200 protein-coding genes, 2 tRNA genes, 2 other RNA genes, 1 pseudogene and 1 riboswitch (1 of these 206 cut by a window edge) are annotated in these 230686 nt (G+C 62.4%); of the genes and pseudogenes, 126 read left to right on the top strand and 79 right to left on the bottom strand.

The annotated features are described in order from the left end of the window. From HB860_RS09655 to HB860_RS09645, 3 genes are all read left to right on the top strand, one after another. Positions 1-1558, top strand: partial view of a VCBS domain-containing protein gene (locus HB860_RS09655; protein ID WP_247626487.1) — the end only. Its footprint begins 1709 nt before the window's first position; the window shows 1558 of its 3267 coding nt (coding positions 1710-3267); its start codon lies beyond the left edge, outside the window; the stop codon is at positions 1556-1558. 90 nt (positions 1559-1648) lie between these two features. Beyond that, positions 1649-2206, top strand: coding sequence for a hypothetical protein (locus HB860_RS09650; RefSeq protein WP_247626486.1), 558 nt, complete (start codon positions 1649-1651; stop codon positions 2204-2206). 56 nt (positions 2207-2262) lie between these two features. Further along, on the top strand, positions 2263-2964 hold the full coding sequence (locus tag HB860_RS09645) for an SIMPL domain-containing protein (protein ID WP_139439489.1): 702 nt from the start codon (positions 2263-2265) through the stop codon (positions 2962-2964). A gap of 220 nt (positions 2965-3184) precedes the next feature. On the opposite strand, the gene HB860_RS09640 is transcribed toward HB860_RS09645, so the two are convergent. Continuing rightward, positions 3185-4561, bottom strand: a complete 1377-nt coding sequence (locus tag HB860_RS09640; RefSeq protein WP_139439490.1) for an amino acid permease — start codon at positions 4559-4561, stop codon at positions 3185-3187. 359 nt (positions 4562-4920) lie between these two features. On the opposite strand from HB860_RS09640, the gene HB860_RS09635 reads away from it, so the two are divergent. Then, positions 4921-5211, top strand: coding sequence for a hypothetical protein (locus HB860_RS09635; protein WP_406569422.1), 291 nt, complete (start codon positions 4921-4923; stop codon positions 5209-5211). Positions 5212-5320: 109 nt separating this feature from the next. On the opposite strand, the gene ppsR is transcribed toward HB860_RS09635, so the two are convergent. Then, on the bottom strand, positions 5321-6133 hold the full coding sequence (ppsR, locus tag HB860_RS09630; protein ID WP_247626484.1) for a posphoenolpyruvate synthetase regulatory kinase/phosphorylase PpsR: 813 nt from the start codon (positions 6131-6133) through the stop codon (positions 5321-5323). 307 nt (positions 6134-6440) lie between these two features. Here ppsR and ppsA point away from each other — a divergent pair, with 307 nt between their 5' ends. Continuing rightward, positions 6441-8813: a phosphoenolpyruvate synthase gene (gene ppsA, locus HB860_RS09625; protein WP_247626483.1), complete on the top strand. Its 2373-nt coding sequence runs from the start codon at positions 6441-6443 to the stop codon at positions 8811-8813. A 245-nt stretch (positions 8814-9058) separates the two neighbouring features. Here the strand turns inward: ppsA and HB860_RS09620 are convergent, their stop codons facing one another. Both HB860_RS09620 and asp read right to left on the bottom strand, forming a co-directional pair. Then, positions 9059-9520: a serine protease chaperone gene (locus tag HB860_RS09620; protein ID WP_247626482.1), complete on the bottom strand. Its 462-nt coding sequence runs from the start codon at positions 9518-9520 to the stop codon at positions 9059-9061. 18 nt (positions 9521-9538) lie between these two features. Next, the gene (asp, locus tag HB860_RS09615) at positions 9539-11413 is read right to left on the bottom strand and encodes a serine protease Asp (protein WP_247626481.1); all 1875 of its coding nucleotides are present in this window, start codon (positions 11411-11413) and stop codon (positions 9539-9541) included. Between the two features lie 302 nt (positions 11414-11715). Here asp and modF point away from each other — a divergent pair, with 302 nt between their 5' ends. Beyond that, a complete protein-coding gene (modF, locus tag HB860_RS09610) occupies positions 11716-13173 on the top strand; it encodes a molybdate ABC transporter ATP-binding protein ModF (protein WP_247626480.1) in 1458 nt (485 codons plus the stop codon). A 96-nt stretch (positions 13174-13269) separates the two neighbouring features. On the opposite strand, the gene HB860_RS09605 is transcribed toward modF, so the two are convergent. From HB860_RS09605 to HB860_RS09595, 3 genes are all read right to left on the bottom strand, one after another. Beyond that, the gene (locus HB860_RS09605; protein ID WP_247626479.1) at positions 13270-14349 is read right to left on the bottom strand and encodes an SGNH/GDSL hydrolase family protein; all 1080 of its coding nucleotides are present in this window, start codon (positions 14347-14349) and stop codon (positions 13270-13272) included. 235 nt (positions 14350-14584) lie between these two features. Beyond that, positions 14585-15124 carry a hydrolase gene (locus HB860_RS09600; protein ID WP_247626478.1) on the bottom strand — a complete coding sequence of 180 codons (540 nt, stop codon included), beginning with the start codon at positions 15122-15124 and terminating at the stop codon, positions 14585-14587. Positions 15125-15208: 84 nt separating this feature from the next. After that, positions 15209-15574, bottom strand: a complete 366-nt coding sequence (locus HB860_RS09595) for a VOC family protein (protein ID WP_247626477.1) — start codon at positions 15572-15574, stop codon at positions 15209-15211. Between the two features lie 342 nt (positions 15575-15916). Here HB860_RS09595 and HB860_RS09590 point away from each other — a divergent pair, with 342 nt between their 5' ends. Beyond that, entirely contained in the window at positions 15917-16738 is an 822-nt protein-coding gene (locus tag HB860_RS09590; protein WP_247626476.1) for a MetQ/NlpA family ABC transporter substrate-binding protein, read from the top strand. Positions 16739-16813: 75 nt separating this feature from the next. Here HB860_RS09590 and HB860_RS09585 read toward each other — a convergent pair whose 3' ends face one another. Continuing rightward, positions 16814-17536 carry a phosphatase PAP2 family protein gene (locus tag HB860_RS09585; RefSeq protein WP_247626475.1) on the bottom strand — a complete coding sequence of 241 codons (723 nt, stop codon included), beginning with the start codon at positions 17534-17536 and terminating at the stop codon, positions 16814-16816. 292 nt (positions 17537-17828) lie between these two features. On the opposite strand from HB860_RS09585, the gene HB860_RS09580 reads away from it, so the two are divergent. The 7 genes from HB860_RS09580 to dedD all read left to right on the top strand — a co-directional run bounded on the left by HB860_RS09580 (position 17829) and on the right by dedD (position 26772). Then, positions 17829-18950 carry a 4-phosphoerythronate dehydrogenase gene (locus tag HB860_RS09580; protein ID WP_247626474.1) on the top strand — a complete coding sequence of 374 codons (1122 nt, stop codon included), beginning with the start codon at positions 17829-17831 and terminating at the stop codon, positions 18948-18950. A 153-nt stretch (positions 18951-19103) separates the two neighbouring features. Further along, on the top strand, positions 19104-20120 hold the full coding sequence (locus HB860_RS09575; protein WP_139439503.1) for an aspartate-semialdehyde dehydrogenase: 1017 nt from the start codon (positions 19104-19106) through the stop codon (positions 20118-20120). A 293-nt stretch (positions 20121-20413) separates the two neighbouring features. Next, positions 20414-22495, top strand: a complete 2082-nt coding sequence (locus HB860_RS09570) for a FimV/HubP family polar landmark protein (RefSeq protein WP_247626473.1) — start codon at positions 20414-20416, stop codon at positions 22493-22495. Positions 22496-22655: 160 nt separating this feature from the next. Beyond that, positions 22656-23465, top strand: a complete 810-nt coding sequence (truA, locus tag HB860_RS09565) for a tRNA pseudouridine(38-40) synthase TruA (protein ID WP_247626472.1) — start codon at positions 22656-22658, stop codon at positions 23463-23465. Between the two features lie 118 nt (positions 23466-23583). Beyond that, complete coding sequence (gene accD, locus HB860_RS09560) at positions 23584-24447, top strand: acetyl-CoA carboxylase, carboxyltransferase subunit beta (RefSeq protein WP_139439506.1); 864 nt, start codon at positions 23584-23586, stop codon at positions 24445-24447. Between the two features lie 2 nt (positions 24448-24449). Beyond that, the gene (gene folC / locus HB860_RS09555) at positions 24450-25706 is read left to right on the top strand and encodes a bifunctional tetrahydrofolate synthase/dihydrofolate synthase (RefSeq protein ID WP_247626471.1); all 1257 of its coding nucleotides are present in this window, start codon (positions 24450-24452) and stop codon (positions 25704-25706) included. Between the two features lie 280 nt (positions 25707-25986). Further along, entirely contained in the window at positions 25987-26772 is a 786-nt protein-coding gene (dedD, locus tag HB860_RS09550; protein ID WP_247626470.1) for a cell division protein DedD, read from the top strand. 109 nt (positions 26773-26881) lie between these two features. Here dedD and HB860_RS09545 read toward each other — a convergent pair whose 3' ends face one another. The 4 genes from HB860_RS09545 to HB860_RS09530 form a co-directional block, all read right to left on the bottom strand. After that, complete coding sequence (locus tag HB860_RS09545; RefSeq protein WP_043132186.1) at positions 26882-27238, bottom strand: TusE/DsrC/DsvC family sulfur relay protein; 357 nt, start codon at positions 27236-27238, stop codon at positions 26882-26884. 154 nt (positions 27239-27392) lie between these two features. After that, positions 27393-29528 carry a YccS family putative transporter gene (gene yccS / locus HB860_RS09540; protein ID WP_247626469.1) on the bottom strand — a complete coding sequence of 712 codons (2136 nt, stop codon included), beginning with the start codon at positions 29526-29528 and terminating at the stop codon, positions 27393-27395. Positions 29529-29692: 164 nt separating this feature from the next. Then, entirely contained in the window at positions 29693-30349 is a 657-nt protein-coding gene (locus tag HB860_RS09535) for a Bax inhibitor-1/YccA family protein (RefSeq protein ID WP_111874565.1), read from the bottom strand. 217 nt (positions 30350-30566) lie between these two features. Next, positions 30567-31415: a helix-turn-helix transcriptional regulator gene (locus HB860_RS09530; protein ID WP_247626468.1), complete on the bottom strand. Its 849-nt coding sequence runs from the start codon at positions 31413-31415 to the stop codon at positions 30567-30569. Between the two features lie 202 nt (positions 31416-31617). Between HB860_RS09530 and HB860_RS09525 the strand changes: the two genes are divergently transcribed. The 3 genes from HB860_RS09525 (at position 31618) to HB860_RS09515 (ending at position 35415) form a co-directional block, all read left to right on the top strand. Then, entirely contained in the window at positions 31618-33774 is a 2157-nt protein-coding gene (locus tag HB860_RS09525) for a TonB-dependent siderophore receptor (RefSeq protein ID WP_247626467.1), read from the top strand. Between the two features lie 68 nt (positions 33775-33842). Continuing rightward, positions 33843-34883, top strand: coding sequence for an alpha/beta hydrolase (locus tag HB860_RS09520; protein ID WP_247626466.1), 1041 nt, complete (start codon positions 33843-33845; stop codon positions 34881-34883). Positions 34884-35109: 226 nt separating this feature from the next. Then, a complete protein-coding gene (locus HB860_RS09515) occupies positions 35110-35415 on the top strand; it encodes a DUF6719 family protein (protein WP_247626465.1) in 306 nt (101 codons plus the stop codon). A gap of 66 nt (positions 35416-35481) precedes the next feature. Here the strand turns inward: HB860_RS09515 and prpF are convergent, their stop codons facing one another. The 4 genes from prpF to prpB form a co-directional block, all read right to left on the bottom strand. After that, positions 35482-36669, bottom strand: coding sequence for a 2-methylaconitate cis-trans isomerase PrpF (gene prpF / locus HB860_RS09510; protein WP_247626464.1), 1188 nt, complete (start codon positions 36667-36669; stop codon positions 35482-35484). A 123-nt stretch (positions 36670-36792) separates the two neighbouring features. Further along, a complete protein-coding gene (acnD, locus tag HB860_RS09505; protein WP_247626463.1) occupies positions 36793-39411 on the bottom strand; it encodes a Fe/S-dependent 2-methylisocitrate dehydratase AcnD in 2619 nt (872 codons plus the stop codon). Then, positions 39411-40568, bottom strand: a complete 1158-nt coding sequence (gene prpC, locus HB860_RS09500) for a bifunctional 2-methylcitrate synthase/citrate synthase (protein WP_139439516.1) — start codon at positions 40566-40568, stop codon at positions 39411-39413. Before prpC ends, acnD begins: the two co-directional genes overlap by 1 nt. 64 nt (positions 40569-40632) lie before the next feature. Next, positions 40633-41529: a methylisocitrate lyase gene (prpB, locus tag HB860_RS09495; protein ID WP_247626462.1), complete on the bottom strand. Its 897-nt coding sequence runs from the start codon at positions 41527-41529 to the stop codon at positions 40633-40635. 382 nt (positions 41530-41911) lie between these two features. On the opposite strand from prpB, the gene HB860_RS09490 reads away from it, so the two are divergent. The 12 genes from HB860_RS09490 (at position 41912) to HB860_RS09435 (ending at position 57470) form a co-directional block, all read left to right on the top strand. Next, the gene (locus tag HB860_RS09490; protein WP_247626461.1) at positions 41912-42892 is read left to right on the top strand and encodes a quinone oxidoreductase family protein; all 981 of its coding nucleotides are present in this window, start codon (positions 41912-41914) and stop codon (positions 42890-42892) included. Positions 42893-42965: 73 nt separating this feature from the next. After that, complete coding sequence (locus HB860_RS09485; RefSeq protein WP_139439519.1) at positions 42966-43814, top strand: TauD/TfdA dioxygenase family protein; 849 nt, start codon at positions 42966-42968, stop codon at positions 43812-43814. A gap of 81 nt (positions 43815-43895) precedes the next feature. After that, positions 43896-44948 carry a 3-keto-5-aminohexanoate cleavage protein gene (locus HB860_RS09480; protein ID WP_247626460.1) on the top strand — a complete coding sequence of 351 codons (1053 nt, stop codon included), beginning with the start codon at positions 43896-43898 and terminating at the stop codon, positions 44946-44948. A gap of 179 nt (positions 44949-45127) precedes the next feature. Beyond that, positions 45128-46453, top strand: coding sequence for an MFS transporter (locus HB860_RS09475; protein WP_247626459.1), 1326 nt, complete (start codon positions 45128-45130; stop codon positions 46451-46453). Beyond that, complete coding sequence (locus HB860_RS09470; RefSeq protein ID WP_247626458.1) at positions 46450-47433, top strand: DsbA family protein; 984 nt, start codon at positions 46450-46452, stop codon at positions 47431-47433. Before HB860_RS09475 ends, HB860_RS09470 begins: the two co-directional genes overlap by 4 nt. Then, positions 47421-48440 (top strand): YeiH family protein, encoded by a 1020-nt coding sequence (locus HB860_RS09465; RefSeq protein ID WP_247626457.1) that lies wholly within the window; start codon positions 47421-47423, stop codon positions 48438-48440. The genes HB860_RS09470 and HB860_RS09465 overlap by 13 nt, the downstream gene beginning before the upstream one ends. A gap of 183 nt (positions 48441-48623) precedes the next feature. After that, positions 48624-49325, top strand: a complete 702-nt coding sequence (locus tag HB860_RS09460; protein WP_247626456.1) for a CoA transferase subunit A — start codon at positions 48624-48626, stop codon at positions 49323-49325. 1 nt (position 49326) lies between these two features. Continuing rightward, on the top strand, positions 49327-49956 hold the full coding sequence (locus tag HB860_RS09455; protein ID WP_247626455.1) for a CoA transferase subunit B: 630 nt from the start codon (positions 49327-49329) through the stop codon (positions 49954-49956). 452 nt (positions 49957-50408) lie between these two features. Next, on the top strand, positions 50409-52334 hold the full coding sequence (locus tag HB860_RS09450) for a DUF1302 domain-containing protein (protein ID WP_247626454.1): 1926 nt from the start codon (positions 50409-50411) through the stop codon (positions 52332-52334). Positions 52335-52362: 28 nt separating this feature from the next. Next, positions 52363-53721, top strand: coding sequence for a DUF1329 domain-containing protein (locus HB860_RS09445; RefSeq protein ID WP_247626453.1), 1359 nt, complete (start codon positions 52363-52365; stop codon positions 53719-53721). An 86-nt stretch (positions 53722-53807) separates the two neighbouring features. Further along, positions 53808-54899 carry a WD40/YVTN/BNR-like repeat-containing protein gene (locus HB860_RS09440; RefSeq protein ID WP_282101188.1) on the top strand — a complete coding sequence of 364 codons (1092 nt, stop codon included), beginning with the start codon at positions 53808-53810 and terminating at the stop codon, positions 54897-54899. 60 nt (positions 54900-54959) lie between these two features. Continuing rightward, positions 54960-57470 carry an efflux RND transporter permease subunit gene (locus tag HB860_RS09435; protein ID WP_247626452.1) on the top strand — a complete coding sequence of 837 codons (2511 nt, stop codon included), beginning with the start codon at positions 54960-54962 and terminating at the stop codon, positions 57468-57470. 76 nt (positions 57471-57546) lie between these two features. On the opposite strand, the gene HB860_RS09430 is transcribed toward HB860_RS09435, so the two are convergent. Continuing rightward, on the bottom strand, positions 57547-58599 hold the full coding sequence (locus tag HB860_RS09430) for an AraC family transcriptional regulator (RefSeq protein ID WP_247626451.1): 1053 nt from the start codon (positions 58597-58599) through the stop codon (positions 57547-57549). A gap of 316 nt (positions 58600-58915) precedes the next feature. Between HB860_RS09430 and HB860_RS09425 the strand changes: the two genes are divergently transcribed. The 3 genes from HB860_RS09425 to HB860_RS09415 all read left to right on the top strand — a co-directional run bounded on the left by HB860_RS09425 (position 58916) and on the right by HB860_RS09415 (position 62894). Continuing rightward, positions 58916-59500, top strand: a complete 585-nt coding sequence (locus tag HB860_RS09425) for an RBBP9/YdeN family alpha/beta hydrolase (RefSeq protein ID WP_247626450.1) — start codon at positions 58916-58918, stop codon at positions 59498-59500. 60 nt (positions 59501-59560) lie between these two features. Beyond that, positions 59561-61219, top strand: a complete 1659-nt coding sequence (locus HB860_RS09420) for a fatty acid--CoA ligase (RefSeq protein ID WP_247626449.1) — start codon at positions 59561-59563, stop codon at positions 61217-61219. A 121-nt stretch (positions 61220-61340) separates the two neighbouring features. Continuing rightward, positions 61341-62894 (top strand): methyl-accepting chemotaxis protein, encoded by a 1554-nt coding sequence (locus HB860_RS09415; protein WP_247626448.1) that lies wholly within the window; start codon positions 61341-61343, stop codon positions 62892-62894. A gap of 86 nt (positions 62895-62980) precedes the next feature. On the opposite strand, the gene HB860_RS09410 is transcribed toward HB860_RS09415, so the two are convergent. Next, positions 62981-64573 carry a GGDEF domain-containing protein gene (locus HB860_RS09410; protein WP_247626447.1) on the bottom strand — a complete coding sequence of 531 codons (1593 nt, stop codon included), beginning with the start codon at positions 64571-64573 and terminating at the stop codon, positions 62981-62983. Positions 64574-64660: 87 nt separating this feature from the next. On the opposite strand from HB860_RS09410, the gene HB860_RS09405 reads away from it, so the two are divergent. The 6 genes from HB860_RS09405 to maiA all read left to right on the top strand — a co-directional run bounded on the left by HB860_RS09405 (position 64661) and on the right by maiA (position 70245). Then, entirely contained in the window at positions 64661-65305 is a 645-nt protein-coding gene (locus HB860_RS09405; RefSeq protein ID WP_247626446.1) for a TIGR01621 family pseudouridine synthase, read from the top strand. Then, entirely contained in the window at positions 65302-65952 is a 651-nt protein-coding gene (locus HB860_RS09400) for an HAD family hydrolase (RefSeq protein WP_247626445.1), read from the top strand. The genes HB860_RS09405 and HB860_RS09400 overlap by 4 nt, the downstream gene beginning before the upstream one ends. A 236-nt stretch (positions 65953-66188) precedes the next feature. Beyond that, positions 66189-67322: a 4-hydroxyphenylpyruvate dioxygenase gene (gene hppD, locus HB860_RS09395; RefSeq protein WP_432612674.1), complete on the top strand. Its 1134-nt coding sequence runs from the start codon at positions 66189-66191 to the stop codon at positions 67320-67322. Positions 67323-67372: 50 nt separating this feature from the next. Further along, positions 67373-68524: a homogentisate 1,2-dioxygenase gene (locus HB860_RS09390; protein ID WP_247626443.1), complete on the top strand. Its 1152-nt coding sequence runs from the start codon at positions 67373-67375 to the stop codon at positions 68522-68524. 10 nt (positions 68525-68534) lie between these two features. Next, positions 68535-69533, top strand: a complete 999-nt coding sequence (locus tag HB860_RS09385) for a fumarylacetoacetate hydrolase family protein (RefSeq protein ID WP_247626442.1) — start codon at positions 68535-68537, stop codon at positions 69531-69533. 73 nt (positions 69534-69606) lie between these two features. Beyond that, a complete protein-coding gene (gene maiA / locus HB860_RS09380) occupies positions 69607-70245 on the top strand; it encodes a maleylacetoacetate isomerase (protein WP_202045994.1) in 639 nt (212 codons plus the stop codon). Between the two features lie 78 nt (positions 70246-70323). On the opposite strand, the gene HB860_RS09375 is transcribed toward maiA, so the two are convergent. The 4 genes from HB860_RS09375 to HB860_RS09360 all read right to left on the bottom strand — a co-directional run bounded on the left by HB860_RS09375 (position 70324) and on the right by HB860_RS09360 (position 74096). Beyond that, a complete protein-coding gene (locus HB860_RS09375) occupies positions 70324-70824 on the bottom strand; it encodes a thioredoxin family protein (protein WP_247626441.1) in 501 nt (166 codons plus the stop codon). A 180-nt stretch (positions 70825-71004) separates the two neighbouring features. Beyond that, positions 71005-72669, bottom strand: a complete 1665-nt coding sequence (gene asnB, locus HB860_RS09370; protein WP_247626440.1) for an asparagine synthase B — start codon at positions 72667-72669, stop codon at positions 71005-71007. 193 nt (positions 72670-72862) lie between these two features. Beyond that, positions 72863-73231 (bottom strand): cupin domain-containing protein, encoded by a 369-nt coding sequence (locus tag HB860_RS09365; RefSeq protein WP_205641951.1) that lies wholly within the window; start codon positions 73229-73231, stop codon positions 72863-72865. Between the two features lie 115 nt (positions 73232-73346). Further along, a complete protein-coding gene (locus tag HB860_RS09360) occupies positions 73347-74096 on the bottom strand; it encodes an HAD-IIA family hydrolase (protein WP_005302324.1) in 750 nt (249 codons plus the stop codon). A gap of 201 nt (positions 74097-74297) precedes the next feature. Here HB860_RS09360 and HB860_RS09355 point away from each other — a divergent pair, with 201 nt between their 5' ends. Next, entirely contained in the window at positions 74298-75317 is a 1020-nt protein-coding gene (locus HB860_RS09355; RefSeq protein ID WP_247626439.1) for an adenosine deaminase, read from the top strand. 76 nt (positions 75318-75393) lie between these two features. On the opposite strand, the gene HB860_RS09350 is transcribed toward HB860_RS09355, so the two are convergent. From HB860_RS09350 to HB860_RS09335, 4 genes are all read right to left on the bottom strand, one after another. Next, positions 75394-76515, bottom strand: a complete 1122-nt coding sequence (locus HB860_RS09350; protein ID WP_247626438.1) for an alkene reductase — start codon at positions 76513-76515, stop codon at positions 75394-75396. A 155-nt stretch (positions 76516-76670) separates the two neighbouring features. Next, the gene (locus HB860_RS09345) at positions 76671-78221 is read right to left on the bottom strand and encodes a TerC family protein (protein ID WP_247626437.1); all 1551 of its coding nucleotides are present in this window, start codon (positions 78219-78221) and stop codon (positions 76671-76673) included. A 637-nt stretch (positions 78222-78858) separates the two neighbouring features. Continuing rightward, entirely contained in the window at positions 78859-79374 is a 516-nt protein-coding gene (locus HB860_RS09340) for a hypothetical protein (RefSeq protein WP_247626436.1), read from the bottom strand. 392 nt (positions 79375-79766) lie between these two features. Beyond that, entirely contained in the window at positions 79767-80693 is a 927-nt protein-coding gene (locus HB860_RS09335) for a cation diffusion facilitator family transporter (protein ID WP_202045987.1), read from the bottom strand. 169 nt (positions 80694-80862) lie between these two features. Here HB860_RS09335 and ydiJ point away from each other — a divergent pair, with 169 nt between their 5' ends. The 6 genes from ydiJ to HB860_RS09305 all read left to right on the top strand — a co-directional run bounded on the left by ydiJ (position 80863) and on the right by HB860_RS09305 (position 89774). Further along, on the top strand, positions 80863-83925 hold the full coding sequence (gene ydiJ, locus HB860_RS09330; RefSeq protein ID WP_247626435.1) for a D-2-hydroxyglutarate dehydrogenase YdiJ: 3063 nt from the start codon (positions 80863-80865) through the stop codon (positions 83923-83925). Beyond that, positions 83925-84413 (top strand): hypothetical protein, encoded by a 489-nt coding sequence (locus HB860_RS09325; protein WP_202045985.1) that lies wholly within the window; start codon positions 83925-83927, stop codon positions 84411-84413. The genes ydiJ and HB860_RS09325 overlap by 1 nt, the downstream gene beginning before the upstream one ends. Positions 84414-84521: 108 nt before the next feature. Further along, the gene (locus tag HB860_RS09320) at positions 84522-84983 is read left to right on the top strand and encodes a hotdog fold thioesterase (RefSeq protein WP_139439469.1); all 462 of its coding nucleotides are present in this window, start codon (positions 84522-84524) and stop codon (positions 84981-84983) included. Positions 84984-85163: 180 nt separating this feature from the next. After that, positions 85164-87044 (top strand): DEAD/DEAH box helicase, encoded by a 1881-nt coding sequence (locus HB860_RS09315; protein WP_162519317.1) that lies wholly within the window; start codon positions 85164-85166, stop codon positions 87042-87044. 383 nt (positions 87045-87427) lie between these two features. Then, entirely contained in the window at positions 87428-87856 is a 429-nt protein-coding gene (locus HB860_RS09310; protein ID WP_282101193.1) for a molybdopterin-dependent oxidoreductase, read from the top strand. 1 nt (position 87857) lies between these two features. Continuing rightward, a complete protein-coding gene (locus HB860_RS09305; protein ID WP_247626433.1) occupies positions 87858-89774 on the top strand; it encodes a putative bifunctional diguanylate cyclase/phosphodiesterase in 1917 nt (638 codons plus the stop codon). A gap of 123 nt (positions 89775-89897) precedes the next feature. Here the strand turns inward: HB860_RS09305 and HB860_RS09300 are convergent, their stop codons facing one another. Beyond that, positions 89898-91220 (bottom strand): Na+/H+ antiporter family protein, encoded by a 1323-nt coding sequence (locus HB860_RS09300; protein WP_139439473.1) that lies wholly within the window; start codon positions 91218-91220, stop codon positions 89898-89900. Between the two features lie 251 nt (positions 91221-91471). Then, positions 91472-92149, bottom strand: a complete 678-nt coding sequence (rnt, locus tag HB860_RS09295; RefSeq protein ID WP_247626432.1) for a ribonuclease T — start codon at positions 92147-92149, stop codon at positions 91472-91474. A 146-nt stretch (positions 92150-92295) separates the two neighbouring features. Here rnt and HB860_RS09290 point away from each other — a divergent pair, with 146 nt between their 5' ends. Continuing rightward, positions 92296-94269, top strand: coding sequence for a methyl-accepting chemotaxis protein (locus tag HB860_RS09290; RefSeq protein ID WP_247626431.1), 1974 nt, complete (start codon positions 92296-92298; stop codon positions 94267-94269). Between the two features lie 67 nt (positions 94270-94336). Further along, a complete protein-coding gene (locus tag HB860_RS09285; protein WP_247626430.1) occupies positions 94337-95212 on the top strand; it encodes a flagellar protein MotY in 876 nt (291 codons plus the stop codon). 158 nt (positions 95213-95370) lie between these two features. On the opposite strand, the gene suhB is transcribed toward HB860_RS09285, so the two are convergent. Beyond that, entirely contained in the window at positions 95371-96174 is an 804-nt protein-coding gene (gene suhB, locus HB860_RS09280; RefSeq protein WP_139439477.1) for an inositol-1-monophosphatase, read from the bottom strand. Between the two features lie 200 nt (positions 96175-96374). Between suhB and HB860_RS09275 the strand changes: the two genes are divergently transcribed. The 8 genes and pseudogenes from HB860_RS09275 (at position 96375) to emrD (ending at position 104362) form a co-directional block, all read left to right on the top strand. After that, complete coding sequence (locus HB860_RS09275; protein ID WP_247626429.1) at positions 96375-96830, top strand: hypothetical protein; 456 nt, start codon at positions 96375-96377, stop codon at positions 96828-96830. A gap of 215 nt (positions 96831-97045) precedes the next feature. Beyond that, a pseudogene (locus tag HB860_RS09270) lies at positions 97046-97258 on the top strand (glutathione binding-like protein); the annotation flags it as partial. Positions 97259-97289: 31 nt separating this feature from the next. Beyond that, on the top strand, positions 97290-97952 hold the full coding sequence (locus HB860_RS09265; RefSeq protein ID WP_139439479.1) for a glutathione S-transferase family protein: 663 nt from the start codon (positions 97290-97292) through the stop codon (positions 97950-97952). A gap of 200 nt (positions 97953-98152) precedes the next feature. Beyond that, positions 98153-99679 (top strand): ABC transporter substrate-binding protein, encoded by a 1527-nt coding sequence (locus HB860_RS09260; RefSeq protein WP_247626427.1) that lies wholly within the window; start codon positions 98153-98155, stop codon positions 99677-99679. Further along, positions 99676-100638 (top strand): ABC transporter permease, encoded by a 963-nt coding sequence (locus HB860_RS09255; protein WP_247626426.1) that lies wholly within the window; start codon positions 99676-99678, stop codon positions 100636-100638. Before HB860_RS09260 ends, HB860_RS09255 begins: the two co-directional genes overlap by 4 nt. Before the next feature lie 2 nt (positions 100639-100640). Then, positions 100641-101447, top strand: coding sequence for an ABC transporter permease (locus tag HB860_RS09250; RefSeq protein WP_247626425.1), 807 nt, complete (start codon positions 100641-100643; stop codon positions 101445-101447). Beyond that, positions 101444-102874 carry an ABC transporter ATP-binding protein gene (locus tag HB860_RS09245; RefSeq protein WP_247626424.1) on the top strand — a complete coding sequence of 477 codons (1431 nt, stop codon included), beginning with the start codon at positions 101444-101446 and terminating at the stop codon, positions 102872-102874. The genes HB860_RS09250 and HB860_RS09245 overlap by 4 nt, the downstream gene beginning before the upstream one ends. A gap of 288 nt (positions 102875-103162) precedes the next feature. Next, the gene (gene emrD, locus HB860_RS09240; protein ID WP_202045974.1) at positions 103163-104362 is read left to right on the top strand and encodes a multidrug efflux MFS transporter EmrD; all 1200 of its coding nucleotides are present in this window, start codon (positions 103163-103165) and stop codon (positions 104360-104362) included. A gap of 95 nt (positions 104363-104457) precedes the next feature. Here emrD and HB860_RS09235 read toward each other — a convergent pair whose 3' ends face one another. The 8 genes from HB860_RS09235 to zapA form a co-directional block, all read right to left on the bottom strand. Next, the gene (locus HB860_RS09235; protein WP_247626423.1) at positions 104458-105603 is read right to left on the bottom strand and encodes a Gfo/Idh/MocA family protein; all 1146 of its coding nucleotides are present in this window, start codon (positions 105601-105603) and stop codon (positions 104458-104460) included. Then, positions 105600-106697, bottom strand: coding sequence for a sugar phosphate isomerase/epimerase family protein (locus HB860_RS09230; RefSeq protein ID WP_247626422.1), 1098 nt, complete (start codon positions 106695-106697; stop codon positions 105600-105602). Before HB860_RS09230 ends, HB860_RS09235 begins: the two co-directional genes overlap by 4 nt. A gap of 149 nt (positions 106698-106846) precedes the next feature. After that, positions 106847-107800, bottom strand: a complete 954-nt coding sequence (locus HB860_RS09225) for a substrate-binding domain-containing protein (RefSeq protein WP_247626421.1) — start codon at positions 107798-107800, stop codon at positions 106847-106849. A gap of 115 nt (positions 107801-107915) precedes the next feature. Next, on the bottom strand, positions 107916-108908 hold the full coding sequence (locus HB860_RS09220; protein WP_247626420.1) for an ABC transporter permease: 993 nt from the start codon (positions 108906-108908) through the stop codon (positions 107916-107918). Then, positions 108889-110376: a sugar ABC transporter ATP-binding protein gene (locus HB860_RS09215; protein ID WP_247626419.1), complete on the bottom strand. Its 1488-nt coding sequence runs from the start codon at positions 110374-110376 to the stop codon at positions 108889-108891. The genes HB860_RS09220 and HB860_RS09215 overlap by 20 nt, the downstream gene beginning before the upstream one ends. Before the next feature lie 48 nt (positions 110377-110424). Beyond that, positions 110425-111441 carry a LacI family DNA-binding transcriptional regulator gene (locus tag HB860_RS09210; protein ID WP_247626418.1) on the bottom strand — a complete coding sequence of 339 codons (1017 nt, stop codon included), beginning with the start codon at positions 111439-111441 and terminating at the stop codon, positions 110425-110427. Positions 111442-111643: 202 nt separating this feature from the next. Next, a non-coding RNA gene (gene ssrS, locus HB860_RS09205) (6S RNA) lies at positions 111644-111826 on the bottom strand. A 16-nt stretch (positions 111827-111842) separates the two neighbouring features. After that, positions 111843-112175 carry a cell division protein ZapA gene (zapA, locus tag HB860_RS09200; RefSeq protein WP_139434231.1) on the bottom strand — a complete coding sequence of 111 codons (333 nt, stop codon included), beginning with the start codon at positions 112173-112175 and terminating at the stop codon, positions 111843-111845. A 173-nt stretch (positions 112176-112348) separates the two neighbouring features. Between zapA and HB860_RS09195 the strand changes: the two genes are divergently transcribed. From HB860_RS09195 to HB860_RS09155, 9 genes are all read left to right on the top strand, one after another. Continuing rightward, positions 112349-112918 carry a UPF0149 family protein gene (locus HB860_RS09195; protein ID WP_139434232.1) on the top strand — a complete coding sequence of 190 codons (570 nt, stop codon included), beginning with the start codon at positions 112349-112351 and terminating at the stop codon, positions 112916-112918. A gap of 208 nt (positions 112919-113126) precedes the next feature. Next, the gene (gene ubiH, locus HB860_RS09190) at positions 113127-114350 is read left to right on the top strand and encodes a 2-octaprenyl-6-methoxyphenyl hydroxylase (RefSeq protein ID WP_247626417.1); all 1224 of its coding nucleotides are present in this window, start codon (positions 113127-113129) and stop codon (positions 114348-114350) included. 99 nt (positions 114351-114449) lie between these two features. Next, positions 114450-115670 (top strand): FAD-dependent 2-octaprenylphenol hydroxylase, encoded by a 1221-nt coding sequence (locus HB860_RS09185; protein ID WP_247626416.1) that lies wholly within the window; start codon positions 114450-114452, stop codon positions 115668-115670. A gap of 387 nt (positions 115671-116057) precedes the next feature. Next, a complete protein-coding gene (gene gcvT / locus HB860_RS09180; RefSeq protein ID WP_247626415.1) occupies positions 116058-117155 on the top strand; it encodes a glycine cleavage system aminomethyltransferase GcvT in 1098 nt (365 codons plus the stop codon). A 78-nt stretch (positions 117156-117233) separates the two neighbouring features. Next, complete coding sequence (gene gcvH / locus HB860_RS09175; RefSeq protein WP_005329287.1) at positions 117234-117623, top strand: glycine cleavage system protein GcvH; 390 nt, start codon at positions 117234-117236, stop codon at positions 117621-117623. A gap of 220 nt (positions 117624-117843) precedes the next feature. Then, positions 117844-120720, top strand: coding sequence for an aminomethyl-transferring glycine dehydrogenase (gcvP, locus tag HB860_RS09170; protein WP_247626414.1), 2877 nt, complete (start codon positions 117844-117846; stop codon positions 120718-120720). Between the two features lie 210 nt (positions 120721-120930). After that, positions 120931-122214, top strand: a complete 1284-nt coding sequence (locus HB860_RS09165) for a DUF2336 domain-containing protein (RefSeq protein ID WP_247626413.1) — start codon at positions 120931-120933, stop codon at positions 122212-122214. A 139-nt stretch (positions 122215-122353) separates the two neighbouring features. Further along, the gene (locus HB860_RS09160; RefSeq protein ID WP_247626412.1) at positions 122354-122767 is read left to right on the top strand and encodes a hypothetical protein; all 414 of its coding nucleotides are present in this window, start codon (positions 122354-122356) and stop codon (positions 122765-122767) included. A gap of 152 nt (positions 122768-122919) precedes the next feature. Beyond that, complete coding sequence (locus tag HB860_RS09155) at positions 122920-126231, top strand: SEL1-like repeat protein (protein WP_247626411.1); 3312 nt, start codon at positions 122920-122922, stop codon at positions 126229-126231. Between the two features lie 369 nt (positions 126232-126600). On the opposite strand, the gene panB is transcribed toward HB860_RS09155, so the two are convergent. Beyond that, positions 126601-127467, bottom strand: a complete 867-nt coding sequence (gene panB, locus HB860_RS09150) for a 3-methyl-2-oxobutanoate hydroxymethyltransferase (protein ID WP_247626410.1) — start codon at positions 127465-127467, stop codon at positions 126601-126603. Then, positions 127468-128085 carry a LysE family translocator gene (locus HB860_RS09145; RefSeq protein WP_247626409.1) on the bottom strand — a complete coding sequence of 206 codons (618 nt, stop codon included), beginning with the start codon at positions 128083-128085 and terminating at the stop codon, positions 127468-127470. A 316-nt stretch (positions 128086-128401) separates the two neighbouring features. Here HB860_RS09145 and HB860_RS09140 point away from each other — a divergent pair, with 316 nt between their 5' ends. Continuing rightward, complete coding sequence (locus tag HB860_RS09140) at positions 128402-128854, top strand: Lrp/AsnC family transcriptional regulator (RefSeq protein WP_025327261.1); 453 nt, start codon at positions 128402-128404, stop codon at positions 128852-128854. Between the two features lie 126 nt (positions 128855-128980). Here the strand turns inward: HB860_RS09140 and HB860_RS09135 are convergent, their stop codons facing one another. Beyond that, entirely contained in the window at positions 128981-129466 is a 486-nt protein-coding gene (locus HB860_RS09135) for a VOC family protein (protein WP_247626408.1), read from the bottom strand. Positions 129467-129673: 207 nt separating this feature from the next. Between HB860_RS09135 and HB860_RS09130 the strand changes: the two genes are divergently transcribed. Further along, positions 129674-130423, top strand: coding sequence for a class I SAM-dependent methyltransferase (locus HB860_RS09130; protein ID WP_247626407.1), 750 nt, complete (start codon positions 129674-129676; stop codon positions 130421-130423). A gap of 128 nt (positions 130424-130551) precedes the next feature. Here the strand turns inward: HB860_RS09130 and HB860_RS09125 are convergent, their stop codons facing one another. Continuing rightward, positions 130552-130797, bottom strand: a complete 246-nt coding sequence (locus HB860_RS09125; RefSeq protein WP_025327258.1) for a hypothetical protein — start codon at positions 130795-130797, stop codon at positions 130552-130554. Positions 130798-130913: 116 nt separating this feature from the next. On the opposite strand from HB860_RS09125, the gene HB860_RS09120 reads away from it, so the two are divergent. Beyond that, positions 130914-132215 (top strand): MFS transporter, encoded by a 1302-nt coding sequence (locus HB860_RS09120; protein ID WP_247626406.1) that lies wholly within the window; start codon positions 130914-130916, stop codon positions 132213-132215. Between the two features lie 72 nt (positions 132216-132287). Here the strand turns inward: HB860_RS09120 and ahpF are convergent, their stop codons facing one another. The 3 genes from ahpF to HB860_RS09105 all read right to left on the bottom strand — a co-directional run bounded on the left by ahpF (position 132288) and on the right by HB860_RS09105 (position 135673). Continuing rightward, entirely contained in the window at positions 132288-133874 is a 1587-nt protein-coding gene (gene ahpF, locus HB860_RS09115) for an alkyl hydroperoxide reductase subunit F (protein ID WP_025327256.1), read from the bottom strand. Between the two features lie 141 nt (positions 133875-134015). Further along, positions 134016-134582: an alkyl hydroperoxide reductase subunit C gene (gene ahpC / locus HB860_RS09110; protein WP_025327255.1), complete on the bottom strand. Its 567-nt coding sequence runs from the start codon at positions 134580-134582 to the stop codon at positions 134016-134018. Between the two features lie 644 nt (positions 134583-135226). Next, positions 135227-135673, bottom strand: coding sequence for a CBS domain-containing protein (locus HB860_RS09105; protein WP_025327254.1), 447 nt, complete (start codon positions 135671-135673; stop codon positions 135227-135229). A 273-nt stretch (positions 135674-135946) separates the two neighbouring features. Here HB860_RS09105 and queA point away from each other — a divergent pair, with 273 nt between their 5' ends. From queA to nlpI, 7 genes are all read left to right on the top strand, one after another. Beyond that, positions 135947-137014, top strand: a complete 1068-nt coding sequence (queA, locus tag HB860_RS09100) for a tRNA preQ1(34) S-adenosylmethionine ribosyltransferase-isomerase QueA (protein ID WP_247626405.1) — start codon at positions 135947-135949, stop codon at positions 137012-137014. 117 nt (positions 137015-137131) lie between these two features. After that, complete coding sequence (gene tgt / locus HB860_RS09095) at positions 137132-138268, top strand: tRNA guanosine(34) transglycosylase Tgt (RefSeq protein ID WP_247626404.1); 1137 nt, start codon at positions 137132-137134, stop codon at positions 138266-138268. 50 nt (positions 138269-138318) lie between these two features. After that, entirely contained in the window at positions 138319-138654 is a 336-nt protein-coding gene (gene yajC / locus HB860_RS09090) for a preprotein translocase subunit YajC (RefSeq protein ID WP_041205953.1), read from the top strand. Positions 138655-138672: 18 nt separating this feature from the next. Beyond that, positions 138673-140526: a protein translocase subunit SecD gene (gene secD / locus HB860_RS09085; RefSeq protein WP_247626403.1), complete on the top strand. Its 1854-nt coding sequence runs from the start codon at positions 138673-138675 to the stop codon at positions 140524-140526. A 9-nt stretch (positions 140527-140535) separates the two neighbouring features. Beyond that, the gene (gene secF / locus HB860_RS09080) at positions 140536-141483 is read left to right on the top strand and encodes a protein translocase subunit SecF (protein ID WP_139434242.1); all 948 of its coding nucleotides are present in this window, start codon (positions 140536-140538) and stop codon (positions 141481-141483) included. A 94-nt stretch (positions 141484-141577) separates the two neighbouring features. Beyond that, positions 141578-141946, top strand: a complete 369-nt coding sequence (locus HB860_RS09075) for a rhodanese-like domain-containing protein (RefSeq protein WP_139434243.1) — start codon at positions 141578-141580, stop codon at positions 141944-141946. Positions 141947-142036: 90 nt separating this feature from the next. Next, on the top strand, positions 142037-142969 hold the full coding sequence (nlpI, locus tag HB860_RS09070; protein ID WP_307764782.1) for a lipoprotein NlpI: 933 nt from the start codon (positions 142037-142039) through the stop codon (positions 142967-142969). 73 nt (positions 142970-143042) lie between these two features. Here the strand turns inward: nlpI and HB860_RS09065 are convergent, their stop codons facing one another. Together HB860_RS09065 and ubiU are read right to left on the bottom strand one after the other, a co-directional pair. Next, positions 143043-143915 carry a U32 family peptidase gene (locus HB860_RS09065; RefSeq protein WP_247626402.1) on the bottom strand — a complete coding sequence of 291 codons (873 nt, stop codon included), beginning with the start codon at positions 143913-143915 and terminating at the stop codon, positions 143043-143045. A 12-nt stretch (positions 143916-143927) separates the two neighbouring features. Further along, positions 143928-144923 carry a ubiquinone anaerobic biosynthesis protein UbiU gene (gene ubiU / locus HB860_RS09060; RefSeq protein ID WP_139434245.1) on the bottom strand — a complete coding sequence of 332 codons (996 nt, stop codon included), beginning with the start codon at positions 144921-144923 and terminating at the stop codon, positions 143928-143930. A gap of 190 nt (positions 144924-145113) precedes the next feature. On the opposite strand from ubiU, the gene ubiT reads away from it, so the two are divergent. Continuing rightward, positions 145114-145629 (top strand): ubiquinone anaerobic biosynthesis accessory factor UbiT, encoded by a 516-nt coding sequence (gene ubiT, locus HB860_RS09055; protein WP_247626401.1) that lies wholly within the window; start codon positions 145114-145116, stop codon positions 145627-145629. Here the strand turns inward: ubiT and HB860_RS09050 are convergent. Next, positions 145594-146010 carry a hypothetical protein gene (locus HB860_RS09050; RefSeq protein ID WP_247626400.1) on the bottom strand — a complete coding sequence of 139 codons (417 nt, stop codon included), beginning with the start codon at positions 146008-146010 and terminating at the stop codon, positions 145594-145596. The genes ubiT and HB860_RS09050 overlap by 36 nt on opposite strands. A 184-nt stretch (positions 146011-146194) precedes the next feature. Here HB860_RS09050 and trmJ point away from each other — a divergent pair, with 184 nt between their 5' ends. From trmJ to HB860_RS08950, 20 genes are all read left to right on the top strand, one after another. After that, positions 146195-146929 carry a tRNA (cytosine(32)/uridine(32)-2'-O)-methyltransferase TrmJ gene (gene trmJ / locus HB860_RS09045; RefSeq protein ID WP_247626399.1) on the top strand — a complete coding sequence of 245 codons (735 nt, stop codon included), beginning with the start codon at positions 146195-146197 and terminating at the stop codon, positions 146927-146929. A gap of 93 nt (positions 146930-147022) precedes the next feature. Then, complete coding sequence (gene iscR, locus HB860_RS09040) at positions 147023-147526, top strand: Fe-S cluster assembly transcriptional regulator IscR (RefSeq protein WP_025327241.1); 504 nt, start codon at positions 147023-147025, stop codon at positions 147524-147526. Positions 147527-147578: 52 nt separating this feature from the next. Next, positions 147579-148793, top strand: coding sequence for an IscS subfamily cysteine desulfurase (locus HB860_RS09035; protein WP_247626398.1), 1215 nt, complete (start codon positions 147579-147581; stop codon positions 148791-148793). A gap of 54 nt (positions 148794-148847) precedes the next feature. Next, the gene (gene iscU, locus HB860_RS09030) at positions 148848-149231 is read left to right on the top strand and encodes a Fe-S cluster assembly scaffold IscU (protein ID WP_005299770.1); all 384 of its coding nucleotides are present in this window, start codon (positions 148848-148850) and stop codon (positions 149229-149231) included. A 15-nt stretch (positions 149232-149246) separates the two neighbouring features. Continuing rightward, complete coding sequence (iscA, locus tag HB860_RS09025; protein ID WP_005324290.1) at positions 149247-149570, top strand: iron-sulfur cluster assembly protein IscA; 324 nt, start codon at positions 149247-149249, stop codon at positions 149568-149570. Positions 149571-149656: 86 nt separating this feature from the next. Next, positions 149657-150175: a co-chaperone HscB gene (gene hscB, locus HB860_RS09020; protein ID WP_043131709.1), complete on the top strand. Its 519-nt coding sequence runs from the start codon at positions 149657-149659 to the stop codon at positions 150173-150175. A gap of 28 nt (positions 150176-150203) precedes the next feature. Continuing rightward, the gene (hscA, locus tag HB860_RS09015) at positions 150204-152060 is read left to right on the top strand and encodes a Fe-S protein assembly chaperone HscA (protein ID WP_139434250.1); all 1857 of its coding nucleotides are present in this window, start codon (positions 150204-150206) and stop codon (positions 152058-152060) included. 1 nt (position 152061) lies between these two features. Then, a complete protein-coding gene (fdx, locus tag HB860_RS09010) occupies positions 152062-152400 on the top strand; it encodes an ISC system 2Fe-2S type ferredoxin (protein WP_005324284.1) in 339 nt (112 codons plus the stop codon). Positions 152401-152558: 158 nt separating this feature from the next. Continuing rightward, the gene (gene pepB, locus HB860_RS09005) at positions 152559-153863 is read left to right on the top strand and encodes an aminopeptidase PepB (RefSeq protein ID WP_247626397.1); all 1305 of its coding nucleotides are present in this window, start codon (positions 152559-152561) and stop codon (positions 153861-153863) included. Between the two features lie 412 nt (positions 153864-154275). Next, entirely contained in the window at positions 154276-155568 is a 1293-nt protein-coding gene (gene pepB / locus HB860_RS09000; RefSeq protein ID WP_247626396.1) for an aminopeptidase PepB, read from the top strand. Positions 155569-155839: 271 nt separating this feature from the next. Then, on the top strand, positions 155840-156268 hold the full coding sequence (ndk, locus tag HB860_RS08995; RefSeq protein WP_005324280.1) for a nucleoside-diphosphate kinase: 429 nt from the start codon (positions 155840-155842) through the stop codon (positions 156266-156268). Positions 156269-156436: 168 nt separating this feature from the next. Continuing rightward, positions 156437-157540 (top strand): bifunctional tRNA (adenosine(37)-C2)-methyltransferase TrmG/ribosomal RNA large subunit methyltransferase RlmN, encoded by a 1104-nt coding sequence (locus HB860_RS08990; protein WP_247626395.1) that lies wholly within the window; start codon positions 156437-156439, stop codon positions 157538-157540. Between the two features lie 12 nt (positions 157541-157552). Then, positions 157553-158344 (top strand): PilW family type IVa pilus biogenesis/stability lipoprotein TapF, encoded by a 792-nt coding sequence (gene tapF, locus HB860_RS08985; protein ID WP_025327234.1) that lies wholly within the window; start codon positions 157553-157555, stop codon positions 158342-158344. Beyond that, positions 158334-159263: a RodZ domain-containing protein gene (locus tag HB860_RS08980; RefSeq protein ID WP_247626394.1), complete on the top strand. Its 930-nt coding sequence runs from the start codon at positions 158334-158336 to the stop codon at positions 159261-159263. The genes tapF and HB860_RS08980 overlap by 11 nt, the downstream gene beginning before the upstream one ends. Positions 159264-159273: 10 nt before the next feature. After that, entirely contained in the window at positions 159274-160389 is a 1116-nt protein-coding gene (ispG, locus tag HB860_RS08975; protein ID WP_005324272.1) for a flavodoxin-dependent (E)-4-hydroxy-3-methylbut-2-enyl-diphosphate synthase, read from the top strand. A 139-nt stretch (positions 160390-160528) separates the two neighbouring features. Continuing rightward, entirely contained in the window at positions 160529-161806 is a 1278-nt protein-coding gene (gene hisS, locus HB860_RS08970; protein WP_247626393.1) for a histidine--tRNA ligase, read from the top strand. A 3-nt stretch (positions 161807-161809) separates the two neighbouring features. Then, entirely contained in the window at positions 161810-162460 is a 651-nt protein-coding gene (locus HB860_RS08965; protein ID WP_041205942.1) for a YfgM family protein, read from the top strand. Further along, positions 162453-163637: an outer membrane protein assembly factor BamB gene (gene bamB, locus HB860_RS08960; protein ID WP_139434257.1), complete on the top strand. Its 1185-nt coding sequence runs from the start codon at positions 162453-162455 to the stop codon at positions 163635-163637. The genes HB860_RS08965 and bamB overlap by 8 nt, the downstream gene beginning before the upstream one ends. 74 nt (positions 163638-163711) lie before the next feature. Continuing rightward, positions 163712-165211: a ribosome biogenesis GTPase Der gene (der, locus tag HB860_RS08955; RefSeq protein ID WP_106886585.1), complete on the top strand. Its 1500-nt coding sequence runs from the start codon at positions 163712-163714 to the stop codon at positions 165209-165211. Positions 165212-165299: 88 nt separating this feature from the next. After that, the gene (locus HB860_RS08950) at positions 165300-165530 is read left to right on the top strand and encodes a zinc ribbon domain-containing protein (protein WP_247626392.1); all 231 of its coding nucleotides are present in this window, start codon (positions 165300-165302) and stop codon (positions 165528-165530) included. A 344-nt stretch (positions 165531-165874) separates the two neighbouring features. On the opposite strand, the gene mltF is transcribed toward HB860_RS08950, so the two are convergent. Next, positions 165875-167368 carry a membrane-bound lytic murein transglycosylase MltF gene (mltF, locus tag HB860_RS08945; protein WP_247626391.1) on the bottom strand — a complete coding sequence of 498 codons (1494 nt, stop codon included), beginning with the start codon at positions 167366-167368 and terminating at the stop codon, positions 165875-165877. A 149-nt stretch (positions 167369-167517) separates the two neighbouring features. On the opposite strand from mltF, the gene purL reads away from it, so the two are divergent. Further along, complete coding sequence (gene purL, locus HB860_RS08940) at positions 167518-171411, top strand: phosphoribosylformylglycinamidine synthase (protein WP_247626390.1); 3894 nt, start codon at positions 167518-167520, stop codon at positions 171409-171411. A gap of 303 nt (positions 171412-171714) precedes the next feature. Here purL and nuoN read toward each other — a convergent pair whose 3' ends face one another. The 21 genes from nuoN to mepA all read right to left on the bottom strand — a co-directional run bounded on the left by nuoN (position 171715) and on the right by mepA (position 192269). Continuing rightward, positions 171715-173178, bottom strand: a complete 1464-nt coding sequence (gene nuoN, locus HB860_RS08935) for an NADH-quinone oxidoreductase subunit NuoN (protein WP_139434261.1) — start codon at positions 173176-173178, stop codon at positions 171715-171717. A gap of 49 nt (positions 173179-173227) precedes the next feature. Then, a complete protein-coding gene (gene nuoM, locus HB860_RS08930; protein WP_139434262.1) occupies positions 173228-174745 on the bottom strand; it encodes an NADH-quinone oxidoreductase subunit M in 1518 nt (505 codons plus the stop codon). A gap of 68 nt (positions 174746-174813) precedes the next feature. Next, positions 174814-176661 carry an NADH-quinone oxidoreductase subunit L gene (nuoL, locus tag HB860_RS08925; protein WP_247626389.1) on the bottom strand — a complete coding sequence of 616 codons (1848 nt, stop codon included), beginning with the start codon at positions 176659-176661 and terminating at the stop codon, positions 174814-174816. Next, complete coding sequence (gene nuoK, locus HB860_RS08920) at positions 176658-176966, bottom strand: NADH-quinone oxidoreductase subunit NuoK (RefSeq protein ID WP_005314891.1); 309 nt, start codon at positions 176964-176966, stop codon at positions 176658-176660. Before nuoK ends, nuoL begins: the two co-directional genes overlap by 4 nt. Continuing rightward, entirely contained in the window at positions 176963-177514 is a 552-nt protein-coding gene (gene nuoJ / locus HB860_RS08915) for an NADH-quinone oxidoreductase subunit J (RefSeq protein WP_247626388.1), read from the bottom strand. Before nuoJ ends, nuoK begins: the two co-directional genes overlap by 4 nt. A 9-nt stretch (positions 177515-177523) precedes the next feature. Beyond that, positions 177524-178066 carry an NADH-quinone oxidoreductase subunit NuoI gene (gene nuoI, locus HB860_RS08910; protein ID WP_025327221.1) on the bottom strand — a complete coding sequence of 181 codons (543 nt, stop codon included), beginning with the start codon at positions 178064-178066 and terminating at the stop codon, positions 177524-177526. Positions 178067-178073: 7 nt separating this feature from the next. Further along, positions 178074-179042, bottom strand: a complete 969-nt coding sequence (gene nuoH, locus HB860_RS08905; protein WP_247626387.1) for an NADH-quinone oxidoreductase subunit NuoH — start codon at positions 179040-179042, stop codon at positions 178074-178076. After that, a complete protein-coding gene (nuoG, locus tag HB860_RS08900; RefSeq protein ID WP_247626386.1) occupies positions 179039-181768 on the bottom strand; it encodes an NADH-quinone oxidoreductase subunit NuoG in 2730 nt (909 codons plus the stop codon). The genes nuoH and nuoG overlap by 4 nt, the downstream gene beginning before the upstream one ends. A 58-nt stretch (positions 181769-181826) precedes the next feature. Next, positions 181827-183212 (bottom strand): NADH-quinone oxidoreductase subunit NuoF, encoded by a 1386-nt coding sequence (nuoF, locus tag HB860_RS08895; RefSeq protein WP_247626385.1) that lies wholly within the window; start codon positions 183210-183212, stop codon positions 181827-181829. Next, entirely contained in the window at positions 183209-183748 is a 540-nt protein-coding gene (gene nuoE, locus HB860_RS08890) for an NADH-quinone oxidoreductase subunit NuoE (protein ID WP_247626384.1), read from the bottom strand. The genes nuoF and nuoE overlap by 4 nt, the downstream gene beginning before the upstream one ends. A gap of 72 nt (positions 183749-183820) precedes the next feature. Next, the gene (gene nuoC, locus HB860_RS08885; protein ID WP_247626383.1) at positions 183821-185626 is read right to left on the bottom strand and encodes an NADH-quinone oxidoreductase subunit C/D; all 1806 of its coding nucleotides are present in this window, start codon (positions 185624-185626) and stop codon (positions 183821-183823) included. A gap of 2 nt (positions 185627-185628) precedes the next feature. Next, entirely contained in the window at positions 185629-186303 is a 675-nt protein-coding gene (locus HB860_RS08880) for a NuoB/complex I 20 kDa subunit family protein (RefSeq protein WP_025327215.1), read from the bottom strand. 29 nt (positions 186304-186332) lie between these two features. Next, a complete protein-coding gene (locus HB860_RS08875; protein ID WP_139434270.1) occupies positions 186333-186737 on the bottom strand; it encodes an NADH-quinone oxidoreductase subunit A in 405 nt (134 codons plus the stop codon). Positions 186738-186995: 258 nt separating this feature from the next. Further along, the gene (locus tag HB860_RS08870) at positions 186996-187874 is read right to left on the bottom strand and encodes a flagellar motor protein MotB (RefSeq protein WP_247626489.1); all 879 of its coding nucleotides are present in this window, start codon (positions 187872-187874) and stop codon (positions 186996-186998) included. Then, entirely contained in the window at positions 187849-188607 is a 759-nt protein-coding gene (locus tag HB860_RS08865) for a flagellar motor protein (RefSeq protein WP_025327212.1), read from the bottom strand. Before HB860_RS08865 ends, HB860_RS08870 begins: the two co-directional genes overlap by 26 nt. 448 nt (positions 188608-189055) lie before the next feature. Next, positions 189056-189184, bottom strand: a non-coding RNA gene (locus tag HB860_RS08860) — RtT sRNA. Between the two features lie 57 nt (positions 189185-189241). Next, a tRNA-Ser gene (locus HB860_RS08855) sits at positions 189242-189329 on the bottom strand. 177 nt (positions 189330-189506) lie between these two features. Then, positions 189507-190124: a TPM domain-containing protein gene (locus HB860_RS08850; protein WP_139439743.1), complete on the bottom strand. Its 618-nt coding sequence runs from the start codon at positions 190122-190124 to the stop codon at positions 189507-189509. A 22-nt stretch (positions 190125-190146) separates the two neighbouring features. Then, complete coding sequence (locus HB860_RS08845; RefSeq protein WP_247626382.1) at positions 190147-190881, bottom strand: TPM domain-containing protein; 735 nt, start codon at positions 190879-190881, stop codon at positions 190147-190149. Beyond that, positions 190878-191483, bottom strand: a complete 606-nt coding sequence (locus HB860_RS08840; protein WP_247626381.1) for a LemA family protein — start codon at positions 191481-191483, stop codon at positions 190878-190880. Before HB860_RS08840 ends, HB860_RS08845 begins: the two co-directional genes overlap by 4 nt. Positions 191484-191525: 42 nt before the next feature. Then, positions 191526-192269 (bottom strand): penicillin-insensitive murein endopeptidase, encoded by a 744-nt coding sequence (gene mepA / locus HB860_RS08835; RefSeq protein ID WP_106886596.1) that lies wholly within the window; start codon positions 192267-192269, stop codon positions 191526-191528. Between the two features lie 163 nt (positions 192270-192432). Here mepA and HB860_RS08830 point away from each other — a divergent pair, with 163 nt between their 5' ends. Beyond that, positions 192433-192975: a hypothetical protein gene (locus HB860_RS08830; RefSeq protein ID WP_247626380.1), complete on the top strand. Its 543-nt coding sequence runs from the start codon at positions 192433-192435 to the stop codon at positions 192973-192975. A 211-nt stretch (positions 192976-193186) separates the two neighbouring features. Continuing rightward, on the top strand, positions 193187-193465 hold the full coding sequence (locus HB860_RS08825) for an RNA recognition motif domain-containing protein (RefSeq protein ID WP_081805676.1): 279 nt from the start codon (positions 193187-193189) through the stop codon (positions 193463-193465). A 76-nt stretch (positions 193466-193541) separates the two neighbouring features. Here HB860_RS08825 and HB860_RS08820 read toward each other — a convergent pair whose 3' ends face one another. After that, positions 193542-194441: an aldo/keto reductase gene (locus tag HB860_RS08820; protein WP_247626379.1), complete on the bottom strand. Its 900-nt coding sequence runs from the start codon at positions 194439-194441 to the stop codon at positions 193542-193544. Between the two features lie 178 nt (positions 194442-194619). On the opposite strand from HB860_RS08820, the gene HB860_RS08815 reads away from it, so the two are divergent. From HB860_RS08815 to ltaE, 3 genes are all read left to right on the top strand, one after another. Beyond that, positions 194620-195027 carry an XRE family transcriptional regulator gene (locus HB860_RS08815; RefSeq protein WP_247626378.1) on the top strand — a complete coding sequence of 136 codons (408 nt, stop codon included), beginning with the start codon at positions 194620-194622 and terminating at the stop codon, positions 195025-195027. 71 nt (positions 195028-195098) lie between these two features. Further along, entirely contained in the window at positions 195099-195806 is a 708-nt protein-coding gene (locus tag HB860_RS08810; RefSeq protein WP_247626377.1) for a short-chain dehydrogenase, read from the top strand. An 86-nt stretch (positions 195807-195892) separates the two neighbouring features. Then, the gene (ltaE, locus tag HB860_RS08805) at positions 195893-196909 is read left to right on the top strand and encodes a low-specificity L-threonine aldolase (RefSeq protein WP_247626376.1); all 1017 of its coding nucleotides are present in this window, start codon (positions 195893-195895) and stop codon (positions 196907-196909) included. Positions 196910-196976: 67 nt separating this feature from the next. Here ltaE and HB860_RS08800 read toward each other — a convergent pair whose 3' ends face one another. The 4 genes from HB860_RS08800 to HB860_RS08785 form a co-directional block, all read right to left on the bottom strand. Next, entirely contained in the window at positions 196977-197408 is a 432-nt protein-coding gene (locus HB860_RS08800) for a PAS domain-containing protein (protein WP_042650276.1), read from the bottom strand. A gap of 61 nt (positions 197409-197469) precedes the next feature. Beyond that, the gene (locus HB860_RS08795) at positions 197470-198492 is read right to left on the bottom strand and encodes a response regulator (protein WP_247626375.1); all 1023 of its coding nucleotides are present in this window, start codon (positions 198490-198492) and stop codon (positions 197470-197472) included. Positions 198493-198538: 46 nt separating this feature from the next. Next, positions 198539-199483 (bottom strand): LysR family transcriptional regulator, encoded by a 945-nt coding sequence (locus HB860_RS08790; protein WP_247626374.1) that lies wholly within the window; start codon positions 199481-199483, stop codon positions 198539-198541. Between the two features lie 77 nt (positions 199484-199560). Next, the gene (locus tag HB860_RS08785; protein WP_236661596.1) at positions 199561-200109 is read right to left on the bottom strand and encodes a DUF2982 domain-containing protein; all 549 of its coding nucleotides are present in this window, start codon (positions 200107-200109) and stop codon (positions 199561-199563) included. 322 nt (positions 200110-200431) lie between these two features. Here HB860_RS08785 and HB860_RS08780 point away from each other — a divergent pair, with 322 nt between their 5' ends. From HB860_RS08780 to HB860_RS08760, 5 genes are all read left to right on the top strand, one after another. Next, positions 200432-202372, top strand: a complete 1941-nt coding sequence (locus tag HB860_RS08780; RefSeq protein WP_247626488.1) for a putative bifunctional diguanylate cyclase/phosphodiesterase — start codon at positions 200432-200434, stop codon at positions 202370-202372. Positions 202373-202526: 154 nt separating this feature from the next. Beyond that, the gene (locus HB860_RS08775; protein ID WP_247626373.1) at positions 202527-204089 is read left to right on the top strand and encodes an AbgT family transporter; all 1563 of its coding nucleotides are present in this window, start codon (positions 202527-202529) and stop codon (positions 204087-204089) included. A 67-nt stretch (positions 204090-204156) separates the two neighbouring features. Further along, on the top strand, positions 204157-204882 hold the full coding sequence (gene nfsA, locus HB860_RS08770) for an oxygen-insensitive NADPH nitroreductase (protein WP_139745560.1): 726 nt from the start codon (positions 204157-204159) through the stop codon (positions 204880-204882). Between the two features lie 159 nt (positions 204883-205041). Continuing rightward, positions 205042-205806 carry a DNA repair protein gene (locus HB860_RS08765; protein ID WP_247626372.1) on the top strand — a complete coding sequence of 255 codons (765 nt, stop codon included), beginning with the start codon at positions 205042-205044 and terminating at the stop codon, positions 205804-205806. After that, on the top strand, positions 205800-206354 hold the full coding sequence (locus tag HB860_RS08760) for a VOC family protein (RefSeq protein ID WP_247626371.1): 555 nt from the start codon (positions 205800-205802) through the stop codon (positions 206352-206354). Before HB860_RS08765 ends, HB860_RS08760 begins: the two co-directional genes overlap by 7 nt. A 13-nt stretch (positions 206355-206367) precedes the next feature. Here the strand turns inward: HB860_RS08760 and HB860_RS08755 are convergent, their stop codons facing one another. Beyond that, complete coding sequence (locus HB860_RS08755; protein WP_247626370.1) at positions 206368-207588, bottom strand: MFS transporter; 1221 nt, start codon at positions 207586-207588, stop codon at positions 206368-206370. A 93-nt stretch (positions 207589-207681) separates the two neighbouring features. On the opposite strand from HB860_RS08755, the gene HB860_RS08750 reads away from it, so the two are divergent. Further along, on the top strand, positions 207682-208608 hold the full coding sequence (locus HB860_RS08750) for a LysR family transcriptional regulator (protein ID WP_247626369.1): 927 nt from the start codon (positions 207682-207684) through the stop codon (positions 208606-208608). Between the two features lie 71 nt (positions 208609-208679). Here the strand turns inward: HB860_RS08750 and ribA are convergent, their stop codons facing one another. After that, complete coding sequence (gene ribA, locus HB860_RS08745; RefSeq protein WP_005327814.1) at positions 208680-209273, bottom strand: GTP cyclohydrolase II; 594 nt, start codon at positions 209271-209273, stop codon at positions 208680-208682. 261 nt (positions 209274-209534) lie between these two features. Between ribA and cmk the strand changes: the two genes are divergently transcribed. The 6 genes from cmk to pyrF all read left to right on the top strand — a co-directional run bounded on the left by cmk (position 209535) and on the right by pyrF (position 214835). After that, complete coding sequence (gene cmk, locus HB860_RS08740; RefSeq protein WP_042649706.1) at positions 209535-210227, top strand: (d)CMP kinase; 693 nt, start codon at positions 209535-209537, stop codon at positions 210225-210227. Between the two features lie 93 nt (positions 210228-210320). Continuing rightward, positions 210321-211991 (top strand): 30S ribosomal protein S1, encoded by a 1671-nt coding sequence (gene rpsA / locus HB860_RS08735; RefSeq protein ID WP_005327816.1) that lies wholly within the window; start codon positions 210321-210323, stop codon positions 211989-211991. Between the two features lie 92 nt (positions 211992-212083). After that, on the top strand, positions 212084-212368 hold the full coding sequence (gene ihfB, locus HB860_RS08730) for an integration host factor subunit beta (protein WP_005299934.1): 285 nt from the start codon (positions 212084-212086) through the stop codon (positions 212366-212368). Between the two features lie 156 nt (positions 212369-212524). Then, complete coding sequence (locus HB860_RS08725) at positions 212525-212809, top strand: LapA family protein (RefSeq protein WP_005327818.1); 285 nt, start codon at positions 212525-212527, stop codon at positions 212807-212809. 9 nt (positions 212810-212818) lie between these two features. Further along, positions 212819-213985: a lipopolysaccharide assembly protein LapB gene (gene lapB, locus HB860_RS08720; RefSeq protein ID WP_247626368.1), complete on the top strand. Its 1167-nt coding sequence runs from the start codon at positions 212819-212821 to the stop codon at positions 213983-213985. A gap of 151 nt (positions 213986-214136) precedes the next feature. Beyond that, on the top strand, positions 214137-214835 hold the full coding sequence (gene pyrF, locus HB860_RS08715) for an orotidine-5'-phosphate decarboxylase (RefSeq protein ID WP_247626367.1): 699 nt from the start codon (positions 214137-214139) through the stop codon (positions 214833-214835). Between the two features lie 108 nt (positions 214836-214943). Here the strand turns inward: pyrF and rrtA are convergent, their stop codons facing one another. Beyond that, entirely contained in the window at positions 214944-215522 is a 579-nt protein-coding gene (gene rrtA / locus HB860_RS08710) for a rhombosortase (protein ID WP_247626366.1), read from the bottom strand. Between rrtA and HB860_RS08705 the strand changes: the two genes are divergently transcribed. From HB860_RS08705 to HB860_RS08685, 5 genes are all read left to right on the top strand, one after another. Then, on the top strand, positions 215488-216138 hold the full coding sequence (locus HB860_RS08705; RefSeq protein ID WP_247626365.1) for a tRNA-uridine aminocarboxypropyltransferase: 651 nt from the start codon (positions 215488-215490) through the stop codon (positions 216136-216138). The two genes, rrtA and HB860_RS08705, sit on opposite strands and share 35 nt — an antisense overlap. 28 nt (positions 216139-216166) lie before the next feature. Next, positions 216167-216856, top strand: coding sequence for a 7-cyano-7-deazaguanine synthase QueC (gene queC, locus HB860_RS08700; protein ID WP_139439577.1), 690 nt, complete (start codon positions 216167-216169; stop codon positions 216854-216856). Between the two features lie 61 nt (positions 216857-216917). Continuing rightward, on the top strand, positions 216918-217589 hold the full coding sequence (gene queE / locus HB860_RS08695) for a 7-carboxy-7-deazaguanine synthase QueE (RefSeq protein WP_162520167.1): 672 nt from the start codon (positions 216918-216920) through the stop codon (positions 217587-217589). Between the two features lies 1 nt (position 217590). Next, on the top strand, positions 217591-217821 hold the full coding sequence (locus HB860_RS08690) for a DUF3820 family protein (RefSeq protein WP_005327834.1): 231 nt from the start codon (positions 217591-217593) through the stop codon (positions 217819-217821). Next, positions 217818-218381, top strand: coding sequence for a cob(I)yrinic acid a,c-diamide adenosyltransferase (locus tag HB860_RS08685; RefSeq protein WP_247626364.1), 564 nt, complete (start codon positions 217818-217820; stop codon positions 218379-218381). Before HB860_RS08690 ends, HB860_RS08685 begins: the two co-directional genes overlap by 4 nt. A gap of 71 nt (positions 218382-218452) precedes the next feature. Here HB860_RS08685 and HB860_RS08680 read toward each other — a convergent pair whose 3' ends face one another. Beyond that, the gene (locus tag HB860_RS08680) at positions 218453-218857 is read right to left on the bottom strand and encodes an H-NS family nucleoid-associated regulatory protein (RefSeq protein WP_025327182.1); all 405 of its coding nucleotides are present in this window, start codon (positions 218855-218857) and stop codon (positions 218453-218455) included. 320 nt (positions 218858-219177) lie between these two features. Continuing rightward, a riboswitch (Lysine riboswitch) is annotated at positions 219178-219349 on the top strand. A gap of 85 nt (positions 219350-219434) precedes the next feature. On the opposite strand from HB860_RS08680, the gene HB860_RS08675 reads away from it, so the two are divergent. Together HB860_RS08675 and HB860_RS08670 are read left to right on the top strand one after the other, a co-directional pair. Continuing rightward, a complete protein-coding gene (locus tag HB860_RS08675) occupies positions 219435-221015 on the top strand; it encodes a Na+/H+ antiporter NhaC family protein (RefSeq protein WP_202045897.1) in 1581 nt (526 codons plus the stop codon). An 86-nt stretch (positions 221016-221101) separates the two neighbouring features. Beyond that, positions 221102-221683, top strand: a complete 582-nt coding sequence (locus tag HB860_RS08670; protein ID WP_247626363.1) for a thymidine kinase — start codon at positions 221102-221104, stop codon at positions 221681-221683. Positions 221684-221736: 53 nt separating this feature from the next. Here the strand turns inward: HB860_RS08670 and HB860_RS08665 are convergent, their stop codons facing one another. Next, positions 221737-223074, bottom strand: coding sequence for a flavohemoglobin expression-modulating QEGLA motif protein (locus tag HB860_RS08665; protein WP_139439572.1), 1338 nt, complete (start codon positions 223072-223074; stop codon positions 221737-221739). Between the two features lie 159 nt (positions 223075-223233). Between HB860_RS08665 and HB860_RS08660 the strand changes: the two genes are divergently transcribed. The 6 genes from HB860_RS08660 to HB860_RS08635 all read left to right on the top strand — a co-directional run bounded on the left by HB860_RS08660 (position 223234) and on the right by HB860_RS08635 (position 229676). Then, positions 223234-223689 (top strand): YbjN domain-containing protein, encoded by a 456-nt coding sequence (locus HB860_RS08660; RefSeq protein ID WP_161507131.1) that lies wholly within the window; start codon positions 223234-223236, stop codon positions 223687-223689. A gap of 146 nt (positions 223690-223835) precedes the next feature. Beyond that, a tRNA-Ser gene (locus HB860_RS08655) sits at positions 223836-223923 on the top strand. Positions 223924-224006: 83 nt separating this feature from the next. After that, on the top strand, positions 224007-225290 hold the full coding sequence (locus tag HB860_RS08650) for a tyrosine-type recombinase/integrase (protein ID WP_247626362.1): 1284 nt from the start codon (positions 224007-224009) through the stop codon (positions 225288-225290). A 260-nt stretch (positions 225291-225550) separates the two neighbouring features. Then, entirely contained in the window at positions 225551-226702 is a 1152-nt protein-coding gene (locus HB860_RS08645; protein WP_247626361.1) for a tyrosine-type recombinase/integrase, read from the top strand. Between the two features lie 83 nt (positions 226703-226785). After that, the gene (locus HB860_RS08640) at positions 226786-227754 is read left to right on the top strand and encodes a site-specific integrase (protein WP_247626360.1); all 969 of its coding nucleotides are present in this window, start codon (positions 226786-226788) and stop codon (positions 227752-227754) included. Positions 227755-228323: 569 nt separating this feature from the next. Continuing rightward, positions 228324-229676, top strand: coding sequence for a virulence-associated E family protein (locus HB860_RS08635; protein WP_247626359.1), 1353 nt, complete (start codon positions 228324-228326; stop codon positions 229674-229676). The last annotated feature ends 1010 nt before the right edge of the window (positions 229677-230686 follow it).

Genomic DNA, 230686 nt, shown 5'->3' with positions numbered 1-230686 from the left:
TGGGGTGACGACCCCTACAACCTTGGCGGATTTCCAGACGACGACCAATGGGAGCGGTACAGGATATAACCCTTGGATATATAACACGTCTGGCACCGGTACCAGCGTGATCGATTTGGGGTTAAGCACTATCGCTACGGCGGTTGCAGGTAATGGAGACAAGTGGGTCGTCAGTACCTTAAACAGCTCAACGTTAGATGGCAGCGTAAACGGTGGTGTATTGCTACTGGTCGACTCGAATGATGATGGCGCAGGGGCAGCGCAGCTTTTGACCCCGGAGTTTGTCACGAGTTCGACACTGGCGACAACGCTAAGCTTCCAGTACGACAGAGACAATGTGAATAATAGCGATACAGTGACTTGGAACCTCTACAAGTTTGATGGTGCTAACTGGATTCAGCTTTCCGGTGCAGGTTTGAGTGGCAATCTGTCTAGCAACCCCGCTTCAATGACAACGGTCACAACAGCAACACTGGATGCAAACACTCGTTATCGGGTCTATTTCTCGGTCAATGATGGTTCTGGAAACAGTGATTCAACCTTGCAACTGGACAATATCAGACTCAACATCACAGGCGCTGCCACCGCCGCCATTGCCATCATGGCTGCTCAGGGCAATGTGCTGACCGACCCCAATCACAACCCGTACAGCAGCGATCCCTGGGGGGCGGTAGATGCTCTGGGCAGCGAGAACGCTGTGCTCAAGATCTGGAATGGCAGCAGTTATACCTCTGTTACCACCAGTCAGACGGTTGCCGGGCTCTATGGTTCCCTCGAGATCCACAGTGATGGTGCCTATACCTACACTCCGATCTCGAACCTGAGTAATGTCGGCCAATCTGATGTCTTCACCTATCAGGTCATGCAAAACGATGGTGATCAGGACACCGCCCAGCTGACCATCAATATTGGAGCCACAGCTGCCGCTGTGCCGACTCCGATAGAAGGCACCGGTGCTGATAACAACCTTAACGGAACGGCAGGCGATGATGTGCTGTTGGGTTATGGCGGTAATGACACCATTCATGGCAATGGGGGTCATGACCACATAGAAGGGGGCGCTGGGAACGATACCCTGTATGGCGATGCAGGCAATGATGCCCTGTTGGGAGGGGTGAGTACCGATATCCTGGATGGCGGCATCGGCAACGATACGCTGATCGGTGGCCTGGGTCCAGATACCCTGACCGGTGGCGCCGGGCACGATACCTTCAAGTGGCTGGCTGGCGAGGCCGATGGCAGCATCGACAAGATAGCCGACTTCACTCTGGGGTTGAGTGGCAGCAATGCCAACAGCGATGTGCTGGACTTGTCCCAGTTGCTGGTCGATGTGCCTGCCAGCGCCAACAACAGTGTCTTGGCCGGTACGCTCAACAGTTATCTGACCTTTGATACGGCCAATAACACGCTGACCATAGACACCAATGGTGGTACTGCTGGCGGGGATCAGTTGACTGTGCTCTTCCAGAATGCACCTAGCTTCTCATCTGGTTCCAACCAGGACATCATCAAGCAACTGCTCGATGATGGTAACCTCAAGGTGGATCCACATCCGTAGACAGCATGTACAGAGGGCGGGCTTGCCTGCCCTCTGTTGCTGACACGTGAAGGACGTTAAGATAGGCAACATTGACGTAGTGAGGAAGATATGGGGCCATTCAACTGGGTCGACATCGATGGCATTCGCTATAGCTGGGATGGGCAGAACAGCATCGTCTGCTCTGGCCGCTTTGGCTATCAGGCCGCGATGACGGGTGACAAGCTCAATGGTCTGGAGCTGGAGAGTGAAGATGGCGATGTGGCGGGGTTGCTCAATGTGGACTTTGCCGCCTCCAGCATCAGCTTCACGCCGGCAGAGGATGCGCCCTTGCCTCACATGATGGTGCTGGTTGGCCATGAGTGGGGGCAGCAGGAGTATTCGTTGCAGAGCCTGAGCGACAGCTCCTTGCAGGGGCTGCTCAGCCATGGTGAAGAGCTTGACTGGAGTAGTCTGGCGGTGGTGACGGCTTCCGAGCCGAGCATGCCATCGCAAGGTCACGTTCTGTCGTGGGATTCATTCCATTTCGAGGATGAGTCTCTGCTCGGAGCCGAGCTTCCGTCGTCCGTGATCGCGAGCCATGGCAATCCGCTTGGCGCAGAGATCAGCATCAACATCGACATGACCAATCAGGTGCTGGAGCAGATCCCCCCATTGCACGATATATGAATCCCAATCGACGACGTGCATAATGACCTCCATCTAATCGATGGAGGTTTTTTTCTATGTGGCGTCCCCTTCTTACCCTGTCTGCGCTCGTTGTCAGTGCTCCGCTGCTTGCCATCGAGGTGCCCCAGGCTCCCCATCTGGTGGTCAGCGGCTACGCGGAGCAGAAGGCCGAACCCGACATGCTGACGCTCAACGTCGCCGTGACCGCCCTGGAGAAACAGGGCCTCAAGGCCAAGCAGCAGGTGGATACCAAGGTGGCCGCCTTCTTTGGTCAACTGGAGAGCCTCGGCATCAAGCGCAGCGATGTGGAGGCCGGCAATCTGGTGATCTCCCCCGAGTACCAGTATCCGCAGAACAAGCAGCCCGAGATGGTGGGTTACCGTGCCCAGCGCCAGCTGGCGGTCAAACTCTACCAGCTCGACAAGCTGAGCCAGCTGATGGATACCGCCCTCAAGGCGGGTCTGGAGTCCGTCTCCCAGATTGAGTACGGCCTCAAGTCACCACAGATCATCAAGGATCAGGCCCGTCTTGGCGCTGTGGCAGATGCCACCAGCAAGGCGGAATCCCTGGCCAAGGCCTTTGGCATGAAGCTTGGCAAGGTGTACAGCGTCGAGTATCGCAACAGCTCCCCCATTCCTGTGTATAGCCGTGCCATGAAGGCGGCTGCCGCGCCTGCCGCCGATATGGTGGAGAACAGCTACCAACAGCAGCAGATCAGCATCACGGACAACGTGGAAGCCGTCTTCCTGCTGGAATGATGGACCGTTCAACCGGCCCTGACCTCTCCAAACCCGAGGCTTCTGCCTCGGGTTTGTCGTTATAGGGTCTGTGCATGGGCACTGAGTGAAGGTGCACAAGGGGCGCCTCTTATCTGGGCAGGCCAGGGGAGTGATGGATGGCTTCGCCCATGCCAGGGGAGCTGGCGCATAAAAAAATGCCGGTCACTGACCGGCATTTTCGTAAGAGGAGCGGGGAGGTTTAGCCCAGATTGGTGGCCACTCGACCCTGGCGCTTCTGCTTGAACAGATAGCCCAGACCCAGCACCAGTACCCAGGCCGGGATCAGCTCGACCGAGATGCGGGTGCCGTCGTTCATGTACATGATCACCAGGATGGCGGCCATGAAGGCGAGGCAGAGGTAGTTGCCAAAGGGGCTCCAGAGTGCCTTGAACTTGGTTTCAACCCCTTCGGCTGCCTTGACCTTGCGGAACTTGAGGTGCGCCAGGCTGATCATGGCCCAGTTGATGACCAGGGCGGAGACCACCAGGGACATCAAGAGGCCGAAGGCCTTGCCCGGGATCAGGTAGTTGATCAGCACGCACAGCAGGGTGGCGGCCGCCGAGATGGAGATGGCCATCAGGGGCACACCGCTCTTGTTGGTCTTGAGCAGGGCCTTGGGGCCGTTGCCCTGTTTGGCCAGGCCGAACAGCATGCGGCTGTTGCAGTAGACGCAGCTGTTATAGACGGATAGGGCCGCAGTCAGCACCACCAGGTTGAGCACGTTGGCCACCAGGTTGCTGTCGAGAGCATGGAAGATCATCACGAACGGACTGCCGCCTTCCACCACCTTGCCCCAGGGATAGAGGGAGAGCAGCACGGCCAGGGCGCCGATATAGAAGATGAGGATGCGGTAGATCACCTGGTTGGTAGCCTTGGGGATGCTCTTCTCGGGGTTGTCGGCTTCCGCCGCCGTGATGCCGACCAGCTCCAGACCGCCGAAGGAGAACATGATGAAGGCCATGGCCATCACCAGGCCGCCCACCCCGTTGGGGAAGAAGCCGCCCTGGGCCCAGAGGTTGCTGACGGAGGCATCGGGGCCGCCGGTGCCGGAGAACAGCAGGTAACCGCCGAAGCCAATCATGCCGAGGATGGCCACGACCTTGATGATGGCGAACCAGAACTCCATCTCGCCGAACGCCTTGACGTTGGAGAGGTTGATGGCGTTGATCAGCACGAAGAAGAAGGCCGCCGACATCCAGGTCGGGATCTCGGGCCACCAGTACTGCACGTAGATGCCGACTGCCGTCAGCTCCGCCATGCTCACCAGCACATAGAGTACCCAGTAGTTCCAGCCGGAGGCGAAACCGGCGAAGTCACCCCAGTACTTGTAGGCAAAGTGACTGAACGAGCCGGCCACCGGCTCTTCCACCACCATCTCGCCGAGCTGGCGCATGATGAGGAAGGCGATGAAGCCGCCGATGGCGTAGCCAAGCAGCACCGAGGGGCCTGCCATCTTGATGGTGTCGGCAATGCCGAGGAACAGGCCGGTACCTATGGCACCGCCCAGTGCGATGAGCTGGATGTGGCGGTTTTTCAGGCCGCGCTTGAGCTCTTCGCCGTCTTGTTGAAGATCCATTCTTCCTTCCTTACGTCGCTGAATTCACTCGTCTCGCGCCTCGTCTACCATGGCACCTCCTGTGCCAGGCGCGGCATCTTGTGCCGAAAACGTGACGAAATCCGTATTAATATCGTTACGGTTTGCCGCGCACTGTTTTTTATGGCGGCTACCAACCCGAGCAGAATAGTGATAATCGACCGCTTGTGCACCTGTTTTCCTCATCATTGGTTTGCTTTGTGGCCAATGTTCAGGTTTTTAATGATCTGGAAAGGGTTTTTGGAAGTGATTGATGGTTTTGTGTGCGGTTGATTTCGGTGCTATTGACCTGGCAGTAATTTGGTGTGCTAGTAGCTTTTTTTCAAGGAAGGACTCATATGATCGAAAGTATTGTCGGTGGCTTGCTGCTCGCCGCGCTCTGGCTGGGAGTCTGGCTCTCCCCCATGTTGCTGACCATGGCTGCGGCCTGCTTGATGGTCTGGGGATGGCAGGGGGCAGATTATCTGGTGAACAACATCGCCATGGTGCTGACGCTCGCCGCCGGACTTGGCCTGCTACCCGCCTGCTGGTTGAGCGAGCGGGTGCGCAAACGCCACGGCTTGCTGCGTTTTCATGGCATCTTGATGAACAATAGGGAGCTCAACAAGCCGGGCTCCCGCCCTCGCCCCTGAACCTCATGACGCCGGCGGATCCGCCGGCGTCATTTCTCCCACTCTTGCTGTCTCATTATCTTGCCACTCGGCAATCTGATAGTGCTTGATATGGCTATTTTTATGCTGGCTAGCAGAGTTGGCGGCGCAGGCCGGTTGCCTCCAGGATCTTGGCGCTGATCTCCTCCACCGAGTGGGAGCTGGTATCGAGGAAGCGGATCGCCTCCTGGCGGAACAGCCGCTCCACGCTCGCCAGCTCCTGTTCGCACTGTTCGAGAGAGGAGTAGCGACTGTTGGCGCGGCGCTGGTTGCGGATCTCGTGCAGCCGTTGGGGGGCTATGGTGAGACCGAACAGCTTGTGGCGGTTGGCCTTGAGCGGGGCGGGCAGCTCCAGCGAGCCCATGTCCTGCTCGATGAAGGGGTAGTTGGCGGCACGGATGCCAAATTGCAGCGCCAGATAGAGGCTGGTTGGCGTCTTGCCGCAGCGGGAGACCCCGATGAGGATGATGTCCGCCTCGTCATACTCCTTGGTGGTGATGCCGTCGTCATTGCTGAGGGCGAAGTTGACCGCCTCGATGCGATCGTCGTACAGCTTGCGGTTCTCCATGCCGTGGGTGCGGTGGAGCCTGGGCTCGGCCTTGATCCCGAGCTCCTGCTCGAGGGGGCTCACGAAGGTGTTGAGAAAATCGTGGCTGCTGGCCTGGGCCTTGAGCACCTCTTCCCGTACTAGGGGGTCGACTATGGTGTGAAACAGTATGGGGCGCACCCCGGTCTGGCGAAACTGTTCATCGATGCGGGTCCGCACCTGGCGCGCCTTTTCCTGGGTCTCCACGAAGGGGATGGTGACCTGTTCGAAGATCAGCGGAAACTGGCTCAGCACGGCGTGGCCGAACACCTCGGCGGTGATGGCAGTGCCGTCGGATACATAGAATACGGTGTGCACAGCGGACTCCTGTGGTGTGCTCCTGGGGGGTTGCGAGCATTCAGTATCTCTCGAAACCATATCTCTTTTGTCAACAGGTCTGCCATTCCCAAGTTGTGAACTCGCTTGCAAACCTGAGTCGTTACCTTTTTGTATCGCCATTGTAGAATGTCTGTGTCAGACGGCCATCCCCAAATCTTGCTCGGGGATTTTTTTGATAATCAGTAGAAAACGTTTTCATGGTCGTTGGCAACACACACATACAAAAACACATGATTTGGCACAGCAGGTGCTCTGCACCCTGGCCCACCAACCTGGAGACATGCAAATGCAACAGTACGTACTCTGGTACGAACAGCTCGGAATGCAGGACGTTGAGCGCGTTGGCGGCAAGAATGCATCCCTTGGCGAGATGATCAGCAACCTCTCAGGTGCCGGCGTGTCCGTGCCGGGCGGCTTTGCGACCACCGCCTTTGCGTTTAACGAGTTTCTGGAGTTAAGCGGCCTCAACGGCAAGATCCACGACCTGCTCGACAGCCTGGATGTGGACGACATTGCCGCCCTCAACCGGGCCGGTCAGCAGATCCGTGACTGGGTGGTGGAAGCGCCGTTCCAGCCTGCGCTGGAGCAGGCGGTGCGTGCCGCCTACGACAAGCTGAGCGCCGGGCTCGAGGCCTCCTTCGCGGTGCGATCCTCCGCCACCGCCGAAGACATGCCGGACGCCTCCTTCGCGGGTCAGCAGGAGACCTTTCTCAACGTGCGCGGCATAGACTCTGTCATGACCGCCATCAAGCATGTGTTTGCCTCCCTCTTCAACGATCGCGCCATCTCCTACCGGGTGCATCAGGGGTACGATCACAAGGGCGTGGCCCTCTCCGCCGGGGTGCAGCGCATGGTGCGCTCGGATCTCGCCGCCTCCGGCGTCATGTTCACCCTGGATACCGAATCCGGCTTCAACGACGTGGTCTTCATCACCGGCGCCCAGGGCCTGGGGGAGATGGTGGTGCAGGGGGCCGTCAACCCGGACGAGTTCTATGTGCACAAGCCGACCCTGAAATCCGGTCGCCCCGCCGTGGTGCGCAAGACGCTCGGTTCGAAACTTATCAAGATGACCTACTCCGAGGACGCCGGTCACGGTCGCCAGGTGAAGATCGTCGACACCGTGGATGCCGAGCGCAACCGCTTCTGCATCACGGACGAGGAAGTGATGGCGCTGGCGAAGCAGGCCCTCATCATCGAGCAGCACTACGGTCGCCCGATGGACATCGAATGGGCCAAGGATGGTCAGGATGGCAAGCTCTACATAGTCCAGGCGCGACCGGAAACCGTGCGCAGCCGCCAGGAGGCGAACACCCTGGAGCGCTTTGCCCTCAAGCAATCCGGCAAGGTGCTGATCGAGGGGCGCGCCATCGGCCACAAGATAGGGGCGGGCCCGGCGCGGGTCATCAGCTCCATCAGCCAGATGGACGAGGTGCAACCCGGCGATGTGCTGGTCACCGACATGACGGATCCGGACTGGGAGCCCATCATGAAGCGGGCCTCCGCCATCGTCACCAACCGGGGTGGCCGCACCTGCCACGCCGCCATCATAGCCCGTGAGCTCGGCATCCCGGCCGTGGTCGGCTGTGGCGATGCCACCGACCGCATCGAGGCGGGTCAGCTCATCACCGTCTCCTGCGCGGAAGGAGACACCGGCTTCATCTACGACGGCGAGCTCGACTTCGACGTGGCGGTGACCGAGGTGGGCAACATGCCGCGCCTGCCCATCAAGGTCATGATGAACGTCGGCAACCCGGACAGGGCCTTCGACTTCGCCCAGTTGCCGAACGCCGGCGTGGGTCTGGCCCGCCTCGAGTTCATCATCAACCGCATGATAGGGGTCCACCCCAAGGCGCTGCTGGAGTTCGACAAGCAGACGCCCGAGCTGCAAGCCACCATCACCAGGATGATCGCGGGCTACGAGAGCCCCCGCGAGTTCTACGTCGCCAAGCTGACGGAAGGGATCGCCACCCTGGCCGCCGCCTTCTGGCCGGAGCGAGTCATAGTGCGGATGTCGGACTTCAAGTCCAACGAATACGCCAACCTGGTGGGGGGCCGTGGTTACGAGCCTCATGAAGAGAACCCCATGATCGGCTTCCGTGGCGCCTCCCGCTACATCGCCGACAGCTTCCGCCCCTGCTTCGCGCTGGAGTGCGAGGCGATGAAGCGGGTGCGCGATGTCATGGGCCTGACCAACGTCGAGGTGATGATCCCCTTCGTGCGCACAGTGGGCGAGGCGGAGCAGGTGGTGGAGATCCTGGCGGAGAACGGGCTGCGCCGTGGCGAGCGGGGGCTGAAAGTCATCATGATGTGCGAGCTCCCCTCCAACGCCCTGCTGGCGGACAAGTTCCTCGAGCACTTCGACGGCTTCTCCATCGGCTCCAATGACATGACCCAGTTGACTCTGGGGCTGGATCGGGACTCGGGCCTCATCGCCCACCTGTTCGATGAGCGCAACGAGGCGGTCAAGGCGCTGCTGGCCATGGCCATCGCGGCCGCGCGCAAGGCGGGCAAGTACGTCGGCATCTGCGGCCAGGGGCCGTCGGATCACTCGGACTTCGCCGCCTGGCTGGTCGAGCAGGGCATAGACTCCGTGTCGCTGAACCCGGATACCGTGGTCGACACCTGGCTCTATCTGGCCGAGCAGAACAAGGCAAGCTGAGCCAGCACAGGCAGCTCCCCCCATAATCCATGACGGCACCTTCTCGGTGCCGTTTTTTATTACCAACAGGGTGCTGTGTCTATGACTCGTATATGCAAGGTGAATGGGATCTCGTCTCTCGCACCCTCTATGGGGGGTCATCGCCGGGTGGGCATGGGAGGATGAGGTTGCTGCGGCGTCGTGGCTAAAGACGAGGGGGCCCATGGCCCCCTCGATGAGATGACGGCTTCAGAGCGAGGCGTGCTTCACCTGGGCTGCTGTTCGGCGCCGGCCAGTTCGATCTGCACCTTCACACCTTCCTGCTTGAGCCGGGCGCTGATGGCGTTCAGATCGGTGCCTGGCTTGGCCTCCAGCAGGGCGATGCCGCCACTGCTCTGCTTGAAGCTCAGACCGTGGCGCGTGGCCAGTGCCCTGGCTTGAGGCTCGTCGGCCTCGATCAGCAGGGTACCGCTGACGGTGAGCTCGGGGCTGGCGACCCCCTGCAGCAAGATGTCACCGCTGCGCAGGCCAGGTTGTGCCGTCTTGCCATCCAGGCTGCGGGCGACGCGCTTCTTGCTGCCGTTGTCCGGCGTGAGGTAGGTCTGACCGTTCACCTCTATGGTGCTGTACTGCTTGCCCTCGATGACCACCGACTCTTCGGCCGTGGCCTGAGCGGAAACCGAGGCCAGCAGGCTTGCCAGGGCAAGGCTGAGTAAGCTGTGTTTCATGTTGTGACTCCTGTGGGATTAGAGGGAGGTTGCGTCATGGCCGATCACCCGCAGGGACCAGTTGAGCAGTTGACCCGGCTGGCTGTTATTGCGCTCGGTCAGGGTCGTGCGGGCGTTGGTGCTGCGATTGAGCAGCGAGACCTGACGGTTGCCGCTGGCTACGTCGGTCACCGCCAGTTGCCACTCGCCCTCGGCGGATTCCCCGTAGAACTTGTGGGAGAGCATGCGCATGTCGCGCAGCCCCTTGGTACGCACATAACCCAACTGCTGCCGGTCGAGGGATTGACCCACCAGGCTGTTGTTGGGGTTGAGCAGCACGCTGCGGGTGCCGGAGGGGGAGACCAGTTCGATCAGCAGATCGGGCAGCCGCTGGTGATCCAGACTGATCTGCACCTGCACCGCTTCCACCGTCAGCGGCTGACTGACCCGGGTGCTGGAGGTGGTCGGGCTGCTGCCCAGATCCGGGATGGCGCCCTGGGCACCTTGCACAGTCACCTTCTGCCAGGGCAGCTGTACCAGCGGCGGCAAGGGATTGTGAGTGGCGGCGCTCGCCAGGGCCTTGTTCACATCGATGAGGCCAAAGCCGTAGGTCGGGTTGAACCAGACCCCGGCGGCGTTGCGCTCCCAGCCTTCCAGCCCGGTCACCCGGCGTTGCTGACCATTGGCGGCTGTGTAGCTCAGTGTGACCGCTGCCTGGTTGGCATCGATGCGGGTGGCATTGCGCGCCAGCAGATCCCGCAGATCCCGTACCGACAAGTCCGGATAGGCCGACATCAGCAGCGTCATGGCGCCCGCTGTGTTCGGGGTGGCCGAAGAGGTGCCATTCATGGTGCCGTTGTAGTCGCAGCTTGCATCCAGCGCCGGGTTGCCGTGCAGTCGGTTGGTGCTGGGATCGTCTACCCGGTTGTAGCCCATGTCACAGCCGGGCAGATCCGTGGTCACCATGGCCGGTGAGGCGGTGCCGTACTCGCCGCCGGGGGCCGTCAGGAAGACGTTGCTGCCGACGCTGGAGTAGGAGGAGCGCACGCCGTCCGCGTTGCTGGCACTGACCACCAGGTTCCAGAAGTTGCTGTTGGAAGGATCTATGTTGCTGTTTTCAAACGGCAGTCTGAGCTCGCCGCCGGTGCGGTTGAGCACATAGTTGCCGGCGGCAATGCGGCTGAAGCCGTTGCCTGCGGCCTTGATGTAGGCGGCCCCTTGCGCCTTCAGGGTCATCTGCTCAAACAGGCGATCCAGTTGCACCTGGTTGAGGCCGCCGGCCCCCTGGGGATCGACCAGGCTCATGCCGTAGCTCTGGTTGAAGACGCGGTTGTCGCGGCTGGCCTGGCTGTTGCCGAGGGCATAGAGCCAGTCTTGCTGCAACTGCTGGCTATTGTCGTCGAGCAGGTTGAAGCCTTGCAGCTGGGCACGGGGGGCCACGCCCCGGGTGCCGATGGCGTTGTCGACCGCCGCTATGATGCCGGAGACAGAGGTGCCGTGGGCACTGTCCGGATCGGTCGGCGTCGGGTCGTCGCTGCCGGTCACCACGTTCTTCGAACCGGGGCGGACGTTGTCGGCGAGATCCGGGTGGGCGATGGCCAGGCCGTCGTCCACGACGGCCACATTGATCCCCTGGCCGAGTACCTCTGTGCGGTGGGCCCACCAGAGGTTGAGGTCATTGCCCGCCACGCCGCCACGGGCACTGAAGGCATGCTGGCCACTGTTGAGCAGGTGCCACTGCTGGTCCTGCAGGGGGTTGATGCCGGGCAGGCAGCGCTGTGCGCTGGTGCGGCCGGTATCCATGTCGACTTCTCTGCCGGTGAGGGGGGCACAACTCTCTGCAGCCTGCGCCGAGACCACAGGCAGGGCCGAGAGCAGGGCCGTGATTGCCAATGCTAACGATGTTTTTCTCATTGATAAACTCCATCTTAAGGGCGCACCGCACCGAGGTGCGACGGGCATCTATACATGAGAAAAGACGATTCAAAAGGCTCTCATTTCTGAGTTGAGAGGGGGCTCAAAGAAATCTCATTTGAGCCCATATGGGGGTATCAATGGGGCAGATTACGTGTTTCATTGAGAGTTATTCGCATTCAACGTTAATGATCTTTTTGTTGATAGAAGGGCCTGTTGTGAAGCGCCCTCACCCCTGTCATGGCTGCCGCTGGTCGCTATCCCTGTTAAGGTAAGGGCAAAACAGCACTCAGGACGGATCCATGACTCTTTTGCAGTGGCAATCAGCCAGGCTGGCTCTTCACGGCGACCAGACCCTCTTCATCCCCGACCTCAAGCTGGCGCCTCAGGCGTGCTGGGCCTTCGTCGGCAGCAACGGCAGCGGCAAGACGGCGTTGGCCTCTGCCCTGTGCGGCGAGCTGGCCGTCCGTGCAGGGGAGGTGACTGGCCGGGTGAGGGCCGAGTGCCTCTCCTTCGAGTCGCAGCAGCGGCTGGGGGAGCTGGACTGGCAGCGGCGCAACACCGACATGCTGGGGGAAGAGGAGGAGGCAGGCTATCGGGTGTCGACCCTGATGCTGGAGGAGGGGGGCGAGGAGGCCCAGGCCCGCTCGCTGCTGGCGCGCTTCGGCATCGAGTCCCTGTGGGATCGTCCCTACCGCCATCTCTCGAGCGGGGAGGGGCGCAAGCTGCTGCTGGCCCGCGCCCTGCTGGGGAGGCCCGAACTGCTGGTGCTGGACGAGCCCTTCGATGGGCTGGATCAGGGCTCTCGCCAGGAGCTGATGGGGCTGCTGGCAGAGCTGGTCGGGGAGGGACAGCGGTTGGTGGTGATCGTCAACCGCTTCGACGAGATACCCCCCTTTGCCACTCACCTCGGCCTGCTCGGGGAGCTCAGCCTGCTGCTGGCGGGGGAGCGTGACGCCGTGCTCGGCAGCCGGGAGGTGGCCCAGCTGGCACGGGCCGAAATCGCCTCACCTCGCTTACCCCCGCCGCTGACGGCTCCCGCGCCCTTGCCCCCCGGCCCCCGGGTACAGATGCGCGCCTTGCGCGTCGCCTACGGGGAGCAGGTCATCATCGACGGGCTCGACTGGACCATAGAGGAGGGAGAGCACTGGCAACTGGTGGGGCCCAACGGTGCCGGCAAGTCGACCCTGCTCGCCCTCATCACAGGGGATCATCCGCAGGGGTACAGCAATGATCTGCGCCTGTTCGGAGTGCGCCGGGGCAGTGGCGAGAGCATCTGGGAGATCAAGCGCCACATCGGCCTGGTGAGCCCGGCCCTGCACCTGGACTATCGCGTCAATTGTTCGGTGCAGACGGTGGTCCTCTCCGGCTTTTATGACTCCATCGGCCTCTATACCCACCCGGGGGATCGCCAGCTGGCGCTCGCCAACCAGTGGCTGCTCCTGCTGGGGCTAAAGGAGCAGGGGGCGCAGCCCTTTCACTCCCTCTCCTTCGGCCAGCAGCGCCTGGTGCTCATCGCCCGGGCCCTGGTCAAGCATCCGCCGCTGCTCATCCTGGACGAGCCCCTGCAGGGGCTGGATCCCTTGAACCGCCACCTGGTGCGGGAGATGGTGGTGCGCCTCATAGGGGAAGGCACCCAGTTGCTGTTCGTCTCCCACCACCCCGAGGATGCGCCCCCCGGCCTCAGCCACCGGCTGAGCTTCGTGCCAGACGGCGTGAGGGGGTATCGCTATCTGCAGGAGAAGCTGGATGAGGGGTGATACCGGTTAGGCGGCTATTCATCCATGCGGAGTGAGCTAAACGGCGCCATAGGGCGCCGTTTTTATGCCTTCTTAACTGGATGCCGCAAGCTGCCCCTATTCAGGCAATAGCCCTTGCTGGCGGATAAGCCCGGCCAGGCTCGCCGCTATGCCGTCGTGCTCGGCGGCAGTCGGATGCCAGAGGCAGCCTGAGTTGTCGGAGCGCATTTGCTCGACCAGTACCGGGGGATCCCCCAACAGGGCTAGCTGTTGTTGCAGGCGGGCCAGTGCCTGGTTGAGCCTGTCATGGGGCCAGAGATATTGGCCCATGAGAATGATGGGCGGGCTGTCATAGCGTTGGCGCAGATCGCGCAGCAGGTCGACATAACCATCAACCCAGGCCTGCTGGAATGCCTCCTGATCCTGCCAGGGCTCATGGGGTTGCAGTTCAGAGCTGAAGTCATTGGTGCCGAGCTCGACGACGATCAGCGCAGGGTGCTGGCTCTCGAAGTCGGTGCCGCCCTGATAGACGGCGCCAGCCTTGTTCAGGTAGTGGGGCAGGGCATGATGGGGTTGATTGCCGTCCCAGTTGCGCAAGAGCCCGAGCCCGGAGTAAGAGACCTGGCTGTGTGTGGCCCCGAGCAGTGCTGCCGTCTTGGCCGGGAAGGCGAGCCGGGCGTTGGAGCTGTTGAGGTTCTCCTCCCAGCTGCATTCCCGCTTGTCCGACTCGCTGCCCATGCCAGCGCTGATGGAGTCACCGACAAACAACAGATGGGGTTTCTGCTGCCAGATGCCGCTCACCACCCCGTCAGTGATCAGGGCGTCCAGGGTCAGCATGGCGTCATAGGTCTCGGTGCGTTTGACCAGCTCGACCCTTACCGCGCGGGGTTGGGGCAGTTGCAGGAGGGGATAGGTGTTCATGCCCTGATCGGTCTTGATGACACCGTGTAGCTGGCCATCGATCAGCAGATCGAACTGGCTTTGCTGTCCATCTATGGCGATCGCCAGATCGCTCCCCTGAAAGAGGAATGAGAGCCGGGTGGCCGGCCAGTTGAATTGCACGTCCTGCTTGACCCAGTCGCGCACGATGCGCCCCTCGTAATTGAGACGATGATCCGTGGCTTCGATGCGGGCGGCCTGTGTCTCGGCAGCCAGCCCCACGGCGGCGAGCAGGAGGAGTCCTTTCACTGTCTTCATGCTGATCCCTGTGCTGTGTTGGGTTAACGCGACAGGGAGAGTCCAGATACCGGATCCGCTTCCGTACACGACGGGAACCGGTCAGGTATATGTCACCATCGCTGCCATTTGGCGCCTAGCAAGTGGGCGCCAAATGAAGATATATGGTGATGTGTTGTGCATAAAAGCAGCATCATCAGGATTTGTGGGGGCCATCAAACTTTTTATTCGAAGATTAATAAGTGCCGCGTGGCGGTCATTTCACCAGGGCCAGGATCTCCCGAAACGCCGGATGGCGGCAATCCCCCATCAGCTGGTAGAGGCACATCTCCACCGAGGTGAGGGATGCCCCCCGGGCCGCCAGCTGGCCGATGGCGAGCTCCCGGTTGGCGACGGTGCGGGACGACACAGCATCCACCACCAGAGAAACCCGGGCGCCGCTCGCCAGAAGCCCCAGCGCACTCTGGTAGACGCAGATATGGGCCTCGATGCCGCACACCAGCCAGTGGCCGACCCCGGTTCCGGCGAGGGCATCGGCGACCGTCGGCTCCCCCAGGGCGCCGAAGCTGTACTTGGGCAGCACAAGGGTGCCCGCCTGCAGCGGCTGCAACTCGGGCACCGTGGCGCCGAGCTTGTCCGGGTTCTGCTCCAGCCAGACAACCGGCAGCCCCAGCGCCTTGGCTCCCTGCACCAGCCGGGCCGTGTTGGCGATGAGCGAGTCGCTTCCCTCTACCAGGCGGGCCAGTTTGCCCTGGATATCGACCACCAGCAGGCCGGTGTCGCGGCTTTCAAGCATGATTTTCTCCTTTGTATGTGGCGAGTTTCCCGGTCCCGAGCTCAACGACGCCGGGCTCTTGCTGACAAGCTGCACGGCGCCCCTTCACGCGCTTGCCGTGCCAGGGGGGTCAAGGTAGGCCAGGGCCTCTATGTTGTTGCCGTCCGGATCGAGCAGGAAGGCGGCGTAGTAATTGGGGGCATAGTGGGGGCGCAGCCCCGGCTGCCCGTTGCAGGCAAAGCCGGCCCTGACGCCAGCCTGGTGAAACTCATCCACCTGGGCCGCGCTGCTTGCCGCGAAGGCGAGATGGCAGGGGGCACCCTGTTGGCCCCGCTCTATCCCAACCCGGCCGAAACCTGCGGCGTCTTTGTCTGCCCACTTGAGTGTTATCAAGAGAGGAGCCAGCACGGTTTCATAGAAGCGTCGGCAGTCGTCGACGCGCACCACCTTGATTTCAACATGATCGAACACGGCTACTCCTTGTGCTGTCTGTGGGCTGAGCAGGCTCTCGGCACCCTTATCGGACCCCGTGAAGATGGGTATCGAATGACCACAATAAGCCGGTTTTGCGTCAAGCGGGGAGAGGGCAAGCCGCATAACTGCGTGCTCCGTCAAAGATTTCTCATCCAGGGGGTGGATGGGCTTTGCCTCTCTTTGGCCAAGCTTGCCCGGTTTTGTTGCTTGGCGAAGGGGAAAAGCTCTGTTATGGTGTCCTTAATTAGCCGTTTGGATGGCTAGATGGTTGTGGTGTCGGCCTTCATGATGACACCCGCGGCCCCACCATTTTGATGATCATTTCGACAGGGAGTTTCTATGCAGCGTCGTTCCTTCTTCACCCTCTCCGCCCTCGCGCTGCTCGCCAGCAGCCTGCCGCTGTCAGCCTTTGCCATCGATGAGGCGAAGAAAGAGATAGTGATAGGCACTACTGTCGGGGACTTCGCCGACATGGTGACCGACTCCATCAAGCCGCAGCTCGAAGCCAAGGGCTACAAGGTCAAACTGGTGGAGTTCACCGACTACGTGACCCCCAACATCGCCCTGGCGGACGGGTCGCTGGACGTCAACTGCTTCCAGCACAAACCCTATCTGGAGAGCTTCTCCAAAGACCGGGGCCTCTCCCTGGCCCCGATCACCCAGGTGCCGACCGGCCCCATGGGGCTCTACGCCGGCAAGCTGGGGGATCTCAAGGCCCTGAAAGAGGGCAGCACTGTCGCCATTCCCAACGATCCCACCAACCAGGCGCGGGCCCTGCTGATGCTGCAGGACCTGGGCTGGCTCACCCTCAAAGAGGGGATCAACCCTCTCAAGGCGAGCGAGTTCGATGTGGTGAAGAACCCCCACGACATCAAGCTGGTGTTGCTGGAGGCGGCGCAACTGCCCCGCTCCCGTGAAGACGTGGACTTCTCCGTCATCAACGGCAACTTCGCCGCCTCGAGCGGGATCCCCTTCAGCACGGGTCTCTTCCTCGAGCGCAGCTATGACTTCATCAACTGGGTGGTGGTCAAAGGGGCCGATGCGGACAAGCCGTTCGCCAAGGATGTGGCGGCGGCCTACAACTCCCCCGAGTTCAAGGCCTATGCCGCCAAGCGCTTCGTCGGCTACAAGTACCCTCAGGGCTGGCAGAGCCAGGGCTGAGAGCAGAGCCAGGGCTGAGAGCAGCACCTGCAACGAAAAACGGGCACCTTGGTGCCCGTTTTTTCATCTGGGAGATCAGTAGCGGTGCAGCCACCAGCGGGCGGCGACGAGGGCGGTGAGGCTGCCAAGCAGGGCGCTCGCCAGCACGTCCAGGGGCCAGTGCATGCCGATCAGGGTGCGCGACAGGCCGATGCCGATGGCCCAGAGCGGCAGCAGCCAGACCCCGGCGGGGGCCCGGGCCAGCCAGATCAGGCCGAAGAACTGGGCCAGGCTCATGGCGGCTATGCTGTGGCCGGAGGGGAAGGCGTAGTTCACCTCCGTCTGCCAGTGGTGGCCGAGCCAGGCGGGCAGCGCCAGCAACTGGGTCGCGGCGTGGACCTGTTCGCTGCGAAGCGCACTGCTGCCGGCATAGAACTGGCGGATGGCGGGGATAAGCTCCTGGCTCTCCAGCCAGAGCAGATAGGGCCTTGGCTCCTCGGTCAGCTGCTTGATGAGGCTCTTGATGATCCAGTCGCTCGCGAGCGTGGCAAAGAGGGCGCCCGCGAGGGCCAGCAGGGCGGTGTGGCCGAGCGTCAGCTTGTGTCGGGTCAGCAGCAGCAAGGCGGCGATGGTGATGGCAAGGCCGGGCAGGTCCACCATGCGGGTGAGGGCATAGGGCCACCAGAGCCAGTCCGATTGCAGGGCACCCGTCATGAAGGGCTGCCAGGGCAGGCAGACGAGCAGCAGCAGCGGCAGCAGCAGTATGGCGTTGAAACCAAGCACCCGGCGGCGTGGCAACGAAGAGGCATGAGTCGGCATGAGAGGGCTCGTAACAGGTGCACATGACAGGGCGGATGATAAAGAGGCGTCATTGTGCCAGCCCGTCCCCCCTGGTCAAGCCAGGGGGCGCGAGGGCAACATGTTGTTACATATGAGTGCGACGCGCCATCTGTGGATGCCCGGGAACCCGCTTCGACGCCCTGGCTCCCTGTCGCCTTAAGAGAGCGGCGCACTCTTTGCCCACGACAACCCGAGAACAAGTCTCTGAAAATTCGGCCCGCTTGGGCTAGAATGGCGCGCCTGTGGCCGGTTGTGGATGAGAAGAGAGCCGATGAAGATCGTCGTTGATGAAAATATGCCCCATGCCTGCGAGCTGTTTGCCGAGTTTGGCGAGGTCGTCCCCCTGCCCGGACGGCAGATAGGGGCGGCGGATCTGCAGGATGCCGACGTGCTGCTGGTGCGCTCGGTGACCCGGGTCGATGCCGGGCTGCTCGCCAGCTGCCCGCGGCTTGGCTTCGTCGGCACCGCCACCATAGGCACGGATCACATCGACACCGCTCTCCTGGCCGAGCGGGGTATCCCCTTCTTCAGCGCCCCCGGCTGCAACAAGTATTCGGTGGGCGACTATGTGCTCTCGGCCCTGCTGGTGCTGGCGGAGCGCCATGAGCTCAGCCTCGATCGGATGAGCCTCGCCGTCATTGGCGCCGGCAACACGGGGGAGTGCGTTGCGGGCAAGGCAGAGGCGCTCGGCATGAAGGTGCTGCGCTGCGATCCGCCGCGGGCACGCACTGAGGGCGGTGCGGGTTTTGTCGATTATCAGACGGCCCTTGGGGCCGATATCGTCAGCTTCCATGTGCCCCTGACCCGCAAGGGGCCGGAGCCGACCTTCCACCTGCTGGGGGAGCGCGAGATAGCCGCGCTGCCCGGGGGCCAGTTCCTTATCAATGCCTCCCGGGGGGAGGTGTGGGACAACCAAGCCTTGCTGGCGCGCCAGCAGAGTCAAGCGCCGCTCAAGCTGGTGATGGACGTGTGGGAAGGGGAGCCTGAGCCCCTAGAGGCCCTGGTGCCTTACACCGAGATAGCCACTCCGCACATCGCCGGCTACAGCCTGGAGGGCAAGGCCCGCGGCACCTGGATGCTCTATCAGGCGCTCTGCCAGCAGCTGGGGCGCACGGCGCGCCAGGATCTGCAATCCCTGCTGCCCGCCCCCGAGGTGCGCGAGTTGACGCCGGGTCAGCCCGCCGATCAGGGGTTGATCAAGCAGCTGGTCCACCTCATCTATGACGTGCGCCGGGACGATGCCCGCTTTCGCAACCGGATCGGGTTGCCCGGCAGCTTCGATGGGCAGCGCAAGGACTACCCGGAGCGGCGCGAGCTCTCCTCCTTGCAGGTCAGCGGCCCCTTCGCCTGCGACAGGCTGGCCCGGCTGGGCTTTGCCATCTCGCAACAATAAACCGGAATTCATGCGGGGGCTCCGATCACCGGATCGGGGTCCTCCGTCTCGGCCCGCACCCTGCCGGCCGACCATCAGACAGATCACGCCTGCCGCCCCTGATGCCGACCCGGTCGGCCTCATCGGCGGGCAATATCACAGGAGAGAACATCAGTGAGTCAACAATTCAACGTAGCGGTACTGGGCGCGAGCGGCGCCGTGGGTCAGGCCATGATCGAGATCCTGGAGGAGCGCGCCTTCCCGGTCGCCACCCTCTACCCCCTGGCCTCCAGCCGCAGCGCCGGCGACACAGTGCGCTTTGGCGGCAAGAACATCGAGATCAAGGATGTCGAGGAGTTTGACTGGAGCCAGGTGCAGATCGCCCTCTTCTCCGCCGGTGCCGAGGTCTCTGCCAAGTGGGCGCCCATCGCGGCCGAGCAGGGCTGCATCGTCATCGACAACACCTCCTGCTTCCGTTACGACGAAGATATCCCCCTGGTGATCCCGGAAGTGAACCCGGATGCTCTGGCGGATTTTCGCAACCGCAACATCATCGCCAACCCCAACTGCTCCACCATACAGATGCTGGTTGCCCTCAAGCCCCTGCAGGACGAGGTGGGCATCGCCCGCATCAACGTGGCGACCTACCAGTCCGTCTCCGGCTCCGGCAAGGAAGGGGTGAGCGAGCTGGCGGGCCAGACCGCCCATCTGCTCAACGGCCGTCCGGTGGAGCCGACCATCTATCCGCAGCAGATCGCCTTCAACCTGATCCCGCAGATCGACAGCTTCACCGACAACGGTTACACCCGTGAAGAGATGAAGATGGTGTGGGAGACCCAGAAGATCCTGGGGGATGCCAGCATAGCCGTGAACCCCACCTGCGTGCGGGTGCCGGTGTTCTACGGTCACGCCGAGGCGGTCCACGTCGAGCTGCACCAGCCGCTGGACGCCGAGCAGGTCAAGGAGCTGCTGCGCAATGCCCCCGGGGTCACCCTGTTTGACGACGATGCGGACTACCCGACCCCGGTGCGCGACGCCACCGGCAAGGACGAGGTGCTGGTTGGCCGGGTGCGCCAGGATATTTCTCACCCGAGCGGTATCAATATGTGGATCGTGGCCGATAACGTTCGTAAGGGCGCGGCGACCAACAGCGTGCAGATTGCCGAGCTGCTGGTGCGCGACTACCTCTGAGGCCGTTTTGCGGCCTGCGGCGGGGAGGGAGCCCCGCCCGAGGAGATGAGCCAGGGTCCCGGGATGTGACCGGGGGCGCACTCTCCGGTTTTAAGAATGTCGCGTGATATCAGTGAGCTAGGTTTTTTTCTACACTCGGGTTCGCGTCTGGGGCCGCTCTATGGCGGCATGTGGACGCGAAATATGTCGGATCGCTGGCTTGAGACCGGCGGCTGATTTATATTGAGCCGATTGTTTTGGGGTAACTATCCAGATTTTTCAATGTGATAGGGCCATCATACGAAGGAACGAATATGGGACATTCCCGCATAACGCTGGCAACGCTACTCGCATTGGGTCTTCTGGGCACGGCTCAGGCCGATGAGGCGGGGCGAGAGCCTTTCTTTGTCGAGCTCAAGGGCCCGGACGGTGCCGCGCCTCCTGTCGTTCAGCCTCAGGCCCAGCCCGTGGCACCGGCCCAGCCGGCTCCCAGGGCCCAGCCCATAGTGCGTCAGGCGCCCAGCGCCGCCGCGGGCAGCTATGGCCCTGTCCGTTCCACCGATACCCTCTGGAGCCTGGCGAGCAAGCATCGCCCCTCCAGCCGGGTGACCGTCTACCAGACCATGGTGGCGATCTATGACAAGAATCCCAAGAGTTTTGCCGACGGCAACATCAACCACATCCTGGTGGGATCCCGCATTCTGCTGCCAAGCGCCGCCGAGGCGGGCCGCATCACGGACGCCGAGGCCCGTCGCCGCTTCAACAGCGACAACGCCAGCTGGAAGGGGCTGAGCCCCAAATACCTGGCCGAGAAGCAGACCCATCCGGTGGCGACCAAGCCGGCGACCCGCGCGCCGGTCAAGGCCGTGGCCAAGGCGGCCCCCCTTCCGACCGCCGCCAAGGTGAGCGCGCCCCAGGCGGCGACCGAGGTGACGGCGATCGCCAAGGCGGCCGCTCCGGCGGCGAGTGCCGCCGCGCCAACCGCAGCCCCGGCCCCCTTGCCGGTCAGTGCCGCCGCCGTGGTGGGCAAGCCCTCCACCGAGATGGCGCTGGCGCTGGAAGATGCCAACGCCCAGCTCGGTCAGGTCACCGAGATGAACCACAGGCTCAAGCTGCGCCTGCAGTCCCTGACCGAAGAGGTGGAGACCCTCAAGGCCCAGCTGCAGGATCAGACCGCGCTGCAAAAAGAGGTGGCGGAGCTCAAGGCCAAGCCGGTGCCGCCCGTGGTGGCCCCCGCACCCAAGCAGAACTGGGTGATGGAGCTGCTCGCCTCGCCGCTCAACCTCGCCATGATCATCCTGCTGCCCGTGCTGCTGGTGCTGGCCCTGGTGACGCTCTGGCTGCGGGCCCGCGCCCGCCGCGAGCTGGAAGAGCAGGAGAAGAGCCTGTCGGAGTCCACCTCCATGGTGATGGGGGAGGAGAGCAGCGAGTTTGACCAGCTGATGACGGTCGGCATCGCCGATGACGAGCCCATGCACGCCATGCCGGATCTTGGGCCGGGTGACAATGGCCGTCAGGAGGGTGCCAAGGCCCCGACTGACGTCGTCTTCAGCGATGATGAGATGGCCCTGTCCGCCTTCGATGTGGAGCCTGCGGTGACGACGGCCAACCGGGATCCGGATCTGGTGCCCGAGCTCGACCTGGCCCACGAGGGTGACTTCAGTCTGCCCCTGGCCCCCGAGCTGGATCTCTCCGGCGAGTCCGAGGCCAGGGCCCGGGCCGACGACGAGCTCATGAGCGAGGAGGAGCTGCAAGCGGCCCTGTTCGCCGAGCTGGATGCCGATCTCGAGGCCGATCTCAGCCAGGCGCAGGAGCAGAGCAGAAGCCAGCGCGATGGGGCGCTTGCCAACTTTGATCTCAGCGATCTCGAGACCGACTTCCAGGAGCCTGCCACCGACACCGCTGCCCGAGGCGACGACGCCTATGGCAAGGATGATATCGATGACATGCTGGCCGAGCTCGGGCTGGAGCCCACCAAGCCGGCGGCGCCGGCCTGGGATCCCAACGAGCTGGCCCTGGCGGACTTCGAGGATGCCTTCACCGAGGTGGAGCCCCATCAGGGCGATCTGAAGCCCCGTGAGCAGGCGCAGGCGAACGACTACGTGGAGATAGACAAGCTCCTGGCGGAGGCCAACGCCAGCAGCACGGAGCAGGAGCCCTACCAGGGCTTCTCCCTGGACGTGGGGCTGGATGGCTTCCCCGAGGTGTTGCCGGAGTCCACCGGGTTCGATGTGGATGCCGATGACGGCGGCGTGGGGGCCAAGCTGGATCTGGCCCGGGCCTACCTCGAGATCGACGACAAGGAGAGCGCCCGCGAGCTGCTGCAAGAGGCGGCGGCCCAGGGCAGCGAGCACCAGCGCAGCGAAGCCGAGAAGCTGCTCAGACGCCTGGGGTGATCCCCTTTGCCGGTGATGAACACAGAGGGCAGCCCGCGGGCTGCCCTCTTTCATGTCGGTCGCTGGCACGGGATGCCGGCCCGAACTGGGACTTTTGGGCCCAAGGGCGTATAATCCGGCCCGTTTCTTTCATCCTTTCCCCACAAGACAAGATTCATCCATGCGAATTGCCCTAGGTATTGAATACGACGGCAGCCGGTATTTCGGCTGGCAGCGTCAGCGCGAAGTGATCAGCGTGCAGGCCGAACTGGAAAAAGCCCTCAGCCGCATCGCCAACCACCCCGTCTCCATCCAGTGCGCCGGTCGTACCGATGCCGGGGTGCACGCCACCGGCCAGGTGATCCACTTCGATACCGAGGCGAACCGCGCCGAGGGTGCCTGGACCCTGGGGCTCAACTCCAACCTGCCGCCGGACATCGCCGTGCGCTGGGTCAAGGAGGTGGACGAGAACTTCCACGCCCGCTTCAGCGCCACCGCCCGTCGCTACCGTTATGTCATCTACAACCATAACTTCCGCCCGGCCATCCTCGGCAGCGGCGTCAGCCACTACCACGAGACCATAGATGCCGACCTGATGCACCAGGCGGGCCAGAGCCTGCTCGGGGAGCACGACTTCAGCACCTTCCGCGCCATCGCCTGCCAGTCCAACACCCCCTGGCGCAATGTGACCCACCTGTGCGTCAGTCGCTCCGGCCCCTACATAGTGCTCGACATCAAGGCCAACGCCTTCCTGCACCACATGGTGCGCAACATCACCGGCTCCCTGCTGCTGGTGGGGCAGGGGCAAAAACCCGTGGAGTGGATAGCCGAAGTGCTGGCGGCCAGGGATCGCAACCTGGCGGGGCCGACCGCCAAGGCGGGGGGCCTCTATCTGGTGGACGTGGACTACCCGGCAGAGTTTGCCCTGCCGCAGTTGCCGCTCGGCCCGCTCTGGCTGCCGGACTCGGCACCGGGTACGACCAGTTTTTAGTAACTGGGCCCGAAAATTTGTGGTTTAATGATCCGTCATTTATTGCCATCGAGCCGTAAGTCATTGAACAATCAAGGCCCGATGCGTTTTGTCAGGCACAAAAGCATTAAGGAATTCCATGAGCTGGCTTGAGAAGATCCTTCCCAAGAGCAAGATCACTACACCGCGTCGTCACAACATTCCGGAAGGGGTGTGGACCAAGTGTACCGCTTGCGAACAGGTGCTCTACCGGGCAGAACTGGAGCGCAATCTCGAAGTGTGCCCCAAGTGTGATCATCATATGCGGATCAGCGCCCGCGCCCGCCTCGAGAGCTTCCTCGACGAGCAGGGCCGCACCGAGGTCGGTGCCGAGCTGGAGCCGCAGGACATCTTGAAATTCAAGGATTCCAAGCGCTACAAGGATCGTTTGTCTGCCGCTCAGAAAGAGACGGGAGAAAAAGATGCGCTGGTGGTGATGAAGGGGACCCTCAAGGGGGTGCCGGTCGTCGCCTGTTCATTCGAGTTCTCCTTCATCGGTGGCTCCATGTCCTCCGTGGTCGGTGCCCGCTTCGTGCGCGCCGTCGAGGAGAGTATCAAGGAAGGCCGCGGCCTGGTCTGCTTCTCCACCTCGGGTGGGGCGCGGATGCAGGAAGCGCTCTTCTCCCTGATGCAGATGGCCAAGACCAGTGCGGCGCTCGATCGCCTCACCAAGGCGGGCCTGCCGTTCATCTCCGTGCTGACCGACCCCACCATGGGGGGCGTCTCCGCCAGTCTGGCCATGCTGGGTGACATCAACGTGGGCGAGCCCAAGGCGCTGATCGGCTTCGCCGGTCCCCGCGTCATCGAGCAGACAGTGCGCGAGAAGCTGCCGGAAGGCTTCCAGCGCTCCGAGTTCCTGCTGGAAAAGGGCGCCATCGATCTCATCATCGACCGCCGCGAAATGCGCAGCCGTCTGGCCGGCCTGCTGGCCAAGCTGATGAATACTCAGGTCATCGAAGACTGAACATGAGTTCGCACATGCAACAATCTCAAAGCCGGTCGCTGGTCGACTGGCTTTCTTATTTGGAACGGATCCATCCGGTCAACATCGACATGGGTCTGGAGCGGGTCGGCGCCGTTGCCCGGCGCATGGGCCTTACCCAGTTGCCGTTCAAGGTGATCACGGTGGCGGGCACCAACGGCAAGGGCTCCTCCTGCGCCATGGCCGCCAGCATACTGATGGCCGCCGGTTACCAGGTGGGGGTCTACTCCTCGCCGCACCTGCTGCGCTTTACCGAGCGGGTGCGTATCGACGGGGCCGAGCTCTCTGACAGCGAGCACTGCGCCGCCTTTGCCGAGGTGGAAGCGGCCCGCGGCGAGATTGCCCTCACCTTCTTCGAGTTCGCCACCCTGGCGGGCCTGTGGCTCTTCTGCCGCGCCGCCCCCGACGTGCTGCTGCTGGAAGTGGGGCTGGGCGGCCGGCTCGACGCCACCAATGTGGTGGAGTCCGACGTGGCCCTGATCACCTCCATTGCGCTGGATCACTGCGACTGGCTCGGGGATACCCGCGAAGCGGTGGCGGTGGAGAAGGCCGGGGTGTATCGCGCCGGCAAACCCGCCATCAGCGGCGAGCCCAACCCGCCAGCGACCATCGCCAGCGAAGCGGCGCGTCTTGGCGCCTGCCTGCGCCAGGTCGGCCGCGACTTCCACGGCGATGAGCACGATGCAGACTGGGATTACCATGGCCTGAACCACTGGCTGGGGCTGCCCAAACCCGCCCTGCCGCTGATGAACGCGGTCACCGTGCTGGCGGCGCTGGAATCCCTCGGCTTGCCGCTCTCGGAGTCCGCGATCCGTGACGGGCTGGCCAATGCCCGGCTGGCGGGGCGAATGCAGCGGCTGCAAAACGAGCCCCTGGTCATCGTCGATGTGGCCCACAATCCCCATTCGGCGGCTTATCTCGCGAGCCAGCTGCGCCAGATCCCCTGCAAGGGCAAGCGCCGCGCCGTGGTGGGCATGCTGAAAGACAAGGACATGGCAGGGTCGCTGGCCGAACTCGATGGCCTCATCGACCAGTGGTTCCTGGCGAGCCTCACAGGCCCGCGCGCCGCCACCGCAGAGCAGCTTGCCGCCGCCCTCGGGGACGGGCAGGGACCGGCGGCGACCTTTGACGGCGTGAGCGCGGCTTATCGTGCTGCCCTGGCCGCATCGAGTCCTGATGATATGGTCATCGTCTTTGGTTCGTTTTACACTGTCGCCGACGTGCTGGCGGCGAGCGCCTGAGCGGCCCGACCGGCTCTTCGCATCGTGGATGTCCGCAAGATTGCAGGCCGTTGAGTCTAAGTAACTTGGCTGGAAATTAACTGGGCTGCGAGGTTGCAAAACAGCATGGCTGTCGGGGACCGTTCATCGTGGATGTCCGCAAGATTGCAGTTGAGTTTAAGTAACATGGGTGGAAATTAACTTGGCTGCGAGGTTGCAAAACAGCATGCTGCCGGGGACCGTTCATCGTGGATGTCCGCAAGATTGCAGTTGAGTCTAAGTAACATGGGTGGAAATTACCTTGGCTTCGAAGTTTCAAAATAGATTGGTGGGGACCGTCATCCTGGTCGCCCTGGTTGTCATCTTTCTGCCGGATCTGATGGACGGCAACAAGCTGGAGCAGAAGGAGGAGGCGTTTGCCAAGATCCCGCTGCGCCCCGAGCTCGAGCCCGCCAAACCCGCCTTGCAGGTCTCTGCCGCCAGCACCCTGCCGGCCGATCACCTGGCGAGCCAGCAGCAGGCCTCTGCCGCCACCCAGTGGCAGGTAGAAGAGATCGGGGATACGGTGACCCTGGCCGCCAATCAGGCCTCTGCTGCCGCCCAGGCACAGCCAGCGACCCAGGTTGTGGCCAAGCCTGAGCCCAAACCCGTGCCCAAGCCCGAGGTGGTGGCGAAGAAACCGGTGGAGCAGCCCAAGCCCAAGCCGCTGCCCCCCAAGCCGGTGGAGGTGAAGAAGCCGGTGGAGAGCAAACCGCAGGCGGGCCAGATCAAGTCCATGGACGATCTCATCGCCAGCAAGATGACGACCCAGGCTGCCACCCCGGCACCCGCGGCGGCGGCCCCGGCCCAGGGCAGCTGGATCCTGCAGCTCGGCGCCTTCAAGAATGCCGACAGCGTCAATGCCCTGGTGGGCAAGCTGAGGGCGGCCGGCTACTCGGCCCAGACCTCGCCGAGGACCCCGGTGCAGGGGCAGATCAACCGGGTCTTTATCGGGCCGGATGTCTCCAAGGCCAAGCTGCAGGGCATGCAGAGCAGGATAAGCCAGATGACGGGGCTGAGCGGCTCCGTGGTGGCCTACAACCCCTGATGGGGGTTTGACGAACGCCGAACAAAAAATACCGCGCCTCATTTGACAGATGGGCGCGGTATTTTTTTGCTCCCGTTGATGGCCTTTCAGGGAGAGGCCGGGCTGGTTTCTAGATGCACTTCACCGGCTTGGGCAGGCCGGCGATCTTGGTGGCCTGCTTGGCGGGCCCCTCGGGGAACAGCTTGTAGAGGTAGCGGCTGTTGCCCTTCTCCGGGCCGTACTGCTTCTCCATCGCCTTGACCAGGGCGCGGATGGCGGGGGAGGTGTTGAACTCCAGATAAAACGCCCGCACGAAGCGCACCACTTCCCAGTGCGGCTCCTCCAGCACTATGCCCTCCTGCTCGGCCAATACCAGCGCCAGTGCCTCGCTCCACTCTTCGCTGTGGCGCAGATAGCCCTTGGCATCGGTCTCGATGAGTTGGCCGTTGAAATGCAGCTGATGGTGTTCGGACGGGTGCTCGGACATGGAGGCTCCTCGGGCTGTCGGGATTGGGCGGGCATGGTAGCGCCTTGATCTTCGGTGAGCAACCGGCGCAGACGCGCCAGGGGGCACAATTCACCGGGCAGGGTCGTCGCCGCGCCCGGTGTGCGTTCTCTGGACTGGTGCCTTTCTTCGCCCGTCAGGCGTTGCCTTGCCGGGTGAGCAGCTGGCCGTCGTTGGCCAGCATCAGCAGTTCATCGGCCAGCTGGCTGATGAGGGTGAGCTGCTGGGTCAGCATCAGCTGCTCCTCGCTGCTGTCCGGGGTGATGGCCGGGCATACCCCCTCGAGCCGGGCCGGCATCTCCCCCGCCAGATGGCCGGCGGCCCGCTCCAGGGTATGGCTGATGTGGCGGCTGATCTCGTCAAGGCCCTCGATGGGTTCCAGCCTGTCCCGATGGGCCCCGAGGGCCGAGATGTAGGAGAGCAGGGCGTGGTTGCGCCAGGTGAGAGTGAAGCAGAGATCGAGGAAGCGGCGGCGCTTGCTCGGCTCCACCAGCATGCTCTGCCAGGCCATGGCCAGCTCGCTGTCGGCGAGGTGGGCACACTTGCGGGCCACCCGGTAGTCGAGGGACTCGTCGCGCTGGCGGTGCAGACTGGCGAGCACCGCCGACAGGTAGCGGGCGTTGGCGGAGAGGGAGTTGGCAATCAGGGTCGGCAGCCGCTTGTATTGCCAGTCCGGCCAGAGCCAGGCCACCAGGGCGTAGGAGAGCAGGCAGCCGAGCAGGGTATCGAGCAGGCGCGGTCCCAGGATGGCGAAGCCGATGCCGTCCAGCAGGTTGAATGCCATCAGCACGTAGAGGGTGATGAAGCAGACGGCGGCGCTGTAGTTGCTGCGCACCTGGGTGAAGAACAGGAAGGCGGCCAGCCCCATGATCCCCAGTTGCAGGTGCAGCTCGGGGAAGAGCCAGAGCACGGGCACGCCTATCAAGATGCCGGCGAAGGTGCCGAGCATCCGCTGCACCAGACGGCGCCGGGTGGCGCTGTAGCTCGGCTGGCAGACGAACAGCACCGTCAGCAGTATCCAGTAGCCCTTGTCCAGGCTGAAGGCCTGCAGTATGCCGTAACCCACCACCAGCCCCAGCGACAGTCGCAGGGCGTGACGAAACACCATGGAGTCCGGGGTCAGGTGCTGCTTGAGCAGGGTCAGCAGCGGCAAGGGGGCAGGCCTCGCCAGGGGCGGCAGGCTGGCGGGCGGGGCGGCGGGGTTTTGCAGCTCCTCGGCGCTGGCCAGCAGCTGGTTGATGCTGGCGAGGTTGCGGCGCAGGAACTTCATCGGCGTCAGCAGGGTCTTGGGATAGTGCTGCTTGAGATGGGTGAACTCCAGCTGGTCGCCGAGGGCCTCCAGGGTCCAGTGGATGCGCTTGTGATGGGCATAGGGCTTGTGCACCAGGATGGCGTAACCGAGTCGCTGGCACGCCTCCGAGAGCTGCAGGAACACCTCCTGGAAGCCGTCCAGCACTATGCCCTGCTTGAGCTCGGCCTCGAGCCGGCTGTAGGGGTAGTGGCTGGAGGTGGCCCGCTCCTGGATCTCCAGCGCCAGCAGGTAGAGCCGCAGCAGGCCGGCCAGCTCGGGCGCCGCCTGATGGTGGGTACTGAGGCGGGCGTTGAGCGCCGTCTTGGTCAGGTTCAGGGCATTGACCAGGTTGATGTTGAGCTGGGCCAGGTTGTGGCGAATGGCCTGGGCGCCGTGCTCGTCCGCCGGGAAGAAGCGGGATTTTTCCAGCAGGTAGCGGCCGAGGGCGAAATAGCTCTGGGCGAGCTGCTCATGCAGTGTCTTGTAGGGCAGCAGCCAGAGCCAGACCAGCGACACCAGGCCGTACCAGAGGGCGCCGGCACCGAGCGCCAGCGGCTGGTAGAAGAGATCCGGCGCCTTGGCGGCCCCCAGCATGGTGTAGATGGCGATGAGCAGGGAGCCGAAGCTGATGGTGGCGTAACGTTGCCCGAGCGCCCCCACCATCACGAAGAGGAAGGTGGATCCCGCGAGCCCAAGGGCAAACAGCCAGGGGGTGGGGAAGAGGTACTGCACGCACAGGGAGGCAAACAGGAAGCAGACCAGGGTCATGGCGAGGTTCTTGACCCGGCCCCACAGGCTGTCATCGGTCTCGGCGATGGCCCCCGCCACGACCCCGAGGGAGAGCAGCACGGTGAGCTGGATGTCGCCTGTGGCCAGGGCGAAGGCGAGCAGCCCCAGGATGGCCAGCAGTACCTTGAGGGCGAAGTAGATATGGCTGTCGGTCAGCAGACGGCGCAATAAACCTGAGAAATCCATGGGCATGGGATAGACGCAACCCTTGAGCGAAACGAAAGCGACAGCATAACTCGTCGGCAACGAAGTGGCCCTGATTTGGATCAGGGCCACTTTGCTTCATATCCTTGATTTGCAACTTATCCTGACAGAAACAGGTGCCAATAAAAACCCCGCCGAAGCGGGGTTTTTCATCAGTTGCGGTTGCCGCCAAGCAGGCTCAGCAGACTCAGGAAGATGTTGTAGATGGAGACATACAGGGTCACGGTGGCGGAGATGTAGTTGGTCTCGCCGCCGCGCACTATCTGCTGGGTGGTCAGCAGGATGGCGCCGGAGGAGAACAGCATGAACATGGCGGACAGGGCCAGGCTCAGGGCGCTCATCTGCAGGAAGATGTTGGCGACCATGGCCACCAGCAGCACCCAGAAACCGACGAACAGCATGCCGCCGATGAAGGAGAGGTCACGCTTGGTGGTCAGGGCATAGGCCGACAGACCGAAGAAGGTGAGGGCGGTGCCGCCAAGGGCCGTCATCACTATCTCGCCGCCGCCATTGTTCATGTACATGTTGATGATGGGGCCCAGGCTGTAGCCCATCAGGCCGGTCAGGGCAAAGGTGAACACCAGCCCCATGCCGTTGTCACGGTTCTTCTCGGTCAGGAACATCAGACCGTAGACACCGACCAGGAAGATGGCCCAGTGCAGGGGCGGCATGTTCATGACGGTGGCAACCCCGGCAACCACGGCAGAGAAGCCAAGAGTGAGGGAGAGCAGCATATAGGTATTGCGCAGCACCTTGTTGGTGTCGCGCACGGCACCCTGGGTGCCAGTGTAGATAGAACGGGTATCCATCTTGATGTCCTCTTGATTTCCGGGGTGAGGCGACCAATTACGCCTCGTTAACGCATTGTATGCACTGAATGTGTGGATGACGAGCGCTGATTTCAAGCGCCCCCCCACTGTGTCGGCCTATACTATTCCAGAGCAAAGATGTATTGCGCATGAACAAGAGGATGAAGCAGCGCGAGCGACAGGGCGGGCATCTGCATGTGCAGGCTGGCCGTCGCGCCTACTGAGTGTGCGCCCGCACGTGCCGGCTGGCCTGTCTGGGCGAATAGCCAAACAGCTTGCGAAACGCCGTGATGAAGTTCGCGACATGGCTGTAACCCGCGTGCTCGGCGGCTTCCTGCAGGGAGAGGCTGCGCTCTTCGAGCTTCGCCTTCGCCTGCTGCAAGGTTCGCTCGCGCAGATAGCGCTGCAGGCTCATGCCCAGCTCTTTCCTGGCCGTGCGCTGCAAGGTGGAGAGGCTCATGCCCAGGGTATCGGCGATGTCGGCCAGGGTCATGTGGTCAACCTTTTCATCCCGAAGCAACATCTTCAGGCGAGTCGGTTGCTCGCTGTGCCGCTGGCCACACACCTGGGAGATCTGCTGGAGGTTGCTCATCAGGCTCTCCCACAGGGTGAGGGCGAAGGCCTCCCGCATCAGCATCTCGGGGGCATTCTGGCTGCTGGTGAGGTTCAGCGCCTCCGCAATCTGCCCCAGATGCGGGGGCAGCGACCAGTCGACGCGACTCAGGTGATGGCTGAATACCCGCTCGAACCGCTCGCGCTGGGTGCCCGTCATCTTGCGCTCAAGCCAGGCGGGACTGAGCGACAGGACTATGCTGCGACTGCGCACCTGGGCCTTGGCGGCGCCCTGTACCATGTCGGGTCTGGCATAGAAGATGGCGGTGGCGACGATGGGATCGGACGTGTGAAAACGGCAGCCCCGCAGCTGATGGGTGGCCCCATAGGTCATCAGCGCCTTGCTCTCGAGGGGGATGGCGATGATGAGCTGCGGCGGCAGCTCCCGCTCGGTGGCAAAGTCGGCCTTGTGGACTATGTCCTTGTTGTGAAAGAGGATGCCGTCCTGAATCATCAGGTTCTCTACTCTTCCTGTGAACAAACCCCGTTTGCGAACGCGGGTATCTCTTACCACAGTGTCAGTCATGCTCACTTTGACCATTTCGAAGTATTAAATGACCAACCCGCAAAACTACTGCGGATACTCGAATGCTATATTAGCCCCCGCAAAATCAAATGAAAATGATTATCATCTCTGTTTGGGGGTCACTCTTTCTATGGTTGTCTTCAAGGATAAAGCGCCGAGCCCGCTGGCTCTGGCCGTCTCTGCCGCCCTGGCTGTCACTGTCGTTTCCCCGGTCCGGGCACAAACGGCGAACATCGAGCCGGATGAAACCTTGGTTGTCTATGGCAACCCGCTCTACGGGATGGCGCCGTCGGAGGAGACGGGGGGCTACGGCGTCGACTCGGCCACCGTCGGGACCAAGACCCCGGCGGCCCTGAAAGACATTCCCCAGTCGATCACTGTGCTGACCAACGACTACATAGAGGAGCGCAACTTCGTCGCGGTGGACGACTTGGCCAAGTACACGCCGGGTCTGCGCACCATGGTCAACGACAGCGGCCGCTCCTCCATCTTCTCCCGCGGCTACGAATACGATGAGGTGAACCTCAACGGCCTGCCATCGCCGATGCAGAGCAAGTTCGGCACCCTGCCGTCTCTGGCGGCCGTGGACAGGGTAGAGATCATGCGCGGCCCGTCCGGCCTGTTCAATAGCACCAGCGAGCTGGGGGGCGTCATCAACATGGTGCTCAAGCGTCCGACCGACGAGTTCAAGGGCTCGGTCACGGCGCGCTATGGCAGCTGGGACAGGCACTATCTGGAGGCGGACCTGGGCGGGGCACTCAACGAGGAGGGCTCGGTGCTCGGTCGCCTGGTGGTGGCCAACGCCGACATCAAGAACCAGGTCGACTACAACAACAACGACAACGGCACCTATTACGGCACCCTGGAGTTCGACCTGTCGGATCGCACCCTGCTGTCTGTCTATGCCCTGCACCAGACCAAGGACATACTGCCCACCAATGGCCTGCCGGCCTACCGCGATGGCACCATGCTAGACATCGGCCGCAGCACCTATCTGGGCTCGGATGAAGACTTCTTCGATGCAAGCACCACGGATGTGGGGGCCGCCCTCCAGCATGCCTTCGCCAACGGAGGCGTGGCGCAGTTCTCGGCCCGCTACATGGACCACGACATGCGCCTGGAGCAGACCTACACCAATGGCCCAGTGGATGCCGCAGGGAACACGGGGCTGATGTTCAATGCCCAGGCGAACCAGCAGAAAAACATGGCGTTCGATGCCAACTACAGCCAGCTGTTCGGCCTGCTTGGGCACAAGAGCGAGTTCGTGCTGGGCTCTGACTACAAGCGCTACGAGTCCGATATCCAGACCTACACCAACCGCAACATCGGCAAGATCAACGTGTTCGACTTCGATCCGACCGGGGTCGCCAAGCCGAACTACCAGTACACCAAGAACGACCACGAAGAGCAGTCCGAGCTGGGCCTCTATGGCAAGGTGACCTGGCGGCTGCTGGAGCCGCTGGCGGTGATCACCGGGGCCCGGGTCTCCTGGTATGACACCGAGGTCGTCAACACCACCCTGAGCTCGGGGGCGCAGAGCAGCCAGTCCGGTGACTTCAAGGGGAAATTTACCCCCTATGCCGGGGCCGTCTATGACCTGACCGGGGAGCATGCGCTCTATGCCAGCTACTCCAAGGTGTTCAAGCCGCAGACCAGTCAGGATGAAAAGGGGGAGATGCTCACGCCGCGGGAGGGCAGCCAGTGGGAAACCGGCATCAAGTCCTCCCTGCTGGACGGCCTGCTCAATACCCGGGCGACCGCCTTCCTGATGAAGGACGCCAACATCGCGGCCCAGGCCTATGACGATCAGGGCATCGCCATCACCAACACCTACTGGGCCACAGGCAAGGTGGAGACCCAGGGGGTGGAGCTGGAGGCGACCGGCTACCTGAGCCAGCACTGGATGGTCATGACCGGCTATACCTTCACCGACATCGAGGAGAAATCCGGCGATCACAATCCGAAATTCGATGCTATTCCGCGCCACACCCTCTCCCTCTGGACCGACTACCACCTGGCGGACTGGGTACAGGGGCTGCATCTGGGGGGCGGGATGACGGCGGTCAGCGACTACTCCTTCAACCAGAAGGGGATCTCGACCCATCAGGGGGGCTATGCCCTGTTTGATGCGGCCGTGCGCTACGAGATCAACGACAGGATGCAGGCGACCCTGAACCTCTACAACATCCTGGATCGCGAGTACTTCTATCGCGTCGGTTCCACCACCACCTTCAACATGTATGGCGAACCGGCCAACCTGATGGCGGGCTTCAGCTACAAGCTGTAACCCAGGTGACAACAGGGCCCGGTGGCCCTGTTGTCCTCTATCCGAACCCACTTCGTCCGATTCACCCTATGACAAGACTCATCGCGATACTGTTCACCATGATCACTCTCTCGTCTGCCCAGGCCGACATGCGCCATTACGCCGAGCGCTTCACCCACCACTCGACCCTGCTGGGGGAGGCGCGGCAATACAGCGTCTATCTGCCAGAGGGCTATGAACAACAGCCGCAGCAGGCTTTTCCCGTGCTCTATCTGCTCGATGGGGAGAAGTTCCTGCTGGAGGTCGCGGGCATCACCCAGGCCCTGCGGGCCGGACTCAACCCGGCGATCCCGCCTCTCATCATCGTCGCGGTGCACAACACCGACCGGATGCGCGACTACACCCCGAGCCACACCCTGGTGCTGCCCAATGGGGCGCCGGCCGGCGCCGGTTATGCCAAGACCGGCGGCGGCCCGGCGTTCATGGAATACCTGACCCGGGAGCTGCGCCCCCTCATCGAGCGCCGCTATCGCACCGCCTCGCCGGCCCTGCTGGTGGGCCACTCCCTCGGGGGCCTGCTGACCCTGGATGCGGTGGCCAGAGACAGCGGCCAGTTCCAGGGCTACATCGCCATCGATGCCAGCCTGTGGTTCGATTATCCAGCCAACTACCAGCGCATCGAGCGGGCCTTGCTTGGTCCGCTCAAGCATCCCGCCTCGCTGTTTGTCGCCGTGGCCAACAACCCCTTCACGCCGGGGTTTGGCCGCTCCGAGTTTCATCGGGATCAGTTGCGGCAGTTTGCACGCAGCCTGGTGGCGCACCCCGGCCACAACCTGCACGTCACCAGCCGCTACTTCGAGGAGGAAGATCACCACTCCGTCTATCACCTGGCGGTCTATCAGGGGTTGCAGCAGCTGTTTCGGGGTTACCAGCTGGATCTGACCCCGGGCCTCTTCAGCCGGCAGGCTGTCATCGCCCGCTACGAGGCCCTGAACCGGCGGCTTGGCAGCCAGCTTCGCCCCCAAAGGGAGAGCCTGCAGGCTATCAGGGAGAAGGGCGAGCGCTGGCCCCAGATGCAGATCTCCGTGGCCGAGGTCGATGCGCTGCTGGAACGCTATTACGGGCAATGAGTTGGGAGACGGGGGTCATGAAGGCGGGCAGTGGCGCCCCCTGGGGCAGGGGCCCGGCCACTCCCGGGTGGCCGTCGGTACCCAACCGGGCGCGGATACTCACGTCTGGAATCGTCACAGCACCACCCAGGGTGGCTGTCGGCCCTGGGGGATGGCTGGCACACTGCCAGTGTGCACGGAAACTGTGTGTCCGTGTGCATAAGCAGATCACGACAGGGAGTGGCCTATGGCTGTCAGATGGAAGAGCGTGCTGTTGTCAGGGGGATTGCTGGGCCTGGTGTCGGGGTGCGCCCATTTCGCGCCTGCCCCCATCACCTATCTGAGCCAGGATCCCGCGCCGGGCAAGCTCCCTTATGGGAAGGTTGCCTATGTGGACGACGGCCAATGCCCGGCTGGCCAGGTGAAGCGGCTGATCGGTGGCGATGCGAAGAAGAACATACCGCGCCTAGTGGAGTGCGTGGCGCGCCCGCAACCACAGGCGGATGAGTGGTGGAGCAGCCCCGCCAGCGGCCAGGGGGAGATCACTCCTTGAGGTGAACATCATCACAAAGAGGCCCAAGCAATCGCTTGGGCCTCTTTCATGCCGGTGACGAAGGGGCTAGAAGGCATCCCCCGGCACCCGCACCCAGCCTTCCATCAGGATGCGGGCTGAGCGGGACATCACCGCCTTGGTCACCGTCCACTCGCCCTCCTGCTGCCGCGCCTCTGCCCCCACCCGCAGGGTGCCGGAGGGGTGGCCGAAGCGCACCGCCTCGCGCTCGCCGCCACCGGCCGCCAGGTTCACCAGGGTGCCGGGAATGGCCGCCGCCGTGCCGATGGCCACGGCGCAGGTGCCCATCATGGCGTGGTGCAGCTTGCCCATGGAGAGGGCCCGCACCAGCAGATCGACCTCATCGGCCTTCACCCGTTTGCCGCTGGCGGTGCTGTACTCCTTGGCCGGCGCCACGAAGGCGACTTTCGGGGTGTGCTGGCGGGTCGCCGCCTCGGCGGGCGTCTTGATGAGCCCCATGCGCAGGGCCCCGGCAACCCGGATCGCCTCGAAGCGGGCCAGGGCCTCGGGGTCGCCGTTGATCTGCTCGCGTAGCTCAGTGCCTTCATAGCCAATCTCTTCGGCGTTGACGAACACCGTCGGGATACCGGCGCTGATCAGGGTGGCTTTCAAGGTGCCGATGCCCGGCACCTCCAGCTCGTCCACCCGGTTGCCGGTGGGGAAGAGGGCGCCGCCCTCCTCGCCATCCTCGGAGGGGTCGAGAAATTCCAGCACGATCTCGGCGGCGGGGAAGCTGACCCCGTCCAGCTCGAACGCGCCGGTCTCCTGCACCTGGCCGTTGTGCACCGGCACATGGGCCATGATGGTCTTGCGGATATTGGCCTGCCAGATCCGCACCACGCAGGTGCCGTTGTCCGGGATGCGGGACGGGTCCACCAGCCCGGCGTGAATGGCGAAGGCACCGGCGGCGGTGGAGAGGTTGCCGCAGTTGCCGCTCCAGTCTATGAGCGCCTTGTCGATGGCGACCTGGCCGTAGAGGTAGTCCACGTCGTGATCGGGCTGCTGGCTCTTGGCGAGGATCACGCACTTGCTGGTGGAGGAGGTGGCGCCCCCCATGCCGTCCATGTGGGCCGAGTAGGGGTCAGGGCTGCCGATGACGCGCAGGAAGAGTGCATCCCGAGCCGGTCCGGGTTGCTGGCAGCGTTCGGGCAGATCAGATAAGCGAAAGAAAACCCCCTTGCTGGTGCCGCCGCGCATATAGGTGGCCGGGATTTTCACTTGAGGTTCGTAGGCCATAGAAATCGTCCTGATTTGGATTGATGGCTTGCGGGAGTGGGCGCGAGACCCCCCTCCCGGCCTCTCCCTTGAAAAAGGGGAGGAGTAACGGCCCCTCCCTTGTCAAAGGGGAGGGGCTGGAACTTAGCTTGCCGCCTGTTGCGCCGTCGACGCCAGGAAGTCCTGGGCGAAGCGTTGCAGCACGCCGCCCGCCTCAAAGACCGAGACCTCCTCGGCGGTGTCGAGACGGCAGGTCATGGGCACCTCGACCACCTCGCCGCTCTGGCGGCGGACAACGAGGGTGAGATCGGCGCGCGGCTGGCGCTCCCCCACCACATCGTAGGTCTCGGTGCCGTCCAGCCCCAGGGTGAGGCGGCTGGTGCCCGGCTTGAACTCCAGCGGCAGCACCCCCATGCCGATGAGGTTGGTGCGGTGAATGCGCTCGAAGCCTTCCGCCGCTATCACCTCCACCCCGGCGAGCCGCACCCCCTTGGCCGCCCAGTCACGGGACGAGCCCTGACCGTAGTCGGCACCCGCCACTATGATGAGGGGCTGCTTGCGCGCCATGTAGGTCTCGATGGCTTCCCACATCCGCATCACCCGGCCCTCCGGCTCGACCCGGGCGAGGGATCCCTTCTTCACCGCGCCGTTCACCACCGCCATCTCGTTGACCAGCTGGGGGTTGGCGAAGGTGGCGCGCTGGGCGGTCAGGTGATCGCCGCGATGGGTGGCGTAGGAGTTGAAGTCCTCCTCCGGCAGGCCCATCTTCGCCAGGTATTCCCCGGCCGCGCTGCTGCGCAGTATGGCGTTGGAGGGGGAGAGGTGGTCTGTGGTGATGTTGTCCGGCAACAGCGCCAGCGGCCGCATCCCCTTGAGGGTGCGCTCGCCCGCCAGGGCCCCCTCCCAGTAGGGGGGACGACGGATATAGGTGCTCTGCGGACGCCAGTCGTACAGAGGCGCCACCTTGGGGCCATGATCCTCTTCAATGGTGAACATGGGAATGTAGACCTGACGGAACTGGGCCGGTTTCACCGAGGCCTTGACCACGGCATCGATCTCCTCGTCGCTCGGCCAGATATCCTTGAGGCGAATGTCGCGGCCGTTCACCACCCCCAGCACGTCTTTCTCGATGTCGAAGCGGATGGTGCCGGCGATGGCGTAGGCCACCACCAGGGGCGGGGAGGCGAGGAAGGCCTGCTTGGCATAGGGGTGGATGCGGCCGTCGAAGTTGCGGTTGCCCGAGAGCACCGCAGTGGCGTAGAGATCCCGGTCGATGATCTCCTGCTGGATGGCGGGATCCAGGGCGCCGGACATGCCGTTGCAGGTGGTGCAGGCGAAGGCCACCACGCCAAAGCCAAGCTGCTCCAGCTCTTTATCGAGACCCGCCTCTTTGAGATACAAGGCGACAGTCTTGGAGCCCGGGGCCAGGGAGGACTTGACCCAGGGCTTGCGGACAAGCCCGAGCTTGTTGGCGTTGCGGGCCAAGAGACCTGCCGCAATCACGTTGCGCGGGTTGCTGGTGTTGGTGCAGCTGGTGATGGCGGCGATGATCACGGCGCCATCCGGCAGCAGGCCGTCCGCCTCCTGGGTGCGGGCCTTGTCCAGATCCACGGCTATGCCCCGCGTGGCGAGCTCGGCCACCGGCAGGCGGCGATGGGGGTTGGAGGGGCCCGCCAGGGTGCGCACCACGGTCGACAAGTCGAAGTGCAGCACGCGCTCGTACTGGGCGCCTGCCAGGGCGTCGGCCCAGAGACCCGCCTCCTTGGCATAGGTCTCCACCAGCCTGACCTGGTCGTCATCACGGCCGGTGAGTTTCAGGTAGTCGAGGGTCTGCTGGTCGATGAAGAACATGGCCGCGGTGGCACCATACTCCGGCGCCATGTTGGAGATGGTGGCCCGATCGCCGAGGGTGAGGGCGGCGGCGCCCTCGCCACGAAACTCCAGGTAGGCGCCGACTACCTTCTGCTGGCGCAGGAACTCGGTGAGCGACAGCACCAGATCCGTGGCCGTGATGCCGGGCTGGGGCTTGCCGGAGAGCTCGACGCCGACGATCGAAGGCAGCCGCATCCAGGAGGCGCGCCCCAGCATCACGTTCTCCGCTTCCAACCCGCCCACCCCCACGGCTATGACGCCGAGGGCATCCACGTGGGGGGTGTGGCTGTCGGTGCCGACGCAGGTATCCGGGTAGGCCAGGCCGCGATCGGCATGGATGACAGGGGACATCTTCTCCAGGTTGATCTGGTGCATGATGCCGTTGCCCGGCGGGATCACCTCTATGTTCTTGAACGCCTGCCTGGTCCAGTTGATGAAGTGGAAGCGATCCTCGTTGCGGCGATCCTCGATGGCGCGGTTCTTGGCAAAGGCGTCCGGGTCGAAGCCGCCGCACTCCACGGCCAGGGAGTGGTCGACGATAAGCTGCACCGGCACCACGGGGTTCACCTGGGCGGGATCCCCCCCCTGATCGGCGATGGCATCGCGCAGGCCGGCGAGATCCACCAGGGCGGTCTGGCCCAGGATGTCGTGGCACACCACCCGGGCCGGGAACCAGGGGAAGTCGCGATCGCGCTTGTTGTGGACGATCTGGCCGAGGCACTCGCCGAGGATGGCCGGATCGCACCGGCGCACCAGGTTCTCGGCGTGCACGCGGGCGGTGTAGGAGAGCCTGTCCCAGGCGCCGGGGGCGATGGCGTTCACCGCCTCCCGGGCGTCGAAGTAGTCAAGCTGTGTGCCGGGCAGGGGCTTGCGATATTGAGAGTTTACCATCACTTGCGCTCCTTGAGCGGCACGAAGGTCAGATCCTCCGGGCCGACGTAGTTGGCGCTCGGGCGGATGATCTTGCCGTCGATGCGCTGCTCGATGACATGGGCCGACCAGCCTGAGGTGCGGGCGATGACGAACAGCGGGGTGAACATGGCGGTGGGCACCCCCATCATGTGGTAGCTGACTGCGCTGAACCAGTCGAGGTTCGGGAACATCTTCTTGGCCTCCCACATGGTGGACTCCAGCCGCTCGGCGATGTCGAACATCTTTGTGTTGTGCTGCTCTTCGCTCAGTGAGCGTGCCACCTCTTTAATCACCTTGTTGCGGGGGTCCGAGACGGTGTAGACAGGGTGACCGAAGCCGATGACCACCTCTTTCTTCTCGATGCGGGCACGGATGTCGGCCTCCGCCTCGTCCGGATTGTCGTAACGCTTCTGGATCTCGAAGGCCACCTCGTTGGCGCCGCCGTGCTTGGGCCCGCGCAGGGCACCGATGGCGCCTGTGATGCAGGAGAACATGTCGGAGCCGGTGCCGGCGATGACGCGGCCGGTGAAGGTGGAGGCGTTGAACTCGTGCTCGGCATAGAGGATGAGGGAGGTGTGCATGGCGCGCACCCAGGAGTCACGGGGCTTCTCCCCGTGCAGCAGGTGCAGGAAGTGGCCGCCGATGGAGTCGTCATCGGTCTCCACATGGATGCGCTTGCCGTTGTGGCTGAAGTGGTACCAGTAGAGCAGCACGGACCCTAAGCAGGCCATCAGCTTGTCGGCGATGTCCCGGGCACCCGGGTGGTTGTGATCGTCCTTCTCCGGGGAGAGACACCCCAGCACCGAGACGGCGGTGCGCATCACGTCCATGGGGTGGGCGGAGGGGGGCAGCTGCTCCAGGGCCGTCCTGACCCCGGTGGGCAGGCCGCGCAGGGCCTTGAGCTTGGCCTTGTAGGCGGCGAGCTCGGCCACATTGGGCAGATGGCCGTGCACCAGCAGGTGGGCAATCTCTTCAAACTCGCAGCTGGTGGCCACGTCCAGAATGTCGTAGCCACGGTAGTGCAGATCGTTGCCGGAGAGGCCCACGGTGCACAGGGCGGTGTTGCCGGCGGCGGTGCCGGAGAGGGCGACGGATTTCTTCGGCTTGAAGCCGGTGGTTTCGGGCAGGGCGCTCATCACATGTTTCCTCATTCAGTCCGTTGAAGCGCCGGCCGCCAGCATGAGACGGCCGGTCGGCGTGTTATTCCTTGGCAGACAGGTCCTTGGTGAACAGCCTGTCCAGGGTCTGCTCGTAGTGGTGGTAGCCGAGGAAGTCGTAGAGGGACTCCCGGGTCTGCATGGTGTCGACCACGGCGCGCTGGTGGCCATCGCGGCGAAGCTGCTGATAGACGTTGAGGGCGGCCTGGTTGGCGGCGCGGGCGGCGCTCAGGGGGTAGAGCACCATGTCGACGCCGTGGGCAGCGAGGGCCTCCTTGTCAAACAGCTCGGTCTTGCCGAATTCGGTCATGTTGGCGAGGATCGGCACCCCGGCCGCCTGCTTGAAGCTGTCGTACTGCTCCAGCTCGGTGACCGCCTCGGCGAAGATCATGTCGGCGCCTGCCTCCACATAGGCGGCGGCGCGCTCCAGGGCCGAGCCCAGCCCCTCTACCGCCAGGGCGTCGGTGCGGGCCATGATGACGAAGCTCTCGTCCTGGCGGGCATCCACCGCCGCCTTGATCCTGTCCACCATCTCGGCGATGGAGACCACGGCCTTGTTCGGCCTGTGGCCGCAGCGTTTCTGGGCCACCTGATCCTCCATATGGACGGCGGCCACGCCGCCGCGCTCGAAGGCGCGAATGGTGCGGGCGATGTTGAAGGCGCCGCCCCAGCCGGTGTCGATGTCCACCAGGAGCGGCACCTGGGTCGCGGCGGTGATGCGCTCTGCGTCGATCAGCACGTCGTTCATGGAGGTCATGCCGAGATCCGGCAGGCCGAAGGAGGCGTTCGCCACCCCGGCGCCGGAGAGGTAGAGGGCCTTGAAGCCGCTGCGCTCGGCCATCAGCGCCATGTAGGCGTTGATGGTGCCGACGATCTGCAGGGGCTTCTCGTTGGCCAGGGCAGTGCGAAAACGCGTCCCGGCCGAGGATAGGTTGGACATAGTGACTCCTTTCATGGGGTGCTTGTCTGCTGTGGATGCTGGCTGTGAATACTCTCATCTCACACTACGTTTACGTCAACGTCAATTATGCTTAGGTCCAAGGCCCGTCGATGGGCGGGCACCCGCGGCTTCTCTTCTGATAACCACTTTTCATTCAATCAGATAGCGCTTCCTTCCCCAGGTGCGCCTGGCCAGTGCCATGACGCCGCCGTGGTGGGTCAGGGCCGATTCTGTCGTCTTCCACGAGGGGGGGCAACGGATTCGAAGGGGGGTGTCATGAGATGAAAAGTGGCTGTCGCCCGATGCAAAGCGGGCGTTCATGTAAATCCCTAGATTCACTCTGGACGATGTTTTCACCCATGAATGAATCTGGAGAACAGCCATGGCCAATGCCATTCGCTTTTATGAAACCGGGGGCCCCGAGGTCCTGCGCTACGAACACGTGGCGGTGGGCGAGCCCGGGCCTGGCCAGGTGCGCCTGCGCCATGAAGCGGTCGGCCTCAACTATGCCGACACCTATTTTCGCAACGGCACCTACCCCATCCCCATGCCCAATGGCCTGGGGGTCGAGGCGGCCGGGGTGGTGGAGGCGGTGGGCGAGGGGGTGACCAATGTCGACGTCGGCGATCGCGTCACCTACACCGGCTTTATCAATACCCTCGGCGCTTATTCGACGATGCGGCTGATCCCGGCCGCCCCCCTCATCAGACTGCCGGAGAGCATCAGCTGCGAGACCGCCGCCGCCATGACAATGCGGGGCCTCACCTCCGCCTACCTGATGCGCCGCATCCACGACTTCAAGCCAGGTGACAGCATCTTGCTGCACGCGGCCGCGGGGGGCGTCGGCCTCATCGTCGCTCAGTGGGCCAAGCTGCTGGGGCTGACGGTGATAGGCACCGTCTCCAGCGGGGCCAAGGCCGAGCTGGCCCGTGCCCACGGCTGCGACTTCACCATCGACTACAGCCGTGAGGACGTGGCCACCCGGGTGCGCGCCCTGACCGGGGGCGCCGGGGTCGACGTGGTGTTTGACAGCGTCGGCAAGAGCACCTTCATGGGCTCGCTCGATTCTCTTAAACGCCGCGGCCTCATGGTCTGCGTCGGCACCGCCTCCGGTCCCATCGACGGTTTCAACCCTCAGCTGCTGGCCATGAAGGGCTCCCTCTATCTGACCCGGCCGGCGCTCGCCGACTACATCGCCGATCCCGCCGAGAAGGAGGCCCTGGCCGGGGAGCTGTTCGATCACGTGGCCAGCGGCCGGATCAAGATAGAGATCAACCAGCGTTACGAACTGCAGGATGCGGCGGCGGCCCACCGGGATCTGGAGGCGCGCCAGACCACGGGCTCCTCCGTCTTCATCATCTAGGCCAAGGATCCCAGGCCAGCCCGCACTCAAGGGCGGTGCCTGCAGCACTGACTTGTCATTCAGGGAGAGAGACATGCGTGTAGAACAACTGACCTGCCACATCGGCGCCGAACTGAGCGGCGTCAACCTGGCGGACGCCGTTCACGATGAGGGGCTGTTCGCCGAGATCCGTGCCCTCCTGCTCAGGCACAGGGTGCTGTTCTTGCGCCGGCAGGAGATAAGCCGCGCCGATCACGTGGCCTTCGCCCGCCGCTTCGGCGAGCTGGAGGATCACCCGGTGGCGGGCAGCGATCCGGACAACCCCGGTCTGGTGCGCATCTACAAGTCCCCGGAGCTACCCAACGATCGCTACGAGAACGCCTGGCACACCGATGCCACCTGGCGCGCCCAACCGCCCATGGGGTGCGTGCTGCGCTGCGTGGAGTGTCCGCCCGTGGGGGGGGACACCCTCTGGGCCAACATGGTGGTGGCCTACGAGCAGCTGCCGGAAGAGATCAAGGGGAAGATCGCCGGCCTGCGCGCCCGTCACAGCATAGAGGCGAGCTTCGGGGCGGCCATGCCCATAGAGAAGCGGCTTGCCCTCAAGGCCCAGTTCCCGGACGCCGAGCACCCCGTGGTGCGCACCCACCCGGAGACGGACGAGAAGATCCTGTTCGTCAACGCCTTCGCCACCCACTTCACCAACTACCACACCCCGGCCCATGTGCGCGTCGGCCAGGACTACAGCATGGGGGGCAGCGATCTGCTGCGCTACCTCATCAGCCAGGCCTATATCCCCGAGTATCAGGTGCGCTGGCGCTGGCAGCCGGGCAGCATCGCCATCTGGGACAACCGCAGCACCCAGCACTACGCCGCCATGGACTACCCCCCCAGCCATCGCAAGATGGAGCGGGCCGGGATCATGGGGGATACCCCCTTCTGATCAAGCCCCGGGCCCCGGGCCCGGAGGATGTCACCACCCCAGGCGCTTCATGGAAGGCCAGCCAATTTAAGGAATGAACAGATGCAATTTTTTGACGATTCCCTGCACCCGGAAAACATGGAAAAGGTGGTCATCACCGTAGCGCCCTATGGCCCTGAGTGGGCGCCCGGCGACTTCCCGGAAGACATCCCGGTGACCATGGAGGAGCAAGTCCAAAAAGCGGTCGACTGCTTTGATGCTGGCGCCACCGTGCTGCACCTGCACGTGCGCGAGCTGGACGGCACCGGCTCCAAGCGGCTGTCCAAGTTCAACGAGCTGATCGCCGGGGTACGCAAGGCGGTGCCCGACATGATCATCCAGGTGGGGGGCTCCATCTCCTTCGCGCCGGAAGGGGAGGGCGAGGCGGCCAAGTGGCTCTCCGACGACACCCGCCACATGCTGGCGGAGCTGACCCCGAAACCGGATCAGGTCACGGTCGCCATCAACACCACCCAGATGAACATCATGGAGCTGCTCTATCCGGAGTACCTGGCGGGCACCTCCCTGGCGCACCCCGCCTACCAGGCGGCCTACAGCGAGATGACGGTGCCGGCCGGCCCGGCCTGGGTGGCCGAGCACTTGAAGCGCCTGATGGCGAACGGCATCCAGCCCCACTTCCAGCTGACCGGCATGCACGCCCTGGAGACCCTGGAGCGGCTGGTGCGCAAGGGGGTCTACATGGGCCCGCTGAACCTCACCTGGATCGGCATCGGCGGCGGTTTTGATGGTCCCAACCCGTTCAACTTCATGAACTTCGTCCACCGTGCGCCGGACGGAGCCTGCGTCACCGCCGAGTCGCTGCTCAAAAACGTGCTGCCCTTCAACATGATGGCCATGGCCATGGGGTTGCACCCCCGCTGCGGCATAGAGGACACCATCATAGGCCAGCACGGCCAGCGCATGAGCTCGGTGGAGCAGATCCGCCAGTGCGTGCGGGTCGCCCACGAGCTGGGCCGCGAGGTGGCGAGCGGCAAGGAGGCGCGCGCCATCTACCGCATCGGCGTGCAGTACGACAGCGTGGAGGAGACGCTGCTGGCCAACGGCATGGCGCCGAACCGGACCCAGGGCCAGAAAGGGGTGCCACAGCAGTCCTGAGCCAGATGGGTCGGCGGGGCGGCGACCCCCCGACTCTGTTTGCCAAACGGCCTTGCGCCTTGCACTATGCAGCACGCAGGGTAACTGAGTGATGAGTCAATATTGTCTGGCCGGTGGCCTCTGCCGCCGGTCCGTTGACCGAAAAACCGAACCCAATTTGCAGTAGCGCGAGGGATTGTATGGCTACGTATCATATCGATGACGACCCAGAGGCCGGCAAGGTTGCCGTGCCCCGTCGTTATGCCTGGATAGTGTTTGCGCTGACCTTCGGTCTGCTCATCTCCGATTACATGTCGCGTCAGGTGCTCAACGCCGTCTTCCCCATGCTCAAGGGGGAGTGGGCGCTCTCGGACACCCAGCTTGGCCTGCTCAGCGGCATAGTGGCGCTGATGGTCGGCCTGCTGACCTTTCCCCTCTCCCTGCTCGCCGACCGTTTCGGCCGGGTCAAGAGCCTGGCCATGATGGCCGCGCTCTGGAGCCTGGCGACCCTGGGCTGCGCCCTGGCCCAGAACTACGAGCAGATGTTCATCGCTCGCTTCCTGGTGGGGGTGGGGGAGGCCGCCTACGGCAGCGTCGGCATCGCCGTGGTGGTCTCGGTGTACCCGCGGGAGATGCGGGCCACCCTCTCCGGCGCCTTCATCTCCGGCGGCATGTTCGGCTCAGTGCTCGGCATGGCCACCGGGGGCGTGCTGGCGCACTTCCTCGGCTGGCGCTGGGCCTTCGCCGGCATGGCCCTGTTCGGCCTGGTGCTGGCGGCCCTCTATCCCCTCATCGTCAAGGAGGCGCGGATCTCCCAGACCGGCCGGGCGGCTCGGGGAAGCACAGAGACGGGCCGCAATCCCCTGCGCAGCCTCTACTCCAGCCGCTCGGTGATCTCGGCCTATGTGGGCAGCGGCCTGCAGCTGTTCGTCGGGGGCACCGTCATCGTCTGGATGCCGAGCTATTTCAACCGTTACTACGGACTGGACACGGACAAGGCGGGGCTCATGGCCGCCATCATAGTGCTGTGCAGCGGGGCCGGTATGATCCTCTGCGGCATGCTGAGCGATCGGCTGTGCCGCAACCGGCCGGATCGCAAGATCAGCCTCGCCATCGCCTACTGCCTCGGGAGCTGTCTGCTGCTCTCCCTGGCGTTTGCCCTGCCGGCCGGGTTGCCTCAGCTGCTGCTGATCGGGCTGGGGATGTTCATCGCCACCGGCACCTCGGGCCCCGCCGGTGCCATGGTGGCCAACCTCACCCACGCCAGCGTGCACGGCACGGCGTTCGCCACCCTGACCCTTGCCAACAACCTGCTCGGGCTGGCCCCGGGCCCCTTCATCACCGGCAAGGTCTCCGACCACATCGGCCTGGACAACGCCTTCCAGCTGGTGCCCCTCATCAGCATCGCGGCGGCCGCCGTCTTCTTCTACGGCAAGCGCCACTACCACAAGGACGTGGCCCGGCTCGAAGGGGATGCCGGCCGCCGGGTCATCACGGGCCCCCAGGGCACGGAGGTGAGGGCATGAGACTCAGCATCGAGGTCTATATGGATTTCATCTGCCCCTGGTGCCTCATCGGCAAACGCCAGCTGGCGCAGGCCCTGATCCAGCTGGGGGCAGAGCGGCCCGAGGTGCGGGTCGATCTGCACTGGCGCGGGGTGCAACTGCTGCCCGCGCTGCCGGTGCAGGGGGAGGATTTTCACGACTTTTACCTGCGGCGCCTTGGCAGCGAACAGGCCATGGGCCTGCGGCAGGCCCAGGTGCGACAGGCGGCGGCAAGTGTTGGCGTTGCGCTGGACTTTGGCAAGATCCCCCGCATGCCGAACACGGCCGATGCCCACCGCCTGTGGCAACGGGCCTGCCAGCTGGGATCGCCGGCGCAGCTGGACGAGCTGCTGGAGCGGCTGTTTGCCTGCCACTTCCTGCATGGCGGGGATCTGGGGGATGGCGCTACCTTGCTGGGGCTGGCCGAGGCGGCGGGCTTTGCGTCCGCCGATCTGGTGAGCAGCCAGCAGGGGGACGGCACCCCCTTCCACTGCGATCCGCCCGGGGCGGCCCAGCAGGGGGTGCCCAGCTTCGTGTTGGGGGAGGGGCTGACTCTCAGCGGGGCCCAGCCGGTGGCGCAGCTGCTGGCCAGCCTGCGCCAGGCCCTGGATGCGGCAAGCGGGGCGCCGGCGGCGCGGATCTTGGTGCCGGCCGAGCGGGTGCCTGAACCGGGCAAGCGGATCCTCATCGAGGCCCAGGGCAAGAGCCTGGTGCTGTTCAACGTCGATGGCCGCTTCCACGCCATCGACGACGGCTGTCCCCACCAGGGGGCCTCATTGTGCGGCGGTCGGCTGGAGGGGGAGGTGATCCAGTGCCTGGCCCACGGCCTGAGGTTCAACCTGACGACGGGGCTGCTGCTGAACTCGACCCGGCTCGCGGTCGGCCGCTATCCGGTCGAGCGGGAGGGAGAGGGTCTCTCCATCCTTATCGCCCCCCGGGAGGTCAGCCCATGCTCACCCTGACCATGACGGATCGCGTTCAGCGGGTACGGACCCTGGCCCCCGGCATGGCGGTCAGCATCACGGTGGCGGCGGCCGCCACCTTCCTCTCCGAGCACTACGGCGCCCCCGTGCTGCTGTTCGCCCTGCTGCTCGGCATGGGGCTGAACTTCCTCAGCGCCGAGGGGAGCTGCAAGGCGGGCATCGAATACACCGCGCGCAGCGTGCTGCGGATCGGCGTCGCCCTGCTCGGCATGCGCATCACCCTGGGCCAGATCGCCGAGCTGGGCTGGATGCCGGTGTTGCTGGTGGTCACCCTGGTGGTGGTCACCATCAGCCTCTCCGTGGTGGCGGCCAGGGCGATGGGGTTCCAGCGTCTGTTCGGCATGTTGACCGGCGGGGCGACCGCCATCTGCGGCGCCTCCGCCGCCCTGGCCCTGGCCGCCTCCCTGCCCAATCACCCGCAGAAGGAGCGGGCCACCCTGTTCACCGTGATCGGGGTCTCGGTGCTCTCGACCCTGGCGATGATCCTCTACCCCATGATCGCCCGCTTCTTCGAGCTGACGCCGGTGGAGGCGGGGGTCTTCCTCGGCGCCACCATTCACGACGTCGCCCAGGTGGTGGGGGCCGGCTACAGCATGTCCACCGAGACCGGGGACGTGGCCACCGTGATCAAGCTGATGCGGGTCGCCATGCTGCTGCCGGTGATCGTCGTCGCCGCCATGATCACCCGCAGGCAGGGGGCGGATGGCCCCTTGGGCAAGCGTCCGCCCCTGCTGCCCCTGTTTGCCGTCGGCTTCCTGGTGCTGGCCTGCATCAACAGCACAGGCTGGGTGCCCGTGCCGTTGCAGGAGGGGGTCAACGGCCTGTCACGCTGGTGCCTGGTCATCGCCATCGCCGCCATCGGCATGAAGACCCAGCTCAAAGAGCTGGCGGCGGTCGGCATCAAGCCCATCCTGCTGATGGTGGGGGAGACCGCCTTCCTGGTCGCCCTGGTGCTGACCCTGATGCATTGGGGCATCAAGCCTTAGAAAGGCCGCGTTCGTCCGAATACGCGACCCTATTTGAACCTACAAACTCAATTGGCTGCGTAGGTTCGATTAGCCGCGTAGCGGCGTAATCGGACGATCACGATACGAGATCAATCAAAAAAACCGCAATAAACAAAAGTGCCCCCGTGGCCAACGGACTAGCCAGAGAGCAGAGAGGTCTTTATGAACAAGGTTTATCCCAGCGCCCAGGCCGCCCTGAGCGGCCTGGTGCAGGACGACATCACCATCGCCTCGGGGGGCTTCGGCCTGTGCGGCATCCCCGAGCAGCTGATCGAGGCGCTGAAGGGGAGCGGCAAGGGCGGCTTCACCATCATCAGCAACAACTGCGGGGTGGATGAGTTCGGCCTGGGGCCGCTGCTCCACAGCCGCCAGATAAAGAAGATGATCTCCTCCTACGTGGGGGGCAACAAGGAGTTCGAGCGCCAGTACCTCGCGGGGGAACTTGAGCTTGAGTTCACCCCCCAGGGGACGCTCGCGGAGAAGCTCAGAGCCGGCGGCGCCGGCATCCCGGCCTTCTTCACTCGCACCGGCTACGGGACGCTCATCGCCGAGGGCAAGGAGACCCGCCAGTTCGACGGCGAGTGGTATGTGATGGAGCACGCCCTGACGGCGGACCTGGCCCTCATCAAGGGGGCCAGGGCCGACAAGGCGGGCAACCTGATGTTCAACAAGACGGCACGCAACTTCAACCCGCTCTGTGCCAAGGCCGGGCGGGTCTGCGTGGCCGAGGTGGAGGAGATAGTCGAGGTGGGGGAGCTGGCCCCCGACGACATTCACCTGCCCGGCATCTATGTGCAGCGGCTGGTGCTGAACCCCAACCCTGAGAAACGTATCGAAGTGCGCACTGTCATGGAGAAACACTGAGATGGCCTGGACCCGTGAAGAGATGGCGCAGCGCGCCGCAAGGGAGCTGCAGGACGGCTTCTACGTCAACCTGGGGATCGGCCTGCCGACCCTGGTGGCCAACTACATCCCGGACGGCATGGAGGTGTGGCTGCAGAGCGAGAACGGCCTGCTCGGCATAGGCCCCTTCCCGAGCGAGGCCGAGCTCGATCCCGATCTCATCAACGCCGGCAAGCAGACCATCACCACATTGCCCGGCAGCAGCTTCTTCGACAGCGCCGAGAGTTTTGCCATGATCCGCGGCGGCCACATCAACCTGGCCCTGCTCGGGGCCATGCAGGTCTCCGAGCGCGGGGATCTCGCAAACTGGATGATCCCGGGCAAGATGGTCAAGGGCATGGGGGGCGCCATGGATCTGGTGGCCGGGGTCAAGCGGGTGGTGGTGCTGATGGAGCACTGCGCCAAGAACGGGGAGCACAAGATACTGGAGTGGTGCTCCCTGCCGCTGACCGGGGTCGGGGTGGTGGATCGCATCATCAGCGATCTCGCCGTGCTGGACGTGACCCCCACCGGCCTTCGCCTGGTGGAGCTGGCCCCCGGCATCGAGTTCGAGGCGCTGCAGGCCGCCACCAGCTGCGCCATCGCGCGCTGATCGTCTGGCTGTCGGCGGGGAGGGGGCCTGGGCCTCTCCCCGCCGTTTTTATGTCTGACACCCCGCTTCCCCTTAGCCGACACGCTTCCCCCACGCATGCTGCCCATCCCGCCAGACAGGTGAACAGGCCCGGATCCGGGGTTGTCTGACACCGCTTTTGGCGCCCTTTACCATCCTCCTCCTGCGCTGTCATCAAATGAAAAGTGGCTGACGTTCAATGGCAAGCGTGGCCTGGGAGGGAGGCCTTACAGTCGGCACACAAGAGAGAAAGAGCGGGCTCATCAGAGCGAGCGACACCCCGGGGCCGATGCAAAAACAGAGCTGCATCCTCGAGCGCCAAACAAGGCGGTGCGCCATCAGCCAGGTCATCTCCCTTGCATCAAAGCCAACGGAAACGGCGACTGAACAGATAACAACAACTAAATCAGATGACGACACTCGGAGAGACTGTAATGGATTACATGCACACGAGTCATGGTGGCGGGGCCCTGGGCCTGCGCCTGCTGGCGGCGGCCATCGCGGCCGCCCTCATGCCCACCGTTCAGGCGGTCGAGGTCGATACCGGGAGTGAAGAGTGGTCCGTTCGCTTCGACAACACCGGCAAGTTCAACTACGGCATGCGCACCGAGAGTGCCGATGAGCGGATGCTCGCCACCCCGAACAACAACGACGGGGACTACAACTTCAAGGATGCCGGGGATACCGTCACCACCCGCCTGGATCTGCTGACCGAGCTGGACGTGGTGAACAAGGGCAACACCGGCTTTCGCATCAGCGCCGCCAGCTGGTATGACTACGCCTACCGCGACGTCGGCGCCGACGAGAACCCCTTCATCAACGGCAACAGCGCCAGCTCCGGCATCGTCGGGCTGCCCCCGGTGGCGGGCAACCGTCACCTGAGCGACTATGCGGATCGCTACTACCATGGCCCCTCCGGCGAGCTGCTCGACGCCTTCGTGTTCCACAACATGGAGCTGGGCGACGAGTCCCTGCTCGGGGTCAAGATAGGGCAGCACAACATCTTCTGGGGAGAAACCCTGCTGAGCCCGGTGCACGCCCTCAGTTATGGCCAGTCGGGCCTGGATCTCGCGAAGCTCGCGGCCTCCCCGGGGACGGAAGCGAAAGAGCTGTTCGTGCCCCGCAACCAGATCTCCGCCTCCTTCACCCTGAACCCGGAGTGGACCTTCGCCGCCCAGTACTTCCTGGACTGGAACGCCGCCCGCCTGCCGGAAGCCGGCACCTATTACGGCAGCTCGGATCTGGTGGGCTTCGGTGCCCAGTCGTTCCTGCTGGGCCACACCGGCGGGCCTGGCCTGGCCGGACCGAGCGGCACCCTCAGCAACATTCGCCGGGGCGCAGACATCGAGCCGGGCAAGCACGGCGACTGGGGCATCATGGCCAAGTGGTCCCCCGAGGCGCTGGATGCGACCCTGGGGGCCTTCTACCGCCGCACCGCCGACATCCTGCCCCAGGCGGTGCTCGATGCCCGTGGCATGACCATTCGCGGGGCGGCGCCCCTGCCGGCCGGGGCCGTGCCGAACCTGCGCCAGTCCATCGCCAACACCAGCTACGCCCTGGCCTATGGCGACGAGATCGACATCTTTGGCCTCAGCCTCTCCAAGGACGTGGCCGGGGTGAGCGTCGGCAGCGATCTCAACTATCGCCAGCACATGCCCCTCTCCAGCATCCCGGCCCTGCTCAGTGCCACCGGGCCCGGGGGACTGGCCAACGGCTTCGGGATCCCGGCCCCCGTGCTCGGCCCCCGTCATCCGGACACCGGGGTGATCACCGATGGCTCCGATGGCTACAGCGCCACCGGCGATACCCTGCACTGGACCCTCAACGGCCTGATGACCTTCGCCGACACGGCGCTGTTCGACGGCGCCGCCCTGCTCGGGGAGCTCTACTACAGCAACCTGCTGAGCCTGGATGACCACAACAAGGCGCTCTACAAGGGGGAGGAGAGCTATCAGGGCATCGACAAGCCCACCCGGGACAACTGGGGGCTGGCGGTCAACTTCACCCCGACCTGGTATCAGGTCCTGCCGGGGGTCGACATGACCATGCCGCTCTCGGTGAACTGGGGGCTGGCGGGCATCTCCCCGGTCCAGGCGGGCGGGGCGAAAGACACCGGCAGCTACGCGGTGGGGCTCGGCGCCACCCTCTACAACCAGTACTTCGTCGATCTGAAATACGTGGACTCCTTTGGCAAGTCTGCCGAGTGCAATGACGGTGCCGAGGACGGTGCCACCCCCAATGCCCTCGATGGGGCCCAGCGCAACACCTGTTATGCCGGTGGCTACGCCTCCTTCTCCGGTGGCGGCGCCACCACGGAAGACAGAGGCGCCATCTACCTGACCCTGAAGACCACTTACTGAGTCAATCGACCGAGTCGGAGAACGAGATATGACATTCAACAAGACCATGCTGGCCGCCTCCCTCACCCTGGCCCTCGCGAGCCAGGCGCTGGCCGCCGTCTCCAGCAGCGAAGCCGCACAGCTCGGCACCAGCCTGACCCAGGTGGGCGCCGAGGCGGCCGCCAACGCCGATGGCAGCATCCCCGCCTACAGCGGGGGCCTGACCACCCCGCCGGCCAGCTTCAAGGCCGGTGACAGCATGCGCCCGGATCCCTATGCGGGCGAGCAGCCGCTCCTGGTCATCACCGGCAAGAACGCGGCCCAATACCAGGGGGTGCTGACCGCCACCACGGCGGAGCTGCTCAAGCGCTTCCCGGACTTCAGGGTGGACCTCTACCCGACCCATCGCAGCGTGGCGCTGCCCAAGGCGGTGCTGGACAACACCAGGCAGAACGCGCTGAACGCCATCACCCTGGCGGGGGGCATGGCGGTGGACAAGGTGCTGCCGGGCATTCCCTTCCCTATCCCCAAGAGCGGGGCCGAGGCGATGTGGAACTTCCTGCTGCGCTACCAGGGGGTGAACATCGCCACCAAGTACGACTCCTGGAACGTGGACGCCGCCGGAGTGGCGGCCCTCTCCACCACGGGGCAGGCCTTCATCAACTACGCCATCTACGAGGACATGAACAAGCCGGTCTCGGCCAGGGACACCTACTACCAGATGAAGCTCCATTACACCGGCCCGGCCCGCCGCGCCGGCGAGGCCATCATGCTGCGCGACGCCGCCAACCCCCTGGAGCAGCCGCGCAAGGCCTGGCAGTACCTGCCTGGCCAGCGCCGGGTCAAGCTGGCGCCGAACCTGGCCTACGACACCCCGAACCCGGGCACCTCGGGGGCGGGCACCTATGACGACGTCTTCGTCTTCAACGGGGCGCTGGACCGCTTCGACTGGAAGCTGGTGGGCAAGCAGGAAATGATAGTCCCCTACAACACCTATCGGCTGACCTATCAGCCCGATGCCAGGGCGCTGACCACCCCCAACTTCCTGTCACCGGATCAGGTGCGCTGGGAGAAGCACAGGGTCTGGGTGGTGGAGGGCAACCTCAAGGCCGGTGAGCGCCACATCTACGCCAAGCGCCGCTTCTACCTGGACGAAGACAGCTGGGTGGCGCTGGCCTCCGATCAGTACGACGCCCGTGGTCAGCTCTATCGCGGCTCCTTCGCCTTCCTGAGCCAGAGCTACGACAAGGAGACCCCGGACGCCACCCCCTTCATGATCTATGACCTGGTGGCGGGCAGCTACAACATCAACGGCGTGGTGGGTCCCCATGGCGGCATCAAGTACGGCGATTCGCTGTCCAAGGCGAAGTGGTCGCCCGAGTCCCTGGCCGGGGCGGGGATCCGCTGATCCTGACGGGAGCCAGGTTCGCCGCAGGCGAGCCCGGCTCCCGCTTTTCGCGCCGGGGTGCCCGGCGCATCTGGAGACAAGGACGTATGGGTTCATTCAACAAGTTGGCGCCCTGGCTGTGCTGCGCCCTGCTGCTGCCGGGACTCGCGCAGGGGGCGCAGGCGCAGGCTGCGCAGGGGCCCGAATACAGGGACGTGCTGGATCTGCCGGCCAGGGCGAGCGCCCTGGCCCGATACAGCCCCCTACTGGATCTGGCCCGAGCCGGGTCGCGGCTGGTGGCGGTGGGGCAGCGGGGTCACATCCTCTACTCGGACGACGAGGGGAGGCGCTGGCAGCAGGCCAGGGTGCCGGTGAGCTCGGATCTGAATGCCGTCACCTTCCCCACTCCCGAGCAGGGCTGGGCCGTGGGGGGGGACGGGGTGGTGCTGCACAGCCAGGATGGCGGTGCCAGCTGGGAGAAACAGCTGGATGGTCGCCAGATAGGGGAGCTGGTCCTGCGCTATTACTCGGCCCTGGCCCGTGCCGTGCCAGGCAACGAGTCCTGGCCGCAATGGGTGGCGGAGGGGCTGCGGCTGGTGGAGGAGGGGGCCGACAAACCGCTGCTGGACGTCTGGTTTGAGGACGACAAAGTCGGCTACGTGGTCGGGGTCTTCAACCTGATACTGCGCACCCAGGATGGCGGCCTGCACTGGACGCCCATGCAGGATCGCACCGACAACCCGGACGGGCTCCACCTCAATGCCATCGCCGCCGCCGGTGACGCCCTTTATCTGGTGGGCGAGCAGGGGCTGCTGCGCAAATGGGAAGCGCAGAGGCAGCGCTTCGTCTCACTGCCCAGCCCCTATGATGGCAGCTTCTTCGGCCTGATCGGCCGCTCGGATGAGGTGATCGTCTATGGCCTGCGGGGCCATGCCTATCGCAGCACGGATGGGGGCGAAAACTGGACCCGGCTCGTGAGCCCGCTGCCCATCAGCATCAGCGCCGCGATGCAGGGGGCCGATGGCCAGTTCCGCCTGTTCACCCAGGCCGGCCATATGCTGCGGCAACGGGGCAACGAGCCATTGACCCTGGCCCCCCTGGCCGAGCCATCGCCGGTGGCGGGGGCCGCCCTGACCGTCGATGGCGCCCTGGTGCTGGTGGGCAGCCGCGGGGTGCGCACCCTGGCGGCGGTCAAATAAGCTGTCTCAACGCAGGCCGTCACCGGATGACGGCCCAATAACGATAACGAGGATCCAGACATGGGCCATGTGAAGCAAGATTCGATGCCGGTGATCCGCGAGCTGAGCGCGTTCGACAGGCACTCAGGCAACCTGCTGGAGCGGCTGGTGTTCAACCACAGAGCGCTCTTCATGCTGGTGATGACGCTGGCGACCCTGGTGCTTGGCTACATGGGCGCGACCCGCCTGGCACTGGCGCCCAGCTTCGAGAAGATGATCCCCCAGAGCCAGCCCTACATCAAAAACTTCCTGGAGAACCGGGACTCCCTGCGCGGCCTCGGCAACTCGGTGCGGGTGGTGGTGGAGAATACCCGGGGGGACATCTTCGACCCCGACTATTTGAGCGTCCTCAAGCGGGTCAATGACCAGCTGTTCCTCACCGAAGGGGTGGACAGGGCCTGGATGAAGTCCCTCTGGAGCCCGGCGGTGCGCTGGACCGAGGTGACCGAGGAGGGCTTCCAGGGCGGGCCCGTGATGCCGGATGCCTATCAGGGCTCGGCCTCTGACATCGAGCAGCTGCGCCAGAACATCAACCGGGCCGGCATCGTCGGCAGCCTGGTGGCGAGCGACTTCAAGTCCAGCATGCTGATAGTGCCCCTGCTGGACAAGGCCTCAGTCACCGGCAAGCCCCTCGATTACCATGACTTCTCCCGGCGCATCGAGCAGTTGCGCAGCCAGATTGAATTTGACGGCAAGCCCCACCAGGCGGGGGAGGAGGGGATGGGCCAGTACAGGATCCGGGTGATCGGCTTTGCCAAGCTGGTCGGGGATCTCATCGACGGCCTCATCCAGGTGATCCTCTTCTTCGCCCTGGCGGTGGCGACCTCCCTGGCCATCATCTTCCTCTACACCCGCTGCGTGCGCAGCACCCTGCTGGTGGTGGGCTGCTCCCTGATCGCCGTGGTGTGGCAGCTCGGCATCATCGCCTGGCTGGGGTACGCCATCGACCCCTACTCAGTGCTGGTGCCCTTCCTCATCTTCGCCATCGGTGTCTCCCACGCGGCCCAGAAGATGAACGGCATCATGCAGGACATCGCCCGCGGCACGCACCGCCAGATAGCGGCGCGCTATACCTTCCGCCGCCTCTTCCTCGCCGGGGTCACGGCGCTGCTGGCCGATGCGGTGGGCTTCGCCGTGCTGATGCTGATCGACATCCCCGTCATCCAGGATCTCGCCATCACCGCCAGCATAGGGGTGGCGGTGCTCATCTTTACCTCTTTGCTGCTGATGCCGGTGGCCCTCTCCTATGTGGGGGTGGGCCGCAAGGCGGCCGAGCGGGCGCTCAGGATAGACACCCACGCCGCCGCCAATCAGGGCTTCGGCCGACTCTGGGCACTGCTGGATCGCTGCACCGAGCGCAAGTGGGCCACAGTGGTGGTGATCCTCGGCCTGGGGATGGGCATAGGCGGCTACCTGGTGAGCCTGAACCTGAAAGTGGGCGATCTGGACAGCGGCGCCCCCGAGCTGCGTGCCGATTCGCGCTACAACAGGGACAACGCCTACATCACCAGCCACTACGCCCTCTCGAGCGATCTCTTTGCGGTGATGATCAAGACGGCGCCGGAGGGGTGCCTCGACTACCGGACCCTGATCCTGGCGGATCGCCTGGGGTGGGAGCTGCAACAGCATCCCGGCGTGCAGGCCACCAGCTCCCTGGTCAATGCGGTGCGCCAGATCACCGCCGGCACCTATGAGGGCAACCCCAAGCTCGCCAGCATCCAGCGCAACCAGAACGTGCTGAACTATGCCGCCCAGCAGGCCTCGGTCAACAGCCCGGAGCTGTTCAACACCGATTGCTCCCTGATGCCGGTGATCGCCTACTTGAAGGATCACAAGGCCGAGACCCTGAGCGGCGTGGTGGCCATCGCCGAGCGGTTTGCCCGGGAGAACGGCACGGCGGATCGCCAGTTCCTGCTGGCGGCGGGCAGTGCCGGCATAGAGGCGGCCACCAACCTGGTGGTGCACGAGGCCAACCGCACCATGCTGCTCTACGTCTACCTGGCGGTGACCCTGTTCTGCCTCATCACCTTCCGAAGCTGGCGGGCGACCCTGGTGGCACTGGTGCCCCTGATGCTCACCTCAGTGCTGTGCGAGGCGCTGATGGTAGCCATGGGCATAGGCGTCAAGGTGGCGACCCTGCCGGTGATTGCGCTCGGGGTCGGCATAGGGGTGGACTACGCCCTCTACCTACTGAGCGTGCAGCTGCACCATCAGCGCCAGGGCATGTCGCTGGTGGACGCCTATCGCCAGGCCGTGGCCTTCACCGGTCGGGTGGTGGGGCTGGTGGGCATCACCCTGGCCGCCGGCGTGGTGGCCTGGGTCTGGTCCCCCATCAAGTTCCAGGCCGACATGGGCATACTGCTCACCTTCATGTTCCTGTGGAACATGCTGGGGGCCCTGATCGGGGTGCCAGCGCTCTCCTGCTTCCTGCTTTCCGGGACCAAGGCGGTGCCAGCCCAGGCGCGGCAGGAGGGGGATGCCGAGGAGGGGGTCAAGCCCTGCCGGACCCCGGTGGGGGCCGACGTCAGCTAGCAATAGCCGTGACACAGGAAAAAGAGAAGGGAGGCACTATGCCTCCCTTCTCTCGTCTGGCGAATGGCGCCGGCCCTCAGCCGTAGGCGAGGCCGGCGGGGGCGGGCTGGGCCACCTTGGGCACTCCCTTGTGGCGGGAGCGCCAGGTGGCCGGCGGCATGCCGAACTGGGCGCTGAACCAGCGGGTGAAGGAGCTTGGCATGGAGTAGCCCAGCATGTCGGCGATGTGGCCCAGCGAATAGCCGGAGTTTTGCAGGTAGCGCATCACCAGATCCCGGCGAACGTCGTTGACCAGCTCGCTGAAGGTGGCGCCGCTCTCCTCCAGATGGCGCTGCAGGGTGCGCACGTTCATCCCCAGGGTGCGGGCTATCTGCTCTATGGTGGCGCGCCCCATGGGCAGCAGCAGGTAGATGGCCTTGCGCACGTCCGTCATCAGGGATTGCTGGGTCTCCACCAGCAGGGTATCGAGGTACTGGCGGGCATGACGGGCCATGGCCTGGTTGGCCAGGGGGTTCGGAATGTCCAGATCGGCGGCCTGGCAGACGATGCCGTTGAACTCGCTGCCAAACTCCAGCTTGCAGCCGAACAGCCGCTTGTGGATGGAGAGATCCGCCGGTGCATCATGGGTGAAGTTGACGCTGATGGGATGCCAGTTGGCGCCGACTCCGACCTGGGCCGCACAGAAGCGATACATGACGCCGACCGCGAGCTCGGTGGCCTGGCGCGACGGCATGGGGGCGTCGGTGATGAGCTCCTCGCGAATGATCACCGCCTTGCCCGCCTCTTCGATGAAGATGGCCAGGGCATTATTGAACAGGTGTATGTACTGCACTATGACCTGCAAGGCCTCGCGCAGGTTGGGCTGATAGCTCAGCAGCAGGCTGACCTCGCCAAAGTCCGACAGCTGGCGATGCTCCGCCATGCGCAGACCCAGGCTCTGGCAGTTCCCGGTGCGGGCGGACAGCTCGAGCAGGTTGACTATGGTGGAGACGGGGATGCGCTGATTGGGCACATCCAGAATGGAGGCGCTGAGGCCGGCCTGCGACAGCAGGTTGGGGGTATTGAGGCCCAGCTGGCGGGCGACATCGAGATAGTTGGTGAGGGTGGCGGCTCTGGCAAGGAGGGTCATGATGCAATTCCCATGGCGACAGCTCATCTGCTGGTTGCTTGTTGTTAACTGGTTTTTATCATTTCGTTTACAAGTTGGAAAGTGCTTATTAACTGATCTATTAGTCGCAGGTGCCATGTGATGACCCTGCGTGCCAGCCAGATCCATGGCCTTTCGAGCCCGGTTCTATGCAGCCCGGTGGCGCTTACACCATCAGGCTCCTGTCATATAAAGACAACTCCATGACATCCAAGGTAAAGCAGCCGGGGGGCTGTCACCTTACTGTGGTCCTGATGTCGTCCGGCCGTCGCCGGAGCGCCTGAACAGGGGAAGAGAGATGAAGACATTTCAGCCCGAGGCCACAGTGCTGATAGTGCCCGGCCTGCGTGACCACGTGGCGGATCACTGGCAGACCCTGCTCGCCGAGCGGCTTGAGAAGGTGGTGACAGTGCCGCCGTTGACCTCGGACAAGCTGAGCTGCCAGGCCAGGGTCGAGGCCATAGTGCAGGCGCTGGCGCACATCCAGGGCCCGGTGATCCTGGTGGCCCACAGCGCCGGGGTACTGATGCTGGCTCACTGGGTGGCGCAGCAGAGGGCGGCCCTGCATCGTCACCCCATCCGGGGCGCCCTGCTGGTGACGCCGCCGGATCTGGACGCCAGCTGGCCATCCCATTACCCGAGCCCGCAAGCCATGCAGGCCGGAGGCTGGCACCCGCTGCCCCGCATGAAGATGCCGTTCCCGAGCCTGGTGGTGATGAGCCAAAACGATCCCCTGGCGAGCCCGGCGGCGGTGCGTGCCCTGGCCCAGGACTGGGGGAGCGAGCTGGTGGATGCCGGGACAGTGGGACACCTCAACCCGGCGAGCGGATTTGGCCCCTGGCCCCATGCCGAGGCCTTGCTGCGGCGTCTCGACGCCCGCTAACCCAGATGGCGAGGGGAGAGAGGCTCCCCTGCGCCCAGACACGAATCGGAAGGAGTCCGTATGGTGAAGACAAGGATCATACCGCCAGCCCAGGGAGCTCATGCCTATCCCTTGCTGATCAAGAGCCTGCTGTTATCCGGGGTGCGCCAGCACCCGGACCGGGAGATAGTCTATGCAGATCGGCTGCGCTATGACTATCGCACTCTCAACCAGCGCATCCACCGCCTCGCCAACCTGCTGACGGCCTCGGGCATAGGTCCGGGGGACACGGTCGCCCTGCTGGACTGGGACAGCCACCGCTCCCTCGAGTGCTTCTTCGCCGTGCCCATGATAGGCGCCGTGCTGCACACGGTGAACGTGCGCCTCTCGCCGGAGCAGATCGCCTTCACCATGCACCACGCCGAGGATCATCTGGTGCTGGTTCATGACGACTTCCTGCCCATGATGGAGAGCATCCAGGAGAGGCTGCCCACGGTGCGCGGCTATATCCGGCTGACCGATGGGGAGCTGCCGTCCACCGTACTGCCCCTGCTCGGGGAGTACGAGACGCTCTTGGCCGGGGCGCAGAGTCAGTTCGATTTTCCCGACTTTGACGAGCATTCGGTGGCGACCCTGTTCTACACCACGGGCACCACTGGGGATCCCAAGGGGGTCTATTTCAGCCACCGCCAGCTGGTGCTGCATACCCTCAACGAACTGGGCACCCTGGCGGCCCATGCGGGTCAGTCGCTGCTCTGCTCAGACGATGTCTACATGCCCATCACCCCCATGTTCCACGTCCATGCCTGGGGCGTCCCCTATGTGGCGACCATGCTGGGGGTAAAGCAGGTCTATCCGGGGCGCTACGAGCCGGACAAGCTGGTGCGGCTCTACCGCGACGAGGGGGTGAGCTTCTCCCACTGCGTGCCGACCATCTTGCAGATGATCCTCGACTGCGAGGAGGCAGCAAAGACCTCCCTTGCAGGTTGGAAGATGCTGCTGGGGGGCAGTGCGCTGCCGCTCGGGCTGGCGACCCAGGCACACCGACAGGGGATACTGGTGCACGCCGGTTACGGCATGTCGGAGACCTGCCCGCTGCTGTGCGTGGTGCACCTCGCTCCCGAGGAGCTGGCACTGCCCATGGCCCAGCAACTGCCGCTGCGGATCCGCACCGGCAAGCCCATCGGCCTGGTGGACTTGCGCATCATCGACGAGCAGGGCCGGGCGCTGGCCCATGATGGTCAGACCATGGGGGAGATAGTGGTGCGTGCTCCCTGGCTGGCCCAGGGCTACCTGAAAGAGCCGGGCAAGGGGGCCGAGCTCTGGGAGGGGGGCTGGCTGCACACGGGGGACATGGCCTCCATCACCCCGGACGGCACTGTGGAGATCAGGGATCGCATCAAGGATGTGATCAAGACAGGGGGCGAGTGGATAAGCTCGCTGGCGCTGGAGAGCCTCATCAGCGCCCACGCCGACGTTCATGCGGTGGCCGTGATCGGGGTGCCGGACGAGCAGTGGGGGGAGCGGCCCCTGGCCCTGGTGGTCGGCAAGGAGGGATCGCATCTGGATGCACAGGCCATCAAGGCCCACCTGCAGGGGTTCGTCGACAGCGGTCGCATCAATCGCTGGGCCATTCCGCGCCAGATCCACATAGTGCAGGAGATCCCCAGGACCAGTGTCGGCAAGGTGAACAAGAAGCTGATCCGGGAGCGTGAATGCCGTCCGGCGGCGGAAAACTGAGGGCGCCATCATGGATCCAGAGGAGGGTCTCTCAGTCATCCCCACTGCCTGAGGGGCCGCGTTGGCCTGGCTGCCATGGCTTGACTACGCTAACTGAGTTATCAAACAAGAGGCGTGCGCCATGAACAGAACCCAGATTCATCTCGTTGATGAAGAGGTGGATTTTCCGTCCAGTGAACAGTTGGTCTCCACCACGGATCTTCAGGGGGTCATTACTTATGCCAATGACCACTTCTGCCGGGTGGCGGGATACAGCAGGGCAGAGATGATAGGTCAGCACCACAACATGGTGCGCCATCCTGACATGCCCAAGGCGGCCTTCGCCGATCTCTGGGGCAAGCTGAAGCAGGGCAAGCCCTGGCGCGGCATGGTGAAGAACCGCTGCAAGGATGGTCGCTACTACTGGGTGGATGCCTATGTCACCCCCATCTTCGAGCAGGGGCGGATAAGCGGCTACCAGTCGGTGCGCAGCCGCGCCGAGCCAGGGATGAAGGCCGTCGCCGCCCGTACCTACGCCAGGCTGAAGGCGGTGGAGCGGGGGGAGCGCAAGGGGGGCCTGCGTCTGCGCCCCGTGCGCCATGGGGTGGCCATCGCCGGGTTGCTGCTGATGCTGGCAGCGGGCGCCTATCTGACGGGGCCCCTGGGGGCCCTGTTCATGCTGCTGCCGATCTTGTGGCTCGGCCTCCTCTATCGCCATACCCTCATCACCACCCCCCGTTACCTGAGCCAGCTGGCCGAAGAGTATGACAGCCTGACCCGGCTCATCTACTCGGGGGATGAACCCAGTGCCATCGCCGACTTCCACATCAAGCTGCTGCAGGCCAGGATCCGCACCGTGCTCGGGCGGGTGGACGACGCCACCCTCTCCCTGCAGGATCTGGCGGTCCATCTCAAGACCGCCTCCAGCGAGGCGAGCGCCGACATCGCCGAGCAGGACATCCAGACCCAGCAGGTGGCGACCGCCATCACAGAGATGGCGGCGACGGCCCACGAGATAGCCCGCAACATCCAGGAGACGGACAACCAGATTGCCCAGGCCAAGGTGCATTGCCAGCATACCGACCAGCAGCTGGAGGATACCCAGCACAGGGTCACCGAGCTGGCCACCCAGGCCGAGCACGCCTTCACGGCGGCGGTGGCGCTGGCGGAGGAGTCGGACCGCATCGGGATCCTGATGAGCGAGATCCAGGGGATCGCGGATCAGACCAATCTGCTGGCCCTCAACGCCGCCATAGAGGCGGCCCGGGCGGGAGAGCAGGGGCGCGGCTTCGCCGTGGTGGCGGACGAAGTGCGCACCCTCTCAACCCGGACCCACAAGGCGACCGAGCAGATCCAGGGCAGCATAGGGCAGATCCAGCGCACCCTGAATGGCTGGAAGGGGATGATGCAGCAGAATCTGGAGCAGACCCAGTCCTGCGTGACCCTGACCCGGCAGGGTTCACAGAGCCTGCACCAGGTGCTGGCCGAAATAGAGCGGGTGGTGGATCTGTCGACCCAGATCTCGGCGGCGGCGGAGGAGCAGCAGGCGGTGGTGGAGGACATCAGCCGAAACGTCAACGTCATCTCCCAGCACTCCCACGCCAACAGCAACAAGATGCACGACATGGATGCCTCGAGCGACATCCTGCTCACCAAGGCGCGCCAGCTCAAGTCCCTGGGGCAGACCTTCGGCTGACGGCCGCCTCGAGCAGGCACAGGATGACAAAAGGCCACCTTAGGGTGGCCTTCTTGTATGGGCGCTGTGGCGGAGTGGGGCCGCCGTCAGCTCGTCTGCTCCGCCAGCGCAATGAAGCCGCCGCTCTTGTCGCAATACATGGCCCTGTCCGCCTGGATCAGCCACTGCTCCGGGCTCCAGCCACGCTGGTAGTGGCTGACCCCTATGCTGATCCCCACCTGCATGGCCTGGCCATTGACCACGAAGGGGGCCTGCATGGCGTGCCGGATCACCTCGGCCACATCCTGTGCCTGGGCGCTGCTGTAGCCGGGCAGCAGCAGGATGAATTCATCCCCCGCCAGCCGGGCAAAATAGCACTGGTGGCCGATGGCATCATGGAGCCGGTTGGCCAGCTGGCAGAGGATGGCATCCCCCTGGCTGTGGCCGAAGTTGTCATTGATGCGCTTGAAGTCATCGAGATCGCAAAACAGCAGGCAGCCGGGATCCTCGAGTTGAACTTGCTCCTTCAGCTGCTCCATCAGGCTCAGGCGATTGGGCAGGCCGGTGAGGGGATCGAGGCGGGCCAGCTGCAGAATCTCCTGCTCGCGCAACTTGCGCAGGGTCACCTCCCGATTGAGCCGCTTGTTGCTGACAAGCAGATAGAGGGAGAGCAGCAGGATGAGGGCGCCGACCCCCAGGCTCAGCAAGAACCAGGGGCGCCAGAAGACCCACTGCGCGGAGGGGGCCTGATAGAGCAAGCGGGTCAGCGGCACGGCCCTCGGAACCAGGCCTATCTCGACCAGCTGCTGCATGATGTGGGCGAAGCGATCCGGATTCATATACCCGATCTCCACATAGAGCGGCTGTATCATCTCCTTGCTCATCTGCAGCTCGTACTCCATGTGGGCCTGACTGCGGTTGACGCCATACTCCTTGCGCAGCAGGTCGATGGCCTCCGCCGGATGGGCGAGGGCGTAGCGCCACCCCTTGAGGCTGGCGGCCCTGAACTTTGCCACCCGCTCCGGGTTGACGCGCTCCTCGTTCTGGGTGGTGAACAGGATGTCGCTGTAAAAATCAATGCCGTAGTTGCGCGGATTGATGACGGAGACCGAGATGCCGCGCTCCTCCAGATAGAAGGGCTCGTTGCTGAGATAGGCGTTGAAGATGTCGATCTTGCCCGCGATCAGATCGTCTATGTTGACCGAGGTGGGCACAGGGATGAGCTGGCGTTCGTGCAGCCCCTGATAGTAGAGGGTGGCGAGCAGTTCGGCATCCTGATGGCCGGGGAACATCATGATCCGTTTGCCACGCATGTCCGCAACGGTGAGAATGCCGCTGTCGCGACGGGCCAGGAAGATGGAGGGGGAGTGCTGATAGACGCTGGCGAGGGCCAGCAGGGGTTCGCCATTGGCGTAGCTGGTGAGCACCTCTGTGTTGCCGACGCCAAAGTCGGCGCGCCCGCTGAGCACTTCCTGGACCGGGCTTATCCCCTTGCCGCCTGGCCTTATTTCGACATCCAGCCCGGCATCGGCATAGTACCCCTTCGCCTTGGCCATGTGATAGCCCACGAACTGGGGTTGATGCAGCCAGCGCAGCTGCAAGACGACCCGATCCGGAGGCTCATGGGGACGGTCACTTGCCAGGACAGGGAAAGCGTAACTGGCGCCAAGCAGTAGCAGCCAAAACAAGTATCTCTTCATCCGTGCGATTCTTGTGCTGAGGATCCATGGGGTGGCCAGCAGGCCCGCATTCAACTTGTTAACAAATCACATTCTAAAGGGTTATAGATGTACCGGATACAGTTGCAGCACAAAGATTTCATGGTGATCAACAAGGGCCCTGGCCTTGGCATGCACGACGAGGGGGGTGAGCCCGGGCTCGTCAATCGGGTCAAGATGGATACCGGCCTCGAACTCTATCCGGTCCATCGCCTCGACAAGATGACCTCGGGACTGGTGCTGCTGGCCCGCACCCCGGAGGCGAACCGGGCACTCAGCATGGCCTTTGCCGCCCGGGAGGTGAGCAAGCAGTATCTGGCCCTCTCCGATCGCAAGCCGAAGAAGAAGCAGGGGTGGATCAAGGGGGACATGGAGAAAGGACGTGGCGGCAGCTGGATGCTGGCCCGCACCCAGGATAACCCGGCCATCAGCTGGTTCGATTCTGTCTCGGTGCGGGAGGGGCTGCGGCTCTATCGCATCAAACCCCGGACCGGCAAGACCCACCAGATCCGGGTTGCCTTGAAAAGCGTGGGGGCCCCCATCCTCGGGGACGAGCGCTACGGTGGCACGGCCGCCGATCGCGGCTATCTGCACGCCTGGCGCCTGCAGTTTACCCTGGCAGGGGAGGAGTTCGACCTCGTCTGCCCGCCGGATGAGGGGGCGCTGTTCCTCCTGCCCGAGCTGCACACCGCCATCGCGGGATTGGGCGAATGACCAGCTCCCGCGCGGCGCCCGGCTCGGGCTGGATCCTGGCCGATTTTGACGACACCCTGGCGCCGGGGGACAGTCACGCCGGCCTGCTGCGCTTCATCCTGCGCCGGCGCCGCTGGCCACTGCTGCTGCTGCCGGTGATCGCACTGGGTGGCCTGGTGTATCTGGTGCCCAGCCTGCGCCGTCAGGGGATCTCGCTTATCTGGTGGGCCATCACCCTGGGGCTCTCGCCGCCGGGCTGGCGCCAGCTGGTGCGGGCCTATTGCCACACCCGGCCGGGGTTGTTTCGGGAGGCCCGCTCCCTGCTGATGGCCGAAAGGGCGCGCTGCTGGGTCATCTCCGCCAGTCCCCGGGCTCTGGTCCGTGCCCAGCTCCATCGACAGCTGCCAAGGCTTCCCCATCGCATCACAGGCTCGCGGATGGGCTATCGCCTTGGCGGCCTGGTGCCGCGTTTTTATTGCCACGGCCGGCACAAGATCCTGCCCGAGATCCGCGCCCTCAGGGTGACGCTGGCCTTGAGTGACAGCCTGCACGACTTGCCGCTGCTGGCGCTGGGGCAGCAGGCCTGGCTCATCAACCCCGACGTCCGCCGGCTGCAACAGGCCAGGCTCCAGCTGCCCCATCTCGAGGTGAAAAACTGGCACCTGTAAGGCAAAGCTGACAGCCCGGCGGTGCGCCGTGGGGCTGTCCGCAAGGCTCAGGCTGCAACGTCACAATCTATTTACATCTTTTGGCGCTGACCCTCGCCAAACTATCTGAAACCCGCCTCTTCTCTTCTGCTCCGCCCCTGCCTCTAATGAAACAAGTTGTTAACAACGCCGTCCTGGCTGCCTGTCGAGCCTTCCCGGCGTGACCCGTTTCGTTATCAGTCCATCGCAAGGAACGCATCATGACGACCTCTTCTTCCCCTTCTCGCACCATCAATCCTCTCGGCACCGATGGGTTCGAATTCGTCGAGTACACGGCCCCGGATCTCAAGGGCATTGCCGCCCTCAAGGCGCTGTTCGTCTCCCTGGGTTTTGCCGAGGTGGCAAGACACAAGCACAAGCAGTGCTGGCTCTACCGCCAGGGGGAGATCAATTTCGTGGTCAACGCCGAGCCTCACTCCCAGGCGGAGCAGTTCGCCAGCCTGCACGGGCCCAGCGTCTGCGGCATGGCCTTTCGGGTGGCGGATGCGGGCCGTGCCCAGCAGTACGCCATCGCCAAGGGGGCCAAGCCCTTCGTCGGCAAGATAGGGCCCATGGAGCTCAACATCCCCGCCATCTACGGCATCGGGGAGAGCACCCTCTCCTTTGTCGACCGCTACGGCGAGCAGGGCTCCATCTACGACGTGGACTTCGTCTTCTACCCCGACTGGCAGGCGCGCATGGCCGAGGTGGATGCGGGGCTCTACGAGATCGATCACCTGACCCACAACGTCCATCGCGGCAACATGGACGTCTGGTCCAACTTCTACGAGCGGATCGGCAACTTCCGGGAAATTCGCTACTTCGACATCGAAGGCAAGCTGACCGGCCTGCATTCCCGCGCCATGACGGCCCCCTGCGGCAAAATTCGCATCCCCATCAATGAATCTTCCGACGACAAGTCCCAGATAGAGGAGTACCTGCGCCAGTACAAGGGGGAGGGGATACAGCACATAGCACTGGCCTCCCGCGACATCTACCAGACCATCCGCACCCTGCGTGGCCGCGGCACCGGCTTTATGCCTACCCCGGACACCTACTACGAGAAGGTGAACAGCCGGGTGGAGGGGCATCAGGAGGATCTGGAGGCGCTCAAGGCGCTGCGCATCCTGATCGACGGCTCGCCGACGAAAGATGGGATCCTGCTGCAGATCTTCACCGACACCGTCATAGGCCCGGTGTTCTTCGAGATCATCCAGCGCAAGGGCAACGAGGGGTTCGGCGAGGGCAACTTCCAGGCACTGTTCGAATCCATTGAACTGGATCAGATCCGTCGTGGGGTGCTGAGCGAGGCCGAGCAGGGCGAGAGAAAGGGAGAGCCGAGCGATGCGTAACCATATGGGCGATCGCCCGCCGGTATCTATGTCATGGGAGGCACACAGCCATGCGTAACTGGATAAGTTTCCCCCACCGGGAGGGGACCCACTCCCGCCAGGCCCATGCCGACCTGCCCGAGCAGGCCATCTACGAGCGCGAGCTCGGGCGCAGCGGCTTCTTCGGCCCCGCCACCCACATGCACCACAAGCATGCCCCCACCGACTGGAGCCACTGGGAGGGGCCGCTGCGGCCGCGGGCGTTCGACTTGAATGAGCTGCAGGAGGAGGTGAGTTCCCTCTCCCCCTGGGTGATGCCGGATCTGCTCAGCAACCCCCACTGCCGCTACCGGATGTGGCGCCTGACCGAGACAATGCCGTTTCTGGTGCGCAACGCCGACGGCGACGAGCTCTTGTTCATCCACGAGGGGGGCGGGGAGTTCTTCTGCGACTACGGCCACCTGACCTTGCGGGATGGCGACTATGTGGTGATCCCCCGCGGCACCATGTGGCGCATCGAGCCGACGGCGCCGCTGTTCATCCTGATGATAGAGGCGACCGAGGACAGCTATCAGCTGCCGGACAAGGGGCTGGTGGGCAACCACGCCATCTTCGATCCGGCGGCCCTTGACGTACCCGCCATCAACGAGCGCTTCCTGGCCCAGCAGGACGAGGATCCCTGGTCGCTGCAGGTCAAGCGCCACGATCAGGTCTCTGTCATCACCTGGCCCTTCAACCCCCTGGATGCCCAGGGCTGGCACGGGGACTTGTGCGTGGTGCGCCTCAACTGGCGGGACATCCGCCCCCTGATGAGCCACCGCTACCATCTGCCGCCCTCGGCCCACTCCACCTTCGTGGCGAGCCGCTTCGTCATCTGCACCTTCGTGCCGCGCCCCATAGAGAGCGATCCCGGTGCCTTGCGGGTGCCCTTCTATCACAGCAACGACGATTTTGACGAGGTGCTCTTCTACCACGCCGGGGACTTCTTCAGCCGGGACAACATAGAGCGGGGCATGGTCACCTTCCACCCCGCCGGTTTCACCCACGGTCCCCATCCCAAGGCCTTTGCGGCGGGGCAGGCCCACGCCAAGACCTTCACCGACGAGGTGGCCGTGATGCTCGACACCCGGGATGCCCTGGCAGTCGGCCAGATCTGCGAGGGGATAGAGAATCCCCACTATGTGTCCAGCTGGCAGCGGCCAGACGGCACCCCCGGCAAATAAGGAATTCGATATGAAATTGGCAACCTTGAACAATGGCAAGCGCGATGGCGCCCTGGTGGTGGTCAGCCGGGATCTGACCCGGGCGGTGGCCGTGGCCGACATAGCCCCCACCCTGCAAGGGGCACTGGACGAGTGGGCCGATCTCGCCCCCCGGCTGACCGCCGTCTATCAGGCCCTCAACGACGGCGCCTGCCCCGATGCCTTCCCCTTCGATGAGACCGCCTGTCTCTCCCCGCTGCCCCGCGCCTACCAGTGGGCCGACGGCAGCGCCTACGTCAACCACGTGGAGCTGGTGCGCAAGGCGCGCGGCGCCGAGATGCCTTCGAGCTTCTGGCACGATCCCCTGATGTACCAGGGGGGCTCCGACAGCTTCCTCTCCCCCCGTGGCCCCATCGTCATGGGGTCGGAGGAGTGGGGCATCGACTTTGAATCCGAGGTGGCCGTCATCACCGACGACGTGCCCATGGGCACCAGCGCGCAGAAGGCCGAGGAGCACGTCAAGCTGCTGATGCTGGTCAACGATGTGAGCCTGCGCAACCTCATTCCCGGGGAGCTCGCCAAGGGCTTTGGCTTCTTCCAGTCCAAACCCTCCAGCAGCTTCTCGCCGGTGGCCATCACCCCGGACGAGCTCGGCGGCGACTGGCGGCAGGGCAAGGTGCATCTGCCCCTGGTGACCCAGCTCAATGGCGCCCTGTTCGGGGAACCGGATGCGGGGCTGGACATGACCTTCAACTTCTTCGAGTTGATCGCCCACGCGGCCAGGACCAGACCCCTTGGCGCTGGCTGCATCATAGGCTCGGGCACCGTCTCCAACTACGACAGAAGCCGGGGATCCTCCTGCCTCGCCGAGCGGCGGATGCTGGAAATTATCGAGTCAGGTCAAGCCACTACACCCTTTCTTCGCTTTGGTGATACAGTGTCCATCGCGATGCAGGATCGCAACGGGATGAGTCTGTTTGGCACCATTTTGCAACGGGTCACGCAAGGGGGCGCCAGTCAGACGAGCTAGGAAGGCCTGGGTCGGCCAAGGTCGGCCAGGCGACACGGCAGGTGGCACACACCTGCCACCATAGGGACATAATATGCTGCAGTTGTTTGGATATTGGCGTTCATCGGCCAGCTTTCGCGTACGTCTGGTGCTGCAACTCAAGGGACTTGGTTATGAGCAGCACCCGGTCAATCTGAGACAGGGTGAGCAGAAAGAGAAGGCCTATCGCCGGGTCAATCCCCAGGGGCTGGTGCCTTTTCTCATCGACGGGGATGTGCAGCTGGGTCAGTCGGTGGCCATCATGGAGTACCTCGACGAGACCTATCCGGCCTACCCCCTGATGCCCTCAGCTCCCGAGGAGCGGGCCAGGGTGCGCCAGATAGTCAACATGATCGCCTGCGACACTCACCCCCTCAACAACCTGAGGGTGCTGAACTACCTGGAGCAGGAGCTGGGGCAGGGCAAGACGGCGCGCGATGCCTGGTATCGCCACTGGATTGACGAAACCTTCACCGCCCTGGAGCAGCTGTTGATGACTACCGCCGGCGTCTATTGCGTGGGCAACGAGGTGACCCTGGCGGACTGCATGCTGGTGCCCCAGGTCTATAATGCCCGTCGCTTCAACATGACGCTGGACGACTACCCCACCATCGCGCGCATCGTCGCCAACTGCGAGCAATTGCAGGCCTTTATCAAGGCGGCTCCCGCCAATCAGCCGGATGCGCAGGCCTGACTCTTCCCCGTGATAAACAACAAACACCCCGCACCGTCAGGCGACCATGCGGGGTGTTTGCATCATGGCCTGGGCTTGTCAGCTGCGAGCATCCTGGCGCTCAAAGTAGCCGATAAACTTGCCAAACCTGGCCTCATCGTAACTTTTCCCCTTCTCCAGCAATCCGGTATTGAAGGATTCGAGCAGCTTGCCTCGGGCGTCCAGCACGTAGAAGTGGGGCACCCCCAGATACTCGGGATAGGCCTTGAGGAAGGGGGCGTTCTTGTTCTGCTCGCTGACGTTCACCTTGACCACCACGAAGGTCCGGTTGAACTGCTGTGCAAGCTCGGGCTCCCGGTCCAGGAAGCGGTTCATCTCCTGACACCAGCTGCACCACTCGCCCCCCACCAGCAGCAGGACCTGCTTGTCCTCTTGTTGCGCCCTGGCGGTGGCGGCCAGCAGATCCTTGGCGGGATCCCGTGTCTCGTCATAACCCTGGCTGTAATCGGGCAAGCCCCTGGCCCAGAGGTGGTCGCCCGCGCGGGCGGCGCCGTTGAACAGCAGGGTGCCCAGCACCAGGGGCAGTAACAGTCGTTTCATCTTATCTTCCTTGTATTGTCGTTGTTGCTTCCAAGCCGGAACAATGTGACACGAGCGAGCCCCTTCGCCAAGCGGCAAGCAGAGAAGGGGAAGGCCAAAAAGCGGGAATGAAATGGCAGAAAACAACAAAGCCCCTCGAAAGGGGCCTTGTTGTTTGGTCGGGCTCTGTCCGCTTGCGGATCAGTAGCTCTGCTGGTGGACGTCCATCACGGCGCGGCCTGAGGGGTCGGCCATCTCCTTGAACTTGGCATCCCACTCCAGAGCTGTGGGAGTAGAGCAGGCGACCGACTTGCCGTAGGGCACGGTGCGGGCGGCGGACTCCAGCGGGAAGTGCTCGTCGAAGATGGCGCGGTAGAAGTAGGCCTCCTTGGTGAGCGGGGTGTTGATGGGGAAGCGGAATGCGGCCGCCTCGAACATCTGATCCGTCACTTCGGTCTCGACCATGGCTTTCAGGCTGTCAATCCAGGAGTAGCCCACGCCGTCGGAAAACTGCTCCTTCTGACGCCATGCCACCTCGTGGGGCAGCAGCTCCTCGAAGGCTTCCCGCAGGATGTGCTTCTCGATCTTGCCGTTGCCGCACATCTTGTCGGCGGGCTGCAGGCGCATCGCCACGTCCATGAACTCCTTGTCGAGGAAGGGCACGCGGCCCTCCACGCCCCAGGCGGCCATGGACTTGTTGGCCCGCAGGCAGTCATACAGATGCAGGGAGGCGAGCTTGCGCACGTTCTCCTCGTGGAACTCCCGGGCGTTGGGGGCCTTGTGGAAGTAGAGGTAGCCGCCAAACAGCTCGTCGGAGCCTTCCCCGGAGAGCACCATCTTGATACCCATCGCCTTGATGTAGCGGGCCATCAGGTACATCGGCGTGGAGGCACGTATGGTGGTGACGTCATAGGTCTCGAGGTGATAGATGACGTCCCGCAGGGCATCCAGCCCTTCCTGCACGGTGAAGTGGATCTGGTGGTGTATGGTGCCGAGGTGATCGGCCACCTTGCGGGCGGCGGCAAGGTCAGGCGAGCCTTCCAGGCCGACGGCGAAGGAGTGCAGCTGGGGCCACCAGGCTTCGCTCTTGCCATCGTCCTCTACCCGGCGGGCGGCATAGAGCTTGGTGATGGCGGAGATGACGGAGGAGTCGAGACCGCCGGAGAGCAGCACGCCGTAGGGCACGTCACACATCAGCTGGCGCTTGACCGCCGCTTCCAGGGCCGCCTTCAGCTCGGCCTTGTCGCTGACGTTGTGCTCGACCGGGGCATATTCCATCCAGTCGCGCCTGTACCACTGCTTGAGCTCGCCATCCTTGCTCCAGAGGTAATGGCCGGGCGGGAAGGTCTCGACGCTCTTGCACACCGGCACCAGGGCCTTCATCTCGGAGGCGACATAGAAGTTGCCGTGCTCGTCGCGGCCGGTATAGAGGGGGATGATCCCCATGTGGTCGCGGCCAATCAGGTAGGCATCCTGCTCGGCGTCATAGAGGATGAAGGCGAAGATGCCGTTGAGATCGTCCAGGAAGGCGGGGCCCTTCTCCTTGTAGAGGGCGAGCAGCACCTCGCAGTCGGAGTGGGTCTGGAACTTGAAGTCGACCTTGAGGTGCTTCTCGAGTTCCTTGTGGTTGTAGATCTCGCCGTTGACGGCCAATACGTGAGTGCGCTCGGGGTTGTAGAGCGGCTGGGCGCCATTGCCCGGATCGACGATGGCCAGGCGCTCGTGCACCAGGATGGCCTTGTCGGAGCTGTAGACGCCGGACCAGTCAGGCCCGCGGTGACGCAGTCGCTTGGACATCTCCAGGGCCGATTTGCGCAAGGTGGCGGAGTCGGTCTTGATGTCCAGAATGCCGAAAATAGAACACATTGGCGGTAATCCTCTTGATTTTTATATGAGCCCCCCACGTTCGGGCTCGAAATTCCATTTACATTCCTCACCAATCACAATGCCTAGCGCAAAAACCTTTTGCAAGCGGGAAAACCGCACAAAATCATGCCGCCAACGTCAAGTCGGCGGGTGAGTATGGTGTCGACAACGAGGGGCTTGCTTGACGTGCGCGTCAGGTCGCGGCGGGTTCGAAGATCACATAGAGCTTGCGGCAGGCCACCAGGGTCTCCCACTCGCCGACGAAGCCCGCCGGGATGACGAACTGATCCCCCGGCTTGAGGTGCAGCTCGCCCCCCTGGCCGTCGTGGATCCGCGCCTCGCCCTCCAGCAACTGGCAGTATTCGTGCTCTGTGTAGTGCACGGCCCAGCGCCCCGGCTCGCAGGCCCAGAAGCCCACGTGAAACTGCTGGCTGGGGTCCGAATAGTGGTTCCAGAGGGTCTGGCTCGGGTTGCCGGCCCGGATCCGTTCGGGGGCGGGCATCAGCGGGGTGGGGGAGACGGGGTGCTGGTCCAGCAGGATCCAGTCGTTCAGGCTCTTCATGGTGCGTCCTTGGGGTGGCGAGGGGAGCGTCCTGCTCCCGTTTAGTTTGTTTAACAATGTTGCGCTTACGTTAAACGATGTGCGCCACCTTGCCAAGGGGGGCCAAGGAAGGGGATCAGACGATATCGATGTCCACCACGGAGTCGAAGATGTGATTCGGTCTGAACGGCATGCGGTCGATGTCCGCCACCTTGCTCACCCCGGAGAGCACCAGCACCGTCTCGAGGCCGGCCTGGAAGCCCGCCAGTATGTCGGTGCGCAGGTTGTCGCCGATGATGATGGTGTCGTCGGAGTGGGCCTCCATCCGGTTCAGGGCCGCGCGGATGATCCAGGCGCTCGGCTTGCCGACATAGAACGGCTTCTTGCCGGTCATCCGCTCGATGGGGGCGCAGAGGGCGCCGCAGGCCGGGTGCATCATGGGGCCATGGGTGTCGGGGTTGGTGGCGATGAAGCGGGCCCCCTGATCGACGAACTTGGCCCCCAGCTGCATCATGGTCCAGTTGTAGTTGCGGGTCTCCCCCACCACCACGAAGTCGGGGTCTATGTCGGTGATGGTGAAGCCGGCCTTGTAGAGCTCGTGGGTCAGGGCCCCTTCGCCTATCACATAGGCCTTCTTGCCATCCTGGCGCTTGAGAAAGTCGGCGGTGCCCATGGCGGAGGTATAGAAGCACTCCTCCGGCACTTCGATCCCGGCGGAGCGGAAGCGGTTTTGCAGATCTTTCTGGGTCTGGGCCGGGTAGTTGGTGAGGAACAGGAGCTTGCTGCCCTGCTCCAGCAGGCGATGAACGAAACGGTCGGCGCCGGGCACCAGATCGTTGTTGTGCAGGATGACGCCGTCGATATCACAGATGACGCTTTTCTTCATGGAAACTCCTTGTAGGGGGAGGTGGTTGCCAACCTCGAATGTCTTCAATCACTTATGGCTTTTTTGTGCCGCCATTATAAGGCGCTTTGATGACAAGTCTCCCCCGGCGCGCCAGATGGGTGCACAATGACCGCAGAGGGAGGGCGCCGTCGGCGCCTGGACTTGCCTTAACCATCAGGCGCTGACGATGGAGCCGTCATCATGGAGAACTTTATTGCCGGCTTGCCCAAGCTGGAGCTGCACCTGCATATCGAGGGCACCCTGGAGCCCGAGCTGATGCTTGCCCTTGGCCAGCGCAACGGGGTGACCCTGCCCTGGCCCGACGTCGAGAGCCTGCGGGCCGCCTATGAGTTCGACTGCCTGCAATCCTTTCTCGATCTCTACTACCTGGGGGCCAGCGTGCTGGTCACCGAGCAGGACTTCTTCGACCTCACCTGGGCCTATCTGGAACGCTGCGCCGCTGACAAGGTGGTGCACGTGGAGATCTTCTTCGATCCCCAGACCCACAGTGCCCGCGGTGTGCCCTTTGCCACAGTGCTCGGCGGCATAGAGCGGGCATTGCAGCGCGGGGAGAAAGCGTTTGGCATCAGCTGGCGGCTTATCATGAGCTTCTTGCGCCACCTGAGCGAAGAGGATGCCTTCGCCACCCTGCGCGAGGCCGAGCCTTATCTGGCCCGGCTGCACGGGGTCGGCCTCGACTCTGGCGAGCTCGGCAATCCGCCAGGCAAGTTTGCCCGTGTCTTCGCCCGGGCGAGGGAGCTGGGGCTGCCTGTGGTGGCCCATGCGGGGGAGGAGGGACCGGCCGACTATATCTGGCAGGCGATTCGGGAGCTGGCGGTGCGCCGTATCGATCACGGGGTGCGCTGCGCCGAGGATCCCGAGCTGGTGCGCTTCCTGGCCGACACCCGGCTGCCGCTCACCGTCTGCCCCCTCTCCAACGTGCGGCTCAGGGTGTTCGGCACCATGGCGGATCACAATGTGCTGACCCTGCTGGAGCAGGGGCTCTGCGTCACCATCAACTCCGACGATCCCGCCTATTTTGGCGGCTACATGGGGGCCAATTTCAGGGCCCTGGCCGACGGGCTCGGCGCCACGCGGGAGCAGCTCTGCCGCCTCTCCCTCAATGGGGTGGAGGCGAGCTGGCTGAGCCTGGCCGACAAGGTGAGGCTGACCCAGGAGATCAGGGGCTATGGTGCCTGTCACGGGGTGGCGCTCTACTAGTACCCGGACATTCAACAACAACGCGCCCGCCGATAAGGGCGGGCGCGTGGCACCGAGGCCAGGCTGGTTGCCAGTCTCAGGCAGGCTGCGACGCTGTCTCGGCCTGGTAGACGGGGTAGTCGATGAGCCCCTGCTCGCCGCCGCCAAACAGGGTGGCGGGATCATGGGGGGCAAAGGGATAGCCGTGACGCAGCCGGTTCGGCAAGTCCGGGTTCGCCACGAAGGGGCGACCGAAGCCAATCAGGTCGGCCCAGCCCGCCTGCAGCGCGGCTCTGGCCCGCTCGCCGTCATATTTTCCCGCATAGATGAGGGTGTTGGGGAAGGCGTCCCGCAGCCCCTGCTTGAAGCCCTCCGCCATCAGGGGGGCATCGTCCCAGTCCGCCTCGGCGATATGCAGGTAGACAATGCCTATTTCCCCCAGCAGCTTCGCGGCAGCCAGGTAGGTCTCCTGCGGGTTCGCATCCACTGTGCCGTTGAGGGTGGTGAGTGGCGCGAGGCGCACCCCAACCCGATCGGCCCCGATCTCGTCACTGACCGCTTGTGTCACCTCTTTCAGGAAGCGCAGCCGGTTCTCCAGGGATCCGCCGTAGTTGTCGGTGCGGGCGTTGGACTCGGAGTCGAGGAACTGGTTGATGAGGTAGCCGTTGGCGGCGTGCAGCTCGATGCCGTCAAAGCCGGCCTCCATGGCATTGCGGGCGGCCTGGCGGAACTGACCCACCACGGCGTCGATGTCGGCCTGGGTCATGGCGCGGGGAGTGACCGTCTCCACAAAGCCGGGAGTATCGCTGCCGTTGTCGACAAACACTTTCACCCCTTCGGCCTTGATGGCGGACGAGGAGATGGGCTGGGCGCCGCCGATGTTGTCCGGGTGGGTGACCCGGCCCACGTGCCAGAGCTGGGCAAACATGATGCCCTCCCTGGCGTGCACCGCATCGGTCACCTGCTTCCAGCCGGCCACCTGCTCGGCGCTGTGGATCCCCGGGGTCCAGGCATAGCCCTTGCCCAGGGGATCTATCTGGGTGCCCTCGCCGATGATGAGACCGGCGCCCGCGCGCTGGGCGTAGTAGGTGGCCATCATGGCGTTGGCCACGTCACCGGGCTGGCTGGCGCGGGAGCGGGTCATGGGCGGCATGACGATGCGGTTGGAGAGGTGCAACTGGCCGAGGCGAAGGGGGCAGAACAGGGGATCGTGGTGCATGGTGAATTCCTCGTGTTGAGATGGAGGAGACTCTAGAGGGGATTGTCATTGTGAAAAAGAGGGGTAATTGCAGAAGAGAATTGCCATTGGCACAGCAATGGGCCTGAGGCCATGAAAAAGAGGGCCTGTTGGCCCTCTTTTGATGTCGTGGCAGATCAGGCGGCGCTGGCGCCTATCGGGGTGACCCGCACCCGCTCTATCCGGCGCTCGCTCACCGCCAGCACCTCGAAACAGAGCTGGCCCAGACGCAGTTGCTGGCCGTTGGTGGGCAGGCTGCCGAAGTGGGAGAGCAGCATGCCCGCCAGCGTCACATACTCATCGCTCTCGCTCACCAGGCCGTCATGGCCCAGGGTCTGCTCTATCTGGTGGATGTTGGTACTGCCGTTGATGAGCCAGCTCTCCCCCTCCTGGACGATGTCCGGGGTCTCATCCTCGTCCGGCAGCTCGCCGACGATGGCCTCCAGCAGATCGTGGTTGGTGACCAGCCCCTGGATGATGCCGAACTCGTCCGCCACCAGAATGAGGCTGCCCCTGGCCTGGCGCAGCTCCGCCAGCAGCCGGATCACGTTGATGGTCTGGGGCACTATGATGGGGTCATTCTGCCTGGCGAGCTCGACCAGGGACTGCCCCTCGTTGAGGGCAAACAGCAGATCCCGCGCCTTCACCACCCCGATGATCTCGTCCAGCTCCCCGTCGCAGACCGGGAACAGGCTGTGGGGGGCCCGCTGCAGCAGGGTCCGGATCTCGTCCGGGGAGTCATTGACGTCGATCCACTCCATCTCGGCACGGGGGGTCATGATGGTGCGGATGGATCGCTCGGCGAGCGACAGCACCCCGGTCACCATGTAGCGCTCTTCTTCTCCGAAGCTGATGGGGCGGGGGGCCTCCATCTCCTCTTCCTCATCCTGCTGTAGGTGCTGGTTGGCCCGGCTGCCCCCCATCAGTTTGAAGATGGCGGCCGTGGTGCGCTCGCGCAGGGGCTGCCTGGATTCGTGGCGCTGGGCACTGCGCTGGGCGAGCTGGTTGAAGAACTCGATGAGCACAGAGAAGCCGATGGCCGCATAGAGATAGCCCTTGGGAATGTGGAAGCCGAAGCCCTCCGCCACCAGGCTGAAGCCTATCATCAGCAGGAAGCTCAGGCAGAGCACCACCACGGTGGGATGGGCGTTGACGAAGCGGGTCAGGGGCTTGGAGGCGATCACCATCACCACCATGGCGATGGTCACGGCCGCCATCATGACGCCCAGGTGTTCCACCATGCCGACCGCTGTGATGATGGAGTCCAGGGAGAAGACGGCATCCAGCACCAGGATCTGGGCGATCACCACCCCGAATCCGGCATAGACACCGGCCGGGCCCTGCTCCTCCGGCTTGGCCTCCAGTCGCTCATGCAGCTCTGAGGTGGCCTTGAACAGCAGGAAGAGGCCGCCCCCCATCAGGATGAGATCCCGCCCCGAGAAGGGGTGATCCCAGATGTGCAGTATGGGGGTGGTCAGAGTGACCAGCCAGGACATCACGCTCAGCAGGGCGAGGCGCATGATCAGGGCCAGTGAGAGGCCGATGAGCCGGGCCTTGTCCCGCTGGGCGGGAGGAAGCTTCTTCACCAGGATGGCGATGAAGACCAGGTTGTCGATCCCGAGCACTATCTCGAGGATGATCAGGGTGAACAGACCGACCCAGATAGACGGGTCCAGCAAGAATTCCATTAGGATGACCTCAATAAAAACAGACGCAGTGGATGTCGCTCACGGCAAGGGGCCGTGACAGGGCAAGGCTGTTTTCAGAGGCGTTGGTTGAGCAGGTACAGATAGGTTTTGATGGGGAAAAACGAAGGGCTACTTCGGGGATTATCCATGATGGGCAATAAAACCTCGGGTCAAAAGTGAGCCCTGATGATAACGGCTATCACCGATTTGGCAAGCGCCGGGCACACATAGAGATGAGCGACTACCGGGCACGGGGTGCCTGCGCTGCCGGGGCGGCCCATGGAAAGCCGCTCGCCATATGGAGGAAAAAGGCACAAGACGCAGGGGCTGTCTATATCCGCGACTGGACAATGTGTAACAACCTATTTCAGGCGCCTATTATTTGGTGCTTGTTTTAATAAATGTCAGCTCATTTGGTTATATAAGAAAGCGGTCGGCCCCGCGGCTGTTTATGGTGTCGATGACAGGGGGGGTATTTGAAGGGAGGCTGACGCCTCAATATAAAACCTCGAAGATGAAGAGAGGCGTGTTGGCGCTTCAATATAAGGCGTTGAACATGAAGACAGGGAGGCATTGCCTCCCTGTCGGTCAATCCCCTCATGTCATGGGGATCTGGTGTCGAGCGTAATTGACCCCGTCACTGGCCCGTGTAGGCGGCGCCCTGAACATGGCCCTTCTTGTCACTGAGGCAGGACCAGGGTGCATCGGCACCCGGCACCTTGATGGTGACGCCGACCCCGGCTTCGGAGTCCATGACGTCAGTCACCTGAAGCTGGGCCTGGGGCACGTTCGTCTTCTCTGAGACCGCCTTCAGACAGGCTTTCTCCGCAGGGCTGGCAGGGCTTGCCGAGGCCGCAGGGGCTACTGACGTGGCTGCCGGGTGGCAGACGCCCGAGCCTTGCTTGCTGTTGTAGGAGACATCGTACTGGCCCCCGGTGTTGCTGATGGAGAGGGTGACTCCCGCGCCCTTGGCCTCATAGAAGTCATCGCTGAACTTCTTGAGCTTGGCCTCCTTGCCATTGATATAGACGGGGCCACCCTCATCGCTGTGCATCTGGTTCTGACCCGGGCACTCGTAATTAAGCTGGGGAAGGGCAGCACTGGCCGTGCCCGCCATGGTCAATGCAAATACTGTGATCAACACCTTTTTCATGGGACTTACCTTAACTGTTTAACAAAGTGGAATAAGTGTATTTGTTTTTATTGTCCGGTGGATAACAACATCACTGTATTTCGGCGCGCAGTCGGCCGTTTGTCCTTGGCGAAAACAAATAGCTGGCCGACTTAATTTTAGCAACGAAATTTTCGTAACTTTTTGTGCCGTTGAAAATGGTTATTGATTCAAGGGACTCGGCAAACGGTTTTCCCTGTCAATGGTTTAAAGATTAAAAAAAGCAGAGAAATTTCGGGCAGGAGAGGGGCGGCGAGAGTGACAGCAAGAGTGACGCAGGATGAGGTGGCAGGCGGGTTGCCGGGGCCTTGCCTGGGGCCCTTGTCACGCGGGGCGATGGGGCCCCGCGTTGCATCAGGATGGCAAGCGCCGGATCAGAGCCAGCGTTTCTCGCGGGTGAAGCAGACCGAGAGCCAGGCATCCCCCAGGGTGTCGCCGAGGCGGGACCAGAGCTCCTGGCGCAGGGCATCCTGGCGCTCTATGGGCCACTCCTGATCCGGGGCCACCAGTATGTTCAATTCCAGATCGAAGCGGCGGCCGCTCTTGGCCAGATGGCTGTAGCACTCGATGCCATGGCGCAGGCGAAGGGCCTCGATTTCGCTGGCCACCAGTTGGGAGACATCCCCCTTGGGGGCGATTTTCAATACTTCCCGCAGGTTGCGGCCGAGCACCTTGATGGGGATCAGGGTGGCGCACAGGGCGAGCAGGGTGACCAGTACCGGGTCTATGTAGCGGTTGTACTGGCCGTAGCCGAGGGCGTCGAGGCCGATGGCGACCACGAAGCCGATGAGCAGGGTGGCGCTGAGCAGGGTGTCGACCAGCCACTCCTTGGAGTCGACCCGCACCAGTTCGGAGTCGATCCGCTCGGCGACGCCCGCCTCGATCCGGTAGATGATGGCGCAGAAGAAGGTGCAGACTGCGGCGTAGATGAGGGCGTGACCAAGGTCTATCTCCCGTCCCCCTTCGAGCAGGGAGGTGATGCCGCTATGGAGGGCGCCGAGGCAGAGCAGCAGTATGATGGTGCCGTTGATGACGTTGGTGATGGGCTCGAAGTGGGCGTAGCCATACTGGAAGCGCGCATCCGAGGGGCGGGTAACGAGATAGGCGGTGATGAGTCCGAGGCCCGTCATGCCCATGCTGAACAGGGTGAAGATGCCATCGAGCATGATGGCGTTGGAACCGACGAAGAGACCGTAGCCGATCCCGAAGATGGCGAAGCTGATGCAGCCGAACAGCGACAGGGTCAGGGCCTGCTTCTCGGTGCGAACCAGCGTACTGATAACATGGCTGTAATGAGCCATAAAAGTCCTCCTTTCAAATGGTGAAGATTGAACGCGCAAGCGGTTTTCTAGCTGATATACTGCCCGCTCACATGTGAGCGGACTGGTTCGGGCGCCCGCAAAGAGGCAGCCCCGAACGGTCGTTGTCGCCGGAATGCCGGCATCAAGCAAAGGATGGGAACAAGGATTCATGATCCCGAGACTCGATTACCAGGATAGTTTGTCACCTACAACCCTGCAGTTTCTTGAGTTGCTGGCGCGATCAGCATTTCGTGGTGATATCGAAAAGTGTTATGCAAGCCGGTTGGCGATGGCGACGGATAACAGCGTCTATCAGGTAGTACCTCAGGCGGTTCTCTATCCGCGCAGCGCGGACGATATTGCGGTAATGCTCAAGTTGGCTCAGGGGCCGGAGTACGCCACCTTGAGTTTCTTCCCTCGCGGCGGCGGCACCGGCACCAATGGCCAGTCCCTGGGCGGCGGCATTATCGTCGATCTCTCGCGCCATATGAACCAGATCCTGGAAATTAATCTGGAAGAGGGCTGGGTGCGTGCCCAGGCCGGGGTGGTGAAGGATCAGCTCAACGCTTACCTCAAACCTCACGGCTACTTCTTCTCGCCGGATCTCTCTACCTCCAACCGCGCCACCTTAGGCGGCATGGTCAACACAGATGCCTCGGGGCAGGGGTCTCTGGTGTACGGCAAGACCTCGGATCACGTGCTCGGCCTCAAGGCCGTGCTGGAGAACGGCGACATCATGGCGACCGAGCCGGTGAACGGCCGGCGGCTGGCAGACAAGCTGGCGCTGGAGAGCCGGGAGGGGGAGATCTACCGCACCCTCTATCGCATCGGCAAGGAGAGGCGCGCCGACATCGAAGCCACTTTCCCCAAACTCAACCGCTTTCTGACCGGGTACGATCTCAAGCACCTTTATCAGCCAGAGAGCGACACCCTGGACGTGAGCCGGGTGCTGTGCGGCTCGGAAGGCTCCTTGGGCTTCATCACCGAGGCTCGCCTCAACATCACCCCCATTCCGCGCTACCGCACCCTGGTCAACGTCAAGTACGACAGCTTCCCGTCTGCCCTGCGCAATGCCCCCTTTATGGTGCAGGCCCATGCCCTGTCGGTGGAGACCGTGGACTCCCGAGTGCTGGGGCTGGCCCGCGCCGACATCATCTGGCACTCGGTGAAGGATCTCATCCAGGATGTGCCCGGCAAGGACCTGCAGGGGCTCAACATCGTCGAGTTTGCGGACACCGACGAAGCCGAGCACGAGACCAAGGTGGCCGAGCTGTGCCGGCGCATCGACGGCCTGCTGGCCAGGGGGGAGGCGGGGATCATCGGCTATCAGGTGTGCGACCACCTGCCGAGCATCGAGACCATCTACGGCATGCGCAAGAAGTCGGTGGGGCTGCTCGGCAACGCCGAGGGGCGCAAGAAGCCGGTGGCCTTTACCGAAGACACCGCCGTGCCGCCTGAGTCACTCGCGGACTTTATCATGGAGTTTCGTGCCCTGCTGGACGGCCACGGCCTCGACTACGGCATGTTCGGTCACGTGGATGCCGGGGTGCTGCACGTGCGCCCGGCGCTGGATTTGTGCGACCCCGAGCAGGAGGTGCTGCTGCGGCGCATCTCGGATCAGGTGGTGGCCCTCACCGCCAAATATGGCGGTCTGATGTGGGGGGAGCACGGCAAGGGCTTTCGCTCCGAATACAGCCCCGCCTTCTTCGGCGAGCTGTGGGAAGAGCTGCAGCGGGTCAAGGGGGCCTTCGATCCGGCCAACCGCATCAACCCGGGCAAGATCTGCATCCCTTATGGCAGCGGCGCCGAACTGGTGTCGGTGGACGGGCCCAAGCGCGGCAAGTTTGACCGCCAGATCCCCATTGCGGTGCGCGAAAGCTACACCCGCGCCATGGATTGCAACGGCAACGGCCTCTGCTTCACCTTCGAGACCGACTCCCCCATGTGTCCCTCGGTCAAGATAAGCCGCGATCGCCGCCACTCCCCCAAGGGGCGGGCCGGGCTGATGCGCGAGTGGCTGCGCCAGCTGGCGGAGCAGGGCTTCGATCCCCTGGCCGAAGAAGTTGCGCTGCAAAGCGGCGGTCTGCGCTTCAAGGCCATCGTCGACAAGTTTCGCAACACCCTGGCCCGTGCCCGCGGCCAGTACGACTTCTCCCACGAGGTGATGGAGGCGATGGAGGGGTGCCTGGCCTGCAAGGCGTGCACCAGCCAGTGCCCCATCAAGGTGGACGTGCCGAGTTTCCGCGCCCGCTTCATGCAGCTCTACCACAGCCGCTATCTGCGCGGCCCCAAGGATTACTTCGTCGGCACCGTCGAAGCTTACGCGCCCCTGCTTGCCAAGGCCCCCAAGCTGGTCAACTTCTTCCTGGAGAAAGAGTGGGCCCAGAAGGCGACCGAGAAGAGCATCGGCATGGTGGATGTGCCGCTTCTGAGCGTGCCCACCCTGGCCGAGGAGCTGCGCGATCACAAGGCCCGCTATTTCGATCTGCCGGGCCTCGAGGCCATGAGCCCCGAGCAGCGCCAAAAAGTGGTGCTCATCGTGCAGGATCCCTTCACCAGCTATTACGACGCCCCCGTGGTGCGGGACCTGGTGAGGCTCGCCAGCAAGCTGGGCTATCAGCCTTACCTGTTGCCGTTCAAGCCCAACGGCAAGCCCCAGCACGTGAAGGGCTTCCTGCGCGCCTTCGCCCGCACCGCCGCGAGCGGCGCCCAGTTCCTCAACAAGATGGCGGCGCTGGGCATCCCCATGGTGGGAGTAGATCCCTCCCTGGTGCTCTGCTATCGCGACGAGTACGTGAAGGCGCTCGGCCCCGCCCGCGGCGACTTCCAGGTGCTGCTGCCCCAGGAGTGGCTGCTCTCTCTTCCGGCCCCGCAAGTCAGGGCCGCAGCGAAAGAGCCGGGAGAGGCCGAGCCCTGGTATCTGTTTGCCCACTGCACCGAGAAGACCGCAAAGCCCTCGACCCACGGCGACTGGGGTACCCTGTTTGGCCGCTTCGGCGCCAAGTTGCAGCCGGTGTCTGTGGGTTGCTGCGGCATGGCGGGCACCTATGGCCACGACGCCAAGCAGGTGGACAACTCCAAGGGGATCTACTCCTTAAGCTGGGCTGAGCCCCTCGCACGCCTACCCAAGGATCGCTGTCTGGCCACCGGCTATTCGTGCCGCAGCCAGGTCAAGCGGATGGAGGGGGAGAAACTCAAGCATCCGCTGCAGGCGCTGCTGGAACTGCTCTGATGCTGCGCTTCCCCAAACGGTTTCGGGTGCCACAAGCCTATCGGCACCCGAGCTTTCTGCTGCTGCCTGCCAGCCCGAGCCAGGCCGTGGTGGAGTTCGTCGCCATGCTGCGCGAGCGGGAGCAGCTCCATCAGCTGTTTCGCCCCGATGACGTCTGGCCCTCGGCCCAGTTCAGCCTGAGCCAGCACGAGGCCGATCTGGAGTGGCAGCGCTCGGAGTTTCTCGCCAAGCGTTCCTTCGCCTATGGCCTCTGGAGCCCGGCGCGGGAGCCCGAATTCTGGGGCGGGGTCTATCTCTACCCCTCGGTGCTGCCTGAGGTGGAGGTGGAGCTCTTCTTCTGGAAGGTGGCTGAGGCCCCTCTCGATGACGCCGTGCTGGAGGCCGAGCTGCGCGCCTGGCTGGGCAAGGTGTGGCACTGGCATCACCCGCGCCTGCCGGGGCGTGAGCTGCCCTGGGCCGAATGGCCCGGGGTGACCTACCCCTGGTGACGCAAGGTACTTGTCAAGATGCCCCGGTTCGGGGCATCTTTTTTCTTCGTCTTTTTTGCTGGCACTGATCGTGCCCAACTCATTGATCACATAAGGAGTCTGCTCGCCATGAGTCAAGAGAACGCCCCCATCTGGCGCAAGCCCATGAGCCTTGAAGGGCTCAACGCCAGCTCCCGCAACACCCTGATGGCCCACCTTGGCATCCTCTATACCGCCTTTGGGCCCGACTGGCTCGAGGCCAGCATGCCGGTGGATCACCGCACCCATCAGCCGCTCGGCATGCTGCACGGCGGCGCCTCCGTGGTGCTGGCGGAGACGCTGGGGTCGCTGGCGGCCAACATGGCGGTGGGGGCGGAGAGCTACTGCGTGGGACTGGAGGTCAATGCCAACCACCTGCGCGCCAAACGGGAAGGGGTGGTGACGGGGCGTTGCTCGCCACTGCATCTGGGGACCACGACCCAGGTGTGGCAGATTGAAATTCGGGACGAACGTGAGCGTTTATTGTGCACCAGCAGACTGACCATGGCGGTGCTCAAACACAAGCGGGACAAGGACTCCGGCGAGGAGTGATCTGCAATAACGCACCATGGGTGCAAAATAAGCAAGCCATAGTCGCGAGATCCCTCTATAATTGCCAACGTCTTGAGAGGCTTATCACATTTTTCAAGACAGCAGAACAAAGTGGCGCTATAATCGCCGCCTTTTTGCTATTCCGCGGTGTTAGCCGCCTGCCTTAATCTGGAAGAATCTATGTCTGATACCGAACAACTGCCCCTTTTTAGTGAGCTTGGACTGGCCGCGCCTGTATTGAAAGCGCTGCAGGACGTGGGCTATGAGCGCCCGTCACCGATCCAGGCCGCAGCAATTCCCCACCTGATGGCGGGACACGATCTGCTGGGGCAGGCGCAAACCGGTACAGGGAAGACCGCTGCTTTTGCCTTGCCTCTGTTGTCTCGTCTGGAAGCTGGTAACCGTAACACTCAGATTTTGGTGCTGGCACCGACCCGTGAGCTGGCGCTGCAAGTTGCCGAGGCGTGCCAACGTTACGCCAAGCACATGCCTGACTTCCATGTCCTGCCCATCTACGGTGGCTCCTCTTACGAAACCCAGACCCGCGCCCTGCGCCGTGGTGCCCAGGTGGTCGTCGGTACCCCTGGTCGCGTGATGGATCTGATCCGTCGCAAGAACCTGGACCTCTCCGGCCTGAAAGCCCTGGTACTGGACGAAGCCGATGAAATGCTGCGTATGGGCTTCATCGACGACGTGGACTGGATCATGGAACAGTGCCCGGCCACCCGTCAGGTTGCCCTGTTCTCTGCCACCATGCCGGACCAGATCCGTCGTGTTGCCCAGAAGCACCTGAAGCAGCCCAAAGAGATCAAGATCATCACCAAGACGTCCACTGCACCGACCATCCGCCAGCGCTACTGGCAGGTAACCGGTCTGCACAAGCTGGACGCCATGACCCGTCTGCTGGAAGTTGAACCGTACGAAGCCGTACTGGTCTTCGTGCGCACCAAGAACGCCGCCGAAGAGCTGGCCAGCAAGCTGGCCGCCCGTGGTCACGCCTGTGAAGCGCTGCACGGTGACATCCCGCAGAAGCTGCGTGAGCGTACCGTCGACAAGCTGCGTCAAGGCCAGCTGGACATCCTGATCGCCACCGACGTGGTCGCCCGTGGTCTGGACGTCGAGCGTATCACCCACGTGGTGAACTACGACATTCCTTACGACACCGAATCCTACGTTCACCGTATCGGCCGTACCGGCCGTGCCGGTCGCAAGGGTGAGGCCATCCTGTTCGTGGCTCCCCGCGAGCGCCGCATGCTGCGCGCCATCGAGCACGCCACTCGTCAGGCCATCGAGCCGATGAAGATGCCGAGCACCGAGGACATCAACCAGCACCGCATGACCAAGTTCAAGGAGCGCATCCGGGAAACCATGATGGGCGAAGAGCTTGAGATCTACGTGAACCTGGTGAACGAGCTGATCGAAGAAGATTCTGCCGATCCGCTGGAGCTGGCTGCCGCCCTGGCCAAGCTGGTACAGGGTGACCAACCGCTGCTGCTGGATGACTCCATCCCTGAACCGGCAAGCGATCGTGCTGGCCGTGAGTTCGAGCGCCGTGACTTCGGCGATCGCGCTCCCCGTGATTTCGGTGACCGTGGCGATCGTCCTGCCCGTCGCATGCCGTCTCTGGAGCCGCGTCCGCTGAAAGACAATCCTGACGTGGAGATGGAGCGCTACCGCGTAGACGTGGGTGCCCATCACGGTGTCAAGCCGGGCCAGATCGTGGGCGCCATCGCCAACGAAGCGAACATCGAGAGCCGTTTCATCGGCAACATCGACATCGCCGATGACTTCTCCACCGTCGATCTGCCGAAAGGCATGACAGCCGACGTGCTGGAAGTGATCAAGAAGGCCCGTGTCTGCCAGCGTCCGCTGCAGATCACCCGCTACACTGAGGTGCCGGCCGGCAGCAACACTGCCCCCCGTCCGCCCCGCAGCGATCGTCCCTTCAACAAGGATCGCCGCCCCAGCGGTGACCGTCCGTTCAACAAGAGCGGGGAGCGCCGTGAAGGTGGCTTCAACAAGGATCGCAAGTTCGGTGGCAACAAGCGCCGCGACAGCTAAGTCCAGATCTGATTGATGAAAGGCCGCTCCATGAGCGGCCTTTTTTGTGCGCGTGATTTGGGGTCGGGCACAACGGCCTATTCCCGGTAGCTGTTCGCTGGCGTCACAGAAGAAGAGATGAGAGCCAAAAGAGAATTTACATTCGGCTGTGCAGTTGCGGCATGGAGATCGTCGATGTCATTATTCTGGAGGCGATTGGGGTCTGATGTCAGATCCTCTGACAGGCCACGGATGGCTGCGACTTTGGTCTGAATCTCTGCTCTGCGGTTTGCATATGAGTCGGTAGAGTGAGATTAATGAAGTGAACAAGATGACATGGAGGTTGCATCATGGGCGGATGACTTGGCTGTGTGTTGCTGGTATCCGGGTGTTTCGTCTCGGGTATGGCGCTGGCAGAGGACTCCTTCCTCAAGATCAGAGGGGAGGGGTGTTGTGGTGGCAAGGGGGAGGTGGTGTTGACTCGGGCCGACTTCGAGGCACTACCGCAGACCGAAGTCAGGACCCAGACCCCCTGGACCAAGGGGGTCCATGTCTATCGGGGTGTGCTGCTGCGAGATCTGGCCAAGGTCTACGGCCTCAAGAGCCGGGAGGTCAAGGCGGTCGCCATCAATGATTACTGGGCGGCGGTGCCGCTGGAAGATGCAGATAAATACCCTGTTCTGCTGGCTGAGAAGCAGGATGGCAAGGCGTTGACCCTGCGCAACAAGGGGCCGGTCTGGATCATCTACCCCCTCTCTGACCACCCCGAACTCAACAAGGAGCTCTATCACAGCCGCATGGTGTGGCAGTTGACAGCACTCGAGAGCCAGTAAGATGCTGCGCGGCAAGTTTTTTAGCCTGATCCTGATGGTGACCACCTTCCTGGGGGTCGCCATCTGGTCAGTCTGGAACTATGACCGCGCCTTCAATGCGGTGACGCGTTATACCCAGCTCTCCGCTTGGGCGCTAGCTCAGCTGGAGCTGGAAATACACGGCTTCGACGAGGCATTGCTGCTCTATCGCGCCGGCGCCGTCAGCCAGCAAGAGATGAACAAGCGATTTGATATCGCCTGGAACCGACTCGACGTCTTCCTTCATGGGGAGGAGGCCAGATCCGTCAGGGAACGCTTTGGGGCGGACGAGGCGGTTGGCAAGATCCTCTCCCTCTTCGAGTCGTATGAGCAGGAGGTGGTGAACGCCAGTCCTGACTCGCCCAGGCTCAGGGAATTCACGGCGGCACTGCGGGAAGGCATGCTCGCAGTACGGGACGTGATGGTGAAGAATTTCACCGGCCCTTCCGCCATTGCCCAGCGGGAGCTGCTCAACGAGTCGAGAACCCAGAACTTCTTCATTCTGGCCTTCTTGATGCTGGCGACCATGGTGATGTTGCAGGTGCTGTTTCGAGAGGTACGTCATCAGCACTTTCTGGCATGGAATGATGTCCTGACTCGTTTGCCGAATCGGGCAGCCCTGATCAAGCACCTCAAGCAGCGGACCGAGCAGCAGGGGCGGCGAAGCAGCATCACGGTCTGTCTCATCGATCTGGGGCATTTCAGGGAGGTCAACGACAGCCTGGGCTACGAGGTGGGGGACACCCTGCTCAAGCAACTTGCTGAGCAGATCCGCGCGGTGTCGGCCCCGGGGGTGTTTGTGTCCCGCACCGGCAGTGACGAGTTTACCATCATCATCTCGGGCGCTATGCCTACCTATCTGCGTTTCCCGTTTCTGGAGCAACTGCGCTGTAAGCTGGCCGAGCTGGTGTTTGCGACCGATCCGGCCCATCGGGTACGTGTCTTCATGGGGATAAGCCAGTATGTCAGGCCGACCCATACGCCGGAGGAGATGCTGCTGTTTGCCGACATTGCCCTCGACAGCGCCAAGCGCAAGCGGCTGAATCACTACGTGGTCTTCTCCAGCAGCATGTATCAGCACTACCAGCGTAAACGTCGGCTGTCGACCGAGTTGCGTAGGTTGATCCTGTCTCCGGAATCGCCTCAACTTGCTCTCTACTACCAGCCCATTGTCCGTGGCCAGAGCACGGTGCGGCTCGGCGCCGAGGCGCTGATCCGCTGGCATCATCCGGAATACGGGTTTATCCCGCCACTGGACATCATCTCGCTGGCGGAGGAGAACGGGCTGGGGACTGCGCTGGGGGGATGGATCATCCGGCGGCTGCAGCATGATCTCGCTACCTTCCAGGGGGAGCTTATCGAGATGCTGGAGGTCTCCATCAACCTCTCCAGCTCCATGTTCCATGTCGGGCTGGCGGCGGATCTGGAAGAGCAAATGGGCGAGGGACCCCTGGGCCTGCACCAGTTGATTGTTGAGTTGACCGAAACCATTGCGCTGGATGACATAGCACTGAGCAAGCAGATCATCGACTCTCTGCGCCAGATAGGGGTGAGGGTGGCTCTCGATGATTTCGGCACTGGCTGGTCCTCCTTCTCCTATTTGCGCGAACTCTATTTCGACAAGCTCAAGATCGACAGATCCTTCATCACCGCCATCGACAGCGATACCCGCCAGGCACTATTCGTCGAAGCCATCACCACGCTTTCCCATCAACTGGGGGTGAGGGTGGTGGCAGAAGGGGTAGAGAGCAACGATGAGCTCAAGGCTGTGCTGAGCATAGGGGTGGATGAAATTCAGGGCTATGTCTACTCAAGGCCACTGCCACTTCAGGATTTCTTGCTGTTCTGCCACCGTTACTTCGCCCATGGCGCCATCCTGCAGGAGGTGGCGTTGGGTTGACCCTCACTCATCGTTAGACGGCCTGGCACTGAAAGGAATGGCGTTGGTGGCCTCCTGAGACGAGTGCCAGAGACAATAAAGGCGACCCTGGGGTCGCCTTTCGTCTGCCTGCGTGGCGCCGTGTCAGAGCACCATGGCGGCTATCCAGCCGAAGATAATGAGCGGGATGTTGTAGTGAATGAAGGTGGGCACCACGCTGTCCCAGATGTGGTCGTGCTGACCATCGGCGTTGAGGCCAGAGGTGGGGCCCAGGGTCGAGTCGGAGGCGGGGGAGCCCGCATCCCCCAGCGCACCCGCAGTCCCCACCAGGGCGATGGTCGCCATGGGGGAGAAGCCGAGGTGGATGCACAGGGGCACATAGATGGTGGCGATGATGGGCACGGTGGAGAAGGAGGAGCCTATCCCCATGGTGATGAGCAGGCCCACCAGCAGCATCAGGAAGGCGGCCAGCCCCTTGTGACCCGCCATCATGCCGGAGACGGACTGCACCAGGCTCTCCACCCCGTGGGTCTCCTTCATCACGGCGGCGAAGCCGGCGGCGGAGATCATGATGAAGCCGATGAGGGACATCATGCGCACGCCCTGGGTGAAGGCGTCCTGGCTCTCGCGAAACTTGATGACGCCACCACAGGTGAAGATGATGAAACCGGCGAGGGCCCCCAGCACTATGCTGTTGGTCATCAGTTGCAGCCCCAGGGCCACGGCGATGGCCAGCAGGGCGACCCAGATGTGGCTGAGGTTCAGTTCGACGGTTTCCGGCTCGGCGGCCAGGATCTTCTCCAGATCATACTGGCGCGGCTTGCGATAGCTGAAGAAGACTGCCACCAGCAGCCCGACGAACATGCCGAGTACCGGAATGGCCATCGCCAGCGGCAGCTGGCTGAACTCGACCGCCACCCCGTTGTCGATCAGGTTCTTGGCCAGGATGTTGTTGAGGAAGATGCCACCAAAGCCCACCGGCAGCAGCATGTAGGTCGCGGTCAGGCCGAAGGTGATGACGCAGGCCACCTGGCGGCGATCGATCTGCATCTGGGCCATGACGTGCAACAGCGGCGGGATCAGGATGGGAATGAAGGCGATGTGGACCGGGATCAGGTTCTGGGAGGAGATGGATACCCCCAGTACCGAGGTGAGCAGCAGGCTCTTGACCCAGAGGATGCGCGACGAACTGGCATCCTTGCCGAGCTGGCTGATCACCTTGCGGGCCAGCAGGTCGGTGATCCCGGAGCGGGAGATGGCCACCGCGAAGGCCCCCAGCATGGCGTAGGAGAGGGCGATTTCGGCGCCGCCACCCAGTCCGCCGGTGAAGGTGCTGAGGGTCTGTTCGAGGGAGAGGCCGCCGAGCAGGCCGCCGACGATGGCGCCGATGGCGAGAGAGACCACCACATTGATCCGCAGCAGGCTGAGCACCAGCATCAGCGCCACCGCGATAACAACAGGATTCATTTGATTTCCTTATAGATTGTGTTGCTGTCTGTCGGGGGAAAGTCAGCTAGTTTGCGAAAAACGTGACAAATGTCGAGAAAAAAAACGGCAAAATGGCCTCTTCACGGTATTCCAGCCGAGCTGAATCAGTTCTGTCGGGATGGCGTGCTGAAAACGGTGCTGGATGACCCTGTTTGTGCCGTTCTGGTCAAACCAGCTGCCTGGCAGCGGCTCCGACCTCATGGAAAGAGGCTGCCAAGGCAGCCTCTTTCTCATTCCCCAATGGCACTGCCGGGGTTGTCATCGGCGGGCGCCTCCTCCGGATTGGCCAGGGGCCAACCCCCCAGGCTCTTCCAGCGGTTGACGATATGACAGAACAGCTCTGTGGTGCGCTCGGTGTCATAGAGGGCGGAGTGGGCCTCTTTGTTGTCAAAGGGGATGTTCGCGCTCTGGCAGGCCTTGGCCAGCACCGTCTGCCCCAGGGCCAGGCCCGAGAGGGCCGCGGTGTCGAAGGTGGCGAAGGGGTGGAACGGATTGCGCTTGAGACCGGCCCGCTCGGCGGCGGCCATCACGAAGCCGTGATCGAAGGTGGCGTTGTGGGCCACTATGATGGCCCGGCCGCAGTCGCTCTCCTTCATGCCCTTGCGCACCCCCTTGAAGATCTCGGTGAGCGCTTCCTTCTCGTCCACGGCGCCGCGCAGTGGGTTGAAGGGGTCTATGCCGGTGAACTCCAGGGCGGCCTTCTCCAGATTGGCCCCTTCGAATGGCGCCACATGAAAATGGAAGATCTGATCGGGCATGAGCCAGCCCTGCTCATCCATCTTGAGGGTATAGGCGGCGATCTCCAGCAGGGCATCGGTCTTGGCATTGAATCCGGCGGTTTCAACATCGATGACGACGGGGTAAAAGCCACGAAAACGGCCCTTGAGGGTGTGAACGGCGTCGGTCATGGTATCTCGGTCGGCGTGAAAGGAGGCGGCATTATGGCAAAAAAGCCGGCCCTTGTCCCTCCTGGGCCGCCATGCGCAGGCCAACTGGTTCTATTAAAAGCAGTTGCGCTTATAATTGGCCACTTCAACCATGGAGGGGCGAGGCGATGAAGAAGCTGGGATTGGCGCACAAGATGTTGCTGGTGGTCTGTCTGCCACTGTTGGCCCTGCTGTTTTTTTCCGGTCGATACGTCTATGAGCGTTATCGGGCCGAGCAGGAGATGAGTCAGGCAGAGGCTGCGCTCGGGGTGGTGCGGGAGGCGGCGCAGCTCGCCCATGAGCTGCAAAGGGAGCGTGGCATGTCGGCCGGCTTCCTCGGTTCTGGCGGCAACAAGTTCCGTGATGCCCTGCCTGCCCAGCGCAAGGTGGTCGACACCCTGCTGGTGCGTTTTCATCAGGATCCTGCCTTGCTGGCATTGACAGAGGTGCAGCAGGAGTTGACCGGGCTCACCGCCATGCGTGAGCGGGTTGGTGCCCTGGGGGTCGAGGTGGCGGAGCAGGTCGGCTTTTACACCCGTCTCATCACCCAGTTGCTGGCGGTGGTGGATCAGGTCAGCATTCGTAGTCAGGATGCCACCATAGCGCTGCAGACCAGTGCCTACGCCGCCTTCTTGCAGAGCAAGGAACGCATGGGGCTGGAGCGGGCGACCCTGAGCAATGTGTTCGCGCGAGGCAGCTTCACCCCGGCGCTGTTGCAGCAGTACATCTCCCTCCTCGCCGCCCAGAATACCTATCTCGAGCGTTTCCAGGCGTTAGCCAGCCCCTCGCAACGTCAGCTGCTGGCCGACAGCCTGGCCTCTCCCGTGGTGGCCAAGGTGGCCGACATCGAAAAACTGGCGCTGGAGAAGGCGGCAAGCGGCGGCTTTGGGGTGGATGCCGAAGCCTGGTTTGCCTTGAGTACCGACAAGATAAGCCTGCTCAAGGAGAGCGAGGATCGCCTCTATCAACAGCTGTACGATCGGGTTGAGCAGATGCGGGCCAGGAGTGCCAGCGACTTCTGGTGGGCCGCCCTCGGCGTACTCTTGTGCGTGGCATTGACCAGTGCCGTCTGCTGGCGGGTGGTGCGCGATCTTCATCTGGGCTTCATGGCGCTGCATCAGACCTTCAAGCGGCTGGTGCAGGAGAACGACCTGACGGTGCGGGTCAACTGGCGATCCGGTGATGAACTGGGAGCATTGGCACAGGATCTGAACCGCTTCCTCGAACATCTGGAAGGCTTGTTGCTGGCGGTGCGCCGCTCCTGCGACGTGCTGGCGCGCAGCGCCGCCGCCTCGGCAGAGGTGATAGCACAGGTCAACGTCGGTGTGGCCAAGGGGGTTGGCCAGGTGGATCTGGTCGCCACCGCCGCGACCGAGATGGCCTCGACGGTGGCGGAGATTGCCCGCAACGCCACCCAGACTTCGCAGGCGACCCAGCAGGCCATCGGACGTGCCCATCAGGGTGACAGGGAGGTAGATCAGACCATAGACGCCATCCAGCTAGTGGCGGGCACCCTGGTCGATACCCAGCAACTGGTGGACAACCTGCATCGTGAGACGGAGTCGGTCGGCGAGGCGCTCAGCCTCATCAAGCAGATCTCGGACAGAACCAATCTGCTGGCCCTCAACGCCGCCATCGAGGCGGCCCGCGCTGGCGAGTCCGGTCGCGGTTTTGCCGTGGTAGCGGAGGAGGTGAGGGCGCTGGCCTCGCGCACCCAGCAGGCGGCGGATGACATTGCGGGTATGCTGGCCCGTCTGCGCCAGGGCGCCAGTCAGGCGGTGACGGCCATGCACCTGGGCACCGAGCAGGCGGGGCTGAGTGTGACCGAAGCCAAACGGGCCGGCAGCGAGCTGACCGATATCGTCAAGGAGGTGCGCAAGGTGAACGACATGACCGCCCAGGTGGCGACCGCCACCGAGGAGCAACGTTATGTGACCGACGATATCCAGCACAACGTGCTGACCATTCGGGAGGTCTATGAGGCCCACCGCCTGCACTCGGAGACCCTGCAACAAAACAGTGTCGAGCTGGATCAGCTGGCCCAGGATCTGACGGCCCGCATCGCCAGCTTCAAACTGATGGAGCGCCCCGCTCCCCATTGAGGTTTTGCCCTAAAGCTTGGCTTGCCGCTGCCGATAGTTAATCCGAGATCGTGTGGAGGGCAAGCCGTTGAATGCTTGGGTGTTAGGGTTGATCAGCATATCCGTGAGTATGCAGTTGCAGGCGGGAGTGACCGAGTTCGGTGCCGGTCTGGATCAATCCGTCTGGCGGTTGACCTCGGATACTCAGGTGGAGTGCCGTCTCGAACACCCCATTCCCCGCTGGGGCACGGGCGCCTTCGTCAGCCGGGCCGGTCGCAAGATCAACCTGGACTTCGAGCTGAAGGGGCAGCGGCCGCAGGCCAGGACCCAGACGGTGAGCCTCGGGATCATGCCCCCCAGCTGGCGTCCCGGTGTCTCCGGACGTCAGATAAGCCAGCTGCAGTTCTATCAGCAGTTCGACGGCCTGGTGGCGGGGCAGACCGCCTGGACCATGCTGGACGAGCTGGAGGGGGGGCGCATGCCCACCTTCCAGTACAGAGACTGGTATCGCCAGGACAGACCGGTGCGGGTGTCGCTCTCCTCGGTCAACTTCAGGGTCAAGTACCAGGCCTTCATGGATTGCCTGAGCGGCCTCTTGCCCTACAGCTTCAACGACATCGCCTTCAGCGTGCTCTCCTATGACAAGAACAGCGATCAGCTGTCGCCTGCCTCCAGGCGGCGGCTGGCGCTGATCGGCGACTATGTGAAGGCGGACAAGAGCATAGACGTGGTGGTGATCGACGCCTACAGCGACAGCTACGGTGGGCGTTGGCCCAATCAGAAGCTCTCCGAGAAGCGGGCAGATGCCATCAAGCAGGTGTTTGTGGATCTTGGCATCGAGGAGGGCAAGATCTCGGTGGAGGGGCACGGCGAGAAACAGCACGTGGCCTCTAACGATACGGACGCGGGCCGAGCCAAGAACCGGCGGGTCGTGATCAACATGGGGCGCAACGGCACCATCTAAAGTGAATAACCGTGCACCGCTAGCCTGCTCATCTGGAACTTGGCAGGGGCCGGTTCCACGCTGCAGCGGCTGATTTTCCCGATCATTGAGATAAAAAAATGCCAGTCGGCTGGGCCGACTGGCATTTTTTTCAAGGGTTCGCGACTGGCCTGGCCAGCTTATTTAGCCAAAGAGTCCGGCAGATTCTCGCGGATCTTGCCGAGCATCTCTTTCAGAACGCGCGGGTTGGCAACCACCATGTTGCCGGAGTTCTCGTAGTTGTGACCACCCACGAAGTCGGTGACGATGGCACCGGCTTCCTTGGCCAGCAGCTCACCGGCGGCCGTTTCCCAGGGCTTCAGGCCGATTTCCCAGAAACCGTCGATGCGGCCGGCGGCCACATAGGCCAGATCCAGCGCGGGGCAGCCGGCACGGCGGATATCGGCACACTCGATGAACATGCTCTGGAACATCTTCAGGTACGGCTCGATGTGGTGCTTCTGCTTGAACGGGAAACCGGTGGCCAGTACGGTGCCAGCCATCTCTTTGGCCTTGCCGACACGGATGCGGTAGCCGTTCAGCTGGGCGCCGTTGCCACGGGTGCTGGTAAACAGCTCGTCACGAATGGGATCGTAAACGACGGCTTGTTCGGTCTTGCCCTTGACGCGCAGGGCGATGGAGACGGCAAAGTGCGGAATGCCTTTGACCAGGTTGGTCGTGCCATCCAGTGGGTCGATGATCCATTGGTAATCCGGATTGGTACCGGCAATCTCACCAGACTCTTCAGCCACGATGCTGTGTTCCGGGTAAGACTTCTTGATGGTGTGAATGATGGCCGCTTCGGCTTCACGGTCAACGTTGGTCACGAAGTCGTGGCTGCCTTTTTGGATAGCCTCGATGTTCTCGGGCTGGGAGAAGGCTTTTACTACAACTTGACCGGCGTTGCGCGCAGCGCGCACGGCGATATTCAGCATCGGATGCATAGGTTCACCACTGGATGTTAAAGAACGGGGGATAAAAGGACGCGGTATCTTACCAAGATATTCTGGAATAGCAACCATGGTACCCGCATTCGGTCATGGTGGGATCTGGCAGATCTGACGGCTCCAATAAAGACCTGTTATCGGCTAGTCTTATCGCGACAGCCGGCTAACAGGCTGTGGTGAGCATAGGGACATGAGCCATGAATCTGTCATTAGTCAGTCAAAAACCGTCGGCAGCGACGACATTGGGTGTGCTGGCCGCACTGCGTGCCGCCAGTGGAGAGGGCAATTACTTCACCGAGGTGAGGGTGGCACAACCGGATAGTTGGCAACCGTCGAAGGAGGAGGCGGCCATCTTGCTGCTGGAAGAGGATGATGCGGCATGGCCGGAGCCGGTCTGGCCCGCCAGCGGCGCTGCCCTGGGATTGCCAGTGCTGCCCCTGCTGGTTCACCGACAATATGACAGTCCTCCCCAGGGGCCGGATGTCAGGGACCCGCGCTTTTACTTCGTCTCCAATGGCATAGTGCTGGATGAAACTGAACTCGCGGATCCCGCCTGCAGCCTGGTATTGCAGAGCAAGTTAGAGTCCTATTTCCCGCTCCTCTCCCGCCTCATCCTGCTGCGCCAGCGTCAACCCGTGGTGCTGTGCAGCTAACCGCTCCCCCCTCTATTCGGGCTGTTCAAGCGGCGCAATATTTGTCATAACAGACCGATATTGCGCCGCCTGGCTTTTGCTCCTCATGGGGATGGGAAGCGGCCTGCAGTGTTCCCGATAACAGAGGCAAGATGAAGGTCTATGAGTTGAAACGTGCCCCAACGCCCGCCGGGTCAGGATGTTTCTGGCGGAGAAGGGCATAGTGGGGGGAGGAGTGCAAGCAGCAGGCCCTGGCCTGGTTTGCCAGGCTCGATGCCCGCCTTGCCGAAGTGCCCTATGTGGCAGGAGATCGTTTCACCATCGCCGACATCCTGGCCCTGTGCACCATCGACTTTGGCAAGGTCGTCGCTCTTCGCATCGCCCCGCGCCAGCATCACTTGCAGGCCTGGCATGAGCGGGTGAGTGTCCGTCCCAGCGCCCAGGCCTGATCATTACGTTTGAACGACCAAGGAGTCCAAGATGATAGAGTTGTACACTGCCGCCACGCCCAATGGGTTCAAGGTGTCGATCGCCCTCGAGGAGCTGGGATTGCCTTACAGGGTGATCCCGCTGGATTTCTCGACCATGGAGCAGAAGAAGCCCGAGTTTCTGGCCATCAACCCCAATGGCCGCATTCCGGCCATCGTCGATCGGGATAACGGTGACTTCGCCGTGTTCGAATCCGGCGCCATCCTTATCTATCTGGCGGAAAAAACCGGCAAGCTGCTGCCGCAGGATCCCAAGCGCCGCTCCCAAGCCATCCAGTGGCTGATGTTCCAGATGGGTGGCGTCGGCCCCATGATGGGGCAGGCCAACGTCTTCTACCGCTACTTCCCCGAGAAGATCCCGGCGGCCATAGAGCGCTACCAGAAGGAGGGGCGCCGCCTGTTCGAGGTGCTCGACGGTCACCTGGCGCACCATGAGTACCTGGCCGACGAGTACAGCATCGCCGACATCGCCACCTGGCCCTGGGTGCGGATCCATGACTGGAGCGGCATCTCCATCGAGGGCCTGCCCCATCTGCAGGCCTGGATGGCGCGCATGGAGGCCAAACCCGCCTGCCAGAAGGGCATCACCATTCCGCCCCGCAACGAGAGCCCCGAGGATCAGGTCAAGCGGGCACAGCAGATGGTGACCCGCTAGGATGATGACGATGGCCCGATGACGGGCCATCGCTTTTTATGATTGCCGCCCCATTGCCCGCCTGCTGGGCCGCTCATCTGTTCCCCCTTTCCCGCTGCAAATAAGCCATCTATCAAAAATGAAAAGTCATTCATCTCGATTAATTGTTATGTTATAACGCCAACATTTGGTTGGTAATCATTATCGTTTGGATGGAAAGGATGACAAAAATACACGCCCGTTGGGGATGGTGCGCCCTGGTGTTGATGGCCGGGATGAATGTTGCTCACGGCAAGCCGCTGGCCATGGTGGGGCCCTGGGAGATCCACAGTGTCGACCCTGCCAGCAACGGGGTCTTCTTTACCCGCATGCAGGTGGCAGAGACCCTGGTCGAGGTCGACAGCCAGGGCAATCTGCAGCCCGGGCTCGCGAGCCAGTGGTCTCGCTCCGAGGATGGCCTGCAATGGCGATTCACCTTGCGCCCCGGGGCCCGCTTCCACGATGGCAGCGAGGTGAGCGCCGAGCAGGTCGACTTTGCCCTGCAGCAGGCATGGCGCAAGCCCGGTGTCATGACCAGCGCCCCCATCGCGTCCATCGAGGCCCATGAGGGGGCCCTGCTGGTCACCCTCACGGGCCCCTTCGCCCCCCTGGCCGCCGTGCTGGCTCACCCCAGCACCCAGATCCTGGCGAAGGGGGCCTATGATGCCAAGGGGGAGGTGACCCAGGTCATCGGCTCTGGCCCCTATCGCATCACCCGGTTGCAGCAGCCCCAGCGAGTCGAGACCGAGCGCTTCGATGGCTGGCAGGGCCCCCAGCCTGCCATCTCGCTGGTGAGCTACCTGACGGTGGGCCGCGCCGAGAGCCGCACCCTGATGGCCGAGAGCGGTCAGGCCGACATTGCCTGGGGGCTGGATCCGGTCAGCATCCGCCGCTTGCAGCAGGCGCCCCGGGTCTCCATCGTCTCCGTTACCCTGCCGCGCACCATACAGCTCAAGCTCAATGGGGCCGATCCTCTTCTGAAGGATCCGGCGGTGCGCCGTGCCCTCAGCCTCGCCATCGATCGCCGTGGCATGGCGGCGGCCCTGCTGCGGGATCCCGAGATGGCGGCGACCCAGCTCTTCCCTCCCACCCTGGGGGAGTGGCATCAACCCGGGCTGACCCCGCTCGCCTATGACGTCAAGGCGGCTCAGGCAGCCTTGGCGGCGGCAGGCTGGCTGTTGGGGGCGGATGGCGTGCTGCACAAGGGGGAGGAGCGTTTCGCCCTGACCTTGCGCACCTTCCCGGATCGCCCGGAATTGCCCCTGCTGGCCACGGCACTGCAGGCGCAGTGGAAGGCGGTGGGGGTGGACCTCAAGGTGGCGGTGGGCAACTCGAGCGAGATCCCGGCCGGTCATCAGGATGGCTCGCTCCAGCTCGGCCTCTATGCCCGCAACTATGCCCTGGTGCCGGATCCCCTGGTCACCCTGCTGGGGGATCTGGCCCCCGCCGGTGCCGACTGGGGGGTGATGAACTGGCAATCCCCGACCATGGAGCAAACACTGGCCCGCCTTGGCAAGGAGACCCTGCCCGCAGGGGAGGCCGCGGCACTGCGCCGTGACATCGCCACCACCCTGCAGCAGGAGTTGCCCCTCCTGCCCATCGCCTGGTATCGCCAGAGCGCGGCGGTCAGCCGTGAGCTGAAGGGCTTTGAGCTGGATCCCCAGGAGCGCAGCTACCGTCTGGACAAACTCACATGGAGCACACAATGACAGCGGCGCCCTTCTCTGCCGTCATGGGAATACTGGGCCAGCGGCTGGTGCAGGCGCTGATGGTGGCCCTGCTGGTGGCTGGGCTCTGCTTTCTGATGGTGCAATCCCTGCCCGGGGACATCGCCTTTCGCATCGCCGCGGGCCGCTACGGCTATGACTATGTCACCGCCGAGGCCGCCAACGCGGTGCGAAGCGAGTTGGGGCTGGCCGGCTCGGCCCTCTCCCGCTTCGGTGACTGGCTGGGCGCCCTGCTGCAGGGGGATCTTGGCAGCTCCCTGGTGACGGGCGCACCTGTGGCCAGCGAGGTGGGCCACCACCTGGGGGCCACCCTGTCCCTGGCGGTGGCCGCCGTGGCCCTGGCCCTGTTGCTGGCGCTGCCGCTCGGCAGCCTGAGCGCCCTGCGTCCGGGGGGATGGTGCGATCGCCTGACCCTGGGCTGGAGCGTGCTGATGCGCGCGCTGCCTCCCTTTCTGCTCGGCCTGGTGCTCATGGTGCTGCTCTCGGTGGAGCTGGGCTGGGTCAGCGCCGCCGGTCACGGAGAGGGGAGCAACCTGCTGTTGCCCGCCCTCACCCTGGGGCTGGGGCTTTCGGGTGTGCTCTCCCGGGTGGTGCGCGAGAGCGTGCTCACCGTGGTGCAGTCCGGTTATTACCGTTTCGCCCTCACCAAGGGGCTCTCGCCCGCCCGGGTCTTCAGGCGTCACGGCCTGCGCAACACCGGGGTCAGCGTCATCGCCTACACAGGGGTTCAGCTGGTGCTGCTTATCGAAGGGGTCGTGGTGGTCGAGAGCCTGTTCGCCTGGCCCGGCATCGGCCATGCCCTGGTACATGCCATCTTCTGGCGCGACATCCCCATGGTGCAGGGAACCGTGCTGGTGCTGGCGGCGCTCTTCGTGCTGCTCAATACCTTGACGGATCTGCTCTGCCTCGCCATCGATCCCCGCGGTCCCAAGGAGTCCTGATCATGTCTTTCTCTGTCAAGGCGGGAGCAAGCCTGCTCCTGCTGGTGGTGCTGTTCGCGCTGCTGGGCCCCGTGTTCTGGCCCGATCCCGCCGCCCAGGATCTGGTGCAGTTCCTGGCCGATCCCTCCTGGCAGGAGCCGCTCGGGCGGGATCAGATGGGCCGCAGCCTGATGGCGCGGCTTGCGGCGGCGACCCGGCTCTCCCTGCTGCTGGGGATGCTGTGCGTCCTGACGGCGGCCCTGCTGGGGTCGCTGCTGGGCTGGCTCTCAGCCTGGCGCGGCGGCTGGGTCGACGGCCTGCTGCGCAGCCTGGCCGACGGCGTGTTGGCCCTGCCGAGCCTGCTGCTGGTGCTGCTCTTCTCCGCCATGGCCCAGGGGGGCTTCGCCATCCTCTATCTCGGGTTGGCCATGGCCCAGTGGGTGGAGTACTACCGGGTGGTGCGTGCCCGCAGCCGGGCGCTGCTTGCCTCGCCCCAGGTGGAGGCGTCCCGGCTGCTGGGCTTTGGCAACGCCCACATCCTGCGGCGCCACCTCTGGCCCGAGCTGGCTCCCCAGCTGCTGACCATGATGGCCTTTGGCCTCGCGGGGGCCATCCTGACCCTCTCGACCCTGGGCTTCGTCGGGGTGGGCATCCAGCCACCCACCCCTGAGCTCGGCCTGATGATGACGGAGGCGCTGCCTCACTATCAGGAGGCGCCCCGCCTGCTGCTGGCCCCCATACTGGTGATGGGAGTGATGCTGCTGGCCCTGGTGCTGCTCAATCAGAAGGGCACTCTTCATCCTGGATCCCCGCAAGGAGTCACCCCATGACGACCATTCATATCAAGGGCCTGCAGGTGGATGACGGTCGACAGACCCTGCTGCAGGCGCTGGATCTCACCCTGCTCCCCGGCAGCGCCTTGACCCTGATAGGGGAGAGCGGCTCGGGCAAATCCCTGCTGGCCCATGCCCTGATGGGGACCCTGCCTGCCCCCCTGCGCGGCCGGGGTGAGATGGCGATGGGCGGCCTGTGCCACAGCCTGGCGGACCCCCAGGCTGTGCGCGCCCTCTGGGGGCGGGAGCTGGCCATGCTGCCCCAGGAGCCGGTGCTGGCGCTGGACCCCACCATGGGGCTGCTGCCCCAGGTTGAGGAGGGCTGGCTGGCGGGCGGCAAGGAGGCGCGCTCGCGGGCGCGGGACGCCCTCGAGCGGCTCGGGCTTGCCGGGCGGGAGCGCCATTTCCCGCACCAGCTCTCCGGGGGCATGGCCCAACGCGCCGCCTTTGCCGCCGCCACCCTGGGGCAGGCGCGCCTGCTCATCGCCGACGAGCCCACCAAGGGGCTCGACCGCCGGGCCAGTGCCAGGCTGCAGACATTGCTGCAGGGCTATCTGACCGAGGGGCGCCACCTGCTGACCATCACCCATGATCTCTCCCTGGCCCGGGCGCTGGGGGGCTGGGTGCTGGTGGTCAAGGGGGGTGAGATAGTGGAGCAGGGGCCCGCCGAGCAGGTGCTGCAGGCGCCTTCCCATGCCTACACCCGCGCCCTGCTGGCGGCGGAGCCCTCGGCCTGGCCCGAGGCCGTGCATCCTCCGACCGGCGACTGGCTGCTCAGGGGGGAGGGGCTCGCCATGGGTTACGGGGAGCAGACCCTGTTCGAGGGGCTCGACCTGCCACTGGCCCGGGGGGAGCGGCTCGCCATCATGGCGCCGAGCGGTGCGGGCAAGAGCACCCTCGGCAATGTGCTGTTGGGGTTGCAGCGCCCGCTGCGAGGGCGGGTGCTGCGCCAGGGGGACATAACCCCCCACCGCTGGCAGAAGCTCTATCAGGATCCGGTGCAGGCCTTCGCCAGCCGGGTGCGTCTCGCCACCCAGTTTGACGATCTGCTGCGCCTGCACCGGCTGCCCCGCCAGCCCCTCACCGACTATCTGGCGAGGCTCGGCCTCGATGAGAGCCTGCTGAGCCGGCTGCCGAGCCAGGTGTCGGGGGGAGAGCTGCAACGGCTGTCCCTGATCCGGGCCCTGCTGCTGCGCCCGGTGCTGCTGTTTGCCGACGAGCCCAGTTCCCGGCTCGATCCCCTGAGCCAGCAGCAGACCGTCACCTGCCTGCTGGGGGAGCTGGCGGAGATAGGCTGCGCCCTGCTGCTGGTGACCCATGACGAGGCGCTGGCGGGCAAGGTGGCCGGGCGCTGCCTGCGACTGGGGGCGGCGGGCACACCCGAGCATGGGCTGGCGCCCGCCGGGTTGGGGCGGGTGGGCTAAGGGGAACGGGGCGTCTGGGCACAGGCGCCTCGCTCCCGTTCGATGTCAGTTCGACGGGGCCGCAGGCCCCGTCACATTAGAAAAACTTGGGAAAGCAGATTATAAAGATTCGTTCGTTTTTTGTGACATGAATCACTAAGATCACCGCAAGCCAAAGAGCGTCCTGCTCCTGGCGGGTGCGGGTCCTCCGCCTTGCGTTTCACCTTTGATTGACCCTGTTTATTGGATCCCCTCTGCGGTTCTCTGCCAGAGGCGGGCAGCTTTTCGATGATTTTTCGGGACTGAGATATGTATCGGCACAGTTTTTATCCGCTGTTTTTCCTGACCATTCTGATGGTCGCCGTGGGCCAGATGACCCAGACCCTCTATGTGCCCTCCATTCCCATGATGGCGGGGGACTTTCATGTGGCCTCCGGCCAGTTGCAGGCGGTGATGGCCTGCTACCTGATCCCGTACGGCCTCTCCCAGTTCGTCTACGGTCCGCTGTCTGATCGCATCGGCCGTCGCCCCGTGCTGCTCATCGGCATGATGGTGTTTCTGGTGGGCACCCTGACCATTCAGCTGATCCCGCACTTTGCCGCCCTGCTGGCCGGCAGCTTCATCCAGGGACTGGGCACGGGGGCCGGTGGCGCCATGAGCCGGACCGTGATGCGGGATCGCTACAGCGGCGCCGAGCTCAACCGCGCCAACAGCCTGGTGAGCATGGGGGTGATCTTCTCCCCCCTGCTGGCACCCGTGCTGGGGGGCTGGCTGACCGAGCTGTTCAACTGGCGCGCCGGCTACTGGTTCCTGTTCGGCTTCGGCGCCCTGACCACCCTGGCCCTGCTGGCCTGGTTTGGCGAGACCCTGCCAGCGAGCGCCCGTCAGCAGCCACTGCGGGTCGGTGCCGCCTACCGTCACGTGCTCGGCAACCCGCGCTTTCAGGGCAACCTGCTCTGCCTGATGGCGACCTTCGCGGGACTCGCGGTATTCGAAGCGGCTGCCGGGGTGCTGCTCGGCGACGTGCTCAAACTGAGCGCCCGCACGGTGAGCGTGCTGTTCGTGCTGCCGCTGCCCGGCTACCTGTTCGGCGCCTGGCTCTCGGCCCGTCTGAGCTTTCGCCTGAGCCAGGGCAAGCTGATGCGCCTTGGCATCGCCTTCCTGGGACTGGGGGCCCTCATCATTCTGGTGCCTGGGCTGTTCGGGGTGGTGAGTGCGGCCTCCCTGGTCGGGGGCGCGGCTGTCTACTTCATCGGCAGCGGCATCCTCTACCCGACCGCCACCTCCTGCGCCATCGAGCCCTTCCCGGGTCAGGCGGGCACCGCCGGGGCCATCCTGGGGGGCATGCAGAACCTGGGGGCCGGTATCGTCACCCTGCTGGCCGCCAGCTTCCCGATGGAAGGGCAGGTGACCCTGGGGGCCATCATGGTGGTGATGGTGCTGATCGTGGCCCTGAGCTTCCTCTGGCTGCGCCACCATGGCTCCCCCCACGAGCAGATGGCCGTCTGAGGCAGCCAACTCAGGTACAGAGCCCGCCCTCGTCGGCGGGCTTTTTGTTGTCCGGTGCCTAGGGAGGGCCGCTCGCGGCCTTGCGCCATGGCGGGTCAGGAGAGCGGCAGCCAGCGTCCGTCGGCGGCGTGGCTGGCCAGACTGGTCTCGATGAAGCGCATGCCCGCCACCCCGTCCTCCACAGTGGTGAGCGCCAGGCTCTCGGGGGGCGGGGCCTCCCCGGCCGCCAGGGCGTGGATCTGCAAGGCCGCGTCCGTGTAGAGCTGGGCGAAGGCCTCCAGATAACCCTCGGGATGACCGGCGGGTACCCGGCTGGCATGGATCGCCGCCAGGCTTGCCACCCGGCCCCGGGTCAGCCGCTGGCTGGCCCCGCCAATGGGGGTCAGCCAGAGTTCATTCGGTGTCTCCTGGCGGAAGATCAGGCCGGCCTTGTCGCCATAGAGGCGGATCTGCAGCCGGTTCTCCTCGCCGCTGGCGACCTGGCTGGCGTTGAGCGATCCGCGCATCCCCTGGGGGTAGCGCAGCCAGACCTGCAGATGATCGTCCACCCGCCGCCCCGGCACGAAGCTGTGCAGCAGGGCTGCGAGTTCATGTGGCAACTGCCCGGTGATGAAGGCCGCCAGTTGGTAGGCATGGGTGCCGATGTCGCCGAGGCAACCGGCCCGGCCGGCGCGGGTCGGGTCGGCCCGCCAGTCCGCCTGCTTGTTCTGACCCGGGGGGATGGGGTTGGCGAGCCAATCCTGCAGGTATTCGACCTGCACATAGCGCAGCTCCCCCAGCTCGCCGGCGGCGACCAGCTCGCGGGCGTGGCGCACCATGGGGTAGCCGGAGTAGGTGTGGGTCAGGGCAAACAGCCGCCGCCGCTGGCGGGCGAGCCGGGCGAGTTCTTCCCCCTCGGCCAGGGTCAGTGCCAGCGGCTTGTCGCAGATAACGTGGATGCCGGCCTCGAGAAAGGCGCGCGCCACCGGGGCGTGCAGGTGATTGGGGGTGGTGATGGCCACCACCTCTATGCCGTCGGATCTGGCCGCCTCGGCCTGGGCCATCCTGGCGTAATCCTGGTAGGCGCGGGCCGGATCCAGCCCGAGGGCGAGGGCGCTTGAGCGGGCGTTGGCGGGATCGGCGGAGAGGGCGGCGGCGAGCAGCTCATAGTGATCGTCCATGCGGGCCGCCAGTCGATGCACGGCGCCGATGAAGGCCCCCTGGCCGCCGCCGACCATGCCCAGACGCAGTCGTCTCTTCATTTTTTCTCTCCCATCTTGCCGCCCGGATGACCGCTTACGCTGTCGCCGAGGCCTAGCAGGCTTCTGACCGTCTCCCGCGCCAGGCCGCTGCCCGCGAAGTCATCGAAGGGGCGCTCGGCGACCCGGATCAGGTGGCGGCGGATGAAGTCGGCCCCCTCGGCGGCGCCATCCTCCGGGTGCTTGAGGGCGCACTCCCACTCCAGCACGGCCCAGCCAGGGTAGTCGTACTGGGCGAGCTTGCTGAAGATGGCGCCAAAGTCTATCTGGCCATCTCCCAGGGAGCGAAAGCGCCCCGCCCGCCCGAGCCAGGGGGCGTAACCCCCATAGACTCCCTGGCGCCCCGAGGGCCTGAATTCCGCATCCTTCACGTGGAAGGCGCGCACCCGCTCGTGATAGAGGTCGAGGAAGGCGAGGTAATCGAGCTGCTGCAACAGCATGTGGCTGGGGTCGTAGAGCACGTTGACCCGAGGGTGGTCGCCGGTCGCCTCGAGGAAGCGCTCCAGCGTGGCGCCATCGAACAGATCTTCTCCCGGGTGCAGCTCGTAGCAGACGTCCACCCCGGCCTCGCCAAAGGCATCGAGCAGTGGGAGCCAGCGGCGGGCGAGCTCGGCGAAGGCCTCCTCGATGAGCCCGGCGGGCCGCTGGGGCCAGGGGTAGAGATAGGGCCAGGCGAGGGCGCCGGAGAAGGTGACGTGGGCGCTGAGGCCAAGCCTTCGAGAGGCGAGGGCGGCCGCCCTGAGCTGCTCGCCAGCCCACTGGGTGCGGGCGGCAGGCTTGCCGCGCAGCGCCGGGGGGGCGAAGCCGTCGAACAGGGCGTCATAGGCGGGATGGACCGCCAGCAACTGGCCCTGCAGATGGGTGGAGAGCTCTGTGATGACCAGCCCCCGCTCGGCCAGCAGGCCGCTTGTCTCGTCGCAATAGTCCTGGCTGGTCGCTGCCAGGGTCAGATCGAACAGGCGCGGATCCGTCGGCAGCTGCAGGCCGCGAAAGCCGAGGCCGGCGGCCCAGTCCGCCAGGCCGGTGAGGGTATCGAATGGCGGCTTCTCCCCCATGAACTGGGCGAGGAAGATGGCCGGTCCCTTGATGGTCTTCATGGGCACTCCTGAATAAAGGCAGTTAACCCCTCCCAGCCTCCCCCTTCACAAGGGGGAGGAGTAAAAACGCCCTCCCCTGGGAAGGGGAGGGTTGGGGTGGGGCCAAGGCTCCCGCGAAGGGGAGGCCGGGGTTCTCACATATGACAGCCTTAGAACGGGGAGTCGGGGAAGTAGAACTCCTTGGCCGTTTGCGGGGTGATCAGGACAGAGGGGATGATGGTGTTGGCCGGCAGGCGTTCACCCTTGAGGCGGGCCTCTGCGGTGAGCATGATGGCGTCGTACATGAACTTGGGGGAGTAGGAGACGTTGGCCTGGATGCGGGGATCGCTGCCCTCCATCAGGGTCTTGATCGCCCCCTTGGCCCCGGCGCCCCCGAACACCAGCTTGATGTCGGTACGCTTGGCCTGATCGATGGCCTTGAGCACCCCCACCGCCATGTCGTCATCGGCGGCCCAGACGGCGTCGATATGCTTGAAGCGGGTCAGGAAGTCCTGCATCACCTTGAAGGCGTCATCCCGGTTCCAGTTGCCATATTTGGCGTCGAGGATCTTGATCTCCCCGTGCTGCTTCATCACGCCGCTGAAGGCGTCGAAGCGCTCGTTGTCCAGGGTGGTCGGAATGCCGCGCAGGGCGACTATGTCTCCCTTGCCGTTGAGGGTCTTGGCGATGAACTCGGCGGGCAGCTTGCCGAAGGCGGTGTTGTCCCCAGCCACGTAGGCATCCTGGGCGCTGGTGTCCGTCAGCCCCCGATCGACGACGGTGACATAGACCCCCTTCTGCTTGACCTGGGCCACCGGCTTGGTCAGGGAGGCTGACTCGAACGGGAAGATGACCAGCGTATCTATCTTGTTGACCGTCAGTAGATCCTGCAGCTGGTTGGCCTGCTCTGGGGCATTGGCGGCGGTCTTGACGATCACCTTGAGATCGGGATGGGCCTTCTCCAGATCCTCCTTGGCCTTGTTGGCCCACCAGACGATGCCGGCGGTGAAGCTGTGGGTCGCGGTCGGGATGGAGACCCCCAGGGTCATCTTCTCGGCTGCCGAGGCGCTGCCGGCTGCGATCATCAGGGCGCAGGCGCCCAGGGCGTGTAGCATCTTGTTCATCTTGATAGCCTCTTGACTGTTGGGCTTGTGCCCGTTCCTTGTCTCTGGCGAGGGGAGGCCCCGCCACTGGTGTCACTGCCGTTTCTTCGCTTTCGTCTTCCTGTCCACAACAGCCTCAACGCCTGTGTTGCATGAAGGCAACCATGATGATCACTATGCCCTGCACGGCGGCATTGAGGTAAACACTGATGATGCTGGTCAGATTGAGGATATTGCTGATGACCGACAGCAGGATGGCGCCCACCAGGGTGCCGAAGATGCGCCCCTCTCCTCCCCTGAGGGAGGTGCCCCCCACCACCACGGCGGCGATGGCCTCCAGCTCCCACAAGAGCCCTGTGGTGGGCGTGGCTGAGCCCAGGCGCGGCACATAGAGCAGGGTGGCGATGCCGACGCAGAGCCCGAGCAGCGCATAGGTGAGCAGCTTGACCCGATCGACCCGGATGGCGGCGTAGCGCGCCACCTGCTCGTTGGAGCCGATGGCCTGCACATGGCGGCCGAAGGCGGTGCGGTTGAGCAGCAGCCCTCCCGCCAGTGCCACCAGCAGCAGGACCCATACCGGGATGGGCACCCCCAGCAGGCTGCCGTAATAGACGGGGCTGTAGCTATCGCCGAGGGCATCGTCCAGGGTCAGGGCGCCGCCGTCGGCCAGATAGGTCAGCACGGCCCGAAAGATGCCGAGGGTGCCCAGGGTGACGATGAAGGGTTCAATCCTGCCCCGGGTGATCAGCAGGCCGTGACCGGCGCCAAACAGCAGGCCGAGCAGCAGGGCCAGCCCGATGCCGAGCACGACCACCAGCAGGGGGGCATCCACCAGCGCCCCGGCGCCGAGCCGGTTCATGATGAGGATCATGGCCCCGGCGATCAGGGCGGCCATGGCGCCCACCGAGAGATCGATGCCGCCGGACATGATAACGAAGGTCATGCCCACCGCTATGATGCCGATGAAGGCGGTGCGGGTCAGCACGTTGAGCAGGTTGTCCAGGGTGGCGAAGTCGGGGTTGAGCAGGGCGCCGAGCAGGCACAGCAGGATCAGCCCGAGCAGCGGGCCACTCCCCGATAGCAGGGAGAGCAACCGCTCTTTGCGGCTGTCAGTGGGTACCGGTTGCATAGGCGATCAACTCCTCTTCGGTCAGATGGTGGGCGGGCAGCACCGCCTGGAGACGGCCGGCCCGCAGCACGGCGACGCTGTGGCACAGGCCGATCAGCTCGACCAGCTCGCTCGAGATGACGATGACGGCGCGCCCCTCGGCGGCCAGTCGCTGGATCAGGAAATAGATGTCGCGCTTGGCGCCCACATCCACCCCCCGGGTGGGCTCGTCGAGGACGATGACCCTGGGGTCCGGGTGCAGGAACTTGGCGAGGGCCAGCTTTTGCTGATTGCCCCCCGACATCATGCGGGCCCGGGCCGAGTGGGAGCCGGCCTTGATACCGAAGTCATTGATGGCCCGGGTGAGGGCCGCCTGCTCGGCCCCCTTGTCCAGCCAGGGGTGGGCGTAGCGCGCCAGCGTCATCAGGGTGAGGTTCTCGGCCAGCCCGAGCTGCAGGTGCAGCCCCTTGCCCTTGCGATCCTCCGGCAGATAGGTGAGCCCCTGGCGCATGGCGGCGAGGGGACTGTCGATGCGCACGGCCTTGCCCGCCAGCTGGATGCTACCCCCCTTGCGCTCGCGCAAGCCGAGGATGGCCTCGAAGGCCTCGGTGCGACCGGCCCCCACCAGCCCGGCGAAGCCATAGATCTCGCCGCTGCGCACCTCGAAATCGAGGTCGACCACCCAGCCGGGGACGCAGAGTCCGCTCACCGCGAGGGCTATCTCTGCGCCCTCCGGCGGTGGCAGCCTGGGGGGGAACATGTCCGACATCTCGCGTCCCACCATGAGGTTGGCCATCTGCTGGCGAGTGAAGGCCGCCGTCTCCCCCCGGCTGACGAAGCGACCATCGCGCATGACCACCACCTCGTCGGTGATCTGCTTGACCTCGTCCAGCTTGTGGGAGATGTAGATGATGGTGGTGCCCTGGGCCCTGAGCCTGGCGATGAGGGCGAACAGCCGCGCCGTCTCCCCCGGGGTCAGGGTGGCGGTCGGCTCATCCATGATCAGCAGGCGGGCCTGCCGTGACAGCGCCTTGGCGATCTCCACCAGCTGCTTCTCCGCCACGATAAGCTGCCGTACCTTGGTGGAAGGGGCGCGTTGTAGCCCGACCTGCTCCAGATAGTGCTGCGCCCGGGTCGCCATGGTGGGTTCGTCCAGCAGGCCGCCCCTGGTCAGCTCATGGCCGAGGAAGAGGTTCTGGGTCAGGGTCAGGTGCTCGGCCAGGTTGAGTTCTTGATGAATGAGCACGATCCCCGCCTGCTCCGCCTCGCGGGAGGAGTGCCAGCTGCGCGCCTCGCCATCGATTCGGATCACCCCGGCGCTGATGGGCTCGTACCCGGCGAGGATCTTCATCAGGGTGGACTTGCCCGCGCCATTCTCCCCCAGCAGGCCGTAGACCCGCCCCGGCGCCAGGCTGAAGTCGACCCCGTGCAGCACCCGGATGGGGCCGAAGTCCTTGCAGACGCCGCTAAATTCGACACCAAGACTCATCGTCTTCTCCTTTGTCTATCTCGCGCACTCTGCCGACGGGGGCTTGCATCAGGCGCTGGCTCTGCTGACGAGCCGATGGGGGAGCAGGCGCCCGATCAGCGGGGTGTCGGGGGCGTTCAGGCGCTGCAGCAGCAGTTGGGCGGCCTCGGCGCCGAGCTCCTCCATGGGCTGCGCCATGGTGGTGAGCGGTGGATTGAGCTGGGCGGCCATGGGTATGTCATCGAAGCCCATGATGGCGATGTCGTCCGGGATGCGCAGCCCCGCCTCCTGCAAGCGGTGCATCAGGCCGATGGCCAGCGCATCGGCGACGGCGAAGATGGCGGTGGGGCGCTGCGGGCAGTCGAGCAACTGCTGCGCCGCCTCGGCCCCGGCCAGGAAGCCGAGGCTGGTGACCCGGATATTCCACTCATCCGCCAGGGTGAGGCCGGCTTCTGCCAGGGCCTGGCGGACCCCCGCCTCCCGCTGGCGGGCGTAGAGGTAGGCGGGATCCGCGCCTATGAGCGCGATCTGGCGATGGCCCCGACTCAGCAGATAGCGGATCGCCTCCGCCGCCGCCCCCTGGTTATCTATGCCCACGTAGGGAACCGGCATGGCGGGGTCAAACTCGCAGCAGGCGACCCAGGGCAGCGCGTTGATCTCCTGGCTCAGTCCCTGCTGGATGGAGTCGGGATCCAGACAGATGGCGCCGTCGGCTCTGTGGGTGCGCAGCAGCTCGAAGGCCGAGCGCTCCCGGCCCGGATCCGCGCCTGTGTCGCACAGCAGCACGAAGTAGCCGTGCTGGCGGGCCACCCTGTCGATGCCGCGCACTATCTCGATATAGAAGGGGTTGCCGAGGTCGGGCACCATGATGAGCAGCAGCCAGCTTCTGGCGGTGCGCAGGCTGTTGGCCAGCTGATTGACGCGATAGCCGAGCTCGTGGACGGCGCGGTTGACCTTGGCCTGGGTCTTGTCGGTGACCCCCTCCTGATGGTTCAGCACCCTGGAGACGGTGGCGACCGACACTCCGGCCCGCGCCGCGACGGCGGCCATGGAGACGGGATTGACAGGGGCGGGGGCGCGGCTCATTCCAGGTTCCTGTGGTTGAAATGTAATCGATTACATTTTTAGGTGACGCCGGGACAGTTCGCAAGGTTGAAATAACAAAAAAATAACAAATGGCTATTGCATTGATATTGTGGGTATTTTTAATGGCGGTTTTGCTGGGGTGGGGCAGGGCAGGGAGTGCGAATAAAAAAAGCCCGTCATATCAATGACGGGCTCTTGCACTAGGTACCCCGGAGATGCCGTTGCCGGTTTGGGCCCTTGAACCGTGAGTTCAAGGCGGAGTTCTAAACTGGCCGCAGGCTTCTCGGTCGGGCCGAGCATGCGCAATAGTCAGAAGATAGAACTCCTGTTGGGTATGATTATCGGCTCGGGGACTTGAACCGGCTGACGCACACCCCAGGGAATTTTAAAACGGGTCGCGGTTAGGGCTTAAGGCCCTCATCGCTGGAATCACCATATTGTCCGTGCTCGATCAAGGCCGCTTCTATGGTGCGCTGCAGCATCTTGATCCGCTTGTCCATGGTCTCAGAGTATTGGTGGTTCTTCTCTTTTTCAAGGCAGAGCTCATGACAGAAATTGAGCGCGGCCATGATGGCAAGCTGTTCATTGCTGGAGACCTTGGAGCGTTGACGCAGCTCGATAAGCTTGTCACTCAGCTGGTCGGCGGCCTGGCGCAGGGCATCCTGTTGTCCCAAGGGACAGGATACCTTGTAGGGACGTCCCAAAATGACGATTTCTACGGCCTCTATGCTCATGCCTTCCTCAATACGGCGGGGCTGATTCCCGCCTTTATCCACGTGGACAACTGGGCGGGACTATATAGGGCAGATGCAGAAGTTTCAAGGCCTTGCTGGCTCTGGGAGGGGGAGAATGCTAGGATCTCGGCCATAATTTTTGCATATTTGCCTGAACTTTGAGCGGATCTTCGATGAGCAAAACGAACCCCCTGAAATACGCGGCCGTGGCCGACCTGATGGAGCAGCACGAGCTGATGGCGACGGCTGTCGAGGCCCATGGCGTGATCTGCGGCCTGGTGTGCGGTGGCGTGGTACTGGATGACAAGAGCTGGCTGCCCCCTTTCAACGATCTGATCAACGATGGTTTCGGCCTGCCGGCGCCGGTGCGCCAGGTGATGACAGATCTCTATCAGGGGGTCATCGAGAGCCTGATGGCGCAAAAAGGGGTCGAGCTGCTGCTGCCAAGCGACGAGGCGCCGCTGGACGAGCGCATCGATGCCCTGGTGGACTGGTCCCAGGCCTTCCTGGCCGGTTTCGGCGTGGTGCAGCAGGAGCTCTCCAAGGCTTCCGAGGAGCTGCAGGAGATGATCCAGGACATCGCCAGCATCACCCAGGTCTCTGCGGAGTTCGATCAGGAGGATGACGAGAACGAAGCCTCCTTCCTGGTGCTCTACGAACATGTGCGCCTCGGGGTCATGATGGCGTTCGAGGAGTTTGGCAAGCGTCCGGATACCCCGAGCACCCCGCCGACCCTGCACTGAATCCCGCAAGAGTCCCCACTCGGACATAGAAAAGAGCGCCTGATGGCGCTCTTTTTACCTGACGGCTCCGGGCGGGGCAGGGGAGTGCCAGGCGCTCTCTTGCGGGCCAACTGACGGTGCCAAATCGGTTTTTTGCCCGTGGCCTCGCATCCCGCCCCCCGCCTTTGTGATAGCATTGGCCCACGTTTTTAGCCTATGCCCTCTTCTCATGTCTCATTCTGATCCGGTTCACGTCGACGTGGCTATCGTCGGCGGTGGTATGAGCGGCGCCGTGCTGGCCCTCTCCCTCGCCGCCCTGAAGGGGCCGAGCGGTACTCCCCTGCAGATCCTGCTGCTGGAGGCGAGCGCCCCCGAACTCAATGCCCATCCCGGCTTCGATGCCCGCGCCATCGCGCTCTCTGCGGGCACCTGCGAGGCGCTGGCCCGTCACGGGCTCTGGTCCCGTTTTGCCCCTCACTGCGCCCCCATCACCCATATCCATGTCTCGGATCGGGGCCACTGTGGCCAGACCCGGCTCACGGCGGCGCAGTTTGGTCTGCCCGCCCTCGGCCAGGTGATCGAACTCTCCGCCGCCGGCATCGCGCTGCAGCAGGGGATGGACGCCACCGCGAACATCAGGCTGTGCTGTCCGGCCCAGCTCTCCACCATAGCGCCGCAGGAGGAGGGGGTGACCCTGACCCTCGCCAGCGGCGAGCGCTATCAGACCCGGCTGCTGGTGGCGGCCGATGGCGGCAACTCCTTCGTGCGCCAGCACTTCAAGCTGCCGGTCAGTCGCCATGACTATGAGCAGAGCGCCATCATCGCCACGGTCAAGACCGCCGAGGATCCCGCCGGTCGGGCCTTCGAGCGCTTCACCGAAGGGGGGCCGCTGGCGCTGCTGCCCATGCAGGAGGGGCTCTCCTCCCTGGTGTGGAGCGTCCCGCGGGACGAGGCGCAGGCCCTGATGGCGCTGGATGATGCCGCCTTCCTGGCCCGCCTGCAGCAGGCCTTTGGCTGGCGGCTCGGGCGCTTCGTGCGCACAGGGGCGCGCCACCTCTACCCCCTGGTGCTGACGGTGGCCGACTATCCCCTGGCCCAGCGCACCGTGCTGGTGGGCAATGCCGCCCACCTGCTGCACCCCATCGCCGGCCAGGGCTTCAACCTCGGCATGCGCGACCTGGACCTGCTCACCCAGGCGGTGGCCCGGGCGCTCGCGGCCGGGGAGGACATCGGCAGTTTCGAGGTGCTGAGCGCTTACTGGCAGCGGCGCAAGGGGGATCAGGAGCAGACCATCTGGCTCACCTCCTCCCTGGCCCAGCTCTTCTCCAACGGCCATGCCCCCCTGGTGGCTGGCCGCAATCTGGCACTCTCCCTGATGGAGCGACTACCCTGGCTGCAGGCGCCACTCGCCTCCCGTACCCTGGGGTTTGTCGCCGATCTGTGTCGTCAATGAGGTGTGCCCAGAAGAGGCTGCAGCAGACAACTTGATGCGGGGATGCCAGCGGGCGTCCCCCTGCTGATCTTGGCGATCAGCCACGAAAGGATAGAGATGATGCAGATGCAAAATGTGGATGTGGTGATTGTGGGGGGCGGCATGGTGGGCCTTGGGCTCGCCGCCGCCCTCAAGAGCAGCGCGCTCAAGGTCGCCATCGTCGAGGGGCAGTTGCCCGACACCCAACTCGGGGAGGCACCGGACAACAGGGTCAGCGCCCTGAGCCTCGCCAGCCAACGCATCCTGCAGGGGGTCGGCGCCTGGGACGGCATAGTGGCGCGCCGCCTGCAAGCCTACGATAGCATGGCGGTGTGGGAGCAGGACAGCTTCGGCCATATCGGCTTTGATGCCGCCAGCCTGCGCCAACCGGCACTCGGCCACATCGTCGAGAACCGGGTCATCCAGTTGGCGCTGCTCGATGCCATTGCGGGGGCGAGCAACATCAGCCTGCTCACCCCGGCCCGGGCCCAGAGCCTGCAAGTGAGCGAGGCGGGGGCCCTGTTGCTGCTGGAAGATGGCCGCGCCCTCTCGGCGCGCGTGGTGGTGGCCGCCGACGGTGCCCACTCCTGGGTGCGCCGTCAGGCGGACATCCCGCTCACCAGCTGGGACTACGGTCACCACGCCCTGGTGGCGACGGTGCGAAGTGCCGAGCCCCACGAGGCGGTGGCGCGCCAGATCTTCACCCCCGAAGGCCCGCTCGCCTTCCTGCCCCTGTGGGAGCCCAACCTCTGCTCCATCGTCTGGTCTGTGCCCGCCGCGCGGGCCGAGGCGCTGTGCGCCCTGGATGATGAAGGGTTCAGTCGCCAGCTCACCGCCGCCTTCGATGGGCGCCTCGGGCTGTGCAAGGTGGAGGGGGCCCGCAGCGCCATCCCGCTCACCGCCCGCTACGCCCGGGACTTTGCCCGCGAGCGGCTGGTGCTGGTGGGGGATGCGGCCCACACCATACACCCGCTAGCGGGGCAGGGGGTGAATCTCGGCCTGCTGGATGCGGCGGCCCTGGCCGAACAGCTCCTCAAGAGCCAGAGCGCGGGGGCGGATATCGGCCTGCTGGCCAACCTGCGCGGCTATGAGCGCTGGCGCAAGAGCGAGGCCGCCCGCATGCTGGCGGCGATGGAAGGTCTGAAACGGCTATTTGGTGGCAGCCACCCCCTCAAGAAGCTGGTGCGCGGGGTGGGATTGCGGGCCGTCGATGGCCTGGCGCCGCTCAAGCACAGCGTGATCCGGGCCGCCATGGGGTTAGAGGGTGAGCTGCCTGCCCTGGCCAAGGGTGAAAAAATCTAATCTTACTCCCGGGTTTTGACAATAAAACTAATCTGACAAGGCTGAATGCCCCTCCGGGGTGTCAGCCTTTAATGTTGGCGGGAAGCGAAACGTTTTTCTGTAAATTGTGACGTGACGGTAAAAATCAACATTAAATCTCGCGCATGCCGGGTTTGTACTGTTTTTATCACTGTTTTTGTCTTAGTGTCTGGTGTCAGTTTGTCGGTGCGGTATTAGTTTTTTTTGAGCGGCACCCAGGCGCTCTTGTCATATAATCCGCACCGTTCAAGGAATCACTCCTGCCCCACGGGTGGGAACGAGCACAGACCTTGTGGTCCGCCCTCCCGCTGTGCTGGGGAGCCGGAGCGGATTGCGAGCGTTGTCGCGAACGCTTAAGGAAACACAGCGATGATCCAGACTACTGTACTGCATCCCAAACACCTGGAAGCTGGCGCCAAGATGGTGGACTTCCACGGTTGGGAAATGCCCATCAACTACGGCTCCCAGCTGGAAGAGCACCACGCGGTGCGCAGCGATGCGGGCATGTTCGATGTCTCCCACATGACCATAGTCGACCTGACCGGCGAGCGGGTCAAAGCCTTCCTGCAACACCTGCTGGCCAACGACGTGGCCAAGCTCACCGTCCCCGGCAAGGCCCTCTACAGCGGCATGCTCAATCCGGAAGGCGGCGTCATCGATGACCTCATCACCTATTACTTGACCGATACCTTCTACCGCCTGGTGGTGAACTCCGCCACCCGCGAGAAGGATCTGGCCTGGATCCGCCACCACGCCATCGACTTTGCCGTGAGCGTGACCGAGCGCCCCGAGCTTGCCATGATCGCGGTGCAGGGCCCCCACGCCAAGGCCAAGGCGGCCAAGGTGTTCACCCCTGAGCAGAATGCGGCGGTCGAGGGCATGAAACCCTTCTTCGGCGTGCAGGCCGGGGATCTCTTCATCGCCACCACCGGCTACACAGGCGAAGACGGTTACGAGATAGTGGTGCCGCAGGAGAAGGCGTGCGATCTGTGGCAGGCCCTGCTGGACAACGGCGTGGCCCCTTGCGGCCTGGGTGCTCGTGACACCCTGCGCCTCGAAGCCGGCATGAACCTCTACGGCCAGGACATGGACGAGAGCATCAGTCCGCTCGCCGCCAACATGGCCTGGACTCTGGCCTGGGAGCCTGCCGATCGCCAGTTTATCGGCCGCGCCGCCCTGGAGGCCCAGAAGGCCGCCGGCACCCAGCACAAGCTGGTGGGTCTGGTGATGGAAGAGAAAGGGGTGCTGCGTGCCGGCATGCCGGTCACCTTCACCAGCGCGAGCGGTGAGCAGCGCGAAGGGGTGATCACCTCGGGCTCCTTCTCCCCCACCCTGGGTTACAGCATCGCCCTGGCGCGGGTGCCCCGCGACATCGGCGCTGAAGCCCAGGTGGAGATCCGCAAGAAGCTGGTCACCGTGAAGGTCACCAAGCCGGCCTTCGTGCGCAACGGCCAGCCCCTGGTGTAATGATTGATTGCGGCGAAGGGGTGTCCCTTCGCCGACCCATTTTTGTTGAAGCGATCCAAGAGCATAAAGGAAGCACAAATGAGCCATATCCCGAGCGAACTGAAATATGCCACCTCCCACGAGTGGGTTCGTGTTGAAGCCAACGGCGAAGCCGTGGTCGGTATCACCGAACACGCCCAGGATCTGCTGGGAGACATGGTGTTCGTCGATCTGCCGGAAGTGGGCAAGCAGGTGAGTGCCGGCGAAGATTGCGCCGTGGCCGAGTCTGTCAAGGCCGCCTCCGACATCTACAGCCCGGTGAGTGGCGAGATCCTGGCCATCAACGAAGAGCTGGAAGGCAGCCCTGAGCTGGTCAACTCCGACCCCTACGGCGCCGGCTGGCTGTTCCGCATCAAGCTGGACGACGCGGGCGAGCTCGCCAACCTGCTGGATGCCGAAGGCTACCAGAACGTGGTGGACGAAGAGTAATGCCCCCGGGCCCTGCCAACACAGCAGGGCCCTCTTGTATGACTGCCATCCTGCGGCCATGGAGGTTGCAGGAAGGGCGCAGCCTTTGCGCCTTCGGGATGCCCTTGCCGCATTCCCCGTCTGCCTGCGGCGGACACAGAACATGAGTGGAGCCGGTTTCCGCCGGCTATCAGGAACATCAGGTCTTGGTTATCAGGACTTAATACCAGGAAATAGGGAAATGACCCAGTCACTGTTTGAACTCGAGCAAAAAACCGATTTCATCCGCCGTCACATCGGCCCGGGTGAGGAAGAAGTGCGGGCCCTGCTCGCCACCGTGGGGGCCGAGAGCCTGGACGATCTGATTGAGCAGACTGTCCCTGCCGCCATCCGTCGCCCGGGCCCGCTCGGCATCGGCGCCCCCATGACCGAAGTGGAGGCCCTGGCCAAGCTCAAGGGCTATGCCGCCAAGAACCAGATCGCCAAGAGCTACATCGGCATGGGCTATCACGACACCCACGTGCCCCACGTCATCTTGCGCAACGTCCTGGAAAACCCGGGCTGGTACACCGCCTACACCCCCTATCAGCCGGAGCTGGCCCAGGGCCGTCTCGAGGCGCTGCTGAACTTCCAGCAGCTCACCCTGGACTTGACCGGCATGGATCTGGCGAGTGCCTCCCTGCTCGATGAAGCCACCGCCGCCGCCGAAGCCATGGCGCTGGCCAAGCGCATGGCCAAGTCCAAGTCCAACCTCTTCTTCGTGGCCGACGACGTACACCCCCAGGTGATCGACGTGGTCAAGGAGCGCGCGGTGCACTTCGGTTTCGACGTGGCCGTGGGCCCCGCCTCTGACGCGGTGAGCGAAGAGGTGTTTGGTGCCATGTTCCAGTACCCGGGCACCACAGGCCAGGTGAGCGATCTGCGTTCCCTGATCGCCGCCGTCCAGACCCAGAAGGGGCTGGCCTGCGTCGGGACCGACATGCTCTCCCTGCTGCTGCTCAAATCCCCGGGTGAACTGGGTGCGGACGTGGTGTTCGGCTCTGCCCAGCGTTTCGGCGTGCCCATGGGTTACGGTGGCCCCCACGCGGCCTTCTTCGCCACCCGCGATGCCTACAAGCGCTCCATGCCGGGCCGCATCATCGGCGTCTCCAAGGATGCCCGTGGCAAGAACGCCCTGCGCATGGCGATGCAGACCCGCGAGCAGCATATCCGCCGCGAGAAGGCGAACTCCAACATCTGTACCGCCCAGGTGCTGCTGGCCAACATGGCGAGCTTCTACGCCGTCTACCACGGCCCGGTGGGGCTCAAGACCATCGCCTCCCGCGTTCATCGCCTGACCAGCATCCTGGCGCTCGGCCTCAAGGCCAAGGGCCTGGCCCTCAAGCACGACAGCTGGTTCGACACCCTCACAGTGCTGACTGCAGGCAAATCAGAGCTGATCGCCCGTGCCGAAGCGCTGGGCATCAACCTGCGCGCGGATCTGGACGGTGCCGTCGGTGTGTCCCTCTCCGAGACCACCACCCGTGGCGACGTGGCCGAGCTGTTTGATCTGTTCCTCGGCCAAGGCCACGGCCTGGATATCGAGGCCCTCGACAAGGCGGCTCAGGGCCATCAGGCCATCCCGCAGGATTTGCTGCGCACCGACGCCGTGCTGACCCACGAGGTGTTCAACAAGTACCACTCCGAGACCGAGATGCTGCGCTACATCCACCGTCTCGAAGCGAAGGATCTGGCCCTGAACTACGCCATGATTTCGCTCGGCTCCTGCACCATGAAGCTCAATGCCACCGCCGAGATGATCCCGGTGACCTGGCCCGAGTTCGGCAAGCTGCACCCCTTCGCGCCGCTCAAGCAGACCCAGGGCTACCAGCTGCTGCTGGCAGACCTGGAAGACTGGCTGGTGAAGGTGACAGGTTACGACGCAGTCTGCATGCAGCCGAACTCCGGCGCTCAGGGCGAGTACGCGGGCCTGCTCGCCATCAAGAAGTACCACGAGTCCCGCGGCGAGGGGCATCGCGATGTCTGCCTCATCCCGGCCTCCGCTCACGGCACCAACCCGGCCTCCGCCCAGATGGCGGGCCTCAAGGTGATCGTCACCGCCTGCGACAAGGCCGGCAACGTGGATCTGGACGACCTGCGCGCCAAGGCGGCCGAGGTGGGGGACCAGCTCTCCTGCCTGATGGTGACCTACCCCTCCACCCACGGGGTGTACGAGGAGACCATCAAGGAGGTGTGCGACATCGTTCACCAGTATGGCGGTCAGGTCTATCTGGACGGCGCCAACATGAACGCCCAGGTCGGACTGACGGCGCCCGGCTTTATCGGTGCTGACGTCTCTCACCTCAACCTGCACAAGACCTTCGCCATTCCCCACGGCGGTGGCGGCCCGGGCATGGGCCCCATCGGCGTGAAGCAGCACCTGGCACCCTTCGTGGCCGGTCATGCCGTGGTCAAGACCGAACTGGCGAGCCGTGACAACGGCGCCGTGTCTGCCGCCCCGTTCGGCTCGGCCAGCATCCTGCCCATCAGCTGGATGTACATCGCCATGCTGGGTGACGAGGGGCTCAAGAAATCCACCCAGGTCGCCATCCTCAACGCCAACTACCTGGCCAAGAAGCTCGGCGACTCCTTCCCCGTGCTCTACACCGGGCGCAACGGCCGGGTGGCCCACGAGTGCATCCTGGACATCCGCCCGCTCAAGGAGGCTTCCGGCATCAGCGAGATGGACGTGGCCAAGCGCCTGATGGACTACGGCTTCCACGCGCCGACCATGAGCTTCCCTGTGGCGGGTACCCTGATGGTCGAGCCGACCGAATCCGAATCCAAGCGCGAGCTGGATCGCTTCGTGGAGGCCATGACCGCCATCCGTGCCGAGATTGCCCGGGTGCAGGACGGCCACTGGAGCCTGACCGACAACCCCCTGGTCCATGCGCCGCACACCCAGGATGACGTCATGGACGAGCAGTGGAGTCGCGGTTACACCCGCGCCGAGGCGGTTTTCCCGTCCGAGGCCGTGCGCGCCAGCAAGCTGTGGCCCTCGGTGAACCGCATCGACGACGTCTACGGCGATCGCAACCTGTTCTGCTCCTGCGTCCCGACCGAGGATTACGCCAAGTAATAGCGGCGCCCGGAAGGGCTTACAACCCATAAGCACAAGGCCACCCCCAGGGGTGGCCTTGTCGTTTGTAGAGGTGGTTGTGAAGAGTGCGCTGGCACAAATAATCAAAGCTTTGCAGAAGTTGCCGGCGAAAATCGTACTAGCCAAAGTCGATTTCATTTTGTTTGATTATAGGTGTGAGCATTAACGTCAAAAAATGAGGTGGTGGGAATGATTTGTCTGAGTAAGCTCGCTGTTTACGAACGATCTAATATAGCCCGAGATCCGACAACTCCCTCGGCGGTGTTGGTTGCATTGACGAGTGATGAAGAGTCGTTGGTTCGCTACTACCTGGCTCTCAATCCCGCGACTCCTATCGAGGTGATGATTGAGCTGGCGGGTGACGATGATGACGACGTTAGCCGGATTGCATCTAGCTGCCCAGCTCTCCCACCCGATACGTTTATGGCACTGGCAGAACACACAAATGTAGTGACTCGCGTCACTGTGGCCAGAAACCGATCAGCTCCGCCCGAGGCGTTAGCAATGTTGGCGTGTGATAGGGATAAGCATGTTCGCCGTGGTGTCAGCTGCAATCCAATTACACCTATATCTGTATTGGATATGCTAGCCAATGACGCAGAGGAGGATGTTCGAGCGGGCGTGGCCTGCAATCCTACAACACCACCTGATTTGCTTGATCGGGTTCTGAGCCTGATGAACCATGATGAAGTGAAGATCTTGATGGCTGTGGCAAGCAATCCTTCCATGTCGCCAGACACTGTCGGCAGATTGGCGTCTGACGATAGACCAGTAATCCGTACGGCGGCAGCGGTCAACCCCATACTGCCTGTTAATCAAATGGTCGAACTGGCTTGTGATGAGGATAAACATGTTCGCCTAGCTCTCCTCAATAACCCCGCCTTACCAACTCAGGTTCTGCTCAAACTGGCAAGTGATGAGGATGAATGTGTCCGACAAGCCTTAACTGAGCACCCGTCTTTGTCTGCGGAGGTGCTACTCCAACTTGCCTTAGATGATGGAAGGGGCTCCTTTGGTTCCCTGTGGCTGCCCAATGTGCTACTTAAACTGGCTTGTGATGAGGATAATGATGTTAAAAAGGCCCTTATCATTAATCCTCTCTTAACCGCTATGGTTCGGAACAAACTGAATAGAGTCGAGATGCCCTATATTGGAGATAAGGATATTCGAATGGCTTTAATCAACCACCCTGCTATACCCCCTCAATTGTTGCTATTGTTAGCATTGACAGATAAAAACTCTGAGGTGAGAGAGGCTGCACGGCTTTCTGCCCAAGCAAAACCAAATATCTTCTGGCAACAAGAAATCTGGATAATAGCGACGGGGAATGTGATGCACGAAGCTCTATTTTATGCTAAGAAGTCTGTGACTAAAGCCATATTTAATACACTGCACATAGCAAGAAAAGTGCTTTTTAGCGTAAATCATCTATTGAGCTGCAATCCTCAACAAGATTCTAATTTCTTATATTAATATTATTTGACTGCGTTAAACATTTAAGTGTAAACATTTATTGGTAAATGATTATATACATTGATAATAGGAGTTTTAATAGCGACATTTATAAGTCATCGAATCTATGCTTTTTAAATTTCATACTGGAGGGTCGAAGATGTTGGAACCTGATGTACTTCACTCTATTTTAAAGGGAGCGGCAGAAAGAGGTGAGCTGGTCACTTTAAGTACCGTAGTTCAGAGTGTATTTGTGGGGCTGGTAAATGATCTTCCTCCTTACGTTGAAATAAAAATTAGAATAAATAGTGAGACCAAGCTTACACAGTTCCGCCAAGAGCTTAGTGCCGAGCTATGTGCGCTATACCATATCGACATTGCTGCCCATAGGCTGCCACTCAGTGCTTTGTTCGTTGGTGAGAAATCACAACAGCCTGGACCACTGCTCCGGAAGCTTATGGAATCAACTTATGGATTAGAGTTTGCATCTAACTCTGAGTGGTGTGCCCATTGGCGTGACATAGTCAACTCAATCTATGAACATTACCAAAAGGATTTCACGACCATCTTGTGACGGGAGTCACGTATATTGGTCGCACTCCATTAACATTCCACTACGATCTAACAACTCTTTTATAGCGCAGCGTAATACAAAGATATTAAGATGTAACCATCAGGCCGATTTACGGTGCTGCCGAGTGTCAAATATATTCAAGGAGCTTGCAGGTGAACATAGATCTGGAAAAATTAGAGCTAGATGCCGACTTAGGGTGTGTCAGTGCACAGTTTTCATTGGGAGAAATATACGAAAATGGGCCGGAAAGGAATTACGAAAAAGCCAACGATTTGTATCGAAACGCGGCCCTTAATGGATATGCGAATGCGCAGTTTCGCCTCGGTCAGATGCATGAACTATGGCATAGCGGTATGGGGTTCTATTTTGGAAAAATGGTTATGCAGGCCGATGATATTAAGCGAGAGTACGAGCAGGCAGTGGCTTGGTACCATAAGGCTGCTGACCAAGGTCATGCCGATGCACAGTACGCTTTAGGCCGGATGTACAGTCTTGGCCAAGGGGTGAGCCAAGATGATGAGCAAGCCGTAGCTTGGTACCGCAAGGCTGCGGGTAAAGGGATTGCAGGAGCACAGTTCGAAATTGGCGAGATGTACAAACATGGCCGTGGAGGAGCACAAAGTGATGAGCAAGCAGTGGCTTGTTATCGCGAAGCGGCCACCCAGGGATATGCCAAAGCGATGTCCGCACTAGGCGAGATGTACGAACTTGGCCAAGGTGTAGCACAAGATAATGATCAAGCCATGACTTGGTATATCGAGGCAGCCAAGCGAGAAAATGCCAAAGCACAGTACCGTCTCGGCCAGATGTACAGTCTTGGTCATGGATTGAAACAAGATGCTCATGAAGCCTTGGCATGGTTCTGCAAGGCTGCCATGCAAGGTAATGCTGATGCATTGGAAGTAATTGTTAAGATGGCAACGCAAGGTGATATTCATGCCTTTGGCGCTCTCTGCAATATAGCCAAAAATGGACATAAGGGTGCACATGAAATCATCACTGTGATGGCTGAGCAAGGCCATGCAGAGGCACAGTATGTACGCGGCATGATGTATTGGGATAATAGATCCATACAAAATAGCCGCGCACAATGGGTTTTCAATTGGCTGCTAAAAGCGGCAAGCCAAGGGCATGTGCATGCGCAATTACGACTCGCAGAAATGTATTTTAGAGGTAATGGGGTGGAAGAGAATGATGAGCAGGCCATTTTTTGGTATCGCAAAGCGGCCGAGCAAGGCAATGCCATGGCGTTTAACGCAATCGATAAGATGGTAAAACAAGGTAATACCCATGCTTTGAACATTCTTAGCGAAATGGCCAAAGCTGGGAATGATGGTGCACAAAAAATAATTATCGAGATGGCTGAACAAGGGCATATGGAGGCTCAATTTCAACTCGGTGGAATGTATGCCACTGGCCAAGGGGTTGCACTGGATTTTCAGCAGGCAGTGACCCGGTACAGCAAGGCGGCCGAGCAAGGCCATGTGGAGGCGCCGTTCCTACTTGGCTGGATGTACGACACTGGCCGAGGGGTTGCACAGGATGACAAACAAGCTGCGGCGTGGTACCACGAGGCGGCCGAACGAGGCCATGTAAAAGCTCAATTTAAGCTCGGCATGATGTACACCAATGGCCGAGGGATAGCTCAGAATCACACGCTGGCGTGGGCCTGGTACCGTAAAGCGGCCGAGCAAGGTCATGTGGAGGCGCAGTACTACCTAGCTAGGATGTACGATGAGGGCAACGGGGTTAATAGGGATTATAAACAAGCGGTAGTCTGGTACCACAAGGCGGTAGAGCATGGGCATGCTGGTGCGCAGAACAACCTCGGCGTGATGTACGCTAATGGCCAAGGGGTGGCGCAGGACGATACCCAGGCCGTGGCTTGGTACCGTAAGGCGGCTGAGCAAGATCATGCAGAGGCGCAGTACAACCTCGCCGGGATGTACGCCAATGGCGAAGGGGTGGCGCAGGATCATGAGCAAGCTGTGGCTTGGTACAGCAAGGCAGCCAAGCAAGACCATGCTGAGGCACAGTGCGACCTAGCTAGGATGTACTCTGAGGGCCGAGGGGTAGCACAGGATGGTCAGCAGGCTGTGACCTGGTACAGCAAGGCGGCCGAGCAAGGCCATGTGGAGGCACGGTTCCTACTCGGTACTATGTACACCTATGGCCGAGGGATCGCCCAGAATGACAAGGAGGCGGCGGTCTGGTATCACAAAGCGGCCGAGCGAGCTCATGTGGAGGCACAGTTTCTACTCGGCGGAATATACGCCACGGGCCGAGGGGTTACACAGGATGACAAACAGGCAGCGGCCTGGTACCGGAAGGCAGCCGAGAAAGGTCATGCGGAGGCGCGGTTCCTACTCGGTACGATGTACTCCTATGGCCGAGGGATAGCTCAGAATGACAAACAGGCGGCAGCCTGGTACCGCAAAGCGGCCGAGCAAGGTCATACGGAGGCGCAGTACCACCTTGCCAGAATGTACGATGATGGTCGAGGGGGGGGGCAGAATGACAAAAAGGCGGTTGTCTGGTATCACAAGGCGTCCGAGCAAGGCCATGCCAATGCATTGGACGCCATCTGTAAGATGGTAAAGCAAGGTAATATCCATGCTCTAAATGCTCTCGGGGAAATGGCCAAAAATGGGAATGATGGTGCACGGGAAGTAATCATTGAGATGGCTGAGGAAGGGGCTGCCATGGCGCAGGCCAAGCTCGGCTGGATGTATAGCAGTGGCCAAGGGATGGAGCAGGATGATGCTCTGGCCATAGTCTGGTACCGCAAGGCGGCCGAGCAAGGGCATGCCATTGCGCAGTACAACCTCGGCATGATGTACGATGAGGGCCAAGGGGTATCCCAGGACTATGCCCAGGCCGCAGCTTGGTTTCGCAAGGCCGCCGAGCAAGGGGATACTGATGCGCAGTACAACCTTGGCGTGATGTATGAAGCGGGTCAAGGGATGCCACAGGACGATGCCCAGGCCGTGGTCTGGTACCGCAAGGCCGCTGAGCAAGGAAATGCCAGTGCGCAGTATAACCTTGGTGTATCGTACGACACTGGTCAAGGGATGCCACGGGACTATACCCAGGCCGTGGCCTGGTACCGCAAGGCAGCCGAGCAAGGATATGCCGATGCGCAGTACAACCTTGGTGTGTCGTACGCCAATGGCCAAGGAGTGGCGCAGGACGATGCCCAAGCCTTAGTTTGGTACTGTAAGGCGGCTGAGCAAGGGTATGCCGAAGCGCAATTCAACCTAGGGGTGATGTATTACCATGGCCAAGGGGTGCCGCAGGATGTCAAACAGGCATATGCCTGGTTCTCGGTCGCTGTGGCCAGCGGTTATGGCGACAAGGCAGTTAAGTCCCGCGATCGTGCTGCCAAACAATTAACACCAGCAGCACTGGCAGAGGCGCAGGCGCTGGCTGACCGCTATATTCAGCAGCACTCATCCCAGTCGTAACCGACAGGGCGAGCAGTAAGAGCACTGTACATAAGGGTCGGTTACGTTAAACGACCGCCCTTATTTGTAATAAAATTTCACGAGCTGTATCACTGCCAAGCAGTGCTCGGTTTCTAATTTCAATGTCCTGTTTGCTCGTGAAACGGGTGGTGGATTGCTATTGAGTTTCCAACTTAAATGTCACTTGTGGTGTCGCTAAGTTACTGAATCGATTGATCAGCTAGTTTCCAACTTAAATGGACATGATCACATGAAGGGGGCATTCTAGCCTAGGCAAAAAAAGACCACCCCCAGGGGTGGTCTTTTTTTATCTTCAATCCGTGGTTCTCACCCCTCTCCCGGGTGTGCTTGTGACGCTCGTCCCTGGCCTCAGAAGCTGTGCTCTGGGCCGGGGAAGGCGCCCGCCTCGACATCGGCGGCGTAGTCGCGCGCCGCCTGGTGCAGCAGGGTGCGCATGTCGGCGTACTGCTTGACGAAGCGTGGCAGGTGCCCGGTTCGCAAGCCTGCCATGTCTTGCCAGACCAGCACCTGGGCATCGCAGTGGACTCCGGCGCCTATGCCTACTGTGGGAATGGCAACCGCCGCCGTGATCTTCTCGGCCAGCTCGGCTGGCACCATCTCGATGAGCAGGGCGAAGGCGCCGGCGGCTTCGAAGGCGAGGGCGGTGTCGACAAGCTGCTGACCATCCTCGCCGCGTCCCTGCACGCGGTAGCCACCGAGTTGATGCTCCGCCTGCGGAGTGAAGCCGATGTGGGCCATCACCGGGATACCAGCGCTCACCAGTTTTTCCACCTGGGGCAGCATCTGCTTGCCACCCTCGAGCTTCACGGCGTGGGCCCCGGCTTCCTTCATGAAGCGAACCGCAGTATGAAAACACTGCTCGGCCGAGCCCTGATAGGAGCCAAAGGGGAGATCCGCTATCACCAGCGGACTGCGGGTGGTGCGGGTCACGGCCCGAACCAGCGGGATCAGCTCGTCCACCGTGACCGGGAGCGAGGTCTCGTTGCCATAGACGTTGTTGGAGGCGGAGTCTCCCACCAGCAGCACCGGGATCCCCGCCTCTTCAAAAATGGCGGCGGTATACATGTCGTACGCGGTCAGCATGGCCCACTTCTGTCCCAGCACCTTCATCTGCTGGAGGTGAGGGATCCGGACGCGGGAGACGGTCCGGGTGTCTTGACCATATGGGGAGGCGTGTTCACTCATGTTGGGGTTCTCGCGGGGTTGGAATGACATTCAGGGGATGACCTGATCGACGAACAGGAGCATGGCAATGACGATCATGGCCGCGCCGGAGAGCTGGCTCACTCTGCGCGCCGCCAGGGGGCGGGTGCTGAGTATGGCCTGGGCGCCGTACCCCACCAGCAGGTAGACGATGGCGCAGCTGGCGACATGGACCAGTCCGAGCGCGACTATCTGTCCCGGCACCGGCCAGGGGGCGGCGGGATCGGTGAACTGGGGCAGCAGCGCCAGGAACAGCAGGAAGACCTTGGGATTGAGGCCACTCACGCAGATGCCCTTGAGGGTCCAGTGGTGCCAGGCCCCCGGGCTCTGATCCTTGTCCGCTGCCGGCATGGCGGGGTGCAGTAACAGGTTGATGCCGAGCCAGAGCAGGTAGGCCGCCCCCAGGAGGGTGAGCAGGCTGAGTGCCAGCGGGTTGCTGGCCACCAGGGCACCCACCCCGGCGGCCACGATCAGGATGGCCGTCAGGTGGCCGAGCAGCAGCCCGGTCACGGCGGGGATCACCACTCGTCCCCGCATGCCTGCCGAGATCGCATAGGCCCAGTCCACCCCCGGGGTGATGACGAACAGGATGGAGACCGCCCAGAAGGCGCCAAAGAGAGCGAGTGTCATGATGAGGAGACCTCCTGCAAGGGGGGCGTCGCCGTGCGTGCAAGCAGCCAACGTCTGATGGCCCTGGCCGGGTCAGTGGATGGGCGGATGCGTCCGTGATGTTTGGCCTGCCGGCGCAGGGCAGGGGACTCCCTCATGGCCAGCGCAACGAAGCCACCGTCAAGGGGTTCGCGATTCATCTTCTCTCCTGTGTGGGTATGAAACTGAGGTTGAAACTGCCAATCCTCCTCCAAGATTGAAAAGAATATCCCCCGATGATTAGAATGTGCTGCCTGATATTTGCCAATATCGCTCTATAAATGGGAAGATTTTCCAAATGGACAGAATTGATCGCAGGATCCTTGCCGAGTTGCAGTCTGACGGGCGTCTCTCCGTCACCGAGCTGGCCGAACGGATCGGGCTCAGTGTCTCCCCTTGTCACCGGCGGGTGCGTGCCCTCGAGGAGGCGGGGGTGATCAGGGGCTATCGCGCACAGCTCGATCCCGGCAACCTCGGCCTTAACTTCTCCGCCATCGTCTTTGTCACCCTGAGGGAGGGGGATCGCCAGGCCGTCGCCACTTTCGAACAAGCCCTGGTGGCGATCCCCCAGGTCATTCAGGCACAGCGTCTCTTCGGCGATCCCGATTACCTGCTGAACGTCATCACCCGGGATCTTCCCGCCTTCCAGCGCTTGTATGATGAGCAGCTCTCGGCGCTGCCGAGCGTCCAGCGACTCACCTCGACCCTCGTCATGAAGAGCGTGGTGCAGGAGCGGTCGCTGCCCCTTTGAACTGATGGCCAAGTAAGGGAAGAGAGGTCACCCGGGGCTGCGCTCTCGCCAAGACTCCCATGGACAACAGACCCCGCCTGTTGGCGGGGTCTGTTCGTTGGCATGGCGGTGGTGCCGAATTGGCGCTCAGCCCCGGCGCGCCGCCTCGATGGCGGCGATATCTATCTTGCCCATCTGCATCATGGCCTCGAAGGCGCGTCTCGCTGCCTCGGGGTCGGGATCCGTGATCGCCTCGGTGAGGGCCAGGGGGGTGAGCTGCCAGGAGATGCCCCACTTGTCCTGGCACCAGCCGCATTCGCTCGCCTGACCGCCATTATCGATGATGGCGTGCCAGTAGCGATCCGTCTCGGCCTGGGTCTGGGTGGCCACCTGGAACGAGAAGGCCCAGCTGTGGCTGACCCCGGGGCCGCCGTTGAGCCCGAGGCAGGGGATCCCCATCACCCTGAACTCGACCGTCAGCACGTCCCCTTTCTTGCCGGCGGGGTAGTCGGCAGGGGCCCGGTGCACGGCGTCGACCGCGGAGTCGGGGAAGAGGCTTGCGTAAAACCGTGCCGCCTCCTCGGCATCCCCGTCATACCAGAGGCAGATCCTGTTCTTTGCGGCTGTCATCATCTCGTGGCTCCTGTTGGTTGCTGTCATCCTGTGCCCCTCCCTCTCTCTTGCCCCAGTGGTTGCTACCTGGCGCCCTCTGTTGCCAGCCGGGGAGTTGCATGATGTCGTCAAGTGTAGTGGCATAGGGATCCGGGCCGCCCGGTTTGGCGGACAGAGCGACAGGCTGGGCGACCGGATGCCCCGCCAATGACAGGAGATGTGTGCGCGATGGACAGTACCCAGCGATTCTCGACCCGGGTCGAGGCTTATGTGAAGTACCGCCCCGGTTATCCGGCGGCCATGCTGGACTTTCTGGCTGACGAGCTTGCCATGGGGCCCAAGGCCCAGGTGGCCGACATAGGGGCGGGCACCGGCATTCTGACTGCCCTGCTCGCGCCCCGGGTGGCGCGGGTCTGGGCGGTGGAGCCCAATGACGAGATGCGCGCCGCCGCCAGGCGGCTGCTGGCGGAGGTGGGCAACATCGGCTGGTCCCACGGCAGTGCGGAGGCCACCGGCCTGCCGACGGGCTCGGTGGATCTGGTGACGGTCGCCCAGGCGTTTCACTGGTTCGATCGCGCCGCCTTTCGGCAGGAGTGCCAGCGTCTGCTCAGACCCGGTGGCCGGGTCGCCCTCATCTGGAATGACAGGCTGACCGACACCCCGTTTCTCAAGGCCTATGAGGAGGGGTTGCACGCCTATTCGGGGGATTACGAGGAGGTCAATCATCGCAACCTAAGCGAGCAGGACTTTAGTGCCTTCTTCGAGGGAGAGTACCGGCTCGATCGCTTTGAAAACCGCCAGCTGTTCGATCTGGACGGCGTGCTGGGGCGGCTCAACTCCTCCTCCTATGCCCCCGTCGTCGGCACCCCGGCCCATGAGCAGATGACGGCCCTCATCCGCCGCGAGTTTGCACGTCATGCCGTTCACGGCAAGATAGCCTTCAACTATTGCACCCTGGTCTACAGTGGCCGGGTTTAGCCCCGGCAAGCGCTAAAAACCCGCAGTGAAAAGGCCCCCGCCAGTGATGGCGAGGGCCTTGTTTCATCTGGGCGGCCTGTCGCATCCGGGCGGTGCGAAGCAGACAGTCGCGCGGGGCATGGGCAGTGTCAGCCTTGATCGATGCCCAGGATGGCCATGGCCTTGGCCAGGGTATCGACGGATTCCTGATGCTTGCCCGCGTTATGCAGGGTCTCTCCTTCGGCCCTGAGCTGCTTCACCTCGGCCAGTTTCTCGGCACTGAGGGCGGGGTTCGTGGCCAGGGCATCATCAATCTTCTTCATGTCCATGGGGCAGTGGAAGGCGATGGCGCTCCCGGCGAAGAGCAGGGCTGCCAACAACAGCATGAGTCTCATCTTGACGACCTCCTTGATGGGATCCCGTTAAGAATAGCCCGGGAGGGCCGGGACTATTGGGTTGAACCGGGCAAGAAACAGACGCTACCATGATCTTTTCGTCACGAGGAGGCGTCATGACACTCACAAGGTTGCTGTCACCCCTGACCAGTCTGGTGATCTTCATTCTGGGCCACGGCATGTTCAATACCCTGCTGACGGTGCGCCTCTCGGCCGAACAGGTGTCGGTGCAGGCCATCGGCCTGGTGTCGGCCGCCTATTTCGGCGGCCTGGTGCTGGGGGCCTTCATCAATGCCCGTCTCATCATACGGGTGGGTCATATCCGGGCCTATGCGGCCTATGCCTCCCTGCTCTGTTTCCTGTTCCTGCTGCACGGCATGGTGGTGGAGCCCGTCACCTGGGCGGCGCTGCGGCTGCTGGGGGGCTTTGCCACCGGCGGCCTGTTCGTGGTGCTGGAGTCCTGGATGCTGGTCTCAAGCACCCCGGCGAACCGGGGCCGGTTGATGTCCCTCTACATGATCCTGCTCTACGGTTCTCTCGCCCTGGGCCAGTTGCTGCTCAAATGGGTGGATCCCATGGCATTGACCCCCTTCGCCCTGTGCGCCATGGCCGCCACCCTCTCCGTGGTGCCGCTCGCCCTCTCCCGGGTGGCCACCCCTGCCATGGTGGCGCCCCAGCCGGTGGGGGTGCTGGAGCTTGTCCGGCTCACCCCGGCGGGCATGGGCAGCAGCTTCACCTCGGGCCTCATCCTCGGGGCCATCTATGGCCTGTTGCCGCTCTACTTTACCGACAGCGGCGCCTCGCTCTCCCGGGTGGCGGACATGATGGCGCTGGTGATCCTGGGGGGCATGTGCCTGCAATACCCCATAGGGCGGATGTCCGACCGCTATGACAGGCGGCTGGTGATCCTGCTGCTGTGCGGGGCGCTGACCCTGCTCGCCCTGCTGATGGTGCTGCTGCCCGGGACGTGGCGCGAGCCGATCGCGGGTGTCCTGGTGTTCCTGCTGGGGGGCATGGCGTTCTCCATCTACCCCTTGAGCCTCAGCCACGCCTGCGACGAGTTGCGCCCGGATCAGGTGCTGGGGGCCAACCAGGGGCTGCTGCTCGCTTACAGCCTGGGGGCCATGATAGGGCCGCTGCTGGCGCCCTTCGTCATGTTGCAGTTCGGGCCAGAGGGGCTGTTCGTCTATTTCGCCCTGTGCGGCGCCCTGCTGGCGGGCTATCTGGGCTGGCGCCGGCGGCAGCGGGCCCCCATTCCCCTGGCCGAGCATCAGGTGTTCATGCCGGTGCCGCCCAATACCCCCATGACGGCGGAGCTGGAGCCGAGAACGGATCTGGAAGGGGAGGCGGTGCCCGCGAGCTATGCCGCGCCCGAAGTAGAGGACGTGGAGGGAACGGAGGAGCCGCAGGTTCGCTGAGGCAGCCAGCCCGAAGACGCGCATAAAAAAGCCGACTCCAGGGAGTCGGCTTTTTGTCGGGCGATGAGCCCGTCAGGCGGTCACGGCCTCGCTCTTGGCCGCAGCGGCTTCCGGCGCCGCATTGCGGATGAGGTAATCGAAGGCCCCCAGGGCTGCGGTGGCACCGGCGCCCATGGAGATGATGATCTGCTTGAACGGCACCGTAGTGGCATCCCCTGCGGCGTAGACGCCGGGCAGGGAAGTGGCCCCCTTGGTGTCGATCTCGATTTCGCCGAAGCGGGTCAGGGCGACTTCGCTCCCCTTGAGGAACTCGGTGTTCGGGACCAGACCTATCTGCACGAAGATGCCGGCCACCGCCAGGTGCTTGATCTCGCCTGTGGTGCGATCCTCGTAGTCCATGCCCACCACCTTGCTGCCGTCACCGATCACTTCGGTGGTGCGGGCACTCATGATGATGTCGATGTTGCCCATGGAGCGAGCCTTCTTCTGCAGCACCTCGTCGGCGCGCAGGGTATCGGCGAACTCCACCACGGTGACGTGCTCGACGATGCCGGCGAGATCGATGGCCGCCTCGATGCCGGAGTTACCGCCACCTATCACCGCCACCCGCTTGCCCTTGAAGAAGGGGCCGTCGCAGTGGGGGCAGTAAGCCACGCCCTTGGTGCGGTATTCGAGCTCCCCCGGCACGTTCAGATCGCGCCAGCGGGCGCCGGTCGCCAGGATCACGGCGCGGCTCTTCAAGGTGGCACCGGAGGCGAGATCCACATTCACGTAGCCATCCTTGCTGATGGCGGCGGCACGCTGCTCGGTGATCACTTCCACGCCGTACTGCTTGACGTGCTGCTCCAGGCTCGCGGCCAGCTTGGGGCCCTCGGTGTAGGGCACGGAGATGAAGTTCTCGATGCCGACGGTGTCCATCACCTGACCGCCGAAGCGCTCGGCGACGATGGCGGTGCGGATCCCCTTGCGGGCGGCATAGATGGCGGCTGCGGCGCCAGCCGGGCCACCGCCCACTACCAGCACGTCATAGGGTGCCTTTTCGCTCAGCTCTTGCGCCTTGCGCTCTGCCGCGCCGGTGTCGAGTTTGGCGACGATCTCTTCGAGCGAGGTTCGGCCCTGGCTGAACGGCTGACCGTTCAGGTAGACGTTCGGGACCGCCATGATCTGACGCTCGTTCACCTCGTCCTGGAACAGGGCACCGTCGATCATGGTGTGGGTGATGCCGGGGTTCAGGGTGGCCATCAGGTTCAGGGCCTGTACCACGTCCGGGCAGTTGTGGCAGGAGAGGGAGATATAGGTCTCGAAGTGGAACTCGCCCTTGAGGTTTTTCACCTGCTCCAGCACGGCCGGATCGGCCTTGGAGGGGTGGCCGCCGCTTTGCAGCAGGGCGAGCACCAGGGAGGTAAATTCATGACCCATGGGGATGCCGGCAAAATGCACGCGCGGTGCCTGGCCTTGTGGCGCCACGCTCATGGAAGGCTTGCGGGCGGCTGTGCCATCGGTCATGGAAATCTTGGGGGACATCTCTGCTATCTCGTTGGCCAATGCCAGGAGCTCTGCGGATTTGTCGCTGTCATTGCCGGACACGCTGATCTCGATGGGATTGACGATGTACTGCAAGTAACCGTTGAGTTGTTGTTTGAGGTTGGTATCTAACATGGTCGAATTCCTTCTTGTTATGGCGGTCGGCACTATTAATGAATACAGAAAGCACTGGATGCAAAAAACAGTGAATGCAGGAAGCGCTGGGCCAGAAAGCAGACCGGCCCTTGAGTGGGCCGGTCTTGGAGAGCAGGAGGCTTAGATTTTGCCTACCAGATCCAGGGACGGGGCCAGGGTGGCATCGCCTTCTTGCCATTTGGCCGGGCACACTTCACCCGGGTGAGCGGCAACGTACTGGGCAGCCTTGACCTTGCGCAGCAGCTCCAGAGCGTCACGGCCAATACCGCCGGCGTTGATTTCAACGATCTGGATAACACCGTTCGGGTCGATGACGAAGGTACCGCGGTCAGCCAGGCCAGCTTCTTCGATCATCACGCCGAAGTTGCGGGTGATGGTGCCGGTCGGGTCGCCGATCATCGGGTACTGGATCTTCTTGATGGTGTCAGAAGTGTCGTGCCAGGCCTTGTGAGTGAAGTGGGTGTCGGTGGAGACGGCGTAGATCTCGACGCCCAGCTTCTTGAAGGAAGCGTAGTTGTCAGCCAGATCGCCCAGCTCGGTCGGGCAAACGAAGGTGAAGTCAGCCGGGTAGAAGAAGACCACGGACCACTTGCCTTTCAGGTCAGCGTCAGACACCTGAACGAATTTGCCATTGTGGTAGGCGGTAGCGTTGAACGGCTTGATTTCGGTGTTGATATAGGTAGACATGTATTTGCTCCTTGGTGATGTACATATGCCCGTCTGGTCGTGAAGTGCTTGGCCAGGCGAGGCGCTTAACTTTCGATGGAGGCATCATAGGGCTTTTCTCTAATCGGTCAAAGCCACAATTTTGAATCACTTAAATCTACTTATTAGATAGCCCATCGCAACTGTACCTAATATGAATATCTCAGGCCTTCAGAGATAACTCATTGTCGAAGTTCAATTTCTGTCCTCCATGTCACATTTTCAAGTCCCGGATGGCAACTTGTTTTATGCCGGAGGTGATGAGAGGCGTACTGAAGACGTGTCGGGACTGAGGGGGAGGGGGTGAGAGACGGGCAAAAAAAATCCCGGCGCCGTCGCACAGACAGGGCCGGGTCATCAAACAAGGAATGGCGATATAAAAATGCTTTACAGCAAAGACTAACTACGGGGTGTGCAAACTTGCAGACATATGAAGAGAAGACATCGGGTGCACAATCCTCATCTCCTCTTCGGCAACCATTGCATGGACGGCATCATAGTGTGATGGAGATCACAAAGCAAGTTTGTGGTGTAATTTTTCAGTCAAACTGAAAGTGTTTCAGCTATTTAGCCGATTAATCAGGCTGAAAACGCTTTTATTGTAATTTTATTACAGTTTTTTGTGATCAGAAATCAGCGGGCGGCTCCTGCTCCTCCATCAGTTCCAGCAGATTGATGGCGACAGTGATGAAGTCCGACTCCGTGACTATGCCCACCAGCTTGCGTCCCCGCACCACCGGCAGGCAGCCATATTTGTGGCGCTGCAGGTAGAGGGCCGCCTCCTTGATGCCGGCGTGGGGATCCACGCTCGCCACCTGGCGGGTCATGATCTCGTCGAGCTGGACGCTGTCGGTGAACTCCGCCTCCCGCTCCGGATTGATGAGCAGCAGCTTGGAGTCGCGGGTTGCCAGGATGTCGGAGAGGGTGACCAGCCCCAGCAGATGCAGGTGCTCGTCGACGATGGGGATGTGGCGGATCTGCTCCTGCTGCATCAGCTCCATCGCCTGCTTGACGCTGTTCTGCGGCCCCAGGGTGAAGGGGTGTTCGGTCATGATTTCAGTCAGGGTCATCATGGTGGGCCTCCTTGTGTCTCTGATCTCACCCTAGCTCAGCTCCTGGCCTTGGAACCTGATCAGGGTCAATACAGATCATTAAAGAATCATTAACCCAGGTTGTTGGCACGGCGGGGTGCAAATTGGCGTCCAAGTGCCCGTGTCGGCACGTCATGGGCCCCCAAGGCTCGCAAAAAGAGCGCTATCCCTTGCCGGCCTTGGGTTTTTGGTCTTTTGGGTTGCCTTGGCAGAGGGGGATAACTAGACTAGCCGCCGATTCCCCCGAGGTGAAAGATGCAAGTATCCGATTTTCATTTTGATCTGCCAGACGAGCTGATTGCCCGCTATCCGATGGCAGAGCGCACCGCCAGCCGCCTGTTGCAGCTCGATGGTCAAAGCGGCGCCCTGCGCCACGGTCAATTTGTGGATGTGCTGGACCAGCTCAACCCGGGCGACCTGCTGGTGTTCAACAACACCCGGGTCATTCCGGCACGCATGTTTGGCCAGAAGGCCAGCGGCGGCAAGCTGGAAGTGCTGGTGGAGCGCATCCTGGACGAGCACAGCGTGCTGGCCCATGTCCGCTCCTCCAAGTCCCCCAAGCCCGGCACCCGCCTCATCCTGGATGGCGGCCCGAATGGCGAAAAAGTGGATGCCGAGATGCGCGCCCGCCACGATGCCCTGTTCGAGATCCACTTCCTGGACCCGCGCCCGGTGCTGGAGATCCTGGAGGCCATCGGCCACATGCCGCTGCCCCCCTATATCGACCGTCCCGACGAGGATGCCGACAAGGAGCGTTACCAGACCGTCTACAACCAGAAGCCGGGCGCCGTGGCGGCGCCGACCGCCGGGTTGCACTTCGACGAGCCGCTGCTCGAGAAGATCCGGGCCAAGGGCGTGGAAACGGCTTTCGTGACCCTGCACGTGGGGGCGGGTACCTTCCAGCCGGTGCGGGTGGAGAAGATTGAAGATCACCACATGCACTCCGAATACGCAGAAGTGCCCCAGGAGGTGGTGGACGCCATCGCCGCGACCCGCGCCCGCGGTGGCCGGGTGATTGCGGTGGGGACCACCTCGGTGCGATCCCTCGAGAGCGCAGCCAAGGTGACCCTGGCCCAGGGCAAGCCGCTGGCGCCGTTTTTCAGCGACACCGACATCTTCATCTTCCCGGGTTACCAGTTCCAGGTGGTCGATGCCATGGTCACCAACTTCCACCTGCCCGAATCCACCCTGATCATGCTGGTCAGCGCCTTCGCGGGCTATGACAACGTGATGGCGGCCTATCAGGCTGCAGTGGAAGAGCAGTACCGTTTCTTCAGCTACGGGGACGCCATGTTTGTCACCCGTCGCCGGGTCGAGGCATAAGCCTTAGCCTTCAGAAGCCGTTCAGGGAGGCCTTGTCAGGATCCTGGCCGGTTTCTTGTATCGGGCCCATGGGGCCCTCCGTTGTCAGACTGTTTCTCTGACTGAATAGAGGTAGCAATGAAATTTGAACTGAAAACCACAGATGGTCGCGCCCGTCGCGGTCAGCTGGTATTCGAGCGCGGTGTGGTCCAGACCCCGGCCTTCATGCCGGTCGGTACCTACGGCACCGTCAAGGGGATGACCCCGGAAGAAGTGCGCGAGACCGGCGCCCAGATCCTGCTTGGCAACACCTTCCACCTCTGGCTGCGGCCGGGTCAGGCAGTGATGCGCGCCCACGGGGATCTGCATGACTTCATGAACTGGCAGGGCCCCATCCTGACCGACTCCGGTGGTTTCCAGGTGTTCAGCCTGGGTCACATTCGCAAGATCACCGAGGAGGGGGTGCACTTCCGTCATCCCATCAACGGCGAGAAGATCTTCCTCGACCCCGAGAAATCCATGGAGATCCAGTACGATCTGGGCTCCGACATCGTGATGATCTTCGACGAGTGCACGCCCTATCCGGCGACCTACGAAGAGGCGCGCAAGTCCATGGAGATGTCCCTGCGCTGGGCCAAGCGCTCCCGCGAGAAGTTCGATGCCCTTGGCAACAAGAACGCCCTGTTCGGCATCATCCAGGGCTCCGTCTACGAGCCGCTGCGGGATGTCTCCCTGGACGGTCTGCTGGAAATAGGCTTCGACGGCTATGCGGTCGGCGGTCTGGCGGTGGGTGAGCCCAAGGAAGACATGCATCGCATCCTGGATCACGTCTGCCCGAAGATCCCGGCCGACAAGCCGCGTTACCTGATGGGGGTGGGCAAGCCCGAAGATCTGGTGGAAGGGGTGCGCCGCGGCATCGACATGTTCGATTGCGTGATGCCGACCCGCAACGCCCGCAACGGCCATCTGTTCACCACGGACGGCGTGGTCAAGATCCGCAACGCCAAGTATCGCGAGGACACCAGCACCCTGGATGCGGACTGCGACTGCTACACCTGCAAGAACTACACCCGCAGCTATCTGTACCATCTGGACAAGTGCAACGAGATCCTCGGTGCCCGTCTGAATACCATTCATAACCTGCGTTATTACCAGCGTGTGATGCAGGGTTTGCGGGACGCGATCGAGCAGGGTAAATTAGACGACTTTGTAACTGAGTTTTACCGTCGGCAAGGGAAGCCCGTGCCTCCGTTAACTGAAAATGACGTGAAATAACAACGACATATAAGTTAGTTTTCAAATCTACATCAATAAGAGGTTGTTAAATGAGCATTATCTCCAAGGCGTATGCAGAAGGCGCAGCTCCGGGTGCACAGGGTGGTGGCATGGAAATGATCATCATGCTGGCCGTGTTTGGCCTCATCTTCTATTTCATGATCTACCGTCCCCAGGCCAAGCGCGCCAAGACTCATCGCGATCTGATGAGCTCCCTGGCCAAGGGTGACGAAGTGCTCACCTCAGGTGGCCTGGTCGGCAAGATCGCCAAGGTCTCCGCCGATAGCGACTACATAGTGCTGGCCCTGAACGATCAGACCCAGGTCACCATCAAGCGTGATTTCGTCTCTGCCGTTCTGCCCAAGGGTTCTATCCAGTCCCTTTAATCTCCCGAGGAGCACAGCGTGTTAAATCGCTATCCGCTGTGGAAATACCTGATGGTGATCGTCGTGATCGCCATCGGTTTTCTATATGCAGCCCCCAATCTTTACGGCGAAGACCCGGCCTTGCAGGTATCTGCCAGCCGTGGTGCCGAAGTCAAACTAGAGACGCTCGATCAGGTGAAGGAGACGCTCGACGCGGCTCAGATCCCGGTCAAACATGCTGCGTTCGAACACGGTTTCATCCTGATCCGGTTCACCAATACCGAAGACCAGCTCAAGGCACGTGACATCGTCGCCAACAAGCTGGGCGACAACTTCATCACTGCCCTCAACCTGGCACCTTCCACCCCTGCCTGGCTCGAAGCCATCGGCGCCGCTCCCCTCAAGCTGGGTCTGGACCTGCGCGGTGGTGTGCACTTCCTGATGGAAGTGGACATGGCCGAGGCGCTGACCAAGCAGCAAGAGCAGATGGTGCAGGATTTCCGCTCCGAGCTGCGCACCCAGAAGATCCGTTACTCCGGCGTGCGCCGGGTGGGTGATCAGGTGCAGGTGGTGTTCCGCGAGGAGGCCGATCAGGCCAAGGCGGCCTCTTTCCTGCGTCGGCAGAATCCGGATCTCACCTTCACCACCGAGCAGAAAGGGGATGACTTCATCCTGCTGGCCGGCTTGAGTGAAGCCAAGATCAAGGAAGTGAAGAAGTACGCCCTCGAGCAGAACATCACCATCATCCGCAACCGGGTGAACGAGCTGGGTGTGGCCGAGCCGCTGGTACAACAGCAGGGTGCCGAGCGCATCGTGGTGGAATTGCCCGGTATCCAGGACACCGCCCGTGCCAAGGAGATCCTGGGGGCCACCGCGACCCTGGAGTTCCACATGGTCGATGAGGCCGCCGACATCCAGGCCGCTGCTGCAGGCCGGGTGCCGCCGAGCTCCAAGGTCTACAACGATCGCAACGGTCGTCCCGTGGTGCTGCAAAAGCGCGTGATCCTGACCGGTGACCACATAGTGGGTGCCCAGTCCGGTTTCGATGAATACAGCCGTCCCCAGGTCAACATCAAGCTCGATGGCCAGGGTGGCAACAAGATGGCCAACTTTACCAAGGACAACGTCGGTAAGGGCATGGCCACCGTCTTCATCGAGTACAAGCCGGTGGGTCAACCCGGTCCGGACGGCAAGCGCAAGTTCCGCAAGCAGGAGGAGGTGATCAACGTCGCCACCATCCAGTCGCGCCTTGGCAGCCAGTTCCGCATCACCGGCATCGACAACGCCAACGAAGCCCACAACCTGGCGCTGCTGCTGCGTGCCGGTGCCCTGATAGCCCCCATCCAGATCGTCGAAGAGCGCACCATAGGCCCGAGCCTGGGTCAGCAGAACATCGACAGCGGGATGGAAGCCATCGGCTGGGCCATGCTGGTGATAGTGCTGTTCATGGGGATCTACTACCGTGCGTTCGGTTGGGTGGCCAATCTGGCCCTCTCCATGAACCTGGTGCTGATCGTCGGCATCATGTCGATGATACCGGGGGCCACCATGACCCTGCCGGGTATCGCCGGTATCGTGCTGACGCTGGGCATGGCGGTGGATGCGAACGTGCTGATCTACGAGCGTATTCGTGAAGAGATCCGCAACGGCCGCGGGGTGCAGCAGGCCATCCACATGGGCTTTGACCGCGCCTTCTCCACCATCGCCGACTCGAACGTCACCTCGCTCATCACCTGTGTGATCCTGTTTGGCATCGGCACCGGCGCCATCAAGGGCTTCGCCCTGACCCTGGGCATAGGTCTGACCGCCTCCATGTTTACGGCCATTACTGTATCCCGCGCCATCATCAACCTGGCCTGGGGCGGACGGCGCATCGACAAGCTGCCGATCTAAGGAAGAGACATGTTTCAGATCCTACATTTTGAAAAGCCCATTCCCTTCATGCGTTTCGCCAAGTCGGGAATGGTGTTCTCTGCCTTGCTGACGATGCTCGCCCTGTTCTGCCTGTTCGATCGCGGCCTGAACTGGGGGCTGGACTTTACCGGGGGCACCACCATAGAGGTGGGGTTCCAGCAATCGGTGAGCCTGGACAAGATGCACGAAGCGCTGGACGAGCAGAAGATTGAAGGGGCGACCCTGCAGTTCTTCGGCTCCAGCCGCGACGTGCTGGTGCGCATGGCCCCCCAAGAGGGGGTCAAGGTCGAGCAGCAGGGCAACGAGGTACTGGCAGCCGCCAAGCTGATCGACGAGGGCGCCGTGCTCAAGCGGGTCGAGTTCGTCGGTCCTTCGGTGGGTGACGAGCTGGCGACAGACGGTGCCCTGGCCATGCTGGCCTCCATCCTCTGTATCCTGGCCTACGTGGCGGTGCGGTTCGAGTGGCGTCTGGCCATGGGGGGGATCCTCTCCCTGGCCCACGACGTCATCATCACCCTCGGCATCTTCGCCTACTTCCAGTACGAGTTCGACCTGACCGTGCTGGCGGCGCTGATGACCCTGGTGGGCTACTCCCTGAACGACACCATAGTGGTGTTCGACCGGGTGCGGGAGAATTTCCGCAAGGTGCGTCGGGGGGATACCGCCGAGATCATGGATCTCTCCATGACCGAGACCCTGAGCCGGACCATCATCACCTCGGGGTTGACCTTCGTGGTGGTGGTGGCGCTGCTGCTCAAGGGTGGCCCGCTGATCCACGGTTTTGCCATCGCCATGGTGATAGGGGTGGCCTTCGGGACCTACTCCTCCATCTATGTGGCGAGTGCCTCTGCCATGTTCTTCGGGGTCAAGCGAGAGCACATGCTGCCGACCCAGGTGGAAAAAGAAGGGGCGGATCAGCAAGAGATCCTGCCGTAACAGACAAGGGCGCCACAAGGCGCCCTTTCTCTTGGGGCGCGGCTGAGTCATTATGCTCCCCAGCCCCCATCCTCATTAACGCAAGGAGCAAGCCATGCAACACAATCCCCGTTTTCTGGCCCTGGTAGAGGCCATTCGCCCGCAGATACGGGAAACCGACGTGCACCAGATCAGGCGCTGGCAGGAAGAAGGCCGTGCTTTTCACCTGATCGATGTGCGGGAAGATAACGAGTGGGCGACCGGGCACCTGCCGGGGGCCGAACACCTGGGCCGCGGGGTGATGGAGCGGGACATCGAGACCCGTTTTCCCGATCCCGACACCGAGCTCTACCTCTATTGTGGTGGGGGATTTCGCTCCATCCTGGCGGCGGACAACCTGCGGAAGATGGGGTATTCCCGGGTGGTCAGCGTCGATGGAGGCTTTCGTGGTTGGCGTGATGCCGGATACCCTGTCGAATCCTGATTTATTTGAGGGATAGGGGTTGCGCCACATGACAAAAGGCCGGTTGACCTTTACCATATGCGGGGTCAAGCGTAAGCGTCGGAGTGTTCATTGAACGTCAGGATAGGGATTGGATACCTCACCGGTATCCTGTTGTTGCTCCCCATGTGGGGATGCAGCAGTAGCAGTCAGGTTACAGCGCCTCAAGTTCCCAAGCCGCAACCCGCTTCATTGGTATTGGCGACCCCCTTGCAGGTCTCCTACCAGAGCGAGTTGGCCTTGGCGCGACTCGGGCAGATGCTCAGTGAAATGGAATTGACGACCGAACAGCGCGCCGAACTCTTCTATGAGCGTGCCGTGGTGTTTGACCGGGTTGGCCTTCGTTCCCTCGCTCGGCTCGACTTCAACCGCGCCCTGCGGGAGAAGCCCGACTTTGCCGAGGCTTACAACTTCATCGGTGTCTATCTGGTTCAGCAACAGAACTATGACGAGGCCTATGAGGCATTCGATTCGGCACTCGAGCTCGCCCCGGATTACGATTACGCCTACCTCAACCGTGGCATAGCGCTCTATTACGGCAACAGGCCCGAGCTGGCCACCGCCGACATGAAGCGTTTCTACGAGGCGCAGCCGGAAGATCCCTACCGGGTGATCTGGCTCTATCTGGCCGAGCAGAAGCTCAACGGGCCGGCGGCCATGAGCCGGATGCGCGAGCGGCTGAACAAGTATGACGACGACGCCTGGAACTGGGATCTGGTCCGCCTCTATACCGGCGAGATCAACGCCACCCAGCTGATGGGCAACGTGGTGAAAGGGGTGAAGGACAACCGGGAGCTCGCCGAGCGCCTGTGCGAAACCTACTTCTACCTCGGCAAGTTCGAGCTGGCCAAGGGCAACCGCAAGGAAGCCATCAGCTACTTCAAGCTGGCGCTGGCCAACAACGTCTATGACTTCATCGAGCATCGCTATGCCCTGCTCGAGCTGGAGCTGATGGCGCGCAAGCCCTTGCCGCCGGGTGCCCAGGGCAAAAACAGCAAAGCGTGAGAAGGGCATCCGCCCCCAGTGAAAAAGGCCTCTTGATGAGGCCTTTTTGCTGTCTGTGACGCAGGTTGTGCCGTTATTCCACCAGGCTCATGCCGGGGATCTGCCGCCAGTAACCGTTGCAGTCCCGCTCCTGCTGCAGGGGGAGGGGGGCCTGACCCTGCTGGTTGGCCTTGAAACGGGCCAGCATGTCGAGTGTCTCCATCCCTTCGGGGGAGAGGCGCACCACATCCACCACTCCCGCCATGCCTTCGAGCTCGTTGCCGAGGTTGTAGCAGTAGCCGGACTGGGTCTGGATACCGTTGAGATTGAACACCTTCTGCCCCTCGCGGCTGCTGGCGAGGCGCCCTGTGGGGTAGTGGATGCAGGCGAGCTCGCAGTTGTCCTTGGGCTTGTCGAGGGAGCGGGCGGTGAAACAGCGCGCCGAATAGGCGAGCGGCAGGTGGCCGTAAGCGAACACCTCCACCTCGAACTGCTGGCGGGCCGCCCCCAGATCCTGGCTGAGCTGTACCAGCCAGTCACGGGAGAGCTCCACCGGCATCACCCAGCGCCGCATCCCCTGCTTGAGCAGCATGCACAGCACCTCGGCATTGTAGGCGTTGATGGCCGGGCCGCACACGAAGGGCAGCCCCGCCTCCCAGGCGAGCTGAACGGCGCCGAGATCGTTGGCCTCGACCATGAGATCGCCGTTGTCGACCAGCCGCTTGACCTCCTTGAGCTCAGACGGCGCCGAGATCAGCGCCAGGGTGGAGAGCACGGCCTGCTTGCCCGAGCTCGCCACCTGGCGGGCCAGGGCAATCCAGTCATCCCCTTTCAGTTCGCGGCGCTTGCTGCACACCGTCTCGCCCAGATAGATGATGTCGGCCTGGCTCTGCGCCGCGGCCTCATAGAAGGCCTGGGTATCGGCCTTGGGCCAGTAGAAGAGCAGGGGCCCGAGAGAGAATTGCATGATGTGCTCCTTTTATTGCCACTGGCGATGATAGGCGCCGAGGGTGGTCTGGCTTCCCTCGGAGACGCGGGCAAGCTGGGCATCCCACTCGCTCTTGACGCTGTAGGCGTCGGGGTTGGCCTGATAGGCGTCGATGGCGGCGCGCCAGACCCGGGTCACCTGTTCGACATAGGCGGGGCTGCGCTGGCGGCCCTCGATCTTGACCGACTGGATCCCGGTCTGGAACAGCTCGGGCAAGAGGCCGAGGGTGTTGAGGCTGGTAGGCTCCTCCAGGGCGTGGTAGGTCTGGCCATCCACCTCGAAACGCCCCTTGCACAGGGTCGGGTAGCCGGCGTTTTCCCCCGGGCCGTAGCGATCGATCAGCACCTCGTTGAGACGGGATTCGAGACCGCGGGGGGTCTCTTCCCAGCGTACGAACTTGGCGGGGGAGCAGGCGCCCACGGTATTGGGGCTCTCGCCCGTCATGTAGGAGGAGAGATAGCAGCGCCCCTCCGCCATGATGCAGAGGCTGCCGAAGGCGAACACCTCGAGGCCGACATCGGTCTCGCGGGCCAGCTGCCTGACCTGGTGCATGGAGAGCACCCGTGGCAGCACCACCCGGCCGACGTTGAAGTGCTGCTGGTAGAAGCGGATGGCGGCAGCGTTGGTGGCGCTGGCCTGGACCGAGACATGGAGCTCCATGTCGGGATGGTGGCGGCTGGCGTAATCCAGCACGGCGAGATCGGCGATGATGAGGGCATCGGCACCGAGCGCCACCCCTCTGTCCACCGCCTGCTTCCATCTGGCATCCGAGCCCGGGTGGGCGAAGGTGTTGATGGCGATGTGCAGCTTGCGGCCGTGCCGATGCACATAGTCCACCGCTCTTTCCAGCTTGCTGTCCGTGAAGTTGAGCCCGGCGAAGTGGCGGGCATTGGTGTCATCCTTGAAACCGATATAGACGGCATCGGCCCCGTTATCCACGGCTGTCTTCAGTGCCGGCAGGCTGCCTGCCGGGCAGAGTAATTCCATCGGGTACGCTCCGAGAGGGCAAAAATGCAAAAAGTGGCCCGATTGTATGCAGGCTTGGACCCCCGCTTTTTGACCTGAGGCAGCTTTAGGTGGCTTTACCCTTCTTGAGGTAAGTGGGCACAAGTTTGATTTTCAACAGGATCCTGAAAATTGCACTGTGTTTGAATGGGCAAAAAACTGGGAGTTCATCGTGTTTCAACAACTGCAACGCCGCCTGATCGAACAGGCCCCTCGTCTCTTGCGTCATCCCCTCAAGCTGGTGCCCTTCACCCTGCAGCAAAACCTGATGGAGGCCTTGCTGGCGCAGGCGTTCAAGGAAGCCATCCAGGACGGGGATTTCGCCTTCCTGGCGGGCAAGTGGCTCAAAGTCGAGGTATCGGATCTCGAGCTCTGCTGGTTCGTCAGCGAGCGAGAGGGAAAACTGGTGGTGGCCCGTGAATGCGAGCGAGCCGATGTCTGCTTCAGCGGCAGCAGCCAGGATCTCATCCTGATTGCCGGTCGCAAGGAGGATCCGGACTCCCTCTTCTTCCAGCGCAGGCTGAAGATAGAAGGGGATACCGAGCTGGGCCTCGAGGTGAAGAACCTGATGGACAGCCTGGATCTCGATGGGCTGCCCGGGCTGATGAAATATCCCCTGATGGATCTGGCCACCCTGATAGCGCGGGTGCGATCAGCGCAGGATCCGCTGCCCGCGCCTATGGCCTGAGCCGCGTCTCAGCTGCAGGGCCAGTCCCCGGGCATGATGGCGGTGACGCCGCCGGGCCCACAGGCAGCGACCGGCCCAGAGACAGGGGAGCAGGGCGAGCAGGGCCGTGGTGTCAGGCAGGCGCAGCAGCACCAGCCCGAGCGCCAGCCACAGGAAGGGCAGGGCCTCGTAGTACCACTCCGGTTGCAGCCAGCGCTTGGCGGGATAGATGACCAGATCGGTGCGCCTGTAGTTGGAGCGCATCATCCAGATGAGGGCGCCCACGGCAAACAGCAGGGTCGCCGCGAGCCAGAGCAGCGGGGAGTGGGCAAAGGACCACAGCGCGGCGGAGAGCAGCAGGTAAAGCAGCGGCAGTTGTTCATAGATCCAGGGGGGAAGCATGAGAGGGTGACTCCGGGTAATGCAGCTCGACCCTCTAAGGTTAGCCCTCCCTTTTCCCGCCTTCAGGCCGGTTGGTTATACGAACCATTACTTTTGTTCTGAAATGCAGGGTCAGAAGCGGTGCCAAAATAGCGATTGGTTATGTTACAATTGCGCGCCATTTTTGACTGAAGATTGACTGGGCATGTTGGATCAGATTCGTATCGTGTTGGTAAACACCTCGCACACAGGCAACATGGGGTCTGCGGCGAGAGCCATGAAGACCATGGGGCTGACGCAGCTGGTGTTGGTCGATCCGCAAGCCTTGCCAGATGACGATGCCATCGCCCTGGCGGCGGGGGCCGGCGATGTGCTGGCCAATGCCCGCATAGTCCCGACGCTGGACGACGCCATCGCCGATTGCGGCCTGGTCATCGGCACCAGTGCCCGATCCCGCACCCTGAGCTGGCCCATGCTGGATCCCCGTGAAGCGGGCGAGAAGCTGGTGACGGAAGGGGTGACGCACCCGGTCGCCCTGGTGTTTGGCCGTGAACGCACCGGCCTCACCAACGACGAGCTGCAGAAGTGCCACTACCACGTGGCCATCCCGGCCAATCCCGACTACAGCTCCCTCAATCTGGCCATGGCGGTGCAGACCCTCTGCTACGAGGTGCGCATGCACTGGCTGGAGGCTCAGGGGAGTGACACGGCGGGCGCAGAGGCGGAGCGGGCCGATTATCCCAGCGCGCAGCAGCTTGAAGGCTTCTATCTGCACCTGGAGCAGACCCTGCAGAAGACAGGTTTCATTGCCGATGATCACCCCGGTCATGTGATGAGCAAGCTGCGTCGTCTGTTCAATCGCGCCCGGCCGGAAGTGGTTGAATTGAATATATTGCGGGGCATTCTCACCTCGGTGCAGAAAGCCCGGCCACAGGATTAATCCCGACTGATTTACTCAAGCATATACTTGACTGTTTTAGTCGGGTATGTGACCATGTGCCCATATTGATTTGTTCGCAAGACGGTAAGGCATATGAGACTGACCTCAAAAGGACGTTACGCTGTGACAGCCATGCTAGACGTGGCGTTGCATGCAGAGCAGGGGCCCGTTCCCCTGGCTGATATTTCAGAGCGCCAGGGCATCTCCTTGTCCTATCTGGAACAACTGTTTGCCCGTCTGCGCAAGCATGGACTGGTGAGCAGCGTGCGCGGCCCGGGCGGTGGTTATCGCCTCGGCCTGGCCCCTGGCGAGATCTCGGTAGGTCAGGTGATCACCGCGGTCGATGAGTCGGTCGATGCGACCAAGTGTCTCGGCAAGGGTGGCTGCCACGGCGGTACCCAGTGTCTGACCCACTCCCTGTGGCGTGACTTGAGCGAGCGCATTTCCAGTTTCCTGGGGGACATCACCCTGGCGGAGCTGGTCGGTCAGGCCGATGTGCGCCGCATCGCCGGCAAGCAAGATGAACAAATGAAGACCGTGTTGTCCCTGGTTGACCGGGCAGAACGCGGTGATGTGAGCTTGAAAGTCCAACTATAAACGTGCTTTCCACGACGAGTCGCTGTGTGACCCCGTCGTAACGGAGAAAAACATGAAACTGCCTATTTACCTTGATTATTCGGCAACCTGTCCGGTGGACCCGCGTGTCGCAGAAAAAATGATGCAGTGCCTCACCATGGACGGCCTGTTTGGCAATCCTGCCTCCCGCTCTCACCGTTTCGGCTGGCAGGCCGAAGAGGCGGTGGACCTGGCCCGTAATCAAGTGGCAGAGCTGATTGGTGCAGATCCTCGCGAGATCGTCTTCACCTCCGGCGCGACCGAATCCAACAACCTGGCCATCAAGGGCATAGCCCACTTCTATGCTGGCAAGGGCAAGCACATCATCACCTCCAAGACTGAACACAAGGCGGTGCTCGACACCTGCCGTCAGCTGGAGCGTGAAGGCTACGAGGTGACCTACCTCGAGCCGATGCCTAACGGCCTGTTCACCCTGGAGCAGATCGAAGGCGCCCTGCGCGATGACACCATCCTAGTCAGCATCATGCACGTCAACAATGAGATCGGTGTGGTGCAAGACATCAACGCCATCGGCGAGCTGTGCCGCTCCCGCAAGGTCCTGCTGCACGTGGACGCGGTCCAGAGCGTGGGCAAGATCCCGGTCGACGTGGAAGCGCTGAAAGTGGATCTGCTCTCCATGTCTGCCCACAAGGTATACGGCCCGAAAGGCATCGGTGCACTGTACGTGCGTCGCAAGCCGCGGGTGCGCCTGGAGGCCCAGATGCACGGTGGTGGTCATGAGCGCGGCATGCGTTCCGGCACCCTGGCGACTCACCAGATCGTCGGCATGGGTGAGGCCTTCCGCATCGCCAAGGAAGAGATGGCGAGCGAGAGCCAGCACATCATGGCCCTGCGTCAGCGTCTGTGGGACGGCATCAAGAACATCGAAGAAGTCTATATCAACGGCGATCTGGACCAGCGTGTCCCGGGTAACCTGAACGTCAGCTTTGCCTATGTGGAAGGGGAATCCCTCATCATGGCGCTGAAGGATCTGGCTGTCTCTTCCGGTTCGGCCTGTACCTCGGCCAGCCTGGAGCCTTCCTACGTGCTGCGCGCCCTGGGCCTGAACGACGAGCTGGCACACAGCTCCATCCGCTTCAGCATCGGTCGCTTCACCACAGAGGAAGAGATCGACTACGCAATCAAGCTCATCTGCGACTCCATCGGTCGTCTGCGCGAGATGTCCCCCCTGTGGGAGATGTTCAAGGACGGCGTCGATCTGAACACGGTCGAATGGGCACATCACTGATCCTTGCCAGCGTGGCAAGTGTTTGGTGAACAACGGAATTAGCAGGAGTTAGATATGGCTTACAGTGAAAAAGTAATCGACCACTACGAGAATCCCCGCAACGTCGGTGGTTTTGACAAGAACGACCCCAGCATCGCGACCGGCATGGTCGGCGCCCCGGCCTGTGGCGACGTGATGAAGCTGCAACTGAAGATCAGCGACGACGGCATCATCGAAGACGCCAAGTTCAAGACCTACGGCTGTGGCTCCGCCATCGCCTCCAGCTCTCTGGTGACCGAGTGGGTCAAGGGCAAGACCCTGGACGAAGCCGCCGGCATCAAGAACACCGACATCGCCGAAGAGCTGGCCCTGCCACCGGTGAAGATCCACTGCTCCATTCTGGCGGAGGATGCCATCAAGGCCGCCATCGCCGATTACAAGCAGAAGAAAGGTCTCTAAGGTCCGGAGAGCAGTATGGCCATTACCATGACAGATGCCGCAGCGGCACGGGTTTCCTCTTTCATAACCAACCGGGGCAAGGGCATAGGCCTGCGCCTCGGCGTTAAGACCACCGGCTGTTCTGGCCTTGCCTATGTGCTCGAGTTTGTGGATGAGCTGGCCGCTGAGGATCAGGTGTTCGAGCAGAACGGTGTCAAGATCATCGTCGATGCCAAGAGCCTGATCCATCTGGATGGCACCGAGCTGGACTTCGTCAAGGAGGGCCTCAACGAGGGCTTCCAGTTCAACAACCCGAACGCCAAGGGCGAGTGCGGTTGTGGCGAGAGCTTCAGCGTCTAATCGATGAAGCCGGCAGCCTGCTGCCGGCTTTGCCGTTCAAGATGGATGGTGAGCAAGGCACTAGCCTTCGAGTCTGAGGACACAGAATGAATCATTTCGAGCTGTTCGGGCTGGCAGAGGGCTTCGAGCTCGATACCCGCCAGCTGGCAGACACCTACCGCCAGTTGCAAACCCGGTTTCACCCCGATCGTTTTGCCACCGCCCCCGAGCGGGAGCAGTTGGCCGCGGTGCAGCGTGCCGCCCAGATCAACGATGCCTTCACCACCCTCAAGTCCCCCCTGCGCCGAGCCGAATACCTGCTCTCCCTGCGCGGCACCGACATTCGAGGCGAGCAACAGACCCTGCAAGACACCTCTTTCCTGATGCAACAGCTGGAGTGGCGCGAGCGCCTGGCCGAGTTGAAAGGAGAAGCGGATCCTGAGGGGGCCATCGAAGATTTTCGTCGCGAGATCAGGCATGATCACCAGTCTCTGATGCAACGGCTGACCGATGCCCTCACCGCGGGTGAAGATCTGGCGGCGGCCGATTGCGTGCGCAAACTCAAGTTTGTCGACAAGCTCCTCGAGGAGCTGGAACGATTCGAAGACTCGTTGTTCGAGTCTTGACCCTCTAACGCTGGAATTGTGATTACCCATGGCATTACTGCAAATCGCCGAGCCCGGCCAGAGCGCCGCACCTCATCAGCACAAACGTGCCGTAGGCATCGATCTCGGCACCACCAACTCCCTGGTTGCCGCCGTACGCAGCGGCCAGGCCGACACCCTGTGTGACGAGCAGGGGCGCGATCTGCTGCCCTCTGTGGTGCACTATCAGGCTGGCCAGGACGCCGCCATCAGGGTGGGCTTTGACGCCAAGCGCGAAGCCGCCCTCGATCCCCACAACACCATCGTCTCGGTCAAACGGATGATGGGCAAGGCGCTGGCCGACATGGATACCCGTCAGCAGCCTTACGAGTTCGTGGCCGCCGACAACGGCATGCCCCAGATCCAGACTCGCCAGGGGCTGGTCAATCCGGTGCAGGTCTCGGCGGAGATCCTGAAAAAACTGGCCGAGCGCGGCGCCGCCTCCCTGGGGGGCGACCTCGACGGCGTGGTCATCACAGTGCCCGCCTATTTTGACGACGCCCAGCGCCAGGGCACCAAGGATGCGGCCCGTCTGGCCGGCCTGCACGTGCTGCGCCTGCTCAACGAGCCCACCGCCGCCGCCATCGCCTACGGCCTCGACTCCGGTCAGGAAGGGGTGATTGCCGTCTATGACCTCGGTGGCGGCACCTTCGACATCTCCATCCTGCGTCTGCATCGCGGGGTGTTTGAGGTGATGGCCACCGGCGGCGACTCGGCGCTGGGAGGCGATGACTTCGATCACCTGCTGGCGGACTGGATCAAGGCGCAAGCCGGCCTGAGCGGCCAGCTCGATGCCCGCACCCAGCGCGAGCTGCTGGACGTGGCGGCGGCGGTCAAGCACGGCCTGACGGATGCCGACCGCGTTGCCTGCACCTTTGCCGGCTGGCAGGGGGAGGTGAGCCGCAGCCAGTTCGACGAGCTCATCCTGCCGCTGGTCAAGCGCACCCTGCTGGCCTGCCGCCGCGCCTTGCGCGATGCGGGGCTCGAGCAGGTGGAGGTGCTGGAAGTGGTGATGGTGGGGGGCTCCACCCGGGTGCCGCTGGTGCGCGAGCTGGTGGGGGAGTTCTTCCAGCGTACGCCCTTGACCAGCATAGATCCGGACAAGGTGGTCGCCATCGGGGCTGCCATCCAGGCCGACATCCTGGTGGGCAACAAGCCCGATGCCGAGATGCTGCTGCTGGACGTGATCCCGCTCTCCCTCGGTCTTGAGACCATGGGGGGGCTTGCCGAGAAGGTGATCCCGCGCAACACCACCATACCGGTGGCCCGCGCCCAGGAGTTCACCACTTTCAAGGATGGCCAGACTGCCATGGCCATCCACGTGGTGCAGGGAGAGCGCGAGCTGGTGGCGGATTGCCGCTCCCTGGCCCGCTTCACCCTGACCGGTATTCCGCCCATGGCGGCCGGCGCCGCCCACATTCGCGTCACCTTCCAGGTGGATGCGGACGGACTGCTGTCGGTCAGCGCCATGGAGAAGTCCTCCGGCGTGCAGGCGGAGATCCAGGTCAAGCCCTCCTATGGCTTGGCGGAAGAGGACATCCTCAGCATGCTGAGCGCCTCCATCGCCAATGCCCAGCAGGACATGGATGCCCGCATGCTGGCGGAGCAGCAGGTCGAAGCCGATCGGGTGGTGGAGAGCCTCAATGCGGCGCTGGCCGCCGATGGCGAGGCGCTGCTGAGTGCCGCCGAACGTGCCGAGATCGACACCGCGATCACTCATCTGCTGGCCATGCGTGCCACCGGCACAACCAATCAAATCAAAGATGCCATCGAGGCGGCGGATGCCGTCAGTGGCGAGTTTGCGGCCCGTCGCATGGATGCGTCCATTCGCAAGGTGCTGACCGGCCAAAACGTCAACAAGGTGTAATATGCCCAAACTGATCATTCTGCCTCACCCCGAACTCTGTCCGGACGGCGCCGCCCTCGAGGGCGCGACCGGTGAGACCATACTGGACATCGCCCTGCGCAACGGCATCGAGATCGAGCATGCCTGCGAGAAGTCCTGTGCCTGTACCACCTGCCACTGCGTGGTGCGGGAGGGGTTTGACTCCCTCGAGCCGAGCGATGAGCTGGAAGACGACATGCTGGACAAGGCATGGGGACTGGAGCCGGAATCCCGCCTGAGTTGCCAGGCCCGTCTAGCGGACGAGGATCTGGTGGTGGAGCTGCCCAAGTACACCATCAACCTTGCCTCCGAGCGTCATTGATTGACCCGCTAATTACACATGAGTGAATTGCGCGTGCAGCATCCCATGGTGCAGTGATGATATGGTGAAGGCCGTACCCCTCGGGGGAACGGCCTTTTTTGTCTCCGTTACCCCGCGTTGTTAATGAATCGTGCCAAGAAAAAAGGAAGCAAGAGAAGATGGCTGACATGATGAAGGTACTGTTATCCGCCCAGGCCGCTGCCGCCCACTGGGGTGAAGGCGCCCTGCTCAGTTTCAGCGGTGAGGAGACCCTGATCCACCTGGGCGCCACCGCCCAGCAGCAGGATGCCCTGCGCACCATTCAACGGGCGGCCCGCCGACTCGAATCGAGCGGCATCAAGGGGGTGAGCCTGGCCGGTGAGGGCTGGGATCTGGAGCGTCGCTACGCCTTCGCCCAGGGCTTCTACGCCGCCAAGGGACAGCGTGAACTGGACTTCGGCGAGCAGAGCGCAGCGGATGCCCTCGAGCTGGAGGCCCTGGTCAAGGCGACCCGCTGGGTGCGCGAGGTGACCAACGGTTGCCCGGAAGAGATCTACCCCATGAGCCTGGCGGAGTCCGCCCTGCTGCTGATCCGCGGCCTGGGTGGCGATCAGGTCACCGCCCGCATCACCGCAGGGGAAGCCCTGCGGGAGGCCGGCCATATCGGGATCTGGTCGGTGGGCCGCGGCAGCGAGCGCGAGCCCGTGCTGCTGGAGCTGGACTACAACCCCACCGGGGATCGCAACGCCCCCGTGGTGGCGGCCCTGGTGGGCAAGGGCATCACCTTCGACTCCGGTGGCTACTCCATGAAGTCCTCTGACAACATGCTGCCGATGAAGTCCGACATGGGCGGGGCCGCCATGGTAACCGGCGCCCTGGCGCTCGCCATCAGCCGCGGCCTCGACAAGCGGGTGAAACTCATCCTCTGCTGCGCCGAAAACCTGGTCTCAGGCCACGCCTTCAAGCTCGGTGACATCCTCACCTACAAGAACGGCATCTCGGTGGAGATCCAGAACACCGACGCCGAAGGGCGTCTGGTGCTGGCCGACGGCCTGCTGGCGGCCTCCGACAGCGGCGCCGCCCACATTCTCGATGCCGCCACCCTGACCGGCGCCGCCAAGACGGCGCTGGGCCGCGACTACAACGCCGTGTTTGCCTTAGACGAACGGGAGCAGGCGCGCGCCCTGGCCGCCGCGAAAGCCGAGAACGAGAAGGCCTGGCCCCTGCCGCTGGAACCCTGGCATGTGGGGCAGCTCACCTCGGCCTTCGCCGAGCTGGGCAACGTGGCCTCCGCCGAAGGCACCGCAGGTGCCACCACGGCCGCCGCGTTCTTGTCGCGCTTCGTCCGTGACGAGGGCAAGGGCTGGGTGCACCTGGATCTCGCCGCCTCCTATCAGAAATCCGGCAACGAGCTGTGGGCGACCGGCGCCAAGGGGCATGGTCTACGCACCATAGCGCGCTGGTTGCAGGAGATTGCTGCATGAACATCTGCTTGAATCACGAGTGGCGCCGTGAAGTGCGCCAGATGCCGGCAGGCCAGGCCTGCGCATCCATGATTGCGCGCTGGTTGCAGGAGGTTGCTGAATGAACATCTGTTTGAATCACGAGTGGCGCCGTGAAGTGCACCAGATGCCGGCAGGCCAGGCCTGCGCATCCATGATTGCCTGCTGGTTGCAGGAGGTTGCTGCATGAACATCTGTTTGAATCACGAGTGGCGCCGTGAAGTGCGCCAGATGCCGGCAGGCCAGGCCTGCGCATCCATGATTGCGCGCTGGTTGCAGGAGGTTGCTGAATGAACATCTGTTTGAATCACGAGCGGCGCCGTGAAGTGCGCCAGATGCCGGCAGGCCAGGCCTGCGCATCCATGATTGCCCGCTGGTTGCAGGAGGTGACGGCATGAATATCTGGCTGAGCCGTGAATTTGCCGCCCCCGAGTGGGGCGAGGGGGCGCTGCTCTCCCACCGTGCCGATGGCATGGTGATCCACCTGGTGACGGCGTCCCCCTTGCTGGATATCCAGCAGGCGGCCCGCCGTCTCTGTGGTCAGGGGATCCAGAAGGTCGCCCTGTGCGGTCACTGGGAGCGCGAGCAGCAGTGGGCCTTCGCCCAGGGGCTGCAGACCCCCAAGGCAGAGGTGGAGCTGCAGTGGGCGACTTCGTCCGAAGAGGACAGGGAGGAGCTGGAGGCGCGCTGGCTGTGTGGGCGCTGGGTGCGCGAGATGACCAATGCCACTCCGGAGCAGCTGGGGCCGCTGGAGCTGGCGGTGGAGGCGGCGGCCTTCATCACCGAGTTGGCGCCGGATCGCGTCAGTCACCGCATCCTCAAGGGTGAAGCCTTGCAGCAGGCGGGCTGGGTCGGTCTCTATCAGGTCGGCCGCGGCAGCGATCGCGAGCCCGTGATGCTGGAGCTGGACTACAACCCCACCGGGGATCGCAACGCCCCCGTGGCGGCGGCCCTGGTGGGCAAGGGCATCACCTTCGACTCCGGCGGCTACTCGATGAAAACCTCCCAGGGCATGCTCACCATGAAGCATGACATGGGGGGAGCGGCCATCGTCACCGGCGCCCTGGCGCTGGCCATACTGCGCGGCCTCGACAAGCGGGTGAAGCTCATCCTCTGCTGTGCCGAGAACCTGGTCTCCGGCCATGCCTACAAGCTGGGCGACATCCTCACCTACAAGAACGGCACCACGGTCGAGATCGTCAACACCGACGCCGAGGGGCGCCTGGTGCTGGCCGACGGCCTGCAGCTCGCCGGTGAATCCGGTGCGCCCCTCATCATAGACGCTGCCACCCTGACGGGCGCCGCCGTGATGGCACTGGGGGGACGCTACAACGCCTTGTTCGGCCTCGACAAGGGGCTGGTGAGCCGCGCCATGGCCTACTCGGATGCGGAGCAGGAGCCGGCCTGGCCGCTGCCGCTCGAGCCCTGGCACCGCCAGCAGTGCCCGTCCCACTATGCCGATACGGCCAACAGCCGTCCGGTGCCGGGCGGTGGTCCGGGCGGCGCCTCCAACGCGGCGGGTTTCCTCTCCCGCTTCGTCGGCAATGAAGGGCGGGGCTGGCTGCACGTGGATCTGGCCGCCTGTTTCAGCGAGAACGGTGACAACCTCTGGGCCCCCGGGGCCAACACCCTGGGGATGCGCACCATAGCCCATACCCTGCTGGCGGAGACGCGCCGAGGGGCATGACAAGGCAGAAAGGGCACCTCGGGGTGCCCTTTTCAACGGTGCTGGGAATATGAGCAATAGATAGGGTTTTAGCGGGTTAGCGTGACGATCGTGCACAAGCTCACGTTTTTTCTCAGTGCCATGGCACAAGATGAGTCACCATGTTGTTTCAAGGAATTTTTTGTTTAATAAAAAGTTGCTTTTTTGTGTGTTATTTCGTTTTTTGTTTACGTATAATCGCCGCCGAACATGGATTCCTACAATAAAACTCTGTAGTTAAGGAAAGAACTCAATGGCTATCGAACGTACCTTCTCTATCGTCAAGCCGGACGCGGTCAGCAAGAACCTGATCGGTGCCATCTACAGCCGCTTCGAGAGCGCCGGCCTGAAAGTGGTCGCCGCCAAGATGCTGCACCTGAGCAGCGAGCAGGCCGCCGGTTTCTACGCCGAACACCAGGGCAAGCCTTTCTATGATGGCCTGGTCGCTTTCATGACCTCGGGTCCCGTCATGGTACAGGTGCTGGAAGGGGAAGACGCCATTCGCCGTCATCGCGAAATCATGGGCGCCACCAACCCGAAAGAGGCCCTGGCCGGCACCCTGCGCTCCTGCTACGCCGAGAGCATCGATCGCAACGCGGTGCACGGTTCCGATGCCCCGGCCTCTGCCGCCCGTGAAATCGCCTACTTCTTCTCCGACGCCGAGATCTGCCCGCGCGGCTGATTTTCGTCAGGAGATCATCAAGGGAGCCTCGGCTCCCTTTTGTTTTTTGGTCATTCGGTCAATATCCACTTATTCTCCAGGTGGAAAGGCAGACCCATTATTTGTACAATGCCGCCCCCTGACGTAGGTCAGCCGATAATTTATGAAGTGTGTGAGCTGAGGCCCTTGATGAGCGAAACAAAAACCAACCTGCTGGATCTCGATCGGGATGCCATGCGTGCCTTCTTCGTCGAGCTGGGCGAGAAGCCGTTCCGGGCAGATCAGATAATGAAGTGGATCTACCACTCCGGTTGTGATGACTTCGATCAGATGAGCAACGTCAACAAGGCGTTGCGTGAGCGTCTCAAGGCCATTGCCGAGATCCGGGCCCCCGAGATCAGCCGTGAACAACGCTCCGCGGATGGCACCATCAAGTGGGCCCTGCAGGTCGGGGATCAGGAAGTCGAGACCGTCTACATCCCGGAAGCGGATCGCGCGACCCTGTGCGTCTCCTCCCAGGTCGGCTGCGCCCTGGCGTGCACCTTCTGCTCCACCGCCCAGCAAGGTTTCAACCGCAACCTGAAAGTCTCCGAGATCATCGGCCAGGTCTGGCGTGCCGCCAAGGTAGTGGGTGGCAAGCGCTCCATCACCAACGTGGTGATGATGGGCATGGGCGAGCCGCTGCTGAACCTCGCCAACGTGGTGCCGGCCATGAGCCTGATGATGGATGACTTCGGTTTTGGCATCTCCAAGCGCCGGGTCACCCTCTCCACCTCCGGTGTGGTGCCGGCACTGGACATGCTGGGGGACCAGATCGACGTGGCCCTGGCCATCTCCCTGCATGCGCCGAACGACAAGTTGCGTTCCGAGATCATGCCGATCAACGACAAGTACAACATCGAGGCCTTCCTCGCGGGGGTGCGCCGCTATCTTGCCAAATCCAACGCCAATGGCGGCCGGGTGACGGTGGAGTATGTGCTGCTCGATCATATCAATGACGACATGCAGCATGCCCACGAGCTGGCGCAGGTTCTCAAAGAGACCCCTTGCAAGATCAACCTGATCCCCTTCAACCCCTTCCCGGGCAACCCGTTCGGCAAGCCGAGCAACAGCCGCATCGACCGTTTCTCCAAGGTACTGATGGAATACGGCCTGACCGTCATCGTGCGCAAGACCCGCGGAGATGACATAGACGCGGCCTGCGGCCAGCTGGTGGGGGAGGTGATCGACCGCACCAAGCGCACTATGAAAAATCGGATGCAACAGGATGGGATTTCCGTCAAAATGGTTTAACTCGCTAAGCCATTGTATAGACAGGAAATGGATATCCGTACATTGATCGTAGTGGCAGCGCTCTGCGCGCTGCCTGGCTGTGTCACCGAGACCACTTACGCTGGCCAGAATTCGACCCAGCGTGAAGTGGGTCCCGACTTCAAGGCGGCTGCCCAGACCCGTCTCGATCTGGGTATTCAATACCTGCGTCAGGGCAATGCCGAACAGGCCAAGTTCAACCTTGACCGGGCCCTCCAGTACGATCCCAGCAATCCTCAGGTCTACATCGGCTTCGCCTATTTCTACCAGCAGGTATCCGATTTCAAGGCGGCCGAGGAGAACTACAAGAAGGCGCTCTCCATGGATCCGACCAATGCTGACGCGATGAACAACTACGGTGCCTTCCTGTGCAACCGTGGGCGTTTCGAGGAGGCGGAGAAGGCATTCCTGCAGGCGGTCAGCCAGCCAGATTACGTCAAGATCGCCGATACCTACGAGAATGCGGCGCTCTGCTCGATGCAAAATAACAGAAATGACAAGGCCAACGAGTACTATCGTCTGGCCTTGGGGTATAATCCCCGCAATCCAAGGTTATTGCTGGACATGGCCGAGCTTTCCATGAAAGATGGCAAGCTGCCTGATGTGCAGTCTTATCTCGTGCGTTTTGCCGAAGTGGCAGACGAAAACGAGGAGAGCCTCTGGCTCCGGCTAAGGCTGGCCCAGGCCATGGACAAACCGGCATTACTTCACCAATTCGGGACTGAGCTGGTAAGGCAATATCCCACTTCGCAACAAGCCAAGCGTTACTTAGCCAATGACTACTGAACAGCCACACGATTTTCAAGACGACTCCCAGGCAGTGGGCCCAGGCCAGCTGCTGCGCAACGCCCGTGAACAGCTTGGCTGGACACGAGAGCAGGTTGCGTCCCGCATTCACCTTCGTCTGACCCTGATCGCCGCCATCGAGGCGGATACCTATGACAAGCATACGTCCCACACCTTCATTCGCGGCTATCTGCGCGCCTATGCCAAGCTGGTCGGCATTCCCGAGGAGACCATACTCGCGGCCTACGACAAGCTGGGGCTGACGCCGCCCGATAACATCGACATGCAGAGCTTCTCCCGCCGCTCCCGCCAGCAAGCCAACGACAGTCGGCTCAAGGTGGTGACCTGGCTGGTGATCCTGGTGTTGATCGCCCTCTCCATCGCTTGGTGGTGGCAGAGCACGGCACGTCGTTCCGCCGGGGATGAAGCCCTGGCGGCGAGCGAGATGGGCACGGCGCAGACAGTGTCGGTCGCCAATGTGACACCCACGGTGGACGTGGCCGACCCCGTATTGCCCGTGGCCTCCGATGTCGTGGCGACTGAAGTCGTTGTGAGTGACGCCGCCGCCACCGCGCCGGACGTCGTTGCCGCGACCAGTGCCGCCCTGTCTACCGAGGCTTCATCTGCTGAGGCAACCCTGGCGCCGGCAGAGACGGCCGCCACCGAACCTGGCAAGGCGCCCCAGCTCAAGATGAGCTTCACCGCCGACTGCTGGCTGGATGTCAAGGATGCCAACGGCAAGACCCTGTTCAGCGGTCTGAAGAAGGCGAACGACGAGCTTGTGCTGGAAGGACCCGAGCCACTCAAATTCATCATTGGCGCGCCCATGGCGGTCAATCTCGAATACCAGGGCAAGTCCTTCGACATGAGCCGTTACAACAACGGCCGGACTGCTCGCTTCTCACTGCCGCAGGAGTAATCTGTCCGCCATGTCCGCTCACGAATCCCCCATTATTCGTCGTCAATCCAGGCAGATCATGGTCGGCAATGTGCCGGTTGGGGGCAACGCCCCCATCACGGTGCAAACCATGACCAACACCAAGACCACGGATGTCGCCGCCACCGTCGAGCAGATCCAGCGGATCGAGCGGGTTGGCGCCGACATAGTCCGGGTCTCGGTACCCACCATGGAAGCGGCGGAAGCCTTCCGGCTCATCAAGCAGCAGACCCGCATTCCCATCGTCGCCGACATCCACTTCGACTACCGCATCGCCCTGAAAGTGGCCGAGTACGGTGCCGACTGCCTGCGCATCAACCCGGGCAACATCGGCAACGAAGAGCGGGTGCGCGCCGTGGTCGACTGTGCCCGTCATTACAACATTCCGATCCGCATCGGCGTCAACGGCGGCTCCCTGGAGCGTGACATCCAGGAAAAGTATGGCGAGCCGACCCCGGAAGCCCTGCTCGAGTCGGCCATGCGCCACGTGGATTACCTGGATCGCCTCAACTTCGAGAACTTCAAGGTGAGCGTCAAGGCCTCCGACGTCTTCCTGGCGGTCGGTGCCTATCGCCTGCTGGCCAAGCAGATCGACCAGCCGCTGCACCTGGGGATCACCGAGGCGGGCGGCTTCCGTGCTGGCGCGGTGAAATCCGCCATCGGGCTCGGCATGCTGCTGGCCGATGGCATAGGCGACACCATCCGCATCTCCCTGGCTGCCGATCCGGTGGAAGAGGTGAAGGTGGGCTTCGACATTCTCAAGTCCCTGCGCATCCGCTCCCGTGGCATCAACTTCATCGCCTGTCCCTCCTGCTCCCGTCAGGAGTTCGACGTGATAGGGACGGTGAACGCCCTGGAAGAGCGGCTCGAGGACATCATCACCCCGATGGACGTCTCCATCATAGGCTGCGTGGTGAACGGCCCGGGCGAGGCCCTGGTCTCGGATCTCGGCCTTGCCGGCGCCGCCAACAAGAGCGCCTTCTATGAAGGGGGCCAGCGGGTCGACAGGCTCGACAACAAGGATCTCATCCCGACCCTGGAGCGCCGTATCCGCGCCCGGGCGGCCATGCTGGATCCGGCCAACCAGATCCAGGTGGACAAAGGTTGAACCATTGAGGGGCCACCTGGGGTGGCCCCGGCTTTAGGTTGTTGATTTTACATCCCGCATCCGGGCACCCTGATTTTACCTCGGGGCCGAAAATCCCTATAATGCGGCCAAATTTTACCTCTTTTTCTCGAGTATCAACGTGGCAAAACAGATCCAAGCTATTCGCGGTATGAATGATTGCCTGCCGGAGCAGAGCCCGGTATGGCAGAAAGTGGAACAGATCCTGCGCCAGGTCGTCGCCAGCTACGGCTACAGCGAAGTGCGCATGCCCATCGTCGAGCAGACCCATCTGTTCAAGCGCGCCATCGGTGAAGTGACCGACGTGGTCGAAAAAGAGATGTACACCTTCGAAGACCGCAACGGCGACAGCCTGAGCCTGCGTCCGGAAGGGACAGCCAGCTGCGTCCGTGCCGGTATCGAACACGGCCTGCTCTACAACCAGGAACGCCGGATGTGGTACATGGGCCCCATGTTCCGTCACGAGCGTCCCCAGAAGGGCCGTTATCGCCAGTTCCACCAGTTCGGGGTCGAGCTGTTCGGCATCAACGGGCCTGACATCGACGCCGAGCTCATCATGCTGACCCACCGTCTGTGGCGTCTGTTCGGCATCCAGGATCACGTCACCCTGCAGCTCAATACCCTGGGTCAGAGCAGCGAACGTGCTGCCTATCGCGATGCCCTGGTGGCCTACCTGGAGCAGTACAAGAGCGAGCTGGACGAAGAGAGCCAGCGCCGTATGTACAGCAACCCGCTGCGGGTGCTCGACTCCAAGGACGAGAAGGTTCAGGCCATTCTGGTGAACGCCCCGCGTCTGTTCGATCACCTGGGCGAAGAGAGCCTGGCCCACTTCGAGGGGCTCAAGCGCCTGCTCGAGTCCGCCGGCATCCAATACGAGGTGAACGAGCGTCTGGTGCGCGGTCTCGACTACTACAACCTCACCGTGTTCGAGTGGGTGACGAGCAGCCTGGGGGCCCAGGGCACCGTCCTGGCCGGTGGCCGTTACGACGGTCTGGTGGAGCAGCTCGGTGGTCAGGCGACCCCGGCCGTGGGCTTCGCCATGGGCATGGAGCGTCTGGTGCTGATGCTCGAAACCCTAGAACTCAACGCCGATATCCGCCCGGCGGTGGATGTCTATCTCTGCATGGTGGGCGAGGGGACTGAGCAGGCTGGTTTCCAGCTTGCCGAGCGTCTGCGCAACGCCCTGCCGGACCTGCGTCTGATGAGCCACTGCGGTGGCGGCAACTTCAAGAAACAACTCAAGCGTGCCGACAAGAGCGGCGCGGCCATTGCCCTGATCCTCGGCGAGACCGAGGTGCAAAGCGGGGAGATCACCATCAAATATCTGCGTGGCCAGGCCGAGCAACAGACCGTCTCGGTCGATGCCGCCATCGCCCTGCTGGCAGCTAAAGGAGAGTAAGCTGTGGAAGTGTATACCACTGAAGAACAACAGGTTGAGGTCATCAAGAGCTGGTGGAAAGAGAACGGCACCTCGGTACTCGCCGGGACCGTGATCGGTCTGGTCGGCCTCTTTGGCTGGCGTTACTACAACGAGCTGCAGCAGACCAACCAGGAAGCCGCCTCTCAGGCTTACAACGCCATGACAGCCCAGCTCGCCAAGGGGGACGATGCCGCCCTTGAGCAGGCCAAGAGCTTCATCAGCGCCCATCAGGGCGACGCCTATGCCGAGCTGGCCGCCCTGCAACTGGCCGCGGCTGCGGTCAAGGCGGGCAAGCTGGATCTGGCTGCCGAGCAGCTGACCCAGGTGGCCGCGAATGGCGACGAGAGCATCAAGCCCATCGCCGCCCTGCGCCTGGCCCGGGTGCTCAAGGATCAGGGCAAGGCCGACGAGGCCCTGGCCCAGCTTGGCAAGATCAACAACGACGCCTTCAAGGCCCAGGTGGCGGAAGTGCGTGGTGATGTCCTGCTGGGGCAGGGCAAGCCCGAAGAGGCGCGCGATGCCTATCAGGTGGCGGCCGATGCCGGCGGCCTGCAGAGCAGCGCCGAACTCAAGCTGAAGATGGACGATCTGGCGCTGCCAGCGGTCACTGCAGGTGAGGCTCCGGATGCGTAATCTGTACAAGAAAATGGCGCTGGGGGTGGCAGTCTCCCTGGCCCTGCAGGGCTGCTCCCTGTTCAGCTCCGAGGAAGACCTGACCCCGATGGCGCCTCTGCCCGTGGTGGAGTCCGCCTTCAGTGCCGATACCAAGTGGTCCTCCTCCGTGGGGGATGGCATAGGCGATTTCTACTCCCAGCTGCAACCCGTGGTGGAAGAGGATCACATCTATGCCGCCGCCCGTGATGGGGACGTGACCGCCTTCGATCGCAACAGTGGCGAGACCCTGTGGAGCGTGGATCTGGCAGACCTGCCGATCAATGCCGACAAGCGCAGCGCCCGCCTCTCCGGCGGTCTGGTCTCCCGCTACGGCAAGCTGTTCCTCGGCTCCGAGAACGGGGTGGTCTACGCCCTGAACGAAGCGAACGGGGAAGTGCTGTGGCAGACCACTGTACCCGGTGAAGTGGTGGCGAGCCCCGCCGTCGAGGATGGTCGCGTGGTGGTGCTGACCACCTCTGGCCGTCTGATGGCGCTCGATACCGATGAGGGCAAGCTGCAGTGGACCCTGTCCGAAGAGCAGCCGCCCCTAACCCTGCGCAGTGCCAGCACCCCTGTCATCACCAACGGCGCCGTGCTCTATGGCCGTGCCGATGGCAAGGTGGGCATCGCCCTCTTGAGCAACGGCCAGCCGGTGCGCCAGTCCAAGGTGGCCGACCCGCGCGGCGCCACCGAGCTGGATCGCATGGTCGACGTGGACGCCAGCCCGCTGATTGCCGGTGATGAGCTCTATGCCATCGCCTACAATGGCCAGCTGATGGCCCGCAAGCTGATGACGGGTGACGAGGTATGGAAGCGCAAGTATTCCGGCTACCGCGACATGGCGGTCACCGGCAATGCCATCGTGCTGACCGACAGCCGCAGCCATCTGTTTGCGGTCGACAGGCGCAATGGTCTTGAGCTGTGGTCCAACACCCAGCTGGAAAACCGCACCGTGACCGCTCCCGTTGTCCTGGGTGACTACGTGGTGGTCGGCGATGTGGAAGGTTACCTGTATTGGCTGGATCGGACCGACGGGTCCATCAAGGCCATGCAGCAGCTCGACAGCAGTGGTCTCTATGCCGCGCCCCTGGTGGACGGTGACACCCTGTATGTGCAGAGCCGTGGCGGCAAGTTGTACGCTATCAAGCGTCCCTGATCGCCCGTCAATCTGAATATCCGGCTCCTGGTCTTCGGACCCGGAGCCTTTGTCGTCTTGAGAATGAGGCTTTTATGACTCCTGTAGTAGCCCTGGTGGGCCGCCCCAACGTGGGGAAATCCACCCTGTTTAACCGCCTGACCCGTACCCGGGATGCCCTGGTTGCCGATTTTCCCGGCCTGACCCGGGACCGTAAATACGGCCAGGCGAAGTTGGGCGAGCTGGAATTTATCGTGGTCGATACCGGCGGTATCGATGGCACCGAGGAGGGGATCGAGCTGAAGATGGCCGAGCAGTCCCTGCTGGCCATCGAGGAAGCCGATGTGGTGCTCTTCATGGTGGATGCCCGTGCCGGTTTGACCGCCGCGGATCAGGCCATAGCCGAGCACCTGCGCAAGACCCACAAGAAGGTGTTCCTGGTCGCCAACAAGACCGACGGCATCGACGGTGACTCCGCGGTCTCCGAGTTCTACGGCCTGGCGCTGGGGGAGGTCTACCAGATCGCCGCCGCCCACGGTCGTGGGGTGCTGAGCCTGCTGGAGCTGGCGCTGGCCCCCCACCTTGAGACCCTGGTCGAGGCTGCCGCCGAAGAAGAGGCGCAGGAAGAGGAGGACTTCGACGAAGAAGCCCTGCTGCGCATGGTGGCCGCCGGTGATCTCGACACCCGGGAAGACACCAAGGAGACCCCGTTCGCCGACTTGCCCATCAAGTTCGCCATCGTCGGTCGCCCCAACGTCGGCAAGTCCACCCTGACCAACCGCATGCTGGGTGAAGACCGGGTCATCGTCTATGACATGCCGGGCACCACCCGTGACTCCGTCTACATCCCCATGGAGCGTGACGAGCAGAAGTACGTGGTCATCGACACCGCCGGCGTGCGTCGCCGCGGCAAGGTGCACGAGACGGTGGAGAAGTTCTCCGTCATCAAGACCCTCAAGGCCATCGAAGACGCCAACGTCTGCCTGCTGGTGATAGACGCCCGCGAGACCATCACGGATCAGGACTTGAGCATCCTCGGCTTCGTGCTGAGCAGCGGCCGCTCCGTGGTGCTGGTGGTGAACAAGTGGGACGGTCTGGATCAGAAGGTGAAGGAAGACATCAAGAACGAGCTGGACCGTCGTCTGGGCTTCATCGATTTCGCCCGCGTCCACTTCATCTCCGCCCTGCACGGCAGCGGTGTCGGCCACCTGTTCGAGTCCATCAACGAGGCTTACCAGTCCGCCACCCGTCGTACCAGCACCGCCATGCTGACCCGCATCATGCAGATGGCGCAGGAAGATCACCAGCCGCCTATGGTCAACGGTCGCCGGGTCAAGCTGAAGTATGCCCACGCCGGTGGCTACAACCCGCCGCGCATCGTGATCCACGGCAACCAGCTGAACGATCTGCCGGACTCCTACAAGCGGTATCTCATCAACTACTTCCGCAAGTCCCTGAAGATCATGGGTACCCCGATCCGGGTCGAGTTCCAGGAGTCGGTCAACCCCTTCGAGGGCAAGAAGAACACCCTGACCCTGAGCCAGGAGCGGCAACGGGATCGCCTGCTCAAGGCCAAGAACAAGAGCAAAAAATAAGCCCTGACGGCTGCCCTGGTGGCAGCCGTTTTTTTATCTGCAAGATGAGGGGCGAGCCCGGCGCGCCTGCCCTGGAGAGGAGATGACCATGAGTCTCTTGACATGCCCGGCCTGCCAGGCCGAGCTGGACAGCCGCAGCCCAGAGGCGAGCTGCGGCCAGTGCCATGCCCGCTATCGGATCCGGGCCCTGTGCCCGACCTGCCTGCATGAGCTTGAACGGCTTCGGGCCTGCGGGGCGGTGGATTACTTCTGCAACCACTGCAACAGCCTGGTCTCCAAACGTAGTGTCCAGTTTGAGCTGACGCCGGTCGAGGCATAAAAAGGCATTAAAAAACCCGGCCTTGGCCGGGTTTATGCTGTGTGCTCCGCAATCAGCAAGGTATAGGAGCGGTTGCGGTGCCATATCTTGCGTTTCATGTCGGCCAGCTTCAGCTTGCGTCTGGGGCTCCAGGCGCATCTGGTTTTTCTGGTCAACGTGGCTCTTCTGCGTGTTCGCATCTGGTTTTCCTCCCTGGTCATCCCGGCGACGCTGACGGCTCCCTGGCATGGGTTGCCATCGGTATCGCAAGTTGATGAATGTATTGCAATAAGCCTCTCTCAGACAGGCTCTGGTCTGGGGGAATGGTAACAGAGAATTCCCCCAGACGACACACCCCGCAGGGCTCAGGGGGTGATGATCTGGCTGACCACCTCGGCGATGATGGCGGGGCGCTGTGCCGGGGGGGCCTGCTCGCTGCCGTCGTCCTCGTCCAGAGCCTCGCGGCGATGGGCCTTCTGCTGCTCGTTGTCGAGCCAGAGCAGGCTCTGGTAGTACTGGCGTACGTTGTTGACGTAGTTGCGCGCCTCGCCACCCCGGGCATAGCCGTAGCGCACCTTGCGATGCCAGCGTGACTGCTGCAGCAGGGGCAACACCTCTTTCACGTCGCTCCAGGCGTCCGGGTTCTTGCCGAGCTGCTTGGTCAGGCGGCGGGCATCCATCATGTGGCCATAGCCGATGTTGTAGGCGGTGAGGGCAAACCACACCTTCTCGTCCGCCGGCACCGAGTCCGGCACCTTCTCCATCATCTCCTGCAGGTAGCGGGCGCCCCCCTTGATGCTCTCTTCCGGGTGGGTTCTATCGTTCACCCCCATCGCCTTGGCAGTGGGTTCGGTCAGCATCATCATGCCGCGCACCCCGGTGTAGGAGCGGGCCTGGGGGTCCCAGTGGGACTCCTGATAGCTGATGGCGGCCAGCAGGCGCCAGTCAATCTCCTTGGCGTGGGTCTGGAACAGCGCCTGGTACTTGGGCAGCAGGCTCTTGGCCCGCTTGAGGAAGGTGCGGGTGTCGACGAAATCGAAGTTCTGCACATGACCGAAGTACTTCTCGTCGAGCTTGGCGATGGAGCCATCCATGAAGCGCTGGCCGAAGAAGTCGATGATGCTGGCGTAGAGGCTGTCATCGGGCAGCTTGGTCATGGCCCAGGCCACTGTCTGCTTGCTGGCGAGGGTCAGCCCCTCGGTGAGCTCGGGGTAGTAGCGCTGGGTGCGGGCCAGTACGGTGTCCTGCACCACCGTGTAGTCCACCTCGCCGTCGGCGACCTGCTTGAGCAGCTCCTCCACGTCGGCGTCCCGGTTGATGCGCCAGCTCAGATTGGGGTACTGGCTGGCCATCTCCTTCATCAGATCCTCGCCGGTGGAGCCGGCAGGCACCACTATGGTGCCCTTGATGTCGCCGAGATCCTTGGGTCTGGGGGAGCCGTTGCGATAGACCAGCTTGGGGGAGACCTGGTAGAAGCCGGGGCCAAAGCGAAACAGCTTGCGCCGCTCCGGGGTCACGACGATGGCGGCGGCGGCGAGATCCAGCTTGCCCTTTTGCAGCTGTTCGACCAGCTCGGCGGTGGAGTAGGCCGGGACTATGGTCAGCTTGACCCCCAGCCAGTCGGCATAGTGCTGCGCCAGCTCGTAATCGAACCCCTGGGCGGTGTCGTCACGCTGGTAATAGGAAGTGGGACCATAGAGGGTGCCAACACGGATCTCGCCCCGTTGGCGGATCTGCTCCAGCTGGCTGGAGGGGGAATAGAAGTCACAGCCGGCCAGGGCCAGTGTCAGCAACATCCCGATAAACAGTCGAAAAATGCAGCGCAAGTAGGTGAGTACCCTTGTTGAAAAAATCGGCATTTGTCAAAAGAGAGGCACCTTTATACCAGAGAGTGTGGAGGGAGTCACATCGTGGGAGATGAGAAAAACGTTTGTTCGCGGTGAGCCTGATCCCTATAATACGCGCGTCTCAAATCCCCCCACACTCTAAAACTTGGTGAGAAAGGTATATGGAAATCTTGCGTGGTGCCCCAGCACTGTCTGAGTTTCGTGTCCACAAGCTGCTGCAGAGCTGCGCACAGAGAGGAGTAGAGATAGCAGACGTCTATGCCGAATACGTGCACTTTGCCGAGCTTTCGAGCCCGCTCTCGCCCCCGGAGCGAGCGACCTTGGGCCAGCTTCTGCGCTACGGCCCGACCATCCCTGAACACACCCCCAGCGGTCAGCTGTTTCTCGTTACCCCCCGCCCCGGCACTATCTCCCCCTGGTCTTCCAAAGCAACCGACATCGCCCACAACTGCGGCCTGAACCAGGTCAAGCGGCTGGAGCGCGGCATTGCCTATTACGTGCAGGCCAAGGGCGAGCTGACCGCAGCCCAGCGTGGCGAGGTCGCGGCCCTGCTGCACGATCGCATGATGGAGGTGGTGTTCGATGAGCCGAGCCAGGCAGCCGCCCTGTTTGCCCATCACGAACCGCGCCCCTTCACCCAGGTGGACGTGCTGGGCGGTGGCCGCAGCGCTCTGGCCTCGGCCAACATCGAGCTGGGCCTGGCGCTCGCCGATGACGAAATAGACTACCTGGTGGAGAACTTCACCCGGCTTGGTCGCAATCCCAACGACATCGAGCTCTACATGTTCGCCCAGGCGAACTCCGAGCACTGCCGTCACAAGATCTTCAACGCCGACTGGACCATAGACGGTGAGCAGCAGCCCAAGTCGCTGTTCAAGATGATCAAGAACACCTTCGAGCAGACGCCGGATCATGTCCTGTCTGCCTATAAAGACAACGCTGCCGTGATGGAAGGCAGCCAGGGTGGCCGCTTCTTCCCGAGCCCCGCCAGCGGCGAGTACCAGTATCACCAGGAGCGCGTCGACATCCTGATGAAGGTGGAGACTCACAACCACCCGACCGCCATCTCCCCCTTCCCGGGGGCGGCTACCGGTTCCGGCGGCGAAATTCGCGACGAGGGTGCGACCGGCCGTGGCGCCAAGCCCAAGGCGGGCCTGGTGGGCTTCTCCGTCTCCAACCTGCGCATCCCAGGTTTTGAGCAGCCCTGGGAGCAGGACTTCGGCAAGCCGAGCCGCATCGTCAGCGCCTTTGACATCATGCAGGAGGGGCCCCTCGGCGGCGCCGCCTTCAACAACGAATTCGGTCGTCCCGCCATCCTCGGCTATTTCCGTACCTTCGAAGAGCAGGTGCCGAGCCACAACGGCGTCGAAGTGCGCGGTTACCACAAGCCCATCATGCTGGCGGGCGGCATCGGCAACATCCGCAGCGAACACGTCCAGAAAGGGGAGATCCCGGTCGGCGCGGCGCTGATCGTGCTGGGCGGCCCGGCCATGAACATCGGCCTGGGGGGCGGCGCCGCCTCCTCCATGGCCTCCGGCCAGTCTGCCGAAGACCTCGATTTCGCCTCGGTGCAGCGGGACAACCCCGAGATGGAGCGCCGTTGCCAGGAGGTGATCGACCGCTGCTGGCAGCTCGGCGATGACAACCCCATCGTCTTCATCCACGACGTGGGGGCCGGTGGCCTCTCCAACGCCATGCCGGAGCTGGTGAACGACGGCGATCGGGGCGGTCGCTTCGACTTGCGCGCCATCGCCAGCGACGAGCCGGGCATGAGCCCGCTGGAGATCTGGTGCAACGAGTCCCAGGAGCGCTATGTGCTGGCGGTCGCCCAGGAGAAGCTGCCCCTGTTCAAGGCCCTGTGCGAGCGCGAGCGCGCTCCTTATGCCGTGATCGGCACCGCCACCGAAGAGAAGCATCTGACCCTCTCCGACAGCCACTTTGACAACCAGCCCATCGACCTGCCGCTGGACGTGCTGCTCGGCAAGGCGCCCAAGATGCACCGCGACGTGCAGACCCTGCCCGCCCAGGGCAAGGCGCTGCAACTGGATGGCATCACCCTCAGCGACGCCGCCGAGCGGGTGCTGCGTCTGCCGACTGTGGCGGAGAAGTCCTTCCTCATCACCATCGGCGATCGCACCGTGACCGGTCTGGTCAACCGCGACCAGATGGTCGGCCCCTGGCAGATCCCGGTGGCCGATTGCGCCGTCACCGCCGCCACCTACGACAGCTATCACGGCGAAGCCATGTCCATGGGGGAACGCACCCCGGTGGCGCTGCTGTCCCATGCTGCATCGGCCCGCATGGCGGTGGCCGAGGCCCTGACCAACCTGGCACCGGCTCATATCGGCTCCCTCAAGCGGGTCAAGCTCTCCGCCAACTGGATGTCCGCCGCCGGTCACCCGGGGGAAGATGCGGGCCTCTACGAAGCCGTGAAAGCGGTGGGCGAGGAGCTCTGCCCGGCCCTTGGCATCACCATCCCGGTGGGCAAGGACTCCATGTCCATGAAGACCCGCTGGCAGCAGGACGGCGAAGAGCGCAGCGTCACCTCGCCGCTCTCCCTGCTGATCTCCGCCTTTGCGCGGGTCGAGGACGTGCGCAATACCGTGACCCCGCAACTGCGGACCGATCTCGGTGAGACCGACCTTATCCTGATTGACCTTGGCAACGGCAAGCAGCGCCTCGGCGCTTCCGCCCTGGCCCAGGTCTATCGCCAGCTTGGGCAAAGTGCCCCGGATCTGGACAACCCCGTCCAGCTCAAGGGCTTCTTCAACGCCATCCAGGCGCTGGTGGCGGATCGCAAGCTGATTGCCTACCACGACCGCTCCGACGGCGGCCTCTTCGTCACCCTGACCGAGATGGCGTTTGCCGGTCACTGCGGCCTCGACATCCAGCTCGATCGCATAGGTGGCGACCTGCTGCCGGCCCTGTTCAACGAGGAGCTGGGGGCGGTCATCCAGGTGCGTCGCGACGACAAGGAAGCGGTGCTGACCCTTCTGGCCGGTCACGGTCTGGCGGCCTGCTCCCACGTGCTGGGCACGGTGCGTGAAGATGACCTCATCCTGTTCCAGCGCGCCGGCACCGAAGTGTATCGCGCCAGCCGCACTGCGCTTCGCACCCTCTGGGGCGAGACCAGCTGGCAGATGCAGCGCCTGCGGGACAACCCGGAGTGCGCGGATCAGGAGCATGCCGCCCGTCAGGACGCCACCGATCCGGGTCTGCAGGCCAGATTGACCTATAACCCGTCCGAGGACGTGGCCGCCCCCTATATCGCCCGCGGGGTCTCCCCCCGTCTGGCGGTGCTGCGCGAGCAGGGGGTCAACTCCCACGTGGAGATGGCGGCAGCGTTCGATCGCGCCGGGTTCGCGGCGGTGGACGTCCATATGAGTGACATCCTGTCCGGTCGCATCAAGCTGGAAGAGTTCCAGACCCTGGTGGCCTGTGGCGGCTTCTCCTACGGTGACGTGCTGGGGGCGGGGGAAGGCTGGGCCAAGTCCATCCTGTTCAACGACGGGGCCCGTGAGCAGTTCCAGCGCTTCTTCGAGCGTGGCGATACCTTGTCGCTGGGCGTGTGCAACGGTTGCCAGATGATGTCCAACCTGCGTGACCTCATCCCGGGGGCCGATCTCTGGCCGCGCTTCGTGCGTAACCGCTCCGAGCGCTTCGAGGCGCGCTTCAGCCTGGTGGAAGTGCAGGAGTCCCCCTCCGCCTTCTTCGCCGGTATGGCGGGCTCGGTGATGCCCATCGCCGTCTCCCACGGGGAAGGGCGGGTGGAGGTGCGCGACGCCGCTCACCTTGCCGCGCTGCAACAGAGCGGCCTGGTGGGACTGCGCTTCGTGGACAACCGCGGCAAGGTCACCGAGCAGTACCCGGCCAACCCGAACGGGGCTCCGGCGGGCATCACTGCGGTCACCACCACGGACGGCCGTGCCACCATCATGATGCCGCATCCGGAGCGGGTGTTCCGCACAGTGGCGAACTCCTGGCACCCGGACAACTGGGGCGAGGATGGCGCCTGGATGCGGATGTTCAGAAATGCTCGCGTGCGTCTGGGTTAATCCCGCGCTGACGTGGTAGAGAATCAGAAACCGGCCCCCGTGGCCGGTTTTTTTATGGGCGTTGATCTGACGATGGGGAGGGGAGGCAGAGACGAGCGCGATGGGGGGCGAGCGGGTCATCCTCGTGCTCGCTGCTCCGTCAGCAGTCAGCAGTCAGCTGGAGGATGAGGTGCCCTGGACCGGCATTGATTGAGGGACACCGCTCTGGCGCCGCTTCTCAGACGGGCAAGCCGGTTTGGGGCTTGGCGGACATAAAAAAACCGGCCACGGGGGCCGGTTGTGTTGTGTGGAGTGAAGCTGAGGTCAGCGCAGCACCACGTGCTGGAAGCCCTGCACCAGGCTGATGACCGGCTGGGGATAGATGCCGAGCAGCACCACCAGGATGGCGGAGAGCAGCACCACCAGCCCGCCGGAGGAGAAGGCCCAGTCGGCCCTGGCATCGCGCAGCTGCATGCCGGGTTCGCGCAGGTAGAGGGTGACCATGACGCGCAGGTAGTAGTAGAGCCCCAGGGCACTGCCGAGCACGATGGCGCCGGAGAGCCACCACAGCTGCGCCTCGACGGTGACGCCGATGAGGTAGAACTTGCCGATGAAGCCGAGCGTCATGGGGATGCCCGCCAAGGAGAGCATCATCACCGTCATGACGGCGGTCAGATAGGGGCGCTTCCAGAACAGGCCGCGATAGCTGTGCAGGGAGTCCGCATCCTTGCCGCGATAGGGGCTGGACATCATGCTGATGACGCCGAAGGCCCCCAGGCTGGTGAAGAGGTACATCAGCAGGTAGACACCGGCCGCTTCCACCGGCATCTGGCCGAGGCGGCTCGCCACCACCACTGCCAGCAGATAGCCGAAGTGGGAGATGGAGGAGTAACCCATCATCCGCTTGATGTTGGTCTGGATCAGCGCCAGGAGGTTGCCGACCACGATGGAGATGACCGCCATGGCCGCCAGCAGCCAGTGGATCATGGGATCCGAGGTGGCCGGTACCGCCAGGTAGAAGCGCAGCAGCACGCAGAACACGGCTATCTTGCTCACGGTGGCGAGGAAGGTGGCCACAGGTGCAGGTGCCCCTTCGTAGACATCCGGGGTCCAGAGGTGGAAGGGGGCCAGGGAGAGCTTGAAGGCGAAGCCCACCAGCATCAGGCCGAAGCCCCCCATCAGCAGCGGGTGGTGAGCCGGGCTCTGGGCCAGGGTCAGGCCGAGATCGCTGAAGCTCAGGCTGCCCGCCTGGGCATAGAGCAGCGCCATGCCGAACAGCAGGAAGGCGGTGGCGGCGGCGGAGAGCACCATGTACTTGATGCTGGCCTCCAGGGAGTGGCGCTCGCGGTAGGCATAGCCCACCAGGCCGAACATGGGCAGGGTCAGCATCTCGATCCCGATGAACAGCGACGCGAGGTGACGGGAACCCGCCAGCACCAGGCCGCCTGCGGTGGCGATGAGCAGCAGCAGATAGAACTCTTCCCGGTTGTCCGGGTAGCCCTTGAGCCAGGAGCGACCGAAGGTGCAGGTGGCCAGGGCCCCGATGAGGACCAGCCCCATGTAGAAGACCGCGTAAGCGTCCACTTGCAGCAGGGGAGTGACCCCCTGATCTCCCTGGGCCATGACGATGGGCAGGGAGAAGAGCGCCAGGTTGAGACCTGTGATGGTCACCACGAAGGCGGTGTCATCGCAGCGCTTCCAGGCGATGGCGAGCATCAGGGCGACCATGGCCCCCGTGGTCAGCAACAGGGGCAGCAGGGCCAATAGTTGGGCGGCGGTAAACGTCATGACAAGGCTCCCGGCGTGGACAAGGAAGGGGAGAGAGAAGGAGAGGGCATCATTGCAGTGCTCCTGTGGCTGGCAGCGCGTACCAGTGCAGCACGCTCAGCAGGCTGCTGCTGGCGGTGTCGAGCACGGGTTGCGGGTAGAGACCGAGCAGCACCAGCAGGCCGGCTATGGTCAGCATCATGGCCAGCTCCCGTCTGTCCAGGCCCTTGAGGACGCTCTCGTCCTTGGGGGTACCGAAGCAGGCGCGCTGCAGCATGATGAGGGAGTAGACCGAGGCCAGCACCAGGCCGAAGGTGGCGATGATGGTGATGATGGGGGCCACCTGGAAGCTGCCGATGAGGATCAGGAACTCGCCGACGAAGTTGCCGGTGCCCGGCATGCCAAGGGAGGCCACCGAGAAGAACAGCATCACGCCGGGCAGGTAGCGCAGCCGACCCCAGAGGCCGCCCATCAGGCGCAGATCCCGGGTGTGCAGCCGCTCGTAGAGCTGGCCGCACAGGATGAAGAGACCGGCGGCGGAGAGGCCGTGGGCGATCATCTGCACCACGGCCCCCTGCAGGGCCAGCTCGCTGCCCGAATAGATGGCGATCATCACGAAGCCCATGTGGGAGATGCTGGTGTAGGCCACCAGACGCTTGATGTCGGTCTGGGCGAACGCCAGCAGGGCGCCGTAGACGATGCCGAACAGGCCAAGAAGCATGGCGTAGGGGGCGAACTCGGCGGAGGCCTCGGGGAAGAGCGGCAGGGTGAAGCGCAGCAGGCCGTAGGCGGCGGTCTTGAGCAGGATGCCCGCCAGGTCCACCGAGCCCGCGGTCGGTGCCTGGCTGTGGGCGTCCGGCAACCAGCCGTGCAGGGGCACCAGGGGCATCTTGACCGCGAAGGCGATGAAGAAGCCCAGCATCAGCAGCCACTGTACCGTGCTGCTCATGGGGGTGTTCAGCAGCTCCTGATAGTTGAAGGTGAAGACGCCTGTGCTGGCGTGGTGGGTCAGCACCAGGCCCAGGATGGCCACCAGCATGATGAGGCCGCTCGCCTGGGTGTAGATGAAGAACTTGGTGGCCGCGTTGATCCGGGATTTGCCGTCGGTGACCGAGTGGCCCCAGAGCGCGATCAGGAAGTACATGGGGACCAGCATCATCTCCCAGAAGAAGAAGAAGAGGAACAGGTCCACCGCCATGAAGACGCCGAGCACGCCCCCCAGGATCCACAGCAGATTGAGGTGGAAGAAGCCGATGCGCTGCACGATTTCCTTCCAGGAGCAGAGGATGGCGAGCACCCCGATGAAGCTGGTGAGCATCACCATCAGGAGGGACAGGCCGTCTACCGCCAGGTGCAATGAGATGCCGAAGCGGGGGATCCAGGGTTGCTGCCACTCGGCCGCCCAGACGGGGAGGCCGGGGCTTGCGAGGGAGAAGTCACCCCCCAGCCAGATGGCACCGGAGAGCACCAGACAGGCGCTCATGGAGAGCAGGGCTACCCAGCGAACGAATTGTCCGCCGAGCCGCTCCATCTGCCAGCAGAGCAAGCCGCCGATAAAAGGAATTAACAAGATCCAGAGTAAGGTCACGATATCAGCTCTCGTCTAGGTTCTAGTCGGGCAGGCCCCGGGCCTGCCACACATATTGGGCTCATGGATCAGCCGAGCAGCAGCAGGGCCAGGATCAGGGCGGCGCCCATCCCCATGGAGGCGGCGTACCAGCGCAGCTTGCCGGAGACTGTCCAGGCCAGCAGCTGGTGACCCCCCTGGGCCAGCACGGCGGGCAGGTTCATCATCCGATCCAGCGGGTCCTTGCCGAGCAAGCGAGTTGTCAGCAGGTAGGGCTTGACCCAGATCCAGTCATAGAGCCAGTCAAAGCCCCAGGCATTGAACCAGAGGGTGCTGAGCGCGCGGCCGACGGCACTCTCGGCGATCCCCTTCGCCAGGCGACGTTCGCCGAGGAACAGGAAGGCGGCGAGCGCAATGCCTGCCACGGCGATGACGCCGGAGAGGATCTCGAGGCTGTGGCGTCCCTCTTCAATATGATCCCCCGGGCCTGCCGGCAGTACCCCGGCGAGCGGCGGCACTATCAATGCGCCAACCCCGGTGGAGAGCACCAGCAGCACCAGCAGCGGCAGCTGGTGGGCCAGGCCGTGACCGGCGTGGGCCTCGGTTTGCGCCTTGCCGTGGAAGGCGATGAAGATGAGGCGGAAGGTGTAGAGGGAGGTCAGGAAGGCCCCACCCAGACCGGCCCACAGCAGGGCGCTCTGGCCACTGGCCTGCACCTGCCAGAGGATGGCGTCCTTACTGTAGAAGCCGGCGGTGACCAGCGGCAGCGCGGCCAGGGCCGAGCCCCCCACCAGGAAGCAGGCATAGACCAGCGGCAGGCTCTTGCGCAGGCCCCCCATCTTGAAGATGTTCTGCTCGTGGTGGGTCGCGACTATCACGGCACCGGCGGAGAGGAACAAGAGCGCCTTGAAGAAGGCGTGGGTCATCAGGTGGAAGATGGCCCCTTCCCAGGCGCCGACCCCCAGGGCCAGGAACATGTAGCCAATCTGGCTCATGGTGGAGTAGGCCAAAATCCGCTTGATGTCGGTCTGGACCAGGGCGGCAAAGCCTGCCAGCACCAGGGTGATGGCACCGACCAAGGCCACCAGATGGAGGATCTCCGGGGCCAGCAGGAACAGACCGTGGGTGCGGGCGATGAGGTAGACACCGGCGGTCACCATGGTGGCCGCGTGGATCAGCGCCGAGACCGGGGTCGGGCCCGCCATGGCGTCTGCCAGCCAGGTTTGCAGCGGCAGCTGGGCTGACTTGCCGACCGCGCCGCCGAGCAGCATGAGGCAGGCGAACGACAGGGCAGGGGAGCCCTCGGCAAACATCGCGGGGGCACGCACCAGCAGCTCGTGGATGTTGAGGGTGCCGAGCTCGCGGTAGAGCACGAAGAGCCCGATGGCGAGGAAGACGTCGCCAACCCGGGTCACCACGAAGGCCTTGAGGGCGGCTGCCCCGTTGGCCGGGTTGCGGTAGTAGAAGCCGATCAGCAGGTAGCTGCACAGCCCCACCCCTTCCCAGCCGAGGTAGACGAACAGCAGATCATCGGCCAGCACCAGGAACACCATGCTGGCGATGAAGAGGTTGGTGTAGGTGAAGAAGCGGGAGTAGCCCTCTTCCCCGCGCATGTACCAGGAGGCGAACAGGTGGATGAAGAAACCCACCCCGGTCACCACCCCGAGCATGGTCAGCGACAGTCCATCCAGCGCCAGACGGAAAGTGGGGGTGAAGCTGCCCACCGACATCCACTGCCACAGGGTCTGGGCATAGACGCCGCCCTCAGGGGTGTGATTGAGGAAGTCGAACCCGACCCAGAGGGTGGTCAGGGCCGACAGGCCTATGCTGCCGACACCGATGAGTGCCGCGCTGCGCTCGCCGAGACGGCCGATGGAGAAGGCCAGCAGCAGCCACCCCAGCAGGGGGAACAGGAAAGTCAGGTATAGGAGGCTCATCCGCGCATCTCGCTCACAGTGTCCACGTTCAGGGTGTGGTAACGACGATAGAGCAGCAGTAACAGGGCGAGGCCGATACTGGCCTCCGCTGCCGCCAGAGAAATCACCAGTATGTACATGATCTGGCCGTCGGCCTGGGCCCAGCGGCTACCCGCCACCACGAACGCCAGCGCGGACGCATTCATCATGATCTCGATACTCATGAGGATAAACAGCAGGTTGCGGCGGATCAGCAGACCGCACAGCCCGATGCAGAACAGGATGGCGGCCAGCAGCAGACCGTGTTCCATTGGGATTCCATTCATGACTGACCTCCTTCCTGGGATGGGCGAACTGTGGGTTTGGGGACGGAGAGCACCTCCCCGCTCTTGTCTTCACGGCCAAGGTGATAGGCGGTGACCAGACCCGCCAGCAGCAGGATGGAGGCGAGTTCCACCGCCAGCACATAGGGGCCGAACAGGGCGATGCCGACCTCCTTGGCGCTGACGTCGGTCAGTCCGAGTTCACCGCCGGTGACCCCGAGAATGCCATGGGCCAGGAAGCCGAGCAGGATGAGGGAGAGCAGGGCAGGCCCACCCCAGGTCATGGGGGTGAGCCAGTTGCGCTCCTGATCCTGGGCGGACCCCAGGTTCAGCATCATCACCACGAACACGAACAGCACCATGATGGCGCCGGCGTAGACGATCACCTGCAGGGCGCCTGCGAAGGAGGCCCCCAGGCAGAAGAAGATCATGGCCACGGCGATGAGGGAGATGATGAGATTGAGCAGCGCATGCATGGGGTTGCTGGTGCTGATGACCCGCAGCGTGCTGTAAACGGCGACCAGGGCCGCGGCATAAAATGCCAGTTCCATGATTGACTCCTAGGGCAGCAGGCTCTTGACATCGATGGGCTTGGCTTCGTTCTCGGCATCCCCTTTGGGCTTGCCGTCGATGGCCATCCCGCTCATGCGGTAGAAGTTGTAGTCCGGGTATTTGCCGGGGCCGCTGATCAGCAGATCTTCCTTCTCGTACACCAGATCCTGGCGACGATACTCCCCCATCTCGAAATCCGGCGTCAGCTGGATGGCGGTGGTGGGGCAGGCCTCTTCGCACAGGCCGCAGAAGATGCAGCGGGAGAAGTTGATGCGGAAGAACTCCGGGTACCAGCGACCGTCGTCCCGCTCCGCTTTTTGCAGCGAGATGCAGCCGACCGGGCAGGCCACGGCGCACAGGTTGCACGCCACGCAGCGCTCGTCACCGTCCGGATCCCGGGTCAGTACGATACGGCCACGGAAACGGGGGGCGGCATAGACCTGCTGCTCCGGGTAGTTCAGGGTCTCGCGGGGGCGCCAGGCATGGGAGAAAACCATCCCCAGACTGCGCAGTTGGGTGCCAACACCCTTGATAATGCTCGTAATTTTCATTGGTGCCTCACTGCACGTTCATAAGCACGACGGCGCCGGTTACCAGCATGTTGAGCAAGGTAAGCGGTAAGCAGACTTTCCAGCCAAAGGACATCACCTGGTCGAAGCGCGGGCGGGGCAGGGAGGCCCGCAGCAGGATGAAGAACACCATGAAACAGGCGGTCTTCAGAGCAAACCAGATGAAGGGCGGCAGCCAGGGGCCGTGCCAGCCACCGAAGAAGAGGGTCACGATGAGGGAGGAGATCAGCACTATGCCGATGTACTCGCCCACGAAGAACAGACCCCACTTCATGCCCGCGTACTCGATGTGATAACCGTCGGCGAGCTCCTGCTCGGCCTCCGGCTGGTCAAACGGGTGGCGGTGGGTGACGGCAACCCCGGCAAACAGGAAGGTGATGAAGCCCAGGAACTGGGGGATCACGTTCCACAAACCGGCTTGCGCTTCCACTATATCCCGCAGGTTGAAGCTGCCGGTCTGGATGACGATGCCCATGAGCGACAGGCCGAGGAACACCTCGTAGGAGAGGGTCTGGGCCGAGGCGCGCAGGCTGCCGAGCAGGGAGTACTTGTTGTTGCTCGACCAGCCGGCGAACAGCACGGCGTAGACAGCAAGCCCTGCGATGGCCAGGATGTAGAGCAGCCCCACGTTGAGATCCGCCACGCCCCAGATGGGGGTGATGGGCACCACCGCAAACGCCAGGATGAAGGCGGTAAAGGCGATGATGGGGGCCAGCACGAAGATCCGGTGATCCGCGAACGGCGGGATCCAGTCCTCCTTGAAGAACATCTTGACCATGTCGGCCGCCAGTTGCAGCAGGCCGAAGGGGCCCACCCGGTTGGGGCCGTACCTGTCTTGCCAGAGCGCCAGCAGACGGCGCTCGATGAAGCTCATGAAGGCGCCAGCCCCCACGATCCCCACCAGCACGATCAAGGCTTTGCCTACCTCCAGCAACAGATCGATCAGCTCATTGCTCATGCGATGGCCTCCTGCAAGTCAGTCACATAGGCCTGGTGCAGCGCGGTCGGCAGACCATGGGCCCCCAGGGGCAGGCCGAGCAGGCCTGGTGCCAGCCGCTCGCTGATCCGAAGGCGCAGCCGCCAGTGGTGACCCCCCCAGGAGAAGGCCACCAGATTGCCGGCATGAAGGGCCAAACGGGCGGCGTCGGCCGGGTTCAGCACCAGCTCGGGGTCCCCCATGCGGGCCTGGATGACGGGGCTGCGCGCTGAGAGCTCGTCGCCACCGAACAGCTGGTCATAACTGACCACCTGCAGGGCTGCCTCTGCCCTGAAGGGGGCGGGAATGGTGTCGAACCAGCCGAGGGACTCGCTGCCTGGCTCCAGCAGACGACGACCGGGATCGCCGGCCCGCAGGCTGCCACCCACCTCGTCCTGGAACTTGTTCCAGGCAGAGGGGGAGTTCCAGCCCGGTGCCCAGGCGAACGGCACCTGTTGCAGGGGCTGGCGGGCGCCGGCATAGCCTTCCATGGAGAAGGCGAACGGGGAGTCGGGATCTTGCGCCACACGGGGCTCGCTCACGTTCTGATCCGCCAGCATGGAGGTGCGGCCGCTGTAGCGGTGCGGCTCGCGAGCGAGCTTCATGCCGCGGATGCGCAGCCCCGCGTTGGGGGCGGCTTCGCGCATGGTGACCAGCAGCGGGGCAGAGGCGGCGCAGGCTGCACTCACCTCGTCGAAGGTGCTCCAGCGCGGGGACTTGCCGTCCAGCATGCCTTGCAGCGCGGCCAGCCAGCGCCAGCCTTCGCGCACCTGGATGTCGGCGTCGTAGAAGGCGGGGGCATAGACCTGGAAGAAGCGCTGGGCGCGGCCTTCCATGTTCACCACAGTGCCATCGGCCTCCGCGAAGCTGGCGGCAGGCAGCACCAGGTGGGCCTGCCGGGCGGTGCCGGTGTCCTGATGATCCACCACCAGCAGATGCTGCAGGCGCTTGATGGCGCCATCGACCCGGTTGCGGGGGGCGCGGCGATAGAGATCGTTCTCCAGGGTGATCAAGGCAAGGGATTCGCTCCCTTCGATGCGCTCGAGGGCGGCTTCCAGCGGGGCGGCGTTGCCGGCCAGCATGGCCAGCCCCAGGCTGTTGGCCTCCTGGGCCACCAGCGCCAGCTCCACGGCCTGGCCGCGACCCTTGAGGGCGTGAGCTATGTTGCTGGCCGCCTCGATCAGCGCCTGGTTGCGGGCACCATTGCCTGCGATGATGAGCGGCTTCTTGGCATTGCCGAGCAGCTCGGCCCAGCGGCTGGCTTGGGCCAGCTGATCGGCGTCCAGATCCTGCGGGGCAGGGGCCAAGCCGTCGAGCAGGTGGGCGATGGCAAAGCCGAGGCGGGCCTGATCGGCGTGGGGGGCGTGCAGTGTATCGGCGGCCACGTCGTCGAGACGGGTCTGATCCAGGCTGGTGATGAGCAAGGGGTAGCGCTCATTCTGAGCGAGCGTCTGCACCGCGGCGACCTGCCAGAGATCCACCTTCAGCTTGCGGGCTATTTCGCGTCCCTTGCCCTTGACCGCCTGGCGCAGGGCCAGGGCGATGCGGGCGGCGGTCTGGGTGACATCTTCACCCAGCACCAGGACGGCGTCTGCCTCTTCCATGTCGCGCAGGCTGGGGGTACGTACCCCGCCCTGGTGCAGCACATGCAGCATCTTCTGCAGGCAGGCCCATTCGCTCTGCTCGACGCCTGCGTAGAAGTTGGCGGCGCCCACCAGCTCGCGCAGGGCGAAGTTGCTCTCGAGCGAGGCGCGGGGCGAGCCGATGCCGATGATGCCGCTTGCGGTGCGCAGGGCATCGGCGGCGCGGTTGAGGGCGCCATCCACCGTGATGGCCAGCTTGTCATTGCCATCCTGCAGCAGGGGTTGGCGCGGGCGGTCGGCCTGGTTGACATAGCCGTAACCGAAGCGGCCGCGATCACAGAGGAAGTAGTGGTTCAGGGCGCCGTGGAAGCGGTTCTCGATGCGGCGCAGCTCGCCGTAGCGCTCCCCCGGGCTGATGTTGCAGCCGACCGAGCACTGCTGGCAGATGCTGGGGGCGAACTGCATGTCCCACTTGCGGTTGTAGCGCTCGGAGTGGGTCTTGTCGGTGAAGACGCCGGTGGGGCAGACCTCCACCAGGTTGCCGGAGAACTCGCTCTCCAGGGTGCCATCCTCGACCCGGCCGAAGTAGACGTTGTCGTGGGCGCCGTAGACCCCCAGATCCTCGCCGCCGGCGTAATCCTTGTAGTAGCGCACGCAGCGATAGCAGGCGATGCAGCGGTTCATCTCGTGGTTGATGAAGGGACCGAGATCCTGATTCTGGTGGGTGCGCTTGGTGAAGCGGTAGCGGCGGCTGTTGTGGCCCGTCATCACCGTCATGTCCTGCAGGTGGCAGGCGCCACCCTCTTCGCACACCGGACAGTCGTGGGGGTGGTTGGTCATCTGCCACTCCACCACAGTCTTGCGAAACTCCTTCGCCTCTTCGTCCTCGATGGAGATATAGGTGCCATCGGTGGAGGGGGTCATGCAGGACATGACCAGGCGGCCGCGCTTGTCGTCGGCATTCTGGTACTGTTTGACCGCGCACTGGCGGCAGGCGCCGACGCTGCCGAGCGCCGGGTGCCAGCAAAAATAGGGGACGTCCAGACCCAGCGACAGACAGGCTTGCAGCAGGTTGTCTGCCCCGTCTACCTCGAACTCTTTACCGTCTACATGAATGGTTGCCATACAACTTCCCTGAAACCTGTTTTGTGAAATCGGCTATTGCCCGATGCGTCCTGGCGTATTACCAGCGCTCGCCCAGCAGATTGGGCTGGATACCCTTGAACAGCTTGTGATTGTCGTGGGGGGCCTTGACCCCGGCCTCGAACTCGGACCGGAAGTACTTCATGGCACTGCCAAGGGGCTCGACGGCGCCGGGGGCATGGGCACAGAAGGTCTTGCCTGGCCCCAGGAAGCTGACCAGCTGCTCCAGGGTGGCGAGATCATCGGGTTGGCCTTCGCCTCGCTCCAGGGCCCGCAGGATCTTGACGCTCCAGGGCAGGCCGTCGCGGCAGGGGGTGCACCAGCCGCAGGATTCGCGGGCGAAGAACTCCTCCATGTTGCGCAAGAGTCCGACCATGTTGATGCTGTCATCCACCGCCATGGCGAGGCCGGTGCCCATCCGGGTGCCCACCTTGCCGATGCCACCTGCATACATCTGGGCATCCAGGTGCTCGGGCAGCAGGAAGCCGGTTCCGGCGCCGCCCGGTTGCCACGCCTTGAGGTGATAGCCGCTCTTCATGCCGCCTGCGTACTCTTCGAACAGCTCGCGGGCTGTGATGCCGAACGGCAGCTCCCAGAGGCCGGGGTTGTTCACCTTGCCGGAGAAGCCCATCAGCTTGGTGCCGTGATCTTCCGACCCCGGCAGCGCCAGCCCCTGATACCAGGGGACTCCGTTGCCTATGATGGCGGGCACGTTGCACAGGGTTTCGACGTTGTTGACGCAGGTGGGCTTGCCCCAGACGCCGGAGACGGCGGGGAAGGGAGGTTTGGCCCGCGGGTTGGCGCGCCGTCCTTCCAGGGAGTTGATGAGCGCCGTCTCTTCGCCACAGATGTAGCGGCCGGCGCCGGTGTGGACGAACAGCTCGAAATCAAAACCCGAGCCCAGGATGTTCTTGCCAAGCAGGCCGGCGGCCTTGGCTTCTTCCACCGCGCGGCGCAGGTGGATGGCGGCATCGACATATTCGCCACGCAGGAAGATGTAGCCACGGTAGGCCTTGAGGGCCCGAGCACTGATGATCATCCCCTCGATCAGCTGATGGGGCAGTTGCTCCATCAGCAGCCGATCCTTGTAGGTGTTCGGCTCCATCTCGTCGGCGTTGCAGAGCAGGTAACGGATGTTCATGCTCTCGTCCTTGGGCATCAGGCCCCACTTCACCCCGGTGGAGAAGCCGGCGCCGCCGCGCCCCTTGAGGCCGGCGTCCTTGACGGTGTTGACGATCTCATCCGGGCTCATCTGGCCCAGTGCCTTGCGGGCGGCCTCATAGCCTTGCTTGGCCTGATACTCCTCCAGCCACACCGGCTGGCCGTCATCCCGCAGCCGCCAGGTGAGGGGATGGGTCTCGGGGGCGCGGGGGATGCGGTTGGCGGTGCCGAGGGAGGCGAGTGTCTTGCCTGGCTGAATGCTCATGGGTAAGCCTCCAGGGTTTTCAGCAACGTCACAGGATCGAGTCCGCCATAGGTGTCGTCATCGATCATGATGGCCGGCCCCTTGTCGCAGTTGCCGAGGCAGCAGACCGGCAGCAGGGTGAAGCGGCCATCCGGGGAGGTCTGTCCGGGGGCCAGATTGACGACCTCTTTCAGACCGGCCAGCAGTTGCTCGTGGCCGTTGATGTAGCAGACCATGCTGTCGCAGACGCGGATGATGTGGCGACCCACCGGCTGGCGGAAGATCTGGCTGTAGAAGGTGGCGACCCCCTCCACGTCGCTGGCGGGGATGCCGAGTTCGGCACCGATGGCGTGAATGGCGCCGTCGGGCACCCAGCCGCGGGCCTGCTGCACTATCTTGAGCGCTTCTATGCTGGCGGCACGGGGATCTTCGTAGTGGTGTTTCTCATGTTCGATGGCATCGCGCTCAGCCTTGCTCAGGACGAAATCGCCCTGTTTGCTGCTGCATGCCCCTTGCCCTTGGGGGGTCTGGTTATTGTGACACTGACATTGGCTCATGACTTGACCTTTTGTGGCTTTTCCCTTTACTGCGCGTCTTGCCCTTCGCCCCGTCGGCCGGGGCGAGAGGACTCAACGATCCACATCTGACATAACGAAATCGATACTGCCCAGGTAGACGATGAGGTCCGACACCATCTGGCCGCGGATCACCGAGGGGATCTGCTGCAGGTGGGCAAAGCTCGGGGTCCGGATCCGGGTCCGGTAGCTCATGGTGGAGCCGTCGCTGGTCAGGTAGTAACTGTTGACGCCTTTGGTCGCCTCTATCATCTGGAAGGACTCGGCGGCCGGCATCACCGGGCCCCATGACACTTGCAGGAAGTGGGTGATCAGGGTCTCGATGTCCTGCAGGGTTCGCTCTTTGGGGGGCGGCGTGGTGAGCGGGTGATCCGCCTTGAAGGGCCCCTCCGGCATGTTCTTCATGCACTGCTCTATGATGCGCATGCTCTGGCGGATCTCCTCGATGCGCACGGTGGCGCGGTCGTAGGCATCCCCGTTGCTGCCCACCGGCACCTCGAACTCGAACTGATCGTAGCCGGAATAAGGGCGCCATTTGCGCACGTCGAAGTTGAGGCCGGTGGCCCGCAGACCGCCCCCCGTGGTTCCCCAGGCGAGCGCCTGCGCCGTGTTGTAGGCGGCGACCCCTATGGTGCGACCGCGCAGTATGCTGTTGCGCATGGCGGCCTTCTCATACTCCATCAAGCGCTTGGGCAGCCAGCTCAGCAGGTTGTCCTGGATGAGACGGGCCCAGCCGGTGGGCAGATCGTGGGCCACGCCACCGATGCGGAACCAGGCCGGGTGCATGCGGGCGCCGGTGATGGCCTCGATGATGGTGTAGATCTTCTGCCGGTCGGTGAAGGTGAAGAAGACCGGCGTCATGGCCCCCACGTCCTGGATATAGGTGCCAAGGAACAGCAGGTGGCTCTGGATGCGGAACAGCTCCGCCATCATCACCCGGATCATGTCGACCCGGTTGGGTACCTTGATCCCCGCCAGCTTCTCGACCGCCAGCACATAGGGCAGGTTGTTCATCACGCCGCCCAGGTACTCGACCCGGTCGGTGTAGGGGATGTAGCTGTGCCAGGACTGGCGCTCGCCCATCTTCTCGGCACCGCGGTGGTGATAGCCGATGTCGGGCACGCAGTCGCGGATCTCTTCCCCGTCGAGCTGCAGCACCAGGCGGAAGGCGCCGTGGGCCGAGGGGTGGTTCGGGCCGAGGTTCAGGAACATGTAGTCCTCGTTCTCGTTGCCACGGGCCATGCCCCACTCTTCGGGCTTGAACAGCAGGTTGTCCTGCTCCTGATCCTGCTTGACCGCATCGAGCATGAAGGGATCGAACTCGGTGGCGCGGGCCGGGTAGTCCTTGCGCAGCGGGTGTCCCTGCCAGCTCTTGGGCATCATGATGCGGGTGAGATGGGGGTGACCGTCGAAGGTGATGCCCATCAGATCCCAGACTTCCCGCTCGTACCAGTTGGCGTTGGGGAAGTGGCGGCTGACGGTGGGCAGGTGCAGATCGCTCTCCATCAGCGGCACCTTCAGCATCACGTCGGCGTTACGGTCGATGGAGATGAGGTGATAGAAGACGGTGAAATCGCTGCCCGGCAGGCCGTGGCGATGGCTGCGCATCCGCTCGTCGGTGGCGCTGAGGTCAAACAGCATCACGAAGGGGGAAGGGAGCTTTTGCAAAAAGCCCATCACATCCAGCAGCAGATCGCGGGAGAGCCAGAGCACCGGCACCCCGGTACGGGAGCTCTGCACCGTGAAGCGCTCGGCACCGAAGTGGGCGAACAGCTCGCCGACCACCTGGGCATTGGCGTGATCCGCCATCTGCCCCTGGGCCATGGTGTAGTTGCTTGGGAATTCTCGAGTCAGTTTCATGATCAGATCTCATCCGGCGTGCGCAGGTTGGTGACTTGGATGCGCTCTTCCCGCTTGCGATCCTTCTCGGCCTGCATCTGGGGACGGTAGATCCCCTGATCACCCACCACCCAGGAGAGGGGGCGGCGCTCCTTGCCGATGGAGTCCTGCAGCAGCATCAGGGCCTGCAGGAAGGCTTCGGGACGGGGCGGGCAGCCTGGGATGTAGACATCGACCGGCAGGAACTTGTCCACCCCCTGCACCACGGAATAGATGTCATACATGCCGCCCGAGTTGGCACAGGCGCCCATGGAGATGACCCACTTGGGTTCGAGCAGCTGTTCATAGAGGCGCTGGATGACGGGGGCCATCTTGATGAAGGGGGTACCGGCGATCACCATGAAGTCCGCCTGACGGGGCGACGCCCGGATGACTTCGGCGCCGAAGCGGGCCACGTCATGGGGGGAGGTGAAGGCGGTACACATCTCCACATAGCAGCAGGAGATGCCGAAGTTGTAGGGCCAGAGGGAGTTCTTGCGGCCCCAGTTGACGGTGTCTTGCAGCACCTCTTCGAGGCGCCCGATCATGATGCCGCGGGTCGCCTGCTGCGCCAGCGGGTCATCGACGGTCTGGCGCTGTTCCTGGGGGTAGCGCTCAACGGGCGCATCCGGGTCAATCCGGGTCAGGGTGTACTTCATGGTGCAACCTCAAAGGGATAATCGGTAAATCAGTCTGGCTTCTTGTCAGTCAGGACGCGTTTCTTCGGGGCCCAGTCGAGGGCACCGATGCGCCACAGGTAGATGAGGCCTACCAGCAGCAGGGTGATGAAGATGGTGGCTTCGACGAAACCGACCCAGCCGCTTTCCCGAACGGAGACGGACCAGGCGAAGAGATAGAGCGCCTCGACGTCGAAGATGACGAAGAACATGGCGACCAGGTAGAACTTGGCGGAGAAACGCAGACGGGCATTGCCGACGGAATCGATGCCCGATTCGAAGGGTCTGTTCTTGGCACGGCCATAGGCTCGTCCCCCCAGCAAGGCCGCGACGCCTATCATGGTCAGGCAGATGCAGATGGCCCCAATGACGTAGACAGCAAAGGCCCAATGCTGGACAGCAATATCAGCAAACATAGGTGTTTTCCCTAACCGAATTAATCATGTGACTTAACAAGGATGCTACGTATTATGCCAGTTCCATACTGATTTACATGTCATTTCAAAGGATTAATTATTAATCAACGGGAGGAAAATCGCGTTTTGCTAGCGGGGTCAATTTTCTCATTTGAGAATCATTTTCAATTGCTTTTACGTGGTGGGGAAAACAGCCGATCCGCTTGAGAAATAAACTAATCGGCAAAACGAAAGACCCCGCATGGCGGGGTCATTTCATCAGGGGGGGAGGAGGGGGAGGGCTTGTTCAGCCGCCTTGCCCTGGGAGAGCACTATCTCCACCCGGCGGTTGGCCTGGCGATGGGCCGGGGTGTCGTTGGCAAAGCGGGGCTGGGTGTCGGCCACGCCCTGGGCGATGACGCGCCGCGAGTCCAGCTTGGGGTTGGTGAGCAGGGTATGGACTATGGTGGCCGCCCGCAGCACCGACAGTTCCCAGTTGTTGCGATAGAGCTCCACCGGCGCCTGGGAGTTGTCGGTGTGGCCGGTGACCACCACCATGCCCGGAATATCGGCCAGCACGTCGGAGACCTTGTTGACCAGGGGAATGAACTGGGGCTGCAGGAAGGCCGAATCGGCCGGGAACAGGGTCTTCTCGCCGATGCGGATCACCAGCTGGCTGCCGAGCTGCTCCACCTCGATCTCCTTGGATTCAATCTGGCTCTTGAGCTGCTGATCCAGCTTTTGCTTGGTGAGGGCGGCCCACTCCTGCTCCTTGGTCTTGTGGGGCCATGACTCGGTGGTGCTGGGTTTCTCCGAGGCGCCTATGGTCTCGTTGAAGGGATCGGCCGCGGCGGCCGGCGCCTGGGTGTCCAGCACCTCCTCCTTCTGGGAGGTGCTCGGCGTGGTCTTGGACTCCGGCTCCAGGATGCCGGTCCCCCCCTGCATCACGGGAGAGCCGGCGGGCAGAGAGATGAGGCCTATCTTGCCAAGAGACTCGATAAAGCCCTGGATCAGCACCCGGGTCTCCGATTGCTTGGCCATGGCGAAGGAGTAGAGCACCACGAACAGGGCAAACAGCAGGGTCATGAAGTCGGCATAGGAGACCAGCCAGCGCTCATGGTTCTCCGGTGCCTCAGCCTTTTTCTTTTTCGCCACCATGGCCTCCGAGGTAGGGTTCAAGGGTCACTTGCAGCCGCTGTTGTGACTCGCCGTCCACTATGCAGAGGATGCCGGTCAGGGTCATCTCCTTGTAGTGGCGGATCTGGTGGGCGAAGCCCTTGTAGCGGTTGCCAAAGGGCAGGAAGATCAGGTTGGCGGCGCCGACCCCGTAGATGGTGGCGATGAAGGCCACCGCGATGGCGCCCCCGAGCTTGTCCGGCGCATCCAGCAGTCCCATGGCGTGAATGAGACCGAACACGGCCCCGACTATCCCCATGGTCGGGCAGTAGCCCCCCATGGCCTCGTAGAATTTGACGGTCTGCTCGAGATCTTCCTGCTCGAACTCGATCTCGTTTTCCAGCACCTCGTGGATCTTGGTCTTCTCGTAGCCATCCACCATCATCTGCACCCCTTTTTTCAGGAAGGGATCCTTGATGTCATCGATCATCCCCTCCAGTGCCAGCATGCCGCTGCGCCGGGCGTTGCCTGCCAGGGTCTCCAGCAGCTGGGCCTGCTCCAGCATGTCGAGGCGCAGGGGAGAGATGAGCCACTTGAAACGCTTGAAGGTCTTGCCGACCACGGAGAAGGGGAATTGGGTCAGGGCGGCACCCACCGTGCCCCCGATCACGATGAGAAAGGCGGGGAGATCGAGCAGGGCGCTGGGGTGTCCCCCCTCGATGATGTTGCCACCCAGGATGGCAGCCAGGGCCAGCAGCAAACCAATAAGACTCATTTGTCCATATCCCTATGCGTTGTGTGTGGCTAGTGTAGTCATTTAACTATCAGTTTTTCAAAACGAAATACAATCGGTGAGCAATATTCGAAGGCAGACCGGCACGGGTTCATCCTCCTGTGTCGGCCCGAGCTGCGGGATCATGAGGGCCGGCGGGTGCCTGCATGGCAGCAAACGGGCGTGTGGGGCTTTGGTGAAGTGTAGAGAGATTGCGCCAACGGCTCGGTGATGAAAAAAGAGTGACGGGCGAGGAGTGGTAGTGGAAGCCGGCACTGTGTAGCGGTGGGTTGGGATTGACTCGCGCCATCCCTGGCGCTCATCCTGCGGGCAGCCTTCAGCTGTCCAAGCGGGCTGTCCTGCCCTCTTGTCGAACCAGGGTCCGAACCGAGCCGCCCATCACCAAATAAAGTAAAAGGGCCTGTCTTGCGACAGGCCCTTTTACTTTATTTGGCGGTGAGGGAGGGATGATTCGCCACTGCGTGGCTCACCCCTTCGGGGCGGCCTCTGGCCGTTCATCGCAGCAAGCTGCTCTGCTCGAACCCGGCGAGGCTTCTCACCCTCCCTCCATCGGCATCGGGCGTTCTTATGCCACCAGATGCAAAAAAACCGACCCTGAGGTCGGTTTCTTATAATTTGGCGGTGAGGGAGGGATTCGAACCCTCGATACGTTGCCGTATACACACTTTCCAGGCGTGCTCCTTCAGCCACTCGGACACCTCACCAAATTTTCGACTGCTGTTTAACGTGTTCAATCACCACGTCGTTCGCTGCGCCGTTGCGCTGGAACGGGGCGTAATTTAGGGGAAAGCTGACTCGGGGTCAAACACTTTTCCCCTTATTTTTCAGAATCTTTATCGAATGCCTATCCCTTGCACAGAATGCCGGTTTTTTAAGCCGCTTCAGGGTTTGTCCAAAATGATCAGGCTGTCGGGCAACTCGTTTTGATCCCGGGTGGCCGGAAACGCATCGGTCAGGATGGCGCTGGTGCGATCCACGCACTCGAGGAAACCCTGTTCCACCTCCTTGTTGCGCACCCGCACCACGAAGTCGTCGATGATCTGCTGCCACAGCGCGTTGTCTATGTGCTGGGCTATGCCGTCATCCACCAGGATCTCCACATAGTGCTCGGCCACCGAGACGAAGATCAGCACCCCGAGCCGATCGCGGGTGCGGTGCAGTCCCTGCTCGACAAACTGCAGGCGGGCCATCAGGGCCGCCCTGTGCTGACGCACTTTTTTCGGGATCAGCCGCATCTTGATGGGGGTCCAGTGGAACAGCAGGCTCAGCAGCAGCCAGACCGACCACTGCACCAGCAGGATCTCGTACCAGCCGAGCCAGAAGCCGAGCTGGAACACCAGCAGGGGAGTGAGCATGGCCAGCAGCGCGGCCCAGAGGGTCGGGATGTAGCGGTAGCCATCGCTGGCGGGGGCCAGCACTGTGACCAGCTCGGCGTCCGTGGCCTGCTCGGCTTGTCGTACCCTGGCCTGCAAGGTGTGATAGAACTGTTTTGAAATCATCGTCTTGTCTCTTGCTCCCTGATTACCAACCACCGGAGGCACCACCGCCCCCAAAACTGCCACCACCGCCACTGAAACCGCCGCCGCCCCCAAAGCCACCGCCGGAGCGTCCGGCGCCGAAACCGCCGGCCATGTAAGCGGCGCGGCGCCGGCCGCGACCACCGCCGCCACCGCCTCCCCGCAGGTTGTGCAGCACTAGCATCACGACCACCACCAGGATGAACAGCCAGGGGCCGCCGAGCTTGTCTTCCTTGCTGGCGTTGTCCACCGGTTGGTATTCCCCGGCCAGGGCCTGCATGATGCCCTGGCTGCCGGCCACCACGCCGGCCACCATGTCGCCGCGCTTGAAGGCGGGCAGGATCCGGGTCTGGATGATGTTGGCGGCGATGGCATCGGGCAGGGCGCCCTCCAGGCCATAGCCCACCTCGATGCGTACCTTGCGCTCATCCTGGGCGATCAGCAGCAGCACACCGTTGTTCTTGCCCTTCTGGCCTATGCCCCAGTGGCGACCGAGCTGGTAGCCGTACTCCTCTATGGTCTCCCCATCTAGGCTGTCGACGGAGACCACCACCAGCTGGATACCGCTGCGCTTTTCAAAGGCAGCCAGTTGCTGGGTCAGCTGGTGGGCTTGTTTGCGTGACATCAGCGCCGCCTCATCCACCACCCGTCCGCTCAGGGCCGGAAAGTTCGGCGCGGCTTGCAGCGCTGCCGTCCAGAGCAGCAGCAAGGGGAGCAGCGCGCGCAACATCATGGTCATTGGAAGCTGACCTTGGGCGCCTCATCGGCACCGGGCTTGGCGCTGAAACTGGGTTTGGCCTCGAGATCCGAATAGAGCAGCTTGGACCAGATGACCCCCGGGAAGGTGCGGATCTCGGTATTGAACTGGCGTACCGCCTCTATGTAGTCGCGCCTGGCCACAGCGATGCGATTCTCGGTGCCTTCCAGCTGGGCCTGCAGGGTCAGGAACTGCTGATCCGCTTTCAGATCCGGGTAGCGCTCGACCACCACCATCAGGCGGGAGAGGGCGCTGGAGAGCTGATCCTGGGCCGCTTCAAAGGCCTTGAGCTGGGAGGGGTCGCTCACCTGCACGCTGCCGACCCGGGCGCGGGCATCGGTGACCGCTTTCAGGGTCTCCTGCTCGTGGCTGGCGTAGCCCTTGACGGTGGCCACCAGGTTGGGAATGAGATCGGCGCGGCGCTGGTACTGGTTCTCGACCTGGCCCCAGCTCGCCTTGACCTGCTCATCCAGGGTGGGGATGTTGTTCATGCCGCACCCGGTCAATCCCAGCAGCAGGGTGAAAGTCAGCAGGTACTGGGTGGCCCTGTGCCGGAGTGAAGTGGCCATCTTGTTGTTCTCCATTGAAATTTCTGACGGATATCGGCTCACCATAGCAGCTTGTGGTCAACCCTCACAACGCCTCGGTAAGACGGGGGCACGGTAGCTCATGGAGACCTTGGGCAACTGGGGCTTGTCCTTGAGCCAGGAGGCCAGCTCGGCATCGCAACCGTTGCCGGGGGGGATGGGGGCCTGGGGCTGGCAATCCGGGCTGTTCGCCGGGCAGCGCAACCTGACGTGGAAGTGGCTGAAGTGGCCGACCCAGGGGCGCAGCTTGGCGACCCAGGGTTCATCGGCCGCCCGTTTGCACACCTCGGCCTTGATGACGGGGTTGACGAAGATGCGCGCCACCTCGGGCTTGCTGGCGGCGAGGCGCAGCAGATTGAGCTGCTGGGGGCCAAAGCGCCCCGGCAGCATTTTGTAGCTGGGCTCATCGATCAGCGCCCACTCCTTGGGGGCGTCCTGCTCCCATTTGCTGATGGGGCGGTTTGCCATCCGGAACCAGATGTCGGCATCGAGGCCGGTCTGGTGGCTGCGATGGCCCGAGGTGAAGGGGCCGCCACGGGCCATGGCGAGATCGGCGATATAGAGATCCGGCATGCCGGCCAGCCTGGTCTGGTTGGCCAGGCCCTGCAAGTAGTGAATGAGATCGGGGTGACCGTAATAGCGCAGCCGCTTGGTGCGGATCACCTGATAGCCGGGTCCCGTCAGCGGCAGGGATACGCCGTTTTTCAGACAACCGGCCGCGTAGCCGCCGATGGCTTCTGCATAGAGGGCGCTGGTGGTGAACAGCAGGGCAGTGGCGAACATGGGACTCCTGAAGATGGCGGGCTCAGACAGCCCCAAGCATACCAAGAGTTGCGGCCAGTCGTCATCCGCGCTGCCGTGCCGGTTGCAACCCATGGGCGGGCTCGCGCACAATGCGGGCCAACACAGGGCGGCAGGGCCGTTTCCATCATGTGAGGAGGATGAAATGAGAGTCAGTGAACTGGCATCGCGGGGGGGCGTGAACTGGCTGATGCCCCCGGCGCGGCGCTTCTACGGGGTCATGATCTGCCTGTTGCTGGCGAGCCTGGGCACTGTGGTGGCCGCGCTCTTGCTGGGTTATCCCGAGATGGGGCTGCTGCCCTGGGTCGGTCTGGTGTTTGGCGGCATAGTGCTGGTGATGATGGTGTTGCCGCGCAACTGGCAGCGCTGGCGGTTGGCGGAGCTCGCCTGGGACGACCATCACCTTTACCTGCTCAACGGTGGCGAAGACAGGGCCCTGGCCCTGCCGAGGGCGGCACTGGTGGGCATAGAGAGGGATCGCAAGGTGGGGCACGACGGTCAGTGGCTCGACTTCAGCCTGGATCTGGGGCTGGATGGGGAGACCCTGGCCGACGCCACCGCCTTGCTGGGGCTGACCCGGGAAGGCACCCATGAGGTGGCCCCCGGTGTCTATCGCTTTGGTTTTAAACGGGCCTGGCACAGCCGCCGCGCCCTGAGCAACTTGTTGGCCGTGCTGCAGCCAGCCTGACTATTTTCTCGACAATTTATCGCAAAGCTCAGATACTCCCTCTGATTCGAATTGATCTTTCCTGCTCCGATAGTCCAAGAGATCAACGACTTGGGCCTCGAGGCAGGGAGTGCCACGGCATGATGCCATGGCTGGTCCGGCAGGGGGGTTGTGCCCTTACTCCAGGTCGGTGGATGCATAGAGAAGGCACCTTGAATCGAGAGTGGATGGCATGAAGATTTACGTAGGTAATCTGTCGTACCGGATGACGGCCGACGAACTGACAAATGTGTTCAGCCAATTTGGGCAGGTAGACAAGGTCGATATCATCATCGATCGCGATACCGGTCAGTCCAAGGGGTTTGGCTTCATTGAAATGCCTGTCAACGGGGATGCCGAGAAGGCCATCGCCGAGTTGCACGGCACCGAAATAGGTGGCCGGACCATCACAGTCAACCAGGCCAAACCGAAGACAGATGCACCTCGTGGTCGCCCCCAGCGCCATCGTTGAATCGTCTCGATAACGAAAAACGGCATGGATCGCTCCATGCCGTTTTTGTTTGCCTCACGCTCAGTGGCGGGCGGGATCAGGGCACATCGTAACCCAGGGCGGCCTTGCGGATGCGGAACCACTGCTGGCGGTTGAGCTGGATGGACTCGGCCGCCACGGCGGCGGCGATCCGCTCCCGCTTGCCCGAGCCGATGAGCGGCAGCGGCTGGCTCGGCAGCATCATCACCCAGGTGTAGACCACCTGCTCTATGTGCTGAGCGCCCACTTCCTGGCGGATCTGCTCGAGCTCGGCCCGCAGCGGGGCATAGGCGGGATCGTTGAACAGCCGTCCGCCACCGAGGCAGGACCAGGCCATGGGCTTGATGCCCAGTTGCTGGCACTGATCCAGGGCGCCATCCAGCGTTCCTTCCTGATGCAGCGGCGAGATCTCCAGCTGGTTGGTGACCAGGGGGAAGGGCAGGCGGGATTGCAGCAGCGCGAACTGGTGGGGCGTGAAGTTGGAGACACCGGCGTGCTTGATCTTGCCCGCCTGCTTGAGACTGATGAAGGCCTCGGCTACCTCGTCGGCATTCATCAAGGGATCCGGGCGGTGGATCAGCAGCAGATCCAGGTGATCGGTGCCGAGCTTTTGCAAGGAGGCCTCGGCGCTGGCGACGATGTGCTCCTTGCTGGTGTTGTAGTGATTGAGGGCGTGTTCCTGCTTGGCGGTGAGGGCGATGCCGCACTTGCTGACAAGCTCCATCCGGCTGCGCAGGGAGGGCTCCAGACGCAGGGCCTGGCCGAAGGCCTCCTCGCACTGGTAACCGCCATAGATGTCGGCGTGATCTATGGTGGTGACCCCGAGATCCAGGTGGTATTTCATCAGATCCAGCAGGGCGGCCGGGGAGAGTTGCCACTCCATCAGGCGCCAGTAGCCCATGATGAGGCGGGAGAAGGTGGGGCCTTGATGGTGCAGGGCAAGACGGGATACGGACATGGTGACTCCTCTACGGATAAAGAGACGGACAAAAAAAGGCAGAATCAATGCTGCCAGCATCTTGGTCTCTTCTGGCGGACAAGGCAATAATGCCCCCCTCGCGAATTCGAACTATGGTTCTGACCGATAACGGTGCCCGGGCGCAGAAACGGGCCAGAAAGACGATGGAGAGGTGGTGATGGAAGGATTTGCCGCCAGGCTGGAGAGCCTGATCGGGGAGGGCAGCGTCAGCGCCTTCGCCCGCAAGGTGGGGCTGAGTGAGGCCCTGATCCGCAAGTATCTGAAAGGGGCCGAGCCCGGCCTTGGCAAGGCGAACCAGATCGCCATGGGGGCGAACTGCTCCCTGGAGTGGCTCGCCACCGGCTGCGGTTATCTCTACCGCCAGGCCGAGGTGGTGGACAGGGACGCGCTGGCGGCGGCAGGGGCGCTGGTGCAGGAGAGGCTACCCGGCCAGCCGCTGCCGGACGAGCAGCATCTGGTGACCCTGCTTGCCTACTACCAGTTCCTGCGCAGCCACAAGCAGGCGGACGGTTTCCTGGATCTGGCGCGGGCGCGGGAGTTCGGCCGTCATCTGGCAGAGGCCTGAGGCTGCAGGCCCCGGCAGGGCGCCATTCTTCTGATACCCTCTAAGCAATGGACAAATCCAAGGACACGCAGATGAGTTATCTGATCCTGGGCAGTGGCGGGTTGGGGGGGGCCCTGGCCCATGAACTCGCCAGCCGTGGCGAAGAGTGGTTGCTGGCGGGCAGACAGTTGCCCAAAGGGCTGGATCCCGCCTGCTATTTCCCGTTGCAGGAGGTGGATCCGCTCTCCTTCGAGGCACTGTTCACCCTCTATGACACCACCACGCTGCCGACTGTGGTGATCAACACCATAGGCCTGCTGCACGATCTCAATCACATGCCGGAGAGGCGGGTGGAGGAGGTAAGCCCCCAGTGGCTGGGGGAAAGCCTGCAGGCCAATGCCTGGCCCCACCTGGCCCTGGGTGCCAGCCTGAGCCGGCTCATGACCCCCGAGAGCCGGCTGTGGCTCTGCTCTCTCTCGGATCTGGCGGGCAGCCTGGGGACCGGCAACCTGGAGGCCGTCGGGCGCTACAGCTACCGGATGAGCAAGGCGGCCCTCAACATGGGGGCCAGGATCCTGGCCGCCGAGTGGGCCGAGCGCTTCCCCGGCGCCGGCGTCATCACGGTTCACCCCGGGCTCATGGACACCCCCATGCAGCAACCCTTCCGGCAGGGGCTTGACCCCGCCCTGTTGCAGGATCCCGCCCTGGTGGCGCCGCAGTTGCTGGATCTCCTGGCCTCGCTGACCCTGGCGCACTCCGGCCGCTTCGTGGACCTGCGCGGCCAGCCGCTGCCCTGGTGAGCCGCCGGGCTCACATTCCCGCCCCCCATCCCTTGCCAGCATGGTGCCGGCTGGTTAATGTCATGCTCCTGCATCAGGAGGATGACATGCGCTATATCGATTTACGAAGTGATACCGTGACCCAACCCACGGAAGCCATGCGCCAGAGCATGCTGCACGCCGAGGTGGGCGATGATGTCTACGGGGAAGATCCCAGCATCAATGCGCTGGAGCGTCGGGGTGCCGAGCTGCTGGGCAAAGAGGCGGCCCTGTTCGTGCCATCCGGCACCATGTCCAACCTGCTGGCGATGATGAGCCACTGCCAGCGCGGGGAGGGGGCCGTGCTGGGCTCCGCCTCCCACATCTATCGCTACGAGGCGCAGGGCTCTGCCGTGCTGGGCTCTGTGGCCCTGCAGTCTGTTCCCATGCAAGCCGACGGTACCCTGGCGCTCAAGGACGTGCGGGCCGCCATCGCCCCCGATGATGCCCACTTCGTCCAGACCCGGCTGGTGTGCCTTGAAAATACCCACAACGGCAAGGTGCTGCCGCTGTCCTACCTGCGCGAGATGCGCGATTTTGTGAATGAGCACGGCTTGCTGCTGCATCTGGACGGGGCCCGTCTGTTCAATGCGGTGGTGGCGAGTGGCGAGCCGGTCGCGGCCATAGCGGCCCCCTTCGACAGCATCTCCGTCTGTCTCTCCAAGGGGCTGGGGGCGCCGGTCGGTTCATTGCTGGTGGGCTCCCATGGCTTCATCGCGCGGGCCAGACGGCTGCGCAAGATGCTGGGGGGCGGCATGCGTCAGGGGGGGATCCTGGCCCAGGCTGCGCTGTTTGCCCTGGATCAGCACGTCACCCGGCTGGCGGACGATCATCGCCGTGCCAGGCGCCTGGCTGAGGGGCTGGCCTCCTTGCCCGGTATCTCGCTCAATATGGAAGAGGTGCAGACCAACATGGTGTTCCTGCGCTTGACCCAGGGAGATCCCGCCACCCTGCTCGGCTTCATGAAGGAGCGCGGCATCCTCTTCTCCGGCTACGGGGAGCTGAGGCTGGTGACCCATCTGCAGATCACCGATGACGACATCGACGAGGTGATAGATGCGTTCACCGAGTTCCTGAACGGCTGAGGGTGATCGGCAAGCATGAAAAGAAGGGCGCCTGATGGCGCCCTTCTTGTGTCTCTGCGCCGAGGGATCATCCCTGGCGCTGGCCCGTGATCAGCATGGCCTCGTCGGTGGCGTCGTAGATCATGATGGCCAGATGGGTGACCTCGCCGCCGAAATCGGCCAGGGGCACCAGGGTCAGGTTCTGGTACATGTGGGGGGCCGAGCCCGTGATGGGGCGATAGTTGGAGAAGCGCAGCAGATAGGGGCGCTGCTCCCAGGTGCTGAAGGCGCGGTTGTTGAGCTTGAACACCATGTTTGCCTTGCGTTCCAGCCAGGCGCGGTCCACGTCGGGGAAGAGGTCGAACAGCACCTGATCGCGCACCTCGCCGGCCAGCCGGCCGCTGTGGCTCTCCATGAAGCCGTTCCATACCTGTACCCGGTAGCCCTTGTCGAGCACGACCAGCCCCACGTCCAGATTCTGGACTATGTTCATCAGCCAATGAAATTCCCGGATTTCCATGGTCACTCCTGGTGCCTGAGTCTGTGTTGTTGATGCTGGCGATGGGGTCACACCACTAGCGCTAGAGCATATGCATGATCTTGTTGTTCATGGTGGCGATGGAGTCTTCGGTGAACAGTAGCAGCAGGTCGCACTGCACCGCATAACCCTGCACCCGGTAGTTGATCTCGATGGCCAGGGTGCGGCGCCAGCGGCTCTGGTTGGTACGAATGAGATCTCTAATGGGTCTGTGCTGACCGAGCACCACGGGGTGGCCCTGGCTGAAGGGGGTGTCGAGCTGGTTGGCGTAGCCGCGCAGGAAGGCCCCGATCAAGACGTTGGCGGTATCCATCAAGAGCTCCAGCTCGGCGTTGTGATCCAGCACCCCCTGATGGTTCATCAGGCGTGCCAGATCCTGGAAGCTGGCATCGTGGAACAGCAGCAGCGCCTCGCCGGCGATGCCGGCGCCGATGAAGCCCTGGCAGACGGCGGAGAGGGTGTCCGACTCGGCGGCGGCCGAGAGGGCCATGTGCAGCTCTGAGACCTCCAGCACGTTGACGTTGGGGATGGGCAGCACCACGAAGGCATCCAGCAGGCGAGCCAGCAGATCGGCCCCCTGGCCCATGGCGACGTTGGCGAGCTCCTGATAGACATCCCGCAGCTCGGGGGTGAACTGGATGGTGCTCTCGAGGGGGGCGTGACCGGCGGTGGCAAGGGCGGGGGCGGCGGCCGGCTGGGGCGCCGCTTGCCACAAGCCGTGGCGGACGAGCAGGGCGAGCAGGCTCTCGGGCGAGGCCGGCTTCTTGATGAAATCGAGGGCCCCGAGGGCCATGACGCGGGCGTGGGCTTCCGGCTGGATGTCGCCGGAGACCACGATCACCTTGCTGCGCAGCCCCTCGCGCTTGAGGGTCTCCAGCACGCCATAGCCGTCCATTTCCGGCATGGTCAGATCGAGAAAGATCAGATCGCCGTGGCCCATCAGGATCTGCTCAACCCCTTCCAGGCCGTCAGCGGCCTGGTGCAGGGTGACATTCCAGCCGGCAGGCAGGGCGCGCATCAACTGCTTGCGAGCGAACCCCGAGTCATCACATATCAATACATTCATAGTGTTAGCCGACCTGTGCAACGAGGATTGCGCTAAGTGTGGGCGATCAACCGTCAGATGCAACGGGCAGCGGCATGGCCGGCAAAAATTGATCGTCCCGCTGATGATGGCGATAGCGTGCGGAGTATTTCTCGACGAAATCGGCAAACATCTTAACACGCAACGGCGTGAACTGGGGCTGGCATTGGAGCATGTAGAAGGGGCGCTTGCCCGACTGCCAGTCCGGCAGCACGGCGACCAGCTGCTCGTCCTGCAGGAAGGGGTGCACATAGTGCAGGGGGGCATTGACGATGCCGAGGTGGCGCCGGGCCGCCCGCACCGCGGCCTGGGTCTGGTTGACGTTCAGGCGCGGTGTCCGTTTGATCTGCACCGTCTGCTGATCCCGACCGCTCAGCTGCCAGTGCTGGTGGGGCCAGCAGTAGATGAGATCGTGCTCTTCCAGCTGGGCCGGGTGGGAGGGGATGCCCATCTTCTCCAGATAGAGGGGGGAGGCAAACAGGCCGTACTCGATGTGGCCGAGGCAGATGGCATTGGGCAGGGTCTGGGAGAGCTCGCCGTTGAAAAACACCAGATCCCTGTCCTGATCGCAGAGGGGGGTGTGGTCATTGGTCTGGCTGATGTCGAACTGCACCCCGGGATAGCGCAGACCGAAGTCCGCCAGCATGTCGACCAGGATGGTATTGGAGAGGGCGATGGGTGCGGCGAGGCGGATGAGGCCGCTGATGTCCCTCTCCTGGCCCTGGATCTCGCCGGTCGCCTGCTCGATTTCGGCCAGCGGCGTGCACAGGCGCTCGTAATAGCGCAGCCCCTCGTCGGTGAGGCGCAGCTTGCGGGTGGATCGGTGCAGCAAGGCGCACCCGAGCTGTTCTTCCAGTTGTGAGATGCGTCGACTGATGGTGCCGGTCGGCATGCCCAGCGCGGCGGCGGCGTGGGAGAAACCGCCCTCTTGCACCACCTTGACGAACAGATAGAACTCTTCGATGTACTTCATAAGCGGCTTAGGGGGTGTTTGTAACAAGCCAGTGACCTTATGAAGAGTCGCCAGGCTTGGCAAGCGCAATCCGGCGTTTAATTGATCTGGATTAGATTCGACTCGCGCTGGTACTGATTGAGCAGATGGACGAAGTCGGCGGGGGGGCGATCCAGGCTGTTGTCCGGCACCAGCAGATCATAACCCAGCAGATCCCGCAGCCTGGCCATGCGGTTGCCCAGCATGGCGATCACCCCATCGTACTGCTGGCCAGAGGGGGAACGAAAGCGGCTCTCCTCCAGCAACCCCTCGCCCAGCAGACCGCTGCCGCAGCCTCCGGTGAGGCAGTCGGGGCGCTCGCTGTTCATGGCCTGCAACAGCACGGCGCGCTGCTCGGTCAGCAGGCGAACGGCCAGCCTGGGTGTGATCAGCGTCAAGAAATCGTCGTAATCCTTAATCTTCAAACCAATGTAGGGCAGGGGCACCAGATCCCACCCTAAATGGATACGTGGCTGGTCAATTCGCTGAATATTTCTCCATTTCAGGATCCAGCCACCGTACTTATGGTGATATTGCAGACAATCCTGACACAGAGAGAGACTAAAATGAGGCTCAGCCAGTTTCAGCGCCCCGACAAGAATTGTCATCAGACCCGTCAGCAGGAGGAAGATGACCGGCATTAGTAGTTGTTCAGGAAAGAAAAAAAGTATAAAAATCATAGTAATGGTTATGACCATGCCCAACAGTACCAGTGTGAGCCCATTTCTTCTGACCATGGGGATCACATGTAGCGTTTTCATATGATTTCGGCCCTTTTTCAGCTGCCTGTTTCCAGATTATGGGTCGGAACGGATTTTGTACCAGCACGGACGCGTTTGCCAAAGACGGATCCAGGCTGGTTCTGCCATGAGCTTTCAGCATGAATCATCACGCAACATGAATACGCTAGACGAACGCCTGCTTACCGCAATGGACGTGCTCCATACGCCCATCTGGGTCTATGACATCCAGCGTCACCACATTTACTGGGCCAATGGCTCCGCCCTGGGATTGTGGGAGGCGAGCTCCCTGGCCGAGCTGCAATCCCGCGACTTCTCGGCCGACATGGCCGCTGCCATCGATCTGCTGTTGCAGCGTTATCTCGGTGATTTTCAACAGGATCGCAGTTACAACGAGTGGTGGACCCTCTCCCCCAAGGGGGTCAAGAAGCAGGTCTATCTGCGCCTCTCCGGCATCCAGCTCGCCGGGCGCCAGATGATGATGACGGAGGCGGTCATCGATGCCGATACCCTCTATCAGGAGTCCTCCCTCGCCACCGGCGACACTTTGGCCTGCCTGTTCGACAACGAGGGGGGCCTCGAGAGCGGCAACCACCACTTCGACATGTGCTTTGGCACTGGCATCACCCGGCTTGCCCAGGTCTTCTCCGGTGACGACGAGGCCTTCTACACCCGGCTCTCCCGGGTGGGAGAGGTGGTGGCCGAGGGGGAGTGCCGGACCCGGAAGGGGATGCGCTGGTTCCAGTATCAGTTCCGCCACATCCAGCAGGGGGCCCGGATCCTGCTGACCATGCGGGACATCACGGATCGCAAGCTCGAGGAGCTGGAACACCGTCACCTGGCCTGGCACGACTCCCTCACCGGCCTGCTCAATCGCTACGGCCTGATGAAGTCCCTCGAGGCCTACTGCGGCCTGGGGGGGCGCTTTGCCCTGGTGTTCATGGATCTGGACAACTTCAAGCTGGTCAATGACAACTATGGCCACAAGGCGGGGGATCGCCTGCTGGAGCGGGTGGCCGGCCGGCTCAAGCAGATCTGCCCGCGGGACGTGGAGCTGGCGCGCCTCGGTGGGGACGAGTTCACCGCCCTGGTGCCCCTCGGTCAGGCCAGCGAGCGGGCGCAGGAGGTGGCGGATCTCATGCTCTCCCAGATGAGCAAGCCGCTGCAGCTGAGCGGGGTGCCCGAGGTCACCATAGGCGGCAGCATCGGCATCGCCATCTATCCGGACGACGCGGACGACGGGGACAACCTCATCACCCGCGCCGACATGGCCATGTACCAGGCCAAGCAGATGGGGCGCCTGCGCTGGCAGCGCTTCACCCCCAGCATGCAGCAGAGCCTGCACCGCAAGCTCACCCTGAAGCAGTTTCTGGCCAAGGCCGTCGGCCGGGGGGAGCTGAGCCTGCGCTATCAACCCCAGGTGGACGTGGCCCAGGGGAAGCTCATCGGTCTGGAGGCCCTGCTGCGCTGGTACAACCCCGTGCTCGGGCACGTTTCGCCGGTGGAGTTCATCCCGCTTGCCGAAGAGATGGGGCTGATCCGTGAAATCGGGAGCTGGGTGCTCGCCACCGCCTTGGCCCAGATGGGGGAGTGGCAGCGTCAATGGCAGGTGCGGGTGCCGGTCTCGGTCAACCTCTCCGGCTTCCAGCTCTCCGCCTCCCTGCCGGGGCAGGTGGCGCAGCAGCTCAGGGAGTCCAATGTCGAGGCGGGCCTGCTGACCCTGGAGCTGACCGAAACCGTGCTGATGCTGGACATGAAGGGCTGCATCGAGATCCTCGACGCCCTGAGCGAGCAGGGGATCAAGATCGCCATCGACGACTTCGGCACCGGCTACTCGTCGCTCGCCTACCTCAACCGCCTGCCCATCGACACCATCAAGCTGGATCGCTCCTTCGTGGTCGGGCTGAACCTGCCGGTGATCCGGGCCACCGTGGCCATGGCCACCAGCCTGGGGCTCGGGATCCTGGCGGAAGGGGTGGAGGACGAGCACGAGCTGGCGGCCCTGCGGGCCCAGGGCTGCCACGTCTTCCAGGGATTCCTGTTCAGCCCCCCCATGACCCCGGAGGAGGTGGCGGCGGCAGGCTTTGGGATCCGCTGCAAGCTTGGCCACTATCCGCTGGCAAGTCGTTGAGAACCTTGCCGATAAGTGTGCGGCATGTCCCATTTCAGGAGCGTGACATGCCAAATTAAACATAATTAATCGAATTTTTGTCTCATATCATGGGATTCATTAGACGTTATCGCTAGTATGCGCGCTCATTCCTTGGTAATGGAGTATCACCATAATGAGTCAAGCCGCAGTGAACGAGCGTCCGGCCAGTCCCAATGGCTGGTTGAACCGCTTCCTGAACGGGGTCGAGAAGGCGGGCAACAAGCTGCCGGATCCCGCCATGTTGTTCCTCTATGCCTTGCTGATCGTCTGGGTCGGCTCCTGGATAGGCTCCCAGTTCTCCTTCGATCTGGTCAATCCCCGCACCGGGGAGGCCGTGGTGGTCAACAACCTGTTGACCGGGGCAGGGCTGGCCGAGTTTCTCGCCAGCATGGTCACCACCTTCACCGGCTTTGCGCCCCTTGGCATAGTGCTGGTGGCCATGCTGGGGGTTGGAGTGGCCGAGCAGTCCGGCTTCATCAACACCGGCCTGAAGAAGTTGCTCAAGGTCACCCCGGCGCGCTTCCTGACCCCCATGCTGATCCTGGTGGCCATCGTCAGCCATACGGCGGCAGATGCGGGCTATGTGCTGGTGATCCCCATCGGCGGCATCATCTTCCATGCGGCGGGCCGTCACCCGCTAGCGGGCATAGCCGCGGCCTTTGCCGGGGTCTCCGGCGGCTTCGCCGCCAACTTCCTCCCCTCCGGCGGGGATGCCCTGCTGCAGGGGTTCACCCAGTCGGCGGCCCAGCTGCTCGACCCCGACTACATGGTCAACACCCTGTGCAACATCATCTTCACCGGTGCCTCCTCCCTGCTGATCATCTGCGTGGGCTGGTTTGTCACCGAGAAGATAGTGGAGCCGCGCCTCAAGCAGGTGCCCCTCAACGAGGATCTGGAGAGTGCCGACGAGATGGGGTGCTACAGCGCGCAGGAGAGCCGGGCCTTCAACTGGGCCGGGTTTGCCATGCTGGCGGCCGTGGTGCTGCTGGGGCTGGCCCTGTCCCCGGACGACTCGCCGATGCGGGCACCGGATGGATCGCTCACCACCTTCGCGGCACCCGTGATGAAGTCCATCGTGCCCCTCATCTTCCTGCTCTTCATCCTGCCCGGCATCGTCTACGGCTTCGTGGCAGGGAGCTTCAAGAGCGGCAAGGATGTGATCGATGCCATGTCGGCCACCATGAACAAGATGGGCTCCTACATGGTGATGGCCTTCTTCTGCGCCCTCTTCATCAAGGCGTTCGGTGACTCCAACCTGGGGACCCTGCTGGCCCTCTCCGGCGCCGAGGTGCTCCACGCCCTGGCGCTACCGGGGGAGGTGACCATAGTCGGCATGATACTGCTCACCGCCAGCGTCAACCTGGTGGTGGGGTCGGCCTCGGCCAAGTGGGCGCTCATCAGCCCCATCCTGGTGCCCATGCTGATGGCGGTGGGGATCTCGCCGGAGCTGACCCAGGCCGCCTATCGGGTAGGGGATTCCGCTTCCAACATCATCACTCCACTGATGGTCTTCTTCCCCCTGGTGGTGGTCTACTGCCAGCAGTATGTGAAGAGCACCGGCATCGGCACCCTGGTCTCCATGATGCTGCCCTACTCCCTGGCCTTCCTGGTGAGCTGGACCTGCTTCCTGCTGCTCTACTGGGCGCTGGGCTTCCCGCTCGGGCTGCAGGCCCCCTATGTCTATCCTGCCCCCTGAGGGTGACGAGGGGCCTTGGGCCCCTCGCTTTTTTTGGGTACAGTGTGACCTTCATTTTGGAGGCACCATGAACCCGACCATAGATCTCATCCTTTCCCATCGCTCCATTCGTCAGTTCACCCCTGAGCCCATCAGCGCCTCGCAACTCGATCAGATACTGAGCGCCGCCCAGAGCGCCTCCAGCTCCAGCTTCCTGCAGGCCAACAGCCTTATCCGGGTGACGGACAAGGGGCTGCGTGCCACCCTGGCCGAGCTGGCCGGGCACCAGGCCTACGTGGCCGAGGCGGCGGAGTTCCTGCTGTTTTGCGCCGACTATCAACGCCACAGCCAGATAGTGCCGGAGGCCCAGACCGGCTTCGTGGAGCAGCTCATGATAGGGGCCATCGACGGGGCCCTGATGGCCCAGAATGCCCTGCTGGCGGCCCAGTCCCTGGGCCTGGGTGGCGTCTACATCGGCGGCATTCGCAACAACCCGGCGGCGGTGAGCGAGCTGCTGGGGCTGCCCCATCAGGTGATCCCGCTGTTCGGTCTCTGTCTGGGCCATCCCGCCCAGCAGCCGGAGCAGAAGCCGCGGCTGCCCCGCGCGCTGGTGGTGCACGAGAACCGCTATCCAGAGACGCTTGATCGCGCCCTGCTGGCGCAATACGACAGCCAAATCCACGACTACTACCTGGCCCGCAGCAGCAACAACAAGGTGCAGACCTGGAGCGGACAGATCAAGGCCATCCTCGGCAAGGAGGCGCGTCCCTTCATGCTGGGATTCCTCCAGTCGAAGGGGTTTTGCCTCAAGTAATGGGGGCGGCGGGCGATATGGAGCATGAGGCCCTGGGCATCGCCCTCGCTGCGGCTCCCTTGCGTTGTTGTGAGGCAAGGTGCGATCTGGGCGCTACCCTATGCGGGTAAGCTGTTGTAGGATCACGCAATTGGATTGGGACAGGAGTGTGAATACCCTATGATTTTAACCTTGATATTGCTGTCGATTGGCGCACTCCTGTTTCTGGTCATCGCCTATAACGTGGTGCAGCAATACAAACAGAAGGCGGAAGCCGACAAGCGCCAGGCCATCGCCCGCCACAAGGCGGTGGCGGACGAGACCGAAGAGGTGCTGCTGAACGTCAACCTGGTGCCCTTCTCCAAGAACATGGTGCTGCTGCTGCAACACCGGATCCTGGATGCCTACCGCGCCATAGTGCAGGTGATGCCGAACCCCCAGGTCAAGCAGCGCATCCTCGACGTCCAGACCCAGATCAAGAACGTGCAGGAGAACTACAGCAGTCAGGACGAGGGGCACTTCAAGACCCCAGAGTCCGACCGTCAGGCGATCCAGATGCTGCAACTGGCCAAGAAGATGCGGGCCGTGCTGCGGGTCGAGCACAACAAGGGCAAGATTGATCCTCAGGGGTTCGCCCAGGAGGATCGCCGCCTCGAGCTGATGCAGCTCAAGATCAACATCGCCAACCTGATCAAGCGGGCCATGGATGCCCAGATCCAGGGGCAGTACGGCACCTGCCGTCAGCTCTATACCAAGGGGCTCGGCGCCCTGGCCAATGTCTCCGACAAGGATCCCTACCTGCTGGCGCGGGAAGAGGACATGCGCCAGGGGATGCGCCAGCTGGAAGAGCATCTGCAGCAGCACAGCGAGAAGGAGCTGCAAAACATCAAGGACAAAGAAGCGGACGAGCTCGATGTCCTGTTCCAACCCAAGAAGAAATGGTGATCATGTCTCATCCACTGGATACCACGCTGGGGCCCATGGCCCCATTCGTTTGCCAACTGCTCACTGAAATGCACGCCCTCATGGGGGAGTGCGAGGCCCCCCAGGTGGATCATCTCTGCTACCGCGCGGCCACCCTGCCGGAATACCTCGCCCTGAAAGAGACGCTGGCGCGCCATGGGGTGCTGCTGGTGGAGGGGATGATAGGGGGCCGCCCCATCGCCACCTATCGCCTGCATCAACCCGTCTGCTGGCAGCAGGTCACGGTTCCCTGCATCGAGCTGGCCGCCCCCAAGGCGGGCCGCGCCCATCAGGCGGGGCTGGAGCACATAGAGCTGGTGGTGCCCTCGCTCACGGCTCTGGTGGCCGCCTATCCCGGGCTTGAGTTCAAGACGGCCAACATGGACGACGGGCGCAACCCGGATGTGGGGCTGATGTTGCCGTCGGGGCAGATCAAGTTTCATCTGCGCCCCTTGAGCGAGGTGATCGACGAGGAGCTGCACACAGGCGCCGTGGTGCCGGTGCCGGCGGGCTATTACGACGGCCTGTGAGCTGCGGGCCCCGTCACTGGCGTGACGAGGCGTGACAGGAGAGGGGCGGCGCCGCGCGCCCCTTGAGATGACCGAGCCAGAGGCTCAAGGCGGCTGTGACGCACAAGACCAGCTCGATGCCGAGCACCAATCCCCAGAGACCCCCCCGCTCCCAGAAGGGATGCAAGTAAAGCCCCCCCAGACTGGCCCCCAGATAATACCCCACCAGATAGAGCGACGAGGCGAGCGCCCTGTTGTGCTCCACATGCTGACCGACCCAGGCGCTGGCGCAGGCGTGGGCGAGGAAGAAGCCGAAGCTCGAGACCAGCAGACCCCCTATGATGGCGGCAAGGGTCCCCTGCAGCAGGGCGAGGCTGCCAAGCGCCATCAGGGTGATCCCCGCCAGCAGCAGGCGCTGCGCCCCAAAGCGATGGGCACAGCGGCCGCTCAGGGAGGAGGCGAGGGTGCCGGTGAGGTAGGTCAGAAACAGCATGCCGAGCCACTGGGTCGGCAGGGAGAAGGGGGCCTTGACCAGCAGGAAGGTGAGGTAGCTGTACTGGTTCAGGAAGACCATGAAGTTGAGCCCGCCGATGAGATAGGCCCCCAGCAGCAAGGGATTGCCGAGGTGGCTCTGGATGGCGCGGCGCAGTTGCCCCGGTGCGGCCTCCACGGCCACGAAGCGGGTCTGGGCCGGTAGCAGCCAGATGACCAGCGGCAACAGGGCGAGACTGATGAGTCCGATGCCGAGGAAGGTATGCTGCCAGTCCCCGAACCAGCCTGCCAGCAGGCCGCCGACCACACGGCCGGCGATGCCGCCGAGGGAGTTGGCGGCGATATAGACCCCCACCGCCGAGAGCAGGGCGCGCTTGCTGAACTCTTCTCCCATGTAGGCGATGGCGGTGGCAGGCAGCCCGGCCAGCAGTGCCCCCTGCAGCACGCGCAGGCACACCAGCAGATCGAAGCGGGTCACCCAGGGAATGCACAGGGAGAGCAGGATGGCGCAGGTCAGGGTCCACAGCATGATCCGCCGTCGCCCGAACCTGTCCGCCAGGCGGGCGCAGATGAGCAGGGATCCCGCGAGCCCCGCGGTGCAGCCCGCCAGGGTCCATCCTGCAGACAGGGAGCTGACGGAGAACACCTCCGCCAGCAGGGGCAGCAGGGGGTGGGTCTGATAGAGATTGAGAAATACCAGGAAGGATCCCAGGCTGAGGGCCAGGGTGGCGCGTATCCATTCGCGACTGCCGACTTCGATCATTTGGAGTTGTCCCGACGACTTTTGTGCAGAGTAGTGGGTCGCCTTATATAAATATAATATATTTAAGTTATCAGTCTGATAAATGGAATTGATATGGATCTGAAACAGCTCGGTTACCTGCTGGCGGTGCGGGACGCGGGCTCCTTTACCAAGGCCGCCCAGGGCCTGCACGTGGCGCAACCGGCCGTCAGCATGGCCATCGCCAAGCTGGAGCAACAACTCGATCTGCGCCTGTTCGACAGGCAGGATCGCAGCGTGCGGCTCACCCCGGAGGGAGAGGTGCTCTGCCGCCATGCCGAGCGGCTGCTGCTGCAGATGCACCAGGCAGAGGCGGAGATGGCCGAGCTCAAGGGACTGGAGCGGGGGGAGGTGCGCATCGGCATCCCCTACATGATGGGCTCCTATTACTTCCCGCCGATCCTGATGGCCTTCAAGCATCGCTACCCCGGTCTGAAGATCCGGGTGGAGGAGGCGGGCACCCGGGAACTGCTCAGTCGCATGGTGGACGGCAGCCTGGATCTGGCCATCCTCATCACCAGCGACTTGCCGCCTGCTCTCGAGGGGGCCCAGCTGCTGCGGGAAGAGATGCTGATGGTGGTGGGGGAGGAGCATCCTCTGCGGGGGGCCGGCGCTGTCTCGCTGCCCCAGTTCTTCAACCAGGAGCTCGCCATGTTCCGGCGGGGCTTCTACCACAGAGAGCACATGGAGGCGCTGGCACAAGGCCTGGGAATAGAGCCGAACATCGGCTTCGAGAGCAACCTCATCCCCCTGCTCAAGGCGGTGGTGAGACAAGGGTTTGCCGTGACCACCTTCCTGCGCATGGTGCTGGAGGAGGAGACGACTCTCAGCGGGATCCCCTTTGCTCCGCCCATCTTCCTCGATCTCTGCGTGGCCTGGCGGCGGGGGGATCCCCTCTCCATGGCCAACCGGGCGCTGCGGGATTTCCTGCTGGCACAGGCCAAGCCAGAGCCAACCCCGGATGGTGCCCTGAGGGACAACAACCTGGGGGAGAACAGATAGGGCCGCAAGATCGCCAACAAAAACGCCTCCCGATGGAGGCGTTTTTCATGCCGATGCCAGGCTTCGAGCCATCACTTCTTGAACAGGTGATCCAGCTTGTTGGCCTTGGTGGAGAGATAGAACTCGTTGTGGGGATTGCGACCCTCCTGCAGGGGGACGCGCTCGGCCACCGGAATGCCAAAGGATTCCATCGCCTTCAGCTTGCGCGGATTGTTGGTCATCAGGCGCAGGCTCTTGACCTCCAAGGCCTTCAGCATGTCGGCACAGATGGTGTAATCGCGCATGTCGGCGGCAAAGCCCAGTGCCACGTTGGCTTCGACGGTGTCGGCGCCCTGATCCTGCAGATGATAGGCGCGGATCTTGTTGAGCAGGCCGATGCCACGCCCTTCCTGACGGACATACAGCAAGACGCCGCGACCGGCCTTGGCGATCTTCTCCATGGCGGCCTGCAGCTGGAAGCCGCAGTCGCAGCGAAGGCTGAACAGGGCATCCCCGGTCAGACACTCGGAATGAATTCGACCCAGCACGGGTTCACCGTCCGCGATATCGCCCATCACCAGCGCGGCGTGATCCTTGCCTGTGCCGGTTTCCTGAAAGCCTACCAGCGTGAAGATACCCCAAGGGGTCGGCAACTTGGATTTGGCTACGAGAGTAATGCTGCTCATAGGGTTGCTCCTGACTACAGCTGCTTGAAAAAGGCGGCTAGTTTAACGTGCCTCACCCCTAACAACCATAAGAACAAAAGCTTGTATTCAGGAATGATCCACTCGATTGGTCATAATAGGCGCAATCGCGACGACTTTTGCGCAATTGTGCGCCTCGACAACTGCCAGCGCCGGTGCATTCGGGTATAATCGGCGCCCATTACCCCTCCCGACAGGGATACGGGCAACCAGTCAACATGCCGAGTGCGCAGGAGAAAAGTTATGCCTCAGATGGCCCCCGTGATGACAATTGATGGCCCGAGTGGAGCCGGTAAAGGCACCCTGTGCCAGCTGTTGGCAGAGAAACTGGGTTGGCACCTGCTCGACTCCGGTGCCATCTACCGGGTACTGGCGCTGGCGGCCTTGCACCACGATGTGGAGCTCGATGCCGAAGCCGCGCTGGTGCCCCTGGCCGCCAATCTGGACGTGCAGTTCCAGGTCGACGGTGGACAGGTCAAGGTGGTGCTGGAAGGGGAGGATGTTTCCCGTACCATCCGCTCCCAGGAAGTGAGCGATGCTGCCAGCAAGGTCGCCGTCTTCCCCCGCGTGCGCGAGGCGCTGCTGCGCCGCCAGCGAGCCTTCCGTCAGTTGCCGGGCCTCATTGCCGATGGCCGTGACATGGGCACAGTGGTTTTCCCCGAGGCCGAGGTGAAGATTTTCCTCGATGCCAGCGCGGAGGAGCGGGCGCAGCGCCGCTATAAGCAGTTGCAAGATAAGGGCTTTGATGTTAACTTTGAGCGTCTTTTAACCGAGATTCGGGAACGTGACGACCGCGACAGAAATCGCGCCGTTGCCCCCCTGAAACCCGCGGAAGATGCTCTTGTGGTAGACTCAACGTCTATGACCATAGATGACGTACTGGCAACGGTGCTCGCCTATGCGGAGCAACAACTTGGTGATGTCAGCACCAGCTGATGTCAGTCGTCTGCACCATGGATGGCGCAGATAATTTAAAACAACCCCGCTTGTGCCGGATTGCGAGTGGATGTTTCATTTGTGACACAAACAATGATCGAATCTTTTGCTCAACTCTTTGAAGAGTCCCTGAATGCCGTTGAAACCCGTCAAGGTTCCATCGTCAAGGGCACCGTCGTTGCTATCGAGAACGGTTTCGTACTGGTTGACGCCGGTCTGAAATCCGAGTCTGCCATTCCTGCTGAAGAGTTCAAGAACGCCCTGGGCGAGCTGGAAATCAACGTAGGCGACACCGTTGACGTGGCTCTGGACTCTATCGAAGATGGTTTCGGCGAAACCAAGCTGTCCCGCGAAAAAGCCAAGCGCCACGAAGCCTGGCTGCAGCTTGAGAAGGCATACGAAGAGCAAGCTACCGTTATCGGTATCATCAACGGCAAGGTCAAGGGTGGTTTCACCGTTGAGCTGAACGGCATCCGTGCCTTCCTGCCGGGTTCTCTGGTTGACGTGCGTCCGATCCGTGACACCGCTCACCTGGAAAACAAAGAACTCGAGTTCAAGGTCATCAAGCTGGACCAGAAGCGCAACAACGTTGTCGTTTCCCGTCGTGCCGTGATCGAAACCGAGAACACCTCCGAGCGCGAAAGCCTGCTGGCCAACCTGCAAGAAGGTCAAGAAGTTAAGGGTATCGTCAAGAACCTGACCGACTACGGTGCATTCGTAGATCTGGGCGGCGTTGACGGCCTGCTGCACATCACCGACATGGCGTGGAAGCGCGTTAAGCATCCTTCCGAAATCGTCAACGTTGGCGACGAGATCGCAGTCAAGGTTCTGAAGTTCGACCGCGAGCGTACCCGTGTATCCCTGGGTCTGAAGCAGCTGGGCGAAGATCCCTGGGTTGCTATCGCCAAGCGTTACCCGGAGACCACCCGTCTGTCTGGCCGCGTGACCAACCTGACCGACTACGGCTGCTTCGTTGAAATCGAAGAAGGCGTTGAAGGCCTGGTACACGTATCCGAGATGGATTGGACCAACAAGAACATCCACCCGTCCAAGGTTGTCAACGTTGGCGACGTGGTTGACGTGATGGTTCTGGACATCGACGAAGAGCGTCGTCGTATCTCCCTGGGTCTGAAGCAGTGCAAATCCAACCCGTGGCAGCTGTTTGCCGAAACTCACGCCAAGGGCGACCGTGTTTCCGGCAAGATCAAGTCCATCACTGACTTCGGTATCTTCATCGGTCTGGACGGCGGCATCGACGGCCTGGTTCACCTGTCTGACATCTCCTGGAACAACCAGGGCGAAGAAGCAGTACGTGAATTCAAGAAGGGCGACGAAATCGAAGCCGTTGTTCTGCAAGTGGACCCGGAGCGCGAGCGCATCTCCCTGGGTGTCAAGCAGATCGAAGAAGACCCGTTCAACAAGTACCTGTCTGACAACAAGAAAGGTGCTATCGTGAAGGGTAAGGTTACCGAGGTTGATGCCAAGGGTGCCGTGATCGAACTGGCTGACGGCGTGGAAGGCTACCTGCGTGCCTCCGACGCTGCTCGTGACCGTGTAGAAGACGCCACTCTGGTGCTGTCTGTTGGTGACGAAGTTGAAGCCAAATTCATGGGTGTTGATCGCAAGAATCGTACCGTAAGCCTGTCTGTCCGTGCCAAGGACGAGGCTGACGAGCGTGTTGCCATCGACAGCCTGAACCAACAAGAAGAAGTTGTGTTCAGCAATGCCATGATGGAAGCGTTCAAAGCCGCCAAGGGTGAGTAATCCTTGATGCAAGAAAAGGGCGGCTTCACGCCGCCCTTTTTTATCTTGGCATAATGAAAATTGCATGTGATCGGGGAAGGAGATTTAACCTTATGACCAAATCAGATCTCATCGAACAATTGGCTGCCAGCCGCATGCATATGCCGGCCAAAGATGTCGAAGCCGCCATCAAGGAGATCCTTGAGCAGATGGCATCGACCTTGCAAAACGGCGACCGGATTGAAATCCGAGGATTTGGAAGTTTCTCACTGCACTATCGTGCGCCCCGCGTGGGTCGCAACCCCAAGACTGGGGACAAGGTTGAACTGACCGGGAAATATGTCCCGCATTTCAAGCCTGGTAAAGAGTTGCGCGAACGCGTGAACATCATCGAATAATGCAGAAAATGGCATACCTGGGTATGCCTTTTTTATTTTTACGTCTTTAGATATGTGATTTGTCAGGTTTCTCGCAGTCTTTTCCCATTCGCTCTAGAGTCTGCCTGTAATTTTAAGGATAATCAGTCTCTCATTAGCTACAGACAGGGAGATCTTATGAAGCGTATCTTGGCCCTCATCCCATTGGTGCTGGTGTTTGTACTGACCCTCGCCATCGGTTCGCAAAATGGCCAGCTGGTGCAGTTCAACTATCTCATCGCCCAGGGGGAGTTCTCTCTCTCCATGTTGCTGGGGTTCTTCTTTGCCGGTGGCTTCCTGTTGGGCTGGCTGGTGTTCGGTCTGCTCTTCCTGCGCTTGAAACTGCAAAACCGTACCCTCAGTCGCACCATGCGTCGTCAATCCCGTGAGTTGGAGCTAGCCCGGTCGCCAGCCAAGGAATAATGTCCCTCGATGCTTGAACTGCTTTTCCTGCTGTTGCCGATTGCCGCTGGTTATGGCTGGTACATGGGACGCAGGAGTGTTCGCCAGGACACCCAGCAACAGAGTAACCAGTTTTCCCGCCAGTACGTGGCGGGCCTCAACTATTTGCTGTCTGACGAGTCGGACAAGGCGGTGGATCTCTTTATCCAGCTGCTGGAAGTCGACAGCGAAACCATCGAAACCCATCTCTCCCTCGGCAACCTGTTTCGTCAGCGGGGGGAGGTCGATCGTGCCATCAAGATCCACCAGAACCTGGTCGCCCGCCAGCTGACCCGGGAGCAGCGTCAGCTCGCGCTGCAGGAGCTGGCCCGGGATTTTCTGGCTGCCGGCCTGCTGGATCGGGCCGAAGCGCTCTGGAAGGAGCTGTGCGAAGACAGCGACTTTGAAGAGACGGCCCTGGCGCAGTTGCTCATCATCCATCAACAGCTGCGTGACTGGGACAAGGCCATCGAGGTCGCCATTCGCCTGCAGAAATTCCAGGGCAAGAAGCTGGCGGAGCCCATCTCCCATTTCTATTGCGAGCAGGCCGAGAACGCCTTGCGCGACGGTGACAAGGGGGCGGGGGTCGCCAAGTTCAAGCGGGCGCTCGCAGCCCACCCTGCCTGTGCTCGGGCCAGCCTGCGACTGGCCGATCTGTCGATGAAGGAGGGCAAGTTCGAGGAGGCCAGCAAGGATCTGCTGCGGGTGTTCGAGCAGGACATGGATTTTGCCTCCGAGGCCATGCCCAGGCTGCTCGATTGCTATCAGCAGCTTGGCCGCACCCAGGAGCTGATCCCGCTGCTGGAGAAGGCGGTGGAGGATCATGCCGGTGTCAGCGTGACCCTGGCCCTGGCCAATCTGGTGGAGGCCCGCGACGGCCTGAGCCAGGCCCGCGCCCTGGTGCTGCGCCAGCTGCGGCGCCACCCCTCCATGAAGGGGTTTTACCAGCTGGTGGGCTTCCAGCTGGCGAGCGCCGAGGAGGGGCCCGCCAAGGAGAGTCTGGAGCTGCTGCAGCAGCTGGTCGGCGAGCAGATCAAGATAAAATCGACCCACAAGTGCCGCCAGTGCGGCTTTGCCACCCATTCGCTGTTCTGGCAGTGTCCCTCCTGCCGGCAGTGGGGCTCCATCAAGCCTATCCGTGGCCTGGATGGTGAATAGCCCTTAGTGACAAAAGGTCCGTCCCCGCGCGTCTCGAGCGGGGGCGGCAAGCCTAACCTGGCGCAAACCCGAGTGAGCAAGATGCCAGACTGCGACCGGCTCGCCGGCCGTGTCGAGTCTGGATGTGGCATAACAACCCATAGGAAGTGACATGCAAGACCCCAAAGTACTGGTCGCGCTGGATTATCAGCACGAAGCCGATGCCTTCGCCTTCATTGAACAGATCTCTCCGGCCGAGTGCCGCCTCAAGGTGGGCAAGGAGATGTTTACCCTGTTTGGCCCCCAGTTCGTGCGCCAGCTGGTGGCCAAGGGCTTCGAGGTGTTCCTGGACCTGAAGTTTCACGACATTCCCAATACGGTTGCCAAGGCCGTGGCGGCGAGTGCCGAGCTCGGGGTCTGGATGGTGAATGTCCATGCCAGCGGGGGAGAGCGCATGATGCGCGCCGCCAGGGAGGCGCTGCTGCCCTATGGCGACAAGGCGCCCTTGCTGATTGGTGTGACCGTGCTGACCAGCATGGAGCAGTCCGACATGGCGCCCCTGGGTCTGGATGTGAGTCCGGCCGAGCAGGTGATCCGGCTGGCCACCCTCGCCAAGACGGCAGGGCTGGACGGCGTGGTCTGCTCCGCCGAGGAGGCTCGCGAGTTGAAAGCCTTGCTCGGCTCTGACTTCAAGCTGGTGACCCCGGGCATTCGCCCGAGCGGATCGGCGGCCGGGGATCAACGCCGGGTCATGACGCCGCTGGCGGCGGTGCAGGCGGGGGCCGACTACCTGGTGATAGGCCGCCCCATTACCCAGGCGGCGGATCCGGCTGCCGTGCTGGGGGCGATCAACGCCGAGCTCTGCCGATAAGGGCCGACCCCTGAATGACAACAGGCCGGATTGCAGATCCGGCCTGTTGCGTTTTGATGGGTAGCTGAGCGCTGCTGCAAATGAGTGGCAGCCCTTATCCCCAGGGGGTCAGGACTTGACGGTCTGCACACCCAGGCCGATGGGGAAGAGGCCGAGCAGCAGGCCGGCGGCCGAGCCGATGAGGTGCGACTCTATGTGCACCCTGGCGCCAATGAGGGCAGAGACAGGGCTCTCGCCCGCACTGTAAAAGTCCAGCCCGAGCTTGATGACGATGCCAAGCAGCATGAGCCAGCCCGAGTAGCGACGATAGCGGATATCCTGCATGGCCCCCCACACGAACAAGCCGTGCAGCAGGCCGGAGAGCCCCATGTACCATTGGGTCTGCGGGCACCACCACCAGATCCCGAGCCCGACGGCCGTCCCCAGCAGCAGGAGCAGCACGGGCAGGCGCCAGCCCGTCAGGTATTCGCGAAACAGGCTGTAGAGCACCGCAAGCCCGCTCAGGTTGAGCAGCAGGTGCCATCCGTTGGTGTGGGCCAGATTGCCTGTTATGATGCGCCACCCTTCGCCGTGGGCGATCAGGTCGCGATCGAAGGAGAGCAGGTGGTTAGGTACGGTGAAGAAGAGCAAGGCAGTGACGAGCGAAAGCGTGATGACCCAGAGCAGACCCGATTTTTCTGACAACATGAAACAACCCAACGACAGAGAGAGCCGATACTGTACACGCTGTGCCCGAGCCCTCAAAGCCTGCCTGTGTGAATATATCCGGCAGGTGCCCCACCTCGCACCGCTCCATATCCTGCAGCATCCCAACGAGGTCGCCCACCCCAAGGGAACGGCCGCCCTGCTGGCCGCCTCCCTCAGCCATGCCCGCATTCACGTGGGGGAGCACTTCGCCGATGCCGACTGGCTCAATGCCCTGCTCGCCGACCCCAAGGTGCAGTGCTATCTGCTGTGGCCCGATGATGAGGCCCTGACCCTGACCCTGGCGCAGGTGCGAGCGCACAGTGAGCAAGCCAGAGAGGTGCACTTCATCCTGCTCGATGGCACCTGGCGCAAGGCCTATCGCATGTTGCACAGCAACCCGGCCCTGCTGGGGTTGCCGAGGATCACCCTCGGCGCCATGGCGGGGCAATATTCCATTCGCAAGAAGCCGTTTCCCGAGGCGCTGTCGACCCTGGAGGCGGGCTACCATCTGTTATCCCAGTGGGAAGGGGAGCCCGAGCGCTTCGCCCCGCTGATGAACCTCTTTACCGAGTTGAACCGGCAGTGGCATGACTTTGCCCAAGGTCGCCGTGCCTGAATCTGAATTGCAAACAGGAGTGATGAACGTGAAAAAAGCCGTCGTGGTATTCAGTGGTGGTCAGGACAGTACCACCTGTCTGGTGCAGGCCCTGGCCCTCTATGATGAAGTGCACGCCATCACCTTCGACTATGGTCAGCGCCATCGGGAGGAGATCGAGACCGCTCGCCGTCTGGCCGGGCAGCTCGGGATTGCCGCCCACAAGGTGATGGATGTGACCATGCTGGGTGAGCTGGCCGTCTCGGCCCTGACCCGTGACGACATCCCGGTCAGCGGTGAGTTGCAGGACAATGGCCTGCCCAACACCTTCGTGCCGGGTCGCAACATACTGTTTCTGACCCTGGCGGCCATCTATGCCTACCAGGTCGGCGCCGACACCCTGATCACCGGGGTGTGCGAGACCGACTTCTCCGGTTATCCCGATTGCCGCGACGACTTCGTCAAGGCCCTCAATCAGGCGGTGTCGCTGGGGCTGGATCGCGCCATTCGCTTCGAGACCCCCCTGATGTGGCTCGACAAGGCGGAAACCTGGGCCCTGGCGGATCACTATGGCCACCTCGAGACGGTGCGCCAGCAGACGCTCACCTGCTACAACGGCATCCAGGGAGATGGCTGTGGCACTTGCCCTGCCTGCGAGCTGCGCAGCCGCGGCCTGCAGCGCTATCTGGACGACAAGGTGGGCATCATGGCCAGCTTGCGCGAGAAAACCGGATTGTGATCCTGCCTCTTTCGCCGGTTTGGGGTATAATCCGCGCCTTTTGCAGCAAGCCGTGACCGAGATGCACTACCCAATCAACGAGATCTTCCAGACCATCCAGGGGGAGGGCGTCTTCACCGGCGTGCCCGCCATCTTCGTTCGCCTGCAAGGCTGCCCCGTGGGCTGCCCCTGGTGCGATACCCGCCATACCTGGGTGGTGGATCCTGCCCGTGAGGTGGGTAGTCGCGAGGTGCTCGACCGATCCAACGAGTCCGACGGCTGGAGCAAGATGAGCACGGGCGAGATCCTGGGGAGCTTCGAGACCCTGGGTTACCGGGCGCGTCATGTGGTGCTGACCGGTGGCGAGCCCTGTCTCTACGATCTGCACGAACTCTCGTCGGCCCTGCTGGCGGCGGGATATCAGGTGCAGATCGAAACCAGTGGTACCAGCGAGATCCTGACCCACGCGCAGACCTGGGTCACCGTCTCCCCCAAGATCGGCATGAAGGGGGGCTTGCCTGTGCTGGTATCGGCTCTGGAGCGGGCCAACGAGATCAAGCATCCGGTGGCCACCGAGCGCCATATCGAGGAGCTCGATGCCCTGCTGGCCACGGCCAGCCTGCGTCCCGACGTGGTGATCGCATTGCAGCCCATCAGCCAGAAGCCCAGGGCCACCGAGCTGGCCATGGCGACCTGCATCGCCCGTAATTGGCGGCTCTCCATCCAGACCCATAAATATCTGAATATCGATTGATATGGACAGACTCTCCGATGAGCGGGTATTGCTCACCCTGGCGGGCAAGATGCCCTACGGTAAATATCAGGGGCGACGCATCATAGATATTCCAGAGCCCTATCTGGTATGGATGGCGCGCAGCGGTTTTCCGGCTGGTGCGCTGGGCCAAACCCTGGCACTGGCGTACGAGATAAAACTCAATGGACTGGAGTCCATGATTATTCCCATTATTAACAGGATGTCAGAATGAGAATATATACCCGGCAAGGGGACAAGGGCCTCACGCGGCTGGCTGATGGCTCCTCCCTGGCAAAAGATGACCGGCGGGTCGAGACCTATGGCGCCATTGACGAGCTCAATTCCCAGATAGGTCTGCTGATGGCCGAAATACTCGAGAATGAGCCGGCATTATTGGCTCAACTCATATTGCTGCAGCAGGAGCTGTTTGATTTGGGTGGGGAGCTGGCGTTTTCCAGCGAGGCGCAAAATGCCTCCCTGTGGCAGGTCAATGAGGCCTGGACGGCGCGGCTGGAGCAACAGATTGACGCCTACAGCGCCCAGTTGCCGGTATTGCGCAATTTCATTCTGCCGAGCGGTTCGCGGGCGGCGGCGCAGGCCCATGTGGTGCGCACCCTGACCCGTCGCTGCGAGCGGCTGCTGCTCGGCCTGAGCCGGGAAGAGCAGGTGAACCCGGCGATCCTGCCCTATCTGAATCGGCTAAGTGACTGGTTTTTCACGGTAGCCAGATACTTGCTGGTCTCTGCCGGTACCCCGGAAGTGCTCTGGGTCAAGGCGGCAGACAGGCGCTGAGGCGCCCGGCATGGAAACAATAAAAAACCTCGCATGGCGAGGTTTTTTATTGGGCGGGACCCTGTTTCAGATCAGATGGCAAAGTCTTCCACGGATTTGCCTTCGGCCACGGCCTTGGCAATGGCGGAGGGCATGCGGCCCTGGCCGGTCCAGGTTTTTTCCACGCCATTGTCCAGATAACGATATTTGGCGGGGCGGGGGGCACGTTTGCCCTTGCTGGCCTTGGTGCTTTCGGTGGCAACTGTGCCCACCAATTCAGCAGGATCTATCCCTGCGGCTTTCAACATTTCGGCGTATTCGGCAATTTTCTTCTGATGTTCTTCACGGGCCTGACGTTCGGCAGATTCATCCTGCTGGCGCTCGGCGACCACCTCGGACAATTTCTGCAGTCCCTCTTCCAGTTGCTCCAGGGACAAATCGCGGCAGGCTGCGCGCAGACTACGGATATTCAGCAGAATTTTCAGAAATTCGTTCATATTGGCTACCACGCGAGCAGAAATATTAATGGGAAGGGCTGGTTTTTCGATAATTTATAGGGGGGATTGGCACCAAGTCAAGCCTGCCAAAATAATTAATTAGGCAGATAAATAAAGTCCGGAAATTATTCACGACGCCCGCTTTATTCTCTTTGCAGGAGTTTCATTTCCGAATGAGTGCCGAGTAGATGAAAATATCGACTGTGTCGTATTTTATGAACCATTTGACTACCATTTTTCCGCTTATCGCCACACAAGCCTTGAAATTTAATCAAAAAACTTGCTATCACCCGGTGGCTCGATAAAATGTGCCGCGAATACCTTTAAGTAGAGGCGCGCTGCCTATGAGTAACCGAGCGGAGGGTGATGCCTGCGATGCTCGATGAAAGGAGTCGGCGCCGAAGTGACCAGGCCATCATACCGGGTTGCTGGTTCTGCATCGAACAGGTGCAGGACTGCCATAGTCATCCACTATGGAGCGCTACCTGAAGGGGCTGAGGAGTATGCCCGCCCTGGGTTTTGTTTCTTTGATCCTCTCGGTAGATCTCCACCTGTTGTCTTTAGGTGCAAAGAGATCATGGACATCGTTCATTACGCCGACTCCGGTTGGTCCGTCGTTCCCCCCCTGTTGGCCGTCGCCCTTGCGATCATCACCCGCCGCGTCCTGGTGTCGCTGGGGGTGGGCATAGTCGCAGGCAGTCTGCTGCTCAACCAGTTCTCCCCCCTCGAATCCCTGCATTACATGCTGAACACCGTGCTCAAGATCTTCTGGGTCGACGGTGCGCTCAACCGGGACAACGTCAACATGATCCTGTTCATGTTGCTGCTGGGGGGCCTCATCAGCCTGATGAGCGTCTCCGGGGCGACCCGGGCCTTCGCCGAGTGGGCCGCGCGCCGCGCCAAGACCCGCAAGGGGGCCAAGGCCCTCACCGGCATGATGGTCTTCGCCTTCTTCATCGATGACTTCTTCCACAGCCTGTCGGTGGGGGCCATCTGCCGCCCTGTTACCGATCGCTTCCAGATCTCCCGCGCCAAGCTGGCCTATCTGCTGGACTCCACCGCGGCGCCGGTCTGCGTGCTGATGCCCATCTCCTCCTGGGGCGCCTACATCATCGCCCTGGTGGGCGGCATCATGGCGGCCCATGGCCTGACCGATCAGAGCCCCATCTCCGCCTTCGTCGAGATGATCCCGATGAACCTCTATGCGGTCTTCACCCTGATCATGGTGCTGGTGGTGATCGCCTTCCAGCTCGACATCGGCGCCATGCGTCAACACGAGCAGTGGGCGCTGGAGGGCAAGCTGTGGGATGAGTCCAAGGGCCGTCCCATCGGGCTGGACATGGAGTCGCCCGAGGAGAGCAATGGCGGCATGATCGACATGGTGCTGCCGATCCTCACCCTGACCCTGGCAACCGTCTACTTCATGATAGATTCCGGCGCCGCCGTGCTGGCCGATAAAGGCCTGCCGTTCAGCGTGCTCGGCTCGTTCGAGAACACCAACGTCGGCTCCTCCCTGGTCTATGGCGCCCTGTGCAGCCTGGTGGTCTCCATCGGTCTGGCCATGCGCCTCAAGCTGGGTGCCAGCAACTGGATGAAGGCGGCCCCCCAAGGGATCATGGCCATGCTGCCCGCCATCAACATCCTGCTGTTCGCCTGGACCATAGGCGCCGTGGTGCGCGACGTGGAGACCGGCAAGTACCTGGCTTCCATGGCCAATGGCAACCTGCCGATCGAAGTGTTGCCGGCTGTGGTCTTTATCCTCTCCTGCGCCATGGCCTTTGCCACCGGCACCAGCTGGGGCACCTTCGGCATCATGCTGCCGCTGGCCGGCGACATGGCGGCTGCCAGCGACATCAGCCTGATGCTGCCGATGCTGGCTGCCGTGCTGGCGGGCTCCGTGTTCGGTGATCACAGCTCGCCCATCTCCAGCACCAGCATACTGTCTGCCACCGGCGCCGGCTGCCATCACATCGATCACGTGATGACCCAGCTGCCCTATGCGCTGGCCATCGCCTTCGGTGCCGCGCTCGGTTACCTGGTGATGGGGCTGATGCACTCTGTGCTGGCTGGCTTCACGGTCAGCGCGCTCTGGTTCCTGATCTTCTCCGGTTACCATTTGCGCAAGGCTCGGATGCACCGCGCCCTGGCCGTCGCATAAAGAGAACAAGGGGCCCACGGGCCCCTTGGTTTTGGCAGGGGCTTTGGTTAGCATGCCCCCCATCAATCCCGTTTCGGAACCCCATCATGGCTTCACTGCACTACAAATTCGCCACCATGAACTCGGGCAAGTCGACCCAGCTCATCCAGGCCCACTTCAACTATCTGGAGCGCGGCATGTATCCGTTGGCCATGACCCCCGCCATCGATGACCGCTTCGGTGCCGGGATCATCAGCGCCAGGGTCGGGCTGGAGCTGAAGGTGGAGGTCTTCAGCGACAGCTGCGATCTGTTCGAGATGGTCAAGGCGCGCCATGCAAATCGCCATATCGATGTGTTCATCGTCGACGAGGCGCAGTTCCTGACCCGGGAGCAGGTGTATCAGCTCGCCCGCATCGTCGATGAGCAGGATATTCCAGTGATTGCCTACGGCCTCAAGACCGATTTTCGTGGCGAGCTGTTCCCCGGCTCCTACCACCTGCTCTGCCTGGCGGACAAGTTCGAGGAGCTCAAAAGCATCTGCTGGTGCGGCAACAAGGCGCACATGAACTCTCGCGTCAACGAGGCGGGGCAGGTGATGCGCGACGGCGAGCAGGTGGAGATAGGGGGGAACGATCGCTATGTGTCGCTCTGCCGCAAGCACTATCTGGAAGGACGGGCTTACAGGTAAGCCACAGCATGGATAAGGGCGCCTCGGGGCGCCCTTTTTTGTCGACGAGCGGTTCAGTCTATCTCTATGTCCACCGGCGCTATGATGGGGTCGGCCACCGGCAGGCGGTGGAACAGCTGGCGAAAATGCTGCTGTACCCGGCCTATGTCCACCAGGGACATGCCGGAGGCGAAGCCGAACCAGACATAGAGGCCGGTGAGATCGCGAAACATGGGGGGCAGGTAGCGGGGGGCGTCGATGAGCCCCTCCAGATAGTGCTGATAGAGCACGGGGATGTCGTCCAGGGTCACCTTGCCGACAAACAGCATGGGCAGGATCTCCGGCACCCCTTCCAGCACCGCGCTGCGGATGAAGTTGACCGTCTCCACATAGCCCTTCACATAGGAGAGATCCTTGGTGAAGCAGGCGCCGCCCTCGACCATGCCGCCCCTAAACACCCGCTGGGTGATCTTGTAGGCATCGTGCTCGCTGGCCCCCTTCTCGACGAAGTGGCGGAACACCTCGATGAAGTCGGCGCCGCGCTCCGCCATGTCGATGGCCATCACACGATCCGAGATGCGCTTGGCCCTGTCCGGGAAGGAGCTGAAGGTGAGGGTCTCGATGAGCACGGCCAGCCCCTCCTGGCAGGCGGTGATGCGCGGCGAGCCGGCCCCCAGCCAGGTGGCATAGGATTGCTGGCGGCCGTTGAGGGTGGTGCCCACGTGCACCCAACCCTCGTGCACCTCCAATACCTGCAAATCCAGCTCGGAGAAGCGGGCGTGGGAGCTCAGCTTGATGTAATCCCCCCCTGCGGCGGCATCGGAGACGATGCCATCGCTCAGCTTGACCTGCACAGTGCCGTCGCTGAAGTAGTTCGACAGCTTGCCCTGCAACCTGGCCACCGCCGCTTCCCCCTCGAACTCCTTGGGGTAGGGGCGCACCAGATGGCGGGCGCCGGGCAGGGAGAAGATGTCGCAGAGGCGGGCTCCCAACTCCTTTAACGTCTTGCGATCCCCGCGCAGATGATCGCTCGCCGAGCCGTACAGCAACTGGCTGTAACGCTGGAAGTCCGGCTGCCCGCGCTGGCGCAGCATCTCGATCACCACCATGTACTGATCCACCGTCTCTTGCAGGATCCGGCCGAGATCATCCTGTGGCCCCAATTTTCTGCGGATCCTGTCCCTCAACTCCTTGAGCTCCAGGTATTTGTTGCGGGGATCGAAATCGAGGGGGAGGGCCTGATAGAAGTCGGCATCGATGGCGGGCAGCACTCGTCCGCCCTTGGCGAGAAACTCGGTCTGCAGGTGGCGGGGCCACTTGATGGCATCCAGGATGCGAATGGGTTTTTGCAGGGCGAGCAGTTCATCCGAGAGGGATTTGAGGTGCAGGCGATACTTTTCTTGGATGGTCATCGGGCCTTCTGTGGAGGCGAGTGCGGTACGAGAATGGCTGAGTATATGCATAGCGCTTGCCAAAAAGAAGCGAGACCGGGGGTGATCCCGCCTGTGCGCTTTTGGTTGTCGGAAAATTGGTTTAGACTGCGCCCCTTGATCCTTATTGTGTTCGTGAAAATGATGAATATCCCCAGCTCTGAAATGATAATGCGTTGGCTGCAGCAGGCCCGGATCGAGCACTATGTGTGCGATCAGTGCCACGGCATCCACATGGTCTCCCTGCAGTCCGTCGAGGGCATCCAGGAGAGCCGGATCTTCGTGGAAGAGGAAGGGTTGCTGTTTTCATCCGAACTGGAGGTGCGCCCCTCATCCCTGCTGCCCCTGGTGGCCGAGCTGGGTCGTCTCAACATGCAATACCCGTCCCTCAAGGTGTTCCTCGACATCATAGATGACAACCTGCCGCGCCTCGTCGTGGGCCACACTGTCTTCACCAAGGCGGGTCTCTCCGTCGAGCAGTTCCTGCTGTTTGTCGAAAGCACCACGGCGGCGACCCATGAAGTGGTGTCCGAATGTGAACGCCTCGGCTTCCTTAATCTGCCGGAGATCCAGGTCGCACCGGAATCTGTGCACTGAGTTGCGCGTTTAATGTGCGAACGGTTCGCGGCAGCCAAAAAGCCGTTGACGCCGGCGGGGCTTTCCCCTAAATTACGCCCCGTTCCGGCGCAACAGTGCAGAACATCACGTGGAGATTGAACACGTTAAACAACAGTCGAAAATTTGGTGAGGTGTCCGAGTGGCTGAAGGAGCACGCCTGGAAAGTGTGTATACGGCAACGTATCGAGGGTTCGAATCCCTCCCTCACCGCCAAATATAACCCGTTGAATTTCAACGGGTTTTTTCATTTCTAGACTTACGTGATTTTTTTCCTGGATCAACTGGGTGGAACAATCATGTATCTGAGCAAAAATGCCTCCGGCACCTACTACACTCGTCTCCCGCTGCCTAAGTCATTACGTGACCGTGGCTTGCCCTTCGCTATCCGTACTTCCCTTTGCACCAAAGATAGGCAGCTCGCTGTAGACCGAAACCTGGCTGTGGCAGCTCGTACTCGCGCACTTATCGCAGCTACCCCTGCTGATACTTCCCCTCGCAGTTTCTATCGCTGGATCCGCGCCGATCTTGACGCTTTCAAGGCTGCGGGGTTCATCCCTCCTCAAACACCTTCCACACCTCGTGAACCTTCTGTTGATGCCTCAGCTTGCCCCAGCAGTGGGATCACGCTCAGTCATGCACTGGCGAGATTCATCGAGACTAAAGCCAGTGAGGGGATCCAGCACAAGTCGATGGGCCAGCTCCAACTTCGGATCAACGCCTTCGTCACCTGGGCCAAAGGCGTCAAAATCGATGAGGTGACGCCCGCATTGGCACAGACGTACCGTAATGCCCTATTGCGCAAATCTGAGCTCAGTTTCAAAACCAAAGGGGATTACTTAGCCGCACTCAAACAGTTCTTCCGCTGGTGTGTGGCCTTGGAATATTGCGCGCGCAACCCGTTCGACGGACTCACCGCCGGTAAGAAACCCGTCACGCGACGAACCGATGAGGAGCGCATCCGCTGGCAGCGCCCTCAACTGGCCCAACTGTTTGCGAGCCTGCGCAGCAAACAAGCTCAAAAGGGCAAAAGACTGAAAATCCAGGATTGGTGGGTGCCGCTGCTGTGTCTGTATGGCGGACTGCGGCCCTCCGAGGCTTGTCAGCTAAAAACCCAAAACATCAAACAGGTAGACGGCATCTGGTGTCTGGTGGTGGAGGCCGGTGAAGTCGGTCAAGCCCTCAAGACCAGCAACGCCTATCGCACAATTCCACTGCACCATGCGCTGATTGCGCACCAATTCCTGGACTATGTGTCCCATCGTCGCCACCAAGGGCAGACGTTCCTGTTCGATGACAAACCGTCAGGCAAGGATGACGATTGGTCACATAACCTTGTGTGTCGCTTTCAGCGTCATCTCAATGATGCAGGTATCATCGGCAAAGGCCGCCCCACCATTTACGGGCTGCGGCATACCTTTATCGATGAGTTGCAACAGGCCGATGTGGCTGAGCACATCGTGGCGGAATTGGTGGGTCATAGCAAAAAGGGGCTCACGTTTGGGCGCTACGGCAAGCGACTAGGTATCGCGTTGCTGCGAGAAAAAATCGAGTCAATCCCCAGCGATTTAGTCGATTTTTGAATATCAGGCGAAATAGGCATTTGTGTGGGTGAGGTATACCCACTCACGTGCTTGCCTGGCAAAGTAACATGTTGATTTTCATCATTTAAATAGTGTGACAGGCTTCTGCTGTTACTGGTCATTAATTTGACAATTTATTTATTTCAAATATATTGAAAATTGACATTAAATTAGTTTTTGTTAGGTTTCACTTTTTATTTGACTTGGTTTTTGCTGAATGTAATCCTGCGCGAAATTATAATAATAAAAACAGGGTGTACATGAAAAACAACAACAATCTAAAATCAGATCCTCGTGAAAAAACGTTCAAAACCGCAGTAGAGGAACACCTGAACATAAAATATCAACAGGTATCAGACGCAACCTATGATGTTTTGTGTAGAAAAGCCATGCAGCTTATCCGTAAATGGGGAAAAAAGAAGCTGGTTGATATTAATGCAACCGACATCGAAATGTATATTGCCAAACTGCTAAAACGCCTCAAAGGAAACACGGTCAATCAATATATTGACATTATGCGACAGGTATTTAACAGGGCCTATCGAGATGGCATTATAAAAATAAATCCGATGTGTCATGTCAAAAATTGTCGATTTGAGGTGGTAGAGCCTCAGCCATTCCTGCAATCAGAGATCCAGTTATTTATTGCACATCAACATATCAACCCTATTGGTGCAGCAATAATCCAGGTTGGTATTTCCACTGGACTGCGGATCAGCGAATTGTTGGCAATTAGCCGTGAGGCTATCGACCTGGATAAACGCACACTGCGTGTTGATCTAGCCCTGGTAGATGGTTGCTATAAAACACCGAAAACTAAAAGCTCCTGCCGAACAGTCGAGTTGACTGTCCCCGCGGTGCAGGCACTACGTACCCTTCTGGAGCATGCTAGGCATCGCAAAGAGAAAGCGATTTCGGTCATGTGTGCTGACAATCGTACGCGGATCAAACTGCGCCGGACTTTATTAGCCTATTATCCGGATAAGCGGCGTCAATACACCAGCGTCGATGAATTCAGAGAGGATTTTTTTGAGCCGTTTTGTGCCACTGCGGGCGTCGCCTACCGAGGGCCATCGCAATTTAGACATACCTATGCCAGTCAACTGTTGTCCGCAGGTGTTAATATCGAATGGATTGCCAAACAGATGGGGCATACAAGTACCGCAATGATAAGGCGCCATTATGGAAAATGGTTAGTCGAGGATGCTGCGGATTTCAAAACATTAGCCGAAAACGCTCTTGCTCGTTGTTTCCGCCTTAATGAGAAGCCTGCTCTGGTTCCGGCCAACAACTCAGAACTGGACATGACTAAATTAATTGCCGACCCACAAATTCAGCAATATTTATTAGGGCTGGTTGCTCAATCAATGAAAAACATACATGTTGGTGAACCGCATTCTCAATCAGATTAGCGATAACTACTGTGATTCATATCGATATATTATTGATTCGATAATACGTTAAATAAGGGCCGTTAAGAGCCTAAGGAATAAAAATGGCTACAGAAAAAACAAAACTAGAATACGAAAGGTTGGCAAAACATTTCTATCTTCGCCTTGAAAGAAAAAACATCAAGGTTACAGCTAAAAACATTTCAGATGAGCTGTTGGCCTGCGCGCCTGAATATCGTCCTGACTACTGGCGTCGCCTGCGTGGAGCACTTGTCTATCATCAAAAAAATCTGGGTTATGTCGAGGCCGCTGAGCGCATTATGGGATTACGTAATCCAGTCACGGCTCAAGGTAGCAATACTCCAATTAAGAAAAAGCAGAACAGGGTTAAGAGCATCAATCCTGCTGACCAAACCGCGCTGATCGATTATTTCAAAGCGCGGAATGATATAAGAATGGTTGCTGCGATAATACTATTTTCCTACACTGGTATCAGGCCAGCTGAACTTGCTGACATTACAGTAAATGGCGATAAAGTACGTATTGTGGGGGCAAAAAAAAGCCATGATGGTATTCGTGGTGCAGACAGGACTCTGCAATTTGAAGGCGTTGACCCTCGCTGGTTAAGCTCAATAGTCAGAGAAGCACAGTTCGCCAATATTAAATCGTTGCAAGATAAACTTCGCATTGCAGGAAAAAATTTATGGCCGAAGCGCAATCATCTCCCTACATTTTATAGTTGGCGTCATCAATTGGGGGCAGAGCTCAAAGCATCCGGAATGGACCGCGTACAAATTGCCTATTTGATGGGACATCAGGCCACAGCCTCAGTTAATCGTTACGGAAATCGAAAATCAGCAAGAGGAGGACGTTTACCGAGTTGTCCTGCTGATGCTGACCTGAGCCACATTAGAGTGACTCACAGCGTGCCGTCTGCGGATAATAAAAGCTATATCCAGCTAAATACACCAATAATGGTGGTTGAGCCAAGTGAAGAATCAAATGTTAAGCGAAAAGGAATGGCTGCATTTATAAATAGAGACAAATCAAAAGATGATGGTTTCTCGCGGTAATATTCTCAATCTCTACTCATAAAAAATAGTCATGATTGGACATATAAACACCTAATGATGGTCTTCATTGGCGTGAAAAATATAACATGTAGCGCTTACGGATGCGCACGTAAGTGCGCCATGAAAAGAGTCGTAAGTACGCAAGGAATACAACCGTAAGTATGATTTAAAACACACCGTAAGCACGGCTGTTGAAAACCATACTTACGCACGTAAGTATGGGGGTGTGTCGAGGTTACGAGACCGGAACCCCCGTAGGTTGCGCAGCGACCGGAGTGGGGTGGAGAACCCTTTTTTATGGATGGTATGAAGCGGTCAATATGGGATGACGAAGGAGGCGGGTATAGGGGTCAAGGTGGAGTCTGACTCGGGACGAGGAGGAACAACCTTGACGCCTATATCTCGGTGACGGTCATCCCATATTGATGGCGCAATACCATTCATAAAAACGGTTTGAATTTAATTGAGTGGAGCCATGTATGTTTTAACTACCCCACGCAATTAAAAAGTAGAAAATGGCAGAGGTTATATATAACAACAATCAGGTGATAACACCGAGGATAATAAAAATGAAAAATAATAAAAACAAAACAGCGGGGCATGATATTTCGTCATATGACGGTCAGAAGGACGGTGCTGCCACACAACAGGTGCAGCAGGCTGCCAGGTCGGTGATGCAGGGTAAACTGCTGACTCTGCCGGATATGAGCCCTACTGGCCGCCCCATCAAAACCAGCTCGAATTTGTTTGCTCTTATCACATTCAACGGTTGGGAGCCACGCTACAACCTGATGACGGGTGAGGCAGAACTGGCTGATGCGGATGGTGAGCGTCTGGGAGGCTCTGAGGCGGGTCAGCGATCCGCGCTGGTTGATGCCTGCCAGTTGGCAGGTGTGCCGGATGCCGTGATTGAGGAGCACCTGATCGCAATTTGTGAGCGCCACAGTTATCACCCTGTGCGTCAGTGGCTCGAACGTGGGGCACCGTGGGATGGGAAACCGCGCATCGATGAGGTGATTGCTACCCTCAATCCTGCTAATCCCGTCTATGCGAGTGCGGTGTTACATGCATGGCTGGTTGGGTGTGTCGCTGCACTCTATCAACCGCGCTGGTACTCGAAATTGGTGCCTGTGTTGGTGGGGGCACAGTCCTATCGAAAAAGCGCCTGGGTGAGCCGTCTGGCTACTGTGGTGCAAGGTTCGACCCTTGATTGTGCCATCAATCCAGACAAGCCTGATGATGTTCGTCGCGCAGTGTCTGCATGGGTTGTGGAGCTGGCTGAGCTTGAGAGTACGACCCGACATGAGGCGGGTAGCCTCAAGGCTTTTTTGACCCGAGAGAACGACAGCTATCGCCTACCCTATGCCCGCAGCATGACCACCAAAAAGCGCCAGACTTCCTATATTGCCACGGTCAACGGGACGGATTTTCTCAAGGATACAACCGGTAACTCCAGATTTGCTGTTATCGAGTTGGCTGCGGCAGCTGATGTTGAGGGCCTGAATTCGATCCTTGGATGGAGCTGGAGTGCAGGCCGTTTGTCCCAGACAGACCCTGAGCAACTGCGCCAGTTTTGGCTGGAGGTAAGGGGACGCTATGAGTCTGGAGCAACGTGGTTTCTGGATGATGCAACAGCTGCACTAGCTGCATCGGAAAACGATGCTCACACAGACAAGGGTCCATATTATGAGGTTATTTACCACCACCATCTATCGCGTCCACTGGCCTCATCTGAATGGCTCACGGCGAGCGAGCTGTGCGCCCGCCACGGTGAGAGGCTGAGCATGGCGAGTAGTTGGGGTAAGGCACTCCGGTTGCTCGCGAGCGAGGGCAAGCTCCAGAGCCGCAGGGTGCGTTCTAATAGGACCGAGTACCTGCTGCCCGTCGATAGCCCCAAAGAGAAGGGTAAAGCCGACAAGTGACTCTTAAGCCCTGCCGATAAGGCGGGGCTTTTTCTGCTCGTCTATTGGGCAAATGATTAATTGGTTAAGTGCATGTTAAGTGGTTTTTCTAGCTTCTTAACCAGCCTCAAACCCTTGCTATTACTGACCTACAGTGGTTTTTGGTTAATTGATTAAGGTGATTTATATATAAACACTGAATAAACCTTGATAAGAGCCCATCCAGCACTCATCACGCTTCATAGCAACTTCACTTACTCAGCTTAACCATCATTACCTCAAACGCAGTCATGGCAAGGGTCTGAGGCTGATTAAGAGGGGATTCACTCGCTTAACCGCATCTAACCAAAGTAACCCATGACATTCAATAAAGATTACCGATCACCACCACTCGACAGGTGAATTAGGGCATGAGGTTGTAAAACGCAAACTGGGTAGAATCTGATTTTCTTATTGCCGTTGAGTGCTCAACGGCAGATTAGCCACATCAACCCCTCTGCGTCCTTGTTGGTGATTATCAGTCCGTATGAGTCATGCCAAGCAACCAAGCCGTTTCATTGATAATATTGGTTTTAGTCGTGATATAGCTCATGTTCATGGTTGTAAAAGCATGATAGTTTTGAATAAATTATGAGAAAGGCCCAAATGAACTCGATGTTATAGATTACTCGTTTCATTGTATCAACCGGCTAATGGCAATCGTCGATTGAGCCGTGGTGCAGGTCAAACACTCTGCCCAAAGGAAGCTGGCGCACACAGAATCGATTGCAATGCCGCAGACTGGGGCGGTGAGCCAGCGGGCGGTAGCGTTGTCTAGGGAAGGTGCGAATAAGCGGGGAAATTCTTCTCGGCTGACTCAGTCATTTCATTTTTTCAGTTTGAGCCGATCTTTTCTCCCGTAAATGCCTTGAATCAGCCTATTTAGACCGTTTCTTCGCCATTTAAGGCGTTATCCCCAGTTTTTAGTGAGATCTCTCCCACTGACGTATCATTTGGTCCGCCCGAAACAGGTTGGCCAGCGTGAATAACAT

The sequence above is a fragment of the Aeromonas genomosp. paramedia genome (assembly GCF_023093515.1).
Lineage (GTDB): Bacteria > Pseudomonadota > Gammaproteobacteria > Enterobacterales > Aeromonadaceae > Aeromonas.
Note: the sequence above shows the minus strand (reverse complement) of the source record. Positions and strands in the feature narration are given on the sequence as shown.

Bases quoted from the DNA above. Each gene is read 5' to 3' on its own strand.
- ihfB (WP_005299934.1), top strand. From the start codon at position 212,084: ATGACCAAATCAGATCTCATCGAACAATTGGCTGCCAGCCGCATGCAT.
- HB860_RS09195 (WP_139434232.1), top strand. From the start codon at position 112,349: ATGAGCAAAACGAACCCCCTGAAATACGCGGCCGTGGCCGACCTGATG.
- nuoH (WP_247626387.1), bottom strand. From the start codon at position 179,042: ATGAGCAATGAGCTGATCGATCTGTTGCTGGAGGTAGGCAAAGCCTTG.
- ahpF (WP_025327256.1), bottom strand. From the start codon at position 133,874: ATGTTAGATACCAACCTCAAACAACAACTCAACGGTTACTTGCAGTAC.
- HB860_RS09545 (WP_043132186.1), bottom strand. From the start codon at position 27,238: ATGTCCGAGCACCCGTCCGAACACCATCAGCTGCATTTCAACGGCCAA.
- ispG (WP_005324272.1), top strand. From the start codon at position 159,274: ATGTCCGCTCACGAATCCCCCATTATTCGTCGTCAATCCAGGCAGATC.
- pepB (WP_247626397.1), top strand. From the start codon at position 152,559: ATGGCTGACATGATGAAGGTACTGTTATCCGCCCAGGCCGCTGCCGCC.
- HB860_RS09035 (WP_247626398.1), top strand. From the start codon at position 147,579: ATGAAACTGCCTATTTACCTTGATTATTCGGCAACCTGTCCGGTGGAC.
- iscU (WP_005299770.1), top strand. From the start codon at position 148,848: ATGGCTTACAGTGAAAAAGTAATCGACCACTACGAGAATCCCCGCAAC.
- yccS (WP_247626469.1), bottom strand. From the start codon at position 29,528: ATGCCCATGGATTTCTCAGGTTTATTGCGCCGTCTGCTGACCGACAGC.
- ubiH (WP_247626417.1), top strand. From the start codon at position 113,127: ATGTCTCATTCTGATCCGGTTCACGTCGACGTGGCTATCGTCGGCGGT.
- HB860_RS09405 (WP_247626446.1), top strand. From the start codon at position 64,661: ATGTACCGGATACAGTTGCAGCACAAAGATTTCATGGTGATCAACAAG.
- HB860_RS09355 (WP_247626439.1), top strand. From the start codon at position 74,298: ATGGAGAACTTTATTGCCGGCTTGCCCAAGCTGGAGCTGCACCTGCAT.
- tgt (WP_247626404.1), top strand. From the start codon at position 137,132: ATGAAATTTGAACTGAAAACCACAGATGGTCGCGCCCGTCGCGGTCAG.
- queA (WP_247626405.1), top strand. From the start codon at position 135,947: ATGCAAGTATCCGATTTTCATTTTGATCTGCCAGACGAGCTGATTGCC.
- HB860_RS09235 (WP_247626423.1), bottom strand. From the start codon at position 105,603: ATGAAGAGACGACTGCGTCTGGGCATGGTCGGCGGCGGCCAGGGGGCC.
- HB860_RS09515 (WP_247626465.1), top strand. From the start codon at position 35,110: ATGGCTGTCAGATGGAAGAGCGTGCTGTTGTCAGGGGGATTGCTGGGC.
- HB860_RS09590 (WP_247626476.1), top strand. From the start codon at position 15,917: ATGCAGCGTCGTTCCTTCTTCACCCTCTCCGCCCTCGCGCTGCTCGCC.
- HB860_RS09385 (WP_247626442.1), top strand. From the start codon at position 68,535: ATGAAATTGGCAACCTTGAACAATGGCAAGCGCGATGGCGCCCTGGTG.
- HB860_RS08795 (WP_247626375.1), bottom strand. From the start codon at position 198,492: ATGAATGTATTGATATGTGATGACTCGGGGTTCGCTCGCAAGCAGTTG.
- gcvH (WP_005329287.1), top strand. From the start codon at position 117,234: ATGAGCCATATCCCGAGCGAACTGAAATATGCCACCTCCCACGAGTGG.
- HB860_RS09075 (WP_139434243.1), top strand. From the start codon at position 141,578: ATGCAACACAATCCCCGTTTTCTGGCCCTGGTAGAGGCCATTCGCCCG.
- HB860_RS08670 (WP_247626363.1), top strand. From the start codon at position 221,102: ATGGCTTCACTGCACTACAAATTCGCCACCATGAACTCGGGCAAGTCG.
- ndk (WP_005324280.1), top strand. From the start codon at position 155,840: ATGGCTATCGAACGTACCTTCTCTATCGTCAAGCCGGACGCGGTCAGC.
- HB860_RS08765 (WP_247626372.1), top strand. From the start codon at position 205,042: ATGATTTTAACCTTGATATTGCTGTCGATTGGCGCACTCCTGTTTCTG.
- HB860_RS09605 (WP_247626479.1), bottom strand. From the start codon at position 14,349: ATGAAGACAGTGAAAGGACTCCTCCTGCTCGCCGCCGTGGGGCTGGCT.
- prpC (WP_139439516.1), bottom strand. From the start codon at position 40,568: ATGAGCGCCCTGCCCGAAACCACCGGCTTCAAGCCGAAGAAATCCGTC.
- HB860_RS09300 (WP_139439473.1), bottom strand. From the start codon at position 91,220: ATGAATCCTGTTGTTATCGCGGTGGCGCTGATGCTGGTGCTCAGCCTG.
- HB860_RS09455 (WP_247626455.1), top strand. From the start codon at position 49,327: ATGGCCTGGACCCGTGAAGAGATGGCGCAGCGCGCCGCAAGGGAGCTG.
- HB860_RS09480 (WP_247626460.1), top strand. From the start codon at position 43,896: ATGCAATTTTTTGACGATTCCCTGCACCCGGAAAACATGGAAAAGGTG.
- HB860_RS08870 (WP_247626489.1), bottom strand. From the start codon at position 187,874: ATGGTGGCGAAAAAGAAAAAGGCTGAGGCACCGGAGAACCATGAGCGC.
- HB860_RS08845 (WP_247626382.1), bottom strand. From the start codon at position 190,881: ATGACCATGATGTTGCGCGCGCTGCTCCCCTTGCTGCTGCTCTGGACG.
- HB860_RS08725 (WP_005327818.1), top strand. From the start codon at position 212,525: ATGAAGCGTATCTTGGCCCTCATCCCATTGGTGCTGGTGTTTGTACTG.
- cmk (WP_042649706.1), top strand. From the start codon at position 209,535: ATGCCTCAGATGGCCCCCGTGATGACAATTGATGGCCCGAGTGGAGCC.
- asp (WP_247626481.1), bottom strand. From the start codon at position 11,413: ATGAGAAAAACATCGTTAGCATTGGCAATCACGGCCCTGCTCTCGGCC.
- HB860_RS09650 (WP_247626486.1), top strand. From the start codon at position 1,649: ATGGGGCCATTCAACTGGGTCGACATCGATGGCATTCGCTATAGCTGG.
- HB860_RS08990 (WP_247626395.1), top strand. From the start codon at position 156,437: ATGAGCGAAACAAAAACCAACCTGCTGGATCTCGATCGGGATGCCATG.
- truA (WP_247626472.1), top strand. From the start codon at position 22,656: ATGCGAATTGCCCTAGGTATTGAATACGACGGCAGCCGGTATTTCGGC.
- nuoF (WP_247626385.1), bottom strand. From the start codon at position 183,212: ATGAGCATTCAGCCAGGCAAGACACTCGCCTCCCTCGGCACCGCCAAC.
- fdx (WP_005324284.1), top strand. From the start codon at position 152,062: ATGCCCAAACTGATCATTCTGCCTCACCCCGAACTCTGTCCGGACGGC.
- HB860_RS09400 (WP_247626445.1), top strand. From the start codon at position 65,302: ATGACCAGCTCCCGCGCGGCGCCCGGCTCGGGCTGGATCCTGGCCGAT.
- HB860_RS09065 (WP_247626402.1), bottom strand. From the start codon at position 143,915: ATGCAATTCTCTCTCGGGCCCCTGCTCTTCTACTGGCCCAAGGCCGAT.
- HB860_RS09245 (WP_247626424.1), top strand. From the start codon at position 101,444: ATGACGACCATTCATATCAAGGGCCTGCAGGTGGATGACGGTCGACAG.
- HB860_RS09325 (WP_202045985.1), top strand. From the start codon at position 83,925: ATGCTGCGCTTCCCCAAACGGTTTCGGGTGCCACAAGCCTATCGGCAC.
- gcvP (WP_247626414.1), top strand. From the start codon at position 117,844: ATGACCCAGTCACTGTTTGAACTCGAGCAAAAAACCGATTTCATCCGC.
- HB860_RS09105 (WP_025327254.1), bottom strand. From the start codon at position 135,673: ATGATGACCCTGACTGAAATCATGACCGAACACCCCTTCACCCTGGGG.
- ppsA (WP_247626483.1), top strand. From the start codon at position 6,441: ATGCAACAGTACGTACTCTGGTACGAACAGCTCGGAATGCAGGACGTT.
- HB860_RS09345 (WP_247626437.1), bottom strand. From the start codon at position 78,221: ATGGAATTCTTGCTGGACCCGTCTATCTGGGTCGGTCTGTTCACCCTG.
- HB860_RS09290 (WP_247626431.1), top strand. From the start codon at position 92,296: ATGAAGAAGCTGGGATTGGCGCACAAGATGTTGCTGGTGGTCTGTCTG.
- HB860_RS08680 (WP_025327182.1), bottom strand. From the start codon at position 218,857: ATGAACGAATTTCTGAAAATTCTGCTGAATATCCGTAGTCTGCGCGCA.
- HB860_RS08850 (WP_139439743.1), bottom strand. From the start codon at position 190,124: ATGATTTCAAAACAGTTCTATCACACCTTGCAGGCCAGGGTACGACAA.
- HB860_RS08750 (WP_247626369.1), top strand. From the start codon at position 207,682: ATGGATCTGAAACAGCTCGGTTACCTGCTGGCGGTGCGGGACGCGGGC.
- hscA (WP_139434250.1), top strand. From the start codon at position 150,204: ATGGCATTACTGCAAATCGCCGAGCCCGGCCAGAGCGCCGCACCTCAT.
- nuoC (WP_247626383.1), bottom strand. From the start codon at position 185,626: ATGAAACTGACTCGAGAATTCCCAAGCAACTACACCATGGCCCAGGGG.
- HB860_RS08865 (WP_025327212.1), bottom strand. From the start codon at position 188,607: ATGAGTCTTATTGGTTTGCTGCTGGCCCTGGCTGCCATCCTGGGTGGC.
- HB860_RS09570 (WP_247626473.1), top strand. From the start codon at position 20,414: ATGGGACATTCCCGCATAACGCTGGCAACGCTACTCGCATTGGGTCTT.
- HB860_RS08815 (WP_247626378.1), top strand. From the start codon at position 194,620: ATGGAAGGATTTGCCGCCAGGCTGGAGAGCCTGATCGGGGAGGGCAGC.
- prpF (WP_247626464.1), bottom strand. From the start codon at position 36,669: ATGGCCTACGAACCTCAAGTGAAAATCCCGGCCACCTATATGCGCGGC.
- HB860_RS09265 (WP_139439479.1), top strand. From the start codon at position 97,290: ATGATAGAGTTGTACACTGCCGCCACGCCCAATGGGTTCAAGGTGTCG.
- HB860_RS08785 (WP_236661596.1), bottom strand. From the start codon at position 200,109: ATGACAATTCTTGTCGGGGCGCTGAAACTGGCTGAGCCTCATTTTAGT.
- nfsA (WP_139745560.1), top strand. From the start codon at position 204,157: ATGAACCCGACCATAGATCTCATCCTTTCCCATCGCTCCATTCGTCAG.
- der (WP_106886585.1), top strand. From the start codon at position 163,712: ATGACTCCTGTAGTAGCCCTGGTGGGCCGCCCCAACGTGGGGAAATCC.
- HB860_RS09375 (WP_247626441.1), bottom strand. From the start codon at position 70,824: ATGAAACGACTGTTACTGCCCCTGGTGCTGGGCACCCTGCTGTTCAAC.
- HB860_RS09135 (WP_247626408.1), bottom strand. From the start codon at position 129,466: ATGATGACAGCCGCAAAGAACAGGATCTGCCTCTGGTATGACGGGGAT.
- HB860_RS08685 (WP_247626364.1), top strand. From the start codon at position 217,818: ATGAGAATATATACCCGGCAAGGGGACAAGGGCCTCACGCGGCTGGCT.
- HB860_RS09320 (WP_139439469.1), top strand. From the start codon at position 84,522: ATGAGTCAAGAGAACGCCCCCATCTGGCGCAAGCCCATGAGCCTTGAA.
- trmJ (WP_247626399.1), top strand. From the start codon at position 146,195: ATGTTGGATCAGATTCGTATCGTGTTGGTAAACACCTCGCACACAGGC.
- HB860_RS09230 (WP_247626422.1), bottom strand. From the start codon at position 106,697: ATGAAGACCATCAAGGGACCGGCCATCTTCCTCGCCCAGTTCATGGGG.
- emrD (WP_202045974.1), top strand. From the start codon at position 103,163: ATGTATCGGCACAGTTTTTATCCGCTGTTTTTCCTGACCATTCTGATG.
- HB860_RS09475 (WP_247626459.1), top strand. From the start codon at position 45,128: ATGGCTACGTATCATATCGATGACGACCCAGAGGCCGGCAAGGTTGCC.
- ubiU (WP_139434245.1), bottom strand. From the start codon at position 144,923: ATGGAATTACTCTGCCCGGCAGGCAGCCTGCCGGCACTGAAGACAGCC.
- HB860_RS08675 (WP_202045897.1), top strand. From the start codon at position 219,435: ATGGACATCGTTCATTACGCCGACTCCGGTTGGTCCGTCGTTCCCCCC.
- HB860_RS09145 (WP_247626409.1), bottom strand. From the start codon at position 128,085: ATGACACTCGCTCTCTTTGGCGCCTTCTGGGCGGTCTCCATCCTGTTC.
- HB860_RS09335 (WP_202045987.1), bottom strand. From the start codon at position 80,693: ATGGCTCATTACAGCCATGTTATCAGTACGCTGGTTCGCACCGAGAAG.
- mltF (WP_247626391.1), bottom strand. From the start codon at position 167,368: ATGCCGATTTTTTCAACAAGGGTACTCACCTACTTGCGCTGCATTTTT.
- HB860_RS09340 (WP_247626436.1), bottom strand. From the start codon at position 79,374: ATGAAAAAGGTGTTGATCACAGTATTTGCATTGACCATGGCGGGCACG.
- lapB (WP_247626368.1), top strand. From the start codon at position 212,819: ATGCTTGAACTGCTTTTCCTGCTGTTGCCGATTGCCGCTGGTTATGGC.
- nuoL (WP_247626389.1), bottom strand. From the start codon at position 176,661: ATGAGCCTCCTATACCTGACTTTCCTGTTCCCCCTGCTGGGGTGGCTG.
- HB860_RS09360 (WP_005302324.1), bottom strand. From the start codon at position 74,096: ATGAAGAAAAGCGTCATCTGTGATATCGACGGCGTCATCCTGCACAAC.
- HB860_RS09585 (WP_247626475.1), bottom strand. From the start codon at position 17,536: ATGCCGACTCATGCCTCTTCGTTGCCACGCCGCCGGGTGCTTGGTTTC.
- ltaE (WP_247626376.1), top strand. From the start codon at position 195,893: ATGCGCTATATCGATTTACGAAGTGATACCGTGACCCAACCCACGGAA.
- HB860_RS08980 (WP_247626394.1), top strand. From the start codon at position 158,334: ATGACTACTGAACAGCCACACGATTTTCAAGACGACTCCCAGGCAGTG.
- pyrF (WP_247626367.1), top strand. From the start codon at position 214,137: ATGCAAGACCCCAAAGTACTGGTCGCGCTGGATTATCAGCACGAAGCC.
- ribA (WP_005327814.1), bottom strand. From the start codon at position 209,273: ATGAGCAGCATTACTCTCGTAGCCAAATCCAAGTTGCCGACCCCTTGG.
- HB860_RS09430 (WP_247626451.1), bottom strand. From the start codon at position 58,599: ATGACCCTCCTTGCCAGAGCCGCCACCCTCACCAACTATCTCGATGTC.
- gcvT (WP_247626415.1), top strand. From the start codon at position 116,058: ATGATCCAGACTACTGTACTGCATCCCAAACACCTGGAAGCTGGCGCC.
- HB860_RS09445 (WP_247626453.1), top strand. From the start codon at position 52,363: ATGACATTCAACAAGACCATGCTGGCCGCCTCCCTCACCCTGGCCCTC.
- HB860_RS08650 (WP_247626362.1), top strand. From the start codon at position 224,007: ATGTATCTGAGCAAAAATGCCTCCGGCACCTACTACACTCGTCTCCCG.
- HB860_RS09535 (WP_111874565.1), bottom strand. From the start codon at position 30,349: ATGGATACCCGTTCTATCTACACTGGCACCCAGGGTGCCGTGCGCGAC.
- HB860_RS09220 (WP_247626420.1), bottom strand. From the start codon at position 108,908: ATGCAACCGGTACCCACTGACAGCCGCAAAGAGCGGTTGCTCTCCCTG.
- HB860_RS08790 (WP_247626374.1), bottom strand. From the start codon at position 199,483: ATGAAGTACATCGAAGAGTTCTATCTGTTCGTCAAGGTGGTGCAAGAG.
- nuoG (WP_247626386.1), bottom strand. From the start codon at position 181,768: ATGGCAACCATTCATGTAGACGGTAAAGAGTTCGAGGTAGACGGGGCA.
- secF (WP_139434242.1), top strand. From the start codon at position 140,536: ATGTTTCAGATCCTACATTTTGAAAAGCCCATTCCCTTCATGCGTTTC.
- ydiJ (WP_247626435.1), top strand. From the start codon at position 80,863: ATGATCCCGAGACTCGATTACCAGGATAGTTTGTCACCTACAACCCTG.
- HB860_RS08830 (WP_247626380.1), top strand. From the start codon at position 192,433: ATGAGAGTCAGTGAACTGGCATCGCGGGGGGGCGTGAACTGGCTGATG.
- hscB (WP_043131709.1), top strand. From the start codon at position 149,657: ATGAATCATTTCGAGCTGTTCGGGCTGGCAGAGGGCTTCGAGCTCGAT.
- HB860_RS08760 (WP_247626371.1), top strand. From the start codon at position 205,800: ATGGTGATCATGTCTCATCCACTGGATACCACGCTGGGGCCCATGGCC.
- HB860_RS09450 (WP_247626454.1), top strand. From the start codon at position 50,409: ATGGATTACATGCACACGAGTCATGGTGGCGGGGCCCTGGGCCTGCGC.
- HB860_RS08800 (WP_042650276.1), bottom strand. From the start codon at position 197,408: ATGGAAATCCGGGAATTTCATTGGCTGATGAACATAGTCCAGAATCTG.
- HB860_RS09215 (WP_247626419.1), bottom strand. From the start codon at position 110,376: ATGAGTCTTGGTGTCGAATTTAGCGGCGTCTGCAAGGACTTCGGCCCC.
- HB860_RS09580 (WP_247626474.1), top strand. From the start codon at position 17,829: ATGAAGATCGTCGTTGATGAAAATATGCCCCATGCCTGCGAGCTGTTT.
- HB860_RS09275 (WP_247626429.1), top strand. From the start codon at position 96,375: ATGAATCTGTCATTAGTCAGTCAAAAACCGTCGGCAGCGACGACATTG.
- iscA (WP_005324290.1), top strand. From the start codon at position 149,247: ATGGCCATTACCATGACAGATGCCGCAGCGGCACGGGTTTCCTCTTTC.
- suhB (WP_139439477.1), bottom strand. From the start codon at position 96,174: ATGCATCCGATGCTGAATATCGCCGTGCGCGCTGCGCGCAACGCCGGT.
- HB860_RS09640 (WP_139439490.1), bottom strand. From the start codon at position 4,561: ATGGATCTTCAACAAGACGGCGAAGAGCTCAAGCGCGGCCTGAAAAAC.
- purL (WP_247626390.1), top strand. From the start codon at position 167,518: ATGGAAATCTTGCGTGGTGCCCCAGCACTGTCTGAGTTTCGTGTCCAC.
- HB860_RS09465 (WP_247626457.1), top strand. From the start codon at position 47,421: ATGCTCACCCTGACCATGACGGATCGCGTTCAGCGGGTACGGACCCTG.
- HB860_RS08690 (WP_005327834.1), top strand. From the start codon at position 217,591: ATGGACAGACTCTCCGATGAGCGGGTATTGCTCACCCTGGCGGGCAAG.
- HB860_RS09410 (WP_247626447.1), bottom strand. From the start codon at position 64,573: ATGAAGAGATACTTGTTTTGGCTGCTACTGCTTGGCGCCAGTTACGCT.
- rpsA (WP_005327816.1), top strand. From the start codon at position 210,321: ATGATCGAATCTTTTGCTCAACTCTTTGAAGAGTCCCTGAATGCCGTT.
- accD (WP_139439506.1), top strand. From the start codon at position 23,584: ATGAGCTGGCTTGAGAAGATCCTTCCCAAGAGCAAGATCACTACACCG.
- HB860_RS09600 (WP_247626478.1), bottom strand. From the start codon at position 15,124: ATGCTTGAAAGCCGCGACACCGGCCTGCTGGTGGTCGATATCCAGGGC.
- HB860_RS09390 (WP_247626443.1), top strand. From the start codon at position 67,373: ATGCGTAACTGGATAAGTTTCCCCCACCGGGAGGGGACCCACTCCCGC.
- HB860_RS09120 (WP_247626406.1), top strand. From the start codon at position 130,914: ATGACACTCACAAGGTTGCTGTCACCCCTGACCAGTCTGGTGATCTTC.
- HB860_RS08645 (WP_247626361.1), top strand. From the start codon at position 225,551: ATGAAAAACAACAACAATCTAAAATCAGATCCTCGTGAAAAAACGTTC.
- HB860_RS09305 (WP_247626433.1), top strand. From the start codon at position 87,858: ATGCTGCGCGGCAAGTTTTTTAGCCTGATCCTGATGGTGACCACCTTC.
- HB860_RS08820 (WP_247626379.1), bottom strand. From the start codon at position 194,441: ATGTCCGTATCCCGTCTTGCCCTGCACCATCAAGGCCCCACCTTCTCC.
- HB860_RS09260 (WP_247626427.1), top strand. From the start codon at position 98,153: ATGACAAAAATACACGCCCGTTGGGGATGGTGCGCCCTGGTGTTGATG.
- HB860_RS08775 (WP_247626373.1), top strand. From the start codon at position 202,527: ATGAGTCAAGCCGCAGTGAACGAGCGTCCGGCCAGTCCCAATGGCTGG.
- ahpC (WP_025327255.1), bottom strand. From the start codon at position 134,582: ATGTCTACCTATATCAACACCGAAATCAAGCCGTTCAACGCTACCGCC.
- HB860_RS09350 (WP_247626438.1), bottom strand. From the start codon at position 76,515: ATGCACCACGATCCCCTGTTCTGCCCCCTTCGCCTCGGCCAGTTGCAC.
- HB860_RS09365 (WP_205641951.1), bottom strand. From the start codon at position 73,231: ATGAAGAGCCTGAACGACTGGATCCTGCTGGACCAGCACCCCGTCTCC.
- HB860_RS09435 (WP_247626452.1), top strand. From the start codon at position 54,960: ATGGGCCATGTGAAGCAAGATTCGATGCCGGTGATCCGCGAGCTGAGC.
- HB860_RS09525 (WP_247626467.1), top strand. From the start codon at position 31,618: ATGGTTGTCTTCAAGGATAAAGCGCCGAGCCCGCTGGCTCTGGCCGTC.
- HB860_RS09310 (WP_282101193.1), top strand. From the start codon at position 87,428: ATGGCGCTGGCAGAGGACTCCTTCCTCAAGATCAGAGGGGAGGGGTGT.
- HB860_RS09520 (WP_247626466.1), top strand. From the start codon at position 33,843: ATGACAAGACTCATCGCGATACTGTTCACCATGATCACTCTCTCGTCT.
- HB860_RS08810 (WP_247626377.1), top strand. From the start codon at position 195,099: ATGAGTTATCTGATCCTGGGCAGTGGCGGGTTGGGGGGGGCCCTGGCC.
- yajC (WP_041205953.1), top strand. From the start codon at position 138,319: ATGAGCATTATCTCCAAGGCGTATGCAGAAGGCGCAGCTCCGGGTGCA.
- HB860_RS09130 (WP_247626407.1), top strand. From the start codon at position 129,674: ATGGACAGTACCCAGCGATTCTCGACCCGGGTCGAGGCTTATGTGAAG.
- mepA (WP_106886596.1), bottom strand. From the start codon at position 192,269: ATGTTCGCCACTGCCCTGCTGTTCACCACCAGCGCCCTCTATGCAGAA.
- panB (WP_247626410.1), bottom strand. From the start codon at position 127,467: ATGTCATTCCAACCCCGCGAGAACCCCAACATGAGTGAACACGCCTCC.
- HB860_RS08635 (WP_247626359.1), top strand. From the start codon at position 228,324: ATGAAAAATAATAAAAACAAAACAGCGGGGCATGATATTTCGTCATAT.
- HB860_RS08950 (WP_247626392.1), top strand. From the start codon at position 165,300: ATGAGTCTCTTGACATGCCCGGCCTGCCAGGCCGAGCTGGACAGCCGC.
- nuoE (WP_247626384.1), bottom strand. From the start codon at position 183,748: ATGAGCCAATGTCAGTGTCACAATAACCAGACCCCCCAAGGGCAAGGG.
- iscR (WP_025327241.1), top strand. From the start codon at position 147,023: ATGAGACTGACCTCAAAAGGACGTTACGCTGTGACAGCCATGCTAGAC.
- HB860_RS08705 (WP_247626365.1), top strand. From the start codon at position 215,488: ATGACCCAGAGCAGACCCGATTTTTCTGACAACATGAAACAACCCAAC.
- pepB (WP_247626396.1), top strand. From the start codon at position 154,276: ATGAATATCTGGCTGAGCCGTGAATTTGCCGCCCCCGAGTGGGGCGAG.
- HB860_RS09620 (WP_247626482.1), bottom strand. From the start codon at position 9,520: ATGAAACACAGCTTACTCAGCCTTGCCCTGGCAAGCCTGCTGGCCTCG.
- rrtA (WP_247626366.1), bottom strand. From the start codon at position 215,522: ATGTTGTCAGAAAAATCGGGTCTGCTCTGGGTCATCACGCTTTCGCTC.
- nuoK (WP_005314891.1), bottom strand. From the start codon at position 176,966: ATGAATGGAATCCCAATGGAACACGGTCTGCTGCTGGCCGCCATCCTG.
- HB860_RS09225 (WP_247626421.1), bottom strand. From the start codon at position 107,800: ATGAACAAGATGCTACACGCCCTGGGCGCCTGCGCCCTGATGATCGCA.
- rnt (WP_247626432.1), bottom strand. From the start codon at position 92,149: ATGACCGACGCCGTTCACACCCTCAAGGGCCGTTTTCGTGGCTTTTAC.
- HB860_RS09425 (WP_247626450.1), top strand. From the start codon at position 58,916: ATGAAGACATTTCAGCCCGAGGCCACAGTGCTGATAGTGCCCGGCCTG.
- modF (WP_247626480.1), top strand. From the start codon at position 11,716: ATGACTCTTTTGCAGTGGCAATCAGCCAGGCTGGCTCTTCACGGCGAC.
- HB860_RS08825 (WP_081805676.1), top strand. From the start codon at position 193,187: ATGAAGATTTACGTAGGTAATCTGTCGTACCGGATGACGGCCGACGAA.
- folC (WP_247626471.1), top strand. From the start codon at position 24,450: ATGAGTTCGCACATGCAACAATCTCAAAGCCGGTCGCTGGTCGACTGG.
- HB860_RS09160 (WP_247626412.1), top strand. From the start codon at position 122,354: ATGTTGGAACCTGATGTACTTCACTCTATTTTAAAGGGAGCGGCAGAA.
- nuoN (WP_139434261.1), bottom strand. From the start codon at position 173,178: ATGACGTTTACCGCCGCCCAACTATTGGCCCTGCTGCCCCTGTTGCTG.
- HB860_RS09255 (WP_247626426.1), top strand. From the start codon at position 99,676: ATGACAGCGGCGCCCTTCTCTGCCGTCATGGGAATACTGGGCCAGCGG.
- HB860_RS09530 (WP_247626468.1), bottom strand. From the start codon at position 31,415: ATGATTCAGGACGGCATCCTCTTTCACAACAAGGACATAGTCCACAAG.
- HB860_RS09485 (WP_139439519.1), top strand. From the start codon at position 42,966: ATGCGTGTAGAACAACTGACCTGCCACATCGGCGCCGAACTGAGCGGC.
- HB860_RS09125 (WP_025327258.1), bottom strand. From the start codon at position 130,797: ATGAGACTCATGCTGTTGTTGGCAGCCCTGCTCTTCGCCGGGAGCGCC.
- HB860_RS08665 (WP_139439572.1), bottom strand. From the start codon at position 223,074: ATGACCATCCAAGAAAAGTATCGCCTGCACCTCAAATCCCTCTCGGAT.
- HB860_RS08640 (WP_247626360.1), top strand. From the start codon at position 226,786: ATGGCTACAGAAAAAACAAAACTAGAATACGAAAGGTTGGCAAAACAT.
- HB860_RS09470 (WP_247626458.1), top strand. From the start codon at position 46,450: ATGAGACTCAGCATCGAGGTCTATATGGATTTCATCTGCCCCTGGTGC.
- nuoJ (WP_247626388.1), bottom strand. From the start codon at position 177,514: ATGGAACTGGCATTTTATGCCGCGGCCCTGGTCGCCGTTTACAGCACG.
- HB860_RS09250 (WP_247626425.1), top strand. From the start codon at position 100,641: ATGTCTTTCTCTGTCAAGGCGGGAGCAAGCCTGCTCCTGCTGGTGGTG.
- HB860_RS09490 (WP_247626461.1), top strand. From the start codon at position 41,912: ATGGCCAATGCCATTCGCTTTTATGAAACCGGGGGCCCCGAGGTCCTG.
- HB860_RS08875 (WP_139434270.1), bottom strand. From the start codon at position 186,737: ATGTTTGCTGATATTGCTGTCCAGCATTGGGCCTTTGCTGTCTACGTC.
- HB860_RS08780 (WP_247626488.1), top strand. From the start codon at position 200,432: ATGGACGTGCTCCATACGCCCATCTGGGTCTATGACATCCAGCGTCAC.
- HB860_RS08880 (WP_025327215.1), bottom strand. From the start codon at position 186,303: ATGAAGTACACCCTGACCCGGATTGACCCGGATGCGCCCGTTGAGCGC.
- HB860_RS09440 (WP_282101188.1), top strand. From the start codon at position 53,808: ATGGGTTCATTCAACAAGTTGGCGCCCTGGCTGTGCTGCGCCCTGCTG.
- HB860_RS08660 (WP_161507131.1), top strand. From the start codon at position 223,234: ATGATGAATATCCCCAGCTCTGAAATGATAATGCGTTGGCTGCAGCAG.
- acnD (WP_247626463.1), bottom strand. From the start codon at position 39,411: ATGGTAAACTCTCAATATCGCAAGCCCCTGCCCGGCACACAGCTTGAC.
- queE (WP_162520167.1), top strand. From the start codon at position 216,918: ATGCACTACCCAATCAACGAGATCTTCCAGACCATCCAGGGGGAGGGC.
- prpB (WP_247626462.1), bottom strand. From the start codon at position 41,529: ATGTCCAACCTATCCTCGGCCGGGACGCGTTTTCGCACTGCCCTGGCC.
- HB860_RS09050 (WP_247626400.1), bottom strand. From the start codon at position 146,010: ATGCTTCCCCCCTGGATCTATGAACAACTGCCGCTGCTTTACCTGCTG.
- HB860_RS09415 (WP_247626448.1), top strand. From the start codon at position 61,341: ATGAACAGAACCCAGATTCATCTCGTTGATGAAGAGGTGGATTTTCCG.
- HB860_RS09140 (WP_025327261.1), top strand. From the start codon at position 128,402: ATGGACAGAATTGATCGCAGGATCCTTGCCGAGTTGCAGTCTGACGGG.
- HB860_RS09420 (WP_247626449.1), top strand. From the start codon at position 59,561: ATGGTGAAGACAAGGATCATACCGCCAGCCCAGGGAGCTCATGCCTAT.
- maiA (WP_202045994.1), top strand. From the start codon at position 69,607: ATGCTGCAGTTGTTTGGATATTGGCGTTCATCGGCCAGCTTTCGCGTA.
- HB860_RS09210 (WP_247626418.1), bottom strand. From the start codon at position 111,441: ATGAGCCGCGCCCCCGCCCCTGTCAATCCCGTCTCCATGGCCGCCGTC.
- zapA (WP_139434231.1), bottom strand. From the start codon at position 112,175: ATGAGCATAGAGGCCGTAGAAATCGTCATTTTGGGACGTCCCTACAAG.
- HB860_RS09185 (WP_247626416.1), top strand. From the start codon at position 114,450: ATGCAGATGCAAAATGTGGATGTGGTGATTGTGGGGGGCGGCATGGTG.
- bamB (WP_139434257.1), top strand. From the start codon at position 162,453: ATGCGTAATCTGTACAAGAAAATGGCGCTGGGGGTGGCAGTCTCCCTG.
- asnB (WP_247626440.1), bottom strand. From the start codon at position 72,669: ATGTGTTCTATTTTCGGCATTCTGGACATCAAGACCGACTCCGCCACC.
- nuoI (WP_025327221.1), bottom strand. From the start codon at position 178,066: ATGAAAATTACGAGCATTATCAAGGGTGTTGGCACCCAACTGCGCAGT.
- HB860_RS09165 (WP_247626413.1), top strand. From the start codon at position 120,931: ATGATTTGTCTGAGTAAGCTCGCTGTTTACGAACGATCTAATATAGCC.
- HB860_RS08755 (WP_247626370.1), bottom strand. From the start codon at position 207,588: ATGATCGAAGTCGGCAGTCGCGAATGGATACGCGCCACCCTGGCCCTC.
- HB860_RS09315 (WP_162519317.1), top strand. From the start codon at position 85,164: ATGTCTGATACCGAACAACTGCCCCTTTTTAGTGAGCTTGGACTGGCC.
- HB860_RS09645 (WP_139439489.1), top strand. From the start codon at position 2,263: ATGTGGCGTCCCCTTCTTACCCTGTCTGCGCTCGTTGTCAGTGCTCCG.
- HB860_RS08840 (WP_247626381.1), bottom strand. From the start codon at position 191,483: ATGGAGAACAACAAGATGGCCACTTCACTCCGGCACAGGGCCACCCAG.
- HB860_RS09460 (WP_247626456.1), top strand. From the start codon at position 48,624: ATGAACAAGGTTTATCCCAGCGCCCAGGCCGCCCTGAGCGGCCTGGTG.